Genomic DNA, 230,686 nt, shown 5'->3' with positions numbered 1-230,686 from the left:
GACGGTTCGGCGATCGAAGGACTCTCCCGGGTGTCCGAGGCCGACACCGTCGCCAAACCCGACCCGTCGACGTTCCAGGTGCTGCCGTGGACGAGCGACGAGAAGAACTATTCCGCGCGCATCTTCTGCGACATCGCGATGCCTGACGGGACACCGTCGTGGGCCGACCCGCGCAACGTCCTGCGTCGCCAGCTGAACAAGGCAGCTGACCAGGGATTCACCTGCTACGTCCACCCGGAGATCGAATTCTTCCTCCTCAAGGACACTCCGGACGACGGCACGCCACCGATCCCGGCGGACGGCGGCGGCTACTTCGATCAGACGTTCCACCACTCGGCCCCGAACTTCCGTCGGCATGCGATCGACGCACTCGAATCGATGGGGATCTCCGTCGAGTTCTCCCACCACGAGGCCGCGCCCGGTCAACAGGAGATCGACCTGCGGTACGCCGACGCGCTGTCGATGGCCGACAACGTGATGACGTTCCGCTATCTGGTGAAGCAGGTCGCGTTCAACGACAACGTTCGGGCGACGTTCATGCCCAAGCCGTTCAGTGAGCATCCCGGTTCGGCGATGCACACGCATCTGAGCCTGTTCGAGGGCGACACCAACGCCTTCCACGATCCGGACGATCCGATGCAGCTCTCGACGGTCGGTCGGCAGTTCGTCGCGGGCATCCTGGAGCACGCCACCGAGATAAGCGCCGTCACCAACCAGTGGGTCAACAGCTACAAGCGTCTCGTCTACGGCGACGAGGCTCCGACTGCGGCGACGTGGGGACGGGCCAACCGTTCGGCGATGGTGCGTCTGCCGCTGTACACGCCGAACAAGGCGTCGTCGCGTCGTGTCGAGATCCGCACGCCTGACTCGGCGTGCAACCCGTACCTGTCGTTCGCGGTGATGCTCTCTGCCGGGCTCAAAGGCATCGAGGAGGGCTACGAGCTGCCCGAAGAGGCCGAAGACAACGTGTGGGCGTTGACGCCCGCCGAGCGTCGGGCGATGGGGTACCGCGAACTGCCCGGGTCGCTGGCCGAAGCGCTGACCGAGATGGAGAAGTCCGAGCTGGTCGCCGAGGCTCTGGGGGAGCACGTCTTCGACTACTTCCTTCGGAACAAGTGGGCCGAGTGGGCGGCGTACCGTGGCCGGGTGACGCCGTTCGAGCTCGAGCGCTACCTGCCGTTGTAAGGGGTTTCGAGAGTGACGAGAGGTGGAGGCCGGTCGGCTGTCCCGAGCCCTGGGCGTCTCGGGCTGCTCGACGAGAACGCGCGCGAGAGTCTCCTCGTGCTCGGCTGGTCGTCGCCCGACGACGTCGATCTGCTGTGGGCGCTGTCGAGGGCCCCGGACCCGGACCTCGCGTTGCGGGCACTGGTCCGACTGCGCGAGCGGGAAGACGAGCCGTGGCGGGAGGTGGAACGGTTCCTACGCACGTCGAAACCGTTCCGCGGCCGCCTCCTGTCGGTGCTCGGCGGTTCCGATGCGCTGGCCGACCACATCGTCGCCGAGCCCGACGCGTGGCGGCTCCTCATCGACGACGCCATGCCCACGGTCGACGAGTCGCGTTCCGCGCTGCTGGCGGCCGTGGAGGCGACGCCGGATTCGAGCGCCGGCGACGGCGACCTGACGTTCCGTGCGGGGATCACTGGCAACGATGCGGTCACGGCGCTGCGCCGCGTCTACCGCGACCAGGTCTTGATCCTGGCCGCGCACGATCTCGCGGCGACCGTCGAAGACGAGCCGGTCCTGTATCTGCCCGAGGTCGGCGGACGACTCGCCGATCTCGCCGACGTCGCGTTGACGGCGGCGTTGGCCGTCGCGATCGCCGACGTCGTCGGCGACGCACAGCTCGAGACCCGGATGGCCGTCGTCGCGATGGGCAAATGCGGTGCGCGCGAACTCAACTACGTCAGCGACGTGGATATCGTCTTCGTCGCCGAACCCGCCGACCCGACGTCGGCGCGGATCGCAGGCGAGATGATGCGGATCGGGTCGCTCGCGTTCTTCGACGTCGACGCCGGGCTGCGGCCGGAAGGCAAGTCGGGTGCGCTGACGAGGACCCTCGAATCCCATATCGCCTACTACCAGCGGTGGGCCAAGACCTGGGAGTTTCAGGCGCTGCTGAAGGCTCGGCCGATGGCCGGCGACATGAGCTTGGGCCGCGACTACGTGCTCGCGACGTCGCCGATGGTGTGGGACGCGTCCGAGCGTGACGACTTCGTCCCTGAAGTGCAGGCGATGCGCCGACGGGTCGAGTCCCTGGTGCCCGACGACTACAAGGCGCGGAACTTGAAGCTCGGCCGCGGCGGACTCCGCGACGTCGAGTTCGCCGTCCAACTGCTGCAGATGGTGCACGGCCGGGTGGACGCCTCATTGCGGGTCCAGTCGACGCTCGACGCGCTCGACGCGCTCGTCACAGGCGGATACATCAGCCGTGACGACGGCGCGAACTTCTCCGCGTCCTACCAGTTCCTCCGGCTCCTGGAACATCGGCTGCAACTGCAGCGCCTGCAGCGGACACATCTGCTGCCCGCCCCGGACGACGATCCTGCGGTGCGCTGGTTGGCGCGCGCCGCGCACATTCGCCCCGAGGGCGACAAGGATGCGACGCACGTCTTCCGGCGGGGTCTACGCAGACAGGTCACGCGGGTGCGGCAGCTGCACGAGAAGCTGTTCTACCGTCCGCTGCTCGACGCCGTCGCCCGAACGGACAAGGGACTGCTGCGGCTCACCGACGACTCGGCCAAACGCCAGTTGGCCGCGCTCGGCTACGCGATGCCCGACCGTGCGCTCGCGCACATCCGCGCGTTGGCGTCGACGCCGGGCCGGACCGGAGCCATCCAGTCGATGATTCTGCCGGGACTGCTTGAACACATCAGCGATGCGCCCGACCCGGACGCCGGGCTGCTCAACTACCGCAAGCTCAGCGAACAGATGGGCACCACGTCGTGGTATCTGCGCCTGCTGCGCGACGACGGCGTCGTCGCCGAGTCCCTGATGCGGGTGCTCGGGACGAGCGAATACATCGCCGACTTGCTGATGCGGTCGCCGGACGTCATTCAGATGTATTCGATCGGCGCCACCGGACCGAAGCTCACCGAGGTCGACCCCGCCGATGTCGCGAAGGGGCTGCGCGCGTCGATGCGGCGCGCGCCGGACCTGACGCGGGCGATCGCCGTCGCCCGTTCGCACCGTCGGGCTGAGCTCGCCCGGATCGCATCGGCCGACATCCTCGGTCTGATGAGCGTCCAAGAGGTGTGCCGCGCCCTGTCGACGGTGTGGGCGACGGTCTTGGACGCTTCGCTGGACAAGGTGGTCGAGGAGTCGCTGCGGACCCGGGGGGCAGCCGCGCCTGCGCGCATCGCCGTCATCGGCATGGGCAGGCTCGGCGGCGGCGAACTCGGGTACGGTTCGGACGCCGACGTGCTGTTCGTCTGCGAGCCGGTCGCCGGTTTCGACGACTCGGAGGCGGTCACCTGGGCGCAGAGCGTCGCCGAACAGGTGCGGACGATGCTCGGGTCACCGAGCGCCGACCCCCCGCTCGAAGTGGACATCGGTCTGCGTCCCGAAGGACGCAACGGTCCGGTGGTGCGGACACTCGGGTCGTACGCGGCGTACTACCGCCAGTGGGCGGAGGCATGGGAGGTGCAGGCGTTGTTGCGTGCGCACACCGTCGCGGGCGACGACGACCTGGGCTTGGACTTCCTGCACATGATCGACGAGACGCGGTATCCGGCCGGAGGCGTCTCACCAGACGCGGTCCGCGACATCCGTCGGATCAAAGCGCGAGTCGATTCCGAACGGCTGCCGCGCGGCGCGGATCCGGCGACGCACACCAAGCTCGGTCGCGGTGGACTCGCCGACGTCGAATGGACTGTGCAGTTGACCCAGTTGCGGTACGCGCACGAGTGTCCGTCGCTGCACAACACATCGACGTTGGAGACGTTGGAGGCGATCGCCGCCGCCGATCTGATCCCGGCCGAGCAGGTCGACATCCTCACTGACGCGTGGATCACCGCGACCCACGCCCGTAACGCGCTGGTGCTGGTGCGGGGCAAACCTGTCGACCAGCTTCCCGGTCCCGGACGACAACTGCGGGCTGTCGCGTACGCGGCGGGGTGGCCGCAGGAGGAGGCGACCGAGTTCCTCGAGCACTACATGCGCGTGACCCGTCGGGCGAAGGCAGTGGTCACCGAGGTGTTCGGCGTCTGAGGTTTTCCGCGCGCGTGCGGGTTCGGCCCGTGCCGTGTCAATTCTCAAATGACGGGATTCTCCCGTAGGCTTCCGAGAATGGGATCCTTACGTACCCGAATCGGGCATAAGGTCGCTGACGCGATCATCGCGTCGGTCCGCGTCGGACAGCAGATGACGAAACCTGTACTGGTCTTGGGAAACCAAGTGGTGCAACGGTTCCCGAAGGAATTCGTCCCGCTGGGCAGCGAGCGCAACGACGCGCAGGGTCGTGTCGTGTACGACTTCTTCGCAGGAATCGGTCCCGAGCTGGCGCATCCCGGCGGCGACCTCCCGGGCGCCAATCGCTGGGATGACCCACTCGACCCCGACCATCCGATCCCGGTGATCCTCGTGCACGGGACCGCGGGCGGCGCGCAGACCAACTGGGCGACGTACGTGCCGTTGCTGACTGATGCGGGCTATTCGGTGTTCAGCCTCACCTACGGAGCGATCGAAGGATCGCGGTGGCCGATCTCGGCGCTCGGTGGCATGCGGCCGATCGAGGAGAGCGCCGCCGAGTTCGGCGCGTTCGCCGAGAAGGTGATGGGAGCGACCGGCTCGGACAAGGTCCACGTCGTCGGCCACTCCCAGGGCACCCTGGTCCCGAATTATTGGGCGAAGTTCCTGGGCGGGGCGGACAAGATCGGCAAGTACGTGTCGCTCGCCCCGCTCTGGGAGGGCACGTCGCTGATCGACGCGGCGAGCCTCGTGTTCACCGGGGCCAACAAGAGGCTGGGACTCGATCCCGCGACGGTCATCCCGTGCCGTGCGCTCCCGCAGATGATGGACGGTTCGAGGTTCATCGCGAAAATGAACTCCGACGGCGGCCCGTACGTGCCGGGCATCGAGTACACGAACATCTCGACGATGCACGACGAACTCGTCCGACCGTTCACCTCGGGTCAGACGCCCGGCGGCGACGGCGTGACGGTGCACAACATCGTCTTGCAGACCGGGTGCTCGAAGGACCTGTCCGACCACCTGGGCATCTGCGGATCGCCCCGCGCTGCCGCCTACGTTCTCAACGCGCTCGACGACGAGCCGATGCGCGTCGTCCCGTGCCAGATGGTCGCACCGTTCTTCGGGACTCCACTGCTGCGGCGGACCGGCGGCGTCCCGGAGTTCATCGCACCGCTCGCGGCATCGCCGAAACGCTCACCCGGGTGGCGGCGTTCAGACCGGGCGAGCCACGCGGACAGTCAGTAGCCGTCGACGATCGTCAGTGCGAAGATCAGGGTGTCGTCGCCCTGGATCTTGGCCTGCTCGTTGCCGGTGGGGCCGTAACCGTCGGTCGGGGTCATCGCGACGGCCACCGTCGACCCGATCTTCTGGCCGACCAGAGCCTTCGAGAATCCGGGTACCACGGCCGTCGGATTGAATTTGGCGGGCTCGCCCCGCTCGAAGGCGTTGTCGAACGTGTTCCCGTCGCGGCCGTTCACGCCCTGGTAGCACACCTGCACGTCCATCGCCTCGGTCACCTCGTCGCCGTCGCCCTCCTTGAGCGTCTTGACGGTGGTCTCGTCGACGGTGAACGGTCCGTTCACGGTGATGAGGGGAGCGGTGTCGTCGGTGGGTGCGACGACCGCGAGCGAGCCCGTCTTACCTGGCAGTGTCCAGTCGGCCTTCGTGCCCGCAGCGGGAACGTCTTTGGGGCACGAGAGGGCGTCTGACGAGTCGTCGTCGGAGGAGCAGGCGGCAAGCGTGAACGCGGTGAGTGCCGCGGGAATCAGGATCAGGGGCTTGAACTTCGTGGTCAGCGTCATGGACGTCAAGGCTACCGGCAGGTGCCGCCGGGCAGCAGCGCCAGGTTGGCGTTCAACCAGTCGGCGACCCGATCGAGTTCGCGGGTGCCGGTCTCGAACGCCATCGCGGGACGGTGCGTGCTCATCGAGACCGCCACCTGCTCGCCGTCGGGGAGCGTCAACACGCCGATCTGTCGGACGACGTAACCGCCGTCGGATGCCTCACCCCAGCCGCCTTTGACGGGAGTGTGGTCGCCGACCCGGCGAAGACCCCACTCTTGAACGCCCGCCACGTCGCGCATCAGCTCGAGGACGTGGTCGCTGCCGATCATGCACGGAAGGTGCGCGGTCCACGTCGCCGAATCGGCGAGACTCCACGAGGTCTCGCCGAGCATCGGATAGTCGCCGCCGTGGCGCGGCGCCGGCACCGTCGTCGTGTCGCCGCCCTCCCGAAGGACGGCCGTCAGTTCGTCGGACGCCTCCACCGGCGACCCGAGCGAACGAGTGAGCACACGTGCGGAGCGGTTGTCGGAGTCGATGAGGGCGTTCGCCTCGGTGCGGCTCATACCGTGCTTGCGTTCGGCGGCCAGGCCGAGTGGGGCCTTGATCGTCGACCACGCGTCCTGCACGCGTTGATCGCCCAGCAGGATCGTGTCGCCGCCGCCGACGGGGGTGAGGGCGACACCGGTCGGCGTCGTCAGTTTCAGTGCCGCGAACGAATCCTGCAGAGACTTGGCGGCCGCCGGCCCGGCAGGCCCGGCCGGGCCTGCGGGCGTGGAAGGCTCCTCGTCGCTTCGGAACACGAAGTAGCTCGCGACCCCGAGAACCACGACGACGGCGATCACGATCACTGCGACGGCGAGCGAGCGCAGCGAACGGCGTTCGCCGCCGCTCGGCGCTTCGATCCGGTGTCGCCCGCCCATCGACCAGTCCCTCCCCGTACTGTTCGCCATGTCTCCACGTGCACTGGACGTGGACACTACCTGTGAGGCGTCCCCGCGGGTACGTCGCCCTCGATGACGAAACGGCCCGCTCGGAGGAGAATCCGAGCGGGCCGTTTCGTAACAGATCAGCAGTCGTAGTAGAGCGAGAACTCGTACGGGTGCGGACGGATCTGGATGGGCTCGATCTCGTTGTCGCGCTTGAGAGCGACCCAGGTCTCGATGAGGTCCTCGGTGAACACGCCGCCTGCGGTCAGGTAGTCGTGGTCCTCTTCGAGGCGGTCGATGACCGCGGCCAGCGAGGTCGGGGCCTGCGGAATGCCCTTGGCCTCCTCCGGCGGAAGCTCGTACAGGTCCTTGTCGACGGGCTCGTGCGGCTCGATCTTGTTCTTCACGCCGTCCAGTCCGGCCATCATCATGGCGGCGAACGCCAAGTACGGGTTGCCCGAGCTGTCGGGGCAACGGAACTCGACGCGCTTGGCCTTCGGGTTGTTTCCGGTCACCGGGATACGGACGCAGGCGCTGCGGTTGCGCTGGCTGTAGACCAAGTTGATCGGGGCCTCGTATCCGGGGACCAGACGCTTGTACGAGTTCATCGTCGGGTTGGTGAACGCCAACAGCGACGGCGCGTGGTGCAGGATGCCGCCGATGTAGTGGCGTGCGACGTCCGAGAGGCCGGCGTAGCCCGACTCGTCGTGGAACAGCGGCTTGCCGTCCTTCCACAGCGACTGGTGAGCGTGCATGCCCGATCCGTTGTCGCCGAACAGCGGCTTCGGCATGAACGTGACCGACTTCTGGTTCTGCCACGCAGTGTTCTTGATGATGTACTTGAACAACTGGACGTCGTCCGCCGCGTGCAGAAGCGTGTTGAACTTGTAGTTGATCTCCGCCTGGCCGCCGGTGCCGACCTCGTGGTGACCGCGCTCGAGCTCGAAACCCGAGTTCTGCAGGTTGGACGACATCTCGTCGCGCAGGTCCACATAGTGGTCGTACGGTGCGACGGGGAAGTATCCGCCCTTCTGGCGGACCTTGTAGCCGAGGTTCGGGGTGCCGTCCGGGTTGGTCGGCGACGCTGAATTCCACCAGCCGGAGACCGACTCGACCTCGTAGTGGGTCGAGTTCATCTCGGAGCTGAACGAGACCGAGTCGAAGATGTAGAACTCGGCTTCGGCACCGAAGAAGCAGGTGTCGGCGATACCGGTCGAGAGCAGGTAGTCCTCGGCCTTGCGGGCGACGTTGCGCGGGTCGCGGCTGTACGCCTCACGCGTGAACGGGTCGTGGACGAAGAAGCTGATGTTCATCGTCTTCGCCTTGCGGAACGGGTCGATCCGGGCCGTCGCCGGGTCGGGCAGAAGCATCATGTCCGACTCGTCGATGGACTGGAAGCCGCGGACCGACGAGCCGTCGAACGCCAGGCCCTCGGTGAAGACGTCCTCGTTGAACGCCGCTGCAGGGATCGAGAAGTGCTGCATGGTGCCCGGCAGGTCGCAGAAGCGGATGTCGACGTACTCGACGCCTTCGGATTTGATGCCTTCGAGCAGCTCTTCGTTCGTGTTGTACACGGTGGGCCTGACTCCTTAAATCAAAACGTTCCGGCCAGAACCTCTGACCGCAGGTCGCATCGACCGGATTCGGCAGGTGCGACTCTCACCGAGAAATCTATGGAGGTGAGGTTGCCCGGGCGTCAAGCGAATGTTTCCCCTGTGTTACGTCACGGGCGACGTGTTACAGGTTAGTCGCCTGCCGACGACGTATGTGCGGTGAATGCCGTGTGTGTGCCGGTGGTCACGGGAATTGGATCATCCGTCTCGCCGACTACGATGGTAGCCATGACTGCACGGCGTGAAGAGGAGACGTCCCGGCGCGCGATGGGATCGTGGCTGTCGGGTACCCAGATGCCGGGCGGCGAGAACAACGACTATCGCGGTGAAGACCTCGGTCTTCCGGCGAGCGGTGTCGGGTCGCTGGCCACCGGTTGGCAACGCGTCCTCGGTCTTCTGGTCGACTGGCTCATCTCGTACGGCGTCGCGTTCCTGATCTTGGGCGGATGGCACAACAACATCGGGACGACCGTGCTCATCGTCTGGTTCGTGATCGGTGTGCTCGCGGTGTCGCTCTTCGGATTCACTCCCGGCCAGTACATCACCGGTATGCGGGTGGCGCGGGTCGACTTCGGAGCCGAACGAGGCGCGGCCGAGGCCGCCGGCGAGGTGCCGCGAGCAGCGGTCGGGCCGGTCCGCGCACTCGGTCGCCAGGTCTTGATCAGCTTCGTAGTTCCGGCGCTCATCAACGATTTCAACGGCCGCGCCATGCACGATCGCGCCACGGGGACCGCGCTGGTCCGCACGCGCGGCTGACGATCGGTCAGTCCGTCGCCCGAGGACCGTCCATGCCGAGTGCTGTGAACAGGCTGGCAGCCGTCGTCAGGATGTCGATCGCCGGCTCGACGGACACGCTCGGATCGACCGCCCGCTGAACACTCAAGCCGATCCCGGTGCTCAACACGAGGTCGGCGAGTTCGGTCGGCGTCGGGAGACCGAACTCGTCGTCTCCGGACTCTGTCGGCAGCAGACCCCCGAGCACCCGGGTGAGTAGTTCGGCGACCGCGTCGCGGACCTCGGTCCGCAATTCGATGATGCCCTCACGCACGCTCTGATTGCCTCGCGAGAGGGCCACGTACTCGAACTCGAGCATCGTCCACTCGATGTCGCCGAGGCTGCGACGCAGCCAGTCGCCGAACTCGGCGACGAACGCTTCGACGTCGACCTCGTCGGAGGTGGGCGTCAGGGACTGCACTTCGTGCATCTTCTCGAAGTGAATGTCGGCGAGAACGGCGTGGCACAGGCTGGGCTTGTCTTTGAAGTTCGAGTAGACCGCGCCCTTCGAATAGCCTGCGGCTTCGGCGATCGCATCCAGGCTCGTCGCGCTGTACCCGTCGGCCAGGAAGGCCGCGCGCGCGGTCGCGACGAGGTCGGCGACGGTACGCGCGCGGCGGTCGGCGCGCGAGACACGCGGCGGGTTGGGCGACATGGCCACCAGCGTATCGCATTCACATACCATGAGTATTGACATACCGAGGGTATGTGAATGATGATCGGGGCCACACGTCAGAGAGGGCTCATATGAGACTGGTCAGGATCCCCGCGTCACCGATCGAGGTGAGCGAGGCAGTCGTCGTCGTCACCGGTGGGGCGCGCGGAATCGGCGCCGCCACCGCAGCACTGTTCCGGGAACGCGGTGCCACGGTCTGGATCGGCGACGTGGACGCCGACGTCGCGGCCGAGGCAGCGGTCCGCATCGGGGCGCGATCGGCGCGGCTCGACGTGACCTCCGGTGAGTCGTGGCGTGAGTTCGTCGCCGCGGTGACAGACGAATCCGGCCCGGTCGACATCCTCGTCAACAACGCGGGCGTGATGCCGGTCGGGCCGTTCGTCGACGAACCCGAACCGACCACCGACCTGATGCTCGATGTGAACGTACGCGGCGTGCTGCACGGAATGAAGACGGTGCTCCCGAGCATGCGCGACACCGGCCGCGGCCACATCGTGAACATCGCCTCGATGGCGGGAATGCTGCCCCTGCCGGGCATGGTCACCTACAACGCGAGCAAGTACGCAGCGCTCGGTGCATCCTTGGCGGCTCGACGCGAGTACGACGGCACCGGCGTCACGGTGTCGGCGATCCTTCCCGCTGCGGTACGCACCGAACTGGCGTCCGGCGCGAGCCTCGGCGGAGTACTGCCGACCGTCGACCCAGAGACGGTCGCGCGCGCAGTGCTCAGGACCGTCGACACCCGCGCCGCGCGCACGTCGGTCCCCCGCTGGATCGCCCCGGTCTGGAGTCTCGCGGACGCTCTAGTGCCCGAATGGATCGAACGCATTGTGCGGCGGTTCGCCGACGATCGTCAGGCGTTGGCACTCGACGCAACGGCGCGCAAGGCCTATCTCGACCGCGTGGACCGTCAGGCGGGCGCCCACACCGCCGGCACTGAAACCGGCACCGCCACCGACGAGGTGGCCCGATGACCCGGACGGCCCTCGCGATCGGCTGCGGCGGAACCATCGGCGGAGCATGGGCGGTGGCCGCACTCCACCACGTCGCCGAGCAGACCGGGTGGGATCCCGCGTCCGCATCGATTCTGCAGGGCACGTCGGCGGGTGCGGAGATCGTTACGATGTTCGGCGGCGGATACACCGTCGACGATCTGGTCGCGATGGCCTCGGGGCGCCCGCGTGATCGCGTGCTGGCAGCCCATCTCGCGGACTGTCCGCCGTCACTGCCGCCGCTGCCCGCGCCTGCCAAGCCCCGGCTGTCGTCGCTCAGCCGTGCCGGCGGCCACCGCAGGCTCGTCGGCGTCGCACCGCGCGGCCGCGGCGACGCCGCCTGGTTGCAGCGACTCGCCGACGCTGCGACCGGCGGCGACGACTGGTTCGCGCGCGACGGCCTCCGCCTCGTCGCCTATCGACCCGCCGACGGCCGACGTGTCGCATTCGGTGCGCCCGACGCTCCGGCGGCCACCGCGGGTCAGGCGTTGCGCGCATCGTGGGGGATTCCGGGGTGGATGCCGCCGGTCGCCATCGGCGGCTCGTCGTACGTGGACGGCGGTGCGGCGTCCACGGCATCGGTCGACCTGATCGGAGCCGACGAGGCCGACGTCGTCTACGTGATCGCGCCGATGGCGTCCGCGCCGGGCATCAAGGCGCCCGGGCTCGGCGGGATCGCCGAGCACGCGTTGCTGCGGTCGCCCATGTCGACGCTCCTGCACCGCGAAGTGCACGAGGTCCGGGCACGCGGCACCCAGGTCGTGCTGATCACGCCGGACGCGGCGGACCTCGCAGGCCTCGGCGGACACTTCATGCGCCGTACTCGTCGACAGGCGGCGTTCGACTCGTCGATGCGGACGGCTGCGGCGTCGGTCCGACGCGCACTGAACGAAGGAGATGCGGCATGAGCGGGCGTGAACCACGAATCGTTGTCATCGGAGCGGGCGTCGCAGGCATCACGACCGCCCACCACCTGCAGGAGGCCGGTTTCACTGACTTCGTCGTCCTCGAGAAGGGCGACGACGTCGGCGGCGTCTGGTATTGGAACCACTACCCAGGCCTGACCTGCGACGTCCCGTCGCAGATCTACCAGTTCGCGTTCGCGCCGAAAGCCGACTGGTCGCGGATCTGGGCACCGGGAGCGGAGATCCAGCGCTACCACCGCGACGTCGTCGAGCAATTCGGTCTCGCCGACCGGATCCGGTGCGGCGTCGAGGTGGTCTCCGCCGACTTCGACGACGAGTCGGGGGAGTGGACGGTGACGACGGCGGCAGGTGAGGCCCATGTCGCCGACGTCGTGATCTGTGCGACCGGCGTGCTCCACAACCCGGCGTACCCGGACATCCCCGGGATCGACTCCTTCGACGGTCCCGTCGTCCACACGGCCCGATGGGACGACGACCTGGAGACAGACGGACGGTCGGTTGCGGTGATCGGCACCGGCTCGACCGGTGTGCAAGTGGTGTCGGCTCTGCAGCCGCGCGCCGCGTCCGTGAAGCACTTCGTTCGCTCGCCGCAATGGATCCTGTGGGCGCCGATGCGGCTGCCGCAGATCCCCGGATCCGCGGCATTCTTCCGGGCGGTTCCGGGCGCGCTCGACGTGCTGCACCGGGCTCTCCTGTCGGCGTCCGGAATCCTCGTCGACGTCGTCACGAAACCGACGTGGCGCAGGCGAGCGGTGCAACGGTATGCGCGATTGTCCCTGCGCGCCCAGGTCGGTGCGGGTGCACTCCGCGACCGATTGACCCCGGACTATGAGCCGTTGTGCAAACGCCAAGTCCTGTCGGGCACCTACTACCGTGCGCTCAAAGCCGACAACGCCGAACTCGTCACCGACGGCATCGAACGGATCGACGCCGGTGGTCTCGTCACCGCAGACGGCCGTCGCCACGACGTCGACGTGATCGTCCTGGCCACTGGGTTCCGGGCGCACGACTACATGCGGCCGATGGAGATCACCGGGCGCGACGGCATCGCTCTCGACGACGTCTGGAGCGAGGGGCCGCGGGCCTACCGGATGACGGCGATCCCGGGCTTCCCGAACCTGTTCACCGTCCTCGGACCGAACTCGCCGACCGGATCGATCTCGCTGCAGCATTCGTCGTCGAAGACGGCGGCGTACATCGTCGCGTGGCTCGAACGGTTCCGTGCGGGCACCGTCGATCGCGTCGAGGTGACCGGCGCGGCCACCGATGAGTTCAACGCTCAGGTCGCCGAAGCGATGGAACCGACCGTGTGGAACACCGGATGCAACTCCTGGTACCAGACCGGCCTCGGCGTCGATCTGTGGCCGTTCGACCGTCGCACGTTGGACGCCATGCTCGCCGCCCCGATCGACGAACATTTCACGATCACGTCCGCAGCCCCGACCGATTGAGGGTTACGTCTAGCGACGTCGAACGGTGCGGGCTGCGCTGCGCATCTTGGCACCCTGCGGCATCGGGCCCTTGGGCATCGCGGCACCGGCGCCGCCCTTGGCCTTCAGTGCGGACAAGCGGCCTTCCAGCGCGTCCATGCGCTTACGGTCGATGTTGCCGGGAAGCTTGCGGATGTGGCGCTCGAGCTTCGAGAGGGGGACCTGGCCCTCGTCGTTTCCGACGATGATCTCGTAAATCGGGGTGTCGCCGACGACTCGGGCGGACTTCTTCTTCTCCTGCGACAGCAGCGGTTTGATGCGGCTCGCCTGACCTTCGCCGACGAGAATGACGCCCGGCTTACCGATCACCCGGTGCACCGCATCCAAGTGCGAGGTGCCGACGACGGCCTGCTGTACACGCCACTGGCCTTTGATGTTGCTGAGCGCCCAGCCTGCGGCTCCCGGCTGTCCCTCCGCCTTGCGGTATACGGTCTTCTGGACACGTCGACCGAAGACGACGAACGAGAGCAGCACGCCGAGGATCAGACCGAGCGGGATCATCAGCCACAGCGGGCCGAAGTTCGCGAACAGTGACAGCAGCACGAAGATCGCCGTCACGACGACGATGATCCCCGCCATCAGCGGGATGAGGACTGCGTCTTCCTTGCGCTGCATCTGGAACGCCTGCCAGATCTGCTGGCGCCGTTCCTTACTCGCTGCTTTACGGGCTGCCTTCGCGGCAGCCTTCGCCTCTTTACTCGCCTTGTCTTGCGCCTTCGCCATGCCCATAGTCTACGGTGCCCGCACCCGGGGGTCCGCACACCGGTCGACGATGTTCGACGCCGGTCAGTTGGCCAGACGAGCGAGCACGCTCGACGCCTCCTGCGCCGTCGATCCCTCGGCGGTCAGGTGGGCGAGTTCGGGCGCGAGCTCGCGACCGTGACGGGCCATCGCCTGCGCGTACAGGCGGCCGGCACGGTACGACGACCGGACCAGCGGCCCCGCCATGACGCCGGCGAAACCGATCTCCTCCGCGTACTGCGAATGCTCGACGAACTCCTCGGGCTTGACCCACCGCTCCACCGGGTGGTGGCGCGGCGACGGACGCAGATACTGGGTGATCGTCACGATGTCGCAGCCGGCCTCGTGCAGGTCGCGCAGCGACTCCCGGATCTCCTCGGGCGTCTCGCCCATGCCCAGGATCAGATTGGACTTGGTGACGAGACCGAAGTCGCGTGCCTGGGTCAGCACGTCCAACGACCGCTCGTAACGGAACGCGGGACGGATGCGCTTGAAGATGCGCGGGACGGTCTCGACGTTGTGGGCGAGGACCTCCGGGCGCGACTCGAAGACCTCAGCGAGTAGGTCGGGCTTCCCGTGGAAGTCCGGGATCAAGTTCTCCACACCGGTGCCCGGGTTGAGTTCGTGGATCTTCCGGACGGTCTCGGCGTACAGCCAGACGCCCTCGTCGGGGAGGTCATCGCGGGCCACTCCGGTGATCGTCGAGTAGCGCAGCCCCATCGACTTGACCGACTCGGCGACGCGACGCGGTTCGTCCCGGTCGAGCGGGGCGGGCTTACCGGTGTCGATCTGGCAGAAGTCGCAGCGGCGAGTGCACTGTTCGCCGCCGATCAGGAAGGTCGCCTCGCGGTCTTCCCAGCACTCGTAGATGTTGGGGCACCCGGCCTCTTCGCACACCGTGTGCAGGCCCTCGCCTTTCACGAGCGCCTTCAACTCGGTGTACTCCGGGCCCATCGTGGCGCGCGTCTTGATCCACTTCGGCTTGCGTTCGATCGGAGTCTGCGCGTTGCGGACCTCGAGTCGGAGCAGTTTGCGGCCCGACGGGGCATCAGCGGGCGATGCGGGAGCGGGGGATGGGGTGGACGGCGAATCGGTCACTGCGGGATCAGTCACTGCGAGATTCCTACGGTTGCGGTTGCGGGTTCGGTTGCGGCGAGCGCGTCCTCGGTGTGTCCGGGCGACGGCGGGATCGGATCGTCGAGACACGCGGCGACCTGAGCGGTCACCTCGTCCAGGACGTCGTCGACGGACAGTTCGACGCCCGTCTCCATCGTGATCGACGTGACGCCCGCATCGACGATTCCGCACGGGACGATGGCGTCGAACACCGACATATCGGGGTTCACGTTCAATGCGAAACCGTGGAGCGTGACGCCCTTGGCGACTCGGATGCCGATCTGGCCGAGCTTGCGTTCGCCTGCGTCGTCGCGGATCCACACACCGGATCGGCCATCGACGCGGCCGGTTGCCACCCCCCGCGAGGCACACACCCGGATCAACGCCTCTTCGAGACGGCGCACGTAGTCGACGACGTCGACGGGTTCGGCGAGTTTGACGATCGGATAGCCGACGAGTTGGCCGGGGCCATGCCAGGTGATGCGGCCGCCGCGATCGACGTCGATCACGGGCGCGCCGTTCACCGGACGGTCGGAGTCCTCGGTGCGTCGGCCCGCCGTGTACACCGACGGATGCTCCAACAGGAGCATCACGTCGTGGTCGATCTCACCGGACGCGCGCTTCTCGGCCAGTTCGTGCTGGAGCCGGTACGCCTCCTGATAGTCGACGGCGCCGAGGCGACGAACCTCAATGGGTTCGGTGCTCAGCCGAGCGGATCCGTTACGCACAACAACGCTCCTGGACATCAACGAGGGAGAAAGGGAAACAAATGCGGAAGGTGCAGGCCTGAGTCGGAGACGGGAGCACGCACGCAAGGTCCAACGTCGCACGCGGCCCGAACTATTCCCGCCCGACGACGACCGCCGTCCGCCCCGACCCTGGGGTCGCAGCGGACGGCAGTCATGGTCGAACGGAACGTCTTACAGCCCCAGATCGGCAGCGAACTCGGCCGCTTCCAGGCGGTGACGGACGGTCGTGAGGAAACGACCGGCGTCGGCGCCGTCGATCAAGCGGTGATCGTAGGTCAACGGCAGGTACGCCATCGACCGTGCGGCGATCGACTCGGTGCCGTCCGGCGCGGTCAACACGACCGGACGCTTGACGATCGCACCGGTGCCGAGCATCGCGGCCTGCGGCGGAACCAGGATCGGCGTGTCGAACAGTGCGCCCTGGCTGCCGATGTTGGTGATCGTGAACGTACCGCCTGCGAGCTCATCGGGCTTGAGGCCGCCGTTGCGAGCGCGGTCGGCGATGTCGGCAATCGCACGAGCGAGGCCGGCCAGCGACAGATCGTCGGCATTGTGGATGACCGGCGAGAGCAGCCCCTGCGGCGTATCGACGGCGATGCCCAGGTGCACGTTCGCGTGGTACGTGATCTCCTTGGCCTCTTCGTTGATCGACGCGTTCACGTTCGGGTGCACCTTGAGTGCCTCGACGACAGCCTTCGCGAAGAACGGCAGATACGTGAGATTGACGCCCTCAGCGGCCTGGAACTTCGCCTTCGCCGACTTGCGCAGCGTGGCGATCCGGGTCATGTCGACTTCGTGGACCTGCGTCAGCTGCGCACTGGACTGCAGCGACTCACGCGTCTTGGCGGCGGTGATCTGGCGGATCCGGTTGATCTTCTGCGTGGTTCCGCGCAGTGCGGCCAGTTCCGGGTTCGCAGCGGCCGCCGGCGCGGCAGCAGGAGCGGTGGACGCGGTGGGAGTCGGGGCAGCAGCCGCTGGGGCCTTCTTCGCCTCGGCCGCGGCGATCACGTCCTGCTTACGGATACGACCGCCGACCCCGGTGCCGGTGACCGTCGACAGGTCGACGTCGTTCTCGGCGGCGAGCTTGCGGACGAGCGGGGTCACGTATGGCGTCGACTCGAGGGTGTTCGCTTCGGCTGCCGGTGCCGCGGGAGCCGCCGGAGCAGCGGCGGGAGTCGGTTCAGGGGTCGGCTCGGGAGCCGGCTCCGGCGTCGGTGCAGCGGCGGGCTCGGGTTCTGGTTCGGGAGCTGGCGTCGCCGGGGCAGCGTCGGTCGGCGCGGCGTTCGCGTCGCCGACGACGGCTAGACGGCCACCGACCTCGACGACGTCGTCGGTATCGGCGACGATCTCGAGCAGGACGCCCGCGACCGGCGACGGGATCTCGGTGTCGACCTTGTCGGTCGAGACCTCAAGGAGCGCTTCGTCCACGTCGACGGTGTCGCCGACCTGCTTGAGCCAATTGGTGACGGTGCCTTCGGTGACGGACTCACCGAGTTCGGGCATCACGACATCGGTGCCGGACGCAGACCCGGCAGGAGCCGGCGCGGACTCCGGCGACGGCTGCGACGGCTCCGGTGCGACCGGTTCGCGCTGCGTCTGCGGCGCGGGCTCGACCGCGGGCTCGGGGGCCGACTCGGATTCGGCTGCGGGAGCCTGTTGCTCGGCCGGAGCAGATTCGCCTGCCTCACCGATCAGGGCGAGCTGGCCACCGATCTCGACGACGTCGTCCTCGTGCGCGACGATCGACGTGAGGACACCCGCCACGGGCGAAGGGATCTCAGTGTCGACCTTGTCGGTCGAGACTTCGAGCAGGGGCTCGTCGACTTCGACGGTGTCGCCTTCCTGCTTCAACCATTGGGTGACGGTGCCCTCGGTGACGCTCTCACCCAGTGCGGGCATCTCAACAGAGAAGGCCATTGCGTGTGACTCCCTAAACTCGTGAACTGTGTTATGTCCGGTCAAGCCGATGCGGGTCTGTCTGCGTGAGCGAGGGTATGCGCACGCATAGTGCAGGCGGTGGATCGACCGACTCCCGCGATTCACAGTACCCGCTGCCTGCTGCACGCTCAGGGGAGTGGCCCTCCTACCCACGAGTAGCCGTGGGTGGGCGGGATCAGCCGTTCTCGGCGATGTCCTCGAGGACCGCGACCAGAGTCCGCACAGGCACACCAGTGCCGCCCTTCGGCGTGTATCCCCAGGGGCCCGCCGTGTTGAATGCGGGACCGGCGACGTCGACGTGCGCCCACCCGACGCCGTCGGCGACGAACTCGCGCAGGAACATGGCCGCCGACAGCATCCCGCCCCACCGATGATTGGTGACGTTCGCGAGATCCGCGACCCGCGAGTCGAGGTCGCTGCGCAGCTCGGCGGGCATCGGCATCGGCCAGCCGTTCTCGCCGACGCGCTGCGAGAGGGTCGCGACTCGGTCGCGGAACTCGTCTGTGCCGAGGACGCCCGGAGTGCGGGTGCCCAGCGCGACCATCTGCGCACCGGTGAGGGTTGCGGTGTCGATCAGGTAGTCGGGCTCGTCCTCACACGCTCGGACGATCGCGTCGGCCAGGACGAGCCTGCCTTCGGCGTCGGTGTTGAGGACTTCGACAGTGGTGCCGCCGTACTGGGTGAGAACGTCGCCCGGACGCTGCGCAGTGCCCGACGGCATGTTCTCGGCCATCGGGACAGTAGCGATGACAGTGACGTTCACGTCGAGGCGGGCCGCGGCGACCGCGGTCGCGATCACCGCTGCCGCACCGCCCATGTCGGACGTCATCGCTTCCATGCCTGCCGCGGGCTTGAGCGAGATGCCGCCGGTGTCGAACGTGATGCCCTTGCCGACGAGGGCGACGGTCTTGTCCGACCCCTTCGCGTCGTGGACCAGCCGGACCAGACGAGGAGGACGTGAGCTGCCCTTGCCGACGCCGACGATGCCGCCGTATCCCTCCTTGACGAGTTGCGCGTCGTCGAGGATCTCCACGCGCAGCCCGGCTTGGCTGCCGAGCACGCGGGCGCGTTCGGCGAACTCGGCGGGGAACAGATGGCTGGGTGGAGTGTTCACCAGGTCGCGGGCGATCGCGACGGAGTCGGCGACCGCCGCCGAGTGATCGAGTTCGGCGCGGTTCTCCTTGGTCTTCGGGGCCAGCAGGCGCACCTGCGACGGCGGACGCTTGTCTGACCGAGACTTCTCGGTGCGGAACTCCTCGAACCGGTACGCGCCGAGATAGAAGCCCTCGACGACGGGCCCGATCGCGGCGGCCGACAGGGTCGACACCACCCGGTCGACGCCGTCGAGTGCGCGAATCGCGGTGCCTGCGGCCTTACGCAGTGCGTCGGCGTCGTCGGCGTCGTCGCCGAGACCGACAGCGAGAATGCGTGACACCGGCAGCGTCGCGGGAGCCGGGATCGTGGTCAGATCACCAGCCTTATGCGTCGCGCCCAACGCCGTCAACGCGCTGGACACGGCTTCGGCGGTCTCGTCGTCGAACAGATCGTCGGCGATCAGTAGAGTCGGTGGTTCGTTCTCTGCGTCGGGGGCGATCAGGCCGATCACCAGGACGTCGTCGTCCTTGGCGAGGGCGGTGGTCAGTTCGATGCGCGGGCCGCGTTCGCGGGCGGAGAAATCGTTGCTGCTCACGGAAGTCAACTCTGCCACAGTCATGGCCGGCCCAGTCGGGGGTGCCAGCAGTCGTGTGTACCCGGCAGGCATGTGCCCGGCAGGCATGTACACCGGCAGTCTCCGACGGGCGTTACCGTATCGGGCATGACCGAACTCCTCGCCGGCCCCATCGCCGACCGTCACGTCGCCCTCGGAGCATCGTTCGCCGCGTTCGGCGGCTGGAACATGCCCGTCTCGTACTCCGGCACCGTCGCCGAACACGCTGCCGTCCGCGAAGCGGTCGGGATCTTCGACGTCAGCCACCTCGGTAAGGCGCTCGTCGCCGGCCCGGGCGCCGCGGAGTTGGTGAACCGGACGCTCACCAACGACCTGGGCAAGATCGTGCCGGGCAAAGCGCAGTACACGATGTGCTGCACTGCCGAGGGCGGCGTGATCGACGACTTGATCACCTATCTCGTCGGCGACGACGAGGTCTTCCTGATCCCGAACGCCGCGAACACCGCGACGGTTCTCGACGCGTTGCGCGCCGTCGCTCCCGACGACGTCGAGATCACCGATCTGCACCGCGAGCACGCGGTGTTCGCCGTGCAGGGCCCGCGGTCGACCGAGGTCCTGCACGCGCTCGGTCTGCCGACCGAGATGGAGTACATGGCGTTCGCCGACGCACCGCTCGACGTCGACGGTGCGACCCGCGAGGTGCGCGTCTGTCGCACCGGGTACACCGGGGAGCACGGCTACGAGATCCTGCCGCGCTGGGCGGACGCCGGACCGGTCTGGGACGCCCTGATCGCCGAGGTCACCGCCCGCGACGGGCTGCCCGCCGGGCTCGGCGCCCGCGACACTCTGCGCACGGAGATGGGCTACGCGCTGCACGGGCACGAACTGAACGTCGACGTGACGCCGGTCCAGGCACGCAGTTCGTGGGCGGTCGGCTGGGACAAGCCGGAGTTCTTCGGTCGCGACGCGCTCATCGCCGAACGTGCGGCCGGACCGGTCCGCCGACTGTACGGACTGAAGGCGACCGGTCGCGGTGTCCCGCGCGCGGACTGCACGGTTCACGCGGAGGCGGGCGGCGAACAGATCGGCGTGTGCACGTCCGGCACGTTCTCGCCGACTCTCAAGCAGGGCATCGCACTCGCGTTCATCGACGTCGCGTCGGGGATCAAGAAGGGTGCGAGCGTCGTCGTCGACGTGCGTGGACGCGCCCTCGAATGCGAAGTCGTCCTGCCGCCGTTCGTCGACGCGCACGTCTGATTCGCGGTGGCCGGACACAGGTGCGCGAAAACCTGATTGCGGGGCGGCGTTAGGATTGTCGGCATGACCTTGGAGTTCACCCGTACCGAACATCCGCACCCTGTGTCCGAAGGTCGCCGCGCCGAGATCCTCGCCGCGCCGGGCTTCGGCAACTACTTCACCGACTACATGGTGTCGATCGATTTCGACCGGGCACAGGGTTGGAATCGGGCGCGGGTGACTCCGTACGGCCCCATCGCGCTCGATCCGGCGGCGATGGTCCTGCACTACGCGCAGGAGATCTTCGAAGGGCTCAAGGCCTACCGGCAGCCCGACGGCTCGATCGCCGCGTTCCGGCCCGAGGCGAACGCTGAACGGTTCGGCACGTCGGCTCGCCGACTGGCGATGCCGGAACTTCCGACCGACGTGTTCATCGAGTCGCTGCGTCAGATCCTCGCCGTCGACAACGGGTGGGTGCCGCCTGCGGGCGGAGAGGAGTCGCTGTACCTGCGGCCCTTCATGTTCTCCACCGAAGCCAGCCTCGGTGTCCGACCGGCCGACGAGTACCGCTATGCGCTGATCGCGTCACCGGCGGGCGCGTACTTCTCCGGCGGCGTCAAGCCGGTCAGCGTCTACCTGAGCACCGAGTACGTCCGCGCCTCGCCCGGCGGCACGGGTGCGGCCAAGTTCGGCGGCAACTATGCCGCGTCGCTGCTCGCGCAGGCGCAGGCCGCCGAGAAGGGCTGCGACCAGGTGGTCTGGCTCGACGCGATCGAACGCCGGTACATCGAAGAGATGGGCGGCATGAACTTGTTCTTCGTGTACGGGTCGGGTTCCCAGGCGCGCCTGGTGACCCCGGAGCTCAGCGGATCGCTGCTGCCCGGCGTCACCCGCAAATCGCTGCTGACATTGGCCGACGACGCGGGCTACGACGTGCAGGAACGCAAGGTCTCCACCGAGGAGCTCGCCGCCGACGTCCGCAGCGGCGAAGTCACCGAGGTGTTCGCGTGCGGGACCGCCGCGGTCATCACCCCGGTGGGACGCGTCCTGAGCGACACCGACGAGTACATGATCGGCGGCGGCGAGACCGGCGAGGTCACCATGGCGCTGCGCGACACCCTCACCGGACTACAGCGTGGTACCTTCGCCGACACCCACGGGTGGATGACCACGCTGTACCCGGCGCCGTAACGCACTTACGCGCACAGGATCACGAGTGTGAGCGCGGTCGACAGTTCGATCACTGCGCCGAGCACGTCGCCGGAGACGCCGCCCATGCGTCGGCGGCAGTGCGCGGAGAACGCCACCGAGAACACCGCGACGGCGGCGACCGCGCACAATGCGCGGGTCCCCAGCGGCCACGCGGCGCCGACGGCGAGGATCGTCCAGACGAGGATCGACCACCGCGCGGTCCCCGCGACGAGCGCACCGAAACCGTTGCTGTCGGCGGGCGGCAGTCCGGCGCGACAGACGTAGACGACGGCGACCCGGGCGAGCGCGACGGCGAACCCGATCTGCCACCAATGCTCGTCCGCGGCCAACGCGCCGAACGCCACCGACTGCGCGCCGAGCACGATCGCCAGCGTCGCCGCACCGAAGGGGCCGACGTCGCCGCTGCGCATCACCTCGCGGATCCGGTCGGCGTCGCCGTAGCAGCCCAAGCCGTCCACGGTGTCGGCGAGGCCGTCCACGTGCATGCCGCGTGTGGTCAACGCCAGCAGCGCGACGATGAGCACCCCGACCAGCAGGTCGGGGAGTTCGGTGCGCGAGAGTCCGTAGGCCGCAGCGGCCGCGACGCCGCCGAGCAGTGCGCCGACCACCGGTACCGTCGCGATCACGGCGCCGCCCGTCGAACGATCCATCTCCACGCGTGGCGCGGGGACGGGAGCCACCGTCAACCAGCTGACGGCCACGTGTACTGCGGTGAGCGGGTTACGCCCCATCGCTGACGCCGGCCCCATCGCTGACGCCTGCCCCATCGCTGACGCCTGCCCCATCGCTGACGCCTGCCTCTGCGAACGTGGCCATGTCGATCAGGGTGTCGACGGCGGACAACACGACCGACAGTGCGGTCAGTGCACCGGTGCCCTCGCCGAGTCGCATCGACAGATCGACGATCGGGTCGAGTCCGAGATTCTTGAGCGCGAACGCGTGCGCGGGTTCGGTCGACTGGTGGCCCGCCCGCCACCACGATGACGCGCCCGGAGCCATCTGTTCGGCGACGAGAGCCGCGGCCGTCGTCACCACACCGTCCAGGATCACCGGTGTCCTGCGGACGGCCGCCTGCGCGTAGAAGCCGGCCATGGCCGCGACATCGGCTCCGCCGACGGCGGCGAGCAACGACAGAGGCTCGTTGCGGTATCGACGGCCGAAACGCATGCCGTCGCGGATCGCGGCGGTCTTGCGGATCCAGGTCTCGTCGTCGATGCCGGTACCGCGGCCGACGACCACCACAGGCTCCTGCTCGGTGATCGTGCCGATGAGCACCGCGGCCGGGGTGGTATTGCCAATTCCCATGTCGCCCGCGACCAGCAGGTCGGCTCCCGAGTCGACGAGGCCGTCGGCGATGGCGCGTCCGGCAGCGACCGCGCGGCGCGCCTCACCGATCGTGAGCGCTTCGCCTCGTCGGAGGTCTCCGCTGGAGTGCCGCACCTTGTAGTCGGTGTTGACGGTGTGGCCCGCGGGCAGGTCGACGTCTGCGGCGATGTCGAATGCATGGACGCTCGCGCCGATGCGCCGGGCCAGCACGTTGACGGCGGCGCCGCCTGCCGCGATGTTCGCGATCATCTGCGCCGTCACTTCCGGCGGGAACGCCGACACGCCGCTCTGCGCGACACCGTGGTCACCGGCGAACACGGCGACCGCCGGAGCGCTGATCCGGCGCGGCGGACACTGCGACTGGCATGCAGAGATCCAGACGCTCAAGTCTTCGAGCAGTCCGAGCGATCCGGGCGGTTTCGTGAGAGTGAGTTGCCTGGCCTGTGCTTCGACGACAGTCGACGGATCGGGCGGGTCGATCGCGGCGAACACCTCGGCGTCGGTCCCGTCCGGCACGGCCGGGCCGACGAACTCGACGGGGGTGTTCTCGTGAGCAGGCGTGTTTCCCCGAGCGGGCACGGGCACAGCGGCGGGGCCCACCGGTGCGGCAGGCGGCTCGAACTCGGGGGTCTCGTCGGCGGGGAGGTCGAGGACCCGGCCGGCGACGACGAGGCGAGCGGAGTCGACGACGTCAGCGACGCGGGCGTTGAGGGCGCCGAGTTCGTCAGCGAACCGTCGACCGGCGACGGTCGACGCGACCACCGACAACCCGACTTCGGGGCTGACGACCACGAGGTCGCCGAGATGGTCGCCGATCGCCGCGCACAACTCGTCGACCTGCGCTTCGATGGACACCGTCGGGTCGTCCCAGGCGTGCGCGCGGTCAAGGACGCCGGTCAGCCAGGTGCCGAGATCGTCGAGGAGGGTCGCCGTCGTCGGGTCGTCGCGCAGGTCGGCGGCGGGATTGGTGGTCTCGACGGTGGCGAACCGCTCCGGGCGCCGAGAGCGATGCGCGTCGACGCGGGCGCGCCATGCGGCGTCGTCGGCCGTGGGGACCGGCCCGGTCGCCAGGTACCGGACGCAGTGGGCGTCGGCGAGGAGGCGTTCAGCGTGCGCTGACTTGCCCGAGCGGGTACCGCCCAGCACCAGAGTGCGCACCGCTAAACCTTGTCACCCGGCTTGACGAGCGGCTTCGGTGCGCGCATCATCCGCAGCTGCATAGCTCGGGTGAAGGCGTACCAGCCGAGACGGAATCGGCTCTCCTGCGTGTCCGGGTGGCGTTCCCGGACTCGCTTGTTCACCATGCGGCCGAGGATGTACGAGTCGATCGCCATGAACACGACGAACACCAGCAGCACAAGGTTCGCCAGGCCCGCGATCTGCGGGATCATGATCGCGACGATCAGGAACACCGCGAACGGCATGAACAGTCCTGCGAAGTTGCGGCGCGAGTCGACGATGTCGCGGGTCATCCGGCGGACCGGGCCCTTGTCGCGGGGCATCAGGTACTTCTCGTCGCCGCTCATCATCTTCTCGCGCTGCTCGAGGCGAGCCTCACGACGTTGCGCGCTGAGTTCCTTGCGTTCGCTCTTGCTCATCGTCGACTTGAGGGCCTTCTTGCGGGCACGGGCCTCGGCGCGGGTGGCCGGTGGCGGTGCCACGGGGCCGCGGCGCTTGCTCTGGGCGTCGCGCCGCTTCGGCGTCGGACGTCCCTTGCCGGGCGTCTGCGTCGGCTTCTCGAGCGACACCTCGTCGGCACGGGCGTCGTCGGTGGTCGGGGCGTCGTCGACGGTGTCGTCGGTGCTCGTCGCATCGGATTTCCAAGGCAGCTTCACGCCTTCGAGACTAGGCGATGACGGGCCGTCGTCTGGAATCGGGCGGTAGCCTGCAGCACATGAACCGACCAGCCGGTGCGTGCGGAGCGATGGTCGTGGTCGCGCCGGACGAGTACGGCGGGACGCTCACGGCGACCGAGGCCGCGGCCGCGATCGTCGACGGCTGGTCGTCGGTGCGGCGCGACGACCGGTTCGATGTGCTGCCGCAGTCGGACGGCGGCCCGGGCCTTGTAGCGGTCCTCGCCGCTGCGGGAGCGGTCGCGGTCCATACGGTGCGAGTGTCGGGGCCGTTGGGTGGCTCGGTGATCGCTCAGTATGGGATCGGCCTCGACGGGACCGCGTATGTGGAGGCGGCTCAGGCGTGCGGACTCACGATCCTCGGACGACAGCCGTCGCCGGAGACCGCTCTCGCCGCCACCACCATCGGGGTCGGCGAGTTGCTGCGCATCGTGATCGCCGACGGCGCCCGACGCATCGTCGTCGGGCTCGGCGGCAGCGCGACGACGGACGGCGGCCGGGGTGCCCTCGAGGTGCTCGGCGGGCCGGCGAGCGCCGCCGAGCTGCTGCGCGGGGTCGAACTGGTGGTCGCGTCCGACGTCGACAATCCGCTCCTCGGTCGGCGCGGTGCGGCGCAGGTGTTCGGTCCGCAGAAGGGGGCGGACGCGGCCACGGTCGCAGTGTTGGAGGCCCGGCTCGCCGCGTGGGCAGACGATCTGGCGCGGGCCGGACGCGACGTCCGCGACTCGCCAGGCGCGGGGGCTGCGGGTGGACTCGGCGCCGCGCTGCTCGAAGTCGGTGGTCGCCGCCGTGCGGGAACCGATGTCGTCGCGGATGCGACCGATCGTCGCCGGCGGCTCGCGGCGGCAGACCTTGTCATCACCGGCGAAGGGCGGTTCGACGCGCAGACCGCCCACGGCAAGGTCGTCGCGGCGCTCGCCGCCGACGCCCGACCCACGCCGCTCCTGGTCCTCGCGGGGCAGGTGTCGGGACAGGTGGAGATAGCCGGTGTGACAGGCGTCTGGTCGGTCGTCGAGCATGTCGGATCACTCGACTGCGCGATGAACGATCCCGGTCCGTCTCTGGCGAGCCTGGCCGCGCGCGTAGCAGCCGACTGGGGCCCAGCGGGCTTGCCGTGAGGATCGCCGGAAGGGGGACGCTGCGGGAATAACGCGATGGCGAGTACCGTTGTCCGTGTCAGACCGACGACGCCGGGTCCGCCAGATCCATGTCAGCGATTGACGACAGACGTATTCAAGGAGCGCTCATGACTGTCCAGAACGAAACCACCGAAGCCGGTATCGTGCTCAGCGACGCCGCAGCAGCAAAGGCGAAGGGCCTTCTCGACCAGGAGGGCCGCGACGACCTGGCACTGCGCATCGCCGTTCAGCCGGGTGGTTGCGCCGGTCTGCGGTACCAGCTGTTCTTCGACGATCGCCAACTCGACGGTGACGTCATCTCCGACTTCGGCGGCGTGAAGCTGGCCGTCGACCGGATGAGCGCACCCTACGTGCAGGGCGCGACCATCGACTTCGTCGACACCATCGAGAAGCAGGGTTTCACCATCGACAACCCGAACGCTACCGGCAGCTGCGCCTGCGGCGACTCGTTCAACTGACCTTCACCGGTCCGCACGACGGCCGCGACTCCCCACGGAGTCGCGGCCGTCGTCGTCGGTGCCCCCGCCGATCGTGACGCCACCCCGCTGATCGAGGAGAGTCGAGATCCCACTAGGTTGGACTGATGTTCATTGCCGTCTGTGGATCGCTCGCGACCGATCATCTGATGAAGTTCCCCGGAAAGTTCTCCGAACAACTGGTGGCCGACCAGCTCGAGCACATCTCGCTCAGTTTCCTCGTCGAGGACCTCGTCCTGCATCGGGGCGGTGTCGGCGGCAACATCGCGTACGCGCTCGGGGTGCTCGGCAATGAGCCGCTGCTGATCGGCGCGGCGGGCGGCGACTTCGATGACTACGAGAACTGGCTGTCCGAGCACGGCGTCGACTGCCGTGGCGTGCACCGCTCGACGACCAAGCACACAGCACGTTTCATGTGCACCACGGACGAGACGATGGCCCAGCTCGCCACGTTCTACGCGGGGGCGATGACTGAGGCAGGCGACATCGACCTCGTCGACGTCGTCGCCGACAAGCATCCGGACCTGGTGTTGATCGGCGCCGACGATCCGGCCGCGATGGCTCGCCACACTGCGGGGTGCCGTGCCGCGGGCATCACGTTCGCCGCGGACCCGTCCCAGCAGTTGGCGCGGTTGGACGGCGACGCCGCGCGTGACCTGATCGACGGTGCGGCCTACTTGTTCACGAACGAATACGAGTGGGGTCTCCTCAAGCAGAAGACCGGCCTGTCCGATGACGACATCGCGGGGATGGTCGGCGTCCGGGTGACGACGCTCGGCGCGAACGGCGTCGACATCTTCGACACCGACGGGACGACGACCCACGTCGACGTGGTCCCGGTGAACGCACAGATCGACCCGACGGGTGTCGGGGACGGCTTCCGCGCGGGTTTCCTGACGGGTGTGAGCAAGGGGTTGACCTACGAGCGATCCGCCCAACTCGGCGCGATGATCGCGACCCTCGTCCTCGAATGTGAGTCGACCCAGGGGTGGGAGTGGGACGTCGAGTCGGCCGAGAAGCGTCTGTCCGCCGCGTACGGCGCAGAAGCCGCGGCCCAGATTCGCGCCGTCCTCTAGTCCTGCTGTCCTCTAGTCCCCGCCGTCCTCTAGCCTGTGGAGTGGCTAGAGCCGCACGGGGTAGTCGTGGTCCTCGATCGCCGGGACGATCGTCCCGTCGACGAAGATCCCGTACCAGAGCATGAAGCAGATGACCGTCCAGATCCGTCGACTGTTGTCGACGGTTCCGGCGCGGTGCTCCTCAAGCATCTGCAGGGTGAACGCCTTGTTGAAGATGTGGTCGGTGTCGGACGTCGCGATGAGCTCGCGCGCCCAGTCGTACATCTCGGTGCCCGCGAGCCAGTGACGCAGCGGCACCGGGAAGCCGAGTTTGCGGCGGTGCAGGACGTGCGGCGGCACGATCTGCTCAAGGGCCTTGCGCAGCGCGTACTTCGTGGTGTCGTGGGAGATCTTCTCGTCGAACGGAAGCTGTTCGGCGATGTCGAAGACCTCCTTGTCGAGGAACGGCACACGGAGTTCCAGTGAGTGCGCCATGTTGATCTTGTCGGCTTTGACGAGGATGTCGCCGCGCAGCCACGTGAACAGGTCCAGGTGCTGCATGCGGGTGACGGGGTCGAGGCCCTCGCTCATCCGGTAGATCGGGGCCGTCACGTCCTGGTGCATCCAGTCGTCGCGGAAATTGCGGAGAACCGCACGCAGGCGTGCGTCGTCGAAGCTACGGGCATTCCCGTAATAGCGTTCCTCCAACGACAGCGAACCGCGGTGCAGGAGACTCTTGCCGCGCGTGCCTTCGGGGATCCGATCGGACACCTTGCCTGCGAGACGACGCAGACCGCCCGGAAGCTTGTCGAAGGATTTGAGCGACAACGGCTCCTTGTAGATCGTGTACCCGCCGAACAGTTCGTCGGCGCCCTCACCCGAGAGCACCACCTTGACATGCTTGCGGGCTTCGGCGGCCACGAAGTAGAGGGGGACGAGGGCCGGATCGGCGACCGGATCATCGAGGTACCAGATGATCTGGGGGAGTGCGTCGATGAACTCGCGCGGCGAGACGACCTTCACGATGTGGCGGGCGCCGATCGCGGCCGCCGATTCGGCTGCCACGTCGACCTCCGAGTAGCCGTCGCGCTCGAAGCCGGTGGTGAAGGTGATCAGATCCGGATTGTGCTGGATGGCGAGCGCCGCGATGGCCGTCGAGTCGATGCCGCCGGACAGGAACGAGCCGACCGTCACGTCGGCGCGCATGTGTTTGGCGACCGAATCGCGCAGCACGTCGGCGATCTCGTCGTACCGCTTCTGTGCGGTGTCCGGCGTGAACGGACGGACCGGGAACTTCGGGTCGAAGTACCGGGTTACCCTCGGCGCGAGCCCGGGCCGCAACGTCGCGTAGCAGCCGGACTCCAGGCGCGTGATGTTCGCGTGGAGCGTCTCGGGCTCGGGCACGTACTGCAGCACCGTGTAGTGCTCGATCGCGCGGTCGTCGAGTTCATGGCCGAGGCCGAGGCGGTCGAGGACTTCGAGGAGGCTCTTCTTCTCGCTGCCGAACGCGGTCCCCGCGGCGCTGGTCGCGAGGAACAGCGGCTTGATGCCGAACCGGTCGCGCGCCAGGAACAACTCGCGTGTCTGCGTGTCCCAGACCGCGAACGCGAACATGCCGCGCAGTTTGCGGACCACCTCCGGACCCCAGTGGTGAAAGCCCGCGACGATCGACTCGCCGTCGCCCTCGGTGCGGAACTGTGTACCGAACTCGCGTGCCAGTTCCTCGCGGATCTCCAGATAGTTGTAGATCTCGCCGTTGAACACCAGGGCGTAACGGTCGGGATTGTCGGCGGGGCCCCAGCGCAGCGGCTGGTGTGAGTGCTCGATGTCGATGATCGACAACCGGTTGAAGCCGAGCACGATATCGTCGTCGTTCCATGTGCCGGGTTCGTCGGGGCCGCGGTGTCGCATGCAGTGCGCTGCCGACGCGATCAACTCCGCGGTGGATCCCGCCGAGGCGTCGCTGGTGAGCATTCCGAGCAAGCCGCACACGCTGACCAGCCTCATTTCCATCGATTGCAGATACATGGGACGCGACCAGCCGAATACCGCTCGCGCGCCGCGTCCACTATGCCGTAGAAGCACGCCGAGGTGCGACATCTCGCGCCCCACATGAGGTCGACGCCACGCCGGACGTGAGCGTATTCGCAGGTCGCGCGACGCAGCGCCGAAATCGGCTGACCCAATAGAGAACTCCTCCGCGGGTTGGACTACGCTGCGTAGTTACTAGGTGCAAGAATTGCGCAAGGAGTGGTTTGCTCCGCCGTGCGAACCTTGTGGAACAGCTCCCTGCCAGCAGGAAGGCGTGAAATTGACGAACCGTGGACGGCCGTCGGCACGACGTGGAGTACCCGCGTCGCGCACGATCAAACGACTGAGTGCCCTCGCGGTCCTGGGCGTCGTCGTGCTGATGACGTCGGGTTGCAGTGCCGAAGAGGCCTTGCGTTTCGGTTGGCCTGAAGGGGTCACCCCCGAAGCCCACGACATGCGGGTGTTCTGGACGTGGTGTGTCATCGCCGCTCTGGCGATGGGCGTGCTGGTCTGGGCTCTCATCTTCTGGACCATCACCTTCCACCGCGCGAAAGAGACCGAGAGCGACGACGAGGTCATCCCGCGTCAGACCGCTTACAACGTGCCGCTGGAGCTGGCGTACACCGCCATCCCGTTCGTGCTGATCGCAGTGATGTTCTACTTCACGGTCGTCGTGCAGAACAACGTGGAGAAGGAAGAGGACAACCCTGCCGTTGTCGTCGACGTCACCGCGTTCCAGTGGAACTGGAAGTTCGGCTACAACTCCGTGAAGATCGGGGACGACCAGCTCGTCAACGCGAAGGACTCGCGCAACGGTGAGCCGTTCGAGTTGCAGATTCCGAAGTATCGGGAGCACGAAGGCGAGAAGGAACTCATCAAGGGCGCGGCCGGCGGCCGTTCCAATGAGGAGCGCAAGTACCTGAAGTTCGACAAGATCGAGACCCAGGGCACGTCGTCGACAATCCCGGTCCTCGTCCTCCCGACGGACACTCGCATCGAATTCGATCTCGCTGCCGCGGACGTCGTCCACTCGTTCTGGGTTCCCGAGTTCCTGTTCAAGCGTGATGTGATGCCGTTCCCGGCGCAGAACCACACAGACCCGAGCTTCCAGATCAGTTCGATCGACCGTGAGGGCGCATTCGTCGGACGTTGTGCGGAGATGTGCGGTACCTTCCACGCGATGATGAACTTCGAGGTCCGCGCGGTCAGCCCGGCCGACTTCGCGAGCTACATCAAGTACCGCTCCGAGAACCCCGAGGCGTCGAACGCGCAAGCGCTCCACTCGATCTGCCAAGTCCCCGAGTCCGTGACGACCGTGCCGTTCGATTCGCGACGCGTCTCCAACGATCAGACTCCGAAGGATCTCGGTGACGCGAACAACACCAAGGTCGCGGGTTGTGTGCAGGCCAAGGAAGGTACGAACTGATGAAGGTCGAAGCACGGATCTTTGAAATCCTCGCGATGTTCTTCGTCGTGATGGGCATCATCTACGCGATCTGCACGTACTTCTACCGGACCGGCGTCGAATGGACCGGCGTGGTGTGCATGTTCTTCGCGGGTGGACTCGCGCTGATCGCAGGCACCTACTTCCGCTTCGTCGCACGCCGCGTCGAGATCCGGCCCGAGGACTACGAAGAGGCCGAGATCGAAGACGGCGCAGGCGAGCTGGGATTCTTCAGCCCGCACAGCTACTGGCCGATCGCCATCGCCGCCAGTGCGACGCTCTTCGCGATCGGTTTCGCGACCGCGAACTTCTGGTTCGCGGTCGCCCTGGTGGTCGCGATCATCGGCACCGTGGCAGGGCTCGTCTTCGAATACCACGTGGGTCCCGAGAAGCACTGAACCACGAATCATCCGCCGAAGCCGCATCCGGATACCGGGTGCGGCTTCGTCATACCCATCAACTCTCTGCCGCCGAGCGGGACACGCTGCGAGCGTTTCTCTCCGACGCGTTCGACGGTGACTTCGCCGACTCCGACTTCGACCATTGTCTCGGCGGCCTCCACGTCCTGGCGGACGATCATGCGGGGATCGTCGGCCACGCGTCCGTCGTCCAACGGCAGCTCATCGCGGGTGCCACCGTGCTACGCACCGGGTATGTGGAAGCGGTCGCGGTCGCGTCCCGCAGACGTCGGGAGGGGATCGGAGACGCGCTCATGGTGTGCGTCGAGGACGTGATAGCCGACGCCTACGACCTCGGGGCGCTGAGCGCATCCGACGACGGCCGTCCCCTGTACCTGCGCCGCGGGTGGGAGCCGTGGAACGGCCCGCTCGGCGTCCTCACACTCGACGGCGTGCGACCGACCGCCGACGAGGATTCGATTCTGGTGCTGCGAACGCCGACACACGCGGGCGTGGACACCACCCGACGTCTGGTCTGCGATCCACGCGCCGGATCTGCGTGGTAGGCGGCGCTGAGACACAGCCGTCGCCATCTCCTCGCGGCGGTGCCGTCGATGGCGCGCGCGGTAGCGCAAGTGGGGGAGGGGAGTCGACGACGTTGCTGTCGGACGCGGCGATCGTCGACGGTGTTTCGACGAGCAAACGTGTCCGGTCACACCGCGAGTGCAAGCCCGCCTGGCCATTCCTGTCGGTAGCGGCATTGGATGCGCCGCGCGACCGCTGAGCCAGATATACGACTGAGCCTCCAAATACGACTGAGCCTCCAAATACCACGATGGCCGCCTCGCGAATCGCGAGGCGGCCATCGTCGTAGAGAACCGACCTAGTCGAGCGGGTTTCCGCCCTTGGCCTGCAGCTCCATGATCGCCTTCTTCTCGGCATCGTGCTGCTCGTGCGCGATACGCGCATTCTGCGCCTGCTCCTCGGCGGTGTCCGGGACCAGGACGGTACCGGTGCCGGGCGAGCCCGCAGAGCCGAGCTTGTTCATTCGCTTCGGCAGCGCGGCGCCCTCGTAGGGGAGCGGAATCGGATGGCCGTGGTCGTCGACCGGGCCGAGCGGCTGGTGCGTCTCGATGTACTCGCCCTGCGGCTCGCGACGGATGATGCCCGTCTCGATGCCGTGGGAGAGGACGGCGCGGTCACTGCGCTGCAGCGAGAGAGCCCAGCGGTAGGTGATGAAGTACACCAGCGGGGGCAGGACGATCATGCCGATACGTCCCATCCACGTCGTCGCGTTCAGCGAGATGCTGAACTTGAGCGCGATGATGTCGTTCATGCACATCAGCGTGAGGATGATGTAGAACGTCAGGGCCATCGCACCGACCGCCGTGCGGACCGGAGCGTCACGCGGGCGTTGCAGCAGGTTGTGGTGGGCGTAGTCGCCGGTGAGCTTCTTCTCGATCCACGGGTAGCCGAACAGCAGCCCGAACATCACACCGATCACCAGGACGACCCAGAACACTGCGGGCACCGTGTAATTGCCCAGGTAGAGCTCCCACGCAGGCATCAGACGTGCGAAACCGTCAGTCCACATCATATATATGTCCGGCTGCGAACCGGCGGAGACTTGAGCCGGGTTGTACGGGCCGATATTCCAGACCGGGTTGATCTGGAAGACGCCTGCGATCAGGGCCAGGAAACCGAAGACGATCGCGAAGAAGGCGCCGCCCTTGGCCGCGAAGACCGGGAGGATGCGCACGCCGACGACGTTCTTCTCAGTACGGCCGGGGCCGGGGAACTGGGTGTGCTTCTGGTACCAGACGAGCGCGAGGTGAGCACCGATCAGAGCCAGGATGATGGCCGGGAAGATCAGGATGTGCAGCACGTACAGGCGCGGGATGATGATGTCGCCTGGGAAGTCGCCGTTGAACAGCGCCCACTGGACCCACGTACCGACCAGCGGGATCGACAGGACGATGCCCGACATGGCGGCGCGAACACCGGTGCCCGACAGGAGGTCGTCCGGCAGCGAGTAACCGAAGAATCCCTCGAACATGGCCAGCAGCAGCAGGAAGCAGCCGATGATCCAGTTCGCTTCACGCGGGCGGCGGAACGCGCCGGTGAAGAAGATGCGAGACATGTGCAGGATGATCGACGCGGCGAACAGCAGAGCTGCCCAGTGGTGGATCTGGCGCACGAACAGACCGCCGCGGACCTCGAATGAGAGATTCAGGGTGGTCTCGTAGGCGCGACTCATCGTCACACCGTTGAGGGGCTGGTACGCGCCGTCGTACTGGACGTGCGCCATCGACGGATCGAAGAAGAGTGTGAGGTAGGTGCCCGACAGCAGCAGGATGATGAAGCTGTAGAGGGCGACCTCACCGAGGAGGAACGACCAGTGGGTCGGGAACACCTTGTTGATCTGGCGGCGCATGCCGGCAGCGAGGTGATACCTGGAGTCGACCTCTTCTGCCTGCGTGGCGAGGCGGTCGGCGACTGTCATGACTTACGCTCCCAGAATGCCGGTCCGACGGGCTCGATGAAGTTTCCTTCGTTGATGGTGCTGTTCGCGACCATGTAGCCCTGGTTGTTGACAGTGATAGGCAGCTGAGCCAGCGCGCGTGCAGCGGGACCGAAGACCGGCTTGCAGAACTCCAGTGCATCGAACTGCGACTGATGGCACGGGCACAGGACGCGGTGCGTCTGCTGCTCGTACAGCGACGTCGGGCAACCGAGGTGGCTGCAGACCTTCGTGTACGCGTAGTAGTCGCCGAAGTTGAAGCTCTCCTGGCCGCGTCGCTTGATGACCTTCGCGTTGTCCTCGGGGCGGAAACGGATCAGCATCACTGCGTTGCGGATGCCGCGGATCCCCTCGAGGAGCTTATGGCGTGACTCCTCGGTGTCGCCGTAGCCGTCCGAGACGCGCCACGGGAACACCGTCTCCATGGCGCCGGCGTCCAGATCTTCGGGGCGCACGAGCGCCACCTGGTACGGGTTGCCGGTGTCCCGACGCAGGAAGACGGTCTCGCCCTTGGCCTCGTTGAAGATCGGCGACCAGCCGGTGTTCCAGAGGGGTGCGTCGTCGCGCTTGGCCCACGGATTCTTGATGAAGCCGCCGACCGCGGCGACACCGCCGGCGAGACCCAGTGCGCCGAGGCCGAAGGCCGCGGAACCGAGGATCACCTTGCGGCGACCGAGGGTGCTCGTTTCGGCAGTGTCCTTGAGTTCGGCGACGACCGTCTGCTTGTCGACTTCGGTGGATCCGCCGTCATGGCGGTCCTGCACCGAGATCTCCTGCGGGATGAAACGCTTGGTGATCTGGATGACGCCGAAGCCGAATGCGAGAATCGCGCCGCCGAAGGTGACGCCGAGCAGCGGGGTGTAGAACGTGTACGCCCAGTAGCCGTCTTCCTCCGGCATGGTGAATTCCCACCGGTTCCAGATGAAGAGGGCGAAGCCCGCGATGGCGAGCAGACCGGAGATGACGAACCAGATCGCGACGGCGAACTCGGAGCGCTTCTCAGCCTTGGTGCCCGCCTCGGGGTAACGCTCGGTGCGGTGAATGATCTCCACCCCGTCGAGGTTCGTGCCGAGACGGACCTTGTCTTCGTGAGACATCTCCGCGAGTTCCTCGTCGGACGGGATGTCCTTATTCGAATCGCTCAATTTCGTGATCCAATCCACATGGCGCCCGCGATGATGACCGCTGCGCCGACAACCCACATGACCATGCCCTCAGAGGCCGGGCCGAAACCGCCGAGACCGTAGCCGCCCGACGGGGCAGCAGTGTCCGCGTAGCGGATGAAGCCGATGATGTCCTTCTTCTCGTCGATCGACAGCTGACGATTGGAGAACTTCGGCATGTTCTGCGGACCCGTAAGCATCGCGGTGTACAGCTGCTGCGGGTTCACATCGCTCAGCGGGGGAGCGAACTTGCCGCCCGAGAGCGCGCCGCCACGGCCAGTGAAGTTGTGGCAGGACGCGCAGTTCATCCGGAACAGCTCGGAACCGCGACCGAGGTCGTCACCGCGCAGCTGATCCATCTGTAGCTCGGGGAAGCCGTTCTCGTCGCGCTTGATCTGGCCGTCCTCGTTGAGGACGTACATCGCGCGCGGACCGCCGCCCATCGCCTGGACGTAGGCGCCGAGCTGGTCGATGTCTGCTTCGGTGAATTTGGCGGGCTTACGGTGTGCCTGGGCCTCACCGCGCATCGCCGGCATACGGCCGGTCGAGACCTGGAAGTACACGGCGGCGTCGCCGACACCGATCAGCGAGGGGCCACGGTCGGTGACGCCCTCGAGGTTCGCTCCGTGGCAGGTGATGCACGACGTGTCGTACAGCTGCTTGCCTGCACTGATCAAGCTCGACTCTTTATCGTCAGCGGTGGCGACCTGAGGCTTCGGACTGAGCAGTCCGGCGATCAGGCCGGTGGCCACGAGGCCGAGGAGCAAGAAGATCGTGCCGGTGGCACGACGGCGGAGCTTACGACGCGCTTTGGCACGCGACGGCGTCGACGCCGTGTCGCGCGGCTTCGGCGAACTCGGTGGAGATGATCTCATCGGTGACTCTCTACTAAGCGGTTGGACTGGTTTCTGGTGAACCGGGCTGAACGGTTCTGGGCTGAACGGTTCTGGCCGCCGTTACCGGATGAAGTAGATGACCACGAACAGGGCGATCCACACGACGTCGACGAAGTGCCAGTAGTACGACACGACGATCGCGGCAGTGGCTTGAGCCGGCGTGAACTTCGACAAGCGCGTCCGGATCAGCAGGAACACGAAGGCGAGGAGGCCTCCGATGACGTGCAATCCGTGGAAGCCGGTCGCCATGTAGAAGACCGAGCCGTATGCGTTCGAGGAGAGGGTCAGACCCTCGCCGACCAGCTGCGAGTACTCGTACGCCTGGCCGCAGACGAAGAACGTGCCCATCACCAAGGTGAGCGTGTACCAGCGGCGGAGACCGTATACGTCACCGCGCTCAGCAGCGAAGACGCCGTACTGGCAGGTCACCGAGCTGAGAATCAGGACGAGGGTCACCGGCACCGCGAGTGCCAGGTTCAGGTGCGCGGGCGGTTGGGGCCACCCGTCGGCGGCATTGGCCCGCGCGACGAAATACATCGCGAACAGGCCGGCGAAGAACATCAACTCGCTCGACAACCACACGATGGTGCCGACGCTGACCATATTCGGACGGTTCAGCGAGTGCACGCGTGAGGTGATGGCGGTTCCGGAGTTACCCACAGCGCTAGTCACACAAGAAGTATGACGGTTCGTAGTAACCGATTTCCAGCGGGGTCGGTAAATCGGTTCGCCGCGGAGTCTCCGTGCAGGTAGGCGCGGTCCGGGCGGCGGGGTCCGGCGTGTCCTATCGGCGGCGACCGATCGCGTGGTTTGCTCGTTGCCATGATTGGAGAGTCAGGGGACGGCGTGTTCGGCCGGATTGCCAAGATGTTCCGGCGCGGCGGCGGTGCGGGGCGGGTTCTCTCGCCGGAGGACCCCGACCTCGTCGTCGTGGTGCGCAGCGACGACGACGCGGTCGCCACCTCAACGGTACTGGAGTCCGCTGAATTCGAGTCGGCGTCACCGGTTGTGCTTCGTCATCTGATCGCAGTCCCCGCGTCGGCGGTCGCGAGCGCGACGGCCTCCGCTGCGTTGGAGGGGTACGTTGCGACGGAACGGCTCGACGACGATCCGCCCGCCCAGCCGCCGCTCGTGCCGGTCGCGCTGTCGAGGGTGCAGCGGGCGGACGCGCGGACCGTCTCGCAGGAGCGGTCCCGGGTCGCGAGCCTCGCATCGCGCAACGGTGGCGTCGGTCTCGGGTGGGCCGTCCTCGACGTTCTGCCGGATCGATAGGCTGGTCGCGTGAGCACCCCCGAATTCGCCGAGAGCACTCCCGCCGACGCGGTCACCCCGTCGACTTCTGCAGATACTGCACATACGTGGCCGCGGATTCTCGGCAGGATCACCGACGGCTTCGACCTGTCGGTCGACGAAGCCGCATGGGCGATGCACGAGATGATGTCCGATGCGGCGACCGGCGCACAGATCGGCGCGTTCGGTGTCGGCGTGAAGATGAAGGGGGCGGCAGCGGACGAGTTGCGCGGCCTGGCCGACGCGATGCTGGCGATGGCCAACCGGATCACGTTGTCCGAGGAGGCCGTCGACATTGTCGGCACCGGAGGCGACCGGTCGCACACCGTGAACATCTCGACGATGGCCTCGGTAGTCGTGGCGGCCGCGGGAATCAAGGTCGTCAAGCACGGCAATCGCGCGGCGTCATCGAAGAGCGGCGGAGCCGACGTGCTCGAAGCGCTCGGCGTCGCCATCACGCTCGGTCCGGACGCGGTGACGGCCTGCGTGGAGGAACTCGACATCGGGTTCTGTTTCGCCCCCGTGTTCCATCCGGCATTCCGCTTCATCGGTCCGCCGCGCAAACAGATCGGCATCCCCACGATCTTCAACGTGCTGGGTCCGCTGACGAACCCGGCGTCGCCGCAGGCGAGCCTCATCGGATGCGCGTTCGACGATCTTGCGCCGGTTCTCGCCCAGGCATTCGTCGACCGCGGCAACCGCGTACTCGTGGTCCGCGGCGATGACGGTCTCGACGAGATCACCACCACGACCACCACGAGCGTCTGGCAGGTCGTCGCCGGGCAGATGCGCAGGTTCACGCTCGACCCGCGCGACCTCGGCATCGACCTGGTCGAACTGGCTGCGCTGCAGGGCGGGGACGCCACCGTGAACGCACGGATCGCCCGTGAACTCTTCGACGGAGCGCGCGGAGCGGTCCGCGACGCAGTAACCGTCAATGCGGCGGCTGCGATCGTCGCCTACGAACAGACTGTCCTGTACGACGAAGCCGGCCTGCTCGCCGCGCTGCGTGCTGCCGTCGCTCGGGTGGAGGAGATCATCGACTCCGGCGCCGCCGCGCGGCTGCTCGACGATTGGGCCGCGCTGACGCGCAAGCTCGCCTGAACGGTCGACCCGGCCAGCCGTCTAGTCGGCGCCGATCAGTCTTCGCCGATGGAGAAGCCGCCGTCGACCTCCGCGCTCGCATAGCTGCGGAACGCGATGTGGGTGGCGCTGGTGCGGACTCCGGGCAGCCGGTTGATCTTGCCGGTGACGACGTCGGCGATCTCGTCATGGTCGCGGACCCTGACCTTCGCGATCAGGTCGACGTCGCCTGCACAGGAGTAGACCTCGGTGACGCCCGGAATATCGGCGACCGCCTGTGCGGTCTCGGGAATCTGGTGGATGTCGGCCCCGATGAGAACGATGGCGGTGATCATGCCCCAACTCTAGCGGGCAGCGGCATCGGCGCATCTCTCGCTCGCCGGGCCGCGAGGGCGAAGTCGGTCCAGCGCTGCGCCGAGCCGATCGGCGACGACAGGGGATCGGTCGCGCTGACCAGTCGTGTGCCCGGCTCGCCGATCCACCGCTCGATCAGCGAGAGCTCTTCGGCAGGCGCGCCGCCGAGTGGCCCGGCGTCGACGGGCTCGACGACGGTCCGCGCGCCAGCCGTCATCATCTCGATCACCGGCAGCGGCGGCACCCCGCGTGCGGCGTGCGCTGCGCCCGCCAGTCGGCCGTATCGGACGACACACAGCTTCCAGCCGCCGCCGTCGTCGGGCCGGGCGACGACGATTTCGCGGATGCGGGCGATCACGGCGAGACGTTGAGAACGGGCCAGGACGTCGACGGTCGCCGCGAGGCGGTCTCGTGCGCGGGCGGCCGACTCGAATCGTCGCGTGTCGGCGAGCAGCTGTAGCCGCCGGTGAAGATCGACGAGCAACGCATCCGACCCGCCGGCCATGAGGACGCGGGCCGCTTCCACACGGCAGAGGTAGTCGGGCAGGGTCTGCGGCCGGTCGCTCGCCGCGTGACACAGACCGGGACGGTGTGTGATGAGCGGGTCGGGGAGTCCGACGGCCGACGCGTCACCCGGACACCAGTGGTGGTCGGCGCGCTTGAGGTTCTGTGTGCAGCTGCGCAATCCGGCCGCCGCGCTGATGACGTCGGCGACGTCGGCGGCGACTGCGCGGCTGTGCACGGGCCCGATCGCGTCCGGTACGGGCGTCCGGCTGACGGACAGGCGAGGAAACCGTTCGCGGGTGAGATTGACCCACCACCCGCGGTGCGGGTTGCGGGACCGCCTGTTGTACACGGGTTTGTGTGCGGCCAGGAGTGTCAGTTCGCGTACGCCTGCCTCCAGGTCGTGTGCGCACACGACGTGCTCGACGCGTTCGGCGAGCGCGACCATCTCGCTCATCCGGGCACGCGTGTCCGACCCCGAGAAGTATGAGGAGACGCGGCGACGAAGATCCACCGCCGTCCCGACATAGAGGACTTCGTCGCTCGGTCCGCGAAACAGATAGACGCCGGGGCTCCGCGGCAGACCGGCCGCCATCGAACGTTTGGCCCGCATCGCGGGCGTCGCACGCGGGAGGTAGTCGGTGAGATCACGATAGGTGTGCACTCCGCGGTTCCCGACCCGTTCGAGCAGCCGATGGAACACGTCGACGGTCGCGCGGGCGTCGTCGAGCGCGCGGTGGGTCGGGCGAACCGACACCTCGAACAGGTCGGCCAACGCCGACAGCTTGACGCTCGGCGCCTCCTCCCGGGTGAGGATGCGCCGCGCCATCGCCACCGTGCACAGGGACGTGGTGAACGGCCACGGCAGATCCATCCTCGCGGCCGCCTTGCGGAGGAACGCGGTGTCGAAGCGCGCGTTGTGCGCGACGAGGATCGCGCCCTGCGCGAACTCCGCGAACGCGGGCAGTACTTCTTCTACGGGTGGCGCGTCGTAGGTCATCGCGGTGGTGATCCCGGTGAGCGCGACGATCTGCGGCGGAATCGCACGGCCCGGGTCGACGAGTGTCGCGAACTCCCCGAGGACCTCGCCGCCCCGGATCTTGACGGCCCCGATCTCGGTGATGGCGTCCGTCTCCGAGCTTCCGCCCGTCGTCTCCAGATCGACGACGACGAGCGTCGTGTCGAACAAGGATCTGTCGGCGAACTCGTCGTCATCGTCGAGGTCGGCGAACGAGAGCTGTCCGGTGGTCATGGACCGCACGGTAGGGGACCCCTCTGACATCGAACGTCCGCCGAGGCGCGCGATCGCACCCGAGGGCGACTGTCGAACGAAACTGTCGGAGGGGATTCGTAGTCTGCACCCGAGGTCGAGGTAATCCGACCTCCTCGCGACACGCCGGCACCGGCGGAACGCGCGAAGATCGTGCCAACGAACATCAAATGAGAGGCGGATCACAATGCGAATCGACTGCGCCACCTGTCCGGCCCGGAATCGCGAATGCGACGGGTGCATGATGCAAGTCCTGTTCGACCCTGTCACCAGCGCATATGGCTCCGACGGCGACTCGGCGGAGATCGTGTCCGCCGTTGATGTGTTCGTTGCCACAGGCATGATTTCGGACGAATCGGCACGCAGTGCAATAGCCGCTGTCTCTGCAGGTCACCGCGCGTTCGAGCTGGATGCGCGGGACTGGCTCCGTGCGGTCTGACACGACGGTGTGTCGCATTCGTGTCGAGGCTGGTGGACATCGGCGGCAGGGTTTCGTAATCTTTTCGAGACTTTCCACTCAGGGTGATCAACCAGTTACTGGGAGACATCCGGAGGGTCACCGCCTAATCGCCTTCACCCTCCGAAGGCGAACCGGGGAACCACTTCTTTCACGGGCGTGTGAAAACGCGCCGGCGAATCGGGGTGAATCGCGGTCGCAGGTCGCCTAGATCTACGGACGCGTAGGGCCATCTCTTCCGGCCCGAACCCGACAGCTAACCCGGTCGGCGGTCAGGGAGACAACAAGGAGTTCTGAAGTTCAGTGGCTAAACACCGTTTGGACAAGCCCGGCGCCGGCCGCAAGGTCGCCACGACTGCGGTAGTCGCAGGCTCGATCGCCATCGGCGGGTCGCTTGCGCTCGCAGCTGGCCCCGCGGACGCCGCGCCGATCAACATCCCGGGCGTCGGCAAGTTCGACGTCCCCGAGAATCTGCTTCCGAAGGTGCCGAAGGTCAACCCGCAGGGTCCGATCGGCACACCGCAGCAGGTTCGCGCTCAGAAGGCGCTGCACTACGCGGAGTCGAAGATCGGCTCGCCGTACGTGTACGGCGCTTCCGGCCCCAGCGCTTTCGACTGCTCCGGACTGACCTCGTGGGCATACCGGCAGGCAGGCAAGACCATCCCTCGTGACAGCTACGGCCAGATGGGCGGCGGCACCTCGATCGCCTCGCTCGCAGCCGCCCGTCCCGGTGACGTCCTCGTGTTCAACGGTGGCGGCCACGTCGGCCTGTACGCGGGCAACGGCATGTTCGTCCACGCCTCGACCGAAGGCGTGCCCGTCAAGCGTGACAAAGTCAAGAACTGGAGCGTGACGAGCATCCGCCGCTACTGAGCGGTGACGTCCGTCGTGAACTCTTGAACCGGGCGGGCCATGCGCGATATGCGTGTGGACCCGCCCGTTCGGTATTAAGGAACATGTGGTGGATCAGAGGAATCGAAGGGCCGGACGCCGGACGGCTCGCGCGACCGCGCTCGGCGCGGTGATGTTGGCGACCGTGTCGCTGGCTCCGGTCGCACCCGAGGCGGCTGCGGAGCCGTCGCGCAACGCGAACCAGATCCTGACCCACTACCGTGAACTCTCCCGCGACGCGGAGCGGACCACCGAATCGATGAACAAGGCGCAGCACGAGTACGACGTGCAGCGCAAGACTGTCATCGTGCAACGTCGCGCATCGGCGAAAGCGAGCAAGAAGCTCGACGCGATGAGCGAGCAGATGGCGTCGGCGCAGGAGAAGGTCGACGCGCTCGCCCGCGCCAGCTACCGTGGGGCGCGCGTTAACCGCCTCTACGCGATGCTCGTCAGCGACTCCCCACAGAGCCTCCTGGACAATATGTCGGGTCTCGAGGTCATGTCGCGGCAGTCGGCGGCCGACCTGCGGTCGATCACGGCGGTCGCCCGTAAGACGCGGGAAGCCAAAGCGAACGCCGACAAGTCGGCCCGGGACGCCAGCGAAGCCGTCGCTGTCGCGGAGAAGCAGCGCGGTCGCCTGCAGGCCAAACAGGCCGACCTCCAGCTCGAAGCGGTCCAGATCCGGGCCATCTACAAGTCACTGACCGGCAGGCAGCTCGCTGCCCTCCGTGGACCGAAGTACAAGTTCGACGCGAGCGCAGTCCCCAAGGGGACGTCCCCAGCGCTCGTCGCTCTTCAAGCCGCGATCTCCCGGATCGGCGACCCGTATGTGTGGGGCGCGACCGGGCCGCACCAGTTCGACTGTTCGGGACTGATGCTGTGGGCGTATAAACAAGCGCACAAGACCATTCCGCGCACCAGCGAGGCCCAGCTCGGCGGCGGCACACCGGTCGACCGCAAGGATCTCAAACCGGGCGACCTCATCATTTACTACCCGGACGCCTCCCACGTCGGGATGTACGTCGGCGATGGTTTCGTCGTCCACGCCTCGACGTTCGGTGTCCCCGTGGCCGTCGTCCCCGTCGACAAAGCGGGCCCGTACAACGCTGCGCGACGGTACTGAGTGGCCGCCGTCGCGCCTCGTACTGCAGCGGCGGCTGTCGCAGTCGCGTTGGCCGTCGTCGGAACGGTCGCCGGATGCTCGGATTCGTCCGACCAGTCGAGCACCTCGTCGACCAGTGTCGCGTCGACGCCCCTCAACCCGTTTGAACAGCAGCGGACCGACGGAGTCGGCGCTCTGCTCGACGAGCTCTCGTCGGTGCTCCGGACCGGTGATCGCGGCGGAGTCGACGCGCTGATCGACGATGCGGCGCCCCAGTCGACCATCGACCGCCTGCACACCGTTGCCGCAGCGTTCGCGCCGGGCAAGAACCGCGGACGGCGGGGAGGCCCCCTCGCGACGACATCGTTCAGCTACCGTGTGGCGCCGAGTGACGGGCCCGAATGGCAGGTCGATCCGGCGCTGGCCGCCGAGGTCGACGAGGCCGGATCGAGCGACACGTGGGTGACGCCCGTCGAACTCACCTATGCGCTCGGCGGTTCGTCGACGCCGGGCCTCGCCGAACCCGAAGTGACGCTGACCGAGACGATGGTCTTCGCCCGTTACGGCGACGACTGGAAGGTGCTCGGCGACGCGTCGGCCGCAGTGGATCCCCGGCCGACGACGACTGGGCCGCAGCCGCCCGCCGAAGTCGGGCCGTGGGAGTTCACGGGGCTGGCCGCGGCCGACGTCCACACGGCGGGCGGCACCTCGCCGGTCCTCTCATACCCGAACACCGAGAAGGCAGTCGCGCGCATCGAGTCGATCCTGCCGAAGGCGGTCACCGCGGTCAGCAAGTTCTGGGGTGACGACTGGACGCAGAAGGCCGCGATCATCGCGACCGGCGACCAGAACGAGTTCTCCGGTCTGACCCGCACGGCCGCGAGCGATACCGCCGTGGCCGCGGCCGCCACGGTGTTCTCGCGCATCGACAGGCGTACCGACCAGGTCATCGGACAGCGAATCGTGCTCTCGCCCAACGCCGTCGACCTACCCGAACCGGCGCTCGCCGTCGTTCTGCGGCACGAACTCATGCATGTCGCGACGCGACTGACCACGTCGGAGATCTCTCCGATGTGGTTGACCGAAGGCGTCCCCGAGTACGTCGGACGGAGCGGGACGTATCGCGAGTTTGTCGACGCCGCACCGGATCTCGCGGTGGAAGTCGCGGCAGGCCGAGTTCCGAAGAAGCTGCCGGTCGACTCGGACTTCGCGGTCGACACCGACGCCGCCCGCGTCGCCTACCAGAGTGTGTGGTCGTTCGCCGCGTTCATCGCCGACAAGTACGGCGAACCCAAGCTCAAAGACATGTACCGCAAGATGACCGCTGCCGGCGACACCCCAGCGATGGACGCCGCGATGAAGACGGCAGTCGGGCACGACAAGAATGCGTTGGTGAAGCAGTGGCAGACATGGTTGCGCGTCCAGGCCAGATGATGGGGACGACGCTGCTGGTGACGAACGATTTTCCGCCGCGGGCCGGCGGCATCCAGTCGTACCTCGAGAACCTGCTGCGCTTCGTCCCGCCGGAGAACGTCGTCGTGTACGCGCCGAAATGGAAGGGCTCCGACGAGTACGACGCCGCGGCCCCGTACCCGATCGTGCGGCACCGTACGTCGCTGATGCTCCCGACCCCGTTCGTCGCGCGCCGGGCCGCGCGACTGGTGCGCGAGCACGACGTCCACACCGTCTGGTTCGGTGCGGCAGCCCCGCTCGCGGTCCTCGCGCCGCGGCTGCGCAAGGCGGGCGCTCGCCGTATCGTCGCCAGCACCCACGGTCACGAGGTCGGCTGGTCGATGCTCCCCGGAGCGCGCCAGGTGCTGCGGTACATCGGCGTCCACACCGATGTCGTCACCTATGTCAGCAGGTACACGCGTGGGCGCTTCTCCTCAGCGTTCGGTCGGGACGCCGCACTCGAGTACGTGCCGTGCGGCGTGGACACGGACCGGTTCGCGCCCGACGCTGCCGCCCGGAGGGAACTGCGGGAGCGATACGGGATCGGTGACGCACCGGTCGTACTGTGCCTGTCTCGGCTGGTGCCTCGCAAAGGTCAGGACGTGCTGGTCCAGGCGTGGCCGTCGATTCTGCGGGAGGTGCCGGACGCCCGGCTGATGATCGTCGGCGGCGGACCGTACGGCGATCGCCTCCGTGAACTGGCCGCGCAGACCGGAGTGGCCGACTCGGTGACGTTCACCGGATCGGTGCCTGCCGACGAACTGCCGAAGCACCACGCGATGGCCGACGTGTTCGCGATGCCGACCCGTACGCGTGGCGGCGGCCTCGACGTCGAAGGTCTCGGCATCGTCTTCCTCGAGGCGTCCGCGAGCGGAGTGCCTGTCGTCGCAGGCGATTCGGGCGGCGCACCCGAGACAGTCCACGACGGGGTGACCGGCACAGTCGTCGACGGCCGCGACCGGGAGCGGGTCGCCGAGGCGATCACGACGCTCCTGAAAGACACCGAGCTGGCGGCTGCGATGGGCGCGAAGGGCCGTGCGTGGACCGTCCAGCACTGGCAGTGGCGGCAGCAGGCCGCCCGGCTGATGCGATTGCTCTAGTGCCTCGTATCGCCGTGCGGCGGGCGGAGCCGAGAGTTCGACTCCGCCCGATCGGCAAGGAGCACCCTACTTCGTGTACAGGGCTTCGATGTCGTCGGCGAAGTTCTCGGCGACGACGTTGCGCTTGACCTTCAGCGTCGGCGTGAGTTCTCCGGTCTCCTCGGTGAAGTCGCTCGGCAGGATCCGGAACTTCTTGATCGCCTCCGCGTGGGAGACGCTCTCGTTGGCCAGATCGATGGCGGCTTGAACTTCGGCGACAAGTTCGGCGTCGCCTGCCAGGTCCGCGACCGAAGCGCCTGCGTCCTTGCCGTTGCGTGCCTTCCAACCCTCGAACGTCTCGGGGTCGATCGTGATGAGCGAAGCGATGAACGGCTTCTGGTCGCCGACGATCATCGCCTGCGACACCAGCGCATGCGTGCGGACGAGGTCCTCCATCGGCGCGGGGGACACGTTCTTGCCACCGGCGGTGACGATGATCTCCTTCTTCCGGCCGGTGATCGACAGGTAGCCGTCGGCGTCGAGGGTCCCGATGTCCCCGGTGTGGAACCATCCGTCGGTGAGCGCAGCGGCCGTCGCCTCGTCGTTGTGCCAGTACCCGGAGAACACGACCTCGCCGGACAACAGGACTTCGCCGTCGTCGGCGATGCGGACCGCGTTGCCGGGCAGCGGGCGTCCGACAGTGCCCACCCGCACCTCGTGCGGGGTGTTCACGCAGATCGCGGCGGTCGTCTCGGTGAGACCGTAGCCTTCGTAGACGGGGATGCCCACGCCGCTGAAGAAGTGTCCGAGATGCGGTCCGAGCGGTGCGCCGCCGGAGATCGCGAGCTCGCACCGGCCGCCGAGCGCCGCACGCAGCTTGCGGTAGACGAGCTTGTCGAACAACGCATGCTTACCGCGCAGCACCAGACCCGCATCCGAACCGGCCTTCGAGAACTCGACGGCTGTGTCGGCTGCGAGATCGAAGATCTTGCCCTTGCCCGAATCGTGCGCGCTCTGGCGCGCCGAGTTGAACACCTTCTCGAACACGCGCGGCACCGACAGGATCAGCGAAGGCTGGAACTGCGCGAAGATCGGCAGCAGATCCTTCGTGTTGTTCGTGTAGCCGACCTCGACGCCTGCTTCGATGGCCACCAGGTTGATGGCGCGGGCCAACACGTGAGCCATCGGTAGGAACAGGAGCAGACGCTTCTCGGGTCCGAGGAGCGTGCCCATCGATGACTCGAGGACGCCGCCGATCTCGCCGAGCATGTTGGCGTGCGTGAGCATGCAGCCCTTAGGGCGTCCGGTGGTGCCCGAGGTGTAGATGAGGGTCGCCGGGTCTTGCGACGTCAGGAGGCGGCGGCGGTCGTCGAGCTGCTGGTCGGTGACGGTGGCGCCGCGTTCGGCGAACAGATCGACGATGCCCTCGCCGTTCGGGGCGTCGATTCCGAAGACCTGGACGGCGTCGGTGACCGATTCGAGGCCGTCGACCACCGCGCGGTGCGCAGGCGTCTCGACGACGATCGCGACCGCGCCCGAGTCGCGCAGGATCCAGTCGATCTGCGGGCCCGACGACGAGTCGTAAATCGGGACCGGGACCGCGCCTGCAGACCAGATCGCGAAGTCGATCAGCGTCCACTCGAGACGAGTAGAGGACAGGAGGGCCACGCGGTCGCCCGGCTCGATGCCCGAAGCGATGAATCCCTTGGCGAGCGCCCGGACCCGCTCGACGGCGTCTCCCGCCGACAGAGCGAGCCACTGGTCGCCCTGCTGAACGCGGAACACGGTCTTGCCGGGCGTCGCCGCGGCGATGTCATAAAGGACGTCGGCCGAATTCCGCTCCTTCGGTGTGACGAAACCTGCGGGGACACGGCACTCAGCCATTGAAAACACCTTCCGGAGCGATCTATGTGACAAGACGCGTTGGTCCATCAAGCTGAAGTCTAATCTGCCGTCGGCGGCGTGACGTGCCCGAGGCGGCTTTCCCCTTTCGTCGCCGGTATGTGATGCTGTTTCGGTGACGAGCATCCAGGTGGCCGACGACGCTTTCGTCGCTGCCTCCGTGTCGCTGGCAGGGGCCGTCGTCGGCGACCGCGCCCGCTGGCGTCGGTGGTGGCCGGACCTGACTCTGGAGGTCGCCGAAGATCGAGGCGACGAAGGTGTGCGCTGGCGCGTATCGGGTCCGGTGACCGGCACCATGGAGATCTGGTGCGAGAAGCGGATGGACGGGTTCATCCTTCACTACTTCCTGCACGCCGAGCCGGCAGAACCGCTGCCGACCGAACCGCGAGCCTGGCTGGACGCCGTCGCCGAACTCAACCGTGTACGCCGAATCGCCGGAAAGGTGATGGCGTTCGAGGTGAAACAGACTCTGGAAGCCGGTCGCGCGGCAGGTGCGCCCGCAGTCGGGGAGGCCGTGGCATGAGTGACCACACCGAACAGTCGACGGTCGTCGGGGCAGACGTCGACGCCGTCATGTCCGTCATCGCCGACTTCGAGAAGTATCCGGAGTGGGTCGGCGCGGCGCGGGAGGTGACGGTGCTCGAACGTGACACCCGCGGCCGCGGTACCCATGTCCGCTTCGTTCTCGACGCAGGTGTTCTGGCCGACACCTACGAGTTGCGGTACCAGTGGTCCGACGACGGCTCATGGGTGTCGTGGGGGTTGGTGTCCAGTGAACTGCAGCGCGACCAGCAGGGCCGCTACCAACTTGCCCAGCAGGTGCCGGGGTCGACGAAGGTCACCTACACGTTGACCGTCGATCTCCAGATCCCGATGATCAGTCAGCTCAAGCGGCGCGCGGAGAAGGCGATCACCGAGGCCGCACTCAGTGACCTCAAGAAGAGGGTCGAAGGCTGATCGATCTCGCTGACATCCATCTGGTGCTCGGGCCCGGTGGCTCGGGCGTCTCCGTGCTGGCCGCCGCAGCCGCGCTCACGGGAGTCCCGTCGTCGCAACGCGGCGCGGTGCTGCCGATCGCCGGCCAGCAGCGCGACACCCTGCTGATCACGCTCGATGCACGCTCTCCGGTGCCGTCGTGGTTGGGTGTGTACCGCGTGCCCGGCGAGCCGGTTCCGGTGACGTCGGGTGTCGACCTCCTGCATGTGGAGCACCTCGATGTGATCGAGCAGGCGTGGACCGAGTTCACCGCGGCTCTCGCCGCACTCACCGCTGGTCGGGGCGCGTTGCCGGTGGTCGGCACGCTCGCGTCCATCGCGTCCGGCGAGCTCACCGACCTGCCGGGCGCGGCCGAGTTCCTGCTGCTGCGCCGAGTCCGCGATGCGGCGACCTCCGGTCGTTGGCGGCGCATCGTCGTCGACGTGTCGGGCGTCGGGGACCCGTTCGCGCTGTTGCGCGCGCCGACGGTCCTGTCCGCCGCGATCGACCGGATGTGGCCGCGGGCAACCCGACTGGCTCAGGCCGGTGAGAAGCCGGTCCTCGCGCAACTGTCCGCCGCGGTCGAAGGCATCGATCGAGACTGCCAAGACCTCGCCGACTTGTTCACCGACCCGCACTCGGTGGCCGCTCACCTCGTGATCGACCCGTCAGAGCGTGGACGCCGCGCGGTCGCCGACCTGGTGGCCGTCGCGGATCTGACCGCGCTGCCTCTGCGATCGGTACTGGTCAGTTCGGGCGATCGGGACAGGCCGACAGCGGACACCGCCGAGATGGTGCGCCGACTTCTCGGCGACGTCGACGATGTGCGAGTGCAGGAAGTAGCGTCTGCCGGAGTCCTGGACCGACTCGCCCGGATCCACAAGGTGTCGGTGCCGGTGCCCGCACCGAGCGGCCGACCGTACGGCAGCGGTGCGCTGACCGTGGCGAAGCTCGCCGGCGACGGCGTCGACACTGTCTTCGAACTCAAGTGGCGGCAGCGGATGCCCGAACCGGAACGGCTCCGGCTCGGCCGGTCCGGCGACGATCTGCTCGTCGCGGTCGCCGGATTCCGGCATCCGGTACGGCTTCCGTCGGTGCTTCGCCGCTGTCGGGTGACCGGTGCGGAGTGGGCCGACGACGTGTTGCGGGTGCGGTTCACCCCGAACGCCGCGGTGTGGCCCGCCGGTCGGCGACACACCGGCGGGGCGGGAGCGTCGTCGACTGCCGGGTCCGCCGAACCGGATCTGCCCGAGTGAACGCTCCCAGTAGGATCGTCACACGCGGTCGCTGACCTCCGCCGTCGGTGGATGCCGACGCGCCCGGTATCGTTCGTGTTCCCGCACCCGCCCGCCGACCGACCACGTGACAGGAGTCGCATCGAGATGTCCGACCACGAGCGCGATCACCGCGCCGGTGACGCCACGAATGGCGACCTGGTGCAGGAGTTGCTCCTCGGCGTGGCGACGACCATCGACCAGTTGGCCGCGCTGATCGGCGGTGGACAGAACGGGGCGGCGTCGGCGTTGGGTTCCGGCGCGATGTCCGACATGTTCGGGGAATTGGGCACGCTCGTCGCCGAGTTCGGAGATCTCCTGGCGCGCATACTGACTGCCTTCATCACGATCCTCGAAGCCGTCTCTGAGATGTTGCGCTCGACCCCGACGACTCCGGCGAACACGCCGACCGGGTTCGAGTCGATCCCGGTACGGATCGCGACCCCGGGGCGGTAGGCGTGGACGAGCAGACCGGATCGAACCTGACCGTCGGCATCGACATCGGCGGTACGAGCGTCCGGGCGTGCGTGGTCGACCCGACCGGTCGGATCCTCGACACGTTGCGGACCGCGACCCCGGCGACGACCCAGGCACTGGAACACTGCCTCGACCGACTCGTCGGCGAGCTGCGCGACCGGTGGGCGATCGACGCCGTCGGCCTGGCGATCGCCGGATTTCTGACTCCCGATCGCCGGCTCGTGCGCTTCTCGCCGCACCTGGCGTGGCAGGAGGCCGCGGTCGCCGACGACATGGCGGCCCGCATGGGCATGCCGGTGTTCGCCGAGCACGACGCGAACGCGGCAGCCGTCGCCGAACTCCACTTCGGAGCGGCCGCCCGCGGGCACAACACCCTGGTGCTGGCGATCGGCACCGGCATCGGTGCGGGCCTGCTTCTCGGCGGGCAGATCTACCGGGGGAGCTTCGGCGTCGCCCCCGAACTCGGACATCTGACGGTCGTTCCCGATGGCCGACCGTGCGGGTGCGGCAAACGCGGCTGCTGGGAGCGTTACTGCAGCGGGACCGCGCTCGTCGACACGGCCGTCGAACTCCTTGCTTCGCAACGTTTTCCGCGCAGCGTGCTCGCCGCCGAGTCGGATGCGGACCCCGGCTCGCTCACCGGTCGTCGGGTGGCGGCGGCAGCGGCCGACGGCGACCCGGTCGCCGTCGCCGCGTACACCGACCTCGCGCGCTGGCTCGGTATCGGGCTCGGCATGATCGCCGATGTCTTCGACCCCGATCTCATCGTTCTCGCAGGCGGTGTCGGAGCCGCGTCGGGACTGTTCCTCGACGACGCCCGTGAGCACTACACCGCGTCGGTCACCGGCGCGGGTCACCGGCAACTCGCCCGGATCCGCGGCACCCAACTGGGGGAGACAGCTGGCGTCATCGGAGCCGCCGAGGTGGCACGGCAAGGACTGGCCGCGGCGCGCGCGGGCGGCGAAGTAAAATGATCCGCGTGTCCGTCGGGCCGCGCGGCTCCGGATAGAAGGGAACACGGCAACACATGTGGTACTTCCTCTTCAAGTACGTTCTCATGGGTCCTGCGCTGCGGGCCATGGGACGCCCGCGCATCGAAGGGCACGACAATATCCCGTCCGACGGGGCGGCGCTCATCGCGTCCAACCATCTTGCCGTCGTCGACAGCTTCTATCTGCCCCTCATGGCGCGCAGGCGGATCTACTTCCTCGCCAAGTCGGAGTACTTCACCGCGCCGGGCCTCAAAGGCAAGTTCCAGAAGTGGTTCTTCTCCTCGTCCGGGCAGATCCCCATCGACCGCTCCGGGGCGAGCGCTGCCGCGGGCGCGTTGTCGGCGGGCAGGCGAGTCCTCGACGGCGGCGGACTGCTGTGCCTGTACCCGGAGGGCACTCGTTCGCCGGACGGTCGCCTGTACAAGGGGAAGACCGGTCTCGCCCGCATGGCGCTGGAGACGGGCAGCCCGGTTATCCCGGTCGCGATGGTCGGCACCGACCGCATCAACCCGCCCGGGACCATCCTGCCGCGTCCCACCCGGATCACCCTGAAAGTCGGTGAGCCGCTGGACTTCTCGCGTTACGAGGGCATGGCGGGCAACCGTTTCATCGAACGGGCCGTCACCGACGAGATCATGTACGCGCTGATGCGTCTCAGCGGCCAGCAGTACGTCGATATCTATGCGGCGAAGCTCAAGAACGACGACGGCAGCTACACCAAGGCCGAAGACATCATGGGACCCGACCAGCCGGCAGCCTGACGGGACCGCCCGCACAGTTGGGGCCAGGCGCGGTAGGTCGGGGTTCAGGCTGCAGGCACGCTCGTCCGGTACGGCATCCGCCAGAACGCGACGAGCAACGCGATACCCCAGATCGGATACGTGTTACCGATGATGTGCTGCCACCACACCCAACCGTCTTGGATCGGCGGGAGGAGCTGGAACGGGCCGATCGCGAAGACGGCGGCTCCGACGCCTGCGAGGGCGCCGTACACGGTCGCGACCCGGCGGTCACCGGTTCGGGACACGAACACCAAGCACGTCGCGATGGCCGGGACACACCACACCCAGTGGTGCGCCCACGTGGTCGGCGAAACGAGCAGACCCCAGACCGCGACGCTGCACGCGACGACCATCGCGTCGACACGCCCGCCGATCGGCCCGGGAGCGAACGCCTCGCGCGGACGCGCCGCGAGCACCGCGTAGACGGCGGGGACCGTCACGAGCAGACTCGTCACCATCCACAGGATCGACGCGGTGGAGCCGCCGTCGTCGAATAGGCGCAGCCACAGTGCGTTGAGGTTCTGGTTGATGCGGCCCTCGGGCTCGCCGATCCGCCCGGTGTGGAAGAGGGTGTCCGTCCAGTACGTCACTGAGTCGTCCGGCATCCACAGCCAGCCGATGAACGCGGCCGCCCCGAACGTCACAACGCCGACCACCGCGGCGCGGATGCGGCCCGCCGCCAGGAAGACGCCCAAGAACACCAACGGCGTCAACTTGACCGCCGACGCGACGCCGACGAGGACGCCCTGCACGGTGGCGGCGGCCCGGTCGCGGCGACTGATGACGAAGACGTCGACCATGACCAGCGCCATCAGCACCATGTTGATCTGGCCGAAGCCGAGCGTCATCCAGAACGGGTTGAACCACACCGTGACCGCCGACGCGAGAAGCGAAATCTGCCACCGGTTTCGGCGATCGCCGACCCCGAGTACGCGCAACGTCAGCGCGGTGACGTACACCAGCAGGACGGCGGTCACGATCGACACGCCGATGCTCGTCGCCGTCAACGACACCTCGCCGAGCGGGGTGAAGAGCAGCGCGGCGAACGGGGGGTAGGTGAACGGCAGCCAGATCCCGTCCTGTGTGAACGGCAGCGACCCGTCGGCGTACAGGCTGAACCCTTGATGCCAGAGCTGGCCGCCGAGGCGATACACGTCCATGTCGAAGCGGGTCCGCGTCCCCCAGCTGGAGGTGAACGGGACGCCCGCGATCTGCAGTGTGGACGACGCGACGAACGCAAGTGCGGCGAGCACGGACACCACCGGCCCGGGCCGCCATTGGCGCAGCACGGCTTCGGCGGCACGGGTCGAAGAGGGCATAGGACGATTATGGTCTCACGGGGCGCGCTAACCTTCACCCCGTGCGCTACTTCTACGACACCGAGTTCATCGAGGACGGAACGACGATCGAACTGGTGTCGATCGGGATCGTCGCCGAGGACGGCCGCGAGTTCTACGCGTGCTCCACGGAATTCGACCCGGGTCGGGCGGGCGCCTGGGTCCGAGCCAACGTGCTCGACAAACTGCCGTCGCCCGCCGACAAGGCGTGGAAATCGCGGAGTGCGATCCGCGATGACCTGCACGAGTTCCTCACCGCGGGCGAGGGACGCATCGAGTTGTGGGCGTGGGTGGCGGCCTACGACCACGTCGTGCTGTGCCAGTTGTGGGGGCCGATGACCGAACTGCCGCGAAACATGCCGCGCTTCACCAGGGAACTGCGGCAGCACTGGGAGGCGGCTGGCTCGCCCACACTGCCGCCCGCGCCGAAGGACGCGCACGACGCGTTGGCCGACGCGCGCCACAACGTGAACAAGTGGCGTTCGATCGAGGCGGCGCGCTCAGCCGTCGACGACGCAGGATAGGCTGAACACCGTGGTGAACTGGACCGTAGACGTACCGCTCGAAGAACTCCCCGAACTGCCGCCGTTGCCCGGCTCGCTGGCCGCACGGTTCGAGGACGTGCTCGCACGCCCCGCGCTCCAGCAGCCCAACTGGCCTGCGCAAGAGGCGCGGAAGATGCGGACGGTTCTGGAGAGCGTTCCGCCGATCTGCATGCCGACCGAAGTCGAGAACCTCGCCGATCAACTCGCCGAGGTCGCGCACGGGCGGGCGTTCCTGCTGCAGGGCGGCGACTGCGCGGAGACATTCGCGGCGAACACCGAACCGCACATCAAGGGCAACATCCGGACACTGCTGCAGATGGCCGTCGTCCTCACGTACGGCGCGAGCCTGCCGGTGGTCAAGGTGGCCCGCATCGCCGGGCAGTACGCCAAACCGCGTTCGGCCGACAAGGACGCGCTCGGCCTCCTGTCGTACCGCGGCGACATGGTGAACTCGCTGGCCGCCGACGAGGCGTCGCGTGTCCACGACCCGTCGCGACTGGTCCGCGCCTACGCGAACGCTTCCGCCGCGATGAACCTGGTGCGTGCACTCACCGGGGCCGAGGCGCGACTGGCACGCGTACACGACTGGAACCGCGAGTTCGTACGCACCTCACCGGCGGGCGCCCGCTACGAGGCGTTGGCCGCGGAGATCGATCGCGGCCTCAAATTCATGGACGCGTGCGGCGTCACCGACTCGAGCCTCGAGTCGGCATCGATATTCGCCTCACACGAGGCCCTCGTCCTCGACTACGAACGTGCGATGCTGCGTCTGGCCGACGACCCGCGCGGCGGTGACGACCAGGTCCTCTACGATCTGTCGGCGCACTTCCTGTGGATCGGCGAGCGCACCCGCCAGATCGACGGCGCCCACGTGGCGCTCGCCAAACTCATCAGCAATCCGATCGGGATGAAGATCGGGCCGACGACGACCCCCGAGCAAGCCGTCGAATACGTGGAGCTCCTCGACCCGGACAACCGTCCGGGACGGTTGACGCTGGTGTCGCGCATGGGCAACGGCAAGGTCCGCGAGGTACTCCCGGCGATCGTGCAGGCCGTCGAACAGACCGGCCACAAGGTGATCTGGCAGTGCGACCCGATGCACGGAAACACGCACACCGCGTCGACCGGTTTCAAGACCCGCCACTTCGACCGCGTCGTCGACGAAGTGCAGGGCTTCTTCGAGGTGCACCGCGCGCTGGGCACCCATCCGGGCGGCGTCCACATCGAGTTGACCGGTGAAGACGTCACCGAATGCCTCGGTGGAGCGCAGGACATCTCCGATCTCGATCTCGAAGGCCGCTACGAGACGGCGTGCGATCCCCGCCTGAACACCCAGCAGTCGTTGGAATTGGCGTTCCTGGTCGCCGAGATGCTGCGCGGATAGGCGAGCTGGTCAGGCCAACGTCGCGCCGATTGCCCAGCCGAGGGCGCCGACGCCGGCCCCGGCCACGATGATCAGGAACGACCACACGAGGGCGGTCAGGCGACTCGCCCGCGGCATCGGACGGTCGACGTCGGCCCCGAGAGGGGCCGGGCCGCGCGCCGGTTCGCGGACGTCGTCGTAGTCCGCGTACGGGTCCCCATAGTCGTCCGCGCCGTAGTCTTGCTCGTAGTAGTCGTCCCCGTAGTAGTCGTCCCGGGAGTAGTCGTCCCCGGAGTAGTCGGGACCGTCGAACTCGTCGGGGTCGGTCGCTTGGCGCGTCCCGACCACCGCGCGCGGAGCCTGTGGTGGCTGGACGGGGCGCGCGATCGCGGAGGTGACGCGGGCCGACGCCTGGTGGGGTGCGGGGACGGTGAACGCGGGGAGCCCGAGCTCGTCGACGGCGTCGAGGAGCGCGTGCTGCATGGCGAAGCCGTCGACGAACCGGTCATCCGGATGGCGTTCGGTCGCGCGCAGCACGATGTCGTCGAGCTGTGCAGGCACTCCGTCGATGATGTCGCCGGGGGCCGGCACGTCGTACGACAGCCGCTGGTAGGCGAGTGCGAGCTGGGTGGAACCGCTGAACGGCTGACGTCCGGTGAGGAGTTCGAACAGGAGGACGCCCGCCGAGTACACGTCGCTGCGCGCATCGATCTCGGTCGACGACACCTGCTCTGGTGACAGGTAGGCTGCCGTGCCGAGGATGACGCTCGCCGACGTGACGCCGGCCTCCGCGACGGCGCGGACCAGCCCGAAGTCGGCGACCTTGATGTCGCCCGAATCGGAGATCAGCACGTTCTCGGGTTTCACGTCGCGGTGGACGAGTCCGGCGCGGTGGGCGGTGCCGAGTCCGCCGAGCATCGGGATGCCGACCGCGGCGACTGCGTGCGGCGGCATCGGACCGCGTTCGCGGAGCAGTTCGCGGATGCTCCCGCCGCGGACCAGTTCCATGACGAGGAACGCCACCTCCCCGTCGATGCTCTGGTCGTAGACGGCGACCAGCCCGGGATGGTTGAGTCCGGCGACGGCGCGCGCCTCGAATTCGAAGCGGCGCAGGAACTGTGGATCGCCGACGTAGCGTGCATCCATCACTTTGACCGCGACGCGACGGTGCAGCCGCAGATCGGTGCCGACGTAGACCGCAGACATCCCGCCGCGCGCGATCGGCGCGTCGATCTGATAGCGGCGTTCCAGGACGCGGCCGATCAGCGGGTCGACGGGAGTGCTCACGGTGATCGAATCTACCCGTAACGCATGGGAAGCCGTGTGACCCTGAGGTCTCGGGCGGGTAGTGTCTTCCCTCGTGGGTTCCCTTCCGCTTTCCATCGACATTCTTCCCGACGACGCCGAGGTCTTGAGCCTCGATGAGGCCGCAGACCGGCTACGGGTCTCGACCAATCGGGTCCGTACTCTCATCCGCGATCACAATCTTCTCGCAGCGTCCCGTGGCGGACAGCCGGTGATCCCGGCAGCCTTCTTCGGTCCGGGCGGACTCGCGAAGCACTTCGAAGGACTCGTCACGATCCTGCTCGACGGCGGATACACGCGTGACGATGCACTGGCGTGGCTGTTCGAAGAGCAGACCGATCTCGGGCTGCGGCCCGCGGACGCGCTGCACACGCATTCGGCGCGCGAAGTCCTGCGACGGGCCCAAGCTCAGGCGTTCTGACTCAGCTCAGGCGGTCTGACTCAGCACAGGCGGTCTGACTCCGACTACGAGACGGGTCACCGCGTACGGATGACGCGGCTCGTCGCAGGCACCGCGGTCGGCAGCGCGGCTATGGCGTGGCCGATCCGTGTTCTGGTCGGTACGACGGCTCGCGCTGCGACAACGTCGTGGCCGGTCTCTTCGATCACTCGCAGGATGTCGCCGTACGAGCGCGCGGCCGCGGTGATCGCCGGACGACTGGCGCCCGGCAGCCGTGCGACGAACGGTGTGGCGCGACGGTACTGGTCACGGTTCACCGCGATCAGGTGGGCGACGGCGCGACGCAGCGGACGGCTCGCCGAGCCGCGTGCGAGGTCCGTGTGCAACGACGCTTCGTCGACGCCGAACGCCGCGAGCTCGTCCAACGGCAGATAGATCCGATCTCGGCGCAGATCCTCGGCGACATCGCGCAGGAAGTTCGTCAACTGGAATGCTTCGCCGAGCAGTGCCGCGCCGTCGGCGAGCGCGGTGTCGGCGCCGAGAATCGGGACGAGCTGGAGGCCGATCACTCCGGCCGAGCCGCAGGTGTAGTCGGCGAGTTCGTCAAACGTCCGATACCTGTTCTGGAACACGTCCGTTCCGGGAATGTCCATCCGCATGGATCGGATGAACGCCTCGAACGTGTCGATGCCGATTCCGTTGTCGTGCACGGCTTCGGCGAGCGCGGCCAGGATGTCGGCGTCGTCGCCGCGGAGCGGGTCTGGTGCGGGGGAGCCGGCCAGGGCGGCGGCGAGCCCGGCTTCGAGCAGATCGACGCGGTCTGCGGCCGCCGGGGCGGGCCGCTCGCCGTCGACCGCGTCGTCGACGATCCGTGCGAACGCGTACAGCGCGTGAACTGCCCGCCTGCGCGGGGCGGGCAGCAGCAGCGACGCCAGGTAATAGGTGCGGCCCGCGTTGGACGTCACTGTTCGGGCGATCGCGAAGCCGCGCGCCGCGTCACCCCCAGCGGCCTCACCCCCGGTCGCCTCACCCCCGGCCGCCTCACCCATGGTCGCCTCACCCATGGCCGCGCAGGACGGCGCCGAACCGATTCAACCGCAACGGGTCTCGGCGGCGCAGAGACACCGCGGCGAGGACCCCGAGCGCCACAGCCAGAAGGGATTCGAACGGCTTGTAGAACAGGATCGAGTCGTCGGGCTGGAACACGATCAGCAGGACGACGCTCGCCACGACGACCACCTGGCGTGCCCACATCGGCAGCGTGAACGCGACCACGAGAACAGTGACCCACGTGTAATACCAGGGCAGCGTGGACGGCTCCAACACCAGCACGGCGAACACCGCCCAGCACATGAACGCCATCGCCGTCCGCTCGTCGCGTCGTCCGCGCCACCAGAGATAGACGAGCAGCACGCCCATCACGACCGAACCGACCGTCCGAGTGACCCCCAACACCTCGTGGAGGTTCCAGGCGTGGAACGGGGACGCGATCCAGGCGACCAGGTGGGCGGCCAGCGTGGGCAGGGTGAACGGGTTGATGATCCGGTTGGCGAACGCGAGACCGTTCAACCAGCCGAAGCCGAGACCGAGAGCGAGCGTGAACGCAGCGAACACCGCCGCCGGAATCGCCGCCGTCGCCGCGAAGACACCGATCCGATCACGCGCGGTGACTGTCCGCTCGCGACGGAGATGATCCAGCCAGATCCAGACGACGAACGGCACCACCACGCCCGCCGTCACCTTCAACGACACCGCGAGCCCCAGTACGACCAGCCCCGCCGCGTGCCGCCCGCTCAACACGAGAGCGGCCCCGGCGGCGAGGACGCCCATCAACAGCATCTCGCCGTGCGGGCCACCGACCAGATGGATCAACAGCAGCGGATTCAACAGGGCGAGCCAGAGCCCCGACCGACGGCTCGCACCGAAGTGCGCGGCGATCCGCGGCACCGCCCACAACGCCAACAGCAGACCTGGGAGAAGCACGATCCGGAACGCCATCACGCCGGCGAACACGTTCTCTCCGGTCACCGCGACGACCCCGCGCGCCAGCAGCATGAACGCCGGACTGTACGGCGACGTCGTCGGCGCCCAGATCTGCGCCATCGAGTCGAGGATCGGACCGGGCACGTGCGCCGGGCCGTCGTTGTAGGGATCGAAACCATCCGCGAGGACCGCGGCCTGTCCGAGGTAGGCGTACACGTCGCGGCTGAAGACCGGGATCGCGAACACCAGCGGAGCCGCCCAGACGAGGACCGTTGCGGATGTCGCGCGCAGGCTCATCGCCTCGCGGTCGCGCCCGATCCTGACCCACGCCATCACCATCAGGGTGACGCCCAGCCAGAACACGATGCCCGACAACGTCTTGCCGTGGCCGTACGCCATCGGCGCCAGGCCCAGGTCCGCGAGCGTCGCGTCGTTCCGCGGGATGTCCGCCAGCCCGTAGGTCCCGACGGTGACGGCGACCGAGCCGAGCAAGCCGAGGGCCGAGTCCGGGTATCGACGGAGGAGATCGCTCACAGACGACATCTACCGTCCACCACCTGGGCCGCGCAGCAGATCGGTGACTCGGGCGGCCGCCAGACCGCCGGACACCAGCACCGGCGGGATGCCGACGCCGGGCACCGTCGCGCTGCCGGCCAGGACGAGGTTCCCGCTCGTAGGCCACACATTCGCCGTCCGCAGCGGTCCGGTCTGCGACGCGGTGTGCGCTACCGAGAACGGTGTGCCTGCGGGTAGCCCGGCACGCGCCCACGTCTTCGGGTGGTCGACGCGCAGCACGTGCATCCCGTCGATCCCGGTGTATCCGCGCGATGCGAGCGTGCCCAGGACCTCGTCGGTGTACGGTCCGGCGATCCGATCCCAGTCGAGTCCGGCCGACTGGAGGTTCGGCGCCGGAGCCAGGACCGACACCGACTCCAGTCCGTCGGTGACGAACGTCGACGGGTCGCTCACCGCGCTGCGGGTGATCAGGAACGACCCGTCGGACATGAGCCGTCCGCGACGCGCGGTGATCTCGGCGAACGTCTGCGACCAGGCCGAGCCGAAATCGACGGTGTGGTGCCCGGAGCGCCAGGTCGATGTCGTCGCATCGGGCAGCACGCCGTGCACGACGAGCGCGCTGGGGGAGTAGCGGAGTCGTCGCCTCGGGTGTTCCCCGATGAGTCGGGCGACGCCGTCGCGCTCGAGCGTCGCGACGACCGCGTCGACCTCCACGACGTCGTCATCGGTCCCGACCGCCGTGACCCGGCCGTGGGCGTTGCGCCTGATCGACGTGATCGGGGTTCGGTAGACGATGTCGACCCCGCTGTCCACGAGCGCATCGGCGAGGACTCGTCCGACTCGGCCCATGCCGCCCTCGGGCGCCGAGACGCCGCGGCCGATATCCATGTCGGCGATGATCGCGTAGATCGCCCGCGCCCGATGCGGCGGGACGCCCGCGTACAGGGCTTGAAAGGTGAACGCGCGCTGCAGCCGCTCGTCGGTGACATGTCGCGCGACGGCGCCGCCGAGCCCGCCGAGGGTGCGCAGGCCGACGAGGCGGGCTGCGGCCCGCCGCGTGCGCGCATCGGTCAAGTCGGCGAGGCCGTCGTAGTTGCGATCGATGAACGTGTCGAACTCGGCGTCGTAGACGCGGCGAAGCCATCGCAGGAGGTCGGCGACGCCGTCGCCCGCCTGCACGCCGAACACCGATGCGACCGCGGCCGGGATCTCGGCCGCCTCGTGGGGGATCGACAGCGACGAGCCGTCCGCGTAGTTCATGACATAACCGGGGTCCACCGGCGCCAGCGCGAGACGTCTATGCGCTTCGTCCCCGCCGACGCCGAGAGCCCCCAGCACATCGACCAACAGTGACGGCATGGTGAGCACGGTGGCTCCGGTGTCGAATCGGTGGCCGCCGACGGTCTCGGTGCGAACGAGTCCGCCGGGGGAGCCCGACGCCTCGAATACGGTGACGTCCGCCCCGGTCGCGCGCAGGTGCGCCGCGGCGGCGAGACCGGAGAGCCCTGCACCGATCACGGCCACGCGGGGAGCGCGTGAGCGCATCACCGGCTCCGGACCGTGATGCGCTGCGCGAGCGCGCGCAGGTCGGCGCGCGCCGACTCGGCACAGTCGAGCCCCTCGATCCGCGCCAATCCCGCGTCGCGCCGCTCGGTGATCTGGCGCTCCGTCTCGGCGACCGCGCCGGAATCGACGAGAACGCCGCGTGCCGCGGCGAGCTCCGCTTCGTCGAGGGCGCGCCCGATGCTCGCCCGAAGGACGGCCGCAGCGTCGCCGTCGGCACGCTGCAGGGCGACGGCCAGGAGCGCGGTCCGCTTACCCGCGACCAGGTCGTCACCGGACGGTTTGCCGGTCTGTTCCGGGTCGCCGAACACCCCGAGAAGGTCGTCGCGCAGCTGGAATGCGATGCCGAGGTCGATGCCGATCCCGTGGAGCTCACGGCGCAGCGTCTCGTCGGCGCCGCCGAGCGTCGCACCGAGTTCCAGCGGCCGCGCCACCGTGTACGCGGCCGTCTTGTAGGCCATGACGCGCTCGGCGGCCGTCGACGACTCGTCGCCCGACGCCTCGTTCGTGATGTCGAGGAACTGGCCTGCGAGAACCTCGGTCCGCATCTGCGACCAGACGGCGGACGCCGCGAACGGCGTCGGACGCGGCGGCTCGCGCTGCGCGGTGTCGCCGACGGGCAGCACTCCATGGAACAGGTCGTCCGCCCACGCCAACGCCAGATCGCCGATCAGAATGGCCGCGGAGTCGCCGTAGTGCGCGGCGTCCCGGTCCCAGCCCCGAGCGCGGTGCATCGCCTCGAAACGGCGATGCACGGTCGGATTGCCGCGCCGTGTGTCCGACCTGTCGAGGATGTCGTCGTGCACCAGCGCGCACGCCTGGATCAGCTCGATCGCCGCGCACACCCGCAGCGTCTCAGCGACCGACTCCGGAGTTTCGCTCACCGTGATTTTATCTCCGGCGCAGTGTCGTCCGGCGTAGACGAACATCGGCCGGATGCGCTTGCCTCCGGTCATCACGAAGTCACGCAGGGCGCGGCCGCCGTCACCGACGGTCGGATAGATCGATTCCAGGATCGGCCCCGTGGCCTGGAAGAACTCGTCGAGGACCGCGTCCACTGCGGCGGGCACATCGGTCAGATTCAGCACGCGGTCAGCCTACCGGGGTGCTATCGCGTGACTGCTCTCACGGCTGCCGCGTGCGGTGCGACGTCGGCGGTGGCGGTCAGGAGGACCGACGTGGACGCATCCGTATGATCGGGGCGTGAGTGAAGCAACTACGTCTGTCCCCGCGCGCGCGGGCGGCCAATCGGTCGTCGAAGCGATCGCAGCGGACCACAGCGGACCGGTGCCCTTCTCCGTCGAGTTCTTTCCGCCCCGGGACGCCGACGCCGAAGCCCGGCTGTGGCGTGCCGTGCGGATCTTCGAGCGCATGAACCCGGCGTTCGTCTCGATGACCTACGGCGCGGGCGGTTCGACCCGCGACCGCACCGTCCGCATCGCTGGCGAACTGGCCACTGAGACCACGTTGCTGACCATCGCCCATCTGACCGCCGTCAACCACAGCGTCGACGAACTGCGCGCCTTGGTCGGCGCCTACGCGGACAAGGGAATCGTCAATCTCCTTGCGCTGCGCGGCGACCCGCCCGGCGACCCGCTCGGTGACTGGACCGCGCACCCCGACGGCGTCGAGTACGCGTCAGAGCTCGTCGACCTGATCGGTGGTCTCGGTGAGTTCCACACCGGCGTCGCATCGTTCCCCGAAGGGCACCACCGGGCACCCGACCTGGACGCCGACACCGAGAATCTCGTCCGAAAGCTCCGGGCCGGGGCCGAGTACTCGGTGACACAGGTCTTCTTCGACGTGGAGGACTATCTGCGTCTGCGCGACCGCGTCGTCGCCGCAGACCCCGAGCAGGGCGCCAAGCCGATCATTCCGGGCCTCATGCCGATCACATCACTCGCAGGCGCGCGCCGTATGACCGAACTGTCGGGCAGCCGGATCCCCGCCGACGTCGAGGAGCGACTGGCCCGCGCGGCGGGCGCCGGGCCGGACGAGAATCGGGAAGCCGTCCGGGCCGTCGGCATCGACCTATGCACCGAGACGTCGGAACGGCTGATCGCCGAGGGTGCGCCATGCCTGCACTTCTGCAGCCTCAACTTCGCCAAGGCCACCAGCGAGGTGCTCGACCGGATCGGCGTCGACACCCGAGGCGCGTTCACCCCGGTGTGAACGCTCCGCGCTGACATTCTCTAGGGCTCCTCCGGATCGGTCTCGTCCTTCGAGACCTTGTCGGCCACCTTCTGCAATGGTGCGGGCAGCGGCTTGGACTTGAGGACGCGGCCGGGGCGCGGGCTGTTGTCTCTGTTCTTGTAGGCCGCGATGGCGATGAAGGCGATCACGGCGGCGCACAGCAGCAGCATGAACCACGTCCAGCTGGGGACGGCGGCGGTCGCCGGGTCGGCGTACTCGGCGTCGGCGTTGAACTCCGTCGCCTGGCCGGGTTCGGGCAGCCACGTGACCGTGGAGTCGCCGGACTGCTGACCGTTGGTCGCGACGACCGGTCCCGCGAAGTCGACGGTGATTGCGATGTAGGACGTCTTCGGGTCGAGTTCGGCGAGCGCGGTCGTACCCCGCAGGCGCACGAAGTCTCCGCTGCGCGTGACCTTCATGTCGACCGTTGCAGTCGGATCGGGGAGCGCGCCCGCGATGATCGCGCCGAGCTGCCCGAACTGGCCGGTCGACAGATGGTCGAACGAGAGCTGGGCTCCGGTCTTACCCTCCGCGGTCGGCCCGGTCTGCTCCTCGCCCGACTCCTCGTCGGTCTGCTCGGCGCCCGAGGTCTTGGTCGGCGCCGGGGCGGTGTCCTCCGACGGGAAGTCGGCCGCCCACACCTGCCCGCTCAGTGAGGCGGGAATGTCGAACGCCGGCGTCGTCGGACCCGAGTCCGGGCTGGTGGCGACGATGACGCGGCCGGAGAACTGATCGCCGACCGTCGTCGACTTGGTCAGGCATCCCGACAGCAGCGGCACCAGCGCGAGCAGTGCGACGACAGCGAGTATCGGGATGCGGCGCAGTGACTTCACGGTGTCATCGTGCCAGAGGGTCGCGTCGATCAGCGTCGCGACACGGGTCGGCGGGGCCGGACAACGGGAGCGCTCGACCGAGAAATGCGAACGGGCGCGGGTCGCCGACGAATGAGAAGTGGCGCAGGATGTCGGTGAATCCGAGCCGACGGTACAGCGACCAGGCGCGGTTCTCCTCGTACGGGACCTCCGGCGTCGACAGCAGAACCGTCGCCTCGTGTCGGTCGGCGAGCAGCGCGGTCAGCAGGCGTTCACCGACGCCGCGGCCCTGTGCGATCGGGTGGACGTGCAACTCGGTGAGTTCGAAGTAGTCCGCGGTGATCGCGGTGATCTCGTCGCCGGTCCGGCCGGTGCGGCGCAGACCCGAACGTAACTGCTGGTTCCACCATTGGTCGCGCGCGCCGCGATAGCCGTACGCGACACCCACCAGGATCTCCCGTTCGAAGCCGAGAAGGCCATCCACGCGCAGGCGGCTCACCGCGGGTCGGAGCGCGTCAACGGCCGAGACTCGCGTGACGGCGCCGACTGCGAACCAGCCGGGACGCGCGAAGTGGTCGCGCCACAGCGGCGCCCGATGTTGCTCGGTACTGCGTGGGTAATTCATCGCGGTCACATAGGTGTGCACCGCGGGGGCGAGCCACAGGTCGGCGTCGGCGGCGTCGAGGGCGACGATCTGGAACGGGGACGGTGATGCCTGAGGCGGCGCTGTCATCCGCGTGCACCCTCCCCTGTCTGGTCGGCATGGCTGGTCGAAACGATCTCGCACCGCGAGTGGGTGAGAATCCTTCGCGAAGACATTAGCGCGCGGGAATTGTCAGACCCTCGTGGGAGTCTCTACTCAACCGGGCCCGAGACGGGCCGATCTGAAGTGGGTGAGGAGGCGAGATGGCACAGACCGTGCGGTCACAGTCGAAGCAGATCGTCGACGAGCGTGTCGTCATGCGCAGCCGGGAACTCCTCGAACGCGCCGAAGCGTTGTTCGACGACGCAGCCGCGATCGACGACGACGGAGCCGAGCGTTTCCGCGTGTTCTATCTGGCGGCGATCCGGGCAGCGGGCGCCGTGCTCGCCGTGCACGAACCCCCGGGGCCCGTTCGTCGCCGCCGTGACGCGCGGGACGCATGGAGCCGCATCCGCGCGGTGGCTCCCGAAGCGCACGATCTCGCCGAGTACTTCGGCGGGCTGTCGGGCATGCGCGCAAAGGTGGAAGCCGGACTCATTCGGTCGGTGGACTCGACGCTCTGTGCACGTGTGGAGCGACGTGCGATGGAGTTCCTCGATGTGGCAGATGCCACGCTGTTGGCGTATGAACAGGGGAAGATCGGGCATCGACGCCGTGCGTCAGCCAGGGAAGGTGGTCGTTCGGCCGATCTGCTCGTATCATGAGACTTAACTGGGCATTGACAAGATGACGCCCGGACGACCAGCGAGGGAGGGATGGTGCCGCTTTCCGAGCACGAGCAGCGGATGCTCGATGAAATTGAAAGCGCGCTGTACGCCGAGGATCCGAAGTTCGCCTCGAGCGTCACTAAGCAGCGCGTAGGTCGTCCGACAGCGCGACGTCGTCTGATCGCCTCGCTCGGGTTCCTCATCGGGCTCGCCATGTTGGTCGGCGGACTGATGATCGACTTCGACATCGGCGGGCTCAAGATTCTGAGCTTCATCGGATTCCTCGTCATGTTCGGTGCGGCTGCCTTCGGGCTGCTCGCTCCGAAACACCACGGCGCACCCGATGCGGGCGGGCGGTCCGAGGGCCGCGGCGGATCGAAGCCGCACAACGGCGGAAAGTCGTCGTTCAGTGAACGTATGGAGTCGCGCTTCCAGCGACGATTCGACCAAGACGATCACTAATGGACCGACGATCACCGGTAGACAGGACCTGACCGTCACAACGCGATAGCACGACCCGAGATCGGGGTCGCACCTTTCTTACGAGGGTGCGGCCCCGATCTTTTCGTCTGCCCACCCCGTTCCACCCCGCGTTCCCCACCTTTCCCCACCCGGTCTCCCCACTTTGACCCACCGCGGGGTCTAGTGCTGTCTCACCAGGCACTTCACTAGCTTCTAGCCCCGTTGGAAACGCGCGACACGCGGATGGCGCAACAGAAAAGTCTGAGAATCCCGCAGGTGCAATTGCCATGACCTGGGCTTTTATGTCGTGGTGGTGGGAGAGTGGGGTGCGAGGGGTGGAAAGTGGTGCAAAGTGGGGTAGTGTGGGCATCACTGAGCGAGGCGGATACCGGAACCGCCAAGTTCGGGACAGGGTGAGGAGGTACCGACATGGCTCGTTTCGTCGGCACGTACACACCCAAACTCGATGACAAAGGGCGACTCACATTGCCCGCGAAGTTTCGGGACGCACTGTCAGGAGGGGTCATGGTCACGAGAAGCCAGGATCACAGCCTGTCGGTGTATCGAGCCGAAGAGTTCGACTCCATCGCGGACAAGGCCGTGGCGGCCTCGCGCAACGATCCAGAAGCGCGAGCGTTCCTCCGGTACTTCTTCGCAGGCGCCGACGAACAGCGACTCGACGGGCAGGGGCGAGTGAGTCTCTCGAGTGAGCATCGCGGATATGCGTCGCTCACCAAGGAATGCGTGGTGATCGGCTCGTACGACCACCTCGAGATCTGGGACGCGCAGAAGTGGCGCGAGTACCAGGCGGCACATGAGGAAGCGTTCTCGAGCGCAGGCTCGGCGGCGCTGGACTCAATCCTCTAGACGACCCGGACCACCTAGAGAAGAACGAAGAGCTCGACGAACTGAACACGATACGACGACACCTGCGGTGAGATGAGGCCTCGGCCCGATCGACCCTGACGTACTTCCCCAACGCCAGGTGCGCTCGGGCGGGGACCCCGCCTCACCGCAGCGTCGTATCCGCCAGAAGTACGCGGCAACGGCGAACGCAGGGGAGGACACGGTGAACGAACGTCAGCACGGCGAACACGGCCACGTGCCGGTGATGGCCGAGCGGATGTTCCGACTCCTGGAGCCGGCGCTCACTCGCTCGGCCGACGACGCGGCCGGCAGCGTCCTCGTCGACGGAACCCTCGGAGCAGGCGGTCACGCCGAGTACTTCTTGAGCAGGCTGCCCGGACTCACCGTCCACGCGATCGACCGCGACACCTCGGCGATCGACATCGCGCGCGAACGACTCGCATCGTACGGCGACCGGCTCTTCTACCACCACGCGCGCTACGACGAGATCGGCGCCGTCGCCGCGGAGGCAGGGCTGGCCTCGGTCGACGGAGTGCTCCTCGACCTCGGTGTGTCCTCGATGCAACTGGACCGGCCCGACCGCGGGTTCGCCTACGCGGTCGACGCCCCGCTCGACATGCGGATGAACGCCGACGACGACATGACCGCGGCCGACATCTTGAACACCTACGACCACGGAGCCCTGGCTCGGGTCCTCAGCGAGTACGGCGAAGAGCGATTTGCCGGGAAGATCGCGTCGGCGGTCCTGCGCGAGCGGGCGATCGAGCCGTTCACCACGTCCGGACGGCTGGTGGAACTGCTGTACGCGACGATCCCGGCGGCCACCCGGCGAACCGGAGGGCATCCCGCCAAGCGCACCTTCCAAGCGCTGCGGATCGAGGTGAACCGTGAACTCGAATCGTTGCGCAGTGTGATCCCGGCGTCCCTCGACCTGTTGGCGGTCGGCGGACGGCTCGCCGTGATGAGTTACCAGTCGCTCGAGGACCGGATCGTCAAACGCGACTTCGCGAAGGTCGTCCGCAACACCACCCCGGCCGGGCTGCCGGTGGATCTACCGGGCACGGCCGCCCGGTTCGCGCTCGTCACACGGGGCGCGGAACAGGCCGATGAGGCAGAGAGAGAAGAGAATCCGAGGTCGGCGCCGGTGCGTATCCGGGCGATCGAACGGGTAACGGCAGACGTCGGGGGACGTCAGTGAACGAAGGGGGAGCGCGATGAGCACAGTGATCGACGATCGCAAGAAGGGGCGCGGAGACCGGGCTCCGGGGCCGCGAGCCCACGCGAGCACGGCACGCCGGACCCGAGGCTCCGCGACAGCCGATCGCGCCACGAGGTCGAAGGCCGCCCAGCGTGCACTCGACCGGCGCGAGCGTCGCCTCGCCCCCGAAGGCGCGGTCGCCGCCGTCACTCGCAAGCGGGTCGGCGGCATCCCGCTGGTCTTTCCCGTGCTGCTCCTCATCGTCGGCGCGCTCGGCCTCACCCTGTACTTGACGACGAAGTCCGCGCAGGACTCGTACGCCCTCGATGCCATGCGCAAACAGAACCAGACGCTCCAGGACAAGCGCGACAACCTCAAACGCCAACATGACCTCGCCGATTCGGCCCCCGCCCTCGCGGCGAAGGCGGGCGAACTGGGCATGGTGCCCAGTGACGGATCCGTCCAGATCGTCATCGGAGCCGACGGCAAGGCGCGGAAAGTCGGAGCCGCGACGGCATCGAACGGGAAGCGCTTACCCGACCTGAATCCGGCTCCGGACCCGGTGGACAAGATCGACCCGAAGGACGTCGACGACTCTGAGGGCCTGAACGGCTCAGATGACACCGAGTCAAGCGCCGGACCGACCACCGGCACCACGGCGACGCCCGCGCCCGCCACGCCGTCGACGCCTGCACCCCCGACCCAGACCACGCCGACCCAGACCACGCCGACCCAGACCCGGACCACCCCGGCCGAGACCACCCAGCCGAACGGACCGCACCCCAACGTGCGCCCCGCGCCGGACGGTCGTCGCCAGGTGGGTGCTCCGCGGACGAATGTCACTCCGCCTGCGGACGCCACGCCGGAACGTAATACCGAACCTCCGCGCTGACGCGGTGCAGAATCGACCATCATGACCCGATCCCGTTCCATGCGCCCGCCGGCCTTCCGGCCGGGCGCACGATCGACGGCTGGTGTCACCGAGCCCGGGCCCGAGGACGATCGGCTCGCCGAACTCGACACCGCGCCGTCCAAGCGTTTCATCGGCAGACAACGGATGATGTGGGTGATCGTCGCGCTGGCGTGTGCGCTGGTCGCCGGTCGGATGGTGTACGTCCATGTGATCGCCGCGGACTCCATCTCGGCGCAGGCCGCGCAGCAGCGCACGGTCACCGAGGTCCTGCCCGCCACCCGCGGTTCGATCGTCGACCGCAACGGCCAACTACTGGCGCACACCGACGACGCCCGCGCACTCACGTTCCTGCCCAAGTCGGTCCGTAAGTCGATCGCCGAGGAGCACGAGAAGGACCCGACGCTTCCCGACGTGGACACCCGCCTCAAGGAGATCGCGGCCGGCGTGTCGTCGGCCCTCGGCGGAAGCATCAGCACCGAAGATCTCCTCGCGAAGCTGTCCTCGGACAAAGACTTCGTGTACCTGGCCCGATCGATCACCCCCGAGGTCGCCAGCGCGATCATGACGGACTTCCCCGAGGTCGGCGCCGACCCGCAGAGCATCCGCGTGTACCCCGGCGGATCGCTGGCCGCGAACCTCGTCGGCGACGTCAACTACGACGGCAACGGCGCCGAAGGTCTCGAGTCGTCGATGGAATCGGTCCTCGCGGGCACCGACGGCACCGAGACCTTCGACCAGGGCGCGGACGGAGCCGTCATCCCCGGCAGCAGTCGCAACGTGCACCCGGCGGTCGACGGCGAGACCGTCCGCCTCACCATCGACGCCGACGTGCAGTGGTTCGTGCAGACCCAGGTCAACATGGCCAAGAAGGCGTCGGGCGCCAACAACGTCTCCGCAGTCGTCCTCGACAGCCACACCGGCGAGGTGGTGGCGATGGCCAACGACAACACGTTCAACCCGGCGATACCCGCCGACGAGCAGGTGGACGCCGACCGCGGCAACCGATCGGTCACCTCGCCGTTCGAACCGGGATCGGTCAACAAAATCGTCACCGCGTCCGCAGCGATCGAGTACGGAGTCACCAACCCCGACGAGGTCCTGCAGGTGCCGGGCTCGATTCGTATGTCGGGCATCACCGTCAACGACGCGTGGCAGCACGGCACCGCGCCGTATACGACCACCGGCATCTTCGGGAAGTCGTCGAACGTCGGCACCCTGATGCTGGCGCAGCGGGTCGGCGAACGGCGGTTCGCCGACATGCTCGGCAAATTCGGTCTGGGCGCCATGACCGGCGTCGGACTGCCCGGCGAGAGCCCGGGCGCAGTCCCCGCTCTCAGCCAGTGGTCCGGCGGCTCGTTCGCGAACCTGCCGATCGGCCAGGGGCTGTCGATGACTCTGCTGCAGATGACGTCGATGTACCAGGCCATCGCCAACGACGGCGTACGGGTGACGCCTCGGATCATCACCGGCGGCGACGAGCCCGAATCGGTGCGAGTCGTGTCGCCGAGCACCGCGCACACCGTGCGCGACATGTTCCGGGCCGTGATGCAGGACGACGAAGGGGGGCCGCAGCAGGGCACCGGCGCGTCCGGAGCAATCGCCGGCTATCAGACGTCAGGTAAGACCGGGACCGCCCAGCAGGTCGATCCCAAATGCAACTGCTATTCGCGGTCGAGTTACAACATCACGTTCGCGGGCATCCTGCCCGCCGAGAAGCCCCGGTACGTCGTCGGTCTCATGATGGACAATCCCGTCCGGAGTTCCGACGGCACCGGCGGGCAGAGCGCCGCGCCGTTGTTCGGCACGATCGGAAAGTGGCTCCTGCAACACGAGCGCGTGCCGTACTCGGCTGAGCCGGCTCCGCGCCTACGTTTACAGTCCTGACCGCAGCTTGCAGTCCTGACCGCAGCTTGCAGTCCTGACCGCAGCTTACAGTCCTGACCGCAGCTTACAGTCCTGACTACCGTCTGCAGTCCTGGCCGCGCACGAGTCGCGGTAGATTCATCTTCCGAACACCTGGTGGCCGACGGGGCGGCGGCGACGCGCCGCCGTCACGAGCGGCCGCCGAGACGAAAGGGGTAGCGCAGTGCACGCAGACCACGGTTCGCACACGGTTCGACCGCGGACGACCGAGCCGGTGGGCATCGCGGAACTCGCGCAACGCGCCGGTGCGGACGTCGACGGCCTCGCCGACGGCGTGAACGTCACCGGCGCCACCTTGCGGGCGCAGAGCTGTGCCCCCGGCGACCTGTTCGCCGCCATGCCCGGCCGTTCGCGGCACGGGGCAGAGTTCGTCGAGCAGGCGCTCGACGCCGGTGCGGTCGCCGTCCTCACCGACGAGGCGGGTCTCGCGATCGTCCGGGCCGTCGGTCGTGCCGCGCACCTGCCCGTCCTCGTCCACCCGGACCCGCGTTCGGTGCTCGGAGCGCTCTCGTCGCGGGTCTACGGCGACCCGTCGTCGTCGCTCACCCTGATCGGCGTCACCGGCACGTCGGGCAAGACCACGACGTCCTACCTGGCCGAAGCCGCGTTGCGGGCGACCGGAGCGAGCGTCGGCATCGTCGGCACGACCGGCTCGCGGCTCGACGGGGAACCGATTCCGAGCGAGTTGACCACGCCGGAGGCCCCCGACCTCCAGCGTCTGCTGGCCGTCATGCTCGAGCGCGGCGCGGACGCGGTCGTGATGGAGGTGTCCAGCCACGCGTTGTCGCTCGGCCGCGTCGACGGTTGTCGCTTCGCGGTCGGCGCGTTCACGAACCTGTCGCAAGACCACCTCGACTACCACAAGACGATGGGCGAGTACTTCGCCGCGAAAGCGCGTCTGTTCGCCGCCGACTCCGGCGTGCGCGCGGAACGGGCGGTGGTCTGCGTCGACGACGAGTGGGGGTCCCGAATGGCTGCCGTCGCCGCCGACAGCGGACGCAGCGTCGTCACCGTGTCCACCGGCACCGGTGGGGCCGGCGGGTGGCGCGTCCTGGCGACCGCCCCGACGGGGCAGGGCAGTCAGCGGGTGCGCGCAGTCGACCCGACGGGTGCCGAACACGACCTGCTGGTTCCGCTTCCCGGGGCGTACAACGTCGCGAACGCGCTGCTCGCCGTCGCGGCCGTAGCCGAGGCTGGTGTCGACGTCGACCGGGCGATCGACGGGTTGGCGCAGGTGAGCGTGCCGGGGCGCGTCGAGAAGATCGAGCGCGGTCAGGACTTTCTCGCGGTGGTCGACTACGCGCACAAGCCCGCAGCCGTGAACGCCGTCCTGGCCACGCTCGCCGCGCAGTCGGCCGGGCGGATCGGCGTGGTCCTCGGGGCGGGCGGCGATCGCGACACGGAGAAGCGACCGTTGATGGGGGAGGCCGCCGCGCGCGGTGCGGACCTCGTGATCGTCACCGACGACAACCCGCGCAACGAAGAGCCCGCCGCGATCCGCGCAGCGGTCATCGCGGGCGCGGACCGGACGCCCGGCGGCGAGCGTCGAGCCATCGACGTCCGGGAGATCGGCGATCGGCGGGCCGCGATCACCGCAGCCGTCGAGTGGGCCGAACCCGGTGACGTCGTCCTGGTGGCGGGCAAAGGGCACGAGACCGGCCAGGAGATCGCGGGCGTCACGCATCCGTTCGACGACCGCCTCGTGCTCGCTGACGCTCTAGACGCGCGGACGACGTCGTCCGAGCCGTTGCACGTGCTGGTCGCCGACTCGGGAGCCGACGTAGCCGACGCCAAACGGCTCCTACGTGAGATGGTCGCGGTGGCAGCCGAATCCGGGGCCGGAAGTCAGCATCGCGGGACCGGCGACGAACCTGTGCGACGTACGTGGGCGGTGTTCGGCGAACTCCCCGACCCCGAGTGCCTCGACGACAATGCGCGCGCGGTCGCGCACGACGGGCTTGGCCGACAAGCCGTACGGGTAGCCGTCGACAAGATCATCGCGGTGGGGCAGACGCGCATCGTCCGTGCGCTGCACCAGGGCGCGGTCATGGAGGGCTCGTGGGGCGACGAGGCCGCTTTCGTGGCGACCCCCGCCGACGCCGTCGAGCACATGCGGACCGAGCCCGGCTATGCGCCCGGGCCGGGCGACGTCGCCGTCGTCGCCGGCCCCGACGATCTCGCCACCACTCTTCTCGACTACTGGCAGAACAGGGCAGGACTGCAGGTCAGGATCGTCGACCGGTGATCTCGGACGCGCGACGGGTCACCCGATGCGTCGCACCGGGCCGCCGTCACGATAGATTCAGAATTCAACTTCTCTCGACGAGTGAGGACTTCCAGCTGTGACCCAGATTCTGATCGCGGGAGCGATCTCGCTGGCTGTGTCGATTCTGCTCACCCCCGTACTGATCAAGGTCTTCTCTCGTCAAGGCTTCGGCCAGGAGATCCGTGTCGAGGGGCCGCAGAGTCATCAGTCCAAGCGGGGCACCCCGTCCATGGGCGGCGTCGCGATCCTCGCGGCGCTGTGGCTGGGTTATCTGGGCGCGCACCTCGTCGGTTACATCCAGGACGGGTCCGGGCCGAGTGCGTCGGGCCTACTCGTGCTCGGTCTGGCGACGGCGCTGGGCATCGTCGGATTCCTCGACGACTTCATCAAGATCCGCAAGCAGCGCAACCTCGGATTGAACAAGACCGCCAAGTCGGTCGGGCAGTTCCTGGCCGCGATCATCTTCGGTGTCCTCCTCCTGCAGTTCCGCAACGGCGCCGAACTGACCCCTGCCAGCGAACACCTCTCGTATGTCCGCGACATCAACGTCATCTCGCTGTCGGCGATCGGCTTCGTGTTCTTCTGCTGGCTCGTGGTGGCCGCCTGGTCGAATGCGGTGAACTTCACCGACGGACTCGACGGTCTCGCCGCCGGATCGGCGGCGATGGTGATGGGCGCGTACGTGCTGATCACCTTCTGGCAGTTCCGGCAGTCGTGTGAACTGCTCGGCGCCACCGACGACAAGGCCGGCTGCTACCAGGTCCGCGACCCGCTCGACCTCGCCGTCGTCGCCGTCGCCGCGGGCGGCGCATGCCTCGGCTTCCTCTGGTGGAATGCCGCGCCGGCGAAGATCTTCATGGGCGACACCGGGTCGCTGGCTCTCGGCGGACTCGTCGCTGGTCTGTCGATCACCACGAAGACCGAGTTGCTCGCCGTCGTCCTCGGCGCGCTGTTCGTCGCAGAGATCGTCTCCGTCGTCGTACAGATCGCGTTCTTCCAGACCACCGGCAAACGCGTGTTCCGCATGGCGCCGTTCCACCACCACTTCGAGTTGGGCGGGTGGGCTGAGACCACCGTCATCATCCGGTTCTGGTTGTTGACGGCGATCGCGTGCGCGCTCGGCCTCACTCTGTTCTACGGCGAGTACATTTCGCATGCCGGCTGACGTCGCGGCGCCACTCACACTCGACGGCGCGCGGGTGCTCGTCGCCGGAGCTCGTGCGACGGGGCTGGCGGTATTGAACCTGCTCGCCGACCAGGGCGCGACGGTCACGATGCTCGACACCAAGTTCGTCGACGGCGCGACGGACCCCGAGTTGAGTGCGCGCGGTGTCGCGACGGTCGGGCCCGATGCATTCATCTTCGACGACGGAGCGGTGCGGGCTCCGTCGGACACGGACCTGATCGTCGTCTCGCCGGGCTTTAGGCCGGACGATCCGCTGCTCGTCGCGTCGGCCGAGGCGGGCATCCCGGTGTGGGGAGACGTCGAGCTGGCCTGGCGCGTCGATCGGGCAGGCCTGTACGGCGAGCCGCGCACCTGGCTGGTGATCACCGGGACGAACGGCAAGACGACGACCACCTCGATGGCCGAAGCCATCGGCGACACGGCTGGTCTGGCCGTCGCGGCCTGCGGAAACATCGGGTTGACCGTCGTCGACGCGCTGCGCGCCGACCCGCGTGCGGACGTGCTGTGCGTCGAGATGTCGTCGTTCCAGTTGCACTGGGCTCCGTCGATCCGTCCGACCGCAGGCCTCGTCTTGAACGTCGCGGCCGACCACCTGGACTGGCACGGATCGTTCGACGCGTACGCGCACGCCAAACAGCGGGCGCTCCTCGGCGACGTCGCGATCGTCGGGCTCGACGACGACGTCGCCTCTCGACTCCCGGTCGGCGACGGCTCGCGTCGCGTCGGGTTCACCGCGGGCACTCCGTCGGCCGGCGAGTTCGGGGTGATCGAGGGCATCCTCGTCGACCGTGCGTTCGCGGGCGCTCCGGTCCCGTTGATCGCCGCCGACCGGGTCCGACCCGTCGGCCCGTCGGGGTTGGCCGACGCCCTCGCCGCAGCCGCTCTCATGCGTGCGGCGGGCGTATCGGCAGATGCGGTGGAACGGGGGCTCGCGGGATTCACGCCGGGGGCGCATCGCGGGCAGGTCGTCGCCGACATCGACGGCGTCGTCTTCGTCGACGACTCGAAGGCGACCAACCCGCATGCGGCGCACGCCGCCATCGCCGCGTTCGACCGGGTGGTCCTGATCGCGGGCGGTTTGCTGAAGGGCGCGGCGGTCGACGATCTCGTCACCGCGAACGCGGATCGGCTGGCCGGAATCGTCGCGATCGGGACAGATCGCCAGATCATTCTCGATGCGATCGGGCGACACGCCCCAAAAGTCCCAGCAGTCACAGTATTCACAGGGGACGATGGTTCGGTGATGACTCAGCGGACTGGTGACGACACTTCCGCCATCACGGCGACCGGCGCGAACGGTGCCGACGCGGTGATGGCTCAGGCGGTCTCGGCCGCCTGGCAGTTGGCAGAGGCAGACGCTCGCGGCGGACGCGGCGCGGACGCGGTGCTCCTGGCGCCCGCAGCCGCATCGTTGGACATGTTCGCGGGCTACGGGGTGCGCGGCGATTCGTTCGCTGCCGCATCCGCCGCCCTCGCCGACGCGCGACGCCGATGAGCGCCCGGGAGGCTCGCGACGTCGACGACTTCCTCGACATCGAGACGCCAGACGACGAGGAGGACTCGGCTCTGCCGGAGGGGAGAACGGGGCTCGATGGCCCGGAGAAGTCCTCGTCTCGGAGCCTGAACCTGTCGATGTCGTCGGTCGACGTCCGCGGCGTCGTGACGACGTTCCGCGACGGCGTCAAGACGCTCCTCGGAAAACCGCTGACGTCGTTCCACATGGTGCTGTCGTTGACGGTGATCCTGACCGTCCTCGGGCTCATCATGGTCCTGTCGGCGTCGTCGGTCGAAGGCTACGCCAAAGACGGCTCCGCGTACGGGATGGTCACCACCCAGGCGATCTTCGCCGCGCTGGGACTCGTCCTGTTCTACGGGACGCTGAAGGTCCCGATCCGCTTCTTCCGTCGGTTCGCGACCGTCGGGATCATCGTGGCGACGCTGCTGCTGGTCCTCGTGCTCGTTCCCGGCATCGGCGTCGCCGTCAACGGTGCTCGCCGCTGGTTCTCCATCGCAGGCCTGTCCGTCCAACCGTCCGAGCTGGTCAAGGTGGCGCTCTGCGTCTGGGGTGCACACCTATTGGCGTCACGGCGGAGCGTCGGAACCTTCGGCAAGGAACTGCTCCTTCCGCTCGTGCCGGTCGGCGTCCTCATCTGTGCGCTCATCATCCTCGAACCGAACCAGTCGACGACGATGATCATCGCGCTCATCGTTGGCGCGCTCCTGTGGTTCGCCGGGCTGCCCGGCCGGGTGTTCGGCGGTTTCACCATCGGATTCATCGTGATCGCCGTCGTGCTCGCGCTGTCGTCGAGTTACCGCGCCGCCCGCGTGTTCAGCTACCTCGGCCGCACCGACGATCCGCTCGGTGACGGCTACCAGGCGACGCAGGCGCAGTACGCGCTCGCCAACGGCGGTGTCTTCGGCGTCGGCCTTGGCCGCAGCACCGCGAAATGGAACTATCTGCCGAACGCGCACAACGACTTCATCTTCGCGATCATCGGTGAGGAACTCGGCCTCATCGGTGCGCTCACCGTCGTCGCGCTGTTCCTCCTGCTCGGCTGGGTCGGCATGCGCATCGCCCGCCGCTCGATCGACCCGTTCCTGCGGCTGCTCTCCGCGACGATCACCGTGCTGTTCCTGGTACAGGCGTTCATCAACATCGGGTACGTCGTCGGCCTGCTTCCGGTGACCGGTATCCAGTTGCCGATCCTGTCGAATGGCGGCACGTCGATGCTGACGATGCTGACGATGCTCGGTCTGCTCGCGACGGCGGCCCGACACGAACCGGACGCGGTCCGCGCGATCAGCGCAGCCCGTCCGCGTGCACTCTCGCGAGTCCTACGCCTGCCGGTCCCCGAGATGTACCGTCCGCCACGCGCCGAGCAGCTCCGCGACCGCCTCGAACGTCGCCGTACGACGCAGAGCGACCGACGGCGACCCGCGCCCGTCCGTGCCCGGCGGTCGCGCCCGACGCAGGCGGCGCCGCGTCGGCGGGGATCGGTCTCGTCCGGTGAGATCCACTATCCTGGCGGGAGAGGCCGGTCGGCCCGGCAGTCCGAGACACCGCCGGAGTCGTTCCGGCGTGACCGGTCGCAGCCCCGCCGAGACAGGCGGCGAGGCCGCGGCGACGATTGGCTGAACGAACGGGAGTACAGGCGCCGGTGAGCAAGAACAGTGGGTCCGGCGTGAGGCCGTTGTCCGTCGTCGTCGCGGGAGGCGGAACGGCAGGCCATATCGAACCGGCGCTCGCCGTCGCGGACGCGGTACGCCGACTCGAGCCGACCGCGCGCATCACCGCCCTCGGCACCACGCGAGGGTTAGAGACGACGATCGTGCCCGACCGCGGCTACGACCTGAGACTGATTCCGCCCGTTCCGCTGCCGCGTAAACCCGGTGTCGAGTTGGCCAAGACACCATGGCGTGTCGCCAGGTCGGTTGCCGCGACCCGGAAGGTCTTCGCGGAGGTCGACGCCGACGTCGTGGTCGGTTTCGGCGGTTACGTGGCACTGCCCGCGTACCTCGCGGCGCGCGCGCACGCGCGTCGGTCACGTCGGCTGCCCGTGGTCATCCACGAGGCGAACGCCAGCGCGGGCATCGCCAATAAGGTCGGCGCCAAGTTCGCCGATCGAGTGCTGGCCGCCGTCGCCGACAGCGGTCTCGCGGACGCGCAGGTCGTCGGAATCCCGGTACGCGGCGCAATCGCCACCCTTGACCGCGCTGCGATCCGTGCCCAGGCGCGGCAGTTCTTCGGTCTGGCCCCGGATACGCCGACGCTCCTGGTTTTCGGTGGCTCTCAAGGCGCACAACGGCTCAACGAGGCCGTCGCGCCCGCCGCGACCGCCCTCGGGGCCGCTGGAGTCGGCGTGCTGCATGCGTACGGACCCAAGAACTCGATCGACCCGATCTCGCCGGACGGCGCACCCCCGTACGTCGGGGTCAGCTACCTCAACCGGATGGACCTCGCGTACGCGGCCGCCGACCTGGTCATGTGCCGGTCCGGTGCGATGACTGTCGCCGAGATCTCCGCGACGGGACTGCCCGCGGTGTACGTGCCGCTTCCCCACGGCAACGGGGAGCAGCGGCTCAACGCGCTGCCCGTCGAACAGGTCGGCGGGTGCGTGATCGTCGACAACGACGTCGTCACCGCCGAATGGGTCGGCCGCGAGATTCCGGCGCTCATCAACGACACCGACCGACTGGATGCGATGGGCGCGTCCGCTGCGGGCGTCGGCCATCGCGACGCCGCCGTCGCGGTCGCGAACGCCGCCCTGGAACTCGCACGAGAGAGAAGAAGCCGATGACCGCGCCCGCAACACCGCGGCAGCTGCCCACGCAGCTCGCCCGGGTCCACATGGTCGGTATCGGCGGAGCTGGCATGTCGGGCCTCGCTCGAATCCTGCTCGCTCGCGGCGGGCAGGTGTCCGGTTCTGACGCCAAGGACTCCCGCGGCATTCTCGCGTTGCGCACGAGGGGAGCCCTCGTGCAGGTCGGCCACGCCCCGTCGGCCCTCGATCTGCTCGACGGCGGGCCGACCGTCGTCGTCACCACCCGCGCGGCGATCCCCGACGACAACCCGGAGCTCGTCGCCGCACGCGAGCGCGGCATTGAGATCCTGTACCGCCCGGAGGTCCTCGCACTGCTCATGACCGACTATCGGACGTTGCTCGTGTCCGGCACACACGGGAAGACGTCGACGACGTCGATGTCTGTCGTCGCCCTCCAGCACAGCGGCGTCGACCCGTCGTTCGCCATCGGCGGGGAACTCAACGAGTCGGGTACCAACGCCCATCACGGGAGCGGTGACGTGTTCGTCGCCGAAGCCGACGAGAGCGACGGCTCGCTGTTGAAGTACACGCCGGACGTCGTCGTCGTGACCAACATCGAAGTCGATCATCTGGACTTCTTCGGGACCGAAGCCGCATACGTCGACGTGTTCGACGCGTTCGCCTCGCAGATCCGCCCGGGCGGCAGCCTCGTCCTGTGCCTGGACGATCTGGGATCGGCCGCGCTCGGCGGTCGGTGCGCGGCCCCGCTGGCCGATCGGGGAGTGGCGGTACTCGGCTACGGGTCGGGCACCCACGCCGACCTGGCTCCAGGAGTCCCGCTCGTCGCCGAACTGCTCGAAGTGACCCCGCGCGGAGCGGGCAGTACGTCGGCGGTCCGGCTGCACCCGCCGATCATCGACGGCGTCGTCGAGCGGTCGCTCGAAGTGACGCTGCCCGGACGGCACATGGCACTCAACGCGCTCGGTGCGCTCGTCGGCTGTGTGCGCACCGGCGTCGACGCCGACACGGTGGCCGACGGAATCGAGGGGTTCGGTGGAGTCCACCGGCGATTCGAGTTCCGCGGGCGGGAACGCGAAGTGGACGTCTACGACGACTACGCACACCATCCGACCGAGGTCCGCGCAGTGCTGGAGGCTGCGCGCGACGTGGTCCGTCACGGTTCCGGCCGGGTGATCGCCGTCTTCCAGCCGCACCTGTACTCGCGTACCGCCGAGTTCGCGTCCGCGTTCGCGGCGTCCCTCAGCCTCGCCGACGAAGTCCTCGTCGCCGACGTGTACGGGGCGAGGGAGGCTCCGCAGCCCGGAGTGAGCGGGCTCCTCATCGCCGACCGGGTGACGGTGCCCGCCGCGTTCGTGCCGAATATGTCCGAGATCGCTGGTGCGGTCGCCGAGCGCGCGCGACGCGGCGATCTGGTGCTGACGATCGGTGCAGGGGACATCACGATGCAGGCCGCGTCGATCCTGTCGGCGCTGGCTGCGAGCGAATGAGTTCTCGCCGCGGCCGCGGCGAGAACGGTCGACGTCCGAGCCGCGCGACGGTGATCGTCGCACTGGTCTTGGCGCTGATCGTCGTCGGTTCTGCGGTGGCCGTCGCCTATCTCACCCCGCTCATGTCGGTCCGCAACGTCGACGTCGTCGGCGCGAAGGTCGTCGACCAGACCGAGATCCTGCGCGTCGCGCAGGCGCCGACCGGCACACCGCTCCTGCAGGTCGACACCGCCGCGATCGCAAGCCGGATCGCCGTGCTGCCCGCGATCGAAGAGGTGACAGTCGAGCGGGAGTATCCGTCGACGCTCGCAATCGACGTGACTGAACGCGTCCCCGTCGCCATCGTGGAACAGGACGGGAAGGTCGCCGTGATGGACCGACTCGGCGTCACGTACCAGAGTTTCCCGGACCGGAAGTCGCTGCCGTCGACCTTCGCCGGGCTGCCGACGCTCGTCACCGATCATCCGGGGCCGAAGGATCCGACGACGACGGCCGTGCTGAAGGTCGCGCAGGCGCTTCCGCAGTGGCTACACGATCGGACGGCGTCGATCGAGGCGTCGTCGCCGGTGGACATCACGCTCGTCCTCGACAGCGAACGCCGTGCGGTGTGGGGCGATTCGTCCCAGAACGACGAGAAGGCCGAGTCGCTCCGTCAGATCCTCAGGCTCAAAGGCGACGAGTTCAACGTGTCGAGCCCGGATTATCCGGCGGTCAAGTGACGGAGAGCGCCCCTGCGTTCTGACCGTGTTCCCGCTTCTGACCGTGTTCCGGAGTCCCGTGCGCTGGGAACGCAGTGTTCTGAGCCCGGGCGAACAATTCCGGTGGCGAATCGCGACACGCCCAGACGCCTTGCACGGCGTGGCCGGGCGAAGTCAATACCGTTGAGCACAGCGCAAGTACTTGACATAACTATAACCCTTTGGTTGAGCTTTAGGGTTCGAGTTCGAAGTAGGAAGGCATCATGACGCCACCCCACAATTACCTGGCTGTCATCAAGGTCGTCGGCATCGGCGGCGGCGGTGTCAACGCTGTCAACCGGATGATCGAGCAGGGACTCAAAGGTGTTGAATTCATCGCGATCAACACCGATGCGCAGGCCCTGTTGATCTCCGACGCCGACGTCAAACTCGACATCGGACGCGACTCGACGCGCGGTCTCGGCGCGGGTGCCAATCCCGACGTCGGCCGTGCCGCGGCCGAGGACGCGCGTGACGAGATCGAGGAGCTCCTCAAGGGCGCCGACATGGTCTTCGTCACCGCGGGCGAGGGCGGCGGCACCGGCACCGGCGGCGCGCCCGTCGTCGCGTCGATCGCCCGCAAGCTGGGCGCATTGACCGTCGGCGTTGTCACACGACCGTTCTCCTTCGAGGGCAAGCGACGCGGCAACCAGGCCGACGACGGCATCACCGCCCTCCGCGAGTCCTGCGACACGCTGATCGTCATCCCGAACGACCGACTCCTCCAGCTCGGCGACTCGCAACTGTCGCTGATGGACGCGTTCCGCAGCGCCGACGAGGTTCTGCTCAACGGCGTGCAGGGCATCACCGACCTGATCACCACCCCCGGCCTGATCAACGTCGACTTCGCCGACGTCAAGGGCGTCATGAGCGATGCGGGCAGTGCGCTCATGGGCATCGGCGCATCACGCGGCGAGGGACGGGCCAGCAAGGCCGCCCAGGCCGCGATCAACTCGCCGCTTCTGGAAGCATCGATGGAAGGCGCTCGCGGCGTGCTGATCTCGATCGCGGGCGGCAGTGATCTCGGCCTGTTCGAGATCAACGACGCCGCGTCACAGGTGCAGGAGGCCGCGCATGAGGACGCCAACATCATCTTCGGCACCGTGATCGACGACAACCTCGGTGACGAGGTCCGGGTGACCGTCATCGCCGCAGGCTTCGACGGCAGCGCCTCGCGCAAACGCTCCGAGACGCCCGCAGCGGCAGCTCCGGCCGCGGGCTCGGGGTCGGTCGCCAACGCCAGTGCCGGCGAGGTCTCGACGCCCGAGTCCAAGGACGACCCGCTGTTCGGAGGCAACCGGGAGAAGGCCGGGAACCCGTTCGGTGAGCCCGCGCCGCGCCGCAACTCGCTCCGTTTCGACGACGACGACGTCGACGTGCCCGACTTCATGAAGTAGAAGGACCAGACAACGCATGACCTTCAAGGTCCGTCGTGCCGTGACCACGCGGGCCGGTGGCGTCTCGCAGGCGCCGTACGACTCGTTCAATCTCGGTGACCATGTCGGCGACGACCCGGACGCCGTTGCACACAACCGTGCCCGTCTGGCGCGTGATCTCGGGGTGGGGCCCGATCGCGTCGTCTGGATGGAGCAGGTCCACTCGCGAACGGTCACCGTCGTCGAGGGACCCGTCGCCGCGCCGGTACCGGTCACCGACGCACTCGTGACGACGCAGACCGATCTCGTCCTGGCCGTGCTGACCGCCGACTGCGTCCCGGTACTGCTCAGCGACGACGAGGCCGGTGTGATCGCCGCCGTCCACGCCGGACGCGTCGGCGCACGCATCGGGATCGTTCCGCGGGTGCTCGACAAGATGATCGAACTCGGGGCGAAGCCCGAGCGCATCGGAGCCTTCCTCGGCCCCGCCGCCAGCGGCGACGAGTACGAGGTCCCGCCTGCGATGCAGGCGGACGTCGAGAAGCATCTCCCCGGCAGCGCGGCGCGGACCGCGAAGGGGACCGCAGGCCTTGACCTGCGCGCCGGCATCCGGCGGCAGCTGATCGAGGCGGGAGTCGCGGCGGTCGCCGCGGATCCGCGCTGCACGATCACCGACACGCGCCTGTTCAGTCATCGACGCGGTGCGCCGACCGGCCGGATCGCATCGGTGATCTGGATGGACTCGGAGTGACCGGCGGCCGCCGTGCCGAACTCGCGACGGCGCTCGCGGCGGCACGTGAGCGGGTCGCCGTCGCTGAACGCGCCACGGGTCGCCCCCACGGCGATGTCACCCTCCTCGTCGTCACGAAGTTCTTTCCCGCAGCAGACGTCGAGCATCTGATCGATCTCGGGGTCCGCGAGTTCGGTGAGTCCCGTGAGCCGGAGGCGAGCCGGAAGGTCGCGCAGATCCGCGCCGATCGTGGCGACGTCGTCTTCGCCGCGGACATGATCGGCCGAGTGCAGCGGAAGAAGGCGCGTTCGGTGAGCCGGTGGGCGCGGCGTGTGCATTCTGTCGACTCGATCGACCTCGTCGACGCGCTCGGGGGAGCAGTACGACGCAGCCTGGACGACGGTGAGCGGACCGACCCGCTCGGTGTCCTGCTGCAGATGAGCTTGGACGGCGATCCCGAACGCGGGGGACTTGTCGAGTCCGATCTGCGCGGCGCGGCGGACCGGGTCGCCGGCCACGCGGACGAACTGCGGTTGGACGGGCTCATGGTGATCGCACCGTTGGGTCTGGAGCCGGACGAGGCGATGGCGAGGGCCGCTGGCATTCGCGAACGCTTCGTCGCCGACCATCCGGGCGCGCGCGAGTTGTCAGCCGGCATGTCCGGTGATCTGGAACAGGCCATCGCACACGGATCGACGTGTGTGCGTGTCGGAACCGCAATCATGGGCGCGAGGCCGATACTCTCCCCTTAGTCACATTGGCCACAGCAGAACCATCTGGATCAATAGACCCCGACTTTCACAACCACCTCGCGCATCCGTAGAAAGGCTTCCGATGACGACGATGCAGAAGTTCAAGGCATATTTCGGCATGGTGCCTCCGAACGAGTACGACGACGACTACTTCGACGAGCCCGGCGACGGCGCTCCGCTCAGTGCGCGCGAGCGCACCTACATGGAGAAGTACCGTTCTAACGCGATGCGCGAGGAGCCGTTCTACGACGACGACTACCGCGATGACATGGTGCGGGGCGAGATGGTGCGGGGAGAACTCCGTGAGCCGGAGTACCGCGGCGAGTACCGCGAAGCCGGCTACCGCGAGATCGAGTTCGAGGCTCCGGTTCGCGAAGAACGGTTCGAGGCCGCACGCGGGTACGCGCCCCGGGCCAGCCGTCCGTACGGCGCGTCGCGCCACATGGCCGATGCGCACCCGTCCCGCCGCCTGTCCGACGAGGTCCCGGCTCGGTCACGACTGGAGCCGCTCGACCGCCCGTCCACCCTCAGCGTGCGCGGCGCCAACGCGATCGCTCCCGAGCCCCGTATGGAGGTCGACCCGATGGGTGACGCGGCAGGCAAGATCAGCACTCTGCGCCCGGCCGACTACTCGGAGGCGCGCACCATCGGCGAGCGGTACCGCGACGGCAACCCGGTCATCATGGATCTCGTCGACATGAGCAACGACGACGCCAAGCGCCTCGTCGATTTCGCTGCCGGCCTCGCGTTCGCCGCGCGCGGCTCGCTGGAGAAGGTCGCCACCAAGGTGTTCCTGCTCTCGCCCGCAGGCATCGACGTGACGCCTGAACAGCGTCGACGGATCGCTGAGACGGGGTTCTCCAACCAGTCCTGATCGTCGGTGTCGGCAGTGACTCACGCCGCGTCGACGCGCCCACGGGCGCGGCGACGCGGCGGTGTGGTTAGTCATCAGGCACCCGTGGAGGGTGGCGGCCATCCGGTGGGTCCTCTATTTCGTTCTGTTCGTCTACACGATGCTGCTCCTGGCGAGGCTTGTGCTCGAGACGGTGCAGTCGTTCGCCAGACGGTGGCGACCGAAAGGTCCGTCCGTGATCGCGATCGAAGTCGTGTTCACCTCGACCGACCCACCGGTGAAATTCTTGCGCCGCGTCGTCCCGCCGCTGAATCTCGGCGCCGTTCGTCTGGATCTGTCTCTGCTGATTGTGCTCATCGTCGTGTCGATAGGAATGGAGATCACACAGCACTTCGCGTACGCGTCCGTCACGTGATCCGCGGGCCGGACCGGAGGCCCCGTCGGTGTCGAGCAAATGCTGCCATCGGCGCAGGCCAGACGATACTCCGTGCGAGTAGACGTCGTGGCATAACAGGGCCAGATGACGATTCGATCGAGTTTCGATGTCGAACTGGTGGAGGCTTCCGGCGACACTTGGTCCTGAAGTGACGAGATGACACGCTAGTGACGTAGTGGTACTGGTATTAATGGAATGGCGATGAAAATCGTCGCATAGACGTGTTCGCCCGGGCGGACGATCTCGCATCCACCCGGATGCGAACGAAAGGTAAGAGGGGACTCGGCAAATGCGGCTGACACCGGCTGATGTGCACAACGTGGCGTTCAGTAAACCGCCGATCGGCAAGCGGGGCTACAACGAGGACGAGGTCGACCAATTCCTCGACTTCGCTGAGGCGGAACTCGCACGCCTGATCGACGAGAACAACGATCTCAAGCAGCGCGTCAGCGAGTTGGAGAGCGAGCTCGCCGAAGCTCGCGCCGCAGGGCCCGCTCAGACGCAGGCATTTGCTGCGCCCGCTCCGACGCCGGAGCCGACCCCGGCTCCCGCGGCAGCAGCGGCACCCACCCAGGCGCCTGCCACCGACGATGAGGCGAGCAGCCGTGCCGCTCGTATCCTCGCTCTCGCGCAGGACACCGCCGACCGGGTCACCGGTTCGGCACGCGGCGAGGCGGACGGTCTGCTCTCCGACGCTCGCCAGCGCAGCGAAGGACTCGTCGCCGACGCCCAGGGCAACGCCGACGCAACCCTCGCCGACGCTCGCCAGCGCAGCGAAGCGCTCCTTGCCGACGCGCAGACGCGTGCCGAGACGCAGGTCCGTCAGGCGCAGGAGCGCGCCGACTTCCTGCAGCGGGACGCGGAGCAGAAGCACACCGAGATCATGACGACCATCAACCAGCAGCGCGGTGTGCTGGAGGGTCGGATCGAGCAGCTGAAGACATTCGAGCGTGAGTACCGTACGCGCCTGAAGACCTACCTGGAGTCGCAGTTGGAAGAACTGCAGCAGCGCGGCAGCGCCGCACCCGCGGAGTCCGGGCAGGGCCAGGGCTTCGACGGCGGCTACCAGCAGAGCTGACGTGGCCGTCACAACTGATCAGACCGAGCCGATGAGGAACTTCCCATGCTGACAATTGCCGTGGGAATGACCCTCATCGGCTTCGTCTTGCTCGTCGTCGCACTGATGCAGTCGAGTTTCTGGCTCGCCATCGGCTGCATCGTCGTCTGTGTCGTCGGCCTGCTCATCCTGCTGTACGACACCCTCCGCGCCAACAAGCGGGGCCGAGGCGGAGTCGAGGATGAACCGCTCTTCACGATTCGCGGCCGCGAGTCGGCCGCCCGTGCCGAACCGCTGATCGCCGACGCCGACGATGCGGCTGGTGCCCAGTCCGCCGACATCCAGTCCACCGATATCCAGTCCGCCGACATCCAGTCCACCGATATCCAGTCCGCCGACATCCAGTCCAGGGGTGAGGACTTCGACACCGGACGTCCGGGCGCCCGAGCCGCGGACGACGCGACCGAAGTCGTCGCCCCGGTGACGCAGGGCTACACGCCGACCTGGGAGAGCGACGCGGCGGCGACGCCGGGATTGGGTTCGCCGGGATTGGGGTCAATCGTGTCGCCGGACGCGCACGGCAGTGCGGTCGGCGACACGTCGTCGCAGGCTCCCGCCGAGGAGACCGGTGACGCCAACGACTACATCCGGTCGGTGACCGGCTCGTTCCCGGTGCAGACCGGCCGGCAGCAGGCCGCGGCCCCCGGTGCGGATGCGTCGACGCCCGCGAGCGGGTCCTTCGAGACTCCATCCGACGCCGCGCCCACCGGGGCCGAAGACGTCGACCCCGACCAATACGTCGGCCGCCGACGTCGCATCGAACAGTCGGAGAACTTGGTGGTGAACACCTCCGATCCGACGCTGCCCGCGATGCAGTTCGTGTACCGCGACAACGACGGTGCCGATACCGGTGAGCGCCGGGCCGAAGCCCCGCCGTCGGACACCGCTCCGGCCGAAGCCCCGTCTGACGACGAGTCCGACAACAGGTAAGGTCTACAGCAGTCAGCATCGATCCGGCCATCACCGGGGAGCTTCCGGAAGAACAGGCGTTCGCGCCCCAGTAGAACCGGACGGGCAGGCCCGTCACAGCCGTGTCAGATGAGAGGCCGCGCCACACGTCAAGTGTGGGTCGCGGCAAGCGGGGTGGTACCGCGCGAGCCGTAGGCGAGCGTCCCCGTGCCGAGAAGCGCTGAGAGATCAGCAGGCACGAGGAGACCGCATGAGCGAGCAGACCCCCGACACTCCGATGAGCCCGGTGTACCCGATCGTCGACCTGACCGGCGGTGCGGGACGCGGCGCTCCGTCGTTCCCCGACCTCGAGCAGAAGGTCCTCGACTTCTGGGCGGCCGACGACACGTTCAAGGCGTCCATCGCCAACCGTGAAGGTGCGCAGGAGTTCGTCTTCTACGACGGTCCGCCGTTCGCGAACGGACTGCCGCATTACGGTCACCTGCTGACCGGGTACGTCAAAGACGTCGTCCCGCGCTACCAGACGATGCGCGGTAAGAAGGTCGATCGCCGATTCGGTTGGGACACGCACGGTCTGCCCGCCGAACTGGAAGCCGAACGGCAACTCGGGATCACCGACAAGTCGGAGATCGAGTCGATGGGCGTCGAGAAGTTCAACGACTACTGCCGTGACTCCGTGCTGCGTTACACCGGCGAGTGGCGCGACTATGTGACCCGTCAGGCCCGCTGGGTCGACTTCGACAACGACTACAAGACGCTCGACGTGGACTTCATGGAGTCGGTCATGTGGGCGTTCAAACGGCTGAACGACAAGGGGCTCATCTACCAGGGCTATCGTGTGCTGCCGTATTCCTGGTACGAGCAGACGCCGCTGAGCAATCAGGAGGCCAAGCTCGACGACGCGTACCGGATGCGTCAGGATCCGGCGTTGACCGTCACCATGCCGCTCGCTGTGGCTGCGGACTCGCCGCTCGCCGCGCTCGACGGCGTGAACGCGTTGATCTGGACGACGACGCCGTGGACACTGCCGTCGAACCTCGCGATCGCCGTCCACCCCGACGTCGAGTATTCGCATGTGAGGACGACCGACGGCGGCGAGTATCTGCTGGCGTCCGCTCTCGTCGGCGCATACGCGAAAGAACTACCGGAACCGGAGACCGTGGCGACCTACGCCGGCCGCGACCTGGCCGGGCTGTCGTACACGCCGCCGTTCGACTTCTTCGAGGGGCATCCGAACTCCCACCTCGTTCTGCTCGCCGACTATGTGACGACGGACAGCGGCACCGGAGTCGTTCACCTCGCCCCGGCCTTCGGTGAAGAGGACATGGACGTCGCGACCGAGAACGGTATCGAGGTGGTGCAGCCGCTCGATCCGGGTGGCCGCTTCACCGCGCTCGTTCCGCCGTACGAGGGTCAGATGGTGTTCGACGCGAACCCGGTGATCATCAAGGACTTGAAGGCCGCCGACGCCGGGAGCGCAGCGAGCGGGTCGAATGTACAGGGCCGCATCGTGCGGCACGAGACGATCGAGCACTCGTATCCGCATTCGTGGCGGTCGGGTAAGCCGTTGATCTACATGGCGGTCCCGTCGTGGTTCGTCGCCGTGCAGCCGATCAAGGAGCGGATGCTCGAATTGAACCAGGAGATCACCTGGTCGCCGTCGCACATCCGAGACGGCCAGTTCGGCAAGTGGCTCGAGGGCGCGAAGGACTGGAACATCAGTCGCAACCGTTTCTGGGGGGCGCCGATCCCGGTGTGGGTGTCCGACGATCCGGAGTTCCCGCGTGTCGACGTGTACGGCAGTCTCGACGAGCTCGAAGCCGATTTCGGGGTGCGTCCGGACAATCTGCATCGGCCGTACATCGACGAACTGACGCGACCGAACCCGGACGACCCGTCGGGCCGGTCGACGATGCGTCGTGTACCCGAGGTGCTCGACTGCTGGTTCGAGTCGGGGTCGATGCCGTACGCGCAGGTGCACTATCCGTTCGAGAACACCGAGTGGTTCGACGGGGGCGGCGACCAGCTGCCGCACAATCCGGGCGACTTCATCGTCGAGTACAACGGTCAGACGCGCGGCTGGTTCTACAACCTGCATGTGCTGGCGACCGCGCTGTTCGACCGTCCGGCGTTCAAGACGGTCGCCGCGCACGGCATTGTGCTCGGCGACGACGGTCAGAAGATGAGTAAGTCCAAGCGCAACTACCCGGACGTCAACGAGGTGTTCGACCGTGACGGTTCCGATGCCATGCGGTGGTTCCTGATGGCGTCGCCGATCCTGCGAGGCGGCAACCTCGTCGTCACCGAGCGCGGCATCCGCGAGGGTGTCCGCCAGGCGCTCCTGCCGATGTGGAACGCGTACAGCTTCTTGCAGCTGTACGCGGACCGTCGTGCAACTTGGCGCACCGACTCGGAGAACGTCCTGGACCGGTACATCCTGGCGAAGCTGGCGTCGACGCGTGACGAGATGACCCAGGCGCTCGACGTCTACGACATCGCTGGCGCGTGCGAGAGCTTCCGCGAGTTCTGTGAGTCGCTGACCAACTGGTACGTGCGTCGTTCACGCGCACGGTTCTGGGCGGGCCAGGGTGAGGAGCCGGACGCGTTCGACACGTTGTACACGGTGCTCGAGGTGGCCGGCCGCCTGGCCTCTCCGCTGCTGCCGTTGGCGACCGAGGCGATGTGGCGTGGTTTGACCGGCGAGCGGTCGGTCCACCTGGCGGATTGGCCGACCGAGACAGAGTTGCCCGCGGACCCCGATCTGGTGTCGGCGATGGACGAGATCCAATCGGTGTGCTCGGTCGCGTCGAGTGTGCGTAAGGCGAACAAGCTGCGTGTGCGGCTGCCGTTGCCGGGGCTGACGGTCGCGTCGCCGACGGCGGCGGCGATGGAGCCGTACGCGAACCTGATCGCCGAGGAGATGAACGTCAAGTCCGTCGACTTGTCGACCGATGTCGGTGCGTACGGTCGGGTCGAGGTCGCGGTGAATGCTCGTGCCGCCGGCCCGCGGATCGGCAAGGACGTGCAGCGGGCCATCAAGGCGGTGAAGTCGGGGAACTGGGAGTTCGGGACTGACGCGGAGACCGGCGATCAGGTGGTCGTCGCTGACGGTATCGAACTGCGCGGTGAGGAGTTCACTCGCAAGCTGGTCGCGGCGTCGCCGGATTCGACGGCCGAGATGCCGGGCGGGCGAGGCCTCGTCGTCCTGGACACGAAGGTGACACCGGAACTCGAAGCCGAGGGCTGGGCCAAGGACCGTGTCCGCGAATTGCAGGACGCGCGCCGCAATCTGGGGCTGGAGGTGTCGGACCGCATCTCGGTGCGTCTCGTGGTGCCCGCCGACGCCGTCGAGTCGGCGCGTACTCACGCCGAGTTGATCGCCGGGGAAGTCCTCGCGACCACGTTCGACGTCGGCACCGGCGAGCCCGGCTCGATCGAATTGGGCGACGGCGTGAGCGCCGACATCGCGAAGGTGTAGTCAGGGCGCGAGCCAGGGCGCGAGCCATTGTGCCCAGGGCGCGACGTTGTGCTCAGGGTTGAACCCTGGGCGCAGTGGTGGTGCCCTGGGCACAGGCATCTCGTGCCCGCGTGACGACGACCGACGCTTCCAAGACGTTTTGGCACGGGACGGCAAGCGCCGATACCTGATACGCGACCATGTCGAGGATCTGCCGGCCGGGGTGTCGACGCCGGACCAGATCAGAATGCTGTCGCCCGCGTCTGAGCTCGATATCTGGGGTCGCGTCGCGGATGAGTGGCGGATTGTCGGGGCAGAGGAGGACGCACGCGGATACCTGGTGCGGATAGCTCATGGCCAGAGCGCATCGTCATACTGCGAGATCTTCTTAGACCGCGTACTCCGGGTGCCTACGCGCATGACGACCGTCCGCTACCTGCGCTTCAAAGAAGAGATCACGCTGAGCGATGTCACCGTGCACGGTGAGTGGGAGGAGCGATTGATTACCGTCGAACCTGCGGTAGGAACGATGATGGTGTCGTTCGAGTCGAAGGGCCGCGACCACGGTCCCCTCTAACGCCTGCGCGCCCAGGGCGCGACATTGTGCTCAGGGTTGAACCCTGGGCGCAATGGTGGTGCCCAGGGCACAGGCATCTCGTGCCCAGGGCGCGAGCGGGTGTCAGGCGGGAGCGGCGGACCAGGTCGGGTACTTCGCCTCGAGGTCGTCGCCGCTCGACGTGCCGCGGAGGCGACGACCGACCCACGGACCGAGGAACTCGCGTGTCCAGCGGATGTTCTCGCCGACTCCGGACGGAATCGAGTCGGGGAGGGCGAGTGGCTCCAGGTCGTGGGCGACGCCGAGCGCGTCGAGGACCGCGATCGCCATCCGCTGATGTCCTGCGGACGACATGTGGATCCGGTCGTCGGCCCACATCCGATAGTCGTCGTAGTCGCGGATACGCCAGTAGTCGACGACGGTCACGGAGTGATGATCGGTGATCTGTCGGACGATCTCGGCCATCAGCGCGAAACGGCCGCGGAGCGGACGGAAGAACTTCGACGCCCCGGGGTCGTGCGGTGTGAAGATCACGACCGTGGCTCCGGTCGCGACGAGCCTGCCGACGGCGTCGTCGTAGCGTGCTCCGAGCGCGTCCAGGTCGACGCTGGGACGCAGCATGTCGTTGCCGCCCGCGTGGATCGTGACCAGGTCCGGTTCCAATGCGATCGCGGCATCGACCTGCGTGTCGATGATCGGATCCAGCTTGAGACCGCGGACGGCGAGGTTCGCGTACCGGGTGTCGGGGTCGAGCGCGGTCAGCGCTCCTGCGACCCGGTCGGCCCAGCCGCGGACCCCGTTGGGCAGTGCGGAGTCGGGATCGCCGACTCCTTCGGTGAACGAGTCGCCGAGGGCGACGTATCGAGAGAAACTCACCCGACCGAGGTTACTCGCCGGTACGCCGAAGTATTCGGCCCGCCCGACCCACGTGGCGACGACTCGGCGGCGATAAGATCGCCCCATGAGCACCGACGACCTCGCGCGCCTGCAGCGCTGGGAAGACGCGGGCGCGGTCTGGGAGGTGGCCGCCCTCCGGCCGGACTCGGCGACCATCTCGCTACTGCGCTGCGACGCGGGCGAAGAGGTCGACCGATTCGTCACCAGTGATCCACGAGTCCTGGCGTTGTGCCGTGAGCGGTGGTGAACGCCTCCGCCGCTGAGCGCAGCTCACGCTGGGTGTTCCACATCGACATGGACGCGTTCTTCGCGTCCGTCGAACAACTCACCCGACCTACTCTGGCCGGTCGGCCCGTCGTGGTCGGGGGCTCCGGCGGACGCGGTGTTGTCGCAGGCGCGAGCTACGAGTCTCGGGTGTACGGGGCCCGATCGGCGATGCCGATGCACGAGGCGCGCCGACTCATCGGGCCGGCCGCCGTCGTCGTGCCGCCGCGCGGATCGGTCTATCGAGTGGTGAGCGGCCGCGTGTTCGAGATCGTTCGCCGCTTCACGCCCGTCATCGAGACGTTGTCGTTCGACGAGGCATTCGGCGAACCACCGGAACTCGCCGGTGCGAGCGCGGCGCAAGCGCAAGAGTTCGCGACGGCGATGCGTGCCGCGATCCGGGACGAGACCGGGCTCGCAGCCTCCGTCGGACTCGGCTCGGGCAAACAGATCGCCAAGATCGCATCCGGGATGGCGAAGCCCGACGGGCTGCGCGCGATCCTCCCGAGCACGGAACTGGAGTTCCTGCACGGACTTCCGGTCCGCAAACTGTGGGGGATCGGCCCCGTCTCCGGCGAGCGGCTCGGACGCCTGGGCGTGGAGACGATCGGCGACTTCGCCGCGCTGTCGGAGACCGAGGTGGCCTCGGTGCTCGGGGCGACCGTCGGACCCGCACTGCACCGCCTCGCGCACGGTATCGACCACCGCCCGGTCGCCGAGCGCGCCGACGCCAAACAGATCAGCGCCGAGAGCACGTTCGCCACCGACATCATCGATCTCGCCGGGATGCGAGCGGCGGTATCGTCTGCCGCCTCGCACGCGCACCGCAGACTCCTCGACGACGGTCGCGGCGCCCGTACCGTCGTCGTCAAACACCGACTCAGCGACATGTCGATACTGACCCGGTCGTCGACTCTGGCGACCGCGACCACCGACCTGGGTGCGCTCACCGCCGCCGCCTACCGGGTGATGCTCGATCCACTCGACATCGGGCCGGTCCGGCTCGTCGGTGTCGGCTACTCGGGCCTCGACGACGTCCGTCAGGACTCGCTGTTCCCCGAACTCGACGCCGCCCCCGACGAGGACGACGAGAGTTCACCCGCCCCGACCAGCGTCCAGATCCCGCGCGGGCCCGCTGCGGTGGACGACTGGCCCACCGGCACGGACGTCGCGCACCCCGAGCACGGGCACGGCTGGGTGCAGGGCGGCGGACACGGATTCGTCACCGTCCGCTTCGAGACGCGTGCGACCGGGCCGGGCCGTACTCGGAACTTCCGCCTGCCCGAACCCCTCCTGACACGCGCGGATCCGCTCGACAGCCTGGACTGGGATCTGTGACGACGGGCCGCGGGTCACCGGGCAGGGAGTCTCACCGGTCGCCTAACGCGGCGACGATGCGGTGAAGAAGGCTTCGATCGCGTTCCGATCGGCGCCGGTCGACAGCAGCGCGATGAGTGCTGCGCGTGCCTGCGGCGCGCGCAGCCACGGCGAGAAGATCGCGCCCGCGCGGATCAGGTCGACACCGCCGCCACCGCCGCCGTAGGTCGGTTCGACGGCGCCGTACGGCACGCGAGTCGAGACGACCACCGGGACGTCCCGCTGCACCGCGAGGTTCACCTGTGCGGTGATGTCCGGATGGGTGTTGCCGGACCCCGTGGCGGACAGAACGATTCCTGCGGCCCGCTGTTCGACCGCGGAGGCGATGGTGCCGGGGGACACGCCTGGGTAGAGCGCCAGGAGGTCGACCCGTGCCGGACGTGTGGGCACCGACTCCGCGACGATCGGGCGGGGCAACTCGGCATGCACGGTGTCGAAAGCGCGCAGATCGGTCGTCGACGTCTTGAACACGCCACGAGCGGCGAGGACGGTGCCGCCGAGGGCGACTAGCGCTCCGCGCCCCCGAGCCGAGGGGTCAGCCGCCAGCGCGACCGCGGCGGCGATGTTCGCCGGACCGTCCGCGTTCGGGTGGTCGGCGGGACGTTGTGCTCCGGTGAACACCACCGGTCGCGGGTCGTCGCCGAACAGATCGGCGAGGAACGCCGTCTCCTCCAAGGTGTCGGTGCCGTGCGTGACGACGACGCCGTCCACCGCCGGGTCGGACAACTCCTCGGCGATGGCCCGGACGATGTCGAACTGCTCGCGCACAGTCAGCGACGACGAGTCGACCGCCATCAACTCGCGCGGACGAACGACGACGTCAGCGGCCGTGTCGGGCAGCAGATCCTGCGCAGACAGCACGGGGACCGCCCCGTCGTCGGTGGTGCGTGAGGCGGCTGTGCCGCCGGTGGTGATCATCACAACCTGGCGTGGGCTCATGGCCCGATTCTTGCACTTGTCGGCGCGTGATGCCCCCTGGTCGACGGCGGCGCGCGGGACGGGTGTGACGAACGGTGCGTCAGGTGCCCGGATGCGCAGCCGCGTGACCTTTTGGCATAGTGGGGTGGGCTCGGGGGCCAGACCAAGGTCCCGCGCAGAACCAGACGTGAGGATTATCCGTGAAGATTCGCAATTTCGTGACCGGTGCCATCGTGGCCGCCGCGGTCGCTGCAACCGCCGCGTGTGGTTCTGACGACAGCGGCTCGGACCTGCCCCCGGTGCCCACCGCAGATTCGTCGACGAGCGCCGCATCAGGCAGCACGTCGTCGGCCGACGGCGGTATGACCGACCCGAACAAGGTGCCCAGCATCAAGGCCCTCAACGAGATGCTCGAGACGGCGCTCGACCCGAAGGTCGACGCGTCGGAGAAGACCGAGCTCGTCGAAGGGTCCGAGGCGGACCCGAAGCTGTTCGACCAGTTGGTCAAGGCCGCGAAGGACAACCCGGACGTCACCTACAAGATCAAGCCGCCGGTGACCAAGAACGGCCCGAAGAAGGCCAAGGTCAAGGTCGAGGTCAAGGTTCCGGGCAACCCGGCGCAGCCGATCGACGCCGCGATCGTCTACGACAACGGTCGGTGGAAGCTGTCCAAGTCGACGGTGTGCCCGCTGCTGTCGGCCAACGACGTCGACAGCGTGCTGTGCGCCGACGACTCGCCGTCGAGCAGCGCCAAGGCGTCGAAGAAGAAGTCGAGCTAGAGGCGACCACGTTCGCAGAGGGCCCCTCACCGCACGGTGAGGGGCCCTCTGCCCGTCACGGCGTCTCCCCGTGGGTCACGACTTCCAGCCCACCGTGTACTCGTTCTGCTGCAACAGCGGAGCAGCGTTCGCGTCACCGACCAGTTCACGCGCCCCCTTGGTCGTGATCGACCCTGCGACGGGGAGGATGCGCGTGAGATCGACGGTGATGTCGCCGGTGCCGGCCATCGAGTATCGGTTGATCGTCAACGTTTGAGCCGACCCCGGGATCCGGAACACCGAGTCGACCGGCACCTCGTCGACGGCGACCGCCAGTTTCACCGTGTCGCCCGTGCGTTCGGTGAGCGTGACGGTCGTCGTCCGTTTGATCGTGGCCGCCGACGAGACGGTCCGCACCGACTGCCAGCGGGCGCCGACGCCGACCGGCTCGGCAGGGAGGGGCACCGACTGGTCGAGGGCCCCCGAGAACGACTGCTCGAGGGCGCTGCGTGCGGGCGACCCGGACTCCTCGTTCGGGAACAGTCGCAGCGAGCGCACACTCAACCCGTCGGCGACGGTCACCCCGCCGGCCGAACCGGCGATCGCATCGAGTTCGGGTGTCAGCTCGGCGTCCTTCGTCGTCGGTGTGCCGATGGTGAACTCGAGATTCGACGGGTCGTCGCAGACGACCCGCGCGGTGATCGGTGTGCTCAACTCCTGCTGGGTCCGCTGGATCGACGCCGCGTTGTCGTCACCCGGAGTGATCGACGCCTCCGTCGAATCGGTCGTCAACGTCACCGTCTGCGGGCTGGCCGTGTCGGGCCTCGGTGTCAGGACCGCGCGATCACCGGCCCCGGCGTCGAGCACCTGGACCTCGGCGGGCGCGATGGGGATCGGGCGAACACCCTCGCGGCCCACGCTCGACGACGGCGCACACGGCCCGGAGTCGGCGGTGCCTGCGTCGTCGGACGAACATCCGCTCAGGGCGACGGCGACGCCCACGGGCAGTACCGCCAATGCGGCGACGACACGTCTCTTCGACGACGGCTGGTGCGGGTTCGCGACGGACGCGATCGGCGTGACACTCACCGCTCCGAGAGTAGTGACCGCGCACGCGCGACGGGTCAGCGAGGGCAGCGTCGGTGTGACGAACCTCGATCGTGGACAATCGTGGAATGAGTGAAACCGAGACCGGGGACGGCGGCACCCGGCCCGCCGGGCGGAGCACGGCCCGGACAGTCGCGCTGCTGGCCCTCGTGGCGGTGATCGCCTACGTGCTGGACCTGGTGACTAAGACACTGGCCGTCGCCCGGCTCGACCCGTGGAATCCGACACACGTGATCGGCGACGTCGTCACGTTCAAACTGATCCGCAACAGCGGAGCCGCGTTCTCGATGGCGACCGGCTACACGTGGGTGCTGACGTTCGTCGCACTGGCTGTGGTCATCGGGATCATCCGGTACAGCCGACGACTCGTCTCGACGGGCTGGGTGATCGGTCTCGGACTGGTGCTGGGCGGCGCGATCGGCAACCTGACCGACCGCATCTTCCGCGCACCGGGTCCGTTGCGCGGTCACGTCGTCGACTTCATCCAGGTCGGCGACTGGTGGCCGACGTTCAACGTCGCCGACTCCGCGGTCGTCTGCGGCGCTGTGCTGCTGGTGGTCCTCACCCTGCTCGGTTACGACTACGACGGCACCCGGTCCGGCTGGGCGGCCCGCAAGAGTCCGGCTGAGACGATTGACGCGACCCGCGCCGGGACGACTGACGCGACCCGCGCCGAGACGACTGACGCGACCCGCGCCGAGACCGCCGACGACAAGGATGGCGACGATGCGTGACTCACGAGCGATGCCGGTGCCCGACGGCCTGCACGGCATGCGCACGGACGCCGGAGTCGCTCGGCTCCTCGGGCTGTCGCGGACGGTGTCGGCGGGGCTCGCCGACGCAGGCGACATCACCGTCGACGGCGTTGCCGTCGACAAGGCCCACAAACTCGTCGCCGACACCTGGTTGGACGTCACCCTGCCCGAACCGGAGCGGCCGTTGACGGTCGAGCCGACGCCAGTCGAAGATCTCGACGTGATTTACCACGACTCCGACATAGTCGTGGTGAACAAGCCGCCGGGCGTCGCCGCGCACCCGTCGCAAGGCTGGACGGGGCCGACTGTTATCGGCGCGCTCGCGGCCGCGGGCTTCCGGATCTCGACGTCCGGCGCGCAGGAACGCCAAGGCATCGTCCATCGACTCGACGTCGGCACGTCGGGAGTGATGGTCGTGGCGGCGTCCGAGAGCGCGTACACGGTCCTCAAGCGAGCATTCAAGTATCGGACCGTCGAGAAGGTCTACCACGCGATCGTCCAAGGCCATCTGGATCCACCGGTCGGCACCATCGAGGCGCCGATCGGCCGACATCCCGGCTCGGACTGGCGGTTCGCGGTCACCTCGAACGGCAAGCCGTCGACGACCCACTACGAGACGCTCGAGATGTTCGCGTCGGCATCACTGCTGGACGTGCACTTGGAGACCGGGCGAACCCACCAGATTCGTGTGCACTTCTCGGCGCTGCATCACCCGTGCGCGGGCGATCCGACGTACGGGGCGGACCCGACGCTCGCGGCGCGGCTCGGTCTAGAACGGCAGTGGCTGCACGCGCGTTCGCTCGCGTTCGCGCATCCCGCCGACGGGCGCCGCGTCCAGTTCACTACCGACTACCCGGACGATCTGCAGCACGCGCTCAAGGTGCTGCGCGACGTGTAGGCGTGCCGGGCCGAGACTGTCGTACGCGACGCATACAGTAGAACCGTTCCATCGAATTTCAATGCGGGGAGTCGCCAGCGTGTCCGGGTCGTTCGTTCATCTGCATAATCACACCGAGTTCTCGATGCTCGACGGGGCGGCGAAGATGTCTCCGCTGTTCGCCGAGGCGAAGCGGTTGGAGATGCCCGCGATCGGAATGACCGATCACGGAAACATGTACGGGTCGTCGGATTTCTACAACACGGCGAGCAAGTTCGACATCAAGCCGATCATCGGGATCGAGGCGTACATTGCGCCGGAATCGCGGTTCAACACCAAGCGTGTGCTGTGGGGCAGTCGAGATCAGAAGTCCGACGACGTGTCGGGCTCGGGTGCGTACACGCATATGACGATGGTCGCCGAGAACGCGACGGGCCTGCGGAATCTGTTCAAGCTGTCGTCGATGGCGTCGATCGAAGGACAGTTGGGCAAGTGGTCGCGGATGGACGCCGAGATCATCGCCGAGCACGCCGAGGGGATCATCGCCACGACCGGGTGTCCGTCAGGCGAGGTGCAGACGCGGTTGCGTCTGGGGCATGAGGACGAGGCGTTGGCTGCCGCGGCCAAGTGGCAGGACATCTTCGGTAAAGACAATTTCTACCTGGAGTTGATGGAGCACGGACTGGAGATCGAACAGCGCGTCCGGTCGGGACTGCTGGACGTGGGCCGCAAGCTCGGGATCAAGCCGTTGGTGACCAACGACTGCCACTACGTGACGCGTGAGCACGCGTCCTCCCATGAGGCGTTGCTGTGCATCCAGACCGGTAAGACGTTGTCGGATCCGACGCGGTTCAAGTTCGACGGCGACGGCTACTACCTCAAGTCGGCGCAGCAGATGCGCGAGTTGTGGGACGACGTGGTGCCCGGCGGCTGTGATTCGACGTTGGAGATCGCCGAACGTGTGCAGTCCTACGAGGACGTGTTCACTCACCACGACCGGATGCCGATCTTCCCGGTTCCCGAGGGGTACACGCAGGAGTCGTGGCTCGAACACGAGGTGATGACCGGATTGGATCGGCGGTTCGCCGGCGAAGTGGTACCGACCGAATACCTCGATCGGGCGAAGTACGAGTTGTCGGTGATCAACCAGATGGGGTTCCCGGCGTACTTCCTGGTGGTCGGCGACCTGATCAGTCACGCGCTCGAGGTCGGTATCCGGGTCGGCCCCGGTCGTGGTTCTGCGGCCGGATCATTGGTGGCGTACGCGATGGGCATCACGAACATCGATCCGATCCCGCACGGTCTGCTGTTCGAGCGATTCTTGAACCCCGAGCGCGTGTCGATGCCCGATATCGACATCGACTTCGACGACCGTCGTCGTGGCGAGATGATCACGTACGCCTCGGACAAGTGGGGCCAGGACAAGGTCGCGCAGGTCATCACCTTCGGCACGATCAAGACGAAGGCCGCGATCAAGGACTCGGCGCGTGTGCAGTTCGGTCAGCCGGGCTTCTCGATCGCGGACCGGATCACCAAGGCGCTGCCGCCGCCGATCATGGCCAAGGACATCCCGGTGTGGGCGATCACCGATCCCGAGCACGAACGGTATTCCGAGGCGTCGGAGGTGCGGACGCTGATCGAGACCGATCCGGACGTCAAGCGGATCTACGACACCGCGCTCGGGTTGGAGGGACTGGTCCGCAACGCCGGCGTCCACGCATGTGCGGTGATCATGTCGTCGGAGCCACTCACCGATGCGATCCCGGTGTGGAAGCGCGCCCAAGACGGTGCGATCATCACCGGCTGGGATTATCCTTCCTGTGAGGCCATCGGCCTGCTGAAGATGGACTTCCTCGGGCTGCGGAACTTGACCGTCATCGGCGACGCGATCGAGAACATCAAGACCAACCGGGGGATCGACCTCGACCTCGACACCCTGCCCCTCGAAGACGAGAAGACCTACGAGCTCCTGGCTCGAGGAGACACGCTCGGCGTGTTCCAGCTCGACGGTGCGGCCATGCGAGAACTGCTCAAGATGATGCAGCCGACGGGCTTCGAGGACATCGTCGCGGTCCTGGCGCTGTACCGACCGGGTCCGATGGGCGTCAACGCGCACACCGACTACGCCAAGCGCAAGAACGGTCTGCAGGACATCAGGCCGATCCACCCGGAGCTCGAGGAGCCGCTGAAAGAGATCCTCTCGGAGACGTACGGTCTGATCGTCTACCAGGAGCAGATCATGCAGATCGCCCAGAAGGTCGCAGGCTACTCGCTCGGCCAGGCCGACCTGCTGCGACGAGCCATGGGCAAGAAGAAGAAGGAGATCCTCGACGAGGCCTACGACGGCTTCGCCGACGGCATGCGCGACAACGGCTACTCGCAGGCCGCGATCACCGCCCTGTGGGACACGGTGCTGCCGTTCGCCGGCTACGCGTTCAACAAGTCGCACGCCGCAGGCTACGGACTCGTCTCCTTCTGGACCGCGTACCTCAAAGCCAACTTCCCGGCCGAGTACATGGCAGGCCTGCTCACCTCGGTCGGCGACGACAAGGACAAGGCGGCGATCTATCTCGCGGACTGCCGCAAGATGGGCATCACCGTCCTGCCGCCGGACGTCAACGAGTCGCTGCCCAACTTCGCCGCCGTCGGCGAAGACATCCGCTTTGGACTCGCCGCGATCCGCAACGTCGGCACCGGTGTCGTCTCGTCGATCATCGCGGCCCGCGAAGCGAAGGAGCGCTACGCCGACTTCTCGGACTACCTCGGGAAGATCGACGTTGTCGCCTGTACTAAGAAGGTCACCGAATCGCTCATCAAAGCGGGCGCGTTCGACTCGATGGAACACCCCCGCAAGGGACTCTTCCTCGTGCACGCCGACGCGGTCGACGCGGTGATGAGCACCAAGAAGGCCGAAGCGATGGGCCAGTTCGACCTGTTCGGCGGCGCCGACGTCGAGGACGTCGGCGACGTGTTCGCCGTCAAGATCCCCGACGAGGAATGGGACACCAAGCACAAGCTCGCACTCGAACGCGACATGCTCGGCCTCTATGTGTCCGGCCACCCCCTCGCCGGGCTCGAGCACGCGATCTCCGCCCACACCGACACGTCGATCTCGACACTCCTGGAAGGCAGCATCGCCGACGGTGCGCAGATCACGATCGGCGGGATCATCTCGTCGGTCACCCGGCGCGTCAACAAGAAGGGCGAGCCGTGGGCGGCCGTCACCATCGAAGACATGGTCGGCGGTGTCGAGGTGTACTTCTTCCCGCGCGCGTTCACCGCGTACGGGATGGATCTCTTGCAGGACAACATCGTTCTGGTGAAGGCGCGGGTCAACAAGCGTGAGGACTCGCTCATGATCAGCGCCAACGATCTCGCCGTTCCCGACCTGACCGAAGTCGGCGCGACGAAGCCGTTGATCTTGACGTTGCCGACCAACCGGTGCACACCCGATCGCGTGAGCGACCTGAAACAGATCCTGATCAGGCATCCGGGGACATCCGACGTCCACGTGACGCTCGTCAGCGACCGAAAGCAGACACAACTGCGACTCACCGACGCGCTCCGAGTCACTCCGTCGTCGGCGCTGATGGGCGATTTGAAGGCGTTGCTCGGACCCGGCTGTCTCACCTGAGACGATGCTCGTCCTCAGGCCGGATGCGGGTGAGGTCGTCGTCTCGACGACCGTCAAGAAGTCGCGCTTCATCGCGACGGCGGCGTCCGTCGAGTCGCCGGGCGATGTCGCATCGCTCATCGAGCGCGTTCCCTCGGCCGGAGCGAACCACGTGTGCTGGGCGTACGTGATCGGTTCCGGTCCGCACGAGACGAGCCGATCAGCCGACGACGGGGAGCCCGCGGGCACGGCGGGCCCGCCCATCCTCACCGCACTGCGTCGGCGGGGCGTGGTGAACGCGGCGATCGTCGTCGTCCGCCACTTCGGCGGCGTGAAACTCGGTGCGGGCGGCCTGATCCGCGCGTACAGCGGAAGCGCCACTGCCGTGCTGGACGCGGCTCCCCTCCAGGAGGTGATGCCGTCGTGCGTGGTCCGACTCCGGGTTCGAGTCGACGACGCGGGCCGTGTAGCGACCGACCTGCATTCGATGGCGACGGTGCGGTCCACCGAGTACGGAGCGGATGCCGTCGACTTCGTCGTCGACGTCTCGGCCGACGCACGGGAGCGACTCTGCGATCACATCCGGTCCGTCACGTCCGGCTCGGCGACGATCCTGGACTGACGCGGCCGGCTTAGCGCCAAGCACGGGTGGATTCGGGTGACCGAAACCTATGATCGGAATGCGCTACACTTGGATCTATGACCACCCACATTCAGAGTGTGCAGCGACCGGTTCCGGTCGTCGACCTCGCGGGCGCGCGGTGGCCGCTCAACAAACTGGCGGCAGCGGCCGTCGGGTTCCTCCTGGTAGTGGGTGTGCTGATGTTCGGCGGCTCGGCCGTCGTCGCCGCATGGACCGCGGCGATCGCGACGATCGCCGTGTGGTGGGGCGGTTACGCCTGGTACGGCCGACGGTGGGAACATGGTGCGCGTGAGTACGTCGTCGAGAACCGCAGGGCCGAATAGTGCAGAACCGATTGTCGCTGCGAAGAGCATTGACGATCCGGTCCCCGGGCTGAACCGCGGCAGCATCATCGAGGCCGCGGAGCGGCTCGCGGGCGTCATCGTGCGCACCCCTCTGGAGCCGTGTCCGCGACTGAGCGTCGACACCGGCGCGCAGGTCTACCTCAAGCGCGAGGATCTGCAGAGTGTCCGCTCGTACAAGATCCGCGGCGCGTACAACGTGATGGCGCAACTCTCCGACGCCGAACGCGCGGCAGGCGTCGTCGCAGCGAGCGCGGGCAACCACGCCCAGGGCGTCGCGTTCGCGTGCGCGACGATGGGCGTGCAAGGTCGGATCTATGTGCCGACCACGACCCCCAAGCAGAAGCGCGACCGGATCAATTGGCACGGAAAGGGATTCGTCGAGCTGATCGCAGTGGGCGAGACTTACGACGCGGCGGCTTCGGCGGCACAGGCCGATGTGCTGCGCACCGGAGCCACGTGGATCCATGCGTTCGACGACCCGAGGACTGCCTCCGGGCAGGGGACCATCGGCGAGGAGATCGTCGATCAGCTCGCCGATGCGCCGGACGTCGTCGTGCTGCCGGTCGGCGGTGCGGGATGCATGGCGGGCATCGTCACCTATCTGCGCGCAGTGGTGCCCGACGTGGCGATCGTCGGCGTCGAACCGAGCGGGGCGGCATCGCTCGCCGCCGCACTGGTCAACGGATCGCCGTACACGCTGGATGCGATCGACCCCTTCGTCGACGGCGCGTCCGTCAAACGGATCGGTGGACTCGGGCACGCCGTGATGGCCGCGGCGGGCGCCCGCGTCGTCGCACATCCGGACCTGGCCGGTATCGCGCAGACGCCTGCGGTCCCGGTCGTCGACCTCGCCGACGTCGAGGTGGCGCCGGGCAGTGTCACGATCATGCACGTCGACGAGGGCGCCGTCTGCTCGACGATGCTGGAGATGTATCAGAACGAGGGGATCATCGCCGAGCCTGCGGGGGCGTTGGCGACGGCCGCACTGGCGGAGCTGTCGCTGCCCGCGAACGCCCGCGTGGTCTCACTCGTCTCCGGCGGCAACAACGACGTGTCTCGCTACGGAGAGGTGATCGAGCGGTCCCTCGTGCACCGTGGGCTCAAGCACTACTTCTTGGTGAACTTTCCGCAGGAGCCCGGGGCCCTGCGTCGTTTCCTCGATGAGGTCCTCGGGCCGGATGACGACATCACCCTGTTCGAGTACGTCAAGCGAAACAACCGGGACACCGGCGAAGCGCTCGTCGGCATCGAACTCGGTGATCCAACCGGACTGGAGGGCCTGCAGAGTCGGATGTCGCGATCTCGGTTGAACGTCGAGCGCTTGGAGCCGGGGTCGCCCGCGTACCGGTATTTGACCTGACACGGTTCAGAATTCAACTGGCGGTGGTCGTCGAACCGCCAGCCGTGTGCGGCAGGATGCCTACTGACCTGCGCATACGTGTATCCGCATGTGTGCGGCGCGCGACACAGCCGGAGTATCTGTGACTCCGTGCACACGAAACCGTCTGCACTGTGTATGCTTCGATCCACGGATTGGCGGACATCGGCGGGGATCCTCGCGGAAGACCGTGGCGGGCGTCGGGGATGATCTTCCCGTCCGGCTGACGGCCTTGGTTTGACGACGCGAAGGTAGGGGAGTGAGCACGGAAACGGTAAGTACGCGAACCGGGCTCGGTACGAGATGGTCGGCGAGCGGTGCGGGCAAGTGGTATCGCGAGCACATCACCAAATCGTTCGAGACGTTCGGCCGCCAGTTGGCGATGTTCGTCGAAGTCTTCAAAGTCTTGATCGTCGACATCGCCAAACGTCGATTCCCCTTCAAAGAGTTCGTCCGCCAGTGCGCCTTCATGGCCTCGACGTCGGTGTTCCCGACTCTTCTCGTCGCCATCCCGATCGGTGTCATCGTCTCCATCCAGGTGTCGAACATCGCCGGACAGATCGGTGCGACGTCGTTCTCCGGCGCGGCGACCGGCCTCGGCGTGATCCGGCAGGGCGCACCCCTGGTCACCTCGCTGCTGCTGGCCGGGGCCGTCGGATCGGCCATCGCCGCCGACCTCGGCTCGCGCACCATCCGCGACGAGATCGATGCGATGAAGGTCATGGGGGTGAACCCGATCCAACGTCTCATCTCGCCGCGACTGCTGGCGACCATGCTCGTCGCGTTCCTGCTGTGCGGCTTCGTCTGCTTCGTCGGCTTCATCACCGGTTATGTGTTCAACGTGTACGCGCAGGGCGGTACGCCAGGCAGTTATACGGGGACGTTCGCGTCGTTCGCGAGCACGTCGGACCTGATATTCGCCTTGGTGAAAGCGGTGATATTCGGGGCCATCGTGGCCGTCGTCGCCTGCGACCGCGGGCTGAATACGAGCGGCGGCCCGGCCGGTGTCGCGAACTCGGTCAATGCGGCGGTCGTCAACTCCGTCCTGCTGCTGTTCACCGTGAACGTGGTGCTCACCCAGGTGTTCGCGCTCGTCGTCCCGGCGAAGGTGGTGTGACATGACAGCGTCTCGATACACCCCGCCCGTTCTGAAACCGCTGGAGTGGGGGCGCAAAGCGCTGGCGGGTCCGCGTGACGGACTCGTCGCGATGGGGCACCTGATCACGTTCCTGGTGCGCTCAATCGCGCTCGCGCCGATCACGTTCCGCCACTACAAGAAGGAAGTCTGGCGGCTGCTGTCCGACGTCGCGTGGGGCAACGGCGCGATCGTCGTCGGCGGCGGCACCGTCGGCGTCATGGTGATCTTGGGCGTGATGGGCGGTGCGACGGTCGGTATCGAGGGTTACACCGCGTTGAACCTGCTCGGCATGTCGCCGCTGACCGGTGGTCTCTCGGCGTTCGCCACTACTCGCGAGATCGCGCCGCTCCTCGCAGCGACGGCGTTCACCGCGCAGTCGGGATGTCGATTCACCGCGCAGCTCGGTTCGATGCGCATCAGCGAAGAAATCGACGCCCTCGAATCCATTGCGATCCGCCCGCTGCCGTATCTGGTGACCACCCGCATGGCGGCTGCGGTCCTGTCGATCATCCCGCTGTACGCGATCTCGCTCGCCGCGAACTACATCGCCTGCCAGGTGATGTTCCAAGTGCAGAGCGGCGAGGGTTCCGGAACGTACATGCACTACTTCGAATCGTTCATTCTGTCGCGTGACGTCGTCTTCTCGTTCATCAAGGTGATCGTGTTCGTGCTGTTGACGACGTTCATCCAGTGCTACTACGGCTACTTCGCGTCCGGCGGCCCCGAAGGCGTCGGCATCGCAGCGGGCCACGCGATCCGGTTGTCGATCATCACGATCGTGTTCGCGAATCTGATCTTGACGCTCGTGTTCTGGGGTTTGACCGCCGGAATCAGGATATCGGGGTAGGCGGCCATGAAAATCGATACCGGTGGACGCGATCCGTCGATGACGACGTACTTCGTGCGAGGAGTGATCTTCGCCGTCGTCGGTGTGTTGGTGCTCGGGCTCCTGTGGGCGCGGTACGAAGGAAAGTTCGAGGACAACACCGAGGTGTCGGCGTCGTTGACCGATGTCGGCGACGGTCTGATCAGCGGGGCTGACGTCCGCTACAACGGCATGATCGTCGGCCAAGTCGACACGGTCTCGGTCGTCGGCTCGTCGTCGGAACAGCAGCGTGAGGTCGCGATGCTGCTCGATCCGAAGCAGGCCGAGGGCATTCCGGCGAACACGACGGCGCGGACCGTCCCGTCGAACCTGTTCGGCGTCAACTCAGTCGAACTCATCCGTCCCGAACACCCGTCGGACGACCGTCTGTCGGACGGTGCCACCGTCAAGGCCGATACGTCGGAGCCGACGATCCGCTTGCAGGATGCACAGAACGAGTTGCGGTCCCTGCTGCGCAGCGTCCCGCCGGAGGATCTCGGCATGGTGCTCGGCACCATCGCCGACGCACTCGACGGCGGCGGGGCCACCTTCTCGACTTTCGTCGGGGTCCTCGACACGTACTGGAAGACGATCAACGCGCAGTTCCCACCGGGCGCGCCGTCGGGTTTCGACAACTTCACCAACGCCGTCGAAGGGCTGGCGTCCTCGACGCCCACACTGCTCGACACGCTCGGCAAGTCGGTGAAGCCCGCATTGACGATCGCCGAGAAGCAGGACGATCTCACCGCACTGCTCTCGAACAGCCAGGAGCTGCTCGACACGACGCAGGCGCTGTTCGCGAAGAACGGAGACGCCGGAAAGCGCGTCGTCCGCGATCTCAACACGACGTTGGGTGCGACGATGCTCGACCCCGACGCCCTACCGCAGGCCTTGCGTGAACTGTACGTGCTCGCCGGTCGCGTGCTCGGCGTCTTCACCGGCGTCAACGGGCACGTCCAACTGAACCTGGGCATCAACTTCGGCGCCTACCGGATGTACACGAAGCAAAACTGTCCCGTGTACGACGGTGGGCCGTACGGTCAGCTCCGCGGCCCGGGATGTGTCGGACCGGGCACCGGAACCGGTCCGACGCAGTCGGGTCCGCTGCTGGTGTATCCCGAAGGCGGTATGCAGCCCGACCGGAACCGGAATGCGAAGAAGTCGCGCGGCGTATCGACGTCGCGGGACTCCAGGACGTTGGGCACCGCGCTGGGGCGCACGCCGACGTCCGCGGAGAAGCTGATGCTCGGGCCGCTGGTCTCGGTTGCGCCTGAGCAGGAGGGACAGCGATGAGCAAGAACACGGACAGCATCCGTAAGCCGTTGATCGGTTTCGGCGTGTTCGCGGTGGTCGCGCTGCTCGTCACCTACCTGATCTGGTCGACCCTGGAACGTTCGGTGCCGGGCGAAGTGACCGATTACGCCACCACGTTCGGCGACGCGTCCGGTCTGGCGTCCGGTGACGACGTCCGCATGGCCGGTGTGCGGGTCGGTCGAGTCCAGGACATCGAGCTCGACGACGGACGTGCCAGGGTCACGTTCGAGGTGCAGGACGGCCAGCACGTCTACGCCAACACGCGAGCCGCGATCCGCTACCAGAACCTGATTGGACAGCGGTATCTCGCGTTGAACCTCGACGGCGACAAGCCGGAACGGGAACTGGACAAGGGATCGACACTCCACCTGCCCGGCGAGGACTCGTTCGATGTGACGAAGCTGCTCGCCGGCTTCCAGCCGGTCTTCGACACCCTCACTCCCGAACAGGTCAACTCGCTCTCGGAGAGCCTGATCAAGACGTTCCAGGGCGACGAGGTGTCGCTGTCTCGGACGCTCTCGCAGATCGGCCAGGTGGCTGACGACATGGCGAACCGCGACCAGGTGCTCGGCTCGATCATCACGAACCTCTCGGTGGTGATGCGCGAATTGGCGTCGCAGGGCAAGCAGGTGCAGACCTTGATCGACAGCGCCTCGAAACTCGTCGAGAACCTCAACGGCAATTCGGCGGCGTTCGGCAAGTCGATCGATCAGATCGGCACGACCGCCGACGGATTCGCGGATGTGCTCGCCGAGAACCGGGGGTCGCTACGCGACGCCGGTACCGCGGCCCGCGAAGCCACGTCCAAACTCATCGGTCAGGGCGGCAAGCTCGACACCATGGCCAAGGTTCTTCCCGAGTTCCTCGGTCACTTCCCGCTCGTCATGATGCAGGGCGCCTACTTGAACATCTATGCATGTGAACTCGACATCTCGATCGGCGACGTCTTGCTTCCGCCGGGGCTGATCACCCAGATCGGCGGAACCCAACACTCGGTGGTGTGCCAGTGAAGAATCGTTTGCGCTCATCGTTCGGCGACCGCCGTGGACTCTGGTACGGCGTCTTCGGTGCGATCGGCATCATCGTTCTGCTCGTCGCGATCGTCGGCATCAGTTCGGCGAACATCGGGAAGAAGACGTACACGGGCGACTTCATCCAGGCCGGCGGTCTGCGCACTGGCGACAAGGTGCGTGTCGCGGGCATCGACGTCGGTGAAGTCTCCGACACGGAACTGGCGGGCGACCACGTGAAGGTCACGATGAAGGTGGACAACGACGTGACCGTCCGTGAGGACGGTTCCGCCGAGATCAAGATGTCGACTCTCCTCGGCCAGCGCTACGTCGACGTCGTCCTCGGTGAATCCGACAAGGAGTTGGACGGCGACCGCATCACGACCACGCGTGTGCCGTACGACCTGCAACAGACCCTCGAGAAGGGCACCCCGGTGTTGGCGGGCATCAAAGCCGACGACCTCGCGAACAGCATCCGCACGTTGAACACTCAGCTCAAGGGTGCTCCGGCGATCGCCGAGCCCACTCTCGACGCGCTGACCCGGATGTCGGCGGTCATCAACAACCGGACCGACCAGATCGGCCAGCTCCTCACCGACACCAAGGCGGTCACCGAGCAAGTGGAGAACAGCCAGTTCCAGCTGTCGATCATCGTCGGGCAGGGCGCCCAGCTCGCGACGAAGATATCGACGCGCGAGCGTCTGGTCACCCGCATGCTCGACGGCGTCGCCGAACTCACCGAGCAGGCGCGGGCGGTGGCGGCCGAGAACGGCAACCAGTTCGCGCCGGTGATGGCGAACCTGGACACCATCTCGTCGGGTCTGGAGAAGAACCGTGACAATCTGCGCAAGATGCTCGAGGTGCTGCCGGTCACGGCCCGTCTGACCAACAACCTGGTGGGTGACGGTCCGTACGCCAACGGCTATCTCCCGTGGGGCATCTTCCCCGACAACTGGCTGTGCCTGGCGAAGGTGGTGGACGGATGCTGACGATGACGCGAGCCCGAACGCGGCGGGCCGTCGCAGCGGTCGCGATGACCGCGGTCACCGTGATCACCGTGACCGGGTGTTCCCTGGTGCCCGCGAGTTGGTCGTCGGCGCTGGGGCAGTCGAAGACCGTGACCGCGTATTTCGACGATGTGTCGGGCCTGTACGAGGGCAACGACGTCGCCGTCCTCGGCATGCCGGTCGGCCGCATCTTGTCGGTGGAGCCGCAGGGCACCCGCGTGAAGGTCGAGATGACCGTCGACAACGACGTCTCGGTGCCGGCCGACGCCACCGCGGCGATCGTGAACACGTCGATCGTCACGACCCGCCACGTAGAGCTGACGCCCGCCTACACCGGCGGTCCGACGCTCGGCGCCGACGACGTCATCAAGCACACGAAGGCTCCCGTCGAGATCGGCACCCTGTTCGACTCGATCGACAAGTTGGTCGTGAACCTGTCCGGCGACGAGCCGGGCGAGGGGCCGATCGCCGACTTGGTCGACATCACGTCCGGTATCGCCGACGGCAACGGTGAACGCCTCCGAGAAGCGCTCGACGCGTTGGCGAAGGCAGGCAAGACCGGCGCCGACAACGGTGACGCGATCGTCGACATCCTCAAGTCGATGAGCAAGTTGACGACGGCGTTGACCGACAACTATCCGAAGATGCTGCAGTTCTCGTCGTCGCTGACGACGGTGTCGCAGATGCTCGGCGAGCAGTCGGTCGGACTCGTCTCGTCGCTGGACGACTTGAATCGCACCCTGACGAACACGTCCGAGTTCTTGGCGAACAACGCGGGCACCATCAGCTCGTCGACCGGGCGGTTGAGCGCGGTCATCGCGAACCTGTCGGACTATTCGAGGCAGGTCGTCGAATCGGTCGATATCGCCCCGCTGCTCTTCCAGAATCTGTCGAATTCGGTCTCCGCCGAGCAGGGTGCGTGGCGCGCGTCGGTGCTGCTCGACAAGTCGCTGGTCGACAACGAGCTCGCTGCGACTCTCTGCGAGGCGATCAACGTGAACAAGAAGGGCTGCCGGACCGGACGTCTGAACGATTTCGGTCCCGACATGGGCATCTACTCGGGACTGTTGGGGCTGTTGACGAAATGACACGGATGAGAAAGCCACGGATGAGGAAGGTCGGCGCGGCGGTCGTCGCCTTGGCCACCACGATCAGCCTGGCCGCGTGCGGCGCGGTCCCTGGCGTCACCGTGGAACAGATCCCGTTGCCCGCCCCGGGCGGCATCGGTGACGCGATCACCGTCCACGCGTCGTTCGAGAACGCGCTCAACCTTCCGAGTCAGGCGAAGGTCCGTCTGGCGGGCACCGACGTCGGCGTGGTCGACGACATCGTCGCCGAGAACTATCGCGCGAACGTGACGATGTCGGTGTCCAAGAGTGTGACCCTGCCGGTCGGAACGGGAGCCGAACTCCGTCAGGCGACGCCGCTCGGCGACGTGTTCGTCGCTCTCGTCCCGCCGAAGGACCCATCGAAGGGCGCCGTCGGGGACGGTGGAACGCTGACCGGTCCGACCTCGGCTGCGGCGACGGTCGAGGATCTGCTCATCAGTACGACGGCTCTCGTCGACAGCGGATCAGTGAGTGCGCTGCAGCGGATCTTCACGGAATTGTCGACCGCGATCGGTGGGAACGCGCCCGAGCTCCACGGTGCGATCGAAGGCTTCACGACGGCGATCGACAAGTTCAACCGGAACTCCGGCGAGGTCGACAGGGCGATGGCTGTCACCGCGGACCTGACCAAGGAACTCGCGGACGGCCGGTCGCAGATCGCCGCCTCGGTGAACAAGCTTCCCGCGGCCATCGACGCCGTCGACGGCCAGGTCGGTTCGATCCTGACCACGCTCGACAAGTCGAACAAGGTGACCTCCGCGACCAACGACTTCCTGAAGTCGGAGAAGCAGAACTTCAGCGAACTGCTCGTCAACCTCAACACGACGCTGGGCGCGCTCAACGAGTCGGCGCCCATCTTCGGGCCGCTGTCGGACCGCCTCGCCGAACTGACCCCGAAGTGGGCCAAGTCGACGGCGAGTTCGGCGGCCTCCGTCGCCGCGAAGGTGTTCTGGCTCTCGCCGGGTGTCGGGTTCGACTCGGCGTCGCGACTGCCGGACGCCTCCGACATCACTCAGGGCGATCACGCCCTCCAAGTGACCTTGGCTCGTCTGCTCGCGATGATCACCGGCGACACTGGGGGACAGCGATGAAGAAGTGGCTGACCAGACACAAGATCATCATCGGAAACCTCGGTCTGGTCGTGGTGATGCTCCTCGGCCTGGCGTACCTGGCGTTCGGCTCGTTGAGCTGGCGTCCGTGGCAGGGCACCTACGACGTCACGGTGGACTTCCCGGAATCGGGTGGACTGCAGGGCACCAGCAAGGTGATGCTCCGCGGTTCGCAGATCGGTGAAGTCCGCGACATCCAGGTGACTCCGTCGAGCGTCCAGGTCCACCTCCGGCTGGACGACGATGTGAAGATCAACAAGAAGTCGAAGGTGTCGGCGCTCGGCCTCTCGGCGGCGGGCGAACAGTACGTGAACTTCACGCCTGCCACTAACGAGGGCCCGTACCTGGAGGACGGCGACACCATCGAGATGGGCGAACAGACCCATGTGACGGTGGCGTTCTCGTCGATGCTGCAGTCCACGTTGGATGTGATCAGCCAGATCGATGCACCCAAGCTGACGTCGACACTGCAGGAACTGGAAATCGCCCTCAACGACAAGGGGCCGAACCAACTCAAGTCGATCTTCCATTCGGGCGGCGTGATCTTCGCCGATCTCGCGAGGGTCCTCCCGCAGACGACTGAGCTCATCAACAATCTCGGCACGATCTTCAAGACGACGGCCGACGTCCAACCCGACTTCGGAAAGCTGGCGACCGGCACCAACGAGCTGATGACGGCGGTCGCGAAGTCCGACGGCGAGATCCGCGAACTGCTGGGCCGTGGTCCTGCACAATTCACGTCGCTCGCCGGGTCGCTGTCGACGATCACCGATCCGGTCAGCGACATCCTCAAACAGTTCCTCGACATCGGACGGCAGGGCGCGTTGCGCGCTCCCACCCTGGCGAACCTGTTCCCGTCGATCCGCGACGGCAGCATTCAGGCGCAGAAGATGTTCCACGACGGAGCCTGGTGGGCGCTGGCGTCGGTGTATCCGCGGCCCGCCTGCAACTACACGATGGCACCGGTCCGCCCGACCAAGATCTTGGAGCTGACAGTGCCGACCAACCTGTATTGCGAGACCAAGGACCCGACGCTGCAGACTCGAGGCTCGAAGAACGCTCCGCGACCGAAGGGCGACGACACCGCGGGACCGCCGCCGAACTACGATCCGAATGCACGATCGGTTCCATTGGACAAGTGAAGGATGTATGAAGCCCGAGGACTCTGAGATCGAGAACACCACCGACGACGCCGGGCAGGAGGCGGAAACCACGGAGACTGAATCCGCTGAGACTGGGGCCGCTGAGACTGGGGCCGCCGAGACTGGGGCCGCCGAGAGTGGGACCGCCGAGAGTGGAACCGCCACTGGGGTCGCCGCGAAGGCCAAGGCGAAGGCGCAAGCGCGAGCCGACTCCGCTGACACGTCGGGCGGCAAGCAGTTCACGGTGTCGGCGCGGGTGTTGCTGCGCATCGGCGCGGCGATCGTCGTGGTCGCAGTCCTGGCAGTGCTCGGCTTCTGCGGGTGGAAGTGGTACGACACCGAGCAGGAACTGAACGCGTTCGACGACAGCAAGGCGGCGTCGGCCCACTATGTCACCGAGTACTTCGGCGTCCTGCTCGAAGAGGGCGCATCGGCCGACCAGTTGAAGGCGAAGGTCGGACCGCTCTCGACGGGCAAACAGAAGGAACAGATCGAGAAGTCTGCGCCGGACATGGTGCAGTGGCGCGACACGCAGAAGCTCGCCAACGTGACGACGAAGGTCAACTCGACGATGGTCGAGTCGTTCTCGAAGGATCGTGCGGTGACCGTGGTGAGCTTGGAGTTCACCGGTACATCGGCGGTCGCACCGAGCGGCGGCCACGCTGTCACCCTCATCCAGTTGACGCTCGAGAAGTCCGACGGCGACTGGCTGGTCTCCAACGTGCAGGCCGTACCGGGCATGGCAGGCGAGTCGGCCGGCCAGCCCGAGCAGGCGATCCCCGCACCGGCAGCCCCCACTCAGCAGCCGGCCGGCTGATCACAACCGTTCCAACACGACCGCGGGGCGGTCACCGAAGACGGTGTCGGCGGTGACCGAGCCGTGGTGATCGGCCCCGGTGGCGGCGTCCCGCCAGACGCCGGGCGGGAGTGGGATGACGGCGTGCTCGCGTGCGGAGCCCGCGCGGAACGTGTGCGCCAACCGGATCGCGGCGACCAACACCTGCGGCTCACCGTCGGCGCCGCCGCGAGTGAACGCGATGACGTGGATGCCGCTCGGGCCGCGGCAGACGACACCCGCGTACCCGCCGCCGGGACCGAAGCAGTCCGGGTGGCGACGCCGGACGGCGAGCGCCGTCGCGATCATGCGGGCTTTCGGGTGGTCCAGACCGTGCTCGTCGTCGCCGGAACGCCGGTAGTCGACGGCGCGACGGTTGTCGGGGTCGGTGAGTGAGTCGTCCCACCACTGGGTGCCCTGATAGACGTCGCCGACTCCGGGCATCAACAACGACAGGGTCTTGCGGGAGATCGACTCGTCGCGGGCGGGCTCGGCGATGACGGCGACCAAGTCGCTGATCAGATCGGCGGGAGTTCCGGTGAGCAGTCGGTCGATCCAGTCGAGGATCGCCGACTCGGCCGCGTCGTCGACCGCCGTCCACGATGAGATGAGCTGCGCTTCGCGCATCGCTTTGCGCGCATACGCGTGGAACCGTGCCCGGACGGTCGCGTCCGGCGTCCCGGCGTCGGGCCAGACGCCGATCAGGTTCTGCAGGAGGAAGTACGCGGTCTGCGCGTGCGGCGGCGGCGCCACCTGCCACAGCGTCAGGACGAGGACGGTCCAGCGTTGCGGGATCTGGGCGAGCACCGCGATCCGTGCACGGACGTCTTCGCTGCGTTTGGTGTCGTGGGTCGACAGGGCGGACAAGGCGCGCGGCCAGTCGCGGGCACGTGCCGCCAGAGTGCCGTGGAACTCATCGCGATTGACCGTGGGCGCCAGCGGCGTACAGCCCAACTCGTTCGCCGACACGAGACGCGCCGTGCGGTGGTAGCCGATGTCTTCGATGGCCTTCGCCGACACCGCTGCGACGGCTTCGCCGAGGCGGGCGACGGCCTGCGGTGCGTGCTCGGGCGAGGCGAACGCTCGCGCGAGCACGTCGAGACCGTCGGCCATCGACGGGTTCTCGACGCGCAGACGAGCGATCGTCTCGAGGACGACCGGGCTGGACGACGGGTAGCCCGGTCGTGCGACTCGCGCGCCCGAGATCAACGTGGCGACCGCCTGCTGGACGTTGTGCACGGGTACCTCTGGTGCGCTCCGGGCGAACAGTGCGGTGGCGCGTCGTAGGCGGTCGGAGAACATGTCGACGAGCGTCACATGCCGCAGCGCCGCGGCCCGTGCGTTCAGTTCGTCGCCGTCGCCGGCGTACCCGGTGATCCGCTGGAAGACCTCCGACAGCTCGACCGCTCCGGACGGCGCGGTGAACGCGCCTTCGATCAGCCGGAGCTGTTCATAGCCGGTCGTCCCGTCGACCGACAGGCCCGGATCGAGATGTTCGCCGACGCTCAATCCCTTCTCCACGTACAGCAGTCGATCGCCGATGTCGGCGCGGAGCCTGCGGCAGTAGCCGATCGGGTCGGTGAGCCCGTCGAGATGGTCGACGCGGACGCCGTCGAACAGGTCGTCGGCCGCGAGCTCGCGGAGCCAGGCGTGCGTGGCCTCGTACACCTCGGGCACCTCTTGGCGGAGTGCTGCGAGTTCGTTGACGGCGAGGAATCGACGGTACCCGATTTGGCGGCTGTCGAACGGTACGAGCCGGTAGCGTTGGGCGGCGAGGACCTCATCGGGGGTCGCGCCCGGTCGGAGCGTGCCGTCGGCCGTCGGAAGGTAGCGGTCGCCGAGCCACAGTTCGCCGTCGGAGACACGGAGTGATGACAGGTCGCCGTCTGCGGACAGCCACGGCAGGCACAGTGCGCTGTCGCCGAAATCGGTGTCGAGGTCGAAATAGTCGGCGTACTCCGAATCCGACCCGTGGCGCAGGACGTCGGCCCACCACTCGTTGTGGTGGGCGTCGAAGACACCGAGATGATTGGGCACGATGTCCAGGATGATCCCGATCCCGACGGCCCTCGCATGCGCCCGCAGCAGGCGGTATCCGTCGGCGCCTCCGAGCTCCGGGGAGATGCGGGCCGGTGGACACCAGTCGTATCCGTGCGTCGACCCTGGCATGGCAGCCAGAATCGGCGACAGATAGAGGTGACTGATCCCCAGACTCACGAGGTGGTCGAGAATGCCAGCCACTTCGGCGAACGCGAAGTCCGGCGTCAGCTGGACACGGTATGTCGCGACCGGGTCGGCCGGGACCGTCGTCATGGCGCTCCGATCGTCGACGGGGTCGCCCGGTCAGTCGAACGGGCCGAACGGGGGTCCGGTCCAGGGCAGCGCCTGCGCCAGCAGTTGCGACAGAGCGCTGCTCAGGCTGCGGACGTACGTAGCTCCCAAATGGTCATAGTCTTTGTAGACGACGATGTTACCGACGACGGCTGGACAGAACGTGTCGTCGCAGACGCTGTCGGACAGGTCGATGGAGAACATCAGGGGATTGCCGCGCGCGTAGTCGGCGATCGGGTCGTGCGGGGCGAGGGAGTACGCGCGGTTCGAGCCGCAACTGTCTGCATCGCCGCCCGCGGCCAGACATCCGGGTGTCGTGATCGGCTGCCCGTCGTCGCGGTGCGGCCACGGCGTGTCGCGGACGCCGACCACAGGCAGACCCGCAGCAGTCAGTTCGTCGAACACCTCGAGGTAGCCGGGCGGCACATAGTCGGCGCGGCCGTCGGGGTTCGGGCGGGTCGAGTTGGTGAAGACGGCGTCGGGTCGGACACGTTCGAGCTCGTCGAGCACCGTGCGGACCCACTGCGCGCATTCGGGGTAGGGTGTCCCGTCGCTGCGAGTCGGAGTCTCCTCCAGGGTGAGCGGGCAGCCCATCTTCAGGTACGTGGTCACCTTGAAGCCGTTGCGTTTCCCGATGATGTCGAGGGCGGGAACCCACATCTCGGCATGTGATCCGCCCGCGACGGCGAGAGTCCGCGTCGCAGTCGGGTCGCCGTAGACGCCGACGTGGAAGTCGAGGTCCGCGAAGTCGGCCATCACACCGTCTGCGGTTGTCGGCGCGAGGTCGAACTCTGCGGCGAGCGGAGTGGGCTGCGGATCCAGGGCGGGCACCGGGACGTCGTCGGCCCAAGCGCGGGCGCCTGGATACAGGTGGGGGTCGAGCTCGGTGGTGTCGACAGCGACGGTCGACATGTGCCGTTCCCACAGTTTCACGCCGGTGCCCACGCACGCCGCGCCGAGCACCAGGAGCACAGCGAGGACGGCGGCGTACCGGATCCGGGGGTGTCCGGGCCAGTGTCGGGTGGTCAGCGGTGACCGCTGACCACCCCGCAACGGATCCTCGATGTACCGCTTGGTGAGCCACGCCAGCCCGAGTGAGACGGCGAGGATGCACGTCCCGGCGACGATCGAGGCGTGGTCGGACTCGACGTAGCTCAGATAGAAGATGAGCAGCGGCCAGTGGATCAGGTACAGCGCGTACGCCAGGTTGCCCAGCCAGACGCCCTGCCGGGAGGCGAGCATCCGGTTGGCGGACGGCTGCGTTCCCGGGCCGCCGCCCGAGACGATGATCAGCAGCGTCGCACCGACCGGGACCCAGGCCATCGGCCCCGGATACTCGGCGACGCCGTCGAGCCACCAGCCGCACGAGACGATGAGGGCGAGCGCGCCCACGGTGACGAGGCTGCGCAGCGACGACGGCACGCGAACCCGCGGCATCCAGATCGCCAGGAGCCCGCCGACGAGCGGCTCCCACAGGCGCGCCAGCGTGTCGTAATAGTTGTACGGCTGGTTGATGCCCTGCTGGATGGTCGCATGGGCGAACGAAGCGGCGGCCACCAGTGCGACGACGACGCCGAACACGGCGCGGATCACAGCGGGACGAGTGAACGCGCGCAGCACGGTGCCGAGAAGTTTGAGGAGCGCGGCGAGCACCAGCCCGCACAGCATCGCCGAGACGAAGAACTGGCCCTGCATCGACATCGACCACAGATGCTGCAGCGGGCTGTTCGCCGAACTCGCAGCCAGGTAGTCCTGCGAGTTCCAGGCGAGATAGTAGTTCTGGTAGTAGAGGGCGCTCGCGATGATCTCCCGGCCGACGTTGACCCACCGGGTCTGCGGCAGCATCGTCACGGTGAGGATCGCGACGCCGATCAGCACAGTGATCAGCGCGGGCAGCAGGCGGCGCAGCAGACGCGACAGGCGCGGCCACGGGTTCACGGTGTCGCGAAACGACGCGACCGGGTCGGCGGATGCGATCGCGTGCCGCAGCAGCGAGCCGATGAAGAAGTAGCCCGACAGGGTGAGGAACACGTCGACGCCGCCGGAAACCTTGCCGAACCAGATGTGGAAGCAGGCGACGAGGGCGATCGCGACACCGCGCAGGCCGTCCAGGTCTGTGCGGTATACGGGCCTCAAATCAGGCGTCGGGTCGGTGGCTGCCACGGTCTCGGTCGTTTCGGTCGTCTCGGTCGGCGGACAATCGCGTCCTTCTTCATGAACGACTGATGAATCTACTCAACCGGGCGGCCCGACCTCTAATCGGCGACCTCTAATCGGCGGTGAGGGTGGTCCGCGCGCGCGCACCCGACACGATGACGTCGAGACCGTCCTCGAACTCGCCGTCGAAGTCACGACCCGACGGCCCGGTGACTCCGAGACGCTCCATCTGGGTGCGCGTCTGCTCCTCGATGGTGAGTCCGATCGTCAGCTGGCAGACGGCGGTCGCGACGCCCGCGGCGGTCCGGTCGTCGAGCCCGCCGTCGCTGGCGACGGTGACTATCGTCTCGACCGTCGATCTGGCCGACAGTCCGGACGCCCACGCCGACGACACGATCTCGGCACTGTCGGGGACGGCGAGCAGGGCTGCGCGCATAGCGGTCGCGACACGTCGGATTCGTTCGGGCGCAGAGCCTTCCGCCGGCACCGCGACTGCGTCGAGGATGTCGTCGGCAAGGGCTGCGAGCATCGTCTGCTTATTCGGAAAATGCCAGTAGAGCGCGTTCGGTCGGACGCCGAGGTCGGTGGCCAGCCGCCGCATGGTCAGGTCGGCGAGGCTGTGCTCGGCCAAGATGGCGCGCGCAGCGGCGAGGACGTCGGACCGAGAGTTGCTCACCCGGCCAGGGTAGCCGCCTCGAACACGTCGTTCGGTACGCGGAACACGCCCGTCCTGTACGTCGTACAGGTTCGCCTGTACAGTGTTCAGGATTGCGGCACGGTGCTGTGACGGGGAGCAGGCGAGGAGGACGGTATGGATCAGGCCACCATCGAAACGATCGACGCCGATCACGTGTGGCATCCGTACGGCGGCTTCCCCGCGACGACGCCGCCCCGCGTCGTGGAATCGGCGTCCGGCGTGCGCCTGACGTTCGCCGACGGAACGACCGCCATCGACGGCATGAGTTCGTGGTGGGCGGCGATCCACGGCTACCGACACCCGGTGCTCGACGCGGCCGCGACCGACCAACTGCGGAAGATGTCACACGTCATGTTCGGCGGTCTGACCCATGAGCCCGCCGCGCGACTGGCCGCCGCGCTCGTCGACCTGACCCCCGAATCGTTGACCAAGGTGTTCTTCGCAGACTCCGGGTCGGTGTCCGTCGAAGTCGCCATCAAGATGGCCGTCCAGTATCAGCGGAGCCTCGGGCGGACGATGCGCAACCGCGTCCTCACCTGGCGCGGCGGCTACCACGGCGACACGTTCGCGCCGATGAGCGTGTGCGACCCGGACGGCGGCATGCACGCCATGTGGCGCGGCGTGATCGCCGAGCAGGTGTTCGTGCCCGCGCCGCCCGTCGACTACGACGAGGGGTACGTCGCGCTCGTCGACGACGCGTTGACCCGGCACCGCGATCGGCTCGCCGCCGTCATCATCGAACCCGTCGTCCAGGGCGCCGGCGGCATGCGCTTTCACGATCCGCGTCTGGTCCGTGCACTGCGGGAGTTGTGTGACGCCCACGACGTGCTCCTGATCTGCGACGAGATCGCGACCGGTTTCGGCCGGACCGGTGCGTTGTTCGCCGTCGACCACGCCGGGATAGCGCCCGACATCCTCTGTGTCGGCAAGGCTCTCACCGGTGGATACCTGACGCTCGCCGCGACGCTGACGACCGATGCGGTCGCCGACGTCATCAGCCGAGGCGAAGCGGGTGGTCTCGCCCACGGGCCGACATTCATGGCGAACCCACTGGCCTGCGCGGTCGCGTGCGCGTCCTTGGAGGTGCTGGCCGCGTCGGACTGGCGCCGACGCATCCCGCAGATCGAGGCCCGGCTGCGCGCCGGGCTCACCGGGCTCGCCGACGTCGACGGCGTCGTCGACGTCCGGGTGCTCGGGGCGATCGGCGTCGTCGAACTCGATCGGCCGGTCGACATGCGCGCGACCACCGACGCCGTCCTCGACGCAGGCGTCTGGCTGCGGCCATTCCGCACCATGATCTACACGATGCCGCCGTTCGTCATCGACGACGCCGATCTCGCGACCGTCACCGCGGGAATCGCCGCAGGCGTCCACGCGACTCTGGAGGCCGTATGAGCACCGCATGGCTCGCCGACGTCGCCGAACGCACGGTCGCGGCCGGTCTGCACCGAGCACCGATCGCACGCCGATCGCACGCGAGCGGGATCAATCTCGCGTCCAACGACTACCTCGGTCTGTCCCGACACCCCGCGGTGATCGCGGGCGCCCACGCCGGGATCGACACGTGGGGCACCGGGTCGACGTCGTCTCGCCTCGTCGTCGGGACGACACAGGCCCACCTCGACTTCGAGGACGACGTCGCCCGTTTCCTCGGCACAGACGCGGCGCTGCTGTTCTCGTCCGGGTACCTCGCGAACGTCGGCGCGATCACCGCGCTCGTCGGACGTGGTGATCTCATCGTCAGCGACGCCGGATCCCACGCCTCGCTGATCGACGGATGCCGGCTGTCGCGGGCTCGTGTCGTGGTCGTCGACCGGGGCGACCACGACGCCGTCCGGCGGGTACTCGCGCAGCGCGCCGAGCGGCGCGCGCTGGTCGTGACCGACGCGGTGTACAGCGTTGACGGACGGTTGGCTCCGGTGCGCGAGTTGTATGCGGCGGCCCGTGAGCACGGCGCGATGCTTCTCGTCGACGAGGCGCACGCGATCGGCGTCCGCGGGCCGGGCGGTCGCGGTGTCGTGGCCGACAGCGGACTGGCTGGCGCGGACGAACTGGTGGTGACCGCCGTCTGCTCGAAGTCGCTCGCCGCGCAAGGCGGAGTGGTCGCGGGATCGCGCCTGCTGCGCGACCACCTGATCGATCATGCGCGGACCTTCATCTTCGACACCGGCCTCAACCCAGCGGCCGTCGGCGCCGCACATGCCGCGCTTCGAGTCCTGGTCGCCGACCCGGGACTGCCGCTGCGTCTGCGACGCAACGCTGAGCGGCTCGCTGGCGCACTGAACGCTCCGGCACCCGACTCGGCCGTCGTCTCGCTCATCGTCGGCGACCCGGTCGACGCCGTCGCCGCGGCCGCCTTCTGTCGAGATCGAGGAGTCCTCGTCGGATGCTTCCGCCCGCCGTCGGTGCCCGACGGGACCTCACGGCTGCGTCTCACGGTGCGCGCCGACCTCGACGACGCGACGATCGACACCGTGGCCGCGGTCGTCCACGCCGCGCTGGACACCGCGCGCTGCTCGAGTGAGGTCGCGGCCCGATGAGCGCCCGCATCCTCATCGTCTCCGGCACCGGCACCGACGTGGGCAAGACCGTCGCGGTCGCCGCTCTCGCGGCGACCGCCCGTGCAGCGGGCCTGCGCGTGGGGGTGTGCAAACCCGCGCAGACCGGCGTCACCGGGGGTGAGGGCGGGGACCTCGCCACCGTCGTCGGTCTCGTCGGCGACCTGCCGACCCGTGAACCGGTCCGCTATCGCGACCCCCTTGCGCCGGAGACGGCCGCGCTGCGGGCGTCGATGCCCTTCCTGAGCATGGACGCGGTCCGTGCTGCGGTCGGCGAACTCGCGTCCGACTGCGATCTGGTGATCGTCGAAGGCGCGGGCGGCATCCTGGTGCGGCTCGCTCCGGACCTGACGATCGTCGATGTCGCCCGAGAGTTGGACGCACCGGTCGTCGTCGTCGCCGATGCCGGACTCGGCACTCTCAACCACACCGAGCTCACCATCCGTGAGCTCGGGCGCGCGGCCGTCGCGGTGGCCGGACTCGTCATCGGGTCCTGGCCAGCCGAACCGGATCTGGCGGCGGCATGCAATCGCGCGGATCTGGAACGGCTCACCGGTGTGCCGGTCATCGGGGTCGTGCCGGCCGGCGCGGGATCGCGCACCCCGGCCGACTTCCAGCGTTCTGCGCCCGGGTGGATATCGGCGACCGTCGTCGGCGACCGTCGTCGGCGGCGAGGCGATCCACGAACCGTCCAGCTGTGATGAACCGTTTAGCCGCCATGACCAGCCGTCAAGAACCGCCCGTCACGAACTGACAGGCGACCAATCAGCCCATCGACAGGAGATCGACCAGTGACCACCACCGAACAGCCGCAGGGCTCCGCGTCGCAGACCGCCGACATTCTCGACATCGCGCGAGGGCAGGTGCTCGAACGCGGCATCGGACTCGACCAGGAGCAGGTGCTGTCGGTCCTGCGTCTCGACGACGACCGACTCACCGAGATCCTCGCGCTGGCCCACGACGTTCGGATGCGCTGGTGTGGGCCGGAGGTGGAGGTCGAGGGCATCGTCTCGCTGAAGACCGGTGGCTGCCCGGAGGACTGCCACTTCTGCAGCCAGTCGGGGCTGTTCGCATCACCCGTCCGGAGCGCATGGATCGACATCCCGTCGCTCGTCGAGGCCGCGAAGCAGACCGCCAAGACCGGAGCCACCGAGTTCTGCATCGTCGCCGCCGTCCGCGGACCGGACAAACGGCTGCTCGCCCAGGTCGCGGCGGGGATCGAAGCGATCCGCAACGAGGTCGACATCCAGATCGCGTGCAGCCTCGGCATGCTGACCCAAGAGCAGGTTGACGAGCTCGGGGCGATGGGGGTGCACCGCTACAACCACAACTTGGAGACCGCGCGCAGCCACTTCCCGAACGTCGTCACCACCCACACCTGGGAGGAGCGGTGGGGCACGCTGCGCATGGTCCGCGACGCCGGGATGGAAGTGTGCTGCGGCGGCATCCTCGGGATGGGGGAGTCTCTCGAACAGCGGGCCGAGTTCGCCGCCGACCTCGCCGCTCTCGAACCGGACGAGGTGCCGTTGAACTTCCTCAACCCGCGGCCGGGCACGCCGTTCGGCGATCTCGACGTCCTGCCTGCGTCCGAGGCCCTCAAATCGGTCGCCGCGTTCCGACTCGCGTTGCCGCGCACCATCCTGCGGTTCGCGGGCGGACGCGAGATCACACTCGGCGACCTCGGAGCCGAACAGGGCATCCTCGGAGGTGTCAACGCCGTCATCGTCGGCAACTATCTGACGACGTTGGGCCGTCCCGCGGAGAGCGACCTCGATCTGCTGGCTGACCTGTCGATGCCCATAAAGGTGCTCAATGACACGATCTGACGACCACGGGGCGGGGTGTACCGTCGTGGTCGCGACCGGCGTCGACAGGAGGCATTAGATGATCGGCATGGACTCGATCGGAACCCGAGTGGTTCCGGGACCGCTCGCGCAGCCGCTCAAGTACGGCGTCTACACGGGTGTCGAACTCGACCTGCAGACCGACGACGCCGTCTCGGCGGCCGCCCGCCTCGGGTTGGAGCCCCCGCGGTTCTGCGGGCAGTGCGGTCGCCGGATGGTCGTACAGATCGTCCCGGACGGGTGGGGCGCGCGATGCTCCCGTCACGGAACCATCGACTCGGTGGAACTCGGTCGACGATGACACTCGCAGAGTCACCGTCCCGGCTGGCGCCGTCGTCGGCCGTCCGCTACCGGGAGCCGGTCACCTTCATCGTCGTCGTGCTCGCGCTGTCCGTGCTGGTCGGCGCACTGTGGGTGTGGTTGTCGCCGACGGTGACTGCGACGGTCACCGCACCGGGCGAAGCACAGTTCGGTGAGGGTGCAGCGGCGAACCTGTTCGGTGGGGTCGCCACGTTCGCGTTCCTCGCGTTCGGCCTCGGCGTCGTCTTGGCGTTGGCGTCGTGGTTCGGCCTGCGGTCCATGCGCGGTGTGCCCGGTCTGCTGTTGACGACGGTGATCGCGATCGTCTCGTCCGGGCTCGCGATGGACATCGGTACCCGGATCGCCAAGGCGGTGCGTCCGGCGCTGGATGAGAAGGTGCCGGGCGACTATGAGTTGACGGTCCGGCTGTGGTTCGACTCGGATGTGTCTCCGCCCTGGTTGCTGTTGGTGTGCGCGCCGACCACCGCGGTCCTCGTCTACCTCCTCTGTGTGCTCACGGCGAAGAATCCGACACTGCGGCCGGACGTCCCGACGACCGACTGGTCGTTTCAGGCCACGCCGTCGACGGGGAGCTCAGAGTGGCGGCCGCAGGGTGGCGAATTCGTCGGTCACCCGCAGGCTGGCGTCGGCGAAGGCGTAGAGGCTGGGTGGCCGCCCGCCGGCCCGACCGGTGCGTCCGACGGTGCCGGTGGCCACGACCACCCCGCGCCTCGACAGGATCCGTAACAGGTTGGTGGCGTCGACGGTGTAGCCGAGCGCGGAGCCGTAGATCTCGGACAGCTCCGACATCGAGAAGGTTCCCGGCGCGAGCGCGAACGCGATGTTCGTGTACGACAGTTTCGCGGCGAGTCGGCGTCGAGCCTGGTGGATGATCTGGGCGTGGTCGAATGCGAGCGGCGGCAACGCGGTCACGTTCACCCAGGCCGCGTCGTCGGACGTCGCGTCGGTGGGGATGTCGCGGGGGACCAGACCGAGGAACGTCGATGCGATGGTTCGCGATTCCGGGACGCGGTCGGGGTCGGAGAACACCGACAGCTGTTCGAGATGCGCGACGCGCGTGAGCCGGGCTTGCTCGGCGAGGTGACGTTGCGCGGCCGTGGAGAGGGTGTCGCGGTCGCCGATTGCACCTCCGGGCAGTGACCATTCGTCGTCTCGGCGAGCGAGGAGCACCTGGAGTGTGTGACCGGCGTCGTCGCACTCGCGGACTTGGAACACTGCGGTCAGCACTTCCACACGCACGGATTCGGCCATGGCTGTGAGTCTATGTCGGCCGTTCGTGGGGCGATTCGACGGTCGGACGCGTCGGGTGGCCACACCGGTGAGAACGGGGTCACACCGCTGAGTGATACGATGGCCGCGAGGTTATCGACCATAGATCGGAAACCGTCGGATCTAGTGCGTCGACTCAGCCCAGTCGACGCCGGACGCTGCGAATTGGAGTTCCCGCCATGACAACTGGAACTGTCATCACCCGTACCGAGACCGATCTCGGGATGCCCGACCCGCGCCACGGAATCCCTGCCGCGTACGGGGGCGTCGAGCCTGACGCTGCCTGGGCGGCCGAGATCAAGCGGCTCGCGAAGGCGCGCAACGCGACCATCCTCGCGCACAATTACCAACTGCCCGCGATTCAGGACATCGCCGACCACGTCGGCGACTCCCTGGCCCTGTCCCGTATCGCGGCCGAGGTCGACGCCGACGAGATCGTGTTCTGCGGCGTCCACTTCATGGCCGAGACCGCGAAGATCCTCAGTCCGGAGAAACGAGTCCTGATCCCAGACGAGCGTGCGGGTTGTTCGCTGGCTGACTCGATCTCCGCGGACGAATTGCGCGACTGGAAGGCCGACTACCCGGACGCGCTCGTCGTGTCGTACGTGAACACAACGGCGGAGGTGAAGGGTCTCACCGACATCTGCTGCACGTCGTCGAACGCGGTCGACGTCGTCGCATCGATCGACCCCGACCGCGACGTGCTGTTCCTGCCGGACCAGTTCCTCGGCGCCCACGTCAAGCGCGAGACCGGACGCGACAACATCCACATCTGGGCGGGCGAATGTCATGTCCACGCAGGCATCAACGGTGACGAGTTGACCGATCAGGTCGACTCGCACCCGGACGCGGCCCTGTTTATCCACCCGGAGTGCGGATGTGCGACGAGCGCCCTCTACCTCGCGGGTGAGGGCACCGTGCCGCAGGACCGGGTGCAGATCCTGTCGACGGGCGGCATGATCGACGCGGCGAAAGCCACCGAGTCGAAGCAGGTGCTGGTGGCGACCGAGGTCGGCATGCTGCACCAGCTGCGGAAGGCGGCGCCGGAGGTCGACTTCCAGGCCGTGAATTCGCGTGCCGCCTGCCCGTACATGAAGATGATCACGCCGGCCGCGCTGCTGCGGTGCCTCACCGAAGGCAAGGACGAGGTCCGGGTTGCGCCCGACGTCGCCGACCGTGCGCGTGCCTCCGTCGAGCGGATGATCGCGATCGGCAACCCGGGTGGCGGCGAATGACCGGGACGTTCATCGGCGACGAGACGACGGCAAGCCGACTCGTCCTCGACGTCGCGGACGAGGATCTCCTGGCGTTGATCCGGACCGCGCTGATCGAGGACCTCCGGTACGGCCCGGACATCACGTCGCTGGCGACGGTGCCCGAGGACGACGTCGCCCAGGCTCGGATCGTCTCGCGTCAGGACGGCGTGGTCGCGGGCCTACCCGTGGTGCTCGCGGTCTTCGATCAAGTGATCGGCCCCGGTCGCTACGAGGTGACCGCGCGCATCGACGACGGCGACCGTGTGGAGTCGGGGACCGTCGCCCTCGCGCTGACGGCGCCGGCCCGTGCGTTGTTGACCGCCGAACGCACGGCGCTGAACCTGCTGTGCCACCTGTCCGGTGTCGCCACTGCCACGGCGGCATGGGTCGACGCTGTCGACGGGACGACCGCGAAGATCCGTGACTCCCGCAAGACCCTGCCGGGCATGCGCGCCCTCCAGAAGTACGCCGTGCGTGCGGGCGGCGGTGTCAACCACCGCATGGGCCTCGGCGACGCCGCGCTCATCAAGGACAACCACGTGGTCGCTGCCGGGGGAGTCGCGCAAGCGCTCGAAGCTGTCCGTGCTGTTGCCCCCGACGTCCCGGTCGAGGTCGAGGTGGACTCCCTCTCCCAACTCGACGAGGTGCTTCCGTTGAATCCGCAACTCGTGCTGCTCGACAACTTCGAGCCGTGGGAGACGCAGATGGCAGTGCAACGCAGGGATGCGACGGCGCCCGAGACAAAGCTCGAATCGTCGGGCGGACTGTCGCTCGAGGTCGCCATGGACTACGCGAGGACCGGTGTCGACTACCTCGCCGTCGGCGCGCTCACCCATTCGGTGACCGTGCTCGACTTCGGCCTCGACATGTGACGTCGTTGTGTGAACGCGACATGCCGTTCGCCGTCGTATCACCCTGTGCGAACCGTCGGCCATCGCGCCATCGGCAACGATCGTGCTGGGACTTCGGCATCATGGGAGTCGTGGCCCACTACGTGCACTCAGGACCGCTCGCCGACCTCGACCCCGCGACGCTCCACGGAATCCTCCGACTCCGTGTCGACGTATTCGTCGTGGAGCAGAACTGTTCGTATCCGGAGATCGACGGGCGCGACGCCGAGCCGTCGACGATCCACTTCTGGTGTGCAGATCCCGACGGTTCGCCGGTCGCGACGGCCCGCCTTCTCGTCGACGGACTCGCAGACGGACGGAGCGAGCTGCGCATCGGACGTGTCTGCACCCGCCACGAGCTGCGCGGCACCGGATTGACCAGTGCGATCCTCGACGCGGTCGTCGCCGAGATCGGGGATAGGCCGAGCGTGTTGGACGCCCAAGCCCATCTGCGGGACATGTACGCACGGTGGGGGTACGTCGTCATCGGGCCGCAGTTCGTCGAAGACGGGATCCCGCACGTGCCGATGCGTCGACCGGCGTCGCTCGCCTCGTGACCGGACGCTGTCCGTCGGTCGAATGAAGAATCGGCTACAACCGTTTTGCGGCGCTACTATTCGCCAGGTGACTTCAGGTGCATCAGGCGGCAGGCCGTTCGGACGGTTTCCCGAACCAGACCGCCCCGTCCCGCCCCCGGGCCCGACATCTCCGGACCCGACGCGTCCGAGACCTCAGGTCCGGCAGCCGTACCAGCCGTTCGGCCGGTCCGACGCCGGGTTGGACTTCACCACGCCCGTCGAACTGCGCTGCATCCTGCAGCCGACCTCCGAGATGCGGCGCATGATCCCGCTGCTCGTGTTCACGTTCCTGTTCGCCGCACTCGTCATCGCTGTGATCGTCGGGATCATCGTCCCCGACGTGGCGGCGGTGTCGTTTGTCGCGGGACTGGTCGGCGGCGCGGTCGTCGCCGGCTCGATGTACATGCGCCTCAAAGTGCGGCTGACACGCACCTTCGGCGAGCTCCAACGGCTGCGTCTCATGCCGCACGGTATGCAGCGCACCGACGGGACCGTCGCCATCGACATGCCGTGGGCGACGGTCAGCCGTATCGAAGTCCGGAACTCGGCGCTCCCGAGCAGCAGGAGGGCGAACCTCGCGCTCGCGGGTGCGGCAGGCGGTGTCGCGAACGGCGTCCTCGCGGCCGCGCAGACGAAGGTCGCGGCTGGCATCGTCGGGCGCGCGACGCTCACCCCGCTCCCCGGCGCGAGCCGTGCCCGGTTGAAGGCACACGACCGTGTGTCGGGCGGCCGCGCACATCTGCGTCGCGGACAGTCCCACACGACTGAACAGGGGCTGATCTTTCCCAGTGAGTTCGAAGCGGGCTGGGTGCACGGCACGGTCGGAGCCTGGCTGCATCACTACCGCCCCGACCTGCAGCTGCCGAACTGATCGTCCCGGCGGGGACGCTCGTTCACGCGAATGAGGTACGCCTGATTCGTCCGTCGCGTTCGTATAGTGTCTTCCCGGTGAACACGCGGATCGGCGGTGGCCGACGATGACCGAGAGGCCAGCCGGAAGCGGTATGTCGCCAGGCGCCGAGTTCGCCGGCTACGTGATCGAACGCCGACTCGGTGCGGGCGGAATGGGCGAGGTCTATCTCGCGAGGCACCCTCGGCTTCCCCGGCACGACGCGATCAAAGTGTTGGCGTCGCACCTGACCGCCGACCCGGCATATCGGGCGCGGTTCGAGCGCGAAGCCGAACTTGCTGCGGGACTGCGCCATCCCGCCATCGTCGCCGTCTACGACCGAGGCGAGAGCGACGGACGCCTGTGGATAGCGATGGCCTATGTCGAAGGCCGCGACCTCGCCGAACGGCTCGCAGCCGAAGGTCCGCTCGCCGCGAACCAAGTCGCGTTCGTCGTCTCGACCGTCGGTGACGCACTCGACCGCGCCAACCAGCGCGGACTCGTGCACCGCGATGTGAAGCCGGCGAACATCCTTCTCAGCGACGACGGAGACGTCCTACTCGCCGATTTCGGGATCGCCCGCTCGCAACTGCCCGACTCCTCGTTGACTGCGACCGGAACTGCGGTCGGCACCCTCGACTTCGCCTCGCCCGAACAGTTGCAGGGGTTAGCGGTCGACGGACGCAGCGACCAGTACTCGCTGGCGTGCACCGCGTTCGCGTTGCTGACCGGCGGCGCGCCGTTCGCCGACAGCAGCGCGGCGCGGGTCATCTTGCGACAGCTCAACGAACCGCTTCCGTCGGTGCTTCCACGGCGCCCGGATCTGACGCAGGCGGTGGACGCAGTGCTCGCGCGGGCGACCGCGAAAGACCCGGCCCAGCGGTACGCGTCCGCGTCGGAGTTCGCGGCGACGCTGTCCGGGGCGCTCGCGCAGCACCCGGCCCCGCAGGCCGGACCGTCAGCCCCAGTCCACCAGCAGTACTCGCCGACCGTCCAGGCGCCGCCGACTCTGCCGCGCCCCGCGTCGAACAGGCGGCGGTTGCTCATCGCGGGCGGAGTCGTCGCCGTGGTCGTGGCGCTCGTCGTCGGACTGTGGGTCGGGGTTCCGCGTTTTCTGACGAGCGAAGGTGAGTACGTTCAGGAGCCGACCGACGCGGCGCGCGCCCTCGACCTGCCTGAGATCACACCGCTGCTCCCGTCATTGGAGACCAAGCCGACGGCGTCGACGTGGAGGTACCAGCCGCCGGGCGGCGACCAGTACGTCCGGGTGGCAGGCGCGGTGGGCGACATCGTGCTCGTCGGCCGCGATGGTGCGCTCGACATCGTGGACGCGGCGACCGCGAGACTGCGACGAACCGTGCCGATCGGCGGCGACGACGCCCCGGTCGAATGCGGTGCCGACGAGAAGGCGACGTGGGCGGTGTGCCGGGTCGGCTACGACGGCTCCCTGATGTTCTTCGACCTAGAACGCGGCGTGCGGACCGCATCCGAGGACATGCCGTCGAGCAGCGCCGCGTTCGCCGTCATCGGGAACGTCGTGGTGGTGGCGAGTGGGTCAGGCGAGTCCTTCGACGTCGAGGTGCTCGATCGGCGCGCCCACCGCCTCTGGTCACGGGAGTCGACGTCGTCCGTCGCTCTCGGCGGGCCGGTCGTCGGTGTGACGCCGCCGAAGGGGTCCGGGGCGTTCGCCGCCGAAGAGGTGGTCGCGGTGCGTGTCGCCGATAACAAGGAGGTCGCTCGGGTACCGGTGCCCGACGACCAGTATTCGGTGGCGCCCGAACTCACGCCCTACGCCACCGGGTTCACCCTCGCCGGTCACTTCTACGACACAGACGGCAGACGACTCGCAGCGCTGCCCGGCGACTGGCAGCCGATGTACGTCGCGCAGGGCACGTCGCTCACCACGCCTGCGCCCGGACTGCCGCTGCTCGCCGACCTCGACAAGAACATCGGCGTCGTCGATCCGGAGACCGGCGACGTCCTGTGGTCGCGGCGACTCGACGGCGCTTACAGCGCGCATGTGACGGCCGCCGGGCGGTCCGCGCTCATCGACAACATGGAGTCCGACGGAGACGCCGATATTCGGCCGTTCGCGTGGTTCGACGTCGCGACCGGCGCGGGCTCGTCGGCGTCCGGGTACGAGGTGTACGACATGCTCGGGACGGACGGTACCCGGGTCGCGGTGTCGGCGCGGGACGGTGTGCGGGTCTATGGTCCCGACCAGGACACTCCGTTGTGGACGCTGCCGGTCGAGGACGGCGGGTCCAGCGTCGTCTCGGCGGGCGGTCACCTCTATCTCCGTGGCGAACGGATCGTCTGACCGCTCCGGCACAACTCTCACGTATATGGACCCGCCAGCCGTAGATCCGGGCGGATCGGGTCGAGATTGTGAGGTTTGTGCCCACGACGTCGACTCGCATCGTGTGAGGCGACCGCAAACGGTTTGCGCGCACCGCATATCCTGGTGGGAGCCCAATCTGCAGACCTTGAGTGGAGATACCCATGCTTGCCCGTACCGACCTGCGGGGCACGGTCCCGACGCTGAGTGAACTGCGTCGCGCGCTGCCCCGTGGCGGAACCGACGTCAACGCCGTGCTGCCTCGCATCACACCGGTCGTCGAAGCGGTCGCCGAGCATGGATCGAGCGCCGCGCTCGACTACACCGAGCAGTTCGACAAGATCCGGCCCGCCGGCGTGCGGGTCCCCGCCGACGTGATCGCGCAGGCTCGCGAGGGCCTCGACGCCGATGTCACCGCGGCACTCGAGGAGTCGATCCGCCGAGCACGACTCGTCCACGCCGAGCAGCGACGACAGACCGTCGTCACCCAGGTGGTTTTCGGCGGGACGGTCGCCGAGAAGTGGATTCCGGTCCGTCGCGTCGGCCTCTACGTGCCGGGCGGCAACGCCGTTTACCCGTCGAGCGTGATCATGAACGTCGTTCCCGCCCAGGAGGCGGGCGTCGGCTCCCTCGTCGTCACCTCGCCCGCGCAGGCCGACTTCGGCGGCTGGCCGCACCCGACGATCCTCGCCGCGTGCTCGCTGCTCGGCGTCGACGAGGTCTGGGCGGTCGGCGGTGCGCAGGGCATCGCGCTCCTCGCCTACGGCGGCACCGATACCGACGGCGGAATCCTCGATCCGGTCGACCTGATCACCGGTCCCGGCAACATCTACGTGACCGCCGCCAAGCGTCTGGTGCGCGGTGTCGTCGGCATCGACTCGGAGGCCGGACCCACCGAGATCGCGATCCTGGCCGACGACTCCGCCGACCCGGCGATCGTCGCATCCGACATGATCAGCCAGGCCGAGCACGACGTCCTCGCGGCGTCGGTACTGGTCACCGACAGCGAATCGTTCGCCGACGCGGTCGACGCAGCCGTCGACGACGCCGCGAACGCCACCAAGCACGCCGAGCGGGTGCGGGAGGCTCTCACAGGCAAGCAATCGGGCATCGTCCTCGTCGACGACCTCGAAGCCGGCATCGCCGTCGTCGACGCGTACGCCGCCGAACACCTCGAGATCCAGACGCGCGACGCGGCCGCGGTCGCCGACCGCATCACCAGCGCCGGTGCCATCTTCGTCGGTGCGTTCTCTCCAGTCAGCCTCGGCGACTACTGCGCGGGATCGAACCACGTGCTGCCGACCACCGGATCGGCCAAGTACGCGTCCGGCCTGTCCGTGCAGACGTTCCTGCGCGGCGTCCACGTGATCGACTACGACCGCGATGCGCTCGCAGGCGTCGCAGGCCACGTCGTCACCCTCGCGAACGCCGAGGACCTGCCTGCGCACGGCGAAGCCGTTACTGCACGATTCGCGGGCGACCGGTGAGCGCGCCCGGCTCCGGGTTCACCCTCGCCGACCTTCCGCTGCGCGAGAACCTTCGCGGCAAGTCGGCGTATGGTGCGCCGCAGCTCAAGGTCCCGGTGGCCCTTAACACCAACGAGAATCCGCACCCGCCGAGCCAGGCGCTCGTCGATGACGTCGCGAAAGCCGTCGGCAGCGCGGCCGAGGAACTCCACCGCTACCCGGATCGGGACGCCGTGGACCTACGCACCGATCTCGCCGCGTACTTGTCGGGCGCGACGGGGGTCGCGTTGACCGTCGATAACCTGTGGGCGGCGAACGGCTCGAACGAGATCCTCCAGCAGGTTTTGCAGGCGTTCGGCGGCCCGGGCCGCACCGCTATGGGCTTCGTCCCGTCGTACTCGATGCATCCGATCATCGCCGACGGCACGCAGACGACGTGGATCCCGGCGCACCGCGCCGACGACTACCGTCTCGACATCGACGCCGCGATCGCCGCGATCTCCGAACACCGCCCCGACGTCGTCTTCGTGACGTCGCCGAACAACCCGACGGGGGAGAGTCTCGCCGCAGCCGATGTCGCAGCCGTCGTACGCGCGGCGCCCGGCATCGTGATCGTCGACGAGGCGTACGCCGAATTCTCCGACGAGCCGAGCGCGGTCAGCCTCCTCGACGAGTACGGCGACAAGCTGATCGTCTCGCGCACCATGAGTAAGGCATTCGCGTTCGCGGGCGGCCGACTCGGTTATCTGGCCGCCGCGCCCGCGATGATCGAAGCCCTGCTTCTGGTGCGTCTGCCATACCACTTGTCGGTGATCACCCAAGCGGCAGCGCGCGCCGCACTGCGCCACAGCGTCGAGACTCTCGACTCGGTGGCCGCACTCGTCGCCGAACGCGTCCGGGTCGTGGCCGCACTCACCGACATGGGGTACGACGTGAGCCCGTCAAACGCCAACTTCGTCCTGTTCGGCGAGTTCGCGGATGCTCCCGCGACCTGGCAGCGATACCTCGACGACGGTGTGCTGATCCGAGATGTGGGCATCCCGGGGCGGCTGCGTGCGACGATTGGACTGCCCGCCGAGAACGACGTCTTCCTGGCGGTCAGCGAGAAGCTGGCCGCCACCGAGCGAAAGCAGTGAGTGTGAGCAACGCAGGCCAGGATCGGATCGCTCGCGTCGAACGGACGACGCGTGAGTCGTCGATCGTCGTGGAGATCAACCTCGACGGCACCGGCGTCACCGACATCGACACCGGGGTGCCGTTCTTCGACCACATGCTGACGGCGTTCGGCGCGCACGGCAGCTTCGATCTGACGGTCCACGCGAAGGGCGACATCGAGATCGATGCCCACCACACGGTGGAGGACACGTCGATCGTCCTCGGCACGGCGATCGGGCAGGCGCTCGGCGACAAGAAGGGCATCCGCCGCTTCGGCGATGCGTGGATCCCGATGGACGAGACGCTCGCCCAGGCGATCGTCGACGTTTCGGGACGACCGTACATCGTGCACACCGGCGAACCAGAGCACTTGCTGACCGCCACGATCGGCGGCTACTCCGGCGGCGACCGCCCGTACACGTCGTATTCGACGGTCATCAACCGCCACGTCTTCGAGTCGATCGCCCTCAACGCGCGCATCGCCCTGCACGTGCGTGTTCTGTACGGTCGCGACCAGCACCACATCACCGAGGCCGAGTTCAAGGCCGTCGCCCGTGCGCTGCGTGAAGCCGTCGAACCGGATCCGCGAGTGAGCGGTGTGCCGTCGACGAAGGGGACGCTGTGAGCCGAGTGACTGCTGGGTGTGACCTGTGATGCGGAAGGTCGCGCTGCTCGACTACGGGTCGGGGAATCTCCGGTCGGCGCAGCGAGCGCTGGAGCGTGCGGGCGCCGACGTCGAGATCACGTCCGACTTCGACACCGCGCTGAACGCCGAGGGGCTGTTGGTTCCCGGTGTCGGTGCGTTCGAGGCGTGCATGGGGGGTCTGCTCGCGGTGCGCGGCGACCGGATCATCGGTCGCCGGCTCGCCGGTGGACGTCCCGTCCTGGGCATCTGTGTCGGTATGCAGATCTTGTTCGACCGCGGTGTCGAGTTCGACGCCGAGACGCCCGGTTGCGGCGAGTGGCCGGGATCGGTGACGCGACTGCAGGCCGATGTGCTGCCGCACATGGGATGGAACACGGTGCAGGCGCCGGAGGGGTCGACGTTGTTCGCGGGCATCGACGACGACGCGCGCTTCTACTTCGTCCACTCGTTTGCGGCGCAGGAGTGGACGATGGACTCGGCGGGATCGAAGATCGCTCCGCCGCGCCTGACCTGGTCCGATCACGGCGGTCGATTCCTGGCCGCCGTCGAGAACGGGCCGCTGTCGGCCACCCAGTTCCATCCGGAGAAGTCAGGTGACGTGGGGGCGCAACTGTTGACCAACTGGATCGGGAGCTTGTAGATGGCGGGGACCAGACGACCGGCAGCTGCCGACTTCTCGTTCGGGAAGATGGTGGCGTACTCGCTCGGGGCTGCGACCGGGGTGATCATCGTCGCGGCGATCGTGATCCTGTTCGTCGCGCAAGTGTCGCCGACTGCGGCTCTCATCGTCGCGCTCGTCGCGGTGGTCGGGGTGGTCGCGGCGATCGCCTTGGTGTCGAGGCGGATGATGTCCGGTGTGCAGGCCGAGATAGACGAACGGCGTGCCCGCGCGGCGGCACGCGATGAGGAAGCGGGAAACTGAAAGCAATGAGTAAGACTCTCGAACTGCTCCCTGCGGTCGACGTCGTGGACCGGCAGGCGGTCCGCCTCGTCCAGGGCGAGGCGGGGTCGGAGACCTCGTACGGTTCGCCGCGGGACGCCGCTCAGGCGTGGCAGGCAGGCGGAGCACAGTGGGTTCACCTGGTGGATCTGGACGCGGCGTTCGGTCGCGGCGAGAACCGTGCGCTGCTCGCCGAGGTCGCGGGCGAACTCGATGTCAAGGTCGAGTTGTCGGGCGGCATCCGTGATGATGCGACGCTCGAAGCGGCGCTCGCGACGGGTGCGACGCGCGTCAATCTGGGGACGGCCGCCATCGAGAACCCCGAGTGGTGTGCCCGGGCGATCGCCGAATACGGCGACCAGATCGCCGTCGGCCTCGATGTGTTGCGCGACGGTGAAGCGTGGCGCGTACGGGGCCGCGGCTGGGTGACCGACGGCGGAGACCTGTGGACGACGCTGGAGCGCCTCAACGCGGACGGCTGCGCCCGCTACGTGGTGACCGATGTGAGCAAGGACGGCACGCTGAGCGGGCCCAACCTGGAACTGCTCGCGCAGGTGGCGCGCGCGACCGATGCGCCCGTCGTGGCTTCGGGCGGCGTGTCGACGGTCGCCGACCTGGTCGCGATCGCCGAACTGACCGACCTCGGAGTCGAGGGAGCGATCATCGGCAAAGCGCTGTACGCGGGCCGGTTCACGTTGCCCGAAGCGCTGGCCGCGGTGTCCGCGACGAAGTGACCACTGTGCCCGCTTCCGCAGCCGACATCGACCTGCCGCGTCTGCTCGGCGTCGCCGACGGCATCCTCGGCTCGGTGGTCGGCGAGTTCGTCGACGGTCTGGGCTCGCCCGGGTCGGTGCGCAAGAAGGGCGACGACTTCGCGACGGACGTCGACCTGTCATTGGAGCGTCGGATCGGGGCCGAACTCGTCGATCAGACGGGGATCGGGGTGCACGGCGAAGAGTACGGCGGTCCCGCCGCCGACTCCGGACCGGTCTGGATCCTCGATCCGATCGACGGCACCTTCAACTATTCGGTCGGTCTGCCGGTCGCCGCGATGCTGCTGGCTCTCGCCGTCGACGGTGAACCGGTCCTCGGCATCACCCGGCTGCCCTTGCTGAACCAGCATTACACGGGGATCGTCGGGCAGTCGTTCACGGTGAACGGGGAGCAGACTCCGCGGCTTGAACCCGGACCGTTGTCGTCGGCGGTCATCGGCTGCGGCGCGTTCAACGTGCGGTCGGGCGGACGGTATCCGGGGACCGGTCGGGCGGCGCTGTACTCGGCGTTGAGTCACCGGGCCCGTCGCCTGCGGATGACCGGTTCCACCGGTACCGACATGGCGTACGTGGCTGCGGGAATCTTCGGCGGCGCAGTGTCGTTCAGCTATCACGCGTGGGACAACGCGGCGGGCACCGCACTCGTACGTGCCGCGGGCGGTGTGGCGACCGATGTGCACGGGCAGCCGTGGCGGGTCGGCTCGCAGTCGCTGGTGACCGGCGATCCGCAGCTTCATGCAGAACTACTCGAGGTCATCGCCGACAGCGGTGTGGCCGGAGACGACACGATCGAAAGCAAGGTGGACCAGTGAGTGTGGCGGTGCGTGTCATCCCGTGCTTGGACGTCGACGACGGCCGAGTGGTGAAGGGCGTCAACTTCGCGAATCTGCGGGATGCCGGCGACCCGGTGGAACTCGCGGCGCGTTACGACGCGGAAGGCGCGGACGAACTGACATTCCTCGACGTGACCGCATCGAGCTCGGGTCGGTCGACGATGATTGACGTGGTTCGCCGGACCGCCGACCAGATCTTCATCCCCCTGACCGTCGGTGGCGGTATCCGCACCGTCGACGACGTCGACGCGATGTTGCGGGCGGGCGCCGACAAGGTCAGCGTGAACACCGCGGCGATCGCTCGTCCCGACGTGCTCGACGAGATGAGTCGCCGGTTCGGCTCGCAGTGCATCGTCCTGTCGGTCGACGCGAGGACGGTGCCCGATGAGCCGGGCGCCGGGAGCGAAGCGAGCGGGCCCGATAGGCAGGGCGCCGGGAGCGAAGCGAGCGGGCCCGATAGGCAGGGCGCCGGGAGCGAAGCGAGCGGGCCCGATAGGCAGGGCGCCGGGAGCGTAGCGACGCCGTCGGGTTGGGAGGTCACCACGCACGGTGGTCGGCGCGGCACCGGCATCGACGCTGTCGAGTGGGCCGCGCGCGGCGCCGAGTTGGGCGTCGGCGAGATCCTGCTCAACTCGATGGACGCCGACGGCACCAAAGACGGTTTCGACTTGGCGATGATCCGGGCGGTCCGCGCGGCCGTCTCTATCCCGGTCATCGCATCCGGAGGCGCGGGCACGGCCGACGACTTCGCGCCTGCCGTCCACGCGGGCGCTGACGCGGTCCTGGCCGCGTCGGTCTTTCACTTCGGCGACCTCACCATCGGTCAGGTCAAGGACGCGATACGCGCAGACGGCATCACCGTCCGCTGACCGTTCATACATTCTCTCGACCAAGGAGCCTCCCATGGCACTGCCCGCAGAGCTCGCGGCGCGACTCAAACGCGGCCCGGACGGGCTGTTCGCGGCCATCGCACAGGAACGCGAGACCGGTATCGTCCTGATGATGGCGTGGATGGACGACGAAGCGCTCGAACGCACGCTCGCCACTCGTCAGGGCACCTATTTCTCGCGGTCCAGACAGGACTACTGGGTGAAGGGCGAGACCAGCGGCCACACCCAGTACGTCCACGACGTCCGTCTCGACTGCGACGGCGACGCACTGCTGCTCGTCGTCGACCAGGTCGGTCCCGCCTGCCACACCGGAAACCACAGCTGTTTCGACACCGAGTCGCTCGCTTTCGCCGACTCGGTCTCCGACGACGAAAGGCGTTGACATGCCGCTCATTCAAATCTCGCAGACTCAGGGCCTGTCGGACACCGTCAAACGCGAGACGATCGCCGCGGTGACCGAGGCGTACGCCAAGGCGACCGGTAAGAATCCCGACTCGGTGTGGGTGACGATCACCGAGATTCCGCGTAGTCAGTGGGGCGTCGGCGGGGAACCGCTCGGATGAGCGCGCACACCACGTCGCTGTCGGAGTTCCTCGACCTGGCGGCCGCCCACCGGGTGGTCCCGGTGACCCGGAAGGTGCTCGCCGACTCGGAGACGCCACTGTCGGCGTATCGCAAACTGGCCGGCGACCGGGACGGGACGTTCCTGCTGGAGTCGGCGCCCAATGGGCAGTCGTGGTCGCGGTGGTCGTTCATCGGCGCGGGTTCGTCGGGTCTGACGGTCGTCGACGATCAGGCGCACTGGTGGGGGACCGTCCCGGCGGGCGCGCCCGTGGGCGGTGACCCGCTGGCGGCGCTCGCTGAGTCGCTCCGTCTGCTGCAGACTGAGGCGTTCGCCGACATGCCGCCGTTGACCGGGGGGTTCGTCGGGTTCATGGCCTACGACTTCGTTCGACGACTCGAACGTCTGCCGTCGATCACCGACGATGATCTCGGCCTGCCGGACATGTTCTGGCTCTTGACCTCCGAGTTGGCCGCGTTCGACCACCACGAGGGCACCATCACGCTGATCGCCAACGCGATCAACTGGGACGGTTCGGACGAGCGGGCCGAGGAGGCGTACGCGGACGCGGTCGGCCGACTCGACGTGATGACGGCGGCGTTGGCGGCGTCGGCGCCGTCGACGGTCTCGACGTTTGAGCGGCCGACCCCCGACTACACTTCGCAGCGCACGCTCGACGAGTATTCGCGGATCGTCGACGACGTGGTCGAGGCGATCGAGGCGGGGGAGGCGTTCCAGGTGGTGCCGTCGCAGCGGTTCGCCGTCGACACCGACGCCGACCCGATCGATGTGTACCGCGTGCTGCGCGCATCGAACCCGAGTCCGTACATGTATCTCGTGCGGATACCCGGCGTCGAACGTGATCCGTTCACGATCGTCGGGTCGTCGCCGGAGGCTCTCGTCACCGTCGCCGACGGTGTGGCGACGACGCACCCGATCGCAGGCACTCGTTGGCGTGGCGGCACCGAGGAGGAGGACCAGCTTCTCGCGAAGGGCCTGCTCGAGGACGAGAAGGAGAACTCGGAGCATCTGATGCTCGTGGACCTCGGCCGCAACGATCTGGGGCGGGTGTGCGAGCCCGGCACCGTCCGCGTCACCGACTACCGACGGGTCGAACGCTACAGTCACGTGATGCATCTGGTGTCGACCGTGTCGGGTCGTCTCCGGGACGGCAGGCAGGCGCTCGACGCGGTCACCGCCTGCTTCCCGGCGGGGACGCTGACCGGCGCGCCGAAGGTCCGGGCGATGCAGATCATCGAAGAGCACGAGCTCACGCGTCGCGGCCTATACGGCGGCATCGTCGGGTACCTCGACTTCGCGGGCGACGCCGACACCGCGATCGCGATCCGCACCGCCCTCATGTCCGGCGGTACGGCCTACGTACAGGCGGGCGGCGGCGTCGTCGCAGACAGCGACGCCGAATACGAGTTCAACGAGGCACGCAACAAGGCGACGGCGGTACTCAACGCGGTCGCCGCAGCCGGCACCGTCACCAGGGTCGGCGGAGAGGATCGGGTATGACCGACAGCGAGCAGGCCACCGGAGGCTCGAGGTCGGGCGGCCGCCGTAGGCAGGGGATCGCCGGACTGTTACTGGCGATCGCCGCTATCGTTCTGTGGACCGTGTCCCGGATGCGATGGGCGGAGGTCATCGCCGAAGACGGGCTCGGCGTCCCGCGCACCTTCGATGTCAACGGTTCGGACTGGAGCCCGTGGCTGGTAGCCGTGGCGCTGCTGTTCGTCGCCGGCATCGTCGCGCAGTTCGCGGTGAGCGGATGGGTGCTCCGGCTCGTCGCACTCATTCTCGCGCTCGCCGCGGTTCTGTCAGCGGTTCCGGCGATCTCGCTGATCAACAACGGCCAAAACAATATGTTCGCGGCCGATGCCATCGATCTGGACCCGAAGTACGACGTTCGCGTGATCCTGACGTCGAACACTCCGGCCTACCTGTTGCTCGTCGGAGCGGTCTGTGCGGCGATCGCCGCGGTCCTCATGATGCGGGGCGCGACGGCGGGCGGCATGTCGTCGAAGTACACCTCTCCGGCGGCGCGCCGTGAGGAGCTCGAGAAGAAGGTGTTCGCCGAACGCGAGCGCGCGGCTCGCGGCGAGGAGACGGAGTCCGACGGCAACGAACGCCTCCTGTGGGACTCGCTGGACAACGGGGTGGATCCCACCGACGAACGCCCGTAGTCCCTTCGCCTGGCTCCCTATTCTCTTTGCCTGGTGCCCTAGGCTCCTCCAGTCCCTGGCCAGCGTGCAGGCCAGCGGGTAACGTCGAAGTCACTCGGTTCAACCAACAGCCGAGTTCCCATGCCGACCATAGAGACGCTGCTGACAGCGTCCAGGCATTCACATCACCGCACCGCAGGCGACGCCGCGTGTGTCGCGATCTGTGCGGTCGACGTAGGAGGGACTCTGGAATGACGAATGACGAGTACGACCACGTGAGAGCTCTGCTGACCGAACGTGCGTCCTTACGATATGACGACCCACGCCGCGAGACGCTGCGAGATGAAGCGGTCGTGGCAGGCCTCCCGCTCGCCCAGCACATCGCGCAGCGGTTTTCGGGCAGAGGCGAGAACCGCGATGATCTCCTGCAGATCGCGCGCCTCGGCCTGGTGCAGGCCATCGATCGGTTCGAGCCCTCCCGCGGCGCCGAGTTCCTGTCGTTCGCCGTCCCGACTGTGATGGGCGAGGTGCGCAGGCACTTCCGGGATCGAACCGCGATGCTGCGGGCTCCTCGCCGCCTGAAGGACCTCTCGGTTCAGCTGCGCGAGAGTGAGAGTCGGATGACACAGGTCCTCGGCAGGACGCCGACGCGACGCGAGTTGGCCACCGACCTGGGTGTCGACCTCTGGGAGGTAGAGGAGGCGCGACGCGCCGCGGCCGCGACGGCGACGGTGTCGCTCGACAGCCCGGCGGGCGGTGACGGCGATCGGCCGACGAGCGAACGGGTCGGCCGCGAGGACCCGCGCTACGATCTCGTGAACGATGCGCAGACGCTCCGTCCCGCGCTGGCACATCTGCGTCCTCGTGAGCGGAAGATCATCGGTCTCCGCTACTTCGAGGACCTGTCGCAGAGTGCGATCGCAAAGCGCATGGGGATGTCTCAGATGCACGTCTCCCGACTGCTTCGACGGTCGATCGCTGATCTACAGTCCGAGCTCGTCGCGGGCTGACGTCGCAGCGAAGGAGCGGCCGACCGGTCCGACCGGTCGGCCGCTCCTTCGCTGGTGTGTGCGTTACGGCTTGAGCATCACTTTGACATAGCCGTCGGCCTTGCGTTGGAAGCAGCGACTCGGCCACGGCGATCCGTGCGGTTCCATCCCCACCGCATCGATCACGGAATCAGTTCCCCGACCATCGGTTCGATCACGGACGAGTCCGAGGATTGTCACCGACCCGCCGTCGGGAACGTTCGCGTACTCGACCGCCTGCCAGGCGGTCGGAAGGACGTCCGCCTGCGACTGAACCGTACAGACTCGAGTATCCGAACAGCGCGGCACCGGTGCCCTGGTCGCGGACCTGGGTGGTCTCGCACTGGGTGTAGAGGGTGGAGGTCACTTCGATCACTGCATCGGTAGGCTCGTGGATTCTGGGATCGGGGACGTCCTCGACCCGCACGTCGCGCTTACCCTGCCATGTCCATGCCGCCGCTACCCGGGATCTTCTTGACGTACGCGTCTGTCGTCGCTGTCATGGCTCTCGCCGCCGGAACCGCCGGCGAAACATCGGAGAGCACATCAGTTCTCGGGGTTGCCAGTCTGGTCGGCCTTCGGCACGGTGGAGTCATGAGCGATCAAACGAGTGTCACAGTGCAGCGAGTCATCGAGGCCCCGGTCGATCACGTTTTCGACGTGCTCAGCAACCCGGAGCGCCACCAGCGGTTGGACGGGTCGGGGTTCGTTCGGAGCGTCGACCACGCCGACCGCATCCAGCAGGTCGGGCAGGTGTTCACGATGAACATGGAGGGTCCGCACATGGGCGGCGAGTACCAGACGGACAACCACGTGACGGGCTACGCCAAGGACAAGCTGCTGGCCTGGCAGACGGCGCCCGCGGGCACCGAGCCGCCCGGTTGGGAATGGGTATGGGAACTCGAATCCCAAGGCCCGGACAGCACATTGGTCCGGCACACCTACGACTGGTCGAAGGTCACCGACAAGGATCTTTTGGAGAAGATCAAGTTCCCGCTCGTGACCGAAACCCAACTCGAGGACACGTTGGCCCAGCTCGCGGCCGAGGCGGCGACCGACTGAACACTGACGCGCACGGCCTCCGACACCCCGCCAGCCCCCGCGAGACGGCTCGAGGGCCGGCGGGGATGAGGACCGCCTCAGCGTTCGAGTGAGCCGATGAAGTCGAGCAGTTCCGCGCGCACTCTGCCCTTCGGGGCCGCGTCAGGCCCAACCCAGTCGATCCACCATTTACGCGGCGAAACGTCGGTGGTGGGACTCCGGGGATTCGACGAAACGCCGGTGAAGCAGTGAGGAGCTTCGCGGGAACAGAAGTTACGCGGCTACCCTGCGGCGAAAACGTCGACGATCTTCGCGCAGAACGCAGGCAGGTCGTCCGGGTTCCGACTCGACACCAACGACCCGTCGACGACGACCTCGCCGTCGACGACTGTACCGCCCGCATTCTTGATGTCGGTGCGAACACTCGGATATCCGGTCAACGTGCGGCCTCGGACCACGTCGGCCTCCACCAGGGTCCACGGGCCGTGACAGATCACGCCGACAGGTCGGTCCGCATGCATGCAGCCGCGAACGAAGTCGACCGCATGCGCATCCTGACGAAGCTTGTCGGGGTTCGTCGTACCACCGGGTAGGAGGAGTCCGTCGAAGTCGGCCACGGCGACGTCGGCGACCACACGATCGACACGGAATCGGTCGGCCTGCTCCACGTCGCCGTTCATCGCCTGCACTTCTCCGGGCCGCAGCGATACCAGCGCCGTGGTCGCTCCAGCTTCTTCGACGGCATCGCGGGGCGCAGTCAACTCGACCTGCTCCACGCCGTCGGCGGCGAGAATCGCGATCGTCTTTCCGTCGAGAGGCTTATCGGTCGAGCCTCCGTGCGTCGTCGCGCCGTGATGCGTCTGATTGTTATCGGCCATCGTCCTCTCCTTTCACCATGTGTCAGTTCATCGCCACACGTGTGTGCCGGGGTACCCGCGACAGCGGGTGGGGTAAACGTCGGAGTGCGTCACCGCCGACGAGGGCGCAGCAGCCGGCGATGGCTCGCATCGCACAGCGGCGCGTTCGCGCTGAGCCCACACGCGCAGATCGCGACCTGGAATCGGTCGCAGTGGACGAGCGATCCGTCGGGTCCCTCGATGTCTACTGGACCGTCAACCAGGATCGGGCCCTTCTCGATCACCCGGACCCTTCTCGGCTGTCCGCCGGTCATCTCGGAGCCTCGCTTCCGATCACGGCGATCGACTCGGTGCCCGCGTGCGGATCCAACAGGCCAGCGGCGACGAGGCGGGTGCGCCGCGAGGTCATGACGCGGCCGAATGGGATCTCGCGCTCGCGCACCACCGCGGAGCGCAGCCCGGCCGCGCGCAACGCGTCGAGCGAACGCGGCACGTCGGCGAGTTCGGACTGCACGATGAGCATCGCGCCTCCCGGCGCGAGCAGGCGGGGGCCGACGACACACAGCACGTCGAGGACGGCGCGACCGTCGGGGCCCGCGTTCCACGCGTGACTCGGTCCGTCCGCGGAACTCGCACTGCCCGGCGGTGTCGGCACATACGGTGGATTACAGGTGACCAGGTCAAATCCTTCTGGACCGAATCCTTTTGGGTCGAATCCGGTCAGGTCGATCCCGGCCAGGTCGGCGTGGACGACGTTCAGTTCCACGTCGGCGTAGGCTGCGCGCCGACGGGTCGCGGCGACCGCATTCGGGCACGAGTCCACCGCAGTGACCTGGGCGCCTGCACGTGCGGCGGCGACCGCGACCGCACCCGAACCGGTGCAGAGGTCGAGTACTCGCACCCCGCGCAGGTCCCTATCGGTCATCGCGTCGATGAGCAACGCGGTGTCCTCTTGCGGTTGATACACGCCGTCCCGGACGACGTGCGCCCCAAACGCGTCAGATGCAGACGGGGCAGATGCAGACGGGGCAGATTCGGATCGGGTAGATCCGGTCGCGGCGAGGGGGACAGACATGAGTCAGCCGTTCCTCCCGCGGTAGCCGGCTCGGCAGACGTCGTCCCACCAGTCCCGCACGGGACGCACTCGCTGCGGCGTTCGCATCGGATCGAAGTCGATGTCGTCGGGCAACTGCGCGCCACCGAACTCAACAGTGCCGATCGGGGCGGTCGGCGCGCCCTCGCGCTTCGCGGCGAGTGTGAGGACGGCGGGCGTCTGAAACAGCGAACTCGCCAACGCGTGCGTGTCGAGTCCCGTTCCGGTCGTCGGGGCCAGCAGTTCCCCGGATATGCGCCAGCGCGACTCCCCGTACTCATATTCCCTGTAGTCGTCTTCCCCGTAGTTGTATTCCCCGTAGTTATATTCACAGTCCGCAGTGAGCGGGACCCGGTCCCAGCCGATAGCGGGTCGGACGATCGGGAGTCTGACGATTCGTCGTGCCGGCCCGCCCAACATCAGATCCCAGCCGCTGTCACCGGCCGCCTCGGGCAGGAATCGCACCGCGGCTCCTACGACGTCGGGGGCCTTCCCAGGAAGGCCGAGAGCCTTCGATACGCGCACGGTCACCGGACCCGATGCGATCGGCAGGTCGCTCGATTCGGCGACGAAGTGTCCGGCGAAGACGAGACCGTTGCGGTGCAGCATCCGACCGCCCTCGTCCGGAGTGAGTCTGTCGATCACAGGATCGACGACTGAGGCGAACGTTGACGAGTTCATGAGTGGACCTCCAGTTCGTGCCGGTACGTGCGGCCACACCGTCCATAGTGTCCGGCGTTGCTGACGTGGAGTACCCATTTCGCGGAATGTCAATCGCGCGCCGCCGGGCGTTCGGAGTTTGAATGTGGCTGAGCCGGGGTAACTTACGTCTGTGGAGCCCATACGTCTGTGGCGCCCGTGGAGAGCGCAGGACGGACGGCGCGAGGAAGGACAGGTGGCATAGATGGTTGCAGTGTCGGCGTCGCGGATCGGCCTGGCGTCGCTGCCCGCTCCGCGCGGCCCGGTGTCGGAGGAACTCGTTGACGCTGTGCGAGCGGACTCCGCGCACGCGCCAGCGCACGTTCGGGTGCCGGACGACGTCGACCCGTGGAGCGATGACGTCCAGCTCGCGTTGACCGTATGCCACGAACTCCACTATCGGGGTTGGGTGGACGCAGGCCGTGATTGTGAATGGGATCCGGTCGTCATAGCGGCCCGGGTCCGCCTCGAAGAGGCTTTCCTCGACGCCGTCGAACAGGAATGCCCGCCGTCCGCGGAGGGCCGGACCGCAGACGCGGAACTCGGTGCTCTCGCGAGTTCGGTGCCGACGGGCGCGTCCGAGTTCCTGCGCAGGCATGGGACCGAGAGCGAGTTCGCCGACTATTTCGCCGTACGGTCGCTCTATCACTTGAAGGAAGCCGATCCGCACGCCTGGGCGATCCCTCGTCTGCGGGGCCAGGCCAAGGCCGCGTTCGTCGCTGTGGAGTTCGACGAGTACGGCGCAGGCCACGGAGACCGCGTCCACCAGGAGTTGTTCGCGGACCTTCTGTCGGCGATGGGCTTGAACGACGCCTACCTCGGATATCTGTCGACGGCTCCCGCACTCGCGCTCGCGCCGGTGAACCTCATGTCGTGCCTCGGGCTGCGTCGTTCCCGCCGAGGCGCGACCGTCGGACACTTCGCGGCGACCGAGGTGACGTCGCCGCTCGGGTCGGCGCGACTGCTCGCCGGACTGGAGCGGATCGGTGCGCCCGAGGAGGCTCGACGGTTCTACCGCGAGCACGTCGAGGCCGACGCCGTCCACGAACTCGTGATGCGAGATCAGGTCGTCGCGCCGCTGCTCGCAGACGAACCGTCGCTCGAAGACGACGTGTTGTTCGGCATCGCCGCGCTGCAGGTCGTCGAGGACCGTCTCGAGTCCGCGTTGCTCGACGCATGGAACTCTGGAGCGTCACTGACCGGGGTCTGACCCCGCCCGTCCCGTGCGGACACACCCCGGACACACCCCGGACTGTGGCCCCGAGAACGGCTTGCCTACTCTTGAGGCACAGCGCGAGAAAGGGGCGTCGCAGTGAGCGATCAGTCAGTGCTCGATTCCATCATCGACGGGGTCAAGGCGGATGTCGCAGCGCGCCAAGCTGTCCTCGATCTCGCTGCCGTGAAGGAGCTCGCGGCCAAGGCGCCCGACCCCCGCGACGCGACTGCTGCGCTGCGGCAACCGGACATCGCGGTGATCGCCGAGGTCAAGCGAGCGAGTCCGTCGAAGGGTCAGTTGTCGAACATCGCCGACCCGGCGGAACTGGCGAAAGCGTACGAGGCCGGGGGAGCGCGCGTCATCAGCGTGCTCACCGAGGAACGACGGTTCAAGGGATCGCTCGCCGACCTCGACGCCGTCCGCGCCGCCGTCGACATTCCGGTGCTGCGCAAGGACTTCATCGTCGGCCCGTACCAGATCCACGAGGCTCGCGCGCACGGCGCGGACGTCATCCTGCTGATAGTCGCGGCTCTGGAACAGAAGGCGCTCGCCTCGTTGCTCGACCGGACCGAGTCCCTCGGGATGACAGCACTGGTGGAGGTCCACACCGAAGCCGAAGCCGACCGCGCCCTCGAAGCCGGAGCGACTGTCGTGGGTGTCAACGCCCGCGACCTCAAGACCCTGCAGGTCGACCGTGACGTCTTCTCGTCGATCGTGCCGGGCCTGCCGTCCGACATCGTGCGCGTCGCCGAGTCCGGTGTCCGCGGCACCGCCGACCTCCTCGCATACGCGGGGGCGGGCGCCGACGCCGTCCTCGTCGGTGAAGGCCTGGTGACATCCGGAGATCCGCGCACCGCAGTCTCCGACCTGGTGGCGGCCGGCGCACACCCGTCGTGCCCCAAGCCTGCGCGCTGACCCCGGTTCGCCCAGCCCGCGCACCGGTCGCGTCCACCGAACCGCGCCGATATTCAATTGCCGTTCCGCGACCCAGACGAGGATGATTGACCCCGTGACCGATCCGACCGAATTTCCCAAGGCAAGCGACGGCGTCGCGAACGTCTCGCCGATCGGACCCGACGACAACGGCCACTGGGGCGTCTACGGCGGACGCCACGTCCCCGAAGCGTTGATGGCCGTGATCGACGAGGTCACCGCCACCTACGAGAAGATGCGCAGCGACCGGGAGTTCCTCGACGAACTCGACCGGCTGCAGCGCGACTACGCCGGGCGGCCGTCACCGTTGTACGAGGCGGAGCGACTCAGCGAACTCGCGGGCGGCGCACGACTGTTCCTCAAACGCGAGGACCTGAACCATACGGGTTCGCACAAGATCAACAATGTCCTCGGCCAGGCACTGCTCGCTCAGCGGATGGGGAAGAAGCGTGTCATCGCCGAGACCGGCGCGGGCCAGCACGGTGTCGCCACCGCCACCGCGTGTGCGCTCCTCGGCCTCGACTGCCTGATCTACATGGGGCGTGTCGACACTGAACGCCAGGCGCTCAACGTCGCCCGAATGCAGTTGCTCGGCGCCACGGTCGTCGCCGTCGAATCCGGGTCGGCGACCCTCAAGGACGCGATCAACGAGGCGCTGCGCGACTGGGTAACCAACGCCGACGACACCTACTACTGCTTCGGCACCGCGGCCGGGCCGCACCCGTTCCCGATGCTGGTCCGCGACTTCCAGCGGATCATCGGGATGGAGGCGCGTCGTCAGATCCAGGAGAAGACCGGACGTCTGCCCGATGCCGTCACCGCGTGCGTGGGCGGCGGCTCGAACGCGATCGGCATCTTCCACCCGTTCGTCGACGACGCCGACGTACGACTCGTCGGTTTCGAGGCCGCGGGCGACGGCGTCGAGACCGGTCGCCACGCCGCGACCTTCACCGGCGGCACCCCAGGGGCCTTCCAGGGCGCCTACTCGTACCTCCTGCAGGACGAGGACGGCCAGACCGTCGAATCGCACTCGATCTCCGCGGGTCTCGACTACCCGGGCGTCGGACCCGAGCACGCTCACCTCAAAGACATCGGACGGGCCGAGTACCGCCCGGTGACCGACACCGAGGCGATGGACGCGCTGCAGCTGCTGTCCCGCCGCGAGGGCATCATCCCGGCGATCGAGTCAGCGCACGCGGTCGCGGGCGCACTCGAGCTCGGCAAGGAACTGGGCGAGGGGGCGATCATCGTCGTGAACCTGTCCGGTCGCGGCGACAAGGACGTCGACACCGCGGCGACGTGGTTCGGGCTGTACGGCAAGCCGCCGTCGGAGACCGAATACGCCGCTTCTATCGCAGGGGACAACCAGTGACCACCGCACCCGCCAGCCGCCTCGGCGAGACCTTCGCGGCCTGCCGCGCGGAGAACCGCAGCGCACTGATCGGCTACATGCCGGTCGGCTACCCGGACCTGTCGACGTCGTTGGAGACGCTGCGCACCATGGTCTCGGCGGGCTGCGACATCGTCGAGATCGGCATCCCGTACTCGGATCCGGTCATGGACGGGCCGACGATCGCGAAGGCCGCCGTGCACGCGCTCGCCGGCGGCACCCGCGTGCGTGACGTCTTCGCCGCGGCCGAAGCCGTCGCTGACGCGGGCGCCAAGCCGGTCGTGATGAGTTACTGGAACCTGATCGGAAAGTACGGTGTCGACGCGTTCTCGCGGGACCTCGCCGCAGCAGGCGGAGTCGGCGTCATCACCCCGAACCTGATTCCGGAGGAGGGCGACGAATGGCACGCCGCGTCCGACGCCCACGACCTCGACCGCATCTATCTCGTCGCGCCGTCGTCGACGCCCGAGCGGATCGCGACGACCGTCGACGCATGCCGAGGGTTCGTGTATGCGGCGTCGACGATGGGCGTGACCGGCGCCAGGTCGTCGGTGTCGAACCTGGCGCCCGACCTGTGTGCGCGAGTCCGCGAGTACTCGGACATCCCGATCGGCGTCGGCCTGGGCGTCCGCAACGGTGACCAGGCCGCCGAGATCGGGGCATACGCGGACGGTGTGATCGTCGGCTCGGCGATCGTGTCCGCGGTCGACGAAGGTCAGCCGGCCGTCGCCGCCCTGATCGACGACCTCGCGCGGGGCGTACGGCGCGCGCGAATCTGACGATCCTCTAGTGCCGGGCGTCGAACGCGGCGTCGCGTTCGAGGAGGTCTCGCCCGGTGCACTACTGTGGCACGTGTGACTGCCGGACACGTTCTTGCCTACCTGCCGAGCCCGCCGCAAGGCGTGTGGACTCTCGGACCGTTGCCCGTCCGCGCGTACGCGCTGTGCATCATCATCGGCATCGTCGTCGCCGTGTGGTGGAGCGACCGTCGGTGGCGTGCCCGGGGCGGGCAGCCGGGCGACGTCCTCGACGTCGCGCTCATCGCCGTTCCGTTCGGTCTGATCGGTGGCCGGATCTACCACGTCATCACCGACTGGTGGCGGTATTTCGGGGACGACGGGAAGGGGCTCGGCGCCGTATTTCAAGTGTGGGACGGCGGTCTCGGCATTTGGGGCGCGGTGGCATTCGGTGCCGTCGGCGGATGGGTCGGCTGCCGGTGGAAGCGCATCAAGCTTCCGTCGTTCGGCGACGCCATCGCTCCCGCGATCCTGGCGGCCCAGGCCATCGGCCGGCTAGGCAACTACTTCAACCAGGAACTCTACGGCGAGCCGACGACCGTTCCGTGGGGTCTGGAACTGTTCGAACGCGTCGACCCGGACACCGGACGAAGCGGTATCGCTGTGATCGACGGCGTCTCGAACGGCAACGTCCTGGAAGTCGCTCACCCGACGTTCCTGTACGAACTGCTGTGGAACCTGCTCGTCGTCGCGCTGCTGGTGTTCCTCGACAAGCGATTCCAGATCGGCCACGGCAGGCTGTTCGCCCTCTACGTCGCGGGCTACTGTGTCGGCCGGTTCGGCATCGAGCTGATGCGCACCGACGAGGCGACTCACATTCTCGGTCTGCGCGTCAACGTGCTGGTCTCCGCGCTGGTATTCCTCGGCGCCGCGCTCTACGTCGTGATGGCACCGCGCGGCCGCGAGACCGGGCTGTCGATGTTCTGGCCAGACCGTGCCGAACAGCTCGCCGACGAGGGGCACCTCGGATATGTCCCGCCTGCACTGGACGACGACGAGTATCGAGACGACGAGTATCCAGACGACGAGTATCCAGACGACGAGTATCCAGATGACGAGGATCCAGATGACGAGGACGGGGAATTCGCGGTTCCCGACGAGCCTGATGAGCTCGACGAGTCAGATGAGCTGGACGCGGGCTGGGCTGCGAGTGGGACCGACACCGGGGACGAATTCGACGAGTTCGATCAACTGGACGATGAGGCGGAGAGTGTCGACGACCAGACCGGAACGACCCACGATGGGACTGACCCCGACGTGCTCGAGGACGGCCCAGTAGAAGACGCGGCGGAGCTCGAGGCCGCCACATCTGACGCTGTCGAGCCCGAGACTGTCGACCCCGAGACTGTCGAGTCCGAGGCTGGCGAGTCCGAGGCTGGCGCGTCGGAGACTGACGAGTCCGACGTGTCCGATCCGGAAGCCGATGAGCAGGCTGCCGAATCCGAGGCCGAATCCGAATCCGAGGCCGAATCCGAATCCGAATCCGGACGCGGATACACGATCGTGTCGAGCCTCGACGGGCTTGACCTCGACGAGATCGCCGTCGTCGAAAGCACGTCGGGGCACGACATCGGGGCCATCGAGATCCGGTCGAACGATTCAGAGGAATCCGACAAGGGTGACGCCTGACGGGCGTCGGCAGGCGAACAAGGGGTTAACCACCTGGGGTACGCGCCAGTAGGTTCGAATTGTGCGCGCCCGCCGGATAGCCTTGGGGGGTGACTCGTCGAACCAAGATCGTTTGTACTCTGGGCCCCGCTACCAACACCGAAGAAGGGATCACCGCGCTCGTCAAGTGCGGAATGAACGTCGCCCGAATGAATTTCAGCCATGGTGCGCACAGCGACCATCGCAGTGTCTACGAGGCGGTACGTGCGGCCAGCGTCAACACAGGTACAGCGGTGGGGGTCCTCGCCGATCTTCAGGGCCCGAAGATCCGTCTCGGCAAGTTCGAAGACAACGGACGTCCTAACGGGGCGGTCGACTGGAACAACGGTGAGCAGATCCGGATCACGGTCGACGACGTGATCGGCAACCACGATCGCGTGTCGACGACCTACTCGCAGCTCGCCCAGGACGCTCGTCCCGGTGACCGGCTGCTCGTCGACGACGGGAAGGTCGGACTCACCGTCGATCACGTCGACGGCAACGACGTCGTCTGCAACGTCACCGAAGGCGGCACCGTCAGCAATAACAAGGGGCTGTCGATGCCCGGGATGAATATCTCGGTGCCCGCGATGTCGGAGAAAGACGTCGCCGATCTCGAGTTCGCGTTGGAACTCGGCGTCGACATGGTCGCTCTGTCGTTCGTCCGGAGTCCCGCCGACATCGAACTCGTGCACGAGGTAATGGATCGAGTCGGTAGTCGTGTGCCGGTCATCGCGAAGCTCGAGAAGCCCGAGGCGATCGACAATCTCGAAGCGATCGTCCTCGCGTTCGACGCGATCATGGTCGCGCGCGGTGATCTCGGCGTCGAGATGCCGCTCGAGCAGGTGCCGCTCGTACAGAAGCGCGCCATCCAGATGGCGCGTGAGAACGCCAAGCCCGTCATCGTCGCGACACAGATGCTCGACTCGATGATCGAGAACTCGCGGCCGACGCGCGCCGAAGCATCCGACGTCGCCAACGCCGTGCTCGACGGCGCCGACGCTGTGATGCTGTCCGGTGAGACGTCGGTCGGCAAATACCCGAACGAGACGGTGCAGACCATGGCGCGGATCGTCACCGCGGTCGAGGAGGGCACCCGCGACGTGCCCGAACTGACGCACGTGCCCCGTACTCGCCGCGGCATCGTGACGTTCGCTGCCCGCGACATCGCCGAACGTCTCAACGCGTCGGCGATCATCACCTTCACCGAGTCCGGCGACACCCTGCGACGCGTAGCCCGCCTGCACCCGCGCGCTCCTCTCCTCGCGTTCACCGCGACGGAGGCCACCCGGAACCAACTCGCGCTGAGTTGGGGGGCCGACCCGATCCTCGTGCCGCGGATGAAGAACACGGACGCGATGATCGATCAGGTCGACGAGGTCCTGACCGCCAACGGCCGGCTGCAACGCGGGGACACCGTCGTGATCGTCGCGGGTGCCCCGGCGTCCGTGATCGGTTCGACCAACTTCGTCCACGTGCACCGCATCGGCGAACAGGACCACTGAATACGACAGCGCCGCTGGCGACTACGACCGCCGGGTCGGGTGTCGCATAGGGTGGAGCCCTATGAGCACCGAGACCGCTGGAGACTCCGTGGCCGCCGAAGCGTCGGCCGACCTGCAAACCCTGTTGAAGCTGCTCGATGTGGAGCGCGTCGACGACGACGTGTTCATCGGGCAGCATCCCGAGCAGGTCGGCCCGCGGACCTTCGGCGGTCAGCTGCTCGGGCAGGGCATCGTCGCGGCAGGTCGCACGCTGACGAAGGGCGCCCCACCCGTCCACGCGGTGAACGCGCACTTCGTTCGCGGCGGTGATGTCACCAAGCCGCTCGAATACCGGGTCGACCGATTCCGCGACGGCAAGCCGTTCGCGAACCGGCAGGTCACCGCGTTCCAGGACGACGAGGTGATCTTCACGATGCTCGTCGCCTTCCAGAACAATGCGGCAGGCCTCGAACACGCCGTCGCCATCCCCGAGGTCGCGTACCCGGAGGATCTGCCGCCGATCAGCGATCACTTCGAAGGGTATGAGGAGACCGTCGAAGCGTTCGTGAAGGCACTCCATCCGATCGACGTGCGGTTCGTCAACGCGCCCGCATGGAAGTTGAAGGGGACAGGCGAGCATCTGAACCACAATCGGGCGTGGATGAAGACCGACGGCCCGATGCCCGACGACCCGCTGCTGCACGTCGCGGCACTCGCGTACTCGTCCGATACGACGGTCCTCGACTCGATCATCACCACACACGGCCTGTCGTGGGGATTCGACCGGTTGTTCGCGGCGACCGTCAACCACTCGATGTGGTTCCACCGCGAGTTCCGTTTCGACGAGTGGCTGCTGTACGCGACAGAGTCGCCGGTCGCCGCAGGCTCGCGCGGTATCGGATCCGGAAGTCTCTTCACCCGCGACGGCGTGCTCGCCGCGTCCGTCGTACAGGAGGCGTTGATCAAGTACTTCCCGCCGCGCTCGTGACCGCTCACACGTCGGACGTCCGGTTCCACCTTCCTCCGGGGCCGCCACTGACACCGAAGCGTTGGCAGCGTCGGTACAAGTGGCCGATCCGGATCGCCAGCATCGTCGTCGTCCTCGCCGCGATCATCGCGGGAACCATCGCAGTGATCGAAGGCTTTCACGAGCGGTCCACGATCACCGCGACCGGAGCGGTCACCGTCGACTGCGGCACTCGAGCCGTCGCCGGCTCGATCCCGGTGGCCTTCGGCGACGCTGTGACGATCTACGATGCGACCGGTCGCGAGGTCGGCCCCGACGAGCCGCTCGCCGTCACCCGTCTCTCACGACTCGAAGGGTTGGCAGGTGGGACGTGTCTCGCCGAGTTCGAAGTCCGCGACCTCCCGGTGGTGGACGCTTATGTGGTGCGGATCGGTGAGCGCTACCGCCAAGTGGTGACCCCGGCCGCCCTGTCGAACGGCTACCTGTTCGCCTAGTGCCTAGTGCCTAGTGCCTAGTGCCTAGTGCTAGTGTCACGTGTCGTTAATTAGTTTTCGGTTGGGCTCTATTTAGGATCTCGTCGGCAGTCTTCGTCCACACGAACGGGTGCTTCCGTTCGTTCCACCCATTGATGAATTCTCGGATCCTCGCGTTCAGGTCCTTGACTGAAGTGAACACACCTCGCCGGATCGCTTGTCGATCGATGATGCCGAACCACACCTCGACGAGGTTGAGCCAGGATCCGGAGGTCGGAGTGACGTGCACGTGCATGTTCGGGTGCTCGGTCAGCCAGTGGCGGACCTCGGCCTTCTTATGGGTGGCGTAGTTGTCCATGACCAGATGCAACTCCTGGTCGCCGTAGGCACGGTCGATCTGCCGCAGGAACGACAAGAACTCCTGGTGGCGGTGACGCGACTGGACCGCGGCGGTCACCTGGCCGGTCGCGATATCCAGCGCGGCGAACAGTGTGGTCGTTCCGTGGCGCTTGTAGTCATGCGTTCGACGTTCGATCTGCCCGGGCTGCATCGGGAGCATCGGCGCGGTCCGGTCGAGTGCTTGGATCTGCGACTTCTCGTCGATGCACAGCACGATCGCGTTCGTCGGCGGTTCCAGGTACAAGCCCACGACGTCGGTCACCTTGGCGACCAACTCCGGGTCGGTGGAGAACTTGAACGTTCCCGATCGCCACGGCTGCACACCGTACTCGCGCCACGCCCGCGCGATCGTCGCGTTCCCCACCCCGAGATGTCCGGCCAGCAGCCGCGAGGACCAGTGGGTCACCCCGTACTTCTTCGGTGGCGGCGCCAACGTTGCCGACACGATGTCGGAGTGATCGATATGCCGCGGCCGACCGGACCGATCCTCGTCGAGCAAGCCGGCCATCCCGTCGTACAAGTACCGTTCACGCCACTTACGCACCGTCGGGACCGACACACCGACGACCCCGCTGATATGCGAGTTCGCCACACCCTTGGCAGCCAACGTCACGATCCGAGCTCGTTGCGCCAGACCCGCCGACGTTGACGTCGACCGCAACAATCGATCGATCTCGGCAGCATCGCCTTCGCGTAGTTCCAGAGCCGGGGCCGGAGAATTCGCCATAACTCATCCTCTCAACCCTCAAACCAGAAACCAATTAACGACACGCGACACTAGGGTCGAGTGCCCGCCGCGCCGCTGCGACGACGTCGGGGTCGGTCGCCTCCAGGCCGCCGGACACACCGCCGCCCGGTCCCGACCTGCCCGGATCGGCGACGAGCGTCCGCGCCGACAGGTGCACGGCGTCGACACCGATCGCTACGAGTTCGGGCACGGTGTCCGGCCGGACACCGCCGCCCGCCATGATCTGCACACCGCTGTCGGCCTCGACGAGCGCGGCCAGCACGTCGAGGCCGTCACCGGCCGTCGGCGCACCTCCAGACGTCAGCACCCGATCGACACCGAGTTCGGCGAGTACCTGCAGGGCGACCAGCGGGTCGGCGGCGGCGTCGAGGGCTCGGTGGAACGTGACGTCGACAGCACCTGCGCCCCGCGCTGCGGCGATCAGGGCGGCCGTCGCGTCACGGTCGACGGCGGCGTCCTCGTTCAGGGCGCCGATCACCACGCCGGACGCCCCCGCGCCTACGAGATGAGCGATGTCGGCCGCCATCGTCGTGACCTCCGCCCGCGTGTAGACGAATCCGCCTGGACGCCCCCTGATCAGCACATGGACGCCCACCCCGGTTGCGGTGGTCGCCTCCAGCGTGCCGAGGGTCGGAGTCAGTCCTCCCGTCGCACCGAGCGCGGCGCACAGCTCGACACGATCCGCTCCGCCGGCGAGCGCGATCGCCGCGCCCGCCGCGTCCTGGACCGCGATCTCCAGAGCCGTCACCGCAGCGGATGCGACAGCGGGACGTTGACCCAACTCGGATGCGCCGGATCGATCTCGATGTACTGCGGACGCAATTGCGACGACCACAGCTCCGGCCCGAGCGGAACCGACTTCGGGAAGTTGAAGGCGTAGACGTCGATGCGGAGGCGGTCGCCCGGCCGCAGCTTCGCCTGAGTCGCCGTCATCGGGATGTCGACGTCCAGGACCTGCCCCGGTTTCACCTTCCGGTAGTCGGAGAGCGACAGCTTCGGGATCGCATCGGTCAGGTCACCGTTCGGGCCGTACGAACTCCGTTCGGTGTCCATCGCCCGCAGCGACACCATCAGCTGCCCCATCGACACGGTCGTCGACCGGCCGTCCGGCGAGACGACGTTGACCGTCGCATGCCAGTAGCCGTCCGTCGCGGTGAGACGTTGCCGCAGATGGACGACCGGGGTGCCGCTGACGCTCGTCGAGACCTTCGCCGGTGCGGACGTGAACGTCTGCGCCGCGATCTCCGAGACCCGGGAGTCCTTACCGCAGAAGTCGAACACCGCGGTGATGCCGACCGCGGCCTGGGCCGAGTCGCGACTGCACAGCGTCGACAGGCCGGGTTTCACCTGACGGGTGGCGCGGGCCGCGGGCTTGGTCGCCGACAGCGACCCGTCGCCGGCGACCGGTGTTCGGGTGGTGCCCGACGAACGGCCCGACAAGTACTGCCGCTGGTATCGGTGCCCCGGGAGCGGGTAGGTCTGGCCCTGCACGAACCAGCCGTTCGGCTCGGACGCGAGAGTCGCGGGGGAGTAGCGGTCGACGCCGTTGTCGATCCCCTTGAGCCACTTGTCGTACCAGGCTCGAGCGAGCACGTCGATGCGCGGCGGGTAGCCCTTCTCACCGAAGTTCGAGCTGGACGTGATGTGGTATCCGTCGTCCATGATCAGTTTCTTCTGGCTGCTCGGCAACTGCGACAGTCCCGTCAGCAGACGTGACTCGCTGTTGGTGAACAGATCGTTCCAGCCGCCGATCGCGAAGGTCGGCGTCGTCACCTTCGACACGTCGGTGAACAGTGATCTCCGACGGTTCGAGTCTGCCGTCACGAGCTGTCGGGTAGTGCCGTGCAGCGACGTCGGCGACTGCGTCGTCAACGCTTCGATCAGCACGTCGAAGTAGGTGAGCGGATCTTTGACCCGGTCGGCGAGCCAGCGCCAGTCGAAGGTTCCGTTGAGCATGGACGCGACGTTCGGAATCATTTTCGAGACGTTCACCAGGGTCAACCAGGGTGCGAGGAATCCGAATCCGACGCCGCCGCCCGGGGCGATGACGTCTTGGATGAGGTCGGCTCCCGGGACCACGGGGAAGATCGCGTCGAGTGCGCCCGGCTTGTCAGCGGCGGCCTGCAACTGGTTGATGGCTGAGTAGGAGACGCCGGACATTCCGACCTTTCCGTTGCCCCAGCTCTGCTTCTTCGCCCAGTCGACGACCTCGACGGTGTCCTTGCGTTCGCGGTCGCCGAACACCTGCCAGGTGCCTTGTGAGAAGCCGGTCCCGCGGACGTCGACGACGACGATGTTGTACCCGCTCTTCACCAGCTGGGGGTCGTACGCGAACGTGTTGACCAGGCCGCCGCGCAGCGCGCCGACCAACTCGTTGTAGCCGGACAGGAACGTTCCCCGGGCGTTGATTCCGTTGAGCAGATCGATGAGCTGGGGGACCAGGACCGGGTAGTTCATGACCTCGGACGCCAGCGCGGACACCATCTTGGTGTACGGGGTCATCGTCACGATCGTCGGCAGCTTGGTGTCGACCACCTTGCCGGAGCGGTCCGTCGGACGGATCACGTTGGAGCGCAACACTGTTCCGTCACTCATGCGGATCGGCACATCGGGTTTCACGGTGTAGCCCGCATACTTCTGCGGTCCGTCGTGCGTGCGCGTCCACTTCGCGCCGAGCGCGCCGTAGACGTCGGCGCTCGCGTCGGACGACGCGATGGGCACGAACCCGGCCCCGGCGACGAGAGTCGTCGCCGCGACCGCTGCGATGGACATGTGCCGGATCCTCCGGCGCAATCGAGTGATCACCCGTTCACAAACCTTCCCCGAGGGGCCAGATCTGGTGCGAGCGATGCGCTGTCGACACCTTTTTGTGACCTGACTCTCAAGTAACCATAAGGGTTCGGTAAGCCACTGTCGAGGGGGATCTCAGCCGTCAGTCGACGCTTCGGGTGACCCGAGTTGTGTTCGCGTGGAACGGCCCTAGTAGACTTTCACCTCGCACTGATCCACCAGCCCCGGTGGCGAAATAGGCAGACGCGCCGCACTCAAAATGCGGTCTCGAAAGGGGTGCCGGTTCGAGTCCGGCCCGGGGCACCAGCAACCGCGACAGGCCACCGCACAGACGAGGACGAGAGCGACGGACGCGATGACAGACGAGACACCGAGCGGCCGACAGGCGAGCCGGGTCGTCGTCGCCGAAGACGATTCGCTCATTCGACTCGACCTGATCGAGATGCTGCGCGAAGAGGGTTATGAGGTCGTCGGTGAAGCGCCGAACGGTCAGATCGCCGTCGACCTCACCGAAGAGCTGTTGCCGGATCTCGTGATCATGGACGTCAAAATGCCCGTGCGTGACGGCATCGACGCGGCGAGTGAGATCGCCGCGAAGCGACTGGCCCCCGTCGTGATGCTGACCGCGTTCAGTCAGCGCGAGTTCGTCGAGCGCGCTCGCGACGCCGGAGCGATGGCATACCTGGTCAAGCCGTTCACCCAGGCCGATCTCGTGCCCGCGATCGAAGTCGCGCTGAGCCGGTACCGCGAACTCAAACTGCTCGAGAACGAAGTCGCCGACATGTCGGAGCGTTTCGAGACACGCAAGCTCATCGAACAGGCCAAAGGGCTGCTCATGGCCAAGCAGGAACTCACCGAACCGGATGCGTTCCGGTGGATTCAGCGCAACGCCATGGACCGTCGCGTCACCATGAAGGCCGTCGCACAGGTCGTAGTCGAGACCCTCGGCTGACGGGCCGCCCGGACTGTCGGGGCCACGCCTTAGACTCACTCCTGTGAGTGCAGCGAAGAAGACCGAGACCCGACCGACCCTCATGCTGCTCGACGGGCATTCGTTGGCCTATCGGGCCCACTTCGCCCTTCCGCCAGAGAACTTCACGACCAACACTGGCCAGCACACCAACGCGGTCTACGGATTCACGTCGATGCTCATCAATCTGCTGCGCGACGAGGAGCCCACCCACATCGCCGCCGCGTTCGACGTGTCCCGTAAGACGTTCCGTGCGGAGATGTTCCCGGAGTACAAGGCGCAGCGCAGCAAGTCGCCCGATGAGTTCCGCGGCCAGGTCGACATCACCAAGGATGTGCTCGACGCTATGGGCATTCCGGTGATGGCCGTCGAAGGATACGAGGCCGACGACATCATCGCGACTCTGGCTACACAGGCCGACGCGGCGGGCTACCGCGTGCTCGTGGTGACCGGCGACCGCGACTCGCTGCAACTGGTCAACGAGAACATCACCGTGCTGTACCCGAAGACCGGTGTCTCGGTTCTCACCCGCTTCACGCCGGAGGAGGTCGAGAAGAAGTACGGGCTGACGCCGCAGCAGTATCCGGACTTCGCGGCGCTTCGCGGCGACAAGAGCGACAACCTGCCGGGCATCCCCGGTGTCGGAGACAAGACGGCGACCAAGTGGATCGTCGAATACGGTTCGCTCGAGCAGCTGTTCCACCACGCCGACGAGATCCGCGGCAAGACGGGCGACTCGCTGCGCGCGAACCTCGCGTCCGTGCAGATGAATCGGACGCTCACCGAGATGATCCGGGACATGGATCTTCCTGCCGGACCGGACGACCTGAAGCTGCACGCGTGGGATCGGGACCGGATCCACGCATTGTTCGACGACCTCGAGTTCAAGGTGCTGCGGGACCGACTGTTCTCTACGTTGACCTCGACCGAGCCCGAGGCCGAGGAGGGCATGGAAGTGCGCGGCGCACGGCTGGGCGCCGACGAGGTCGCGGCGTGGCTCGATGCGCACGCCCGCACCGGACGTTCGGGCATCGCGGTGGACGCGCGGCGGATCGTGGTCGGTTCGGACGTCGACGGTTTGGCTATCGCTTCGGCAGACGGCGAGGGCGCGTTCATCGACCCGGTGGCGATGTCGGCGGCCGACGACGCCGCGCTCGCCGCGTGGCTCGCCGACCCGACGGTCGTCAAGGCGGTGCACGAGGTGAAGTGGGCAGTGCACGCGCTGCGCGGTCGCGGGTGGAGCATCGCGGGAGTCACCTCCGACACGTCGCTCGCCGCATACCTGGTGCGCCCCGGGCAGCGGACTTTCAACCTCGACGACCTCGCGCTGCGATACCTGCGGCGTGAGCTCAAGGCCGATGACGGCGTGGATGACGGCGGCCAGCTGTCGCTTCTCGACGACGACGCCGATTCGGCGCGAGCCGCGGAGTCGTTGATGCTTTCGGCGCGTGCCGTCGCCGAACTCGCCGACGCACTGGATGTCGAACTGGAGCGAATCGATTCGACGGCGCTGCTCACCGAGATGGAGTTGCCGCTCGCATTCGTGCTCGCCGACCTCGAACAGCTCGGCATCGGCGTCGACATCGACCACTTCGCCGGACTGGAGTCCGAGTTCGCGCAGCGGGTGCGCGACGCCGCCGAGTCTGCGTACGAAGTGATCGGCGAGCAGGTCAATCTGGGTTCGCCGAAGCAGCTGCAAGCGATCCTCTTCGACAAGCTCGACATGCCGAAGACCAAGAAGACCAAGACCGGGTACACCACGGACGCCGACGCGCTCGCCGGGCTGTACGAGAAGACCGAGCATCCGTTCTTGAAGTTCCTGCTCGAGCATCGGGACGCGACGCGACTGAAGGTGACCGTCGACGGCCTGCTGAAGTCGGTCGCCGACGACGGCCGCATCCACACGACGTTCAATCAGACAGTTGCGGCGACGGGTCGATTGTCGTCGACGGACCCGAACCTGCAGAACATCCCGGTACGGACCGAGGCAGGCCGCCAGATCCGTGGTGGTTTCGTCGTGGCAGCGGGAGCGCCGGCGCCGGGAGCGCAGGGTTCCGAGTTCGAATGTTTGATGACCGCCGACTACTCGCAGATCGAGATGCGGATCATGGCGCACCTGTCGGAGGACGCCGGTCTGATCGAGGCGTTCCGGTCAGGGGAGGATTTGCACAACTTCGTCGGCTCGCGCGCCTTCGGGGTTCCCGTCGACCAGGTCGACGCGCAGATGCGGTCGCGCGTCAAGGCGATGTCGTACGGGCTCGCGTACGGCTTGAGCGCGTACGGCCTCGCCGCACAGTTGGGGATCGGCCGCGAAGAAGCCAAACAGCAGATGGAACAGTATTTCACTCGTTTCGGTGGGGTGCGCGACTACTTGCAGGACATCGTCGTGCAGGCCCGGCGTAACGAGTACACGGCAACACTGTTCGGGCGCAGGCGCTATCTGCCGGACCTGAACTCCGACAACTTTCAGCGTCGACAGTCGGCCGAGCGGATGGCGCTCAACGCGCCGATCCAGGGGACCGCCGCCGACATCATCAAGGTCGCGATGATCAACGTGCAGCGACGGCTGACCGATGAGGGGCACCGCTCACGCATGCTGTTGCAGGTGCACGACGAACTGGTCTTCGACGTCGCGACCGGAGAGCGCGACGCAATCGAGGCACTCGTGCGCGAGGAGATGTCCGGTGCGATCGAACTGTCTGTTCCACTCGAGGTCTCGGTCGGTGTCGGGCGGACGTGGGATGCTGCCGCGCACTGATGAGTGATTCGGAGGAAGGTCGCATGAGACTCGCAGTGCTCGACGGCGACGGTATCGGTCCCGAGGTCGTGCCCGCGGCCGTGTCGGTCGCCGAACGCGCGCTCGACAAGCAGGGGATCGGGGTTCAGGTCACCCGGCTCCCGTTCGGTGCCGCGGCCATCGAATCGCATGGCGTCCCGATCCCGGGGAGCACGCTCGACGCGCTCGCCGAGTTCGATCTGTGGCTTGTGGGTCCACACGACAGTGCGGCTTATCCAGCGGAGCTGCGACATCCGGCGCCGGGGGCGGTGATGCGCAAGCAGTTCGATCTGTTCAGCAACCTGCGGCCGGCGACGGCGGTGTCCGGGGTGCCCGCGACGACTCCTGACATCGACGTCCTGATCGTCCGTGAGAACAGTGAAGGGCTGTACGCCGACCGCAACATGGCTGTCGGGAGCGGTGAGTTCATGCCGACGCCCGATGTCGCGCTGTCCGTCGGGTTGATCACGCGGACGGCGACCGAACGGATCGCCGTCGAAGCCTTCGAAGCGGCGCGGCGACGTCGTGGGCACGTGACAGTCGTGCACAAGGCCAACGTGCTGCGGATGACGACGGGCTTGTTCCGCGATGTCTGCCTGCAGGTGGCGCAACGCTACCCGGACGTCCGCGTCGACACCGAGCACGTCGACGCGATGGCCGCGCTGCTCGTCCGCCGCCCGGCGGATTTCGACGTGATCGTCACCGAGAACCTGTTCGGTGACATCCTCTCGGATCTGGCTGCCGAGCTCTCCGGGTCGCTGGGGCTGGCCGCGTCGTTGAATTCGTCGGCCGATCGCGCGATGGCGCAAGCAGTCCACGGTGCGGCGCCGGACATCGCGGGCCGCGGCCTCGCGAATCCGGTCGCGACGATCGCCTCGGCTGCGATGCTCCTGCGGTGGCATGGAGAGCGATCAGCCGACGATGCGACGCTGCGCGCCGCCGATGCGATCGACGGGGCCGTGTCCCACGTACTCGCCGACGGTGTGCTGACCGCTGACCTGGGTGGTTCCGCGAGTACCGCGGAGTTCACGACAGCGGTCATCGAAGCCTTGTGAGCTTGGGCTCGAAGATTCTGGTGTCTTATCGTTCGTGGTGAACGATAGAACCCCGAAATATTGCGGCGTCACCAGTCCGAGGCGATAGATCGTCGGTTGATCGTGTCGATGACCTCCTGGATGCACCGGGCGGGGTCGTCGCTGAGCATGTGCCAGTTGTACTGGAGTTCGCTCCATCGGTTTCGTTCGAGATAGTTGGCTTTGGCCAGGTCGTTGCCGTGTCGACGAGTGTCTCGGTGAAAAGCCCAACCGGAGATCTCGACTCCGAGCCTGAGTTCGGGCCACGCGAAGTCGAGTCGCCACCCGCCGATCGGATGCTGCTGCGTCCAACCGGTCACGCCCCAGCTCTGCAAGAGCCGGACGAACAGTCGTTCCGCGTCGGATTCACTGTCGGACGCCGCGACGTTCACGAGTCGGCGGGCCGCGACCATGCCCTGTAGGCCGGCGTTTTCGTCGACCGCGCGCCGCAGTCCGTCAAGATCGACTGCGCGGGTCTGGAGCATCCGATCGAGGAATTGGGCGCCCGTCGGCAGCTCGACTGCTGTCATCAGCGCGGTCAACGGCCGACATGTGACTGGGAGGTCGAGCACGTCGGTGACCGATTCGGCGCGGTACTGCCGCCGGGTAGCGCGCACGTCGACCGGCCAACCGGGCGTCGCTCGCCGGTGCAGCGCCGACAACGTGATGCCGACCGGGAGTTCGCGGAGCATCCCGTGCCACCATGCCGCGGTCGCCCGATCGGCGACGCCCCGATACGTGAGGACCGCGGCACGGACCATTGCCGCTTCGGTGTACGGGTGGGCGGCCGACCGGTAGACGCCTCGACTCAGAACGAGCCATTCACCACGCTTGAGCCGCCCCCGGATGTCACCGTCGCTGAGGCCGCACGCGTGCGCCTGCGCAGCATTGATGACGCCGTCGTGTGTCGCCAGTTGAGCCGCGACTGCTCCGAAGTCCCCCACATACCGTTAGACGCGTCGGCAGGCCCGCCGGTTCCGTTAAGGGACCCGCGAGCGTGTCGCCGTCGAGGATTCCGCCATACTCGTTTCTCGGACCAAGTAGGTTTCGTGCAGACCGACGAGAGGATCGACGATGCCGGGGCGTATGCGGCTGTTCGCCGCAGTGACAGCGTGCGCGGCTCTGCTGCTGTCGGGCTGCGTGGTCGACGAGTCGGCGTTCGACACCAAGCCGATCGAGATCCACGTCGACGAGCAACCGCAGATCGCGTCCCTCGTCCCGCCGGACATCCGCGCAGGCGGTGTGTTGAAGGTCGGTACGAACCCGCCGTACCAGCCGAATGAGTTCAAGGACCGGAACGGCGACATCATCGGTTACGACGTCGATCTCGTCGACGCGATCGGGGACGTGCTCGGCCTGAAGGTGTCGTACACGCAGTCCGACTTCGACAAGATCATCCCGTCGGTCCAGTCGGGGAGCTACCACATGGGGATGTCGTCGTTCACCGACTCGCTGGAGAGGGAGAAGCAGGTCGACTTCGTCACCTACTACTCGGCAGGCATCCAATGGGCCGCGAAACCCGGACGCGACATCGACCCGGACCACGCGTGCGGGTTGCGCGTCGCCGTCCAGGTGTCGACGACCGAGGACACCGACGAGGTGCCTGCGAAGAGCGAAGCCTGTGTGGCGCGGGGCGAGGAACCGATCGTCAAGGTCTCCTTCGACACCCAAGACCAGGCGGTCAACGCCGCGCTGCTTGGCCAGGTCGACGCGTTCTCCGCTGACTCCCCGGTCACCGCGTACGCGGTGAAGAAGACCGAAGGTCAGCTCGAGCAGATCGGACCCACCTACGATTCGGCGCCTTACGGGTTCCCGATCCGGAAGGGCTCCGCGCTCAGCGAGGCGGTCCGCCGGGCGGTGCAGTATCTGATGGACAACGGACAGTATCGAAAGATCTCTGAACATTGGGGTGTGCAGGCGGGAATGGTCCAGACATCGCAGATCAACGGGGCACAGGAGTAGCTCGGATGGCGGAGAATCAGACATCGGACGCGCCGGCGCCGATCAAAGCGGTGCCGCTCAAGCATCCCGGGCAGTGGGTGGCGGGCGTGATCATCGTCGTGCTCGCGGCGCTGTTCGTATATGGGGCGGCGACGAACGACGACTACAAGTGGGGCACGTACGGCGACTATCTGTTCGAGGAGCGCATCCTGTCGGGTGTCGGTTACACGCTGGCGCTCACCGTGTTGTCTATGTTCTTCGGCGTGATCTTGGGCGTCATCGTCGCGGTCATGCGCATGTCGCCCAATGCAGTGTTCCGGTGGACGTCGTGGGTGTACCTGTGGATCTTCCGCGGCACCCCCGTGTACGTGCAGTTGGTGCTGTGGGGTCTTGTCGGGTCGATCTATCAGACGATCGACATCGGAGTGCCGTGGGGGCCGACGTTCGTCGAACTCGACATCCAGGAGTTCAGCCTCAAGAACGTCTTCATCATCGCGGTGATCGGGCTGGCGTTGAACGAGGCCGCCTACATGGCTGAGATCGTCCGAGCCGGCATCTCGTCGGTGGGCGAAGGGCAGATGGAGGCGTCGACCGCGTTGGGGATGTCGTGGTGGCAGACGATGCGCCGCACCGTGCTGCCGCAGGCGATGCGGGTGATCATTCCGCCGACCGGCAACGAGGTCATCTCGATGTTGAAGACGACGAGCCTCGTCTCCGCGGTGCCGTTCACGTTGGACGTGTTCGGCCGCCAACGGGACATCTCGGGAGTCAACTTCCAGCCGATTCCGATGCTGCTCGTCGCGTCGACCTGGTACCTCGTAGTGACGAGCGTCCTGATGGTCGGTCAGCACTACCTGGAGAAGCACTATTCGAAGGGCTCGTCGCGCGAACTGTCGGGCAGGCAGCTGGCGGCGCTCGCCGCGGCCAACGAACCGATCGTCGAGGAGGGCAAGTGAGCGCCGACGCGACCCCGATGGTCTCGGCCGACCGCGTCTACAAGAACTTCGGTGCGCTTGAGGTCCTCAAAGGAGTGTCCCTGGAGGTCCAGCGTGGCGAAGTGGCATGCCTGATCGGCCCCTCGGGCTCTGGCAAGTCGACGTTCCTGCGGTGCGTCAATCACTTGGAGAAGGTGAACGCGGGACGGCTCCTCGTCGACGGCGACCTGATCGGTTACCGGGAGAAGGCAGGCAGACTCTACGAGCTCAGCCCGCGGGAAGCCGGACGCCAACGCCGCGACATCGGGATGGTGTTCCAGCATTTCAACCTGTTCCCGCACCGGACGGTAGTCGACAACATCATCGAGGCGCCGGTGCTGGTCGCGGGGGAGTCCAAGGAGTCGGCGACCGACCACGCGATGGAACTGCTCGATCAGGTCGGCCTGCGTGCCAAAGCCGAGGCCTACCCGGCGCAGCTGTCCGGCGGTCAACAGCAGCGGGTGGCGATCGCCCGAGCGCTCGCGATGAAGCCGAAGTTGATGCTGTTCGACGAGCCGACGTCCGCGCTCGACCCCGAACTGGTCGGTGACGTTCTCGAGGTGATGCGCGGCCTCGCTGCGGACGGTATGACGATGGTGGTCGTCACCCACGAGATGGGCTTCGCTCGCGAGGTCGCCGATCAATTGGTCTTCATGGACGGCGGCGTCGTCGTCGAGAAGGGCGATCCGAGGAGAATCCTGACCGATCCGCAGCACGAACGCACCCAGAGCTTCCTCTCGAAGCTGCTGTGACCGCAAACTCCGGCAACTCAGTCTGCGCGGGGTGATTCGAGGGACCGTACGTAGCGATCGGTGATGGTGTGCTGCACGAACGAGGCGAACGGTGCGCCCACTCGTGTCAGCAGGGTGGCGGGTCGCGACACCCCGGTCAGTTCGAAGCGGACGAGACCGTCGTCCGTCGAGATGCGGAACGACTCCTCACCTGCCTCCGGGTGCCCGGGCAGTGTCACATACGTGAAGCCGGCACGCTCCGGTTCATCGACGACGTCCACGATCCGGACGGGGCCGCCGATCCGCAGTGGCCCGACGCCGATGGAGACGACCGCGACGCCACCCAGATGCACGATCGGGGAATCGGCTTCGACGCGGACACCGGAACGCAGTTGGACCTGCCAGGTCGTCGGGCATCGCGGTCACTCCGGCTTGTGCGTCACGAACACGGCGGTGCCGGGGAAGTGGGAGCCGCGCAACGGCGACCACTGCCCCCATTCCTGGTCGAGGTCGTCCGGCCACTCGGGTTCGACGACGTCGTCGAGAACGAGCCCCGCACCGACGATCTCGCGGATCCGGTCACCCATCGTTCGATGGTGTTCGGCGTAGGTGATGACGCCATCGTCGTCCGCCTCGGAATACGGGGTGCGGTCGAAGTACGACATGCGGACGACGAGGCCTTCGGGTCCCGGATCATCGAGGAACATCCAGCGCATCGGGTGATTCGTCGCGAACACCCAGCGTCCGCCGGGCCGCAGCACGCGCGCCACCTCGCGCATGGCGCGCGCCGAGTCGGCGACGAACGGTATGGCGCCGAACGACGAGCACGCGATGTCGAACGACGAGTCGGCGAACGGGAGTTGTTCGGCTCCGGCCTGCACAAGTGGGACGCGGCGCTCGTCGAGGCGCATCGCGTCGACGGCGTGCGCGAGCATCCCCGCGGACACGTCTAGGCCCACGACACGCGCGCCGCGGGCGGCTAGCCACCGTGCGCACGGTGCCGAGCCGCACCCGATCTCGAGAACGTCGCGTCCGGCGACGTCGCCGAGCAGACGCACATCCGATTCGCGTAGACGTTCCGGACCCCAGACGAACTCGCCGCCGGGCGTGGTCGAGCCGATGAACGTGCCGTGTTCGACGTGGTACGCGTCGGCCTCGGCGTCCCACCACGAACGGTTGGCGCGCTCGCTGGCGGGGGAGTCGACGTCGCCGAGGACGCGCGGCGGGCGCGGAGAATCAGCAGGCACGGCCGGCCACCACCGTCTCGGTCCGCGTATCGCCGTTCCAACGCCGTATCGCGGTGACGCGTGCGACGACCGGCTCGTCGACCACCGCGGCGGCCTCGGCGACCCGTTCGGCGGGCACCCGCCGCGCGAGGGTGACGTGCGGCGTCCATGAACCCGGGACACAGTGCGGGTCGAGACCGGTCACCGCGTCGCCGCACAACCGGTGAACCCTCGCGTGCACCGCCAGTAGTTCGGTGGACGGCACGACCGACGCCGCGACAGTGAAACCCGCCTGTGCAGAGAAGAGCAGCGGAGGCCCGACGACGACAGTGAACGGCAACCGTTGCGCGACCATGGTGATCGACGCGTCGACCCCGGAAATCGACGTGCCGGCCAACAGGGTGCAGTGCGGTCGGACGGTCGACGCGTCGATCGCGCACGGTGTCCGAAGGCCGATCGTGCCCAGGGCGCCCCACACGTCGCGGACCCGTGAGTCCGCGGCATCGTCGAGAAGCAGTTCGATGGAATGAGCCACGCGTACGATCATCCCATCCCCGACGGCGCCGAGCGGTTCGCACATGTGGAGTCGAGGAGCGTGAGAGCCCCATTTGTGCAGGCCAGCGGCGGGTAGTAGGCTAGGAACCGCGCATGTCCGTCATGCGCGCGCACAATTCTCGGATTTCGGGTCTGGCCTGCACGGACAGTCTCGGAAGCCGTACCTACTACCTACCTGTCCGGAGCAACTCACCATATGTCGTCCCCCACGATCACCTCGCCGCAAGTAGCCGTCAATGACATCGGCTCGGCTGAGGACTTTCTCGCCGCCATCGACTCCACGATCAAGTACTTCAACGATGGCGACATCGTCGAGGGCACCATCGTCAAGGTCGATCGCGACGAGGTTCTGCTTGACATCGGTTACAAGACCGAAGGCGTCATCCCCTCGCGCGAGCTGTCGATCAAGCACGACGTCGACCCGAGCGAAGTCGTCACCGTCGGTGACGAGGTCGAAGCACTTGTCCTCACCAAGGAGGACAAGGAAGGCCGTCTGATCCTGTCGAAGAAGCGCGCACAGTACGAGCGCGCCTGGGGCACGATCGAGGAGCTCAAGGAGAAGGACGAGGCCGTCAAGGGCACCGTCATCGAGGTCGTCAAGGGCGGCCTGATCCTGGACATCGGCCTCCGCGGCTTCCTGCCCGCTTCGCTCGTCGAGATGCGTCGCGTCCGCGATCTCCAGCCGTACATCGGCAAGGAGGTCGAGGCCAAGATCATCGAGCTCGACAAGAACCGCAACAATGTGGTCCTGTCGCGTCGCGCATGGCTCGAGCAGACCCAGTCCGAGGTCCGCAGCGAGTTCCTCAATCAGCTGCAGAAGGGCCAGGTCCGCAAGGGCGTCGTCTCGTCGATCGTCAACTTCGGCGCCTTCGTCGATCTCGGCGGCGTCGACGGTCTGGTCCACGTCTCCGAGCTGTCGTGGAAGCACATCGACCACCCGTCCGAGGTCGTCACCGTGGGCGACGAGGTCACCGTCGAGGTCCTCGACGTCGACATGGACCGCGAGCGCGTCTCGCTGTCGCTCAAGGCGACGCAGGAAGACCCGTGGCGTCAGTTCGCCCGCACCCACGCGATCGGCCAGATCGTTCCGGGCAAGGTCACCAAGCTGGTGCCGTTCGGTGCGTTCGTCCGCGTCGAAGAGGGCATCGAGGGTCTGGTCCACATCTCCGAGCTGGCCGAGCGCCACGTCGAGGTTCCGGACCAGGTCGTCTCCGTCGGCGACGACGCGATGGTCAAGGTCATCGACATCGACCTGGATCGTCGTCGTATCTCGCTGTCGCTGAAGCAGGCCAACGAGGATTACGCGGAAGAGTTCGACCCGTCGAAGTACGGCATGGCCGACAGCTACGACGAGCAGGGCAACTACATCTTCCCGGAGGGCTTCGACGCCGAGACCAACGAATGGCTCGAAGGCTTCGACAAGCAGCGTGAAGAGTGGGAGGCCCGGTACGCCGAGGCCGAGCGTCGTCACAAGATGCACACGGCTCAGATGGAGAAGTTCGCCGCGGCTGCCGCCGAGGCGGAGAACGCTCCGACCGATTACTCGTCGTCGTCGGCCAGCGCAGGCGCCAGTGCCAGCGAGGCATCGTCGTCGTCCTCGGCCAGCGCTCCGTCGACCGGTGGGTCGCTCGCCAGCGACGAGCAGCTCGCCGCGCTTCGCGAGAAGCTGTCGGGCAACGCCTGATCTGTCGTCGCCTAGCGACATCACACTGCACCCCGGGACCGCATGGTCCCGGGGTGCAGTGCATCCTGGTGTCGCGTGGCGTTAGGGCCCGAATATCATTGTTGCCGTGGGCAACGAGGTGTTCTCTGGCGCGTTGGCGATCGGCTCGGGCGCTGTCATCGGGCTACTGCTGTTCGTGCCGTTCGTCGCGGTCAGCTACCGCAGACGCGGCGGGTTGACGGTCGGCAGATCACTACTGTGGGTCGCGGCGCTGATCTACTTCTGCGCCATCTGGACGTACACGCTGTTCCCGCTGCCCGACCCCGACCATCTGGTGTGCGTCGGAATGAACACGGACGTGTGGCAGGCGGTGCGCGACGTGCAGGGCGCTCGCGACCGCGGCCACCCGTTCACCGACCCCGCGACCCTGCAACTCGCGCTCAATGTTCTGCTGTTCGTGCCGTTCGGTGCGTTCGTTCGCGTTCTCGGTGGCCGCGGGCTGCCGACCGCTCTGCTCACCGGCGCCGGTGTGTCCCTGTTCATCGAGACGACACAGCTCACCGGGATGTGGGGCATCTACGACTGCGCCTATCGCGTGTTCGACGTCGACGACGTCATCACGAACACGGCGGGTGCGCTCGTCGGGTCCGTCGCGGCTCTGGTCGTTCCGAGACGGATGCGTGGCGTCGGCAGACAGCCGGGCAGCGAACTGGCTCGGCCGGTCACGAAACCACGGCGTCTCGTCGGAGCCGGGTGTGACGTCCTGGCCGCGGCGTTGCTGTCGGGAACGGTGTCGATCGCGGTCCAGCTATGGCTCCAGTACGTCTCGGACGACCGGGCGGCTGTTCTTTCGGGCAGCCTCGCGTCCGTCGTCGGCGCCGTCGTCCCCGCCGTGGTGTGGTTCGTCGTCATCGTGTGGACCGGGCGGTCCGTCGGCGACCTCTGCGTCGAACTCGAGTACCGGGGCGGTCCGCTGCCGACCGTGCTCGTGCGTGTGATGCGATTCGTCGGCGGCATCGGAACGTACTTCGCGCTGACGCTGCTGCCTGCTCCGTACAGTGCCGCCGCCTGGTTGTTCGTGGGGGCCGCGGTGCTGACGATGCTGTTCACGTCGCACGGGCGGGGTCTGCCCGCCCTCGTGTCGGGCAGCAGACTGGTCGACACCAGGCCCCGGCCCGCCGCCGACGCTGACCCGGGGCAGCCCCCGCGCGCAAGCGAATCGACGTCGGTCCGCGACTGACGAGGCGGTGCAGCGCGGCCGCAAACCCATGCGTTGTTGACAATAATTTTCAATAGCGTGTTCACTGTCCGTCATGCACAAATCGATGACACTACGTCTGGCCGCCTTCGCTGTAGCGGGTGCGGCCATCCTCACCGCATGTTCCGGCGAGTCGGACGACGAGGGAGCCTCGTCGCCGAACGAGAAGTCCCGTGCGACACCACGTCTCGTGGTCGCCCACGACGGCGGCCTCCGGGTGCTGGACGGGAAGAGCCTCGAGCAGGTGGCCGACCTGGACCTCGACGGCTTCCTCCGGCTGAACTCCGCAGGCGATTCGCGGCACGTCGTCGTCACGACCGACAACGGGTTCGACGTGCTGGACGCGGGCACCTGGCGTGAATCGCACGGCGACCACAGCCACTACTTCACCGCGACGCCGCGGATGACCGAGATCGCGTTCGAGGGCCCCAAACCGGGCCACGTCGTGGTTCACGACGACACGATCACACTGTTCTTCGACGGCAACGGCGAAGCGAAGACGATGCCCGGTGACGCGCTGGCGGATGGCCAGCCGGAGACCTCCGACTATCAAGCACCGCAAGCGCACCACGGCGTCGCGGTGGCACGCGCTGACGGGTCCCTCGTCGTCTCCCGCGGCGACGAGGACTCACGCACCGGGGTGGCGATCATCGGAGCCGACGGTGAGGAGATCGCGACCGACGACCGGTGCCCAGGCGTCCACGGTGAGGCCGCGGCCGCCGACGGTGCGTTGGCGTTCGGATGCGAGGACGGCATTCTGCTGGTCCGCGGCGGCGAGATCACGAAGGTGACGGCGCCCGACGTGTATGCGCGTATCGGAAATCAGGCGGGCGACGACCGCTCTCCCTTCATCCTCGGCGACTACAAGACGATCCCGTCCGACACCTTGGACGACGACGAGATCGAGCGGCCGCGGAAGTTCTCGCTCACCGACATTCGGACCGGAGAGTTGCGGGTGGTCGACTTCCCGGCGAGCTACAGCTTCCGCTCGCTCGCTCGAGGCCAGGACGGCGAAGCCGTGGTCCTCGGTACCGACGGGGCGCTGTACGTCTACGACCCGGCGACCGGGCGACAGATCGCGCGTCACCGAGTGATCGGGGAGTGGACCGAGCCCGCCGAATGGCAGCAGCCGATGCCGCTCGTCGAGGTGCTCGGCGGGACCGCGTATGTCAGCGACCCGGCCAGCGACACGATGATCGCGCTCGATGTGCTGTCGGGGTCGGAGATCGCGCGGACCAGCCTCGACGTCGATGTAACCGAGGCCGTTGCAGTCACCGGGTGACCACGACGGTGCGCATGACCGCGTCGAGGAACCCGAGTCCTGTCGACAGTCGGATCATCGTCAGCGAGGGCCGTCGCCGAGGACGGCATCACCGAGGAACTCGCACACGATGAGTGCCACGGAGATGTCCAGTCGGTCGGAGGCGGGTGCCTCCGCGAGCGCCTTGGTGACGCGGTACTTGACCGTGTTGCGGTGGACGGTGAGCCGCTCCGCGGCCCGCAGGTGGCTGTCGCCCGTCGCGTAGTAGGCGCTCAGCGTCTCCCGGAGGACGGCGGCTGTCTCGCCCGGGGTGGCGAGCGGCCCGAGGACGTCGTGAACCCACGCGCGAGTCGAGTCGACATCCCGCGCGAGGAGAGCGACGACGGCCACCCCGCGGTCGCCGTACGCGACCACGGGGTCGGTCGTCCCCCCGTGGTCGGCTTTCATAGTGGCGACGGTGAACGCCGACTGCGCCTGTTGGTGACTGCGCCGGAAGCCCGGGACTCCGACTCCCGGCAGTCCGACCGCGGCTCCGATACCGGCCTCGGACGTCAGGGCGGACCGCACGGTGTCGGCGCCGATCGTCTTGGCCCGAGCGCCGTGCGGTACCCACATCCACACGGTCCGCCGATCGATCGCGGTGATCAGCGGGTCTCCGTCGGCGTGCAGCCGGGCAGCCAGCGATCGAGCCGTTCGATCCAAGTCGCGGACGGACACGTCGTCGTCCGTCGACCACAGGATCAGCGCCGAGTGACGTTGGTCCAGACGGTATCTGATCTCGCGCTGCAGGCGTGCCTCGTCCGGAGGCGTCGACCCGAGGAGGGCGTGGATCGCCGACGTGAGCATGTGACTCTCGACGCCCATCCAGCGCTGCCGCTCCTGTTCGTACGCGTCGAACACGTAGCGGGTGATCCAGTCGATGTAGCGGTACACGACATCGGACACTCGCCGCAGCACCTCCATCGAGTCGCTCGTGTTCAACCCGAGCTCGTCGACTTTGGCGAAGACGTCGCGCAGCAGAACGATCTGTCCGATGTGATAGGCGCGGACGAGCGAGTTCGAGGGGACCTCTCGCTGAGCCAGACGTAACGCGTACTCGACCGCGGCCGTCGTCGGCTGGAGGCGATCGACGGGAATGTCGTTGGCCAACACGTGGATGATCGTCGTGACGTTCCCGTGGACGCTCGCTTGGAGCATCTCCGTCAGCCCGGGATCGTCGCCGAGGCGGTCGATGCCGGCCACGATCGCGTTCATGATGGCCGCGGTGACCTCGACCTCTTCGTCGCGTAGTCGCCGCGCGATCTCGTGAAGGCGCTCGGTGAGCGCGGCATCGTCGATCATCGGCGACTCCCGCTCAGGCCGCGCCCGGCCAGGCCGCGCAGGGCGGACTCCGCGGCGCGGTATCCGCACATACCGTGGATGCCCGCTCCGGGTGGGGCCGACTGCGAACAGATGTACACGCCGGGGATCCCGACCCGATACGGATCGATCGCCGGTCGCGGCCGCAGGAGCATCTGCAGGCCGGCATTCGAGCCGCCGAGGATGTCGCCACCGATGTAGTTCCGGTTCTTCTCCGTCATGCCCGCCACGGACGTCACGGACGTGGCGACCACGATGTCTCGGAAGCCCGGAGCGAATCGCTCGATCTGCGCGACGATCGCTTCCGTCGCGTCGCCGTCGTATCCGAACGGAACGTGCGCGTACGCCCAGATCGGGTTGATCTGGCCGTTCGACCTCGTCGGATCGGCGACATACTGTTGCCCGATTAGAGTGAACGGACGCTCCGGCATGACGCCGGTCGCCCGCAGCCGCTCGGCCTCACGCATCTGCCTGAAGGTCCCGCCCAGGTGCACGGTGCCCGCAGCAGCACAGCGCGCGTCACGCCACGGGATGTCGCCGCGGACAGCGAAGTCGACTTTGAACGCTGATGATCCCATCCGGTACTTCTCGTACGCTGAGCGGATCCGCCCGGGCAGCGCGTCGCCGTAAAGCGACACGATCTGCGCAGGTGACAGGTCGAGCATCACGATGTCGGCGTCGGGAATGTCGCGGCGGGACGTGACCGGGACGCCGGTGGCGATGGAACCGCCCGCCTCGGTGAGCGCGCGTACGAGCGCGTCGGTGATCGCGCCGGACCCGCCTTCGGCCACCGGCCACCCGTAACGATGGCCGCTCGCTCCGATCATCAGGCCGAGTGAGGCCGTCAACGGTCGGTCCAATCGGGTGTAGACGTGCGCGGCGATACCGCCGAACAGTGCGCGCCCCTGAGGTGTGCGGAACGCTTTCGCCAGGACGCTCGCGGGGAGCAGCGCGCGGGGACCGAACAGTCCCAGCTTGATCGGATGCGACGGCATGTGCGCGATCGGGCGCAGCAGGTCGGCGCCGAGGTCGTCGAAGTTGCGGGCGAGGTCGCCGAAGACGGCCTTCCATCGTCTGCGGTCGGCGCCGAGACCGTCGGCGGTCTGCTCGATCGACTGGTAGAGAAGGGCCGTCGAGTCGTCGTCGAGCGGGTGTGCGCAGTCGATCTCCGGCCAGCGCCACCGCAGACCGTGACGGGAGAGGTCGACCTCCTTCCAGAACGGTGAGCCGACGCCCATCGGATGGAACGCCGAGCAGACGTCGTGCACGACGCCGGGTACGGTGAGTTCCGCGGAACGGGCGCCGCCGCCCACGTCCTCGTTCGCTTCGAGGACCTGGACGGCGACGCCGTTGCGGGCGAGGTGGAGGCCCGCGGCGAGCCCGTTGGGCCCGCCGCCGACGATGACCGCCTTGGTCATCGGGCCGCCGTCGTGTCGGCGGGCGCGACCTCGGGTGCGCTCGCCTGAGCGAACCGGACGCCCGCGTGCGGTGCGACATCGGCGCGGTAGTGGACGTCGAACGGGATCGGACCGTCCGGCAGCCACGGCTGCGCGTTGACCGCGTCGGTCACCCGGTATGTGCCGCGTTCGACGATGCCCAGTGCCGCGTCGATGATCTGGTACTCCTGGGTGCCCTTGTGGATCGGCTGCGACTCGATCCAGGCGACGATGAATTCGCCGGGCGCGAACCCGCAGCGGCGCTGCAGCGCGTCGATGAGGTTCTTGTTGTGGAAGTGTCCGTCGCCGAAATTGAACCCGAGGATCGAGTTGCACGAGAATTCGGCTTCGCGGAGCGTGTAGGTGTCGATGTCCGAGCCCAGTTCGCGTTGCATCAGGGAGATCAGCGCGCGGCCCTGGCTGTGGAGCGACCGCCAGCCCATCAGCTGATGCATGACGACGTCGGCGACATCGGGCTCGTAGGTGCCGAGCAACTGTGTACGAGTGTTCTGTGCACCGCGGACAACGAACTCCTCCAACTTCTCTTCGGCACCGGGAGCGAGCGCCCACGTGGCGGCCGCCCAGTTACCTGCATACTGCCGCATCGACGGCAGGAACGAGACCAGGTCGGGTCGAAGGTTGCCCAGAATCGGGAAGAACAACATGACCGCGGCGGCGAACACGACGGCCCACGGTGTGGTGACGTCGGTGACGCCGAAACCGTCCCAGGCGGGGAAGCCCATGAACAGGAAGACCGCGGCGTAGGCGAACAGAATGTTCCACTCCAACGGCACGGCCAGCGGGAACGTCGAGAAGATGAACAGGTGGAACGCGACCATCAGAACCACCGCGCACAGGGTGAGCGTCCGGTCGGTGGAGAAGAGCAGGACGAGCGGCGCGATGATCTCGACGACGGTGCCGAGCACGTGGCCGACGCCGCCGGCGAGGACGGACGGTCCCATGTCGTCCGGGAAGCGGCGGTAGTGGGCGCGTTTGATCGCCTTGATCGGCAGCCACGGCGTGTTCGACAGCATCGGGGGGATCACCATCGCGAAGTGGTGGCCGAGCTTGGAAATGCCTGCGCCGACCCACACGATCACGATCAGCAGCTTCAACGCGACGATCATGTCGATGAACGGCATCACCGCGAAGAACACGACTGCGGGCAGGTACTGCTCGGAACGTCCGCCGAGGAAGATCACCTTGTCGCGCAAGCCGATTGCGATCACCATGATGATCAGCGGGAACAGTGCGGCGGGATTCACCAGGCCCGCAGACCCGGGACGGAGCGCTTCCAGCGTCGTGTCGTGGACGGCGGGAAGCAGGAGCGCCACGACGAGGTTCACGATGATCGCGGCGTACAAGACCACGTCGAACAGGGTGCGACGGTCACCGCCGGTGAACGGGACCTTGCCCGGCCACGGCGCCATCCGAATGGTGTTGGGTTTGAGCCAGAAGTGGAAGCCGCCGGTCATCGGTTTGAAGTGGCCTGCGAGCGGGCCCCATGAGCCGCCGAGTCCGAGGATCTCCAGGAACATCGTCCACAGGACGAGCTTCTGGTAGATGATCGGCTGATTCCACCAGTCGCCGACGTCGAAGACGCCGAGACCCGATGAGAGCGTCGCGATCGTCACGCCGAGTGCGATGTGCAACACCGCCACTTTGACCACGTAGATGAGGTTGATGATCTTCGGCGTTCCGAATCCGTGTTCGGCCCAATGGGTGCCGAGCACGCGGACGCGTTCCATGAACGGTCGTTCGAGGAAGGTCGCGGGGTCGACCGATGGGAAGTCGGGTTTGAGGAGTCCCATGATTCTCTCCGATTTCTGGGAGTTGTGGACGGGTGAAGGCGCCAGGCGGGCGACGTCAGGCGGGCGGGGCGCTGCGAGCCGGGATGCGGGTCTGCTGTCTCAGCGACGGCTTGTCGATCTTTCCGACCGGGTTGCGGGGAAGAGCGTCGACGAGGTGGATCTCGGTGGGCCGCTTAGCCTTGGTGACGATGTCGCGTAGATGCGCCGCGAGTTCGTCGCTGTGCAGGGTGGTGTTCGGGTAGGTCACGACGAAGGCGATGGGCACTTCGCCGAGGATCGGGTCGGGGCCCCCGACCACCGCACATTCGAGGACGTCCGCGTGGGTCGTGATCGCGGCCTCGATCTCCTTCGGGTACACGTTCTCGCCGCCGCGGATGATCATGTCCTTGATGCGGTCGACGATCGACAGATAGCCGTCGGCGTCGAGCACGCCGACGTCGCCGGTGTGCAGGCGGCCGTCGATCACGGTGGCCGCTGTCGCGTCCGGGCGGTGGAGGTAGCCGCGCATGACGTTCGGTCCGGAGATGACGACTTCTCCGCTCTCCCCGGTCGGGACGGGCGCACCCGTCGAATCGACCACGTCGATTCGCTGGCCGGGCAGCGGGACGCCGACCGTGCCGAGCTTGCGAACGTCCGACCGGGGGTTGCACGCCGACACGCACGTGCCTTCGGTGAGGCCGTAACCTTCGACGATGGTGACGCCGAGCGCAGACTCGGCGGCGTCGAGGAGTTCCTTCGAGATGGGGGCGGCGCCGCAGATCGCGAAGCGGAGGCTGTCGACGTCGGCATCGGTGATGTCCGGTGACGACGTCAGCAATGCGTAGATGGTGGGCACCGCGGAGAAATAGGTGGGGCGCAGCGTAGCGACGTCGGTGAAGAATCGCCGGACCGAGAACGTTCCGGTGACGCTGAGCCTGCCGCCAACGGCCATCATCGGCAGGAAGCTGACGAAGATCGCGTTCGAATGGAACAGGGGCAGGATCAGGAGGGCGTGGTCGTCGGCGCCGACCTCCATGTGCTCGGCGACGGCCGTCGTCATGTACGCGACGTTGCCGTGGGTCTGCTCGACGCCTTTCGGGGACCCGGTCGAACCCGAGGTGTAGATGAGCAGTGCGACGTCGTCCGGCGCGGGTGGCTCGGGGGCGCTCCACGCCGTATCCGGTTCGGTGCGTAGCTCTTCGGGACCGATCTCGATGCGGTCGCCGATCGGCCCGCCGGGGGTGCGTCCGACGACGACCCGCGCGTCCGCGTCGTCGAGTTGGTAGCCGGCCTCGGTGGCGGTGAATGCCGGATTGACGGGAGTCGCCGCCGCGCCGAGCCGCCAGGCCGCCATCAGACAGACGAGCAACTCTACGCGGTTGGGCAGAATCGTCGCGACGACGTCACCGCGCCTGACGCCGATCGACTGCAGATGCGCGGCGGCCGCGTCGACGCGGTCGGCGAACTGCCGGTAGGTGAGGGCTGTGTGGTCGTCGCGGACGCAAGGCGTGTCACCGCGGTGGGCGAGTTCCCACGCGAAGTAGGCGAGTGTGGTCACTGGTCGAATCCTTTCGGCTGTGACCACTGACACTATGAATCGTCGCTGTGATTAGATACGGCCTGCCGGGCCAGACTTGTCGGACGTCTTTGTGCTCGAAGCACAACGGTCGCGGCAGACGTCGTCGGGCTGACGCGATCGACTACGGTTCGCGCCGCCGGTGCGGACATACAAGATGAACCTGTTCGAGATGTGACAGTGGACAGGTCAGTCCGGCGTGTGGGCCTCGCCCGTCAGTTTCTGCTCGGCGACCCGGCGAAGACTGTCGAGCAGGGCTCGTCCAGCCGGACTCAGTGATCGTCCGGCCGCGAGGGTGAGTCCGACACTGTGGCCGACGCGGCTCAGTTCGACGGGCAGCGGCCGCAGGAGGGCATCGCCGCGCCCGATCAAGCCGGGCAGAACAGCGACTGTCTCGGTGCGCCGCAGCAGCTCGCGAACGGTGAGGAAGCTCGTGGCCTCGACGCGGTTGTCGGGGAGCCGGACGCCCGCGCGGGCGAAGCTTTCCTCGAGTTCGTGGCGAAGCGCGGTCTCACTTCCGGGAAGGATCCACGGGTAGTCGGCGAGGTCCGCGAGGTCGAGTTCGGCGGCGTCGCAGAGGGGATGCCCGGCGCCCGCGAACACTTCGACGTACTCCTCGTACAGCGGTATCCGGAGGACGGTCGATGTGCTCGGTGAGGTCAGGCGGCCGACGATCACGTCGATTCGGCCGGCCTCCAACTCGGTCAGCAACACGTCGGGGGTGCCTTCGCGGACGACAACGGTGAGCAGCGGACGTGTTGACTTCAAGTTTGCGATCGCTTGGGGGAGAAGAACATTGGAACCCGCGAGATGAGTGCCGACCGAGACCGTCCCGCGATCCGCGTCGGCCAATTCGACGACGTGGCGTCCCGCCTGGTTGAGCTGGGCCAGCACGGCACGTGCATGTTCGGTGAAGGCTGTTCCGAAGATCGTCGGGGTGATACCGCGCGGCCCGCGTTCGTACAACTCGACGCTGAGCAGTGACTCGATGTCCCGCAGGCTGCGGGTCGCCACCGGTTGGGTGATGTGCAACTCCGCGGCGGCTCCGACGACGCTGCCCTGACGACTGAGCGCGTCGATCAGGACGAGATGCCGGATCTTGAGTCGGCCGTCGAGCAGTCTAGGAAGATCCATCTTCACATGTCCTCATGCACACCGGCCGCGTCGACCAGGTCGATCACGGCTGCAGTCAGTTCGCTTGCGGGGTCGGCGAGATCGAGGAACACGTCGAAATGGTTGCGCCCGGTGACGGTCGTTCCGCCGATCGTGACGCTGTCGGACCACCGTGTGCGGAGGTCGGAGCTCTGCCGAGCGAAACCGGCTGCCTCGATCTCGGCGTCGGCGATGAACGCCGTCGTGCCTGGTGGCGGGTCGGGAGCGAAAGCCGGACTGAGTGCCGTCGCGGACTGCTCGGTGAGTGACAGCCAGTCGTTCGCGGGGGTGTCGACGAGTGGGCGCAGATCGTACAAGCCGCTGATGAGCAGTCCGGCTCGTGCGGTTCGGCCGCCGATCCCGAGGCTGTCGGTCCAGCCGCCGCCAACCATCGTCATCGCCGCGAGGTGGGCGCCGGCCGAACTGCCGCCGACCACGACGCGGTCGACGTCGAGCCCGTAGTCGGCGCCGTGGCGAAGCACGTGTGCATACGCCGCCCGGGTCTGTCGGACGATCTCCCTCAGCGGTGTCGCGGGAGCGAGTCCGTAATCGATTGCCACCGTGGCGATCCCCGCTTCGGCAAGGACGTCCGCCATGAACAATGTGTGGTGGCGCGACAGGGCCCGCCAATAGCCGCCGTGCACGACGAAGAAGGCGGGGCGAGGCGTACTGCCCGTCCCCCAGACGTCCAGACGCTGCCGGCTGGTGGCGTCGTAGACCACGCCGGGGGCGCCGTGCAGATCGCGCACGGCATCGGCGGACTGAGCGAGATAGCGGGCCATGATGGCGTCGAACTGGGCCTCGGTGACCGTCGCCCGCGCGTCGTAGTCGGTCGTGGTGATCTGATTCGGCATGGTCGTCCTCTCGTCGCGACACCAGCCAGCGTGCGTTCCCGAATCTATGCGTGTCCAATGCCTGACGGCGAACAAGATATTCCTGAAACGGTATATCAGGATCACGGAATCGATTCAGGTATGCCGATTTTGCTATGCCTCTATCGAGGATTGGTATTTGTTAGACATTCCTGTGCTGCATCACAGTGGATGCATGATCGAAGCTCCATCACAGTGGATCCGCAACTACGTAGACGGTTCATTCGTCGAGCCGGACCCCGACCGCGCATTCGACGCCGTCGACCCCGTGACCGGCCGGGCGTACGCCCGGGTGCACGAAGCCGACCACGACCTCGTCGACCGGGCGGTGACCTCCGCCCGCGCCGCGCTCGCCGACGGGTGGGCCGCGCGACCTGTCTCCGATCGTGCGGCGATCCTACGCCGGGCCGCTGATCTCATTGAGGAGCGATTCGACGAGTTCGTCGCAGCTGAACTCGCGGACACCGGTAAGCCGATCACCCAGGCGCGGACGCTCGACATCGCTCGCGCTCCAGCGAATTTCCGGGCATTCGCGGACATGGTCTCGACTGCCGGACAGGAGTCGTTTCGGACCGAGACGGCCGACGGGGGTGCAGCACTGAACTACACGGTGCGCAAACCCCTCGGAGTCGTCGCGGTGATCGTGCCCTGGAACCTCCCGCTCCTCCTTCTCACGTGGAAGGTCGCGCCCGCACTGGCGTGCGGCAACGCCGTCGTGGTCAAGCCGAGCGAAGACACGCCCGGTGGGGCATCACTCCTCGCAGAGGTCCTCGAACAGGCCGGTCTTCCTCACGGCGTGTACAACGTCGTCCACGGTTTCGGCGCGGACTCGGCCGGGGCCTTCCTCACCGGCCACCCTGCGATCGACGGTGTCACCTTCACCGGCTCGTCTGCCACCGGTACGCGTGTCATGCAGACGGTCGCGCCCCGCGTGCGGCCGGTGTCGCTCGAACTTGGCGGAAAGAACGCGGCCGTCGTGTTCGACGACGTCGATGTCGCCGAGGCAGTCAACGGGCTGAGTCGATCGATCTTCACGAACACCGGGCAGGTATGTCTGTGCACTGAGCGCGTGTACATCCAGCGGAATGTTTTCGACGAGGTCGCCTCCGGTCTCGTCGGCGCGGCCGAGCAGTTGGTCCTCGGTCGTCCGACGGACGAGTCGACGACGACGGGGCCGCTCATCTCCGCGAAGCATCGCGACAAAGTCCAGCGCTATCTGGATCTCGCGGTCGAGGAGGGCGCGAACGTGCTGACCGGCGGAGGTACACCGGATCTCGGCGGTGAGCTGGCAGGCGGATCGTGGATCTCGCCGACCCTGTGGACCGGTCTGACGAACGAAGCTCGCGTGATGCGCGAGGAGGTGTTCGGTCCAGTGGCCGGGCTCGTGCCGTTCGACACCGAAGAGGAGGCCGTCGCCCTCGCGAACGACACGGAGTACGGTCTCGCGTCCGCGGTTTGGACCAATGATCTACGTCGTGGACATCGCGTCGCAGAGCAAATGAACGTCGGACTGTCTTGGGTCAACACGTGGTACCTGCGCGACCTGCGCTCGCCGTTCGGTGGGATGGGCCTATCCGGGATCGGACGCGAGGGCGGCCAGTCGTCGCTCCACTTCTACACCGAACCGACCAACGTCTGCGTTCAGCTGTGACCCTCAAGGCTGAACGGCAGAGTGAAACAGGACCCGAGAGTGAGGACAGCGATATGACGGTCGACGTCGCCGCACTGGCACGACGTCTTGACGCGGCACAGACCAGCGGTATCGAGACGACGAGCATCGAAGCAGACTGCCGGCTCGACGTCACGGGCGCGTACCGAGTGCAGGACCACCTGGTCGACTTGCGGCGGGCGCGCGGCGAGAGCGTCGTCGGGGTGAAACTGGGGTTCACGAGTAAGGCGAAGATGGCGCAGATGGGGGTGTCCGATGTGATCGTCGGACGGCTCACCGATGCCATGCAGATTGCCGACGGCGGTGTCACCGACCTTTCGCGATACATCCATCCGAAGGTCGAACCCGAAGTCGCCTATCGTATTTCGCGTGACGTCGACATCGACGACCCGAGCCTCGACATCCTCGCCCACATCGACGCGATGGCTGCGGCGCTGGAGGTCATCGATTCCCGGTACCTGAACTTCTCATTCACCTACGCCGACGTCGTCGCCGACAACACGTCGGCCGCCGGGTTCGCCGTCGGCGAGTGGACTCCGCTGGGCGACGCGGGCGATCGAGCGGTGACGCTCCGGGCCGGTGACGTCGAGACCGCTGGTTCCACCGCCGCGATCCTCGACGACCCGGTCAACGCCCTGCACGCACTTGCCGACATGTGTCGACGCCACCGTATCGAGCTTCGGGCCGGCCACATCGTGCTGGCCGGTGCGGCGACGGCGGCGATCCCGCTCGACGACGGAGACGTGACATGTGCGGTCGACCGGATCGGCACGGTCGGATTCCACGCCACTCGATCGATGGGAGAGCGATGATGAGCCAGGAACAGAACACCGGAGGCGTCCTTCCCGGACGCGCCGCCCCGCGCGGCCGGTTTCCGCACGTGAAGGTCGTCGGCGACTTGATCTTCGTGTCGGGGACGAGTGCGCGTCGGCCCGACAACACGTTCGTCGGTGTCGAGGTCGACGCGATGGGCACCACCGACTTGTCGATCGAGCAGCAGACCCGTGCGGTGATCGAGAACATCCGCGCCATCCTCAACGACGTCGACGCTGGACTCGAGGACGTGTGCCAAGTGACGTCGTATCTGGTGTCGATGAACGATTTCGGCGGCTACAACAAGGTGTACGGCGAGTATTTCGATGAGAACGGGCCGACGAGGACGACGGTCGCCGTCCACCAGTTGCCGCATCCGCACCTCCTCATCGAGATCCAGGCGATGGCTCACCGATCGGGCGGCTCGCGCCGCGATGATTCCGCTCATTCGTCCGGCACGAATTCGCACGACAGGAGACGACCATGACGACTATCCCCCCGGTCATCGACTTCCACGGCTGGATCGCGGCCAACCGACACCTGTTGAAGCCCCCCGTGAACAACCGCATGATGGCGCTCGGCGACGACTTCATCGTCCAGGTGGTCGGCGGACCCAACGAGCGCTACGACTATCACTACGAGCCGTTCGAAGAATGGTTCTACCAGGTCAAGGGGGATATCCACGTGAATCTCATGACGGACGACGGTCCGGTCCGGGTCGACATTCGGGAGGGCGAGACGTGGCTGATGCCTGCGAACATCCCGCACTCTCCGCAACGCCCGGATCCGGAGTCGATCGGTGTAGTGATCGAACGTGTGCGCCACGAGGGCACGCTGGAGAATTTCCGCTGGTACTGCCTCGAATGCGACGCCCTCGTCCACGAGGTGCGGTTGCAGGTGCGTGATCTCGTGACCGACATGCCGCCGGTGTTCACCCGGTTCCACGCCGACCTGCAGGCGCGCACCTGCGACCGATGTGGCGCCGTGCATCCGGGGAAGGGGTGAGATGACCGGAATCATCGACGTCCACACCCATTACGTTCCGCACGGTTGGCCGGATGTCACCGATACCGCCGGGCCAGACGCCCCGTGGCTGCGGGTGGAGTCCGAACGCGAAGCGATGATGATGACTGGCGGTACGGAGTTTCGCCGGATCCAATCAGACGCGTGGGACCCGCAGGTGCGGCTGGCCGACATGGACGCCGACGGTGTCGCGACACAGGTCGTCTCGCCGACACCGGTGTTCTTCAACTACGCACGGACCGGCGATCAGGCGGCGAAGATCTCACGGATCTTCAACGACCTCGCACTCGACATCACGGGCCCGGCCGGTGAGCGGATGATTCCGTTCTGCCAAGTCCCGCTGCAGGATCCCGAACTCGCCTGCGAGGAACTCGACCGCTGTCTGGCCAACGGGCACCGTGGCGTCGAGATCGGCAACCACGTCGGCGACCGCGACCTCGACGACGCGGGAGTGGTGGAGTTCCTCCAGCATTGCGCGACCCGGCAGGTCCCGGTGTTCGTGCACCCGTGGGATATGACGGGTTCGCCGAGACTCGACCGGTGGATGGCGAAATGGCTCGTCGGCATGCCTGCCGAGTCTCATCTGTCGATTCTCGCGATGATTCTAGGCGGCGTGTTCGACCGGGTGGATGACCGGCTGCGCATCGGCTTCGCGCACGGCGGCGGCTCGTTCGCGTTCTGGCTCGGACGCATGGAGAACGCGTGGCATCGCCGCAACGACATCATCGGCACATCCGAGTATCCGCCGTCGCACTACCTCGGGCGGTTCTACGTCGACTCGGTGGTGTTCGACGACCGCGCGTTGCGCCTGCTCGTCGACACCGTCGGACCCGAACGCGTCATGGTCGGCAGCGACTACCCGTATCCGCTGGGCGAGCGGCCAGCCGGTGGCGTGGTGCGGACGAGCGAATTCCTCGACGAGGAGACGCGCGCACTGATCCTGCGTGGGAACGCCGAGCGGTTCATCGGCAGCTGACGCACACCCGCCGGACGGCCCCGAGTGCAGCGCGCTCGGGGCCGTCCGGCGTGCACCCGAAAGAGTCATGCTCAAACGGCTATGGCGGGGCCAGCGAAGAGTATTTGTGTGGCATGGCGCACTGTCGTTGTCTTGATGTGGCACAGCAATCATCAGACGCCCTGCGAGCCTACCGCCGCGGTGTCGAGAAAGGCTTCTCCGATGACCACACCTCCAGTCAGCTCCGCGACGGTGAACCAGTCGCAAGCACGCCGTCGAGTAGGGGCGGCGATGCTCGTCGGCACCACGCTCGAGTGGTACGACTTCTTCCTGTACGGCACCGCCGCCGCACTGATCTTCAACAAGCAGTTCTTTCCGGAACTGAGCCCAGGGGCGGGAACGCTCGCCGCGTTCAGCACGTTCGCCGTCGGATTCATTGCGAGGCCCGTCGGTGGCTTGGTGTTCGGTCACTTCGGTGACCGGATCGGTCGTCGCAACACGCTGATCGTCTCGCTCCTGATGATGGGCATCGCATCGACGTTGATCGGGCTCGTCCCCAACTACGGGTCGATAGGTGTGTGGGCTCCAGTCCTGCTCGTTCTCCTCCGCATCGTGCAGGGCATCGGACTGGGCGGTGAGGGTGCGGGCGCGACGCTCATGTCCATGGAGCATGCACCGGCGGGCAAGAAGAACCTCTACGCGGGCTTTCCGCAGATGGGGACTCCGGCGGGTCTCGTCCTGGCGAACCTCGTCTTCCTGTCGACGAACGCGCTGATGCCCTCCACGTCGTTCGATTCGTGGGGCTGGCGCATCCCGTTCCTCCTCAGCGGACTACTCGTGATCATCGGTCTGGTGATTCGCTTGCACGTGGAGGAATCCCCGTCGTTCGCGAAGGTGGTCAGCCGGAACTCGGTCGAACGGTTCCCGCTGCGCGAGGCCGTTCGAGTGGGACTCGGCCGGATGACGTTGACCATGGGGCTGATGATCGCGAACTCGGCGGTCGCATACGTGTTCATGGTGTTCACGCTCTCGTACAGCTCCGAGCATCTCGACTATGACCGGGACTTCTTGATCATCTGTGTGTCGGTCGCCGCCGTGATCTGGTTCCTCGCGATCCCGTACTGGACCGGCGTCGCCGACCGGCGAGGGCGACGCACGATGTTCCTCGGTGGCTCGGTCGCGCTGCTCGTGTGGTGCATCGCCTTCCTGCCGATGTTGGACACCGGCAGCGAAGTGGTGACCGCGATCGCATTCCTCGGAATGGGGCTCATCGTGCCGGTCACCCATTGCGTGCAGGGAGCGATCATCGCCGACATCTTCCCGGCCGCCGTCCGCTACTCGGGGACCTCGCTTGTCCTGCAGATCGGTGCGATCCTCGGCGGTGGATTGGCACCGATCATCTCGTCCGCTCTCGTCGGCGACGCAGGCGGGTCGTTCGGGGTGACGGTGTACATGGTGATCGTCTGCCTCATCAGTCTCGCGTGTGCGACAGTACTGTTTCGAAGCGCATCCAGCGGTGCGCCCGAGACTGTGCCGGTGGCAGCGACATCGGCCTGAAGCAGTCGCCATCCGTCGTTCACGTCTGCAAGGCGTGTCGTCGATGGAGTGTCGCGGCGATTCCGCTCGCGGCGGCGCGCACGGCGTCCGCGTGCGGCTCCGGGCGATACCGCGTCAGGGGGCCGGTGACGCTGACGGCGGCTACGACGTCGTTCGACCCGACGTCGAGGATCGGGGCGGCGACACACGCGATGCCGATCGTCGACTCCTCGAACTCGAAGGCGACGCCGTTCTCCCGGGCCGTGTCGAGCTGTGCGGCGAGCAGTCCCGGAGCGACGATGGTCCTCGGTGCGCGCCGGGGGAGCGGCGAGGACAACACCTGCTGCCGCAACGACGGATCGGCATGAGCGAGTAGGGCCTTACCGATCCCGGTGCAGTGCAGCGGCATCCGGCCGCCAGTCCGGGACGGCGCGCTCGCCTGGCGGTGACCGCCGATCTTGGCTACGTAGAGGACTTCGTGGCCATCGAGGACGCCGAGATGCACGGTCTCCCGCGTGCGGGCGTACAGGTCCTGCAGAAACGGCATCGCGATCTCCAGGAGGCTGCGCTCGACCGACGCCCGCATGCCCAGTTCGAACAGACCGCCGGACAGCCGGTAGCCCGTGTCCGTCCGGTCGAGCATCCGTGCGTCGACGAGTTCCCGCGAGAGACGGTGCGCGGTCGCCTTGTGCAGGCCCGTGCGGCGGACGATCTCGGCCAGCGTCAGCTCGTGATCGTCGACGTCGAACGCATGGAGGATCAGCATCACTTTGCCGATCACGGTGTCCGGGATCGCTCCGGAGTCGCTGGACATGAGGCAACTCTACGCCGCGTATCGCTCAGCGAGACGATGTGCTTCCGCCGGTGGTGCGAGGGCGGCAGCATGGTCACCATGACCACCAGCACCGACTCGCTGGCCGCCGAACAACAAGCGGCCGACAGGCTCCTCACCGCTCTGCAGACCCGCGCGGCCTGCGCACCCGTCCGAGATCTCATCGGACCCGTCGACCTGCCGGCCGCGTACCGCGTCCAGGAGCGTCTGACCGCAGGCCGGCTGGCCGACGGCGCCCGCATCGTCGGTCGCAAGATCGGCCTCACCTCGAAGGCAGTCCAGGACCAGATGGGAGTCGACCAGCCCGACTTCGGCGTTCTCTTCGACGACATGGCGTACGCCAGCGGCGACGAAGTGCCGATGGGCAGACTCCTGCAGCCCAAAGCCGAGGCGGAGGTCGCGTTCGTCCTCAAGGAGGACCTCGCCGACGGGCCCCTCGACATCGCCCAGATCCGGGCGGCCGTCGACTACGGCGTCGCCGCGATCGAGGTGTGCGACAGCCGCATAGACGGCTGGGACATCGCCTTCGCCGACACCGTCGCGGACAACGCCTCGTCCGGTGTCTATGTGCTCGGTGCGCACCGCAAGACGCTCGACGAATTCGCGCCGGTCGAGGTCGGCATGCGAATGCTCATCAACGGCGAGGAGGTCTCCACCGGCGACGGAGCGGCATGCCTCGGCGATCCGCTCAACGCTGTCGCCTGGCTGGCCAAGTCGGCCCGCGACTTCGGCGAGCCACTCCGTGCCGGACAGGTGATCCTGTCCGGCGCCCTCGGCCCCATGCGACCGATCGAATCCGGTGACGAGGTGAGGGTCGAGATCTCCGGACTCGGCACCGTCGTCGCGAAGTTCAGCGAAGGAAAGCACTCATGAGTAAGAAGACGAAAGTCGCCATCATCGGGTCCGGCAATATCGGCACCGACCTGATGATCAAGGTGATCCGCACCGCCAAGCACCTCGAGATGGGCGCGATGGTCGGCATCGATCCAGAGTCGGACGGCCTCGCACGCGCCGACCGCATGGGCGTGCCGACCACCAGCAAGGGCGTCGAGGGGCTCGTCGAGCTCCCCGGCTTCGAGGACATCGAGATCATCTTCGACGCGACCTCGGCCAAGGCCCACGAGTACAACGCGTCGATCCTCGAGCCGCTCGGCAAACGGCTCGTCGACCTCACACCCGCCGCGATCGGCCCCTACGTCGTCCCGGCAGTCAACATCGACGACCATCTCGACGCGCCCAACGTCAACATGGTGACCTGCGGTGGCCAGGCGACGATCCCGATCGTCGCCGCCGTCTCCCGCGTCGCGCCCGTCGCCTACGCCGAGATCGTCGCGTCCATCGCGTCGAAGTCGGCGGGCCCGGGCACTCGCGCAAACATCGACGAGTTCACCGAAACGACGTCCAGCGCGATCGAGAAGGTCGGCGGAGCGCGCAACGGCAAGGCGATCATCATCCTGAACCCGGCCGAGCCGCCGCTGATCATGCGTGACACGGTGTACGCGCTCGTCGACGCCCCCGACCTCGACACGCAGGAGCAGATCCGCAACTCGGTGGAGAAGATGGTCGCCGACGTGTCGGCCTACGTGCCGGGCTACCGGCTCAAGCAAAAGGTCCAGATCAATCCGATCGCCGAGGGCGCCACCGTCGAGACGCTGATGAAGGAGGAGCCCGAATCGGCTCCCACCCACCAGGTCTCAGTGTTCCTCGAAGTGGAGGGCGCCGCTCACTACCTTCCCGCGTACGCCGGGAACCTCGACATCATGACGTCAGCCGGCCTGCAGTACGCCGATCGGATCGCCGCACTCGCGGCCGAGAAGGAGCCAACCGCATGAGTACCCACCAGACCCAGAACCCCGGCGGGACACCGATCTTCGTCCAGGACGTCACCCTGCGCGACGGCATGCACGCCATCCGCCACCAGATCAGCACGGACGACGTCAAACGCATCGTGTCCGCGCTCGACGCGGCAGGCGTCGACGCCATCGAGGTCGCGCACGGCGACGGTCTGTCCGGCGGGTCGGTCAACTACGGTCCCGGATCGAACACCGATTGGGAGTGGATCGAAGCGGCGGCCGGCGTGATCGACAACGCGCGACTGACCACACTGCTGCTACCGGGTGTCGGCACCGTCGACGAACTCCAGCGGGCCTGGGACCTCGGAGTCCGATCGGTCCGCATCGCGACCCACTGCACCGAGGCCGACGTTTCCGCACAGCACATCGCCGCGGCCCGCGAGATCGGCATGGACGTGTCGGGCTTTCTGATGCTCTCGCACATGTCCGAGCCCGAGAAGCTCGCGCAGCAGGCCAAACTGATGGAGTCCTACGGTGCGCACTGCGTGTACGTAACCGACTCGGGCGGCCGTCTCACGATGACGGACGTCGAAGCTCGCATCAAGGCGTACCGTGACGTTCTCGATCCGGCCACCCAGATCGGCATCCACGCCCACGAGAACCTGTCGCTGTCGGTCGCGAACTCCGTCGTCGCCGTCGATAACGGTGTGTACCGGGTCGACGCATCGCTCGCCGGACACGGTGCGGGCGCAGGCAACTGCCCGATCGAGCCGTTCGTCGCCGTCGCCAACCTCTCCGGGTTCGAGCATCGGTGCGACCTCAACGCACTGGAAGACGCGGCAGACGACATCGTCCGACCGCTGCAGGACCGCCCGGTCCGCGTCGACCGCGAGACCCTCACCCTCGGCTATGCGGGTGTGTACTCGTCGTTTCTGCGACATGCCGAAGCCGCCGCTCAGCGCTATGAGCTGGATGTGCGCGACATCCTGACCGTCTGTGGCGAGCGTCGGCTCGTCGGCGGTCAGGAGGACATGATCGTCGACATCGCGCTGACCCTCGTCGAGGAGCGCGAAACGGCTCAGGCCGAACCGGCGGGAGTCTGACGTCCCGCCGGTCGGGCTGATCTGTCACAGTAGAACTCGTGATCAGAATCGGCCTGACCGGCGGTATCGGCGCTGGAAAATCGACAGTCGCTCAGACGTTCATCTCCCAGGGCGCCTACCACGTCGACGCGGACAAGATCGCTCGCGAAGTCGTCGACCGCGGCACCCCCGGCCTCGCGCAGCTGGCCGAGGCGTTCGGCGAGGAGATCCTGTCCGCCGACGGCAGCCTGGATCGTCCGGCGCTCGCCGCGAAGGCCTTCGTCAGCGACGAGAACCGGCAGCTCCTCAACTCGATCACCCACCCGTTGATCGGCGCACGCACCCAAGAGCTCACCGACGCGGCCCCCGACGACGCGATCATCCTCCACGACGTCCCCCTGCTGGTGGAAGGGCATATGGCGCCGTTCTACCACCTGGTCGTCGTGGTCCACACCGACGCCGATGTCCGGCTGGACCGACTCGTCGACCTGCGTGGGATGGAGATCAGCGATGCCCGTCAGCGCATTGCGGCACAAGCCACCGACGACCAGCGACGCGCCGTTGCCGACGTCTGGCTCGACAACTCCGGGGCCCCCGAGGTGCTCGCCGCCGCCGCAGTCGCCGTGTGGGACGAGCGACTGGCGCCGTTCCGCGACAATGTGTCCGCGGGACGCGCCGTGGCGCCGACGATCGACGACACCGCCGACGACCCGGAATGGGCCGCGCTCAGCGCGCGCGTCGTCAATCGCCTGTGGGCGCTCGTCGGTGCCGGAGCGCACGCTGTCGAACACACCGCGACGACTCTGTCCGACGACAATCCGGCCCGCCCGGTGCTGGACATGACCGTCACCGTCGCCGACCTCGCCGCAGCCAACGCCCTCGCCGCCCCGCTCGCGGCAGGCGGTTTTCCGGCTGTCCAGTCCACCAACTCTGCGCAGCGCCTGCACGCCAGCGCCGACCCCGGCCGCGGCGTCCGAATCCGCGTGGTTCAGCGTTCCGCGACGTAGTAGTCGCGGACCGAGAGGGCGGCGATCGGCGTCCACCGGGGAGGCGGACCGTCGACGGCGTCCGTGTCGGCGTCGTCCGCGGAGCCCTGGCCGGACTGCATGCCGAGCACGGTCGACGGTGCATGGTCGACGAGGGCGGCGAGCGCGTAGAGGGCGGCGAGGACGTGAACGCACATCGTCTTCCGCGCCCGACACGAGCAGTCGGCGGCTTCGAGGGCGGCGGCCGGGCGCAGTCCCCGCGCGCGCAGAGCCGCGTGGACCGTGTCGTCGGGCTCGGTCCGCGACCCCATCTCCTCGCGGAGCGCCACCACCACGGCGGACTCCATCGCCGCGATCTCCAGGCGTGCAACCGATGCTTCGCCGCCTCGGTGGACGCGTGCGGTGACCTGCCTGCCGTCGATCTCCAACGTGACCCCGTTGTTCCGCGCGATCCGGCGAGCGCTCGGCGCCGAGGCGTTTGGGACAGTCGCCGTGATGGGCTCGGCGATCCGGACGATGTCAGCGCCCCAGGTCGTGAATCCGAAATCTGTTGCCATCGTCGGTTCAGTCCTCTCGGTTCCGTCGCAGCACGTCCAACAGCCTGTCGTCGTCGAGGGTGGCGAGTTCGGTGACGATCGACGAGTCGTCTGCGTGCACCCCGAGCAACGCCTTGCGGCGATGCATCTGATCGATGTGCTCCTCCAACGTCGTCGCGGTCGTCAACGTGGTGACCGTGACCGGACGGTCCTGACCGATGCGGTGCACTCGATCGGTCGCCTGCGCTTCGACCGCTGGATTCCACCACCGGTCGAAGTGGACGACGTCGGAGGCGCGGGTCAGGGTCAGACCCGAACCGCCCGCTTTGAGGCTGACCACCAGAGCGGCCGGCCCGTCGCCGGACTGGAAGCGGTCGGCGATCCGCGCCCGCTCGTCCGGCGACACACCACCGTGGAAGAACTCGACGTCGCCGCCGACGACGTCCGACGCGGCGCACGCGAGCAACTCGCCGGTCCTGCGGTACTGCGTGAACAGGAGGGTGGGCCGGTCGGCCGCGGCGTTCGCCTCCACGATCTCCATCGTGACGTCGAGCTTGCCGGAGCGACCCGGCTCCCAGGCGTACGCGGTCCCGCTCGGGGCATCGAAATCGGCGAGATCGGGATAATTGCAGATCTGCTTCAACGTGGTGAGCACGGCCAGGAGCCTCCCGTGCCGCGCCAGGCCGGACCCGAACCCGTCGTCGGCGGCGCGCGCCAGACACGCGTCGTACAGCCGAGCCTGCTCGGCGGTCAGATCGCACACGACCGGATTGTCGATCTTCGGGGGGAGAGCCGCGGCCGCCCGGTCCTTGGTGCGAGCCAACATCACCGGGGCGACGGCTGCTCGTAATCGGTGCAGGGCGCCGTCGTCGCCGGATGCGACGGCCTTCGTGAATCGACGGCGGAAGACCGCCTTCACCGGGAACATCGACGGCGTCACGACTCGCAGGATGGCCCACAGGTCGTCGAGCGAGTTCTCGATCGGCGTGCCGGTCAGGGCGATCCTCGCCGCGGCATCGAGGCCGCGTGCGGCGCGCGACACCTGGGTTCGCGGATTCTTCAGCGCATGAGCCTCGTCGAACACGACTGCACCCCAACGAGTTTCGGCGAGCTCCGTCGCCGACAGTCGCAGTCGGGCGTACGAGACGATGGTGACGCGGTCGACGAGCGAGGGTGCGAAGCGGTCGGTCTCGCGGCGCCAGTTGGTGATGAGACTCGTCGGACAGACCACCAGATGACGTCCGTCGTCGAGCCGGTCCAGGACGGCGATCGTCTGCAGCGTCTTGCCCAGGCCCATCTCATCGGCGAGAAGGGCGCCACCGTGGGCTGCGACGGTCCGCAGCAGCCACGCCGCACCCGCGACCTGATACGGCCGCAGCGTCGCGTCGATGCCGGCGAGCGACTCGGCGACGTTCAGCGACTCGCGCAGCGCGGTCGCCGCGTAGTCGGCGGAGGTCACGGCGGTGGTCGTCGGGTCGGCTTCGGCGTGCGCGGCCACCGGCAGCCGAGGCGACGCTGTCGGGTCGTCGCGCAGAGTCCGCCACGCGCTGAGGGAGTCAGAGGGCCGAGGCCGCGTCGGCAGATCCGCCACGTCGATGAGGTCACAGCGGACCGGGACGACGCCGAGAGCCCCGTCCACCGGGACGACTAACGGCAACGATGTAGTACGGGCCGGGTCGTCGGTACGGTGCGACGACCAGACGGCGAACTGGTGGAGATCGGGGAGATAGGTGACTTCGAGACTCAGGGCTCATCCTCTTCGTCGAACACTGTGGAGTACGGTGTACGGAGTACCGCCGCAGTGTACACCGTACGGGGAAGAGGTGCCATGAGTCCCGAAGAGGAAGCGAAAGCGCTCGTCAGGCTGCTGTGGCGGGCTGAATCGGAGCCTGCGAGCCCGCGAAAGGGGCCGAGACAACGGTTCACCGTCGATGAGGTCGTGGCCGAGGCGATCGCGCTCGCCGACGCCGACGGGCTCGCCGCGATGACTGTCCGGACGCTCGCGAGGCGTCTCGGCATCGGCGCGATGAGCGTGTACACATACGTGCCGACACGCGATGTCCTGATCGCGCTCATGGTCGACGCCGTCGCGCTCGAACGCGGCGTGCCCGCGCCGGGTGCCACTGTCCGCGAGTCACTGACGGCCACGGCTCGCGATGTGCGGGCCGGCTATCTCGAGCACCCCTGGCTGCTGGAGGTCTCGCCGTGGCGGGATGCGCTCGGCCCCGGCAGACTGCAGCGATATGAGGCGCAACTCGCGGCGATCGACGAACTGCCGGTCGACGACGTCGAACGCGATGCGCTCATCACGCTCGTGGAATCGTTTGCCGCCGGAAGCGCGCGCGACGCAGTCGGCGCGCGGGCGGCGTCCAAGGGTGCGATGACCGACCCGCAGTGGTGGGGCGTGGTCGGCCCGGAGCTGGCCGCGGTGATGCCGGACGGCCGCTACCCGCTCGCCACCCGAGTCGGGACCGCCGTCGGTGAGCGGTACGGGGCACCTGGAAGCGGGGTGGACGGATTCGAACTGGGCCTCGCCGCGCTGCTCGACGGGATCGAGAGACGCATGGGCCGTTGACGGTCCATGCGAGTTTCGGAGGTCACGCGGTGTCGATCCACGTCAGCGGCTCGCCGATCTGCATGTCGAGCCAGGCCTGAACCCCGCCTGCGACGGCCGAACCGGTCATCGTGATCGTCGAGATCTCCACGGCCTTCGCACACTCGGCCGTGGTCAACAGCCCTGCCGCGTGCGCCTGGAAGATCTCGTCCACGTCGACCAGTCGAAGGGGGCGTTCGGCCTCATCGATCAGGTCGAGGTACCAGTCGACCGCGTGCCAACGCCCGTCGGCGTCGGGGCCGCTGAACTCACCGACGTCCAGGTACAGGCGTTGGTTCGGGCGGTACCCGTCCACGAAGTGGAAGATGTTGGCGCGCAGACCGAGCGCGGGCAGGAGCCAGACCTCGAGGTGGGTGAACCGCGGATGATCGGCGGTGCGCGACATATACAACCCGTACGACGTCTCGCGGTACTCCAGCACCGGTCGCCGGAACCCCTTGTTGTCGGTGTTCGTCATCGCCGGAACGTCGAACACCTCCACCTTCGGCGGATGGATGTACGCGTCAACGGCGCCGGATGAACTCATGAGCCGACCATAGCGGCAGCCGCCGACGATCACGGTGCGTCTGCGATCACGGTGCGTCTGCGCAGACTCGGCGACGAGCGTCGGAACCGGCCTCTATCGTGGGGCCATGACGAACTCCCCGCCCCCGTCACCTCCGCCGGCCGGACCGAGCGTCACCGCGATCACTCTCGGTGTTCGGGACGTGGCCGCGTCTGCGGCGTTCTACACGACCGGACTCGGTTTCGTACTGCTCGACCGTGTCGCCGACGAGATCGCGTTCGTGCAGGCAGGGCACGGCCTGATGATCGCGTTGTGGGACGTCGAGCAGATGCCGTCTGAGTACGGTGAGGTCGGGCACGGCCGACTCGCGCCGCCGGTGTCCCTCGGCCACAACGTGTCGGCCGCTGACGACGTCGCGGAGTGGCATCGTCTTGCGGTCGATGCGGGAGCCGTGTCGATCACCGAGCCGACCGCGCAGCCGTGGGGCGGCGTGAGCGCATGCGTCGCCGACCCGGACGGGTTCCGCTGGGACTTCGTCTACAATCCGGCGTTCGGAGTGGCCGACACCGGTGAGGTGACCGGAGTCTGAGCGGTCAGGCTCGGACGACGTCGACCCCGCGCACCTGCACGGCGACCGGCGTCAGCGGTTCCGTAGCCGGGCCGCGCACCAGCGATCCATCGAGATTGAATTCGCTTCCGTGGCAAGGGCAGTCGAGCTTGTCGCCCTTCGGTGCGACGGCACACCCCTGGTGGGGGCATTTCGTCGAGAACGCCGCGAACTCGCCCTCCTTCGCCTGTGTGACGACGACGTCGCCGACCACGATGCCGCCACCGACCGGCACCTTCGACGTCTCGGTCAGCATTTGACCGGTGGAGGTCTGCCCGGTGGACCCGCCGTCCGACCCACTTGAGTCGTCGCTGCCGCAGGCGGCCGCGCCCAGCGCGACGGCGGTGATGGGCGCCGCGATGAGAACGGTGCGGCGGGAAAGATCAGTTCGGTTCTGAGTCATTTCGTCTCCTGGGTCATCTCGTCTCGGGGCTGTGGTGGGGCGGAGTCAAACGGTGCCGCTTCGATTTCATCAGCCCGGCGCTGTCCGCGCCGAGGATCGGCAGAATGTCGGTGGTGGTGTCTACCCTTGTGGCATGGCATTCCCTGCGGAGAAACCGGTCATCGCGCACTCGGAGTTCAGGCCGGTCGGTGACATCGAACGAACCGACGGCGAGTTCGAGGTCGTCAGTGAGTACGAGCCCGCAGGTGACCAGCCCACGGCGATCGCCGACCTCCAGCAGCGGCTGGCGGCGGGGGAGAAGGACGTCGTCCTCCTCGGTGCGACTGGTACCGGCAAGTCGGCGACCACGGCGTGGCTCATCGAACAGGTGCAGCGACCGACACTCGTGATGGCGCCGAACAAAACGCTCGCCGCGCAGTTGGCGAACGAACTGCGCGAGATGCTGCCGAACAACGCCGTCGAGTACTTCGTGTCGTACTACGACTACTACCAACCCGAGGCGTACATCGCGCAGACCGACACCTACATCGAGAAGGACAGCTCGATCAACGACGACGTCGAGCGGCTTCGGCACTCGGCGACGTCGAACCTGCTGTCGCGACGCGACGTCGTGGTCGTGGCATCGGTGTCGTGCATCTACGGTCTCGGCACGCCGCAGTCGTACCTCGATCGATCGATCGAGCTCGGCGTCGGCGAGACGGTCGACCGTGACGCGTTGCTCCGGCTCCTCGTCGACGTGCAGTACACGCGCAACGACATGTCCTTCACGCGCGGCGGTTTCCGCGTGCGCGGTGACACCGTCGAGATCATCCCGTCGTACGAGGAGTTGGCGGTCCGGATTGAGTTCTTCGGTGATGAGATCGAAGCGCTCTACTATCTGCATCCGCTCACCGGAGACGTCGTCCGCCGGGTCGATTCGTTGCGGATCTTCCCGGCCACGCACTACGTGGCCGGACCAGAGCGCATGGAGAAGGCGATGGCGAGCATCGAAGCCGAACTCGAGGAGCGGCTCGCCGACTTGGAGGCGAAAGGCAAGCTCCTGGAGGCGCAGCGTCTGCGGATGCGCACCACCTACGACCTGGAGATGATGCGGCAAGTCGGGTTCTGTTCGGGGATCGAGAACTATTCGCGCCACATCGACGGACGTGGCCCGGGGACCGCGCCCGCCACCCTGATCGACTACTTTCCCGACGACTTCCTCCTGGTGATCGACGAGTCTCACGTGACGGTCCCGCAGATCGGTGCGATGTACGAAGGCGACATGTCTCGTAAACGGAACCTTGTCGAGTTCGGCTTCCGGCTACCGTCGGCCGTCGACAACCGGCCTCTCACCTGGGATGAGTTCGTCGACCGGATCGGGCAGACCGTGTACCTATCCGCGACCCCCGGTGCGTATGAGCTCGGCCAGTCCGGCGGCGAGTTCGTCGAGCAGGTGATCCGACCGACCGGCCTTCTCGATCCGGAGATCGTGGTCAAACCCACGAAGGGGCAGATCGACGACCTCGTGCACGAGATCCGTCAGCGCACTGATCGTGACGAGCGCGTCCTGGTGACCACTCTCACCAAGAAGATGTCCGAAGATCTCACCGACTATCTCCTCGAACTCGGGATCAGAGTGCGGTATCTGCATTCGGAGGTCGACACATTGCGCCGTGTGGAACTCCTCCGTCAACTCCGCACCGGCGAGTACGACGTCCTCGTCGGCATCAACCTCCTCCGCGAAGGCCTCGACCTTCCCGAGGTGTCACTCGTCGCGATTCTCGACGCCGACAAAGAAGGCTTCCTGCGAAGCACCACCTCGCTGATTCAAACGGTCGGCCGCGCGGCTCGAAATGTGTCGGGACAAGTCCACATGTATGCGGACAAGATCACCGATTCAATGCAGAACGCGATCGACGAGACCGAGCGTCGTCGCGCCAAGCAGATCGCGTACAACACGGAGAAGGGCGTCGACCCGCAGCCGTTGCGGAAGAAGATCGCCGACATCCTCGACAAGGTGTACGCCGAGGCCGACGACACCGTCGAGATCGGCGGGTCCGGACGCAACTCCAGTCGCGGACGCCGCGCGCAAGGCGAAGTGTCCAAGGCGGTCAGTGCCGGAGTGTACGAGCAGCGGGACACGTCGTCGATGCCGCGCGCCGAACTCGCAGATCTGGTTCACGAACTGACCGACCAGATGATGAATGCGGCGCGAGATCTGCAGTTCGAACTCGCCGGACGACTCCGCGACGAGATTGCGGATCTGAAGAAGGAACTGCGCGGAATGGATGCCGCAGGCATCAAGTGACGGCGCTTTCATCGTCGTCGCCGGTGATTCCTCGACGACAGTGGCTACCAACTAGGAGAGTTTCCGGGTTACGACAGGGTATGTTCGGTGTCGGAAAAGGGTTCGCCTGGACTTTCCCGGCCAAGCCCCTGTGACATCACTGGAGGGAATTCACACATGAGCGGATACTCGACGATCGTGGTCGGCACCGATGGATCGGAATCGTCGCTGAAGGCCGTCGAACGCGCGGGTGCGGTCGCAGGCGACGCGACTGTCGTCATCGCGTGCGCGTACTTCCCGAACGACGGGAAGTCGGCGACCGGAGCGTCCGACGCCCTGCGCGACGAGGCATACCAGGTGATGGGGTCATCACCGACCGAAGAGATCCTGCGGACCGCGAAGGAGCGCGCGCTCGGAGCCGGTGCGACGACCGTCGTGCAGCGAGCCGTCCAGGGCGCGCCCGTCGACGCGCTGCTTCAGCTGATCGTCGACGTGCAAGCCGACCTGCTGGTCGTCGGCAACCGCGGACTGAACTCGATCGCAGGCCGACTCCTCGGCTCGGTCCCCGCGGACGTCGCCCGCAAGGCGGCCTGCGACGTCCTGATCGTGCACACCACGTAGTTCACGTCACTGCGTCTCCGTGTGCCTCGACTCCGCTGATTCAGCGGAGTCGAGGCATGTCGGCGAGGTCCGGCGGCAGCGCCCTCGCGTGTACGACGACGAGCCGCTGGGTCGCGCGAGTCAGCGCCACGTACAGGTCGTTGTACCCACGGGGCGATTCGGCGACGAGATCGGCCGGTTCGGCGAGGATCACCGAATCGAACTCGAGACCCTTCGCCGCGGTGATCGCGTGGACCGAGACGTCCGACCCGAGGTCGGTGAGCCCTGCGCGGACCTCATCGGCGGTCCCGTCCGACGCGATCACTGTCGTCAGCCCCGCCCACTCGTCGGCGGAGACGAGCTCAGCGACAGTCGCCGCGATGTCGTCGCCGGATACGGCGTACGGATCGATTCCGTTGGACCGCAACGACGTCGGCGCCTCCAAGTCGGGGTCGATCCACGCCAGTACCCGGTTGGCGTACCGCGTGATCTCCGACGGAGTCCGATAGTTGACGGTGAGCTCGTGTAGCCGCCACCGATTGGCGACGTATGGTTCGAATACCTCGCGCCACGAGGTGGCTCCCGCGGCGTCGCCGGTCTGTGCGGTGTCGCCGATGACGGTCATCCACCGGTTAGGAATACGCCGCATCACCATTCGCCACGCCATCGACGACAGTTCCTGCGCCTCGTCGACGATCACGTGGCCGAATGTCCAGGTGCGATCCTCGTAGGCACGCTCGGCGGTGGTCCGACGTTCGACGTGCACCTGGCGTTCCGCGAGTTGCTCGGCGTCGATCAGGTCGTACGCCATCAGGATCTCAGGGTCGAGGTCGTCCTCGAGATCCTGCGGCGCGGAACCGGTGAGGATGTCGAGAGCGTCCTGCGCCTCGGACAGCTTCTGACGCCAGCGGGCGCGATTGATTCGGTCCGCCTCGTCTGTTCGGTAGCCGATGAGTTCGGCGAGCTCGTCGAGGAGAGGGACATCGCCGGGCGACAGGTCGGCATCGTTCGCGAGGGGCCGGGCAGGACGGTACAGGGCGTCGCGTTCAGCATCGGTCCACCCGCGGGTCGCCTTTCGCAGGAAGCCCGGATCGTCGTACAGGTCGCGCAGCACACCCTGCGGAGTGAGCGTCGGCCAGTACTCGGTCACGGCGGCGACGACGTGCGGGTCCGCTTCGAGTTCGGCTCGGATGTCTTCGAGGTCGGCGGCAGTCAACAGTTGCGAGCCGTCGAGTTCACTCGCGCCGATGCGGCGGGCGTGGACGTCGGCGAGCTCGTCGAGCGCCGCGCGTAGAAACGCGCGCTGCGCGAGATTGTGCGCCCGGCGGGTCGAACGGGCGTCCGCCCGCGCCGTCTTGATGACCTCGGCGTCGATCGGCAGGTCGTAGCCGTCGAATCGGACGACGACGTCTCTTCCCGGCAGCGACTGGCGGGCCCGGACGGCCGCGCGCACGACGTTGAGCATCCGCTGGTCGCCCTTGAGCGCGGTCGCTTCACGTGAATCGTGTCCGCGAGCGGTGACGTCCGGGAACAGGTCGCCGACCGTCGACAACAGCACACCGGTCTCGCCGAGGGACGGCAGCACCTGACCGATGTACCGCAGGAAGTCTTCGTTGGGGCCGAGGATGAGCACGCCGCTGCGCGAGAGCAGATCGCGGTGCGTGTAGAGGAGATACGCCGCGCGGTGGAGGGCGACGGCGGTCTTGCCGGTACCCGGCCCGCCCTGGACGACGACCACCCCGCGGTGTGTCGACCGGATGATCTCGTCCTGCTCGCGCTGGATCGTCTCGACGATGTCGGTCATCTCGCCGGTGCGCGCGGCGTTCAACGCGTCGACGAGCGCGGACTCGTTCACCACGTTGGCGCCCGCCGCGGCGTCGTCGATGCGTCCCGACAGCAGGTTCTCGTCGGAGACGCTCCGGACCGTGCGCGAGCGGGTCCGGATGTGGCGTCGGCGTTCGACGTCCTCGGGGGCTGCGGGGGTCGCGAGATAGAACGGTCGCGCCAACGGAGCACGCCAGTCGAGGAGGAGAGTGGTGTCGCGTTCGTCGTCGTCGAGGATGCCGATACGGCCGATGCGCCGGACTTCGTCGTCGACCGAGGCGGAGGCCATGTCGAGCCGACCGAAGTACAGGTTGTGTTCGGCTGCGTCGATCTTGGTCAGGTCGTCGCTGTACATGCGCTCGTACGATTCGCGCTCGGACAGTGCCTGCGGGGTTCCCGCTGATTCGCGGAGCGTCTCGCTCAGCCGACGACGTGTGGTCGCGCGCATGCGGTCGAGGCGCGCATACACGGCATCGAGATGCACCTGTTCGTCAGCCAGACGGGGATCCGGAACAGTTTGGTCCGGAACTGGGGTGTGCGGAACTGGGTCGGGATTGGGGGTATCGGGCTTGGGCGCGCTCACAGTCGTTCCATATTACCGACGTTCGCCGACGAGTGGCGTCGCCCCCGACGGCCTCGGATCCGACTGGGGGCACGCCGAACAGGTCAGCCTGCGATCGACTTGCGCCACGTGGCTGCGCGTCGAGCAGCCTTCTCGCCGGTCTGCTCGGCGACGTCCCGTGCGTGCGCCGCGACATCCGGGGCCCGGTCACTCACTTCGCCCGCGATGTGCTCGGCGCGGCCGCGGACAGCGTCGAAGACTTCCGGAGCCCGGTGCGACACCGTCTCGGCGACGTCGTGCGCCTGCGACTTCGCGACATCGGCCGCGTGCGAGGCACGGGCGGCCACCGCGTCCAGTGGCAGCCGGTCTGCGACGTCGTGCGCCCAGTGCTCGGCGCGCTCGGCGGCTCCGTCCCAGGCGTGTGCGGCCTCAGATCGGGCGGGCAGCGCACCGACGACTCGCTCCTGCGCCTGGTCGAGCCCACGTCGCCCACGCCAGCCGAGGGACGGCTTGCCTTCGGTGTCCGCCGACGCGATCAACACGCCGCCGAGGAGGCCGATGTTTTTGATGAAGTCCGATTGCTTGGCCCGTCTGCGGTCCGGATCGGTCTCGTTCCAGAAGTCGCTGGCGAACACCGTGGTCGGGACGAGCGTGCCGGCCAGCACGGTCGAGGCGACGCGGGGCGCCTTACCGGCGGCGAGAGCGATGCCTGCGCCGATCTGGACGACACCGGTCGCGCGGATCACGTTCTCCGTATCGGTGGGAACCGATTCGAGGAGGGGCTCCGCGGTACGAGCAGGCCCGGACGGCATGCGCACCGCATCGACGCCGGACGCGATGAAGGCTGCGCCGAGCAGTGGGCGGGCGATTCGTCGAAGGAACATGAGATCTGCCTTTCTTCTCGTCGAGTTGAAAGACACCGTGCTCGAAGCGATCAGGGGTCGCAAGACCATCGATCCGAACGCGCCGTCTTCTTCGACGGTACCGATCCCACGTCGTCTGTCGAGACGAATCACCAACCGCGGGCACGCCACTCGGGCAGGTTCGCGCGTTCCGCGCCGAGCGATGTGTCGACGCCGTGACCGGGGTAGACGGCGGTGTCGTCGCCGTAGCGGTCGAACAGTCTGGTCTCGACATGGTTGAGGAGGATGTCGAAGTCACCCGGCTCCCACGTCTTTCCGACACCGCCCGGGAACAGGGAGTCGCCGGTGAACAGGTGAACGCGGCCGGAGTCTTCGGTGAGGGCGAGCGTCACCGACCCGCGGGTGTGGCCGACGATGCCGATCACGTCCAGTGTCAGCTCACCGACGGTCACCGTGTCACCGTGGGCGAGGAGTCGGTCGGGTGTGATGGGGAGGGCCTCGGCGTCCTCCGCGCCGACCGCGTGCGGCACGTCGAGGCCGGTGCGGACCTCGTCGAGTGCCAGCCAGTGGTCCGGGTGGCCGTGCGTGGTGACGATCTGCCCGATGGTGCCGGGGATCTGTTCGGCGAGTGCCAACAGGACGCCTGCGTCGTTGGCTGCGTCGATCAGCAACGCGTCACCGGTGGCCTCGTCGGTGATCACGTAGGCGTTGTTGTCCATCGGCCCGACCGACAGCTTCACCACGGTCGCGTTGTCGAGGTCACGTCGCTGGGCCTTGTGCTGCTGGTCGTCGCCGTCCGGGGAGACGTTGCCGGTGTACTGGTCGGAGACGGTGATCTGCGGGTTCATGTCTCCAGGCTAACTGTTGTGTGCGACACCGTCGGCCGTCGTCGTGGTCACTTCGAACGGCAGATTGTCGGAGGGGCCGCGTACTCTGGCGCCCTGGGGGAACTGTTGTCAGATGTAAGGGAAAAGTAGTGGTTGATCGGCTCATCGTCCGTGGCGCGCGCGAACACAATCTGCGTGGCGTCGATGTCGACCTGCCCCGCGACTCGCTGGTCGTGTTCACGGGACTGTCGGGTTCGGGCAAGTCGTCGTTGGCGTTCGACACGATCTTCGCCGAAGGGCAACGCCGCTACGTCGAATCGCTGTCGGCGTACGCGCGGCAGTTCCTCGGACAGATGGACAAGCCGGACGTCGACTTCATCGAGGGGCTCTCGCCCGCGGTGTCGATCGACCAGAAGTCGACCAACCGCAACCCGCGGTCCACGGTCGGCACCATCACCGAGGTGTACGACTACCTCCGCCTGCTGTACGCCCGCGCGGGGACCGCGCACTGCCCGGTGTGCGGGGAACGCATCGAACGGCAGACGCCGCAGCAGATCGTCGACCAGATCCTCGAGATGGACGAGGGCACCCGGTTCCAAGTGCTCGCGCCCGTCGTACGGACGCGCAAGGGCGAGTTCGTCGACCTCTTCGCCGACCTGCAGACCCAGGGCTTCGCGCGTGCGCGCATCGACGGTGTCGTCCACCAATTGGCCGACCCGCCCAAGCTCAAGAAGCAGGAGAAGCACGACGTCGACGTCGTCGTCGACCGACTCGTCGTCAAGGCGTCTGCCAAACAGCGCCTCACCGATTCGATCGAGACCGCGCTCCGACTGGCGGACGGCATCATCGTCCTCGACTTCGTTGATCTCGACGAGAACGACCCGGACCGCGAACGTCGGTTCTCGGAGAAGATGGCGTGCCCCAACGCCCATCCGATCGCCATCGACGACCTCGAGCCGCGCGCGTTCTCGTTCAACTCGCCGTACGGAGCGTGCCCGTCGTGCGACGGTCTCGGCGTCCAGAAGGAGGTCGACGAGTCGCTCGTCGTCCCCGACCCGGACAGCACTCTGCGCGACGGCGCGGTCGCGCCGTGGTCCACCGGCCACAACGCGGCGTACTTTCTCCGTCTGATGGAGGGGCTCGGCGAACAGATGGGGTTCGACGTCGACACCCCGTGGGGGTCGTTGCCGAAGAACGCGCGTTCGGCACTGCTCAACGGGTCCGACCACCAGGTGCACGTCCGGTTCAAGAACCGCTACGGACGTGTTCGGTCGTACTACACCGAGTTCGAGGGTGTGATGTCGTTCCTGTCGCGCCGCGCCGATGCCACCGAGTCCGAGCAGATGAAGGACCGGTACGAGGGCTACATGCGCGACGTGCCGTGCCCGGCGTGCAGCGGCACCCGGCTGCGTCCCGAGATCCTCGCTGTCACCATCGACAATCCGGTGCACGGCGCGAAGTCGATCGCCGACGTGACCGCGCTGTCGGTGGCCGAATGCGCCGAATACCTCGACGGATTGCGGCTCGGTGAGCGTGAGGCCGCGATCGCGGGCCGCGTCCTCAAAGAGGTGCAGGCCCGCATCCGGTTCCTGCTCGACGTCGGCCTCGAATACCTGTCGCTCTCGCGCGCGGCGGGGTCGCTGTCGGGCGGCGAAGCGCAGCGCATCCGTCTCGCGACGCAGATCGGTGCTGGTCTGGCGGGCGTCCTCTACGTGTTGGACGAGCCGTCGATCGGCCTTCACCAGCGTGACAATCGCCGGCTGATCGACACCTTGGTCCGGTTGCGCGACCTGGGCAACACGCTGATCGTCGTCGAACACGATGAGGACACGATTCGGGCAGCCGACTGGATCGTCGACATCGGTCCGCGTGCGGGCGAGCACGGCGGACAGGTGGTGCACAGCGGCGACTACGCGGGCCTCCTGGCCAACGAGGCTTCACTGACGGGCGCCTACCTGTCCGGTCGGGAAGTGCTCGACGTTCCTGCCGTCCGACGTCCGATCGACAAGAAGCGTCAGGTGACCGTCGTCGGAGCGCGTGAGAACAACCTGCGCGGGATCGACGTCTCGTTCCCGCTCGGTGTTGTCACCGCGGTCACCGGCGTGTCCGGGTCGGGCAAGTCGACGCTCGTCAACGACATCCTCGCGACCGTGTTGGCAAACAAGCTGAACGGCGCCCGCCAGGTTCCCGGACACCACACCCGGATCAAGGGCCTCGAACACCTGGACAAGCTCGTCCAGGTGGACCAGTCGCCGATCGGGCGTACCCCGCGCTCGAACCCGGCGACCTACACGGGCGTCTTCGACAAGATCCGCACGCTGTTCGCGGCGACGACCGAGGCGAAGGTCCGCGGCTATCAACCGGGGCGCTTCTCGTTCAACGTCAAGGGCGGACGATGCGAAGCGTGCATGGGTGAAGGCACCATCAAGATCGAGATGAACTTCCTACCCGACGTGTATGTCCCGTGCGAGGTGTGCCACGGCGCGCGCTACAACCGCGAGACGCTCGAAGTGCACTACAAGGGCAAGACGATCGCGGAAGTGCTCGACATGCCGATCGACGAGGCCGCTGACTTCTTCGAGCCGGTCACGTCGATCCACCGCTACTTGAAGACACTCGTCGAGGTCGGGCTCGGCTACGTCCGACTCGGTCAGCCTGCGCCGACCCTGTCCGGTGGTGAAGCGCAGCGTGTGAAGCTGGCGTCCGAACTGCAGAAGCGGTCGACGGGCCGCACCGTCTACATTCTCGACGAGCCGACCACCGGTCTGCACTTCGAAGACATCCGTAAACTCCTGCTGGTGATCAACGGACTCGTTGACAAGGGCAACACGGTGATCGTCATCGAACACAACCTCGATGTCATCAAGACGGCCGACTGGATCATCGACATGGGCCCCGAAGGCGGCAACGGTGGCGGCACCGTCGTCGCACAGGGCACGCCGGAGGCGGTCGCGGCTGTTCCGGAGTCGCACACGGGCAGATTCATCGGCGACGTCCTCCCACCGGTCGAAGAGGCAGGCTGATCGACCCCGTCGTCGATGCGTTGAAGTCCGCGGGCTGCGTGTTCGCGGACGACGAGGCGCGTGTCCTGCGCCGCTGGGTTCGCGATGACGGGCAGTTGGACGCGTGGGTTCGACGCCGGGCTGCGGGGGAGCCGCTCGAGCACATCGTCGGACGCGTCGAATTCGGCGGTCTCGACCTGCACGTCGGCACCGGAGTCTTCGTGCCTCGACAGCGGTCGCTGCTGTTGGCTGCGGTCGCCGCGAAACTGGTCAGTACAGAACTGCTCGGCACAGAACTGATTCGCGGCATCGACGGCGTCTTTGTCGAGGCGTGCTGTGGGGTGGCGCCGATCGGTGCCTGGGTCGCGAGGGCGTCACCGGGCACGCCGGTGATACTCACCGACACCGATGAGCGTGCGCTGCACTTCGCACGCCGTAACGTCCCCACCGCTGACGCTCACCGCGGCGACCTGCTCGCGGCGCTGCCGGAGCCGATGCTCGGACGAGTCGCTGTCGTCGCCGCCGTCACGCCGTACGTGCCCGACTCTTACGCCGGGCTGTTGCCAGCCGAAGCCGTCGACCACGAACCGCCTGCGGCGCTGTTCGGTGGATCGGACGGGCTCGACGCGGTGCGACGGCTCGTCGGAGCCTCGCGTGAGGTTCTGGTTCCGGGCGGAGCCGTCGCGCTGGAGCTGCATCGCGGTCAGGTCGCCGCGGCCGCGGCGCTTGCGGACGAGATCGGTTACCGGACGCGCATCGTCGACGGCGACGACGGGCAGACGGTCGTCCTCGTAGCGCGGGATTCTCGCAGCATGCCTCGTCGATAGGCTTCGCCTGCCGTTCGCGAGGCACTAGCGTGACGTCATGGGTCGTTCGCTGGTCTCCGGGATCGTCGTCGTGGTCGCCGCGCTGTGTTGGACGGGAGTCGGTCTGACCGGGATGGTGGCCTCGCCCGCGCATGCTGCGCCGATCACCTACAGCTTCCTGGACGGGATCCGCGCCGAACTCGCGAACCCCGGCGGTTCGCTGCCGGGGACCAACGATTTCGGTTGCCGACCGACAGCGAAGCATCCCCGCTCGGTGATGCTCGTACACGGGACCGGTGGGGGACGTCAGACGAACTGGGCGACGCTTGCCGCGGTTCTCGTCGGCGACGGCTACTGTGTGTTCGCGCCGACGTACGGGGCGCTCAGCGCGCGCTGGCCGGCGTCGGCGATCGGTGGGCTCGGCCCGAAGGTCGACAGTTCGTGGCAGATCAAGTCGTTCGCCGACCGTGTCCTGGCAGCGACCGGCTCGGACGAACTCGACGTGGTCGGGCACTCGCAGGGGACGGAGCACCCCACCTACTGGATGAAGTACCTCGGCGGGGCCGGGCACGTGAACGCGTACATCTCTCTCGCGCCGTACTGGAGGCAGGGGCCCGACCAGGACGACGAACTCGGCGACGCGGTCGGCCGGATCCGAAAGCTGTTGGGCGTCAAGGAAGAACCCAGACCCGACTGCCGAGACTGCACGGCGCCGCCAGCCGATCTCAACTTCAATCGTGCGGTCCGGCTCCCGACGCCGTATCTGCCCGGGGTGCGCTACACGAACATCGTCACCAGCCACGACACGATCGTCACGCCGTACAGTGTGGGGCTCCTCGATGGTCCGGCGGGCACGGACGTCCGGAACATCACGGTGCAGGACGGGTGCGGGAAGGACCATTCCGACCACATGTCGATCGTCGCGAACCGGCGGAGTGCGGCTCTTGTGTTGAACGCCCTCGACCCGGCGCATCCGAGGCCGGTTCCGTGCATCGCCGTCCCGCCGGTCACCGGAGCGTGAAGCCGGCCGGTGCCGGACGCGGTGCGACCGGCAGGGGTGAGGCTGCCTGGGGTGAGGCTGCCTGGGGGGTGAGGCTGCCTGGGGGGTGAGGCTACAGCCCCATCGACTTGCGGATCTCGTCGAGTTTGCGCTTCGCGGCGTCGTCACGTGCGGCCATCGCCTCGTCGATCGCGGCGGCCTCCTGGCCGGACTCGGCGAGGAACTGACCGCCGTCCGCGGTGGCGGTGCGATGCTCGATCTTGTCGCGGACGAAGTCGAACGTCGGGACGCCGGAGTCGGTGTACCCGGTAACCTCCTCGGCCGACGGTGCGTGCACGGTCGGCGTGAAGTCGGGGGAGGAGACGGCCTCGACGATCTCGGCGTCGATGTATTCGGGCTCGCCTGGAGTGGTCATGTCCCCAGGCTAGCCGGATCAGCCCTTGACCGGACCGGTGTACTTCTCGCCGGGTCCCTCGCCGGGCTCGTCCGGGTACGCGGACGCCTCGCGGAACGCCGACTGCAGCGCCTTGAGTCCGTCCATGATCGGCTTTCGGTGCAGGCCGAGGTCGGGTGACGCGGCGGTCACCAGACCGGCGAGCGCGGTGACGAGCGCGCGGGCTTCGGGAAGATCCTGGTGCTCGGCTTCACCGCCCGCTTCGGGGCCGATCTTCTCGGCGGCAGCGCTCATCAGCATGATCGCCGCGCGAGTGGTCACCTCGACGGCGGGAATCGTCGCGAGTTCGCGGACGTTGTCATCAGCAGCCCCACCCGGCGCGACATGCGCATGCGTGTCGTCGGAGGAGGGGTCGCCGGTCGAATAGGAGTTAGCGCTCACGCCTGTTAGACTTTCACAGCATGACCGCTCCGGTTGACGCCGGGGTAGCAAGAGGAACTCGAGTCCCACCGTACGACGCAGGCCGACACGCCCGCTGTTGTCCGGTTCCGGTCACACCGTCGCGAGACGACGGAGCGTCACCTGCGATCGATCGCAGAGGTGAAGCTCTGCGCACGACGGTGTTTATTCGGTCTCGATCTCCTCGAGCTGCCAGTTCTCCTGGCCGGCCACGTGAGTAACCATTTATCGAGGAGGCCCCATCAGCACTGAAACCCGCATCAATGAGCGCATCCGCGTTCCCGAGGTCCGTCTGGTCGGACCCGGGGGAGAGCAGGTGGGCATCGTGCGTGTTGAAGATGCGCTCCGCCTGGCTTACGACGCCGACTTGGATCTGGTCGAGGTCGCGCCTGACGCGCGCCCGCCCGTGTGCAAGATCATGGACTACGGCAAGTTCAAGTACGAGGCGGCGCAGAAGAAGCGCGAATCCCGCCGCAACCAGCAGATGACCGTCATCAAGGAGCAGAAGCTCCGCCCGAAGATCGACGACCACGACTACGAGACCAAGAAGGGTCACGTCGTCCGGTTCCTCGAAGCGGGTTCCAAGGTGAAGGTGACCATTATGTTCCGTGGCCGCGAGCAGTCGCGTCCCGAACTCGGTTTCCGTCTGCTGCAGCGGTTGGGCAACGACGTCGCGGAATACGGCTTCGTCGAGACATCGGCGAAGCAGGACGGCCGCAACATGACGATGGTCCTGGCCCCGCACAAGGGCGCGAAGACGCGGGCCAAGGCCCAGCAGTCATCCGAATAGGTCCATAAGAAGAACTCCGTACCTAAGTGGATTCGAGCAGCACCGGTGATCCGGTGCGGCTGGAGTTCGCCTGATTTAAGGAAAACCCATGCCGAAGAGCAAGACCCACAAGGGCACCGCGAAGCGTTTCAAGGTGACCGGCAGCGGCAAGATCGTTCGTCAGAAGGCAGGCAAGCGCCACCTCCTCGAGCACAAGTCGTCGCGCGTCACCCGCCGTCTCGACGGCACCACCGTGGTGAGCGAAAACGACGCCCCGCGCATCAAGCGACTGCTCAACCGCTGATCTTCCCCTGAGACGACGTAAAAGGATTACAGACTAATGGCACGTGTGAAAAGGGCGGTCAACGCCCAGAAGAAGCGCCGCGCAACTCTCGAGGCATCGAAGGGCTACCGCGGACAGCGGTCGCGCCTGTACCGCAAGGCGAAGGAGCAGCAGCTCCACTCGATGACGTACGCGTACCGTGACCGTCGTCAGCGCAAGGGCGACTTCCGCAAGCTGTGGATCACCCGCATCAACGCTGCGGCCCGCGCGAACGACATCACGTACAACCGCCTCATCCAGGGCTTGAAGCTCGCAGGCGTCGAGGTCGACCGCAAGGTCCTGTCCGACATCGCGATCACCGACCCGGCGGCCTTCACCGGTCTCGTCGAGGTCGCTCGCGCGGCACTGCCTGCCGACGTCAACGCTCCGGTGGCCTGACCAGTTGAGCGCACTCGAGCTATGAGCTCGCCTGCCGAGCGGAGCGAGACATGATCGAGAAGCGACCCGCGACGAACGTTCTCACCGAACGTTCGTCGCGGGTCGTCTCGTTGACGAAGCTTCACCGGGCGTCGGTGCGGCGCGCCGAGGGCCGGTTCCTCGTCGAAGGATTCAACTCGGTGGACGCGGCACTCGCCACGGGGCGCGCGGGCGCGCTGCTCGTCCGCGAGACCGACGTCGACCGGCACGAGACACTGGTGCAGCGAGCCGTCGACGCGGGCCTGCCGGTCCATCTGCTCAACGACCGTGCGGCATCGAAACTGTCGGAGGCGACGACGTCGCCTGGCGTGTTCGCGGTCTGTGATCTCGTGACGTCCACGCTCGAGGCCGTACTCGATCGGCGACCCGCGTTGCTGGTCGTGGCCGTCGAACCGAGGGAGCCCGGCAACGTCGGGACGTTGACGAGGTGTGCCGACGCGATGGGCGCCGATGCGGTGATCCTGCTCGGGGACGCCGTCGACCCGCACAACGCGAAGAGCGTCCGCGCCTCGGCAGGCAGCGTCTTCCACATTCCGGTGGTGCGGGACGCCGACGTCGTCGGCGCACTCGCCCGCATCCGTGCCGCGGGCGCGGCCCTCATCGCGACGACGATGGACGGCGAACTGTCGCTCGACGACGCCGACGAGACGCTGCGCGCGGCGCACGCCTGGCTGTTCGGCAACGAGGCGCACGGTCTGCCCGCGCAGATCCTCGCCGAAGCCGATCACCGGTTGTCGATCCCGATTCACGGTCGCGCCGAGAGTCTCAACCTGGCGGCCGCGAGCGCGATCTGCCTCTACGCGAGCGCTCGCGTGCAGAACCGCGGTCGGCCCGCATAGCGGCGGTTCCGGTCAGCTGCCGACCGGTCAGACGGGAGCGTGGAGATCGTCGGGGCGCGCGAACCGGTCAGAAGTTGATCTTGACCGGGGTCGTCGAGCCGGTCGAGTCCCCCGACGAACTGACTTGCTTACTGGAGTTGGTACCCCAGCAGTAGACTTCATTCGCGTCGGTGCTCGCGCAGGTCGTGCTGCCACCGGTCTTCACGACGTCGATGTCACGCAGGCTCGAGACTTTCGTCGGCTTGTCGACCGATGTGGTGGTGCCGTTGCCGACCTGGCCCTTGGTGTTGTTGCCCCAGCAGTACACGTCGCCTGCCTCCTCGACCACGCACGCGGTGTCGACGTCGGCCGAGATCTGCTTCGGGTCGGTGAGACCGGTGACTTCGGCGGGTGCCGAGCGGTCGGTCGAATCGGTCCCGAGTCCATTGCCCCAGCAGTACACCTTGCCGTCCGCGATCGCGCAGGTCTCGATGTGGAGCCGTTTGTCACTGTCCCGGCTCATGCCGACGGAGACGTCGTCCACGTCCTTGAGTAGATTCACCTTGACCGGTGAATTTCGCTGTGAGGTTGACCCGTCACCGAGTTGTCCGTCCTGATTGCTGCCCCAGCAGTACAGGTCGGATTCCCCGTCGATCGCGCACACCGTGCCCGAGCCCATCGACACCGACTTCACGTCGGAGATCCCGGAGACCTTCGTCGGGGAGAGAACTCGTTCGGTGGTGCCGCCGTTGCCGATCTGACCGGTGGTCCCGTAGCCCCAGCAGTACAGGTCGCCGTCGGATACGGCACAGGTCGCCGCGTAGCTGGTCGCGATCGCGGTGACATTCGTCAGGTTCGACACCTTCAACGGTGTCGTCTGCGTCTCCTGCGAGTCGGATCCGTTCCCGACCTGGCCCGATCCTGCAGCGCCCCAGCAGTAGGCTTCGCCGGACGCGATGGCACAGGTCGTCGCCTTGATCTGATCTTCCGCGTCGAGGAATCCACCGACGGCGACAGCGGTCACGTCGGTGAGCCCGTTCACCTTGGCGGGAGTCGCCCGGTCGGTCGTGGTGCCGTCCCCGAGCTGTCCGTCGTCGTTGCCGCCCCAGCAGTACAGTTCGCTGTCGCGGATCGAGCAGGCGACGCCGAACGACACCTCGAGGGTCTCGGTCGCGATCGTCTGATCGGCCCCGTCGTTGGACGACGGCCACCACAGCGGCGATGTGCCCGCGACCGCGATAATCGCTACGGCGACAACGGCGAGGGCGATGAACAGGGGGCGTCGGTTCTTCTTCGGCGGTTGCGGCGGCATTCCGCCCGGGCCGGTGTTCCACGGTCCCGACGGCGGGATGCCGGGGCCGCTCGGGCCGAAGCCGGGCTGTTGCGGATTCGAGGTGTACCCGGGCTGATTGTTCGCGCCGGGGTACGGGGTCATGCCCGGGACCGGGGCGAAACCCGGGTTCGACGGCCCGGAACCGGGATTCGGCGGCGGCGGTCCGGGCACCGGCCCCGGCATCGGTGTGGGCGTCGGCGTATGGGGACGCTGCGGCGTCGGTGCGATCGAGGTGGCCGTGCCCGCCGCGGTCTGTGTGAACGCGCGGCGGAGCTCGGCCGCGAACTCGCGGCAGTCCTTGAAACGCGCGGTCGGATCCTTCGACATGGCGCGCGCGAGGACCGGGCCGAGCGACGCGAGGTCGGGACGAGCCTGCCCCAGCGGCGGCGGCGGTTTCTGCACGTGGGCCATCATCAACGCGGTCGCGGTGTCGGCCTCGAAGGGCGCATGTCCGGTCAGGACCTGGTAGGTGGTGCACGCGAGTGCGTACTGATCGGACTTCGCGGAGGCCGGCTGCCCGGAGATGATCTCCGGTGCGGTGTAGGCCATGGTGCCGACCACCGAATTCATCGCGGTCAGGTGCGGGGAGTCGGCGAGCTTCGCGATGCCGAAGTCGAGGATCACCGCGCGGGCGAGACCGCCGTCGCTGTCGCGTGTGATGACGATGTTGGCCGGTTTGATGTCGCGGTGGACGACTGTCCGTGCGTGAGCGTAGTCGAGGGCGCTCGCGACCTGAGTGACGGCCTCGACCGTCTCTGCCGGTGTGAGGCGCGTCGACGCCATGTCCGGGCCGTCGAGGTAGCTCATCGTGAACCAGGGGAGTCCGGCCGCCTGGTCCGATCCCTCCTGATCTGCGACCCCGTAGCTGTGGACCGTGATGATGCTCGGATGGTCGAGGGATGCGGCCGTGCGGGCCTCGTTGGCGAACCGCTGCTGGAAGTCCGAGTTGGAAGCCCCGGCGACCGAGATGACCTTCATCGCCTCTTTGCGGTGCAGTTGCGGATTCTCGACGACGTACACGTCGCCCATGCCGCCCGACCCGAGCAGGGAGACCACGCGGTATCCAGCGATGACTGTTCCGGGTTGTGCTGACACGGGTTCCTCCATGGGCGAAGTTCGTTGTCGGCGACTGCGGGGCGGCGTCGTCGGCGGTGGCGGTGCGACCAACAGAAATGTATCCTGCCGCACACCAAAATGTCGGTATCGCGTTAGGTTCCGCGAATGACGCGTGTCGGCGGCGAGTCCCCATCCGGGCTGGCCTCTGAGCCTTGGGCCAGGTCGATTACGCTGTGAGTGTCCTTTTCCGTCGCAGGTGCAGGAGATGCGAGCCAGGTGGCCGACGCGCAGAACCCCAAAGAAGTCCCCGACTCGGGCAACGAGTTCCCGACCGACGAGCAGCTCGAAGCCGCCGTCGTCGCCGCGGTCACCGCGTTCGACGCCGCGTCCGACCTCGACGATCTCGCGCAGGCGAAGATCGCGCACGTCGGCGACCGTTCGCCGATCGCCCTCGCGAGACGTGCCCTCGGGTCTATCCCGAAGGACCAGCGGTCATCCGCAGGCAAGCTCGTCAACCAGGTGCGCGGTCGCGTCGCGGCGGCGCTCGACGAGCGGACCGCAGTCCTGACCGCCGAACGCGATGCCGCGGTCCTCGTCGCCGAATCCATCGACGTGACGTTGCCTGCCGGCCGGCGGCCACCGGGCGCGCGCCACCCGATCACGGTCATCGCCGAGCAGGTCGCCGACGTCTTCGTCGCGATGGGCTGGGAGATCGCCGAGGGCCCCGAAGTAGAGACCGAGCACCACAACTTCGACGCGCTGAACTTCCTTCCCGACCACCCGGCGCGATCGATGCAGGACACGTTCTACGTCGCGGCCGAAGACGGGTCGGACGCCGACTCCCGGCTCGTCCTGCGCACCCACACATCGCCGGTGCAGGTGCGGTCGATGCTCAGCCGCGACGTCCCGATCTACGTCGCGTGTCCTGGCCGTACCTTCCGCACCGACGAGCTCGATGCGACCCACACGCCGGTCTTCCACCAGATCGAAGGGCTCGCTGTCGACAAGGGCCTGACGATGGCGAACCTGCGCGGCACTCTTGAAGCCTTCGCCAAGGCGCTGTTCGGTCCGGAGACCACAACCCGGATGCGGGCGTCGTACTTTCCGTTCACCGAGCCGTCCGCCGAAGTGGACGTCTGGTTCCCGGGCAAGAAGGGCGGCGCAGGCTGGGTCGAGTGGGGCGGGTGCGGCATGGTCAACCCGAACGTGCTTCGCGCCAACGGGATCGACCCCGACGTCTACACCGGGTTCGCGTTCGGCATGGGCCTGGAACGGACTCTGCAGTTCCGCAACGACCTGCCGGACATGCGCGACATGGTGGAGGGCGACGTCCGCTTCACCGCTCCGTTCGGTCCGGCGTTCTAGACGCCGCCGTCTCGACCGCCTCCAGCCACATCGACGTCCGCGAGCGGAATGACTCGCGACCCGAGTTCCACACGAAAGAAGTTGGTTACCCCGTGCGACTCCCACAGTCCTGGTTGACCGAAGTACTGCGCAAGGGCACGCCCGACTGGGCCGCGTCCACCGATGAGATCGACGCGGGGTTCGTCCGCGTCGGTTTCGAGATCGAAGACGTCGAACCGTTCCCCGAGATCACCGGCCCGCTCGTCGTCGGTCGCGTCGCCGGAATCGAGGAGCTCACCGAGTTCAAGAAGCCCATCCGCTTCTGCCAGGTGGAGGTCGGTGAAGACGGCCCCCGCGACATCGTGTGCGGAGCCCGGAACTTCACCATCGGCGACCTCGTCGTCGTCGCGTTGCCCGGCACGGTGCTGCCGGGACCGTTCGAGATCGCCACCCGCCAGACGTACGGCAAGACGTCCGACGGCATGATCTGCTCGGTCACCGAACTCGGCGTCGGCAACGACCACTCGGGCATCCTGGTGCTGGCCCCGGGCACCGCCGAGCCGGGCGCCGACGCCCGCGACGTACTCGGACTCGACGACACCGCGATCGACATCAACGTGACGCCGGACCGTGGCTACGCGTTCTCGATGCGCGGTCTCGGCCGCGAACTCGCGAGCGCGTTCGCCGTGCCCTATGTCGACGCCGGGCTGCCCGGCGCCCCACTGCCTGCCGACGACGCTCGCGAGCCGTGGCCGGTCTCGATCGACGCCGACAGCGCCGCCACCCGCTACACCGCCCGGGTGATCGCCGGTGTCGACCCCACCGCGCAGTCGCCGTGGTGGATGGCCAAACGCCTCATGGTGGCAGGCATCCGCCCGATCTCAGCGATCGTCGATGCCACCAACTACGTGATGATCGAGCTCGGGCAGCCGCTGCACGCGTTCGACGCCGACAAGGTGCAGGGCACGATCACGGTGCGGTCGGCGCGGGCGGGGGAGACCCTGGAGACGCTCGACGGGGTCACCCGCACACTCGACCCGGAGGACGTCGTGATCGCCGACGAGTCCGGTCCCATCGCGCTCGCCGGGGTCATGGGCGGCGCGGCGACCGAAGTCGGCGACGAGACCGTGAACGTGCTGCTCGAATCGGCGAACTTCGACCAGGTTCGCGTGTTCCGCACGGGCAAGCGGCACAAGCTCAGCTCGGAGGCGCAGAAGCGATTCGAGCGCCGCGTCGATCCGGAGCTGACAGCGGTCGCATCCGACCGAGGCACGTCCCTCATCGTCGAACTGGCAGGCGGACGTGTCGCGGGCGAACTGTCGGACGTGCACACCGACACCGAGCCCGTTGCGCCGATCGCGATCTCTCCGGGACTCGCGGATGCGACGGCGGGCGTCGAGTATCCGACGGGAACGACTGCCGCGCGACTGTGCGAGGTGGGCTGCACGGTCGACGAGACGGACGATCTGCTGACGGTGAGCCCGCCGTCGTGGCGTCCCGACCTCCGCCAAGGCGCCGACCTCGTCGAAGAGGTCCTCCGTCTGGAAGGACTCGAGGACATCCCCGCCGTCGTGCCCAGCGCGCCCGGCGGCCGCGGTCTGACCGCAGGCCAGCGGCGTCGCCGCGCAATCGGGCACGCGCTTGCCGCGGACGGCTTCATCGAGGTGTTGCCGTACCCGTTCATGCCTGCGGGCGTCTTCGACACGTGGGGGCTGGCCGACGACGATCCGCGCCGGTCCACACTCTCGGTTCTCAATCCGCTCGAGGCCGATCGCCCCGAACTCAACACCACGCTGCTCCCCGGACTGCTCGAGATGGCCAGTCGCAACATCGCACGTGGACGTCGCGACCTGGCGTTGTACGCGGTCGGACAGGTGGTGCTCGGTGGCGCCCAAGGGCCGGTCGTCGGCGCTCTCGACGTCACGCGACGGCCGTCGGACGACGAACTGGCAGCCCTGGACGCGTCGTTGCCACGTCAGCCGCTGTACGCCGCCGCTGTGCTCACCGGGTTGCGCGACCCGGCTGGACCGTGGGGTGCAGGCCGCGCCGCCGACGCCTACGACGCATTCGAGGCGGCCCGCGTGATCGCCGCGACGTCGGGGGTCGAGTTGACGCTCGTCGCGGCCGACACCCTGCCGTGGCATCCGGGCCGCTGCGCGCGCCTGGAAGTCGACGGGGTCACCGTCGGGCACGCGGGCGAGTTGCATCCCGCCGTGCTCGAACGCGCCGGGCTGCCCGCACGTCTGTGCGCCGTGGAGATCGACGTCGATGCGCTGCCCCTCGTCGAGAATCTGCCGTCGCCGACGGTGTCGCCGTTCCCGGCTGTCCTGCAGGACGTGAACGTCGTCGTCGCCGCGGACGTCCCCGCACAGCAGGTGCAGGACGCGTTGCGCGACGGTGCGGGCGAGCTCCTCGAATCGATCTCGCTCTTCGACGTGTTCACCGGTGAGCAGGTCGGTGAGGGCAACAAGTCGTTGACGTTCGCGCTCACGTTCCGCGCGGACGATCGCACACTGACCGAGGATGACGCGAGTGCGGCGAAACTGGCCGCGGTCGAACGGGCGGCAGCCGCGGTGGGTGCCCGACTCCGGTGATCCGTCTGCTCGTCGCGGCGGCCGCCGCGCTGCTCGTCACGTTCTGGCTTCACCGTCGGTTGGTGCGCGCGACGGGGCTGCGCGGACGCTGGGCGACGGCCGCCGACACCGTCCTGATCGTGTTCGCCGTTGCGACCACGATCTCGTTCGCCGTCGGCGACCTGTTCGACCCGTCGTGGTCGCGGCCGATCGGCTTCGTCGGTTTCACCTGGGCGGCCGTCGTCTTCTACCTACTCCTGGGCACGGTGCTCGTGGCGCTCGCGTCGGCGGTGGTCCGGCTGGCGCGACTGGTTCTGCGGCGGCGCGCAGCCGGCCTGCCCCGCCGGGTGATCGCCTGCGCGAGCGCCGTCGTCGTCGTGGCGGCCCTCGCAATCACCGGTTACGGGCTCACCGAGGCCGCATCGCCGCGGATCGTCGACGAGGACGCCCACATCGCCGGACTGCCTGCGTCGTTCGACGGCGTCCGGATCGCGTTCGTCACGGACGTCCACGTCGGCCCCGCGCGCGGCGAGGGATTCGTCCGCAAGGTGGTCGACGACGTGATGGCCGAGCGCCCGGATCTGATCGTTCTCGGGGGAGATCTGACCGACGGGACCGTGGCGAAGGTCGGCTCGGCCCTGGAGCCGCTGCGGGACCTGCACGCGCCGCTCGGCGTGTTCGGGGTCAGCGGCAACCATGAGTACTACGTCGACGACGGTGGTGCATGGCTCGACCAGTGGGAGACGCTCGGCGTCCGGACTTTCCGCAACGAACGTGTCGAACTCCGTCGCGGCGACGGGGTCGTCGACCTCGCGGGTGTCTACGACGCGACCGCACCCGCCCCGTACGAACCCGACTACGCGGCGGCGCTCGGCGGACGCGACCCGTCGCATCCGGTCATCCTGCTCGCGCATCAGCCGATCCAAGCCGAGGACGCGGCCGAGTACGGGGCCGACCTACAACTCTCCGGCCACACGCACGACGGCCAGATGTGGCCGCTGACGTACCTGGTCGGATTCGAACAGCCGGTCACCGCGGGCTGGGGCGAGGTCGACGGGATCCCCGTCTACGTCACACGTGGAACCGGTGCGTGGGGCCCGCCGGTCCGTGTGCTCGCGCCGCCGGAGATCACCCTGATCACCCTGCGTCCCGCCGCCTGACTCGTTCCCTCGCCGGTCCAGCCGTCCGGTCCCGCTGATCGAGTAAGCGGCGCCCCTCACTGAATTACTTTGCGCTGTCATGCATAATGATTGACATGACTATCAAGGTTGCGGTCGCGGGCGCGAGCGGATACGCGGGCGGAGAGATCCTTCGGCTCCTGTGCGGTCACCCCCGCCTGGCCACGGGAGAGCTGGAGATCGGTGCATTGACGGCGGGCGGGAACGCAGGCACCCGACTCGGCGATCATCACAAGAATCTGATCCCGTTGAGCGCCCGTGTTCTGCAGGAGACCACGGCGGAGGTCCTGGCCGGACACGACGTCGTGTTCCTCGGTCTGCCGCACGGTCAGTCCGCGGTCATCGCCGACGCGTTGCCGCCGTCGACGATCATCATCGACTGCGGAGCCGACTTCCGGCTCGGCGACTCGGCCGAGTGGACGCACTACTACGGTGGCGACCACGCGGGGACGTGGCCGTACGGCATGCCCGAACTGCCGGGCAATCGCGAGGCCTTGTCTTCGACGACCCGGGTCGCGGTGCCGGGTTGCTACCCGACGGTCTCAATCCTGTCGCTGCTTCCCGCGCTCGCGTCCGGTCTGGTCGACTCCCGGGTCAACGTGGTCGCGATGTCGGGTGCGTCCGGCGCGGGCCGCTCGCCCAAGGTGAATCTCCTCGCCGCCGAAGTCATCGGCTCGGTGCGGGCCTACGGGGTCGGCGGCGCTCACCGGCACACCCCGGAGATCACGCAGGCCCTGTCGGACGCGGCCAACACCCCCGTCGACGTCTCCTTCACACCGGTCCTCGTCCCGACGACGCGCGGCATTCTCGCCACCTGCACTGCGCGGACCACCGCGACCGAGCAGCAGTTACGCGACGCGTACGAGAAGGCGTACGCCGACGAACCGTTCGTGCACGTCCTGCCGGCCGGACAGTTCCCGGAGACGGGTTCGATCATCGGGTCGAACGCCGTCCTCATCGGCATCGCAGTGGACGAGCGGACCGGGACGTTCACCGCGGTCGGCGTCGTCGACAACCTGACCAAGGGAACCGGCGGCGCAGCCGTGCAATCGATGAATCTCGCCGTCGGCTTCACCGAGACCGAAGGCCTGACCGTGGTGGGAGTAGCACCGTGACCGCAGGACAGCCGCAGACTCCGTTGGAGCCCGTTGAGTTCACCGACCCGACGTCGGGTGGCCGGATGGTCCGCCGCCAAGGCGTCACCGCGCCCCTCGGTTTCCGGGCCGCAGGACTGGCCGCGGGCATCAAGGTCAGCGGTAGGACAGACCTCGCGCTCGTGTTCAACGAGGGACCCGAGTACGACGCCGCAGGCGTGTTCACCACCAATCAGGTCAAGGCCGCCCCCGTCCTCTGGTCGCAGCAGGTCCTTACCGCGGGGCGGCTCCGTTCGGTCATCCTCAACTCGGGCGGCGCCAACGCGTGCACCGGCCCGGGCGGCTTCCAGGACGCGCACGCGACCGCCGAGGCGGTCGCGCAAGCGCTGTCCAACTGGGGCACCGAGACCGGGGCGGGCGAGGTCGCCGTCTGTTCGACGGGCCTGATCGGCGACCGGTTGCCGATGGACAAGGTCCTCGCCGGAGTCACCGAGATCGTCCACGAGATGGGCGGTGGGATCGAAGGCGGCACCGACGCGGCCTACGCGATCATGACAACCGACACGATCCCGAAGCAGGTGGCCCTGCACCATCCGGGAGGCTGGAACGTCGGCGGTATGGCGAAGGGTGCGGGCATGATGGCGCCGTCGCTCGCGACGATGCTCATCGTGCTGACCACCGACGCGAAGGTGACGTCCGCCCAACTCGACACGGCGCTGCGCAACGCGACGGCGCGCACCTTCGACCGTCTCGACATCGACGGCTCCATGTCGACCAACGACACCGTGCTGCTGCTGTCGTCGGGAGCCAGTGCCATCGAAGTGGCACAGGACGAACTCGACGCCGCCGTGTTCGCGGTCTGCGACGACCTCGCGGCGCAGATGCAGAACGACGCCGAAGGCGTCACCAAGCGCGTCGACATCACGGTGACCGGCGCGAGGACTGACGACGACGCGCTCGTCGTCGCCCGCTCCGTGGCCCGCGACTCGCTCGTCAAGACCGCTCTATTCGGCTCGGACCCCAACTGGGGCCGGGTGCTGGCCGCGATCGGGGTGACCCCGGTGATCATCGACCCGGACTCGATCGCGGTGTCGTTCAACGGGTTCACCGTCTGCGAAGCGGGCACCGGTGTGCCGGGAGCCCGTGAGGTCGACCTGAGCGGCGATCGCATCCACGTGGTCGCCGACCTGCACCTCGGCGACGGTGAAGCGACCGTCCGGACGACGGACCTCTCGCACGCGTACGTCGAAGAGAACTCGGCGTACTCGTCATGAGCGTCGTCGACGGAACCCCGTTGGAGAAGGCCGCCGTCCTCGCCGAATCGCTGCCTGCTCTGCAGGCGCTGCACGGCAAACGCGTCGTGATCAAGTACGGCGGCAACGCGATGGTCGACGACGCGCTCAAGAAGGCGTTCGCCGCGGACATGGTGCTGTTGCGGGCGTGCGGCAGCCACCCGATCGTCGTGCACGGCGGTGGACCGCAGATCTCGACGATGCTGAAGCGACTAGGCCTGGAAGGCGAGTTCCGCGGCGGATTCCGCGTCACCACCCCCGAGGTGATGGATGTCGCGCGGATGGTGCTGTTCGGTCAGGTCGGGCGCGAACTGGTCGGCCTCATCAACCGGCACGGCCCGTACGCTGTCGGTATCACCGGGGAGGACGCACACCTGTTCACCGCGACCCGGCGCACTGTGCTGGTCGACGCCGCACCGACCGATATCGGGCTCGTCGGTGACATCACCGCCGTCAACACCTCAGCGGTCGACGATCTGATCCGGGCGGGCCGGATCCCGGTGATCTCGACGATCGCGCCGGACGCCGACGGCGTCGTCCACAACATCAACGCCGACACCGCGGCCGGAGCCATCGCAGGCGCACTGGCCGCCGAGCACCTGGTGATGCTGACCGACGTCGAAGGCCTCTACACCGACTGGCCCGACCGCTCGTCGCTCGTCTCGAGCATCACCGCGAGTGAGGTGGCACAGCTGCTGCCGAGTCTCGACGCCGGCATGGTCCCGAAGATGGAAGCGTGTCTGCGCGCCGTCGAAGCAGGCATCGGCGCAGCCCACGTCATCGACGGCCGCGAGCCGCACGGAGTCATCGCCGCCCTGTTGACCGCATCGACGGCGGGCACCACGGTGATCGCAGACGAGAAAGGAACCCGGGAATGACCGCACCCTTGCAGCAGCGGTGGTCCGCGTCGCTGATGAACAATTACGGAACGCCGCCGATCGCACTGGTGCGCGGTGACGGAGCCGTCGTCTACGACGCCGACGGCAAGGCGTACCTCGATCTCCTCGGCGGGATCGCGGTCAATGCGCTCGGGCACGCGAACCCGGAGATCGTCGACGCCGTCACCCGCCAGCTGTCGACGCTCGGCCACGTGTCCAACCTGTACGTGTCGCCGCCCGTCGTCGAACTCGCGGAGCGGCTCCTCGCCGCGTTCGGCCACGACGGCAGAGTGTTCTTGTGTAACTCGGGCACCGAAGCCAACGAGGCGGCGTTCAAGATCGCTCGCCGCACCGGCCGACCGCAGATCATCGCGGCCGAGGGCGGCTTCCACGGCCGGACGATGGGGGCGCTCGCGATGACCGGACAGCCCGGTAAACGGGAACCGTTCGAGCCGATGCCCCCGGGCGTCGACTTCGTGCCGTACGGCGACGTCGCAGCGCTCGAAGCCGCAGTCTCCGAGCAGACGGCCGCCGTCGTCCTCGAGCCGATCCAAGGTGAGAACGGAGTGGTCGTGCCCCCGCCCGGCTACCTCGCGGCGGCCCGGGAGATCACCTCACGGCACGGAGCTCTCCTCGTGCTCGACGAGGTGCAGACCGGTGTGGCGCGGACCGGCACGATGTTCGCGCATCAGCGGGCGGGCGTCGTGCCCGACGTGATGACACTCGCCAAGGGGCTCGGTGGCGGCATGCCGATCGGCGCGGTCGTGGCGACCGGTCCGGCCGCCGACCTGCTGGGCCCCGGCCACCACGGAACCACGTTCGGCGGCAACCCGGCGTGCGCCGCCGCGGCCCTCGCGGTGCTCGACCACATCGACACGAATGATCTGTGTGCGCGTGTCGACGCGCTCGGCAAGTCGTTGATCGCCGACATCGAAGGCCTCGGCCACCCCCTGATCGCCGGGGTACGTGGCGACGGTCTGCTGCTGGGCGTCGTCCTCACCGCGCCGGCCGCGAAGGACGTCGACGCGGCCGCACGGGACGCGGGCTACCTGATCAACGCGCCCGCTCCCGACGTCCTCCGGCTCGCACCGCCGCTGATCCTGTCTGACGATCAGGCCGCGGCATTCGTCGCCGACCTGCCTGCGATCCTCGACGCCGCGCACGCGGCGCATGCGAAAGGCTGACATGACCCGCCACTTCCTCCGCGACGACGATCTCTCGCCTGCCGAACAGACCGCTGTCCTCGCGCTCGCCGCACAGATGAAAGCCGACCCGTTGGCGGCCAAGCCGCTCGCCGGGCCGAAGGCCGTCGGCGTCATCTTCGACAAGAACTCGACGCGTACGCGGTTCTCGTTCGAGGTCGGCATCGCCCAACTCGGCGGCCACGCCGTCGTCGTCGATGGCACGACGACGCAGATGGGGCGCGACGAGTCGCTCGCCGACACCGGGCGAGTACTGTCTCGGTTCGTCGACGCCATCGTGTGGCGCACGTTCGGACAGGACCGCCTCGACGATCTCGCGGCGTACTCGACGGCGCCGGTCGTCAACGCGCTCAGCGACTCGTTCCATCCATGCCAGGTACTCGCGGACCTGCAGACGATCATCGAGCACAAGGGCCGCGCGGCCGGGCTGACGATCACCTACCTCGGCGACGCCGCGAACAACATGGCGAACTCGTTGATGCTGGGTTGCGCCGTCGCCGGGATGCACGTGCGCGTGAGCGGGCCGGAGGGCTTCCGCCCCGACGCCGACATCGTCGCGCAGGCGCAGCAGCAGGCCGAGGCCACCGGCGGCAGCGTGCGCGTGATCGACGACCCGACCGAAGCCGCGGGCGGCGCTGACGTGCTCGTGACTGACACCTGGGTGTCGATGGGCCAGGAGGACGACGGTCTCGACAGGGTCGGCCCGTTCCGTCCGTACCAGATCAACTCCGACCTGCTCGGGCATGCGGCGGACGGCGCGATCGTCCTGCACTGCCTGCCGGCACACCGCGGTGAGGAGATCACCGACGAGGTGATCGACGGACCGGCGAGTGTCGTCTTCGACGAGGCCGAGAACCGGTTGCACGCGCAGAAGGCGCTCCTGACGTGGCTGCTGGAGAACCAGTGACCGACGCGGAGTCGTCCCGCCTCGCCGCGACCCGCGCGGGTAGGCACGCGAGGATCGTCGAGATCCTCGCGGCCGATCATGTGCGCAGCCAGTCCGACCTGCAGCAGCGGTTGGCCGACATCGGTGTGGAGGCCACCCAGGCCACTCTGTCGCGCGACCTCGACGAACTCGGCGCGGTGAAGCTGCGCGCCGCAGACGGGGGCGCGGGCGTCTACGTGGTGCCCGAGGACGGCACCCCCGTCCGGGGCGTGTCCGGTGGAACGGGACGCGTGTCCCGCCTACTCGCGGACCTGCTCGTGTCGACGGACTCGTCGGGTGACATCGCCGTCCTGCGAACCCCGCCCGGGGCCGCGGCCTACCTGGCGAGCGCACTCGACCGTGCCCGTCTGCCCGGCGTGGTCGGCACCATCGCGGGGGACGACACGGTCTTCGTCCTCGCCCGCCGCCCGCTCTCGGGCGCCGACCTCTCCCAACAGATCGAAGAGCTGGTGTGAGCGGCTCCCCACCGAGCAGCCTCCGCCGCGGATCGATGGGCAGCCGTGCCCTGCCCGACACACGCCTACGTCCGCCGGCTGGACCGGCACAATGAAACCCGACGACCATCCGTCCGCAAGGAGAACCTGAGCTCATGGCAGACAGCAACGACGCAACCGCCCGCAAAGACGGCACCAATGAGGGCGCTCTGTGGGGAGGCCGGTTCGCGGACGGTCCCGCTGCGGCGATGGCGGCGCTGAGCAAGTCGACGCACTTCGACTGGGCGCTGGCACCGTACGACGTCGCCGCATCGAAGGCGCACGCACGTGTGTTGAATCGGGCGGGTCTCCTGACGGACGACGACCTGGTCGCCATGCACGCCGGCCTGGATCGGCTCGCCTCGGACGTCGCGGACGGCACATTCGTCGCGGCCGAATCGGATGAAGACGTCCACGGGGCTCTCGAGCGAGGACTGATCGAGCGGGTGGGCGCCGAGCTGGGCGGACGACTGCGCGCGGGTCGGTCCCGCAACGACCAGGTCGCGACCCTGTTCCGGATGTGGTTGCGAGACGGGATGCGACGGGTGGGCTCGGGTCTGCTCGACGTCGCCGAAGCGCTCGTCACGCAGGCCGCAGCCAACCCCGGGGTCGCCATGCCGGGTAAGACGCACTTGCAGGCGGCGCAGCCGGTGCTCCTCGGACACACGCTGCTCGCCCACGCGCAGCCGCTGCTGCGGGACGTCTCGCGACTGGTGGACGCCGACCGACGGGTCGCCGTCTCGCCGTACGGTGCGGGTGCGCTGGCCGGCTCCTCGCTCGGGCTCGACCCGGTCGCGATCGCCGAGGACCTCGGGTTCGCCGGGGCCGCCGACAACTCCATCGACGCGACAGCCTCACGTGACTTCGCGGCCGAGGCCGCGTTCGTCTTCGCGATGGCGGCCGTCGACCTGTCGAGGCTCGGTGAAGACGTGATCCTGTGGAGCACACCGGAGTTCGGCTATGTCACTCTCGCCGACGCGTGGTCGACGGGCAGTTCGATCATGCCGCAGAAGAAGAATCCGGATGTGGCCGAACTCGCTCGCGGAAAGTCCGGACGACTGATCGGCAACCTGACGGGTCTGCTCGCGACGCTCAAGGCGCAGCCGCTGGCGTACAACCGTGACCTGCAGGAAGATAAAGAGCCGGTGTTCGACTCCGTCGCACAGCTCGAACTCCTCCTGCCCGCGGTGACGGGTCTCGTCGCCACGCTCACCTTCCATCCGGACCGTATGGCCGAGCTGGCGCCCGCCGGGTTCACGCTCGCGACCGATATTGCTGAATGGCTTGTCCGGCAAGGAATTCCGTTCCGCGTCGCGCATGAGGTGGCGGGTGCGTGTGTGCGGGAGGCCGAGTCGCGCGGTGTCGGACTGAACGACCTCGACGACGACGTGCTCGCCGGAATCCATCCGGCGCTGACGCCCGAGGTGGCCGAAGTCCTCACCGTGACCGGGTCGATCGAATCACGAAACGCGCACGGCGGCACCGCGTCGACCCAGGTCGAACGGCAGATCTCCGTCGCGACCGCGACGATCGCCGAGTTGCGCGCCGCGCTGATCTGAACGAGCCGTCTCCTACGGTGAAACCGGGCGATACAGGTAAGGTGATCCGCGTCGCGGAACCGGTTCCACGGTGACGACTGCCGCGGCGGGGAGAAAGGGACTGCTGTGGTCGGACTGCCGAACATAAGCACCGCTGTGAGTCGCATCGTCGCGACGACGCAGAACGGGCTGGAAGTGATTCGGATGGGCGGTCTCGAGACTGGCACCGAACCCGCGCCCTTCACGATCGTCGAGACCGAGAAGATGTTCCGGTTGCGTCGGTACTTTCCAGACGATCCCGGCGACAACGCGCCCCACATCATTCTGATCCCTCCGATGATGGTGTCGGCCAATGTCTACGACGTGACCGAGCAGAATGGCGCCGTCTCGGTCCTGCACCGGTACGGCATCATCCCGTGGGTGGTCGACTTCGGGTCGCCCGACCACGAAGTGGGCGGCATGGAGCGGACTCTCACCGACCACGTCGTGGCCATCAGCCGTGTCGTCGACCTCGTGCGGCGCGTCGTCGGACACGACGTCCACCTCGCCGGCTACTCCCAGGGCGGCATGTTCGCCTACCAGACGGCGGCGTATCGACGGGCCGAGGGCCTGGCGAGCATCATCACCTACGGCAGCCCGGTCGACATCACCGCGGCGATGCCGTTGGGCATACCGGCGAATCTCGTCGTCCCGGGCGTCGAGTTCCTGGGTGACCGGTTCTTCTCCAACGTCTGGGTCCCGAGTTGGTTGGCGCGTACCGGCTTCCAGCTCGCCGACCCGGTGAAGACGGCGAGGAGTCGGATCGACTTCCTTCGTCGGCTCCACGATCGCGACGCATTGCTGCCCCGTGAAGACCAGCGTCGATTCATCGAACAGGAGGGTTGGGTTGCGTGGTCCGGCCCCGCCGTCGCCGAACTCCTCCGACAATTCGTCGTGCACAACCGGATGGTGTCCGGCGGATTCGTCATCGACGGTGAAGTCGTGTCGATGACCGACATCACGTGCCCGGTGCTCGCGTTCGTCGGCGAAACCGACGACATCGGCCAGCCGGTCGCCGTTCGGGGGATCCAACGTGCTGCGCCGGATGCCGACGTCTACGAGACTCCGGTCCCGGCAGGCCATTTCGGTCTCGTCGTCGGCTCGACGGCCGGGCGGCTGTCGTGGCCCACGACGGCCGAGTGGATCCTGTGGCGAGACGGGCGCGGCCCGAAACCGCAGACCACCGCGCCGATGGACGCGTCGGCGGCGACCGGGTCGGGCATCAGTTGGGCGAACCGCCTGACCTACGGGGTCGGCCAGGTGGCTGGTGCGGGCACCGCAGTGTCGAAGGAACTGATCGACGCGGTCTCGTCCATCCAGCGCACGGCTACCGCCGTCGCGAGCGAATCGGTGCGAACCGTGCCGCGCCTGCTGCGGCTCGGCCAGATCCAGCCGTCGACGCGGATCTCTCTCGGCAAGCTGATGAGCGAGAACGAACGTCGCACCCCGCACAACGAACTGTTCTTGTTCGAGAACCGTGTCCTCACACATGAGCAGGTCAACACTCGTATCGACTACGTGGTGGCCGGACTGATCTCGTGTGGAATCCGCCCAGGCGAACACATCGGCGTCCTCATGCACACCCGGCCGTCTGCGCTGGTCGTTGTCGCGGCGCTGTCCCGGTTGGGCGCGGTCGCCGTCATCCTCGCATCCGGTGACGACCTGCCCGAGATGTTGAAACTCTCGGACACGCATTCGATCATCACCGACCCGACACACCTCGACGTCGCCTCGGCGGCCAGTGATCGGGTGCTGGTGCTCGGTGGCGGTAGCCCAGACGCTCGCGTCATCGAACGCGCGGACGGCGAGCGCGTCGTCGACATGGAGCAGATCGACCCGGAGAGCGTGCGGATGCCGGTCTGGTATCGGCGCGATCCCGGCCTCGCAGGCGATCTCGCGTTCATTCTCTTCACGAAGACACAGGGCCGCATCGCCAAGTGGGCGATCACCAATCACCGTTTCGCGATGTCGGCGTTCGGCGCCGCTGCGGCCGCGGGCCTGTCGAACCGAGACACCGTGTACTGCCTGCCGCCGCTGCACCACGCATCCGGTCTGCTGACCACGTTGGGTGCGACGGTGGTCGGCCGATCACGAATCGCGCTCTCCAACGGCATCGACCCGGAGACGTTCGCCTTCGAGGTCCGCCACTACGGCGTCACCGTCGTCTCCTACACCTGGTCGATGCTCGCCGACATCCTCCGCGGCGAGACGTTCGATCCCGCGCAGCTCAGCACCGTCCGGTTGTTCATGGGATCGGGTCTGTCGACGGGCCTGTGGACCGAGATCGACGACGTGTTGCCGAAGGCCCGGATCCTCGAATTCTTTGCGACGGCGGACGGCTCGACGATTCTGGCGAACGTCGACGGTACGAAGGTCGGTTCGATGGGACGGGCTCTGCCCGAGACGAACTCGGTCCGGATCGCAGCCTACGACCCGGAGACCGAGCAATTGCTGGTGGACGGCGACACCGGCTTCATCCGTGAGGCGGACGTCGGCGAGGTCGGGATGCTCGTCGCACACGCGGCGCAGCGATTCGGATCCAATGGGCTCGTCCTGCGCGACGTGTTCCGTCCGCATGATCGGTGGGAGGTCGCAGGGAGCCTCTTCCGCGCCGACGCGGACGGCGACCTGTGGTTCGTGGGTTCGTCGCAGAACGTGATCCGCACGGCGCACGGGATCGCCTACCCTGTCCCGATCCAGCAGGCGCTGTCGCAGGTCGCGGCCGTCGACCAGGTCGCCGTCTACGGGGTGGGGGAGCCGGGGACCCAGGTGGCTGTCGCCGTGATCAGTCTCCGCGCGGGCTCGTCGTCGGTGACCCCGACGGCACTGCGCGTCGGACTCGGGGAACTGTCGTCGGATGAACGCCCCGACCTGATCTGGGTCGTCGACGAGATGCCGCGCTCGGAGTCGTTCCGCGTGATCACCAGTGGGTTCGTCGCCGCGGGCATACCGAAGCCGGGCGCGCGCGTCTGGTACCGCGACGGCGAAGGGCGCTACCGCCGGTACACGGCCAAGGCGGCGAAGTCGGTCGACTGGTCGTCTCGCACGCCACACGCCGCCGCCCAGGCTCCCGAGTGACGCGGCGCCCCGAGTAATCTCGAGACCCATGAGCACACGCGCCCAACGTCTCGACCCGGTCGTCCGCGACCGGCTCGTCTGCCCGCAAGACCTCGGTGAACTGATCGACGCCGGTGACGAGCTCTACAACCCACGGTTGCGGATCGCGTACGCGATCGACGAATTGGGGATCCCCGACATGCTCATCGACGATGCGCGGAGCGTCTCCGATGACGAACACCGCGCCTTCACCGCAGCGGCGGGGGAGTGAGCACGCGTGAGTGACCACATCCTCGATGACCTGGCGTGGCGGGGACTCATCGCGCAGACGACCGACATCGACGCTCTCCGTTCCGCGCTCGACGACGGCTCGATCAGCTTGTACGCCGGCTTCGACCCGACGGCGTCGAGCCTGCACGCAGGCCACCTGGTGCCACTGCTCACCCTGCGACGGTTCCAATTGGCAGGCCATCGCCCGATCGTCCTGTCCGGCGGAGCGACCGGTCTGATCGGGGATCCGCGCGATGTCGGCGAGCGGATGATGAACTCCGCCGACACAGTGGCCGGCTGGGCGGGTCGTATCGTCGGCCAACTCGAACGATTCGTCGACATCGATGACTCACCGACCGGAGCCGTCCTGGTCAACAACATGGACTGGACGGGCCCGATGAGCACCATCGAGTTCTTGCGTGACGTCGGAAAGCACTTCTCGGTCAACGTCATGCTCGCGAGAGAGACGGTCAAACGCCGCCTCGAGTCCGACGGCATCAGTTACACCGAGTTCAGCTACCTACTGCTCCAGTCGAACGACTACCTCCAGCTGTACCGCAGGCACGGAGCGGTACTGCAGATCGGCGGATCGGACCAGTGGGGCAACATCGTCGGCGGTGCCGATCTCATCCGGAAGGTCGACGGCGGGTCGGCGCACGCACTGACGGTCCCGCTCGTCACATCGGCCGACGGCAAGAAGTTCGGCAAGTCGACCGGTGGGGGCAGCGTATGGCTCGACCCCGAGCTGACCAGTTCCTACGCGTGGTACCAGTACTTCGTGAACACGGCCGACGCGGATGTCGTCAACTACCTGAAGTGGTTCACGTTCCTCTCGCGTGCGGAGATCGTCGAACTCGAACAGCTCACCGCGGAGAAACCTCATCTGCGTCTCGCGCAGAAGCGTCTCGCCGCGGAACTGACGACCCTTATCCACGGCGCGGACCTGACCGCGGCCGCCGAGCAGGCCAGCCAGGCGCTCTTCGGTCGGGGCGAGCTTGACGGCATCGACGAAGGCACCCTGTCGGCCGCGCTGGCGGAGACCGGAATCGCCGAGTTCGACGCAGGCGCGGCGCCGACTGTCGTGGAACTCCTCGTCGCGGCGGGTCTGGCCACGGGGAACAAAGCCGCGCGACGCGCCGTCGACGAAGGTGGGGCGTACGTGAACAACGTCAAGATCACCGATGCAGACTGGGCGCCGGCCACCGGCGACCTCCTGCACGGGCGGTGGCTGGTTCTGCGTCGCGGCAAGAAGACCTTCGCGGGCGCCCGAATAGGCTGACGACCAGGTGATTTGTCTTCGGCGGTGCCGGTCGGGTAACTTTCTTCGAGTCCGAGCGGCACCGCCGCAACGACACCGACCGTCCCCCGCCGGACAGCGAGTTGAAAGACTCGACGCCGGTGAGGTACAGTAGGAAGCCGCTTCGGCACAAACCTTCTTTCGTATCCGATCTACGGACCAGAAATTCGGTATTGCCAAGCGGTCCTCGGCCTGGTAGGTTGGGGGAGTTGGCCTCTTGCAGGTCAGTGCAACAATATGTGTTCGCTGGAGTTCGGCCTGATTGTGTTGGGTTGGTGCTGGTGGGTGTGTGTTCTTTGAGAACTCGATAGTGTGTGATGGATTTTTCTTGTGCCACATTTTTGTATTTTTTGTGGCAGGGATGAATTTTTGACGGACATTTTTGTTTGTTAGTTTTTTGTTTTTGTCAGTTTTTTTGGATTGGTCAGGTTTTGCTTTCTGGCTTGTGTTGAAATTGCTGGCCCT

The 230,686-nt window shown here is 67.4% G+C and carries 208 protein-coding genes, 1 tRNA gene, 3 pseudogenes and 1 riboswitch (1 of these 213 cut by a window edge); of the genes and pseudogenes, 148 read left to right on the top strand and 64 right to left on the bottom strand.

Going from position 1 to position 230,686, the window contains the following annotated elements:
- The 3 genes from L5G28_RS14295 to L5G28_RS14285 all read left to right on the top strand — a co-directional run.
- Nucleotides 1–1,185, top strand: the 3' portion of a protein-coding gene (locus L5G28_RS14295) for a glutamine synthetase family protein (RefSeq protein WP_236998576.1). Its footprint begins 153 nt before the window's first position; 1,185 of the gene's 1,338 nt are visible here — the last part of the coding sequence; its start codon lies off the left edge, out of view; its stop codon occupies nucleotides 1,183–1,185.
- Between the two features lie 12 nt (nucleotides 1,186–1,197).
- The gene (locus L5G28_RS14290) at nucleotides 1,198–4,206 is read left to right on the top strand and encodes a bifunctional [glutamine synthetase] adenylyltransferase/[glutamine synthetase]-adenylyl-L-tyrosine phosphorylase (protein WP_237002112.1); all 3,009 of its coding nucleotides are present in this window, start codon (nucleotides 1,198–1,200) and stop codon (nucleotides 4,204–4,206) included.
- 78 nt (nucleotides 4,207–4,284) lie between these two features.
- Nucleotides 4,285–5,433 carry an esterase/lipase family protein gene (locus tag L5G28_RS14285; RefSeq protein WP_237002111.1) on the top strand — a complete coding sequence of 383 codons (1,149 nt, stop codon included), beginning with the start codon at nucleotides 4,285–4,287 and terminating at the stop codon, nucleotides 5,431–5,433.
- Here the strand turns inward: L5G28_RS14285 and L5G28_RS14280 are convergent.
- From L5G28_RS14280 to glnA, 3 genes are all read right to left on the bottom strand, one after another.
- A complete protein-coding gene (locus L5G28_RS14280) occupies nucleotides 5,427–5,990 on the bottom strand; it encodes an FKBP-type peptidyl-prolyl cis-trans isomerase (protein WP_237002110.1) in 564 nt (187 codons plus the stop codon). The two genes, L5G28_RS14285 and L5G28_RS14280, sit on opposite strands and share 7 nt — an antisense overlap.
- 11 nt (nucleotides 5,991–6,001) lie before the next feature.
- Nucleotides 6,002–6,922 (bottom strand): hypothetical protein, encoded by a 921-nt coding sequence (locus L5G28_RS14275; RefSeq protein ID WP_237002109.1) that lies wholly within the window; start codon nucleotides 6,920–6,922, stop codon nucleotides 6,002–6,004.
- 116 nt (nucleotides 6,923–7,038) lie between these two features.
- Complete coding sequence (gene glnA, locus L5G28_RS14270) at nucleotides 7,039–8,472, bottom strand: type I glutamate--ammonia ligase (RefSeq protein WP_237002108.1); 1,434 nt, start codon at nucleotides 8,470–8,472, stop codon at nucleotides 7,039–7,041.
- A gap of 267 nt (nucleotides 8,473–8,739) precedes the next feature.
- Between glnA and L5G28_RS14265 the strand changes: the two genes are divergently transcribed.
- Complete coding sequence (locus tag L5G28_RS14265) at nucleotides 8,740–9,267, top strand: RDD family protein (RefSeq protein WP_237002107.1); 528 nt, start codon at nucleotides 8,740–8,742, stop codon at nucleotides 9,265–9,267.
- A 7-nt stretch (nucleotides 9,268–9,274) separates the two neighbouring features.
- Here the strand turns inward: L5G28_RS14265 and L5G28_RS14260 are convergent, their stop codons facing one another.
- Nucleotides 9,275–9,940 carry a TetR/AcrR family transcriptional regulator gene (locus L5G28_RS14260; RefSeq protein ID WP_237002106.1) on the bottom strand — a complete coding sequence of 222 codons (666 nt, stop codon included), beginning with the start codon at nucleotides 9,938–9,940 and terminating at the stop codon, nucleotides 9,275–9,277.
- 92 nt (nucleotides 9,941–10,032) lie between these two features.
- Here L5G28_RS14260 and L5G28_RS14255 point away from each other — a divergent pair, with 92 nt between their 5' ends.
- From L5G28_RS14255 to L5G28_RS14245, 3 genes are read left to right on the top strand one after another with little or no spacing between them, the layout of a single operon-like run.
- A complete protein-coding gene (locus L5G28_RS14255) occupies nucleotides 10,033–10,935 on the top strand; it encodes an SDR family oxidoreductase (protein WP_237002105.1) in 903 nt (300 codons plus the stop codon).
- Entirely contained in the window at nucleotides 10,932–11,861 is a 930-nt protein-coding gene (locus L5G28_RS14250) for a patatin-like phospholipase family protein (protein ID WP_237002104.1), read from the top strand. Before L5G28_RS14255 ends, L5G28_RS14250 begins: the two co-directional genes overlap by 4 nt.
- Complete coding sequence (locus L5G28_RS14245; protein WP_237002103.1) at nucleotides 11,858–13,330, top strand: flavin-containing monooxygenase; 1,473 nt, start codon at nucleotides 11,858–11,860, stop codon at nucleotides 13,328–13,330. The genes L5G28_RS14250 and L5G28_RS14245 overlap by 4 nt, the downstream gene beginning before the upstream one ends.
- A gap of 9 nt (nucleotides 13,331–13,339) precedes the next feature.
- Here L5G28_RS14245 and L5G28_RS14240 read toward each other — a convergent pair whose 3' ends face one another.
- From L5G28_RS14240 to L5G28_RS14220, 5 genes are all read right to left on the bottom strand, one after another.
- Nucleotides 13,340–14,092 carry a DUF4191 domain-containing protein gene (locus L5G28_RS14240; protein WP_237002102.1) on the bottom strand — a complete coding sequence of 251 codons (753 nt, stop codon included), beginning with the start codon at nucleotides 14,090–14,092 and terminating at the stop codon, nucleotides 13,340–13,342.
- 63 nt (nucleotides 14,093–14,155) lie between these two features.
- The gene (lipA, locus tag L5G28_RS14235) at nucleotides 14,156–15,223 is read right to left on the bottom strand and encodes a lipoyl synthase (protein ID WP_372477234.1); all 1,068 of its coding nucleotides are present in this window, start codon (nucleotides 15,221–15,223) and stop codon (nucleotides 14,156–14,158) included.
- Nucleotides 15,220–15,954 carry a lipoyl(octanoyl) transferase LipB gene (gene lipB, locus L5G28_RS14230; protein WP_372477233.1) on the bottom strand — a complete coding sequence of 245 codons (735 nt, stop codon included), beginning with the start codon at nucleotides 15,952–15,954 and terminating at the stop codon, nucleotides 15,220–15,222. Before lipB ends, lipA begins: the two co-directional genes overlap by 4 nt.
- A 192-nt stretch (nucleotides 15,955–16,146) precedes the next feature.
- A complete protein-coding gene (gene sucB, locus L5G28_RS14225) occupies nucleotides 16,147–17,892 on the bottom strand; it encodes a 2-oxoglutarate dehydrogenase, E2 component, dihydrolipoamide succinyltransferase (protein WP_237002100.1) in 1,746 nt (581 codons plus the stop codon).
- A gap of 196 nt (nucleotides 17,893–18,088) precedes the next feature.
- Complete coding sequence (locus tag L5G28_RS14220) at nucleotides 18,089–19,603, bottom strand: leucyl aminopeptidase (RefSeq protein WP_237002099.1); 1,515 nt, start codon at nucleotides 19,601–19,603, stop codon at nucleotides 18,089–18,091.
- 126 nt (nucleotides 19,604–19,729) lie between these two features.
- Here L5G28_RS14220 and gcvT point away from each other — a divergent pair, with 126 nt between their 5' ends.
- Both gcvT and L5G28_RS14210 read left to right on the top strand, forming a co-directional pair.
- On the top strand, nucleotides 19,730–20,839 hold the full coding sequence (gcvT, locus tag L5G28_RS14215) for a glycine cleavage system aminomethyltransferase GcvT (protein WP_237002098.1): 1,110 nt from the start codon (nucleotides 19,730–19,732) through the stop codon (nucleotides 20,837–20,839).
- A gap of 63 nt (nucleotides 20,840–20,902) precedes the next feature.
- Complete coding sequence (locus L5G28_RS14210; protein WP_237002097.1) at nucleotides 20,903–22,009, top strand: branched-chain amino acid aminotransferase; 1,107 nt, start codon at nucleotides 20,903–20,905, stop codon at nucleotides 22,007–22,009.
- 5 nt (nucleotides 22,010–22,014) lie between these two features.
- On the opposite strand, the gene L5G28_RS14205 is transcribed toward L5G28_RS14210, so the two are convergent.
- From L5G28_RS14205 to L5G28_RS14195, 3 genes are read right to left on the bottom strand one after another with little or no spacing between them, the layout of a single operon-like run.
- Entirely contained in the window at nucleotides 22,015–22,761 is a 747-nt protein-coding gene (locus tag L5G28_RS14205) for an adenosylcobinamide-GDP ribazoletransferase (RefSeq protein ID WP_237002260.1), read from the bottom strand.
- Nucleotides 22,751–24,514 (bottom strand): nicotinate-nucleotide--dimethylbenzimidazole phosphoribosyltransferase, encoded by a 1,764-nt coding sequence (cobT, locus tag L5G28_RS14200; RefSeq protein WP_237002096.1) that lies wholly within the window; start codon nucleotides 24,512–24,514, stop codon nucleotides 22,751–22,753. Before cobT ends, L5G28_RS14205 begins: the two co-directional genes overlap by 11 nt.
- 2 nt (nucleotides 24,515–24,516) lie before the next feature.
- On the bottom strand, nucleotides 24,517–25,191 hold the full coding sequence (locus L5G28_RS14195; protein ID WP_237002095.1) for a DUF3043 domain-containing protein: 675 nt from the start codon (nucleotides 25,189–25,191) through the stop codon (nucleotides 24,517–24,519).
- 59 nt (nucleotides 25,192–25,250) lie between these two features.
- Here L5G28_RS14195 and L5G28_RS14190 point away from each other — a divergent pair, with 59 nt between their 5' ends.
- The 3 genes from L5G28_RS14190 to L5G28_RS14180 all read left to right on the top strand — a co-directional run bounded on the left by L5G28_RS14190 (nucleotide 25,251) and on the right by L5G28_RS14180 (nucleotide 27,900).
- Complete coding sequence (locus L5G28_RS14190; RefSeq protein ID WP_237002094.1) at nucleotides 25,251–26,327, top strand: glycerate kinase family protein; 1,077 nt, start codon at nucleotides 25,251–25,253, stop codon at nucleotides 26,325–26,327.
- Nucleotides 26,328–26,455: 128 nt separating this feature from the next.
- Nucleotides 26,456–26,806, top strand: a complete 351-nt coding sequence (locus L5G28_RS14185) for a HesB/IscA family protein (RefSeq protein WP_236998555.1) — start codon at nucleotides 26,456–26,458, stop codon at nucleotides 26,804–26,806.
- 125 nt (nucleotides 26,807–26,931) lie between these two features.
- Nucleotides 26,932–27,900, top strand: coding sequence for a carbohydrate kinase family protein (locus L5G28_RS14180; protein ID WP_237002093.1), 969 nt, complete (start codon nucleotides 26,932–26,934; stop codon nucleotides 27,898–27,900).
- Between the two features lie 45 nt (nucleotides 27,901–27,945).
- On the opposite strand, the gene asnB is transcribed toward L5G28_RS14180, so the two are convergent.
- Nucleotides 27,946–29,871, bottom strand: a complete 1,926-nt coding sequence (gene asnB, locus L5G28_RS14175; protein WP_237002259.1) for an asparagine synthase (glutamine-hydrolyzing) — start codon at nucleotides 29,869–29,871, stop codon at nucleotides 27,946–27,948.
- A 313-nt stretch (nucleotides 29,872–30,184) separates the two neighbouring features.
- Between asnB and ctaC the strand changes: the two genes are divergently transcribed.
- From ctaC to L5G28_RS14160, 3 genes are read left to right on the top strand one after another with little or no spacing between them, the layout of a single operon-like run.
- Complete coding sequence (gene ctaC, locus L5G28_RS14170; protein ID WP_237002092.1) at nucleotides 30,185–31,336, top strand: aa3-type cytochrome oxidase subunit II; 1,152 nt, start codon at nucleotides 30,185–30,187, stop codon at nucleotides 31,334–31,336.
- Complete coding sequence (locus L5G28_RS14165) at nucleotides 31,336–31,752, top strand: cytochrome c oxidase subunit 4 (RefSeq protein WP_237002091.1); 417 nt, start codon at nucleotides 31,336–31,338, stop codon at nucleotides 31,750–31,752. The genes ctaC and L5G28_RS14165 overlap by 1 nt, the downstream gene beginning before the upstream one ends.
- A gap of 38 nt (nucleotides 31,753–31,790) precedes the next feature.
- Nucleotides 31,791–32,318 carry a GNAT family N-acetyltransferase gene (locus tag L5G28_RS14160; protein WP_237002090.1) on the top strand — a complete coding sequence of 176 codons (528 nt, stop codon included), beginning with the start codon at nucleotides 31,791–31,793 and terminating at the stop codon, nucleotides 32,316–32,318.
- 317 nt (nucleotides 32,319–32,635) lie between these two features.
- On the opposite strand, the gene qcrB is transcribed toward L5G28_RS14160, so the two are convergent.
- The 4 genes from qcrB to ctaE form a co-directional block, all read right to left on the bottom strand.
- A complete protein-coding gene (qcrB, locus tag L5G28_RS14155; RefSeq protein ID WP_236998550.1) occupies nucleotides 32,636–34,255 on the bottom strand; it encodes a cytochrome bc1 complex cytochrome b subunit in 1,620 nt (539 codons plus the stop codon).
- Nucleotides 34,252–35,418 (bottom strand): cytochrome bc1 complex Rieske iron-sulfur subunit, encoded by a 1,167-nt coding sequence (gene qcrA / locus L5G28_RS14150; RefSeq protein ID WP_237002089.1) that lies wholly within the window; start codon nucleotides 35,416–35,418, stop codon nucleotides 34,252–34,254. The genes qcrB and qcrA overlap by 4 nt, the downstream gene beginning before the upstream one ends.
- Entirely contained in the window at nucleotides 35,415–36,311 is an 897-nt protein-coding gene (gene qcrC, locus L5G28_RS14145) for a cytochrome bc1 complex diheme cytochrome c subunit (RefSeq protein WP_237002088.1), read from the bottom strand. Before qcrC ends, qcrA begins: the two co-directional genes overlap by 4 nt.
- An 81-nt stretch (nucleotides 36,312–36,392) precedes the next feature.
- Entirely contained in the window at nucleotides 36,393–37,004 is a 612-nt protein-coding gene (gene ctaE, locus L5G28_RS14140) for an aa3-type cytochrome oxidase subunit III (RefSeq protein WP_237002087.1), read from the bottom strand.
- Nucleotides 37,005–37,154: 150 nt separating this feature from the next.
- Between ctaE and L5G28_RS14135 the strand changes: the two genes are divergently transcribed.
- Together L5G28_RS14135 and trpD are read left to right on the top strand one after the other, a co-directional pair.
- Nucleotides 37,155–37,604: a hypothetical protein gene (locus L5G28_RS14135; protein WP_237002086.1), complete on the top strand. Its 450-nt coding sequence runs from the start codon at nucleotides 37,155–37,157 to the stop codon at nucleotides 37,602–37,604.
- A 96-nt stretch (nucleotides 37,605–37,700) separates the two neighbouring features.
- Nucleotides 37,701–38,726 carry an anthranilate phosphoribosyltransferase gene (trpD, locus tag L5G28_RS14130; RefSeq protein WP_372477239.1) on the top strand — a complete coding sequence of 342 codons (1,026 nt, stop codon included), beginning with the start codon at nucleotides 37,701–37,703 and terminating at the stop codon, nucleotides 38,724–38,726.
- Nucleotides 38,727–38,761: 35 nt separating this feature from the next.
- On the opposite strand, the gene L5G28_RS14125 is transcribed toward trpD, so the two are convergent.
- Together L5G28_RS14125 and L5G28_RS14120 are read right to left on the bottom strand one after the other, a co-directional pair.
- Nucleotides 38,762–39,040 (bottom strand): Lrp/AsnC family transcriptional regulator, encoded by a 279-nt coding sequence (locus L5G28_RS14125; protein ID WP_237002084.1) that lies wholly within the window; start codon nucleotides 39,038–39,040, stop codon nucleotides 38,762–38,764.
- Nucleotides 39,037–40,815, bottom strand: coding sequence for a DEDD exonuclease domain-containing protein (locus tag L5G28_RS14120; RefSeq protein WP_237002083.1), 1,779 nt, complete (start codon nucleotides 40,813–40,815; stop codon nucleotides 39,037–39,039). The genes L5G28_RS14125 and L5G28_RS14120 overlap by 4 nt, the downstream gene beginning before the upstream one ends.
- A 568-nt stretch (nucleotides 40,816–41,383) precedes the next feature.
- A riboswitch (cyclic di-AMP (ydaO/yuaA leader) is annotated at nucleotides 41,384–41,575 on the top strand.
- Nucleotides 41,576–41,593: 18 nt separating this feature from the next.
- Between L5G28_RS14120 and L5G28_RS14115 the strand changes: the two genes are divergently transcribed.
- From L5G28_RS14115 to L5G28_RS14100, 4 genes are all read left to right on the top strand, one after another.
- Complete coding sequence (locus L5G28_RS14115; RefSeq protein ID WP_236998542.1) at nucleotides 41,594–42,163, top strand: C40 family peptidase; 570 nt, start codon at nucleotides 41,594–41,596, stop codon at nucleotides 42,161–42,163.
- A 151-nt stretch (nucleotides 42,164–42,314) separates the two neighbouring features.
- A complete protein-coding gene (locus L5G28_RS14110; protein WP_237002258.1) occupies nucleotides 42,315–43,304 on the top strand; it encodes a C40 family peptidase in 990 nt (329 codons plus the stop codon).
- Entirely contained in the window at nucleotides 43,305–44,717 is a 1,413-nt protein-coding gene (locus L5G28_RS14105; protein ID WP_237002082.1) for a peptidase MA family metallohydrolase, read from the top strand. It abuts the gene before it with no gap.
- Nucleotides 44,717–45,835: a glycosyltransferase family 4 protein gene (locus L5G28_RS14100; RefSeq protein WP_237002257.1), complete on the top strand. Its 1,119-nt coding sequence runs from the start codon at nucleotides 44,717–44,719 to the stop codon at nucleotides 45,833–45,835. Before L5G28_RS14105 ends, L5G28_RS14100 begins: the two co-directional genes overlap by 1 nt.
- 66 nt (nucleotides 45,836–45,901) lie before the next feature.
- Here L5G28_RS14100 and L5G28_RS14095 read toward each other — a convergent pair whose 3' ends face one another.
- Nucleotides 45,902–47,698: an AMP-dependent synthetase/ligase gene (locus L5G28_RS14095; RefSeq protein WP_237002081.1), complete on the bottom strand. Its 1,797-nt coding sequence runs from the start codon at nucleotides 47,696–47,698 to the stop codon at nucleotides 45,902–45,904.
- 133 nt (nucleotides 47,699–47,831) lie between these two features.
- Here L5G28_RS14095 and L5G28_RS14090 point away from each other — a divergent pair, with 133 nt between their 5' ends.
- The 6 genes from L5G28_RS14090 (at nucleotide 47,832) to L5G28_RS14065 (ending at nucleotide 52,195) form a co-directional block, all read left to right on the top strand.
- Nucleotides 47,832–48,239, top strand: a complete 408-nt coding sequence (locus L5G28_RS14090; protein WP_237002080.1) for a hypothetical protein — start codon at nucleotides 47,832–47,834, stop codon at nucleotides 48,237–48,239.
- Nucleotides 48,236–48,673: an SRPBCC family protein gene (locus tag L5G28_RS14085; protein ID WP_237002079.1), complete on the top strand. Its 438-nt coding sequence runs from the start codon at nucleotides 48,236–48,238 to the stop codon at nucleotides 48,671–48,673. Before L5G28_RS14090 ends, L5G28_RS14085 begins: the two co-directional genes overlap by 4 nt.
- A gap of 20 nt (nucleotides 48,674–48,693) precedes the next feature.
- Nucleotides 48,694–49,947 (top strand): ArsA family ATPase, encoded by a 1,254-nt coding sequence (locus L5G28_RS14080; RefSeq protein ID WP_237002256.1) that lies wholly within the window; start codon nucleotides 48,694–48,696, stop codon nucleotides 49,945–49,947.
- 126 nt (nucleotides 49,948–50,073) lie between these two features.
- A complete protein-coding gene (locus tag L5G28_RS14075) occupies nucleotides 50,074–50,421 on the top strand; it encodes a hypothetical protein (protein ID WP_237002078.1) in 348 nt (115 codons plus the stop codon).
- 2 nt (nucleotides 50,422–50,423) lie between these two features.
- Nucleotides 50,424–51,416 carry an ROK family protein gene (locus tag L5G28_RS14070; protein WP_237002077.1) on the top strand — a complete coding sequence of 331 codons (993 nt, stop codon included), beginning with the start codon at nucleotides 50,424–50,426 and terminating at the stop codon, nucleotides 51,414–51,416.
- A gap of 53 nt (nucleotides 51,417–51,469) precedes the next feature.
- Nucleotides 51,470–52,195, top strand: coding sequence for a lysophospholipid acyltransferase family protein (locus L5G28_RS14065; protein ID WP_236998535.1), 726 nt, complete (start codon nucleotides 51,470–51,472; stop codon nucleotides 52,193–52,195).
- A 44-nt stretch (nucleotides 52,196–52,239) separates the two neighbouring features.
- Here L5G28_RS14065 and L5G28_RS14060 read toward each other — a convergent pair whose 3' ends face one another.
- A complete protein-coding gene (locus L5G28_RS14060; RefSeq protein ID WP_237002076.1) occupies nucleotides 52,240–53,535 on the bottom strand; it encodes a glycosyltransferase 87 family protein in 1,296 nt (431 codons plus the stop codon).
- 41 nt (nucleotides 53,536–53,576) lie between these two features.
- Between L5G28_RS14060 and L5G28_RS14055 the strand changes: the two genes are divergently transcribed.
- Together L5G28_RS14055 and L5G28_RS14050 are read left to right on the top strand one after the other, a co-directional pair.
- Entirely contained in the window at nucleotides 53,577–54,077 is a 501-nt protein-coding gene (locus L5G28_RS14055; protein ID WP_237002075.1) for a polyadenylate-specific 3'-exoribonuclease AS, read from the top strand.
- 10 nt (nucleotides 54,078–54,087) lie between these two features.
- Complete coding sequence (locus tag L5G28_RS14050) at nucleotides 54,088–55,482, top strand: class II 3-deoxy-7-phosphoheptulonate synthase (RefSeq protein ID WP_236998532.1); 1,395 nt, start codon at nucleotides 54,088–54,090, stop codon at nucleotides 55,480–55,482.
- A gap of 9 nt (nucleotides 55,483–55,491) precedes the next feature.
- Here the strand turns inward: L5G28_RS14050 and L5G28_RS14045 are convergent, their stop codons facing one another.
- On the bottom strand, nucleotides 55,492–56,748 hold the full coding sequence (locus L5G28_RS14045; RefSeq protein WP_237002074.1) for a protein kinase domain-containing protein: 1,257 nt from the start codon (nucleotides 56,746–56,748) through the stop codon (nucleotides 55,492–55,494).
- 73 nt (nucleotides 56,749–56,821) lie between these two features.
- Here L5G28_RS14045 and L5G28_RS14040 point away from each other — a divergent pair, with 73 nt between their 5' ends.
- A complete protein-coding gene (locus tag L5G28_RS14040; protein WP_237002073.1) occupies nucleotides 56,822–57,187 on the top strand; it encodes an Rv2175c family DNA-binding protein in 366 nt (121 codons plus the stop codon).
- Between the two features lie 56 nt (nucleotides 57,188–57,243).
- Here L5G28_RS14040 and L5G28_RS14035 read toward each other — a convergent pair whose 3' ends face one another.
- From L5G28_RS14035 to L5G28_RS14020, 4 genes are read right to left on the bottom strand one after another with little or no spacing between them, the layout of a single operon-like run.
- Nucleotides 57,244–58,230, bottom strand: a complete 987-nt coding sequence (locus L5G28_RS14035) for a phytoene/squalene synthase family protein (RefSeq protein WP_237002072.1) — start codon at nucleotides 58,228–58,230, stop codon at nucleotides 57,244–57,246.
- Nucleotides 58,223–59,683 (bottom strand): polyprenol phosphomannose-dependent alpha 1,6 mannosyltransferase MptB, encoded by a 1,461-nt coding sequence (gene mptB / locus L5G28_RS14030; protein WP_372477232.1) that lies wholly within the window; start codon nucleotides 59,681–59,683, stop codon nucleotides 58,223–58,225. The genes L5G28_RS14035 and mptB overlap by 8 nt, the downstream gene beginning before the upstream one ends.
- A gap of 9 nt (nucleotides 59,684–59,692) precedes the next feature.
- Nucleotides 59,693–61,210 carry a phytoene desaturase family protein gene (crtI, locus tag L5G28_RS14025; RefSeq protein ID WP_237002070.1) on the bottom strand — a complete coding sequence of 506 codons (1,518 nt, stop codon included), beginning with the start codon at nucleotides 61,208–61,210 and terminating at the stop codon, nucleotides 59,693–59,695.
- On the bottom strand, nucleotides 61,210–62,316 hold the full coding sequence (locus tag L5G28_RS14020; protein ID WP_237002069.1) for a polyprenyl synthetase family protein: 1,107 nt from the start codon (nucleotides 62,314–62,316) through the stop codon (nucleotides 61,210–61,212). The genes crtI and L5G28_RS14020 overlap by 1 nt, the downstream gene beginning before the upstream one ends.
- A 115-nt stretch (nucleotides 62,317–62,431) precedes the next feature.
- Between L5G28_RS14020 and L5G28_RS14015 the strand changes: the two genes are divergently transcribed.
- A complete protein-coding gene (locus L5G28_RS14015; RefSeq protein WP_237002068.1) occupies nucleotides 62,432–63,400 on the top strand; it encodes a methylenetetrahydrofolate reductase in 969 nt (322 codons plus the stop codon).
- A gap of 20 nt (nucleotides 63,401–63,420) precedes the next feature.
- Here L5G28_RS14015 and L5G28_RS14010 read toward each other — a convergent pair whose 3' ends face one another.
- Together L5G28_RS14010 and L5G28_RS14005 are read right to left on the bottom strand one after the other, a co-directional pair.
- Complete coding sequence (locus L5G28_RS14010) at nucleotides 63,421–64,254, bottom strand: LppM family (lipo)protein (RefSeq protein ID WP_237002067.1); 834 nt, start codon at nucleotides 64,252–64,254, stop codon at nucleotides 63,421–63,423.
- Nucleotides 64,255–64,258: 4 nt separating this feature from the next.
- The gene (locus L5G28_RS14005) at nucleotides 64,259–64,966 is read right to left on the bottom strand and encodes a GNAT family N-acetyltransferase (protein ID WP_237002066.1); all 708 of its coding nucleotides are present in this window, start codon (nucleotides 64,964–64,966) and stop codon (nucleotides 64,259–64,261) included.
- A 173-nt stretch (nucleotides 64,967–65,139) separates the two neighbouring features.
- On the opposite strand from L5G28_RS14005, the gene L5G28_RS14000 reads away from it, so the two are divergent.
- The 22 genes from L5G28_RS14000 to L5G28_RS13895 all read left to right on the top strand — a co-directional run bounded on the left by L5G28_RS14000 (nucleotide 65,140) and on the right by L5G28_RS13895 (nucleotide 91,172).
- Nucleotides 65,140–65,640 carry an SAV_6107 family HEPN domain-containing protein gene (locus tag L5G28_RS14000; RefSeq protein ID WP_236998523.1) on the top strand — a complete coding sequence of 167 codons (501 nt, stop codon included), beginning with the start codon at nucleotides 65,140–65,142 and terminating at the stop codon, nucleotides 65,638–65,640.
- Between the two features lie 54 nt (nucleotides 65,641–65,694).
- A complete protein-coding gene (locus L5G28_RS13995; protein ID WP_237002065.1) occupies nucleotides 65,695–66,105 on the top strand; it encodes an SCO2097 family morphological protein in 411 nt (136 codons plus the stop codon).
- Between the two features lie 429 nt (nucleotides 66,106–66,534).
- Complete coding sequence (mraZ, locus tag L5G28_RS13990) at nucleotides 66,535–66,972, top strand: division/cell wall cluster transcriptional repressor MraZ (protein ID WP_236998522.1); 438 nt, start codon at nucleotides 66,535–66,537, stop codon at nucleotides 66,970–66,972.
- A gap of 202 nt (nucleotides 66,973–67,174) precedes the next feature.
- Entirely contained in the window at nucleotides 67,175–68,170 is a 996-nt protein-coding gene (rsmH, locus tag L5G28_RS13985; RefSeq protein ID WP_308191980.1) for a 16S rRNA (cytosine(1402)-N(4))-methyltransferase RsmH, read from the top strand.
- Between the two features lie 16 nt (nucleotides 68,171–68,186).
- The gene (ftsL, locus tag L5G28_RS13980) at nucleotides 68,187–69,062 is read left to right on the top strand and encodes a cell division protein FtsL (RefSeq protein WP_237002064.1); all 876 of its coding nucleotides are present in this window, start codon (nucleotides 68,187–68,189) and stop codon (nucleotides 69,060–69,062) included.
- Between the two features lie 21 nt (nucleotides 69,063–69,083).
- Nucleotides 69,084–70,967, top strand: coding sequence for a peptidoglycan D,D-transpeptidase FtsI family protein (locus L5G28_RS13975; RefSeq protein ID WP_372477231.1), 1,884 nt, complete (start codon nucleotides 69,084–69,086; stop codon nucleotides 70,965–70,967).
- A 202-nt stretch (nucleotides 70,968–71,169) separates the two neighbouring features.
- Nucleotides 71,170–73,251, top strand: a complete 2,082-nt coding sequence (locus L5G28_RS13970) for a UDP-N-acetylmuramoyl-L-alanyl-D-glutamate--2,6-diaminopimelate ligase (protein WP_237002063.1) — start codon at nucleotides 71,170–71,172, stop codon at nucleotides 73,249–73,251.
- A 97-nt stretch (nucleotides 73,252–73,348) separates the two neighbouring features.
- Entirely contained in the window at nucleotides 73,349–74,437 is a 1,089-nt protein-coding gene (gene mraY / locus L5G28_RS13965) for a phospho-N-acetylmuramoyl-pentapeptide-transferase (protein ID WP_236998519.1), read from the top strand.
- Entirely contained in the window at nucleotides 74,427–75,953 is a 1,527-nt protein-coding gene (murD, locus tag L5G28_RS13960; protein ID WP_237002062.1) for a UDP-N-acetylmuramoyl-L-alanine--D-glutamate ligase, read from the top strand. Before mraY ends, murD begins: the two co-directional genes overlap by 11 nt.
- A complete protein-coding gene (gene ftsW / locus L5G28_RS13955) occupies nucleotides 75,950–77,620 on the top strand; it encodes a putative lipid II flippase FtsW (RefSeq protein ID WP_372477230.1) in 1,671 nt (556 codons plus the stop codon). Before murD ends, ftsW begins: the two co-directional genes overlap by 4 nt.
- Complete coding sequence (gene murG / locus L5G28_RS13950) at nucleotides 77,617–78,756, top strand: undecaprenyldiphospho-muramoylpentapeptide beta-N-acetylglucosaminyltransferase (RefSeq protein ID WP_237002061.1); 1,140 nt, start codon at nucleotides 77,617–77,619, stop codon at nucleotides 78,754–78,756. Before ftsW ends, murG begins: the two co-directional genes overlap by 4 nt.
- Complete coding sequence (gene murC / locus L5G28_RS13945; protein WP_237002060.1) at nucleotides 78,753–80,228, top strand: UDP-N-acetylmuramate--L-alanine ligase; 1,476 nt, start codon at nucleotides 78,753–78,755, stop codon at nucleotides 80,226–80,228. Before murG ends, murC begins: the two co-directional genes overlap by 4 nt.
- Complete coding sequence (locus L5G28_RS13940; RefSeq protein WP_237002059.1) at nucleotides 80,225–80,947, top strand: cell division protein FtsQ/DivIB; 723 nt, start codon at nucleotides 80,225–80,227, stop codon at nucleotides 80,945–80,947. The genes murC and L5G28_RS13940 overlap by 4 nt, the downstream gene beginning before the upstream one ends.
- A gap of 242 nt (nucleotides 80,948–81,189) precedes the next feature.
- On the top strand, nucleotides 81,190–82,362 hold the full coding sequence (gene ftsZ / locus L5G28_RS13935; RefSeq protein WP_237002058.1) for a cell division protein FtsZ: 1,173 nt from the start codon (nucleotides 81,190–81,192) through the stop codon (nucleotides 82,360–82,362).
- Nucleotides 82,363–82,378: 16 nt separating this feature from the next.
- Nucleotides 82,379–83,092, top strand: a complete 714-nt coding sequence (gene pgeF, locus L5G28_RS13930; protein WP_237002057.1) for a peptidoglycan editing factor PgeF — start codon at nucleotides 82,379–82,381, stop codon at nucleotides 83,090–83,092.
- The gene (locus L5G28_RS13925; RefSeq protein ID WP_237002056.1) at nucleotides 83,089–83,823 is read left to right on the top strand and encodes a YggS family pyridoxal phosphate-dependent enzyme; all 735 of its coding nucleotides are present in this window, start codon (nucleotides 83,089–83,091) and stop codon (nucleotides 83,821–83,823) included. The genes pgeF and L5G28_RS13925 overlap by 4 nt, the downstream gene beginning before the upstream one ends.
- A gap of 82 nt (nucleotides 83,824–83,905) precedes the next feature.
- On the top strand, nucleotides 83,906–84,697 hold the full coding sequence (locus tag L5G28_RS13920) for a cell division protein SepF (protein WP_237002055.1): 792 nt from the start codon (nucleotides 83,906–83,908) through the stop codon (nucleotides 84,695–84,697).
- A gap of 91 nt (nucleotides 84,698–84,788) precedes the next feature.
- Nucleotides 84,789–85,091: a YggT family protein gene (locus tag L5G28_RS13915; protein ID WP_237002054.1), complete on the top strand. Its 303-nt coding sequence runs from the start codon at nucleotides 84,789–84,791 to the stop codon at nucleotides 85,089–85,091.
- Nucleotides 85,092–85,401: 310 nt separating this feature from the next.
- Entirely contained in the window at nucleotides 85,402–86,190 is a 789-nt protein-coding gene (gene wag31, locus L5G28_RS13910; RefSeq protein WP_237002053.1) for a DivIVA-like cell division protein Wag31, read from the top strand.
- Between the two features lie 45 nt (nucleotides 86,191–86,235).
- Nucleotides 86,236–87,159: a hypothetical protein gene (locus tag L5G28_RS13905; protein ID WP_237002052.1), complete on the top strand. Its 924-nt coding sequence runs from the start codon at nucleotides 86,236–86,238 to the stop codon at nucleotides 87,157–87,159.
- Between the two features lie 229 nt (nucleotides 87,160–87,388).
- On the top strand, nucleotides 87,389–90,616 hold the full coding sequence (ileS, locus tag L5G28_RS13900; protein WP_237002051.1) for an isoleucine--tRNA ligase: 3,228 nt from the start codon (nucleotides 87,389–87,391) through the stop codon (nucleotides 90,614–90,616).
- A 397-nt stretch (nucleotides 90,617–91,013) separates the two neighbouring features.
- Complete coding sequence (locus L5G28_RS13895; protein WP_237002050.1) at nucleotides 91,014–91,172, top strand: hypothetical protein; 159 nt, start codon at nucleotides 91,014–91,016, stop codon at nucleotides 91,170–91,172.
- Between the two features lie 102 nt (nucleotides 91,173–91,274).
- Here L5G28_RS13895 and L5G28_RS13890 read toward each other — a convergent pair whose 3' ends face one another.
- Nucleotides 91,275–92,027: an SGNH/GDSL hydrolase family protein gene (locus tag L5G28_RS13890; protein ID WP_237002049.1), complete on the bottom strand. Its 753-nt coding sequence runs from the start codon at nucleotides 92,025–92,027 to the stop codon at nucleotides 91,275–91,277.
- An 85-nt stretch (nucleotides 92,028–92,112) separates the two neighbouring features.
- Here L5G28_RS13890 and L5G28_RS13885 point away from each other — a divergent pair, with 85 nt between their 5' ends.
- Together L5G28_RS13885 and L5G28_RS13880 are read left to right on the top strand one after the other, a co-directional pair.
- Nucleotides 92,113–92,295 (top strand): hypothetical protein, encoded by a 183-nt coding sequence (locus tag L5G28_RS13885; protein WP_236998505.1) that lies wholly within the window; start codon nucleotides 92,113–92,115, stop codon nucleotides 92,293–92,295.
- A gap of 47 nt (nucleotides 92,296–92,342) precedes the next feature.
- Nucleotides 92,343–93,650 (top strand): DNA polymerase IV, encoded by a 1,308-nt coding sequence (locus L5G28_RS13880; protein ID WP_237002252.1) that lies wholly within the window; start codon nucleotides 92,343–92,345, stop codon nucleotides 93,648–93,650.
- 42 nt (nucleotides 93,651–93,692) lie between these two features.
- On the opposite strand, the gene L5G28_RS13875 is transcribed toward L5G28_RS13880, so the two are convergent.
- On the bottom strand, nucleotides 93,693–94,628 hold the full coding sequence (locus L5G28_RS13875) for an asparaginase (RefSeq protein WP_237002048.1): 936 nt from the start codon (nucleotides 94,626–94,628) through the stop codon (nucleotides 93,693–93,695).
- Between the two features lie 179 nt (nucleotides 94,629–94,807).
- Here L5G28_RS13875 and L5G28_RS13870 point away from each other — a divergent pair, with 179 nt between their 5' ends.
- Complete coding sequence (locus L5G28_RS13870; RefSeq protein WP_237002047.1) at nucleotides 94,808–95,386, top strand: WKL family lipoprotein; 579 nt, start codon at nucleotides 94,808–94,810, stop codon at nucleotides 95,384–95,386.
- Between the two features lie 75 nt (nucleotides 95,387–95,461).
- Here the strand turns inward: L5G28_RS13870 and L5G28_RS13865 are convergent, their stop codons facing one another.
- Nucleotides 95,462–96,454, bottom strand: coding sequence for a hypothetical protein (locus L5G28_RS13865; RefSeq protein ID WP_237002046.1), 993 nt, complete (start codon nucleotides 96,452–96,454; stop codon nucleotides 95,462–95,464).
- 86 nt (nucleotides 96,455–96,540) lie between these two features.
- On the opposite strand from L5G28_RS13865, the gene lspA reads away from it, so the two are divergent.
- The 15 genes from lspA (at nucleotide 96,541) to L5G28_RS13790 (ending at nucleotide 113,593) form a co-directional block, all read left to right on the top strand.
- A complete protein-coding gene (gene lspA / locus L5G28_RS13860; RefSeq protein ID WP_237002045.1) occupies nucleotides 96,541–97,206 on the top strand; it encodes a signal peptidase II in 666 nt (221 codons plus the stop codon).
- Nucleotides 97,199–98,125 carry an RluA family pseudouridine synthase gene (locus L5G28_RS13855; protein ID WP_237002044.1) on the top strand — a complete coding sequence of 309 codons (927 nt, stop codon included), beginning with the start codon at nucleotides 97,199–97,201 and terminating at the stop codon, nucleotides 98,123–98,125. Before lspA ends, L5G28_RS13855 begins: the two co-directional genes overlap by 8 nt.
- A 79-nt stretch (nucleotides 98,126–98,204) precedes the next feature.
- Complete coding sequence (gene dnaE / locus L5G28_RS13850) at nucleotides 98,205–101,738, top strand: DNA polymerase III subunit alpha (RefSeq protein WP_237002043.1); 3,534 nt, start codon at nucleotides 98,205–98,207, stop codon at nucleotides 101,736–101,738.
- A gap of 4 nt (nucleotides 101,739–101,742) precedes the next feature.
- The gene (locus tag L5G28_RS13845; RefSeq protein WP_237002042.1) at nucleotides 101,743–102,339 is read left to right on the top strand and encodes an IMPACT family protein; all 597 of its coding nucleotides are present in this window, start codon (nucleotides 101,743–101,745) and stop codon (nucleotides 102,337–102,339) included.
- A gap of 77 nt (nucleotides 102,340–102,416) precedes the next feature.
- Nucleotides 102,417–102,683, top strand: coding sequence for a hypothetical protein (locus tag L5G28_RS13840; RefSeq protein ID WP_237002041.1), 267 nt, complete (start codon nucleotides 102,417–102,419; stop codon nucleotides 102,681–102,683).
- Entirely contained in the window at nucleotides 102,640–104,064 is a 1,425-nt protein-coding gene (gene ilvA, locus L5G28_RS13835) for a threonine ammonia-lyase IlvA (RefSeq protein ID WP_372477229.1), read from the top strand. The genes L5G28_RS13840 and ilvA overlap by 44 nt, the downstream gene beginning before the upstream one ends.
- 277 nt (nucleotides 104,065–104,341) lie before the next feature.
- Nucleotides 104,342–105,199, top strand: coding sequence for an MlaE family ABC transporter permease (locus L5G28_RS13830; protein ID WP_372476899.1), 858 nt, complete (start codon nucleotides 104,342–104,344; stop codon nucleotides 105,197–105,199).
- Nucleotide 105,200: 1 nt separating this feature from the next.
- Nucleotides 105,201–106,067: an ABC transporter permease gene (locus L5G28_RS13825; RefSeq protein ID WP_236998495.1), complete on the top strand. Its 867-nt coding sequence runs from the start codon at nucleotides 105,201–105,203 to the stop codon at nucleotides 106,065–106,067.
- Nucleotides 106,068–106,073: 6 nt separating this feature from the next.
- On the top strand, nucleotides 106,074–107,378 hold the full coding sequence (locus L5G28_RS13820; protein ID WP_237002040.1) for an MCE family protein: 1,305 nt from the start codon (nucleotides 106,074–106,076) through the stop codon (nucleotides 107,376–107,378).
- The gene (locus L5G28_RS13815; RefSeq protein ID WP_237002039.1) at nucleotides 107,375–108,409 is read left to right on the top strand and encodes an MCE family protein; all 1,035 of its coding nucleotides are present in this window, start codon (nucleotides 107,375–107,377) and stop codon (nucleotides 108,407–108,409) included. The genes L5G28_RS13820 and L5G28_RS13815 overlap by 4 nt, the downstream gene beginning before the upstream one ends.
- Nucleotides 108,406–109,398: an MCE family protein gene (locus L5G28_RS13810; RefSeq protein WP_236998749.1), complete on the top strand. Its 993-nt coding sequence runs from the start codon at nucleotides 108,406–108,408 to the stop codon at nucleotides 109,396–109,398. The genes L5G28_RS13815 and L5G28_RS13810 overlap by 4 nt, the downstream gene beginning before the upstream one ends.
- On the top strand, nucleotides 109,392–110,504 hold the full coding sequence (locus L5G28_RS13805) for an MCE family protein (RefSeq protein WP_237002038.1): 1,113 nt from the start codon (nucleotides 109,392–109,394) through the stop codon (nucleotides 110,502–110,504). The genes L5G28_RS13810 and L5G28_RS13805 overlap by 7 nt, the downstream gene beginning before the upstream one ends.
- A 20-nt stretch (nucleotides 110,505–110,524) precedes the next feature.
- Nucleotides 110,525–111,616, top strand: coding sequence for an MCE family protein (locus tag L5G28_RS13800; RefSeq protein WP_237002037.1), 1,092 nt, complete (start codon nucleotides 110,525–110,527; stop codon nucleotides 111,614–111,616).
- Nucleotides 111,613–112,776 (top strand): MlaD family protein, encoded by a 1,164-nt coding sequence (locus L5G28_RS13795; RefSeq protein ID WP_237002036.1) that lies wholly within the window; start codon nucleotides 111,613–111,615, stop codon nucleotides 112,774–112,776. Before L5G28_RS13800 ends, L5G28_RS13795 begins: the two co-directional genes overlap by 4 nt.
- Nucleotides 112,777–112,783: 7 nt before the next feature.
- Nucleotides 112,784–113,593 carry a hypothetical protein gene (locus L5G28_RS13790; RefSeq protein WP_237002035.1) on the top strand — a complete coding sequence of 270 codons (810 nt, stop codon included), beginning with the start codon at nucleotides 112,784–112,786 and terminating at the stop codon, nucleotides 113,591–113,593.
- On the opposite strand, the gene treY is transcribed toward L5G28_RS13790, so the two are convergent.
- The 3 genes from treY to L5G28_RS13775 all read right to left on the bottom strand — a co-directional run bounded on the left by treY (nucleotide 113,594) and on the right by L5G28_RS13775 (nucleotide 118,775).
- Complete coding sequence (gene treY, locus L5G28_RS13785) at nucleotides 113,594–115,924, bottom strand: malto-oligosyltrehalose synthase (protein WP_237002034.1); 2,331 nt, start codon at nucleotides 115,922–115,924, stop codon at nucleotides 113,594–113,596.
- A gap of 30 nt (nucleotides 115,925–115,954) precedes the next feature.
- Nucleotides 115,955–118,105 carry an acyltransferase family protein gene (locus tag L5G28_RS13780; RefSeq protein WP_237002033.1) on the bottom strand — a complete coding sequence of 717 codons (2,151 nt, stop codon included), beginning with the start codon at nucleotides 118,103–118,105 and terminating at the stop codon, nucleotides 115,955–115,957.
- Between the two features lie 106 nt (nucleotides 118,106–118,211).
- Nucleotides 118,212–118,775: a TetR family transcriptional regulator gene (locus tag L5G28_RS13775; RefSeq protein ID WP_237002032.1), complete on the bottom strand. Its 564-nt coding sequence runs from the start codon at nucleotides 118,773–118,775 to the stop codon at nucleotides 118,212–118,214.
- Nucleotides 118,776–118,910: 135 nt separating this feature from the next.
- Here L5G28_RS13775 and L5G28_RS13770 point away from each other — a divergent pair, with 135 nt between their 5' ends.
- The 6 genes and pseudogenes from L5G28_RS13770 to L5G28_RS13745 form a co-directional block, all read left to right on the top strand.
- A complete protein-coding gene (locus L5G28_RS13770) occupies nucleotides 118,911–120,191 on the top strand; it encodes an adenosylmethionine--8-amino-7-oxononanoate transaminase (protein WP_237002031.1) in 1,281 nt (426 codons plus the stop codon).
- Nucleotides 120,188–121,336: an 8-amino-7-oxononanoate synthase gene (locus L5G28_RS13765; protein ID WP_237002030.1), complete on the top strand. Its 1,149-nt coding sequence runs from the start codon at nucleotides 120,188–120,190 to the stop codon at nucleotides 121,334–121,336. The genes L5G28_RS13770 and L5G28_RS13765 overlap by 4 nt, the downstream gene beginning before the upstream one ends.
- Nucleotides 121,333–122,055 carry a dethiobiotin synthase gene (gene bioD / locus L5G28_RS13760; protein ID WP_237002029.1) on the top strand — a complete coding sequence of 241 codons (723 nt, stop codon included), beginning with the start codon at nucleotides 121,333–121,335 and terminating at the stop codon, nucleotides 122,053–122,055. The genes L5G28_RS13765 and bioD overlap by 4 nt, the downstream gene beginning before the upstream one ends.
- Nucleotides 122,056–122,145: 90 nt before the next feature.
- Complete coding sequence (gene bioB / locus L5G28_RS13755) at nucleotides 122,146–123,180, top strand: biotin synthase BioB (protein WP_237002028.1); 1,035 nt, start codon at nucleotides 122,146–122,148, stop codon at nucleotides 123,178–123,180.
- A gap of 58 nt (nucleotides 123,181–123,238) precedes the next feature.
- On the top strand, nucleotides 123,239–123,499 hold the full coding sequence (gene bsaP, locus L5G28_RS13750; RefSeq protein WP_237002027.1) for a biotin synthase auxiliary protein BsaP: 261 nt from the start codon (nucleotides 123,239–123,241) through the stop codon (nucleotides 123,497–123,499).
- A pseudogene (locus L5G28_RS13745) lies at nucleotides 123,451–124,011 on the top strand (DUF2567 domain-containing protein); the annotation flags it as partial. The gene bsaP and the pseudogene L5G28_RS13745, both read left to right, overlap by 49 nt.
- Before the next feature lie 81 nt (nucleotides 124,012–124,092).
- Here the strand turns inward: L5G28_RS13745 and L5G28_RS13740 are convergent.
- On the bottom strand, nucleotides 124,093–124,770 hold the full coding sequence (locus L5G28_RS13740; RefSeq protein ID WP_265744305.1) for an NUDIX hydrolase: 678 nt from the start codon (nucleotides 124,768–124,770) through the stop codon (nucleotides 124,093–124,095).
- Nucleotides 124,771–125,012: 242 nt separating this feature from the next.
- Between L5G28_RS13740 and nadA the strand changes: the two genes are divergently transcribed.
- The 18 genes from nadA to L5G28_RS13650 all read left to right on the top strand — a co-directional run bounded on the left by nadA (nucleotide 125,013) and on the right by L5G28_RS13650 (nucleotide 141,182).
- Nucleotides 125,013–126,023, top strand: coding sequence for a quinolinate synthase NadA (gene nadA / locus L5G28_RS13735; RefSeq protein WP_237002249.1), 1,011 nt, complete (start codon nucleotides 125,013–125,015; stop codon nucleotides 126,021–126,023).
- Nucleotides 126,020–126,916: a carboxylating nicotinate-nucleotide diphosphorylase gene (nadC, locus tag L5G28_RS13730; protein ID WP_237002026.1), complete on the top strand. Its 897-nt coding sequence runs from the start codon at nucleotides 126,020–126,022 to the stop codon at nucleotides 126,914–126,916. Before nadA ends, nadC begins: the two co-directional genes overlap by 4 nt.
- Nucleotides 126,917–127,026: 110 nt before the next feature.
- Nucleotides 127,027–127,491, top strand: coding sequence for a GNAT family N-acetyltransferase (locus tag L5G28_RS13725; protein WP_372477228.1), 465 nt, complete (start codon nucleotides 127,027–127,029; stop codon nucleotides 127,489–127,491).
- Nucleotides 127,492–127,558: 67 nt separating this feature from the next.
- Entirely contained in the window at nucleotides 127,559–128,383 is an 825-nt protein-coding gene (locus L5G28_RS13720; protein WP_237002024.1) for a hypothetical protein, read from the top strand.
- A gap of 106 nt (nucleotides 128,384–128,489) precedes the next feature.
- On the top strand, nucleotides 128,490–130,721 hold the full coding sequence (locus tag L5G28_RS13715) for a serine/threonine-protein kinase (protein ID WP_237002023.1): 2,232 nt from the start codon (nucleotides 128,490–128,492) through the stop codon (nucleotides 130,719–130,721).
- A 182-nt stretch (nucleotides 130,722–130,903) separates the two neighbouring features.
- Entirely contained in the window at nucleotides 130,904–132,226 is a 1,323-nt protein-coding gene (gene hisD, locus L5G28_RS13710; RefSeq protein ID WP_237002022.1) for a histidinol dehydrogenase, read from the top strand.
- Nucleotides 132,223–133,341 carry a histidinol-phosphate transaminase gene (locus L5G28_RS13705; protein ID WP_237002021.1) on the top strand — a complete coding sequence of 373 codons (1,119 nt, stop codon included), beginning with the start codon at nucleotides 132,223–132,225 and terminating at the stop codon, nucleotides 133,339–133,341. Before hisD ends, L5G28_RS13705 begins: the two co-directional genes overlap by 4 nt.
- Before the next feature lie 2 nt (nucleotides 133,342–133,343).
- Nucleotides 133,344–133,985, top strand: a complete 642-nt coding sequence (gene hisB / locus L5G28_RS13700) for an imidazoleglycerol-phosphate dehydratase HisB (protein ID WP_236998476.1) — start codon at nucleotides 133,344–133,346, stop codon at nucleotides 133,983–133,985.
- Nucleotides 133,986–134,013: 28 nt separating this feature from the next.
- Nucleotides 134,014–134,646 carry an imidazole glycerol phosphate synthase subunit HisH gene (gene hisH, locus L5G28_RS13695; RefSeq protein WP_237002020.1) on the top strand — a complete coding sequence of 211 codons (633 nt, stop codon included), beginning with the start codon at nucleotides 134,014–134,016 and terminating at the stop codon, nucleotides 134,644–134,646.
- On the top strand, nucleotides 134,647–134,928 hold the full coding sequence (locus L5G28_RS13690; protein WP_236998475.1) for a hypothetical protein: 282 nt from the start codon (nucleotides 134,647–134,649) through the stop codon (nucleotides 134,926–134,928).
- 5 nt (nucleotides 134,929–134,933) lie between these two features.
- Nucleotides 134,934–135,680: a bifunctional 1-(5-phosphoribosyl)-5-((5-phosphoribosylamino)methylideneamino)imidazole-4-carboxamide isomerase/phosphoribosylanthranilate isomerase PriA gene (gene priA / locus L5G28_RS13685; protein WP_237002019.1), complete on the top strand. Its 747-nt coding sequence runs from the start codon at nucleotides 134,934–134,936 to the stop codon at nucleotides 135,678–135,680.
- On the top strand, nucleotides 135,677–136,531 hold the full coding sequence (locus tag L5G28_RS13680) for an inositol monophosphatase family protein (protein ID WP_237002018.1): 855 nt from the start codon (nucleotides 135,677–135,679) through the stop codon (nucleotides 136,529–136,531). The genes priA and L5G28_RS13680 overlap by 4 nt, the downstream gene beginning before the upstream one ends.
- Nucleotides 136,528–137,421 carry an imidazole glycerol phosphate synthase subunit HisF gene (gene hisF, locus L5G28_RS13675; RefSeq protein ID WP_237002017.1) on the top strand — a complete coding sequence of 298 codons (894 nt, stop codon included), beginning with the start codon at nucleotides 136,528–136,530 and terminating at the stop codon, nucleotides 137,419–137,421. Before L5G28_RS13680 ends, hisF begins: the two co-directional genes overlap by 4 nt.
- Before the next feature lie 34 nt (nucleotides 137,422–137,455).
- Nucleotides 137,456–137,824 carry a phosphoribosyl-AMP cyclohydrolase gene (hisI, locus tag L5G28_RS13670; RefSeq protein WP_236998471.1) on the top strand — a complete coding sequence of 123 codons (369 nt, stop codon included), beginning with the start codon at nucleotides 137,456–137,458 and terminating at the stop codon, nucleotides 137,822–137,824.
- 1 nt (nucleotide 137,825) lies between these two features.
- Nucleotides 137,826–138,005, top strand: coding sequence for a tautomerase family protein (locus L5G28_RS13665; protein WP_236998470.1), 180 nt, complete (start codon nucleotides 137,826–137,828; stop codon nucleotides 138,003–138,005).
- Nucleotides 138,002–139,525, top strand: coding sequence for an anthranilate synthase component I (locus L5G28_RS13660; RefSeq protein ID WP_237002016.1), 1,524 nt, complete (start codon nucleotides 138,002–138,004; stop codon nucleotides 139,523–139,525). Before L5G28_RS13665 ends, L5G28_RS13660 begins: the two co-directional genes overlap by 4 nt.
- Nucleotides 139,522–140,193, top strand: a complete 672-nt coding sequence (locus L5G28_RS13655) for a TIGR02234 family membrane protein (RefSeq protein WP_236998468.1) — start codon at nucleotides 139,522–139,524, stop codon at nucleotides 140,191–140,193. Before L5G28_RS13660 ends, L5G28_RS13655 begins: the two co-directional genes overlap by 4 nt.
- Before the next feature lie 230 nt (nucleotides 140,194–140,423).
- Nucleotides 140,424–141,182 (top strand): SigB/SigF/SigG family RNA polymerase sigma factor, encoded by a 759-nt coding sequence (locus L5G28_RS13650; RefSeq protein ID WP_237002015.1) that lies wholly within the window; start codon nucleotides 140,424–140,426, stop codon nucleotides 141,180–141,182.
- A gap of 126 nt (nucleotides 141,183–141,308) precedes the next feature.
- Here the strand turns inward: L5G28_RS13650 and L5G28_RS13645 are convergent.
- Nucleotides 141,309–141,627: pseudogene (locus tag L5G28_RS13645) on the bottom strand (hypothetical protein); the annotation flags it as partial.
- A gap of 167 nt (nucleotides 141,628–141,794) precedes the next feature.
- Between L5G28_RS13645 and L5G28_RS13640 the strand changes: the two are divergent.
- Nucleotides 141,795–142,262 carry an SRPBCC family protein gene (locus L5G28_RS13640; RefSeq protein WP_237002014.1) on the top strand — a complete coding sequence of 156 codons (468 nt, stop codon included), beginning with the start codon at nucleotides 141,795–141,797 and terminating at the stop codon, nucleotides 142,260–142,262.
- Nucleotides 142,263–142,522: 260 nt separating this feature from the next.
- Here L5G28_RS13640 and L5G28_RS13635 read toward each other — a convergent pair whose 3' ends face one another.
- The 4 genes from L5G28_RS13635 to L5G28_RS13620 all read right to left on the bottom strand — a co-directional run bounded on the left by L5G28_RS13635 (nucleotide 142,523) and on the right by L5G28_RS13620 (nucleotide 144,872).
- Entirely contained in the window at nucleotides 142,523–143,119 is a 597-nt protein-coding gene (locus L5G28_RS13635) for a DJ-1/PfpI/YhbO family deglycase/protease (protein ID WP_237002013.1), read from the bottom strand.
- Nucleotides 143,120–143,208: 89 nt separating this feature from the next.
- Nucleotides 143,209–143,412: a CDGSH iron-sulfur domain-containing protein gene (locus L5G28_RS13630; protein WP_237002012.1), complete on the bottom strand. Its 204-nt coding sequence runs from the start codon at nucleotides 143,410–143,412 to the stop codon at nucleotides 143,209–143,211.
- Complete coding sequence (locus L5G28_RS13625; protein ID WP_237002011.1) at nucleotides 143,409–144,065, bottom strand: HemK2/MTQ2 family protein methyltransferase; 657 nt, start codon at nucleotides 144,063–144,065, stop codon at nucleotides 143,409–143,411. The genes L5G28_RS13630 and L5G28_RS13625 overlap by 4 nt, the downstream gene beginning before the upstream one ends.
- A gap of 111 nt (nucleotides 144,066–144,176) precedes the next feature.
- Nucleotides 144,177–144,872 (bottom strand): catalase family protein, encoded by a 696-nt coding sequence (locus L5G28_RS13620; RefSeq protein ID WP_237002010.1) that lies wholly within the window; start codon nucleotides 144,870–144,872, stop codon nucleotides 144,177–144,179.
- Between the two features lie 223 nt (nucleotides 144,873–145,095).
- Here L5G28_RS13620 and L5G28_RS13615 point away from each other — a divergent pair, with 223 nt between their 5' ends.
- The 8 genes from L5G28_RS13615 to L5G28_RS13580 all read left to right on the top strand — a co-directional run bounded on the left by L5G28_RS13615 (nucleotide 145,096) and on the right by L5G28_RS13580 (nucleotide 153,818).
- Nucleotides 145,096–146,100 (top strand): iron-containing redox enzyme family protein, encoded by a 1,005-nt coding sequence (locus L5G28_RS13615; RefSeq protein WP_237002009.1) that lies wholly within the window; start codon nucleotides 145,096–145,098, stop codon nucleotides 146,098–146,100.
- A 102-nt stretch (nucleotides 146,101–146,202) separates the two neighbouring features.
- Nucleotides 146,203–147,021 carry an indole-3-glycerol phosphate synthase TrpC gene (gene trpC, locus L5G28_RS13610; RefSeq protein WP_237002008.1) on the top strand — a complete coding sequence of 273 codons (819 nt, stop codon included), beginning with the start codon at nucleotides 146,203–146,205 and terminating at the stop codon, nucleotides 147,019–147,021.
- A gap of 82 nt (nucleotides 147,022–147,103) precedes the next feature.
- A complete protein-coding gene (gene trpB, locus L5G28_RS13605; RefSeq protein ID WP_237002007.1) occupies nucleotides 147,104–148,411 on the top strand; it encodes a tryptophan synthase subunit beta in 1,308 nt (435 codons plus the stop codon).
- The gene (gene trpA / locus L5G28_RS13600) at nucleotides 148,408–149,208 is read left to right on the top strand and encodes a tryptophan synthase subunit alpha (protein WP_237002006.1); all 801 of its coding nucleotides are present in this window, start codon (nucleotides 148,408–148,410) and stop codon (nucleotides 149,206–149,208) included. Before trpB ends, trpA begins: the two co-directional genes overlap by 4 nt.
- A 75-nt stretch (nucleotides 149,209–149,283) precedes the next feature.
- Nucleotides 149,284–150,855, top strand: a complete 1,572-nt coding sequence (gene lgt / locus L5G28_RS13595; RefSeq protein ID WP_237002005.1) for a prolipoprotein diacylglyceryl transferase — start codon at nucleotides 149,284–149,286, stop codon at nucleotides 150,853–150,855.
- Nucleotides 150,856–150,944: 89 nt separating this feature from the next.
- Nucleotides 150,945–152,378, top strand: coding sequence for a pyruvate kinase (gene pyk / locus L5G28_RS13590; RefSeq protein ID WP_237002004.1), 1,434 nt, complete (start codon nucleotides 150,945–150,947; stop codon nucleotides 152,376–152,378).
- 61 nt (nucleotides 152,379–152,439) lie between these two features.
- Nucleotides 152,440–153,345: an acyl-CoA thioesterase gene (locus tag L5G28_RS13585; protein ID WP_237002003.1), complete on the top strand. Its 906-nt coding sequence runs from the start codon at nucleotides 152,440–152,442 to the stop codon at nucleotides 153,343–153,345.
- Nucleotides 153,342–153,818 (top strand): hypothetical protein, encoded by a 477-nt coding sequence (locus tag L5G28_RS13580; RefSeq protein ID WP_237002002.1) that lies wholly within the window; start codon nucleotides 153,342–153,344, stop codon nucleotides 153,816–153,818. The genes L5G28_RS13585 and L5G28_RS13580 overlap by 4 nt, the downstream gene beginning before the upstream one ends.
- A gap of 46 nt (nucleotides 153,819–153,864) precedes the next feature.
- On the opposite strand, the gene L5G28_RS13575 is transcribed toward L5G28_RS13580, so the two are convergent.
- Genes L5G28_RS13575 through L5G28_RS13565 form a run of 3 tightly spaced genes read right to left on the bottom strand, consistent with a single transcriptional unit; the run spans nucleotide 153,865 to nucleotide 157,716 of the window.
- Nucleotides 153,865–154,923, bottom strand: coding sequence for an IS630 family transposase (locus tag L5G28_RS13575; RefSeq protein ID WP_237002001.1), 1,059 nt, complete (start codon nucleotides 154,921–154,923; stop codon nucleotides 153,865–153,867).
- Between the two features lie 34 nt (nucleotides 154,924–154,957).
- Nucleotides 154,958–155,692 (bottom strand): copper homeostasis protein CutC, encoded by a 735-nt coding sequence (locus L5G28_RS13570; protein WP_237002000.1) that lies wholly within the window; start codon nucleotides 155,690–155,692, stop codon nucleotides 154,958–154,960.
- A complete protein-coding gene (locus L5G28_RS13565) occupies nucleotides 155,689–157,716 on the bottom strand; it encodes a CocE/NonD family hydrolase (RefSeq protein ID WP_237001999.1) in 2,028 nt (675 codons plus the stop codon). The genes L5G28_RS13570 and L5G28_RS13565 overlap by 4 nt, the downstream gene beginning before the upstream one ends.
- Nucleotides 157,717–157,955: 239 nt before the next feature.
- Here L5G28_RS13565 and L5G28_RS13560 point away from each other — a divergent pair.
- The 4 genes from L5G28_RS13560 (at nucleotide 157,956) to L5G28_RS13545 (ending at nucleotide 162,535) form a co-directional block, all read left to right on the top strand.
- Nucleotides 157,956–158,040, top strand: a tRNA-Leu gene (locus L5G28_RS13560).
- Nucleotides 158,041–158,089: 49 nt separating this feature from the next.
- Nucleotides 158,090–158,686 carry an ANTAR domain-containing response regulator gene (locus tag L5G28_RS13555; protein WP_237001998.1) on the top strand — a complete coding sequence of 199 codons (597 nt, stop codon included), beginning with the start codon at nucleotides 158,090–158,092 and terminating at the stop codon, nucleotides 158,684–158,686.
- 82 nt (nucleotides 158,687–158,768) lie between these two features.
- Complete coding sequence (gene polA, locus L5G28_RS13550) at nucleotides 158,769–161,462, top strand: DNA polymerase I (RefSeq protein ID WP_237002248.1); 2,694 nt, start codon at nucleotides 158,769–158,771, stop codon at nucleotides 161,460–161,462.
- 23 nt (nucleotides 161,463–161,485) lie between these two features.
- On the top strand, nucleotides 161,486–162,535 hold the full coding sequence (locus tag L5G28_RS13545; RefSeq protein WP_308191979.1) for an isocitrate/isopropylmalate dehydrogenase family protein: 1,050 nt from the start codon (nucleotides 161,486–161,488) through the stop codon (nucleotides 162,533–162,535).
- Nucleotides 162,536–162,603: 68 nt separating this feature from the next.
- Here the strand turns inward: L5G28_RS13545 and L5G28_RS13540 are convergent, their stop codons facing one another.
- A complete protein-coding gene (locus L5G28_RS13540; protein WP_237001996.1) occupies nucleotides 162,604–163,497 on the bottom strand; it encodes a type IV toxin-antitoxin system AbiEi family antitoxin domain-containing protein in 894 nt (297 codons plus the stop codon).
- Nucleotides 163,498–163,627: 130 nt separating this feature from the next.
- On the opposite strand from L5G28_RS13540, the gene L5G28_RS13535 reads away from it, so the two are divergent.
- The 3 genes from L5G28_RS13535 to L5G28_RS13525 are packed head-to-tail and all read left to right on the top strand — an operon-like array spanning nucleotide 163,628 to nucleotide 166,220.
- Nucleotides 163,628–164,515, top strand: a complete 888-nt coding sequence (locus L5G28_RS13535; RefSeq protein WP_237001995.1) for an ABC transporter substrate-binding protein — start codon at nucleotides 163,628–163,630, stop codon at nucleotides 164,513–164,515.
- A gap of 5 nt (nucleotides 164,516–164,520) precedes the next feature.
- Complete coding sequence (locus L5G28_RS13530) at nucleotides 164,521–165,450, top strand: amino acid ABC transporter permease (RefSeq protein WP_237001994.1); 930 nt, start codon at nucleotides 164,521–164,523, stop codon at nucleotides 165,448–165,450.
- Nucleotides 165,451–165,467: 17 nt separating this feature from the next.
- Nucleotides 165,468–166,220 (top strand): amino acid ABC transporter ATP-binding protein, encoded by a 753-nt coding sequence (locus tag L5G28_RS13525; RefSeq protein ID WP_237002247.1) that lies wholly within the window; start codon nucleotides 165,468–165,470, stop codon nucleotides 166,218–166,220.
- 17 nt (nucleotides 166,221–166,237) lie between these two features.
- On the opposite strand, the pseudogene L5G28_RS13520 reads toward L5G28_RS13525, so the two are convergent.
- The 3 genes and pseudogenes from L5G28_RS13520 to L5G28_RS13510 all read right to left on the bottom strand — a co-directional run.
- Nucleotides 166,238–166,594, bottom strand: a pseudogene (locus L5G28_RS13520) (DUF1990 domain-containing protein); the annotation flags it as partial.
- A gap of 27 nt (nucleotides 166,595–166,621) precedes the next feature.
- The gene (locus L5G28_RS13515; protein ID WP_237001992.1) at nucleotides 166,622–167,446 is read right to left on the bottom strand and encodes a class I SAM-dependent methyltransferase; all 825 of its coding nucleotides are present in this window, start codon (nucleotides 167,444–167,446) and stop codon (nucleotides 166,622–166,624) included.
- Nucleotides 167,436–167,960 (bottom strand): 2'-5' RNA ligase family protein, encoded by a 525-nt coding sequence (locus tag L5G28_RS13510; RefSeq protein ID WP_237001991.1) that lies wholly within the window; start codon nucleotides 167,958–167,960, stop codon nucleotides 167,436–167,438. Before L5G28_RS13510 ends, L5G28_RS13515 begins: the two co-directional genes overlap by 11 nt.
- A 216-nt stretch (nucleotides 167,961–168,176) precedes the next feature.
- Here L5G28_RS13510 and rpsA point away from each other — a divergent pair, with 216 nt between their 5' ends.
- From rpsA to L5G28_RS13495, 3 genes are all read left to right on the top strand, one after another.
- Nucleotides 168,177–169,664 carry a 30S ribosomal protein S1 gene (gene rpsA, locus L5G28_RS13505; protein ID WP_236998437.1) on the top strand — a complete coding sequence of 496 codons (1,488 nt, stop codon included), beginning with the start codon at nucleotides 168,177–168,179 and terminating at the stop codon, nucleotides 169,662–169,664.
- A gap of 106 nt (nucleotides 169,665–169,770) precedes the next feature.
- Nucleotides 169,771–170,883: a VanZ family protein gene (locus L5G28_RS13500; RefSeq protein WP_237001990.1), complete on the top strand. Its 1,113-nt coding sequence runs from the start codon at nucleotides 169,771–169,773 to the stop codon at nucleotides 170,881–170,883.
- A gap of 85 nt (nucleotides 170,884–170,968) precedes the next feature.
- The gene (locus L5G28_RS13495) at nucleotides 170,969–172,183 is read left to right on the top strand and encodes a hypothetical protein (protein ID WP_237001989.1); all 1,215 of its coding nucleotides are present in this window, start codon (nucleotides 170,969–170,971) and stop codon (nucleotides 172,181–172,183) included.
- Nucleotides 172,184–172,243: 60 nt separating this feature from the next.
- On the opposite strand, the gene L5G28_RS13490 is transcribed toward L5G28_RS13495, so the two are convergent.
- The 6 genes from L5G28_RS13490 to L5G28_RS13465 all read right to left on the bottom strand — a co-directional run bounded on the left by L5G28_RS13490 (nucleotide 172,244) and on the right by L5G28_RS13465 (nucleotide 180,329).
- Complete coding sequence (locus L5G28_RS13490) at nucleotides 172,244–173,503, bottom strand: PucR family transcriptional regulator (protein WP_237001988.1); 1,260 nt, start codon at nucleotides 173,501–173,503, stop codon at nucleotides 172,244–172,246.
- Complete coding sequence (locus L5G28_RS13485; protein ID WP_237001987.1) at nucleotides 173,500–174,939, bottom strand: phytoene desaturase family protein; 1,440 nt, start codon at nucleotides 174,937–174,939, stop codon at nucleotides 173,500–173,502. The genes L5G28_RS13490 and L5G28_RS13485 overlap by 4 nt, the downstream gene beginning before the upstream one ends.
- Entirely contained in the window at nucleotides 174,936–176,768 is a 1,833-nt protein-coding gene (locus L5G28_RS13480; protein ID WP_237001986.1) for a DUF3556 domain-containing protein, read from the bottom strand. Before L5G28_RS13480 ends, L5G28_RS13485 begins: the two co-directional genes overlap by 4 nt.
- Before the next feature lie 55 nt (nucleotides 176,769–176,823).
- Entirely contained in the window at nucleotides 176,824–178,305 is a 1,482-nt protein-coding gene (locus L5G28_RS13475) for a class I adenylate-forming enzyme family protein (protein WP_237001985.1), read from the bottom strand.
- Nucleotides 178,306–178,512: 207 nt separating this feature from the next.
- Entirely contained in the window at nucleotides 178,513–179,457 is a 945-nt protein-coding gene (locus L5G28_RS13470; RefSeq protein ID WP_237001984.1) for a LysR substrate-binding domain-containing protein, read from the bottom strand.
- Between the two features lie 2 nt (nucleotides 179,458–179,459).
- On the bottom strand, nucleotides 179,460–180,329 hold the full coding sequence (locus L5G28_RS13465) for an alpha/beta hydrolase (protein WP_237001983.1): 870 nt from the start codon (nucleotides 180,327–180,329) through the stop codon (nucleotides 179,460–179,462).
- 193 nt (nucleotides 180,330–180,522) lie between these two features.
- On the opposite strand from L5G28_RS13465, the gene L5G28_RS13460 reads away from it, so the two are divergent.
- The 6 genes from L5G28_RS13460 (at nucleotide 180,523) to L5G28_RS13435 (ending at nucleotide 186,364) form a co-directional block, all read left to right on the top strand.
- Complete coding sequence (locus tag L5G28_RS13460) at nucleotides 180,523–181,998, top strand: 2-hydroxymuconic semialdehyde dehydrogenase (protein WP_237001982.1); 1,476 nt, start codon at nucleotides 180,523–180,525, stop codon at nucleotides 181,996–181,998.
- A 53-nt stretch (nucleotides 181,999–182,051) separates the two neighbouring features.
- The gene (locus L5G28_RS13455; RefSeq protein ID WP_237001981.1) at nucleotides 182,052–182,828 is read left to right on the top strand and encodes a 2-keto-4-pentenoate hydratase; all 777 of its coding nucleotides are present in this window, start codon (nucleotides 182,052–182,054) and stop codon (nucleotides 182,826–182,828) included.
- Nucleotides 182,828–183,316, top strand: a complete 489-nt coding sequence (locus L5G28_RS13450) for a RidA family protein (RefSeq protein WP_237001980.1) — start codon at nucleotides 182,828–182,830, stop codon at nucleotides 183,314–183,316. The genes L5G28_RS13455 and L5G28_RS13450 overlap by 1 nt, the downstream gene beginning before the upstream one ends.
- Nucleotides 183,313–183,834, top strand: a complete 522-nt coding sequence (locus L5G28_RS13445; RefSeq protein ID WP_236998425.1) for a 3-hydroxyanthranilate 3,4-dioxygenase — start codon at nucleotides 183,313–183,315, stop codon at nucleotides 183,832–183,834. The genes L5G28_RS13450 and L5G28_RS13445 overlap by 4 nt, the downstream gene beginning before the upstream one ends.
- Nucleotide 183,835: 1 nt before the next feature.
- Nucleotides 183,836–184,828 (top strand): amidohydrolase family protein, encoded by a 993-nt coding sequence (locus tag L5G28_RS13440; protein ID WP_236998424.1) that lies wholly within the window; start codon nucleotides 183,836–183,838, stop codon nucleotides 184,826–184,828.
- 201 nt (nucleotides 184,829–185,029) lie between these two features.
- Nucleotides 185,030–186,364 (top strand): MFS transporter, encoded by a 1,335-nt coding sequence (locus tag L5G28_RS13435; RefSeq protein ID WP_372477227.1) that lies wholly within the window; start codon nucleotides 185,030–185,032, stop codon nucleotides 186,362–186,364.
- Nucleotides 186,365–186,383: 19 nt separating this feature from the next.
- Here the strand turns inward: L5G28_RS13435 and L5G28_RS13430 are convergent, their stop codons facing one another.
- The gene (locus tag L5G28_RS13430; protein WP_237001979.1) at nucleotides 186,384–187,157 is read right to left on the bottom strand and encodes an IclR family transcriptional regulator; all 774 of its coding nucleotides are present in this window, start codon (nucleotides 187,155–187,157) and stop codon (nucleotides 186,384–186,386) included.
- Nucleotides 187,158–187,235: 78 nt separating this feature from the next.
- On the opposite strand from L5G28_RS13430, the gene L5G28_RS13425 reads away from it, so the two are divergent.
- Genes L5G28_RS13425 through coaE form a run of 4 tightly spaced genes read left to right on the top strand, consistent with a single transcriptional unit; the run spans nucleotide 187,236 to nucleotide 191,057 of the window.
- Nucleotides 187,236–188,048, top strand: coding sequence for a 2-keto-4-pentenoate hydratase (locus tag L5G28_RS13425; protein WP_237001978.1), 813 nt, complete (start codon nucleotides 187,236–187,238; stop codon nucleotides 188,046–188,048).
- A complete protein-coding gene (locus L5G28_RS13420) occupies nucleotides 188,045–189,007 on the top strand; it encodes an acetaldehyde dehydrogenase (acetylating) (RefSeq protein ID WP_237001977.1) in 963 nt (320 codons plus the stop codon). The genes L5G28_RS13425 and L5G28_RS13420 overlap by 4 nt, the downstream gene beginning before the upstream one ends.
- Entirely contained in the window at nucleotides 189,004–190,071 is a 1,068-nt protein-coding gene (gene dmpG / locus L5G28_RS13415) for a 4-hydroxy-2-oxovalerate aldolase (protein WP_237001976.1), read from the top strand. The genes L5G28_RS13420 and dmpG overlap by 4 nt, the downstream gene beginning before the upstream one ends.
- A gap of 38 nt (nucleotides 190,072–190,109) precedes the next feature.
- Nucleotides 190,110–191,057, top strand: a complete 948-nt coding sequence (coaE, locus tag L5G28_RS13410) for a dephospho-CoA kinase (protein ID WP_237001975.1) — start codon at nucleotides 190,110–190,112, stop codon at nucleotides 191,055–191,057.
- On the opposite strand, the gene L5G28_RS13405 is transcribed toward coaE, so the two are convergent.
- Both L5G28_RS13405 and L5G28_RS13400 read right to left on the bottom strand, forming a co-directional pair.
- Nucleotides 191,039–191,593, bottom strand: a complete 555-nt coding sequence (locus tag L5G28_RS13405) for an SWIM zinc finger family protein (protein WP_237001974.1) — start codon at nucleotides 191,591–191,593, stop codon at nucleotides 191,039–191,041. The two genes, coaE and L5G28_RS13405, sit on opposite strands and share 19 nt — an antisense overlap.
- A 7-nt stretch (nucleotides 191,594–191,600) precedes the next feature.
- Nucleotides 191,601–193,211, bottom strand: a complete 1,611-nt coding sequence (locus tag L5G28_RS13400) for a DEAD/DEAH box helicase (protein WP_237001973.1) — start codon at nucleotides 193,209–193,211, stop codon at nucleotides 191,601–191,603.
- A gap of 189 nt (nucleotides 193,212–193,400) precedes the next feature.
- On the opposite strand from L5G28_RS13400, the gene L5G28_RS13395 reads away from it, so the two are divergent.
- Nucleotides 193,401–194,147 (top strand): TetR/AcrR family transcriptional regulator C-terminal domain-containing protein, encoded by a 747-nt coding sequence (locus L5G28_RS13395; protein ID WP_237001972.1) that lies wholly within the window; start codon nucleotides 193,401–193,403, stop codon nucleotides 194,145–194,147.
- Between the two features lie 22 nt (nucleotides 194,148–194,169).
- Here the strand turns inward: L5G28_RS13395 and L5G28_RS13390 are convergent, their stop codons facing one another.
- Nucleotides 194,170–194,712, bottom strand: a complete 543-nt coding sequence (locus L5G28_RS13390; RefSeq protein ID WP_237001971.1) for a DUF402 domain-containing protein — start codon at nucleotides 194,710–194,712, stop codon at nucleotides 194,170–194,172.
- Nucleotides 194,713–194,818: 106 nt separating this feature from the next.
- On the opposite strand from L5G28_RS13390, the gene L5G28_RS13385 reads away from it, so the two are divergent.
- A complete protein-coding gene (locus L5G28_RS13385) occupies nucleotides 194,819–195,280 on the top strand; it encodes a VOC family protein (protein WP_237001970.1) in 462 nt (153 codons plus the stop codon).
- A 4-nt stretch (nucleotides 195,281–195,284) separates the two neighbouring features.
- Here the strand turns inward: L5G28_RS13385 and L5G28_RS13380 are convergent, their stop codons facing one another.
- Nucleotides 195,285–195,701 carry a QcrA and Rieske domain-containing protein gene (locus L5G28_RS13380; RefSeq protein ID WP_237001969.1) on the bottom strand — a complete coding sequence of 139 codons (417 nt, stop codon included), beginning with the start codon at nucleotides 195,699–195,701 and terminating at the stop codon, nucleotides 195,285–195,287.
- Between the two features lie 133 nt (nucleotides 195,702–195,834).
- Here L5G28_RS13380 and uvrB point away from each other — a divergent pair, with 133 nt between their 5' ends.
- Entirely contained in the window at nucleotides 195,835–197,988 is a 2,154-nt protein-coding gene (gene uvrB, locus L5G28_RS13375) for an excinuclease ABC subunit UvrB (protein WP_236998412.1), read from the top strand.
- A 156-nt stretch (nucleotides 197,989–198,144) separates the two neighbouring features.
- Nucleotides 198,145–198,588 carry a universal stress protein gene (locus L5G28_RS13370; RefSeq protein ID WP_236998411.1) on the top strand — a complete coding sequence of 148 codons (444 nt, stop codon included), beginning with the start codon at nucleotides 198,145–198,147 and terminating at the stop codon, nucleotides 198,586–198,588.
- 40 nt (nucleotides 198,589–198,628) lie between these two features.
- Here L5G28_RS13370 and L5G28_RS13365 read toward each other — a convergent pair whose 3' ends face one another.
- The 3 genes from L5G28_RS13365 to L5G28_RS13355 form a co-directional block, all read right to left on the bottom strand.
- Complete coding sequence (locus L5G28_RS13365) at nucleotides 198,629–200,890, bottom strand: HelD family protein (protein ID WP_265744340.1); 2,262 nt, start codon at nucleotides 200,888–200,890, stop codon at nucleotides 198,629–198,631.
- A 167-nt stretch (nucleotides 200,891–201,057) separates the two neighbouring features.
- Entirely contained in the window at nucleotides 201,058–201,837 is a 780-nt protein-coding gene (locus tag L5G28_RS13360) for a DoxX family protein (RefSeq protein ID WP_237001968.1), read from the bottom strand.
- A 128-nt stretch (nucleotides 201,838–201,965) separates the two neighbouring features.
- Entirely contained in the window at nucleotides 201,966–202,664 is a 699-nt protein-coding gene (locus L5G28_RS13355) for an MBL fold metallo-hydrolase (protein WP_237001967.1), read from the bottom strand.
- Between the two features lie 128 nt (nucleotides 202,665–202,792).
- On the opposite strand from L5G28_RS13355, the gene uvrA reads away from it, so the two are divergent.
- From uvrA to L5G28_RS13340, 3 genes are read left to right on the top strand one after another with little or no spacing between them, the layout of a single operon-like run.
- Nucleotides 202,793–205,666, top strand: a complete 2,874-nt coding sequence (gene uvrA, locus L5G28_RS13350) for an excinuclease ABC subunit UvrA (protein WP_237001966.1) — start codon at nucleotides 202,793–202,795, stop codon at nucleotides 205,664–205,666.
- Between the two features lie 20 nt (nucleotides 205,667–205,686).
- Nucleotides 205,687–206,472: a methyltransferase gene (locus L5G28_RS13345; protein ID WP_237001965.1), complete on the top strand. Its 786-nt coding sequence runs from the start codon at nucleotides 205,687–205,689 to the stop codon at nucleotides 206,470–206,472.
- Between the two features lie 37 nt (nucleotides 206,473–206,509).
- The gene (locus L5G28_RS13340; protein WP_372477226.1) at nucleotides 206,510–207,472 is read left to right on the top strand and encodes an esterase/lipase family protein; all 963 of its coding nucleotides are present in this window, start codon (nucleotides 206,510–206,512) and stop codon (nucleotides 207,470–207,472) included.
- Between the two features lie 91 nt (nucleotides 207,473–207,563).
- Here L5G28_RS13340 and L5G28_RS13335 read toward each other — a convergent pair whose 3' ends face one another.
- A complete protein-coding gene (locus L5G28_RS13335) occupies nucleotides 207,564–207,866 on the bottom strand; it encodes a hypothetical protein (RefSeq protein ID WP_237001964.1) in 303 nt (100 codons plus the stop codon).
- Between the two features lie 18 nt (nucleotides 207,867–207,884).
- Complete coding sequence (locus tag L5G28_RS13330; protein ID WP_237001963.1) at nucleotides 207,885–208,286, bottom strand: DUF1844 domain-containing protein; 402 nt, start codon at nucleotides 208,284–208,286, stop codon at nucleotides 207,885–207,887.
- 241 nt (nucleotides 208,287–208,527) lie between these two features.
- On the opposite strand from L5G28_RS13330, the gene infC reads away from it, so the two are divergent.
- The 4 genes from infC to L5G28_RS13310 all read left to right on the top strand — a co-directional run bounded on the left by infC (nucleotide 208,528) and on the right by L5G28_RS13310 (nucleotide 210,672).
- Nucleotides 208,528–209,094 (top strand): translation initiation factor IF-3, encoded by a 567-nt coding sequence (infC, locus tag L5G28_RS13325; protein ID WP_236998742.1) that lies wholly within the window; start codon nucleotides 208,528–208,530, stop codon nucleotides 209,092–209,094.
- 88 nt (nucleotides 209,095–209,182) lie between these two features.
- On the top strand, nucleotides 209,183–209,377 hold the full coding sequence (rpmI, locus tag L5G28_RS13320; protein WP_009678672.1) for a 50S ribosomal protein L35: 195 nt from the start codon (nucleotides 209,183–209,185) through the stop codon (nucleotides 209,375–209,377).
- A gap of 36 nt (nucleotides 209,378–209,413) precedes the next feature.
- A complete protein-coding gene (rplT, locus tag L5G28_RS13315) occupies nucleotides 209,414–209,794 on the top strand; it encodes a 50S ribosomal protein L20 (protein ID WP_236998402.1) in 381 nt (126 codons plus the stop codon).
- A 50-nt stretch (nucleotides 209,795–209,844) separates the two neighbouring features.
- Nucleotides 209,845–210,672, top strand: coding sequence for a TrmH family RNA methyltransferase (locus L5G28_RS13310; RefSeq protein ID WP_237001962.1), 828 nt, complete (start codon nucleotides 209,845–209,847; stop codon nucleotides 210,670–210,672).
- A gap of 67 nt (nucleotides 210,673–210,739) precedes the next feature.
- Here the strand turns inward: L5G28_RS13310 and L5G28_RS13305 are convergent, their stop codons facing one another.
- Entirely contained in the window at nucleotides 210,740–213,079 is a 2,340-nt protein-coding gene (locus L5G28_RS13305; RefSeq protein WP_237001961.1) for an RCC1 domain-containing protein, read from the bottom strand.
- A gap of 237 nt (nucleotides 213,080–213,316) precedes the next feature.
- On the opposite strand from L5G28_RS13305, the gene pheS reads away from it, so the two are divergent.
- The 13 genes from pheS to tyrS all read left to right on the top strand — a co-directional run bounded on the left by pheS (nucleotide 213,317) and on the right by tyrS (nucleotide 230,203).
- The gene (gene pheS, locus L5G28_RS13300) at nucleotides 213,317–214,405 is read left to right on the top strand and encodes a phenylalanine--tRNA ligase subunit alpha (RefSeq protein ID WP_237001960.1); all 1,089 of its coding nucleotides are present in this window, start codon (nucleotides 213,317–213,319) and stop codon (nucleotides 214,403–214,405) included.
- A gap of 92 nt (nucleotides 214,406–214,497) precedes the next feature.
- Complete coding sequence (pheT, locus tag L5G28_RS13295; RefSeq protein WP_237001959.1) at nucleotides 214,498–216,978, top strand: phenylalanine--tRNA ligase subunit beta; 2,481 nt, start codon at nucleotides 214,498–214,500, stop codon at nucleotides 216,976–216,978.
- On the top strand, nucleotides 216,975–218,117 hold the full coding sequence (locus L5G28_RS13290) for a metallophosphoesterase (protein ID WP_237001958.1): 1,143 nt from the start codon (nucleotides 216,975–216,977) through the stop codon (nucleotides 218,115–218,117). Before pheT ends, L5G28_RS13290 begins: the two co-directional genes overlap by 4 nt.
- A gap of 95 nt (nucleotides 218,118–218,212) precedes the next feature.
- On the top strand, nucleotides 218,213–219,250 hold the full coding sequence (gene argC, locus L5G28_RS13285) for an N-acetyl-gamma-glutamyl-phosphate reductase (protein WP_237001957.1): 1,038 nt from the start codon (nucleotides 218,213–218,215) through the stop codon (nucleotides 219,248–219,250).
- Nucleotides 219,251–219,315: 65 nt separating this feature from the next.
- Nucleotides 219,316–220,503 (top strand): bifunctional glutamate N-acetyltransferase/amino-acid acetyltransferase ArgJ, encoded by a 1,188-nt coding sequence (argJ, locus tag L5G28_RS13280; protein ID WP_237002243.1) that lies wholly within the window; start codon nucleotides 219,316–219,318, stop codon nucleotides 220,501–220,503.
- Nucleotides 220,500–221,399 (top strand): acetylglutamate kinase, encoded by a 900-nt coding sequence (gene argB, locus L5G28_RS13275; protein ID WP_237001956.1) that lies wholly within the window; start codon nucleotides 220,500–220,502, stop codon nucleotides 221,397–221,399. The genes argJ and argB overlap by 4 nt, the downstream gene beginning before the upstream one ends.
- Nucleotides 221,396–222,583 carry an acetylornithine transaminase gene (locus tag L5G28_RS13270; protein ID WP_237001955.1) on the top strand — a complete coding sequence of 396 codons (1,188 nt, stop codon included), beginning with the start codon at nucleotides 221,396–221,398 and terminating at the stop codon, nucleotides 222,581–222,583. The genes argB and L5G28_RS13270 overlap by 4 nt, the downstream gene beginning before the upstream one ends.
- 1 nt (nucleotide 222,584) lies before the next feature.
- The gene (argF, locus tag L5G28_RS13265; RefSeq protein WP_237001954.1) at nucleotides 222,585–223,508 is read left to right on the top strand and encodes an ornithine carbamoyltransferase; all 924 of its coding nucleotides are present in this window, start codon (nucleotides 222,585–222,587) and stop codon (nucleotides 223,506–223,508) included.
- Nucleotides 223,505–224,002, top strand: a complete 498-nt coding sequence (locus L5G28_RS13260; protein WP_236998392.1) for an arginine repressor — start codon at nucleotides 223,505–223,507, stop codon at nucleotides 224,000–224,002. Before argF ends, L5G28_RS13260 begins: the two co-directional genes overlap by 4 nt.
- A 134-nt stretch (nucleotides 224,003–224,136) precedes the next feature.
- Nucleotides 224,137–225,579: an argininosuccinate lyase gene (gene argH / locus L5G28_RS13255; protein ID WP_236998391.1), complete on the top strand. Its 1,443-nt coding sequence runs from the start codon at nucleotides 224,137–224,139 to the stop codon at nucleotides 225,577–225,579.
- Nucleotides 225,580–225,684: 105 nt separating this feature from the next.
- Nucleotides 225,685–228,675 (top strand): AMP-binding protein, encoded by a 2,991-nt coding sequence (locus L5G28_RS13250; protein WP_236998390.1) that lies wholly within the window; start codon nucleotides 225,685–225,687, stop codon nucleotides 228,673–228,675.
- A 28-nt stretch (nucleotides 228,676–228,703) separates the two neighbouring features.
- Nucleotides 228,704–228,925 carry a Trm112 family protein gene (locus tag L5G28_RS13245; RefSeq protein ID WP_237001953.1) on the top strand — a complete coding sequence of 74 codons (222 nt, stop codon included), beginning with the start codon at nucleotides 228,704–228,706 and terminating at the stop codon, nucleotides 228,923–228,925.
- 6 nt (nucleotides 228,926–228,931) lie between these two features.
- Entirely contained in the window at nucleotides 228,932–230,203 is a 1,272-nt protein-coding gene (gene tyrS / locus L5G28_RS13240; protein ID WP_237001952.1) for a tyrosine--tRNA ligase, read from the top strand.
- Nucleotides 230,204–230,686: the final 483 nt, after the last annotated feature.

The sequence above is a fragment of the Gordonia liuliyuniae genome (assembly GCF_021739025.1).
GTDB lineage: Bacteria > Actinomycetota > Actinomycetes > Mycobacteriales > Mycobacteriaceae > Gordonia > Gordonia liuliyuniae.
Note: the sequence above shows the minus strand (reverse complement) of the source record. Positions and strands in the feature narration are given on the sequence as shown.

Coding starts and splice junctions, on each gene's coding strand:
- ftsW (WP_372477230.1), top strand. CDS start 75,950: ATGAGCGCCCGGGAGGCTCGCGACGTCGACGACTTCCTCGACATCGAG.
- hisI (WP_236998471.1), top strand. CDS start 137,456: ATGGCACTGCCCGCAGAGCTCGCGGCGCGACTCAAACGCGGCCCGGAC.
- L5G28_RS13975 (WP_372477231.1), top strand. CDS start 69,084: ATGACCCGATCCCGTTCCATGCGCCCGCCGGCCTTCCGGCCGGGCGCA.
- L5G28_RS13370 (WP_236998411.1), top strand. CDS start 198,145: ATGAGCGGATACTCGACGATCGTGGTCGGCACCGATGGATCGGAATCG.
- L5G28_RS13880 (WP_237002252.1), top strand. CDS start 92,343: ATGGACGCGTTCTTCGCGTCCGTCGAACAACTCACCCGACCTACTCTG.
- L5G28_RS14000 (WP_236998523.1), top strand. CDS start 65,140: ATGGCACAGACCGTGCGGTCACAGTCGAAGCAGATCGTCGACGAGCGT.
- L5G28_RS13380 (WP_237001969.1), bottom strand. CDS start 195,701: ATGACTCAGAACCGAACTGATCTTTCCCGCCGCACCGTTCTCATCGCG.
- ftsZ (WP_237002058.1), top strand. CDS start 81,190: ATGACGCCACCCCACAATTACCTGGCTGTCATCAAGGTCGTCGGCATC.
- L5G28_RS14190 (WP_237002094.1), top strand. CDS start 25,251: ATGAACCGACCAGCCGGTGCGTGCGGAGCGATGGTCGTGGTCGCGCCG.
- L5G28_RS13615 (WP_237002009.1), top strand. CDS start 145,096: ATGGTTGCAGTGTCGGCGTCGCGGATCGGCCTGGCGTCGCTGCCCGCT.
- L5G28_RS13395 (WP_237001972.1), top strand. CDS start 193,401: ATGAGTCCCGAAGAGGAAGCGAAAGCGCTCGTCAGGCTGCTGTGGCGG.
- L5G28_RS14250 (WP_237002104.1), top strand. CDS start 10,932: ATGACCCGGACGGCCCTCGCGATCGGCTGCGGCGGAACCATCGGCGGA.
- L5G28_RS13440 (WP_236998424.1), top strand. CDS start 183,836: ATGACCGGAATCATCGACGTCCACACCCATTACGTTCCGCACGGTTGG.
- L5G28_RS13855 (WP_237002044.1), top strand. CDS start 97,199: ATGCGTGACTCACGAGCGATGCCGGTGCCCGACGGCCTGCACGGCATG.
- L5G28_RS14120 (WP_237002083.1), bottom strand. CDS start 40,815: ATGACCACCGGACAGCTCTCGTTCGCCGACCTCGACGATGACGACGAG.
- L5G28_RS13845 (WP_237002042.1), top strand. CDS start 101,743: ATGCTCGTCCTCAGGCCGGATGCGGGTGAGGTCGTCGTCTCGACGACC.
- L5G28_RS14005 (WP_237002066.1), bottom strand. CDS start 64,966: ATGACAGCGCCGCCTCAGGCATCACCGTCCCCGTTCCAGATCGTCGCC.
- L5G28_RS13790 (WP_237002035.1), top strand. CDS start 112,784: ATGAAGCCCGAGGACTCTGAGATCGAGAACACCACCGACGACGCCGGG.
- rpsA (WP_236998437.1), top strand. CDS start 168,177: ATGTCGTCCCCCACGATCACCTCGCCGCAAGTAGCCGTCAATGACATC.
- L5G28_RS13465 (WP_237001983.1), bottom strand. CDS start 180,329: ATGCCGAATCAGATCACCACGACCGACTACGACGCGCGGGCGACGGTC.
- L5G28_RS14185 (WP_236998555.1), top strand. CDS start 26,456: ATGACTGTCCAGAACGAAACCACCGAAGCCGGTATCGTGCTCAGCGAC.
- bsaP (WP_237002027.1), top strand. CDS start 123,239: ATGATCGGCATGGACTCGATCGGAACCCGAGTGGTTCCGGGACCGCTC.
- ilvA (WP_372477229.1), top strand. CDS start 102,640: ATGGTGCGCGTGAGTACGTCGTCGAGAACCGCAGGGCCGAATAGTGCA.
- L5G28_RS13665 (WP_236998470.1), top strand. CDS start 137,826: ATGCCGCTCATTCAAATCTCGCAGACTCAGGGCCTGTCGGACACCGTC.
- L5G28_RS13335 (WP_237001964.1), bottom strand. CDS start 207,866: ATGACCACTCCAGGCGAGCCCGAATACATCGACGCCGAGATCGTCGAG.
- ileS (WP_237002051.1), top strand. CDS start 87,389: ATGAGCGAGCAGACCCCCGACACTCCGATGAGCCCGGTGTACCCGATC.
- L5G28_RS13390 (WP_237001971.1), bottom strand. CDS start 194,712: ATGAGTTCATCCGGCGCCGTTGACGCGTACATCCATCCGCCGAAGGTG.
- gcvT (WP_237002098.1), top strand. CDS start 19,730: ATGACCGAACTCCTCGCCGGCCCCATCGCCGACCGTCACGTCGCCCTC.
- L5G28_RS13490 (WP_237001988.1), bottom strand. CDS start 173,503: ATGATCGACGATGCCGCGCTCACCGAGCGCCTTCACGAGATCGCGCGG.
- murC (WP_237002060.1), top strand. CDS start 78,753: ATGACCGCGCCCGCAACACCGCGGCAGCTGCCCACGCAGCTCGCCCGG.
- L5G28_RS13905 (WP_237002052.1), top strand. CDS start 86,236: ATGCTGACAATTGCCGTGGGAATGACCCTCATCGGCTTCGTCTTGCTC.
- L5G28_RS13770 (WP_237002031.1), top strand. CDS start 118,911: ATGGATCAGGCCACCATCGAAACGATCGACGCCGATCACGTGTGGCAT.
- L5G28_RS14065 (WP_236998535.1), top strand. CDS start 51,470: ATGTGGTACTTCCTCTTCAAGTACGTTCTCATGGGTCCTGCGCTGCGG.
- L5G28_RS13545 (WP_308191979.1), top strand. CDS start 161,486: ATGAGACTCGCAGTGCTCGACGGCGACGGTATCGGTCCCGAGGTCGTG.
- L5G28_RS13310 (WP_237001962.1), top strand. CDS start 209,845: ATGATCGAGAAGCGACCCGCGACGAACGTTCTCACCGAACGTTCGTCG.
- L5G28_RS13535 (WP_237001995.1), top strand. CDS start 163,628: ATGCCGGGGCGTATGCGGCTGTTCGCCGCAGTGACAGCGTGCGCGGCT.
- L5G28_RS13940 (WP_237002059.1), top strand. CDS start 80,225: ATGAGTTCTCGCCGCGGCCGCGGCGAGAACGGTCGACGTCCGAGCCGC.
- argB (WP_237001956.1), top strand. CDS start 220,500: ATGAGCGTCGTCGACGGAACCCCGTTGGAGAAGGCCGCCGTCCTCGCC.
- L5G28_RS14240 (WP_237002102.1), bottom strand. CDS start 14,092: ATGGCGAAGGCGCAAGACAAGGCGAGTAAAGAGGCGAAGGCTGCCGCG.
- L5G28_RS13815 (WP_237002039.1), top strand. CDS start 107,375: ATGAGCAAGAACACGGACAGCATCCGTAAGCCGTTGATCGGTTTCGGC.
- wag31 (WP_237002053.1), top strand. CDS start 85,402: ATGCGGCTGACACCGGCTGATGTGCACAACGTGGCGTTCAGTAAACCG.
- L5G28_RS13530 (WP_237001994.1), top strand. CDS start 164,521: ATGGCGGAGAATCAGACATCGGACGCGCCGGCGCCGATCAAAGCGGTG.
- L5G28_RS13795 (WP_237002036.1), top strand. CDS start 111,613: ATGAAGAAGTGGCTGACCAGACACAAGATCATCATCGGAAACCTCGGT.
- lspA (WP_237002045.1), top strand. CDS start 96,541: ATGAGTGAAACCGAGACCGGGGACGGCGGCACCCGGCCCGCCGGGCGG.
- priA (WP_237002019.1), top strand. CDS start 134,934: ATGAGTAAGACTCTCGAACTGCTCCCTGCGGTCGACGTCGTGGACCGG.
- L5G28_RS13820 (WP_237002040.1), top strand. CDS start 106,074: ATGAAAATCGATACCGGTGGACGCGATCCGTCGATGACGACGTACTTC.
- polA (WP_237002248.1), top strand. CDS start 158,769: ATGCTGCTCGACGGGCATTCGTTGGCCTATCGGGCCCACTTCGCCCTT.
- L5G28_RS14285 (WP_237002111.1), top strand. CDS start 4,285: ATGGGATCCTTACGTACCCGAATCGGGCATAAGGTCGCTGACGCGATC.
- L5G28_RS13895 (WP_237002050.1), top strand. CDS start 91,014: ATGACGACCGTCCGCTACCTGCGCTTCAAAGAAGAGATCACGCTGAGC.
- qcrB (WP_236998550.1), bottom strand. CDS start 34,255: ATGACAGTCGCCGACCGCCTCGCCACGCAGGCAGAAGAGGTCGACTCC.
- bioD (WP_237002029.1), top strand. CDS start 121,333: ATGAGCGCCCGCATCCTCATCGTCTCCGGCACCGGCACCGACGTGGGC.
- L5G28_RS13920 (WP_237002055.1), top strand. CDS start 83,906: ATGACGACGATGCAGAAGTTCAAGGCATATTTCGGCATGGTGCCTCCG.
- L5G28_RS13885 (WP_236998505.1), top strand. CDS start 92,113: ATGAGCACCGACGACCTCGCGCGCCTGCAGCGCTGGGAAGACGCGGGC.
- argC (WP_237001957.1), top strand. CDS start 218,213: ATGACTATCAAGGTTGCGGTCGCGGGCGCGAGCGGATACGCGGGCGGA.
- L5G28_RS13640 (WP_237002014.1), top strand. CDS start 141,795: ATGAGCGATCAAACGAGTGTCACAGTGCAGCGAGTCATCGAGGCCCCG.
- L5G28_RS13480 (WP_237001986.1), bottom strand. CDS start 176,768: ATGGGACTCCTCAAACCCGACTTCCCATCGGTCGACCCCGCGACCTTC.
- pgeF (WP_237002057.1), top strand. CDS start 82,379: ATGACCTTCAAGGTCCGTCGTGCCGTGACCACGCGGGCCGGTGGCGTC.
- L5G28_RS13875 (WP_237002048.1), bottom strand. CDS start 94,628: ATGAGCCCACGCCAGGTTGTGATGATCACCACCGGCGGCACAGCCGCC.
- L5G28_RS13630 (WP_237002012.1), bottom strand. CDS start 143,412: ATGACCGGCGGACAGCCGAGAAGGGTCCGGGTGATCGAGAAGGGCCCG.
- L5G28_RS13690 (WP_236998475.1), top strand. CDS start 134,647: ATGGCGGGGACCAGACGACCGGCAGCTGCCGACTTCTCGTTCGGGAAG.
- L5G28_RS13800 (WP_237002037.1), top strand. CDS start 110,525: ATGAGGAAGGTCGGCGCGGCGGTCGTCGCCTTGGCCACCACGATCAGC.
- L5G28_RS13455 (WP_237001981.1), top strand. CDS start 182,052: ATGACGGTCGACGTCGCCGCACTGGCACGACGTCTTGACGCGGCACAG.
- trpB (WP_237002007.1), top strand. CDS start 147,104: ATGATTGACCCCGTGACCGATCCGACCGAATTTCCCAAGGCAAGCGAC.
- L5G28_RS13360 (WP_237001968.1), bottom strand. CDS start 201,837: ATGTTCCTTCGACGAATCGCCCGCCCACTGCTCGGCGCAGCCTTCATC.
- uvrB (WP_236998412.1), top strand. CDS start 195,835: ATGGCATTCCCTGCGGAGAAACCGGTCATCGCGCACTCGGAGTTCAGG.
- dmpG (WP_237001976.1), top strand. CDS start 189,004: ATGAGTACCCACCAGACCCAGAACCCCGGCGGGACACCGATCTTCGTC.
- crtI (WP_237002070.1), bottom strand. CDS start 61,210: ATGCGCTCACGCGCTCCCCGCGTGGCCGTGATCGGTGCAGGGCTCTCC.
- L5G28_RS14110 (WP_237002258.1), top strand. CDS start 42,315: ATGTTGGCGACCGTGTCGCTGGCTCCGGTCGCACCCGAGGCGGCTGCG.
- mraZ (WP_236998522.1), top strand. CDS start 66,535: ATGGCTCGTTTCGTCGGCACGTACACACCCAAACTCGATGACAAAGGG.
- treY (WP_237002034.1), bottom strand. CDS start 115,924: ATGACGACGGTCCCGGCCGACCCGGTCGCGACATACCGTGTCCAGCTG.
- L5G28_RS14265 (WP_237002107.1), top strand. CDS start 8,740: ATGACTGCACGGCGTGAAGAGGAGACGTCCCGGCGCGCGATGGGATCG.
- L5G28_RS13340 (WP_372477226.1), top strand. CDS start 206,510: ATGGGTCGTTCGCTGGTCTCCGGGATCGTCGTCGTGGTCGCCGCGCTG.
- L5G28_RS14085 (WP_237002079.1), top strand. CDS start 48,236: ATGAGTGACCACACCGAACAGTCGACGGTCGTCGGGGCAGACGTCGAC.
- ftsL (WP_237002064.1), top strand. CDS start 68,187: ATGAGCACAGTGATCGACGATCGCAAGAAGGGGCGCGGAGACCGGGCT.
- L5G28_RS13825 (WP_236998495.1), top strand. CDS start 105,201: ATGACAGCGTCTCGATACACCCCGCCCGTTCTGAAACCGCTGGAGTGG.
- L5G28_RS13765 (WP_237002030.1), top strand. CDS start 120,188: ATGAGCACCGCATGGCTCGCCGACGTCGCCGAACGCACGGTCGCGGCC.
- nadA (WP_237002249.1), top strand. CDS start 125,013: ATGCCCGACCCGCGCCACGGAATCCCTGCCGCGTACGGGGGCGTCGAG.
- L5G28_RS14280 (WP_237002110.1), bottom strand. CDS start 5,990: ATGACGCTGACCACGAAGTTCAAGCCCCTGATCCTGATTCCCGCGGCA.
- L5G28_RS13635 (WP_237002013.1), bottom strand. CDS start 143,119: ATGGCCGATAACAATCAGACGCATCACGGCGCGACGACGCACGGAGGC.
- argF (WP_237001954.1), top strand. CDS start 222,585: ATGACCCGCCACTTCCTCCGCGACGACGATCTCTCGCCTGCCGAACAG.
- L5G28_RS13555 (WP_237001998.1), top strand. CDS start 158,090: ATGACAGACGAGACACCGAGCGGCCGACAGGCGAGCCGGGTCGTCGTC.
- L5G28_RS13445 (WP_236998425.1), top strand. CDS start 183,313: ATGACGACTATCCCCCCGGTCATCGACTTCCACGGCTGGATCGCGGCC.
- L5G28_RS14100 (WP_237002257.1), top strand. CDS start 44,717: ATGGGGACGACGCTGCTGGTGACGAACGATTTTCCGCCGCGGGCCGGC.
- qcrC (WP_237002088.1), bottom strand. CDS start 36,311: ATGAGATCATCTCCACCGAGTTCGCCGAAGCCGCGCGACACGGCGTCG.
- argH (WP_236998391.1), top strand. CDS start 224,137: ATGGCAGACAGCAACGACGCAACCGCCCGCAAAGACGGCACCAATGAG.
- L5G28_RS14255 (WP_237002105.1), top strand. CDS start 10,033: ATGAGACTGGTCAGGATCCCCGCGTCACCGATCGAGGTGAGCGAGGCA.
- rplT (WP_236998402.1), top strand. CDS start 209,414: ATGGCACGTGTGAAAAGGGCGGTCAACGCCCAGAAGAAGCGCCGCGCA.
- L5G28_RS13470 (WP_237001984.1), bottom strand. CDS start 179,457: ATGGATCTTCCTAGACTGCTCGACGGCCGACTCAAGATCCGGCATCTC.
- L5G28_RS14180 (WP_237002093.1), top strand. CDS start 26,932: ATGTTCATTGCCGTCTGTGGATCGCTCGCGACCGATCATCTGATGAAG.
- L5G28_RS13740 (WP_265744305.1), bottom strand. CDS start 124,770: ATGGCCGAATCCGTGCGTGTGGAAGTGCTGACCGCAGTGTTCCAAGTC.
- L5G28_RS13355 (WP_237001967.1), bottom strand. CDS start 202,664: ATGAACCCGCAGATCACCGTCTCCGACCAGTACACCGGCAACGTCTCC.
- L5G28_RS13575 (WP_237002001.1), bottom strand. CDS start 154,923: ATGGCGAATTCTCCGGCCCCGGCTCTGGAACTACGCGAAGGCGATGCT.
- argJ (WP_237002243.1), top strand. CDS start 219,316: ATGGTCCGCCGCCAAGGCGTCACCGCGCCCCTCGGTTTCCGGGCCGCA.
- murD (WP_237002062.1), top strand. CDS start 74,427: ATGCCGGCTGACGTCGCGGCGCCACTCACACTCGACGGCGCGCGGGTG.
- L5G28_RS13620 (WP_237002010.1), bottom strand. CDS start 144,872: ATGAACTCGTCAACGTTCGCCTCAGTCGTCGATCCTGTGATCGACAGA.
- L5G28_RS13435 (WP_372477227.1), top strand. CDS start 185,030: ATGACCACACCTCCAGTCAGCTCCGCGACGGTGAACCAGTCGCAAGCA.
- L5G28_RS14275 (WP_237002109.1), bottom strand. CDS start 6,922: ATGGCGAACAGTACGGGGAGGGACTGGTCGATGGGCGGGCGACACCGG.
- L5G28_RS13420 (WP_237001977.1), top strand. CDS start 188,045: ATGAGTAAGAAGACGAAAGTCGCCATCATCGGGTCCGGCAATATCGGC.
- L5G28_RS13450 (WP_237001980.1), top strand. CDS start 182,828: ATGAGCCAGGAACAGAACACCGGAGGCGTCCTTCCCGGACGCGCCGCC.
- L5G28_RS13840 (WP_237002041.1), top strand. CDS start 102,417: ATGACCACCCACATTCAGAGTGTGCAGCGACCGGTTCCGGTCGTCGAC.
- L5G28_RS13660 (WP_237002016.1), top strand. CDS start 138,002: ATGAGCGCGCACACCACGTCGCTGTCGGAGTTCCTCGACCTGGCGGCC.
- L5G28_RS13805 (WP_237002038.1), top strand. CDS start 109,392: ATGCTGACGATGACGCGAGCCCGAACGCGGCGGGCCGTCGCAGCGGTC.
- hisD (WP_237002022.1), top strand. CDS start 130,904: ATGCTTGCCCGTACCGACCTGCGGGGCACGGTCCCGACGCTGAGTGAA.
- L5G28_RS13495 (WP_237001989.1), top strand. CDS start 170,969: ATGACACTACGTCTGGCCGCCTTCGCTGTAGCGGGTGCGGCCATCCTC.
- L5G28_RS14205 (WP_237002260.1), bottom strand. CDS start 22,761: ATGGGGCGTAACCCGCTCACCGCAGTACACGTGGCCGTCAGCTGGTTG.
- L5G28_RS13270 (WP_237001955.1), top strand. CDS start 221,396: ATGACCGCACCCTTGCAGCAGCGGTGGTCCGCGTCGCTGATGAACAAT.
- L5G28_RS13385 (WP_237001970.1), top strand. CDS start 194,819: ATGACGAACTCCCCGCCCCCGTCACCTCCGCCGGCCGGACCGAGCGTC.
- L5G28_RS13715 (WP_237002023.1), top strand. CDS start 128,490: ATGACCGAGAGGCCAGCCGGAAGCGGTATGTCGCCAGGCGCCGAGTTC.
- L5G28_RS14125 (WP_237002084.1), bottom strand. CDS start 39,040: ATGATCACCGCCATCGTTCTCATCGGGGCCGACATCCACCAGATTCCC.
- L5G28_RS13245 (WP_237001953.1), top strand. CDS start 228,704: ATGAGCACACGCGCCCAACGTCTCGACCCGGTCGTCCGCGACCGGCTC.
- hisH (WP_237002020.1), top strand. CDS start 134,014: ATGCGGAAGGTCGCGCTGCTCGACTACGGGTCGGGGAATCTCCGGTCG.
- nadC (WP_237002026.1), top strand. CDS start 126,020: ATGACCGGGACGTTCATCGGCGACGAGACGACGGCAAGCCGACTCGTC.
- rpmI (WP_009678672.1), top strand. CDS start 209,183: ATGCCGAAGAGCAAGACCCACAAGGGCACCGCGAAGCGTTTCAAGGTG.
- L5G28_RS14245 (WP_237002103.1), top strand. CDS start 11,858: ATGAGCGGGCGTGAACCACGAATCGTTGTCATCGGAGCGGGCGTCGCA.
- L5G28_RS13425 (WP_237001978.1), top strand. CDS start 187,236: ATGACCACCAGCACCGACTCGCTGGCCGCCGAACAACAAGCGGCCGAC.
- L5G28_RS13405 (WP_237001974.1), bottom strand. CDS start 191,593: ATGGCAACAGATTTCGGATTCACGACCTGGGGCGCTGACATCGTCCGG.
- L5G28_RS13655 (WP_236998468.1), top strand. CDS start 139,522: ATGACCGACAGCGAGCAGGCCACCGGAGGCTCGAGGTCGGGCGGCCGC.
- L5G28_RS13525 (WP_237002247.1), top strand. CDS start 165,468: ATGGTCTCGGCCGACCGCGTCTACAAGAACTTCGGTGCGCTTGAGGTC.
- L5G28_RS14095 (WP_237002081.1), bottom strand. CDS start 47,698: ATGGCTGAGTGCCGTGTCCCCGCAGGTTTCGTCACACCGAAGGAGCGG.
- L5G28_RS14165 (WP_237002091.1), top strand. CDS start 31,336: ATGAAGGTCGAAGCACGGATCTTTGAAATCCTCGCGATGTTCTTCGTC.
- L5G28_RS14060 (WP_237002076.1), bottom strand. CDS start 53,535: ATGCCCTCTTCGACCCGTGCCGCCGAAGCCGTGCTGCGCCAATGGCGG.
- L5G28_RS13650 (WP_237002015.1), top strand. CDS start 140,424: ATGACGAATGACGAGTACGACCACGTGAGAGCTCTGCTGACCGAACGT.
- L5G28_RS13485 (WP_237001987.1), bottom strand. CDS start 174,939: ATGACCAAGGCGGTCATCGTCGGCGGCGGGCCCAACGGGCTCGCCGCG.
- L5G28_RS14260 (WP_237002106.1), bottom strand. CDS start 9,940: ATGTCGCCCAACCCGCCGCGTGTCTCGCGCGCCGACCGCCGCGCGCGT.
- L5G28_RS13565 (WP_237001999.1), bottom strand. CDS start 157,716: ATGTCCATCGCAGCGGTCGCGGCGACGACTCTCGTCGCCGGGGCCGGG.
- sucB (WP_237002100.1), bottom strand. CDS start 17,892: ATGGCCTTCTCTGTTGAGATGCCCGCACTGGGTGAGAGCGTCACCGAG.
- L5G28_RS14135 (WP_237002086.1), top strand. CDS start 37,155: ATGATTGGAGAGTCAGGGGACGGCGTGTTCGGCCGGATTGCCAAGATG.
- L5G28_RS13585 (WP_237002003.1), top strand. CDS start 152,440: ATGAGCACCGAGACCGCTGGAGACTCCGTGGCCGCCGAAGCGTCGGCC.
- L5G28_RS14210 (WP_237002097.1), top strand. CDS start 20,903: ATGACCTTGGAGTTCACCCGTACCGAACATCCGCACCCTGTGTCCGAA.
- L5G28_RS14035 (WP_237002072.1), bottom strand. CDS start 58,230: ATGGGTGAGGCGACCATGGGTGAGGCGGCCGGGGGTGAGGCGACCGGG.
- L5G28_RS13460 (WP_237001982.1), top strand. CDS start 180,523: ATGATCGAAGCTCCATCACAGTGGATCCGCAACTACGTAGACGGTTCA.
- L5G28_RS14075 (WP_237002078.1), top strand. CDS start 50,074: ATGTCCGACCACGAGCGCGATCACCGCGCCGGTGACGCCACGAATGGC.
- L5G28_RS13430 (WP_237001979.1), bottom strand. CDS start 187,157: ATGTCCAGCGACTCCGGAGCGATCCCGGACACCGTGATCGGCAAAGTG.